Below are 230,686 nucleotides of genomic sequence, written 5' to 3' on the forward strand. Positions count from 1 at the left end.
GCAGGAGTACGAACGAGAGTTTTAGGATTGAGGGAACGGTGGTAAGAGTCGGAAGAAGCCATACTGCCACGGAAATACTAATCGAAGGAAATAAACGTGTAGGGAGAGTTCACGCTATCTTGCATGTGCAGGACGGGGAAGTCTATATTGAGGATAATCATTCTAAAAACTGTACTTTCGTGAACGGAGTTCAGATTATGCCACAGGACCGTCCCTGTCGGCTGGAGCCAGGTTCTAAGATTCGGCTGGGAGATGAAGAACTGGAGTTTCAGATACGGGAATAATGGAAGGAACTAGGATGAGATATTTATCAGCTTATTATACGGATAAAGGAAAAAGAAAAGGCGTCAATCAGGATTCTCTGCTGGTCAGCAAGGCGAAGAAGCGGGGGCGGGAGGTTGTTCTTGCGGTAATCTGTGATGGAATGGGAGGCTTGGAAAGGGGCGAAGCGGCAAGTTTTGAGGTGGTTTGCTCATTTGCCGCATGGCTTCGGGAAAGTTTTTCGGCATTGGCAGAGGAGGAAGAATTTGAAGATGAGTTGTATGATTCCTGGGAAATGCTTTTTCAGAGTGTACACCAGAAAATAAAAAAGTATGGAAAAGATCATGGGATACGAATTGGTACTACGGCAACGGTAATGCTTTTATGGCAGGAACGTCTTTATATCGCGCATGTAGGAGATTGCCGTATTTATGAGATAGAAAAGCAGATTAGGCAGTTGACGAAAGATCAAGTTAAAGGCTCTCTGGGGAGAGATGAAGATACTGCTTCGCATATTTTAATGCAGGGGGTAGGGGCGTCAAAGACAGTCAGACCGGTTTATCACAGCAAAGATGTGAAAGAAAATGCAGTTTATCTGCTGTGTACGGACGGATTTAGGCATAAAATCAGTATACAGGAATTGGAGAAGGAGTTTGCGCCGAAAGAATTAGCAGATGAAAAGGCTATGGTGAGACAGGGGGAAAAGATTGCGAAAGAGGTGATTAAGAGGGGGGAGAGGGATAATATATCTGTGATTCTCTTGCGTACGATTCCGGCGCCGGCAGATTGTTTGGCTGTGGAGGATAGCTGTGAGGGAGAATATTCCATAGATAAAGAGGCGATTGTGTCGGACATGGCGTCGATTGCCCTGCATCAAAATGCCCAAAAACCGTAAAGGCGTGTTGCAGCCTTCATTGGTTTTGGGCATTTTAGCAGGATAATTAAGCAGTTTCTCCACTCTTAACGACACAGCTTTTTCGATAAAACGCCATCCCAAATCGGACAATACTACGATATCCAGCCCTTTCCACCCTGCGTGCATACTGCCGCTTCTCAATCTGCTTTAATGCCTCGTCACATTCCGCCTCAAGCCGGTCCTCACATCTGGCAATCTTGGCCTCAATAACCGCAGCCCGTCGGTTGCTGCGGTCCTTAATTAAAAGATCCGCCCTGCCAAGCCCGTTTTCATAATTAGATTCTACCACATATTCCGTTCCTGAAAACAATCCAGTCAGAAATGCATGATAAAAGCTTTCCGAATAGTCATGATAGCTGATTGTATCGAACAGCAGATCGGATAACTGCTGGCTTAAATCCGCATATTACTGAATGAAGCCGGCCTAAAATAAAATTTTCACCTCCATATTGACAATCATCCCCAAATAGGTTATAGTCATATATGTAAACACATAATTTAATCATGAAGACTTTCTCTTATTCAGAGCAGTGGAGATACAAAGGATCTGTGAAGCTGCGGCAACCCCCTAGATGGGAAGGTGCCAACCTGAGCGAGCAATCGAACAATAAGAGGATTGGTTTATGAGATATAAAACAGTCCGCTTAATGCGGGCTGTTTTTTATATACCATACAGGCAGTAAGAATATCTTATGGGTCCGGTCGAAGAGAAAGTACGCCATCATGAAGGAAAGAAAAGGAGTGGAACATAATGGAAAGACATTTATTCACATCAGAATCAGTAACAGAGGGACATCCGGATAAGATGTGCGACGCAATCTCAGACGCAATCTTAGACGCATTGATGGAGCAGGATCCCATGAGCCGTGTAGCCTGTGAGACGAGCACCACCACAGGAATTGTCCTTGTCATGGGAGAGATTACAACGAAGGCATACGTAGACATTCAGAAGATTGTAAGGGATACCATCAAGGAGATTGGCTATGTGCGCGGTAAGTATGGATTTGACGCAGAGACCTGCGGCGTTCTCACAGCCATTGACGAGCAGTCAGGCGATATCGCAATGGGCGTTGATAAGGCTTTGGAGGCGAAGAACAACCAGATGTCAGAGGAAGAGATTGCGGCCATCGGCGCTGGCGACCAGGGTATGATGTTTGGTTATGCTTCTGATGAGACGCCTGAGCTTATGCCTTATCCGATTGCATTAGCCCATAAGCTGTCCAGGAAGCTTGCTGAGGTGAGAAAAGACGGCACGCTTACATATTTAAGACCAGACGGAAAGTCTCAGGTAACCGTTGAGTATAGCGAGGAGGGAATTCCGGTACGTCTGGATGCAGTAGTATTATCTACACAGCATGATCCAGATGTTACACAGGAGCAGATTCATCAGGATATTAAGAAATATGTCTTTGACGCAGTCATTCCGGCAGATATGGTAGATGATGAGACGAAGTTCTTCATCAATCCTACCGGACGCTTCGTTATCGGCGGACCTCACGGAGACAGCGGGCTTACGGGACGTAAGATTATCGTAGACACCTACGGAGGAATGGCGCGTCACGGCGGCGGTGCATTTTCTGGAAAGGACTGCACCAAGGTAGACCGTTCGGCAGCGTATGCGGCCCGTTATGTTGCCAAGAATATTGTGGCAGCAGGTCTTGCGAAGAAGTGTGAGATTCAGTTGTCCTATGCAATCGGCGTTGCTCACCCGACTTCAATTATGGTAGATACCTTCGGAACCGGTAAGCTCAGTAACGAGAAGCTGGTTGACTTGATTCGTGAGAACTTCGACCTTCGGCCGGCAGGGATTATAAAGATGCTTGACCTGAGAAGACCGATTTACAAGCAGACAGCGGCATATGGACACTTTGGACGTACAGACTTAGATTTGCCCTGGGAGAAGACAGATAAGGTTGATATTTTGAAGAAATATCTGTAAAGGCGTCTGCATTGTGGCAGGACTTTACCTTAATGTTGTCAGATTATTTATAAAAATTTTATAAAAATTTATGGACGCTTTGCTGTGAAGCGTCCTTTTTCATGCTATACTTTATATCACGGAGGCATGAAGATGAAGTTAAAGACGAGGTTGATTATAGCTTTTTTGACGGTTATTTTAATTCCGATTCTATTGACGGCTACAATGGCCTGTCTGTTTGGAAAATACCAGATGAGCGCCATAGAGAAGACATACGAGATTACTGGAATGACCACGGAGAATCTGTCGAATTCCGTTACGGTGCTGTCAAGGCTTACAGAGAAGTTTTATCATGAGCTTAGCCAGATGGTGGAGGATAATCCGGCGAAGATGGAGGACGCCACGTTTCTGGAGGGATTTAACCAGAAGCTTACCAAGAAGAAGGCATATCTGTTGGTCCGCAAGGGAAGTATGCTAATCTATGTGGGTACAGACATGGAGGAGGCAGAGTCGGTTATTGCCGGACTTCCGGGGTACGGGGATTCAGAGATGGAGCCTGAGAATGGTCTGTATCTTGGCGGTGATGCCCAGGCGCTTGTTAAGCAGGTGGATTTCCTATATCCGGATGAGAAAAAGGGCAGCGCGTTTGTTGTCATGAATGTACGGGGCGTGATTCCGGAGGTAGAGCGATTATATATGGAAATGTTAATTGGAATCATAGTTGTGCTGATTCTGACGGCGGCTGTATTAATTCTCTGGATTTATCGGGGGGTGATGGGGCCCCTTGGTAAGATGCAGATTGCGGCCCAGAAGATTAAGGAGGGCAATCTGGATTTTGAACTTCAGGCCGAGGCGGAGGATGAGCTGGGAGAGCTTTGTCACAGTCTTGAGGATATGCGGCAGCGGCTCCAGGATAATGCGGAGGAGAAGATAAGATTTGACAAGGAGAATAAAGAGCTAATCAGTAACATTTCCCATGACCTTAAGACCCCTGTTACGGCAATCAAAGGCTATGCAGAAGGAATTATGGACGGAGTAGCAGACACGCCGGAGAAGATGGAGCGTTATATCCGGACGATTTATAACAAGGCCAGTGAGATGGATACGCTGATAAATGAGCTGACGCTGTATACCAAGATTGACACCAACCGGATTCCATATAACTTTAATACGCTGTCTGTGGATGCGTATTTTGCAGACTGTGCAGAGGATTTGTCGCTGGAATTGGAGTCCAGAGGCGTGGAGTTTGGCTATTTTAATTATGTGGATGCGGACGTGAAGATTATTGCGGATGCAGAGCAGGTTAAGCGTGTGGTTCATAATATTGTAAATAATTCTATGAAATATATGGATAAGCCTAAGGGAAAGATTAACCTGAGGGTGAAGGATGTGGGAGATTTTGTGCAGATTGAACTGGAGGATAACGGCAGAGGAATTGCGGCGAAGGATCTGCCAAATATATTTGACCGTTTTTACCGCACAGACGCTTCCAGGAATTCCTCTAAAGGGGGGAGCGGTATTGGGCTTTCCATAGTGAAGAAGATTATAGAAGAACATGGCGGTAAGATTTGGGCCACAAGCAGAGAAGAAACAGGAACAACGATGTATTTTGTTCTTAGAAAATATCAGGAGGTACCGATGTATGAGTAAGATATTGATTGTGGAAGATGAAGAAGCCATTGCGGATTTGGAGAAGGATTATCTGGAATTAAGCGGTTTCCAGGTAGAGGTTGCCAATGATGGGGAGAGCGGGCTTCAAAAGGCTTTAAAAGAGGATTATGACATGTTCATTCTGGATTTAATGCTGCCAGGCGTTGACGGGTTTGACATCTGCCGTCAGGTCAGGGATGTGAAGAATACGCCAATCATCATGGTTTCGGCAAAGAAGGACGACATAGATAAGATTCGGGGGCTTGGTCTGGGAGCCGATGATTATATGACGAAGCCCTTCAGCCCCAGCGAGCTGGTGGCAAGGGTGAAGGCGCATTTGGCGAGATATGACCGCCTGACCGGAAGCGCTGTGGAGGCCAATAAGGTCATTGAGATTCGGGGGCTTAAGATTGATACCACGGCGAGACGTGTGTGGATTAACGGGGAGGAGAAGACGTTTACCACGAAGGAATTCGACCTTCTGACCTTTCTTGCAAGCCATCCCAACCATGTGTATACGAAGGAGGAGCTGTTCCGTGAGATATGGGATATGGAGTCCATAGGGGATATTGCGACTGTGACGGTGCATATTAAGAAGATACGCGAGAAGGTAGAGCTGGATACCTCCAATCCTCAATATATTGAGACGATATGGGGGGTTGGATACAGGTTTAAGGTGTAATTAAATAAAGCGGTGTAGAACAGCTTAGCCATTCTACACCGCTTTTTAATTGAAATTATTCGATTTCGCTAAACATTATGTAGGAAGGGTCATTCTCTTTCAACTTACCGCGGCCATTGTTGTAGTCGTCTGTATAAGAAGGATTATTAAGAATGAATGAGTTGTCGCCTGCTACGATACGCTTAACAATTACCCATTTGCCATCCCGCTTCTCCCATTTGTCGATGTCGCGGCAGCGGGCCTCTACGGTGAAGGTCGGTTTCTTTGCTTTGTTGCGGTATTTGCAGGCTGCATACATATACGTCTCACTGACAGCTTTTGTACCATCCTCATTAAGCTTTATCAAGATGTTGGTCATCATGTGATGGGTAGAAAGCATCTGTTTTGTATGCATCTTCAGCATCATATCAATGAAGCCTCTGCCAGTTCCCTTGTAGGTGGGGCCATAGTCCACTTCAGAATCTTCAGCGAATATAGTATATCCCAGTTCAAAATCTATCCTGTCCAACGCGCGACAGTAGGTATATATTTGATCTCGAATTTTATCCTTCTCAACTAAAATTTCCAAGTCGGTCATATTTTACACCTTCTCAATTCTACAATACTATTTCTTGGGTGTATACTCCAGACCAAGACGTTTTGCCTGTCTCTCTGGATCCCAGAAGAAGCCCCACTCAACAAACAGTTTTCTCTTTGCTGTTTCAGCAGGAGTCCATGTAGCAAGCTCTTTGTTCTTGTAAAGCTTATCGATTTCTTCATCGGTATAACCGAAACTCTGAAGTACTTCGCGGTTATGCTCACCGAAGCAAGGAGCAGAAGCTACGATCTGGGACGGATTCTTCTTGAAGATGTTGGTTACGCCAATACCCTTCATCTTACCGAAGCACTGATCCTCCCACTCAACCAGGTTCTCACGAGCCTCGTACTGTGGATCCTTCTCAATATCAGCAGGACCATAAGCTCTCTGGCAAGGAACACCGGCTTTGCCGAAGATTTCCTCAAGCTCGTCACAGGTATGAGAAGCGCAGAACTCTTCACACAGCTTCTCTGCTTTTTGTCCGCGTGGGTCGAAGAGCGGGAAGCCTGTACAATCCTTCGGGATGTCTGGATCTACGCCTGGCTTGCCCATGCCGATAACCGGGAAACCACGGGTAACAGGTCCCTGACCTGTAATAGCAACGAACATAGAACCGCCGTCCTTGGTGTCGTAGAATGAGAAGCAGGCAGCCTGGTCGCTCTTGTTGCCTGTACGATACGGAACTGGCTCGCCCTGTTTTGGATAGCCATTGTTGAACCACTTAGCCGGATAGTTGTCAAGCAGCCGGAACATGGTGTCATACTGTGCAACATCACAGGAATCGCCTTCGCCGGTACGCAGAGCGTGAATATAACCGGACAGGGCAACCATACAAGTATTGTATGCTGTTATAAAGTCTGACAGGTATGGATTAACCTTCAGCGGGCTGGAGGTAGGCTTCTCGCCGTTCAGATACATATATCCGCCCATTGCCTGTCCAGAAACATCGTAGGATGGTTTATCCTTGGAAGGACCAAACTGACCGTAACCAGATACGTGTACAATCATAAGGGCTTTATTGCGCTCCCAGCATGACTCGTCTGTGATGCCGCGCTTCTTGTAGGAGCCAGGCTTTCCGGCCTCAATCCAGATATCTGCCCACTCGATACACTTATAGAAAATCTTCTTTCCCGCAGGTTTTGCAGTATTAATCGTAATGGAATACTCATTACGATGATTCTGTGACCATGAGAGAGTACCGCGGGTCTGGCAGGCAATCGTAGGAGCCTCTGCCTGAAGCACCTTTGCGCCCATCTCAGCCATAAGGCAGCCAGCGAACGGTCCGGCAATGTTGGTGCCTGTGATGAATACTTTTACGCCCTGAAGAACGCCAAATTCTGGATATTCATCAAATTTCTGAGTTAATTTGTTGTTAATTTCTTTCATGTTAGATTTCCTTTCTTTATATTATTTTAATTGTCACCTTCTGGATACTTAGACTGAAGCTTCTCGCCGCCGCTGATCGCACCGGATACAGCAAGGAAAAGAAGTACAGCTATAACCATATAGAAAATCCATGTAACGCCGTAACCTGCGATTCCCTGAATAATCGAGGTCAGTACAGAACCGAACGCTGCGCCAATCAGGAAGAAGAGGTTTGCAAAAGCGTAAATTCCTGCATAATCTTTTGTACCGAATACCTTGGACATCAATACTGCCGGAAGAACCTTTGGAAGGAACATAGCAATGGCAAAGAAGATTGAATATCCGAATACAAGCATGGTAGTACCGGTTACAGAGTAAGCATAAAGGCTTGCCAGTCCAACAATAACCAATACAGCCGCTCCAAGAACCGTCTTGCGGATGCCCATCTTATCCATTAAAGCGCCGCCGCCCACCATACCTACGATGGAGACAACAGAATAAACGGAAAGTACAGTTCCCTGAAGTTTTCCGCCATCCTTTGCGATGGAGGTAACAAAGTTCGGAACGTGTGTGGTAACACCTGCAGAGAGAATTCCGATACAGATAACAACGCCAAGTACGCAGAACCATGCGCTGGACTTGGTAGCGACCTTCTTGGATACGCCAACCCATGCGTTAGACTGAGCCTGCTTGTCTGTAGCAGAAGCATCTTTATTGCCGGTACGGTATGGCTCTGTACCATATTCTGCCGGTGAACGCTTCACCAGGAAGAGTGAGGTAATTACCATAACTACGCCTACAGCGCCGGCAGAGAATAACATTGCTGTTTTCCAGCCGGTAGGACCGGAAGATATAAAACCGGAAATAATCGGCGACCAAACAGCGCCGCCAAGTCCGCCGCCTGCATAGGCGATTGACATCATGGTTGCACGCTTGTCCTCAAACCATGCGGTAACAAGCATAGAAATCGGAAGCTGTGTAAGACCAGCCAGGAATACATTTGCGACACCGAATATCAGGTAGAACTGCCAGATTGCAGTACAGAATGTGGCAACTACCCAACACAGGCATGTTCCGATGCTCATAATCAGCATCATCATTTTCATATTTTTTTTCTGGTATAATCCTGCAATTACCATGGCGCCGATTGCGCTGGCAAAGGATGCAATAAGGTTTACCAGTGACCAGCTTGTAACGCTGAATCCCAGGTTTTCACAGACTGGAGCCATGTACAGTGAAAAACAGTTGCCCATGATTCCGGTCGGTATAAATGACAGGATGAAAGCTGCAGCAAGAACCCCCCAGCCTTTGAACTTTTTACTCTCCATTTTTTTCTCCTTTCAGATATGAACTGTTATTTAAATGTTGCTCTACGAGTTTACTGCGGACAATCTTACCGTTTTCGTTGCGCGGAATTTCATCCACGAATTCAAAAGATTTCGGTATTTTGTAAGGCGGCAGATAATTAAGCGCATATTTTATCAACGTTTTTTCCTGGATGGGCTCGCTTGCTTCAATAAAAGCATGAATGCGGTGTCCCCATTCCGGATCGGGAAGCCCGACCACGACCGCCTCAACAACCTTCTTTGATTTTTTTAAGACAGTTTCAATCTCTGCGGCAAATACGTTCTCGCCGCCGGTAACAATCATACCGCTGCGTCTGTCTGTAAAGTACAGATAGCCGTCCTCGTCTACATATCCGATATCGCCCACGCTTTTGAAGCCATTCTCATCGCTTTCGAGAGGGGGGACATTGATGTATTTTATCCTGGGGGCATCGCCGTTCCAGGACATATAGATATTGCCAATTTCTCCGATTGGAAGCTCGTGGCCTTCCTCGTCACGGATTGAGATACTGCCGCAGGGCATTCTGCCGATACTGCCCTCATGGGTAAGCCACTCGTCACCGCGAATATAGGTAATTCCTACGCATTCCGTCATGGAGTAGATTTCGTAAACTTTTTCCGGCGAAATAATTTCAAACCATTCTCGTTTAAGGTCTGCGGAACAAACTCCGCCGGTATGACAGAGAACCTCAAGGCTGCCTAAATCCTCTGGATGGAAGTTTGGCAGTTTCACAATGCGCTGCATCAGTGTTGGAACTAACTGCACATATTCAATCTGATATCTCTTTATTAATGCAACAATTGATTTTGCGTCAAGGCAAGAAGGCATATAAAGAGTATTACCGCAGTAAAGTCCGTTAAAGGCAACTGAATGAGGCGCGCCGTGAAAAAGTGGTCCTGCCAGTAATTGCCGCATTTCAAAACGCATTCCGGAAAGAGTGAACCATGTCTGAAGCCCTTCATCGCTTTCACCTGCAGGCATATCCTGCTGAACGACTTTTGTTTTCCCTGTCGTGCCGCCGGTGCAGTTCGCAAGATTAGGAACAGCAAGAACGTCAGGAGGCATACCTTCCGAATAATTTTTACATAGCTCTTTTAGCTCATTAGAACTTAGAGCAAAATAATTAGTAGGCTTCCAGCGGTTCGTAATCACAAGAGAAGGAGAAACACACTCACATATCTCAAGGAGGTTGCGCCGTGGAACTCTGTCTGATATGGGAACATAACATGCACCCGTTTTCCAGATGCCAAAAGCAAGAGCAATATGAGTGGGAATGTTGGGAAGAGCGACAATAACACTCTTCCCAGCCCCGATTCCCTGCTCCAGAAGATACCACGCAATACGATTGGAAAGAGTCTCAAGAGTCCGCCAGGTCATGACAGATTCTATATTTTTTGGTGAGACGTATACGATTGCGGGAGCATCCGGTTTGACTCTTGCAATATTAGCCAACTGTGCTCCGGGAGTAAAAAAACTGTTCTCACTATGATTGAAAATGTTAAAGTGTGACGTACACACGGCGTTTAGCCCTCTCATTTCTCTCCCGTTTTTTGGAGCAATTTTCTATTTATGTATATAATTAGCCTGCAACGTTAGCTGGTCTGTATCCGCCATCTACCGGCAGCGTAACACCTGTGATATAGGAAGCTGCACTGGAAGAAAGGAAAAGGATTGCATCAGCAATAACCTGCGGATCACCAATCTTGCGAAGCGGAATTCCTGCTGCAAGATTCTTCTTAGCAAACGGCGGAACAGTAGCAAGAAGCTGTGTATCAATAACTCCAGGTGCAACAGCATTAACGCGGATTCCAGCATATGCCTGCTCCCATGCCATAGACTGTGTGAAGGCAATAACGCCAGCCTTAGATACCGGATATGGGCATCCGCAGCCTGCTCCGTAGATACCTGCTACAGAAGCAGTATTTACGATACAGCCTTTGGTCTTCTTAAGCATCTTGATTGCATACTTGGTCATGTTAAATGTACCTTTGATATTGGTGTCCATTACGTAATCCCACTGGGACTGTTTCATTTTATGGATCGGAACGCTGCTGTCAACGCCTGCGTTGTTTACAAGAACGTCAAGCTGTCCCCACATCTCCTCGATCTCAGCATAAAGCTCCTGAGCTGCCTTGTAATCGGTAAGAGTGATTGCTTTGTGCTTGAATTCATAGTCAGGATTAATGGACTTTAACTCCTCAAGCTGTTTGGAAACATCCTCGCCCTCTTTTCCTAAGAAGTAAACCTTTGCGCCTGCTGCAAGAAATGACTTTACTGTAGCATATCCGATCCCTGTAGTTCCTCCGGTAACTAATACCACTTTTCCTTTAAATTCGTTTTCAAACATTTTTAAATCTCCTTTCTTTTTTGGGTTTCCGAAGCATTCCCGTTACTTCGGAAATGACATCACCGATACGTCAACTCAATGAATGGTAATATTTTAACATTTTTTTAAGAGGTTCAGTAAATGGATAACTGTTTTTTTATACAATACAGATGGACAAAAAGTAAAAATATATAGTCAAAATGACGGACAAATAAAATTATGATAAAAAAATGACTTCTGTTAATAATAATTTTTTAACAGAAGCCATGATTTATTTAGACTTTTTTCTACTGGAGAAAAAAAATCCTTTTCCATATGGTCGGTGATAATTCCTAAAAAGTTCATCATATAGCAGAAGCAAAGTTGGATACCGTCGCTTGTGTCGCTTTTTGCTTCGCTTAAAAGTCCGTTCATCGAGTCATTGGCAATCTGCGCCGACAGACCTCTGAGATAGACGACCGGAGGTTGTGACGGGACAGAAAAATGCTCATATTTTAAGTATGGATTCGCAACCATATACATATAGGTGCCGCTGTTCATACGTGCCTCTGCAACCTCAAGTTCTTCACGTCTGGAGGGCAGCAGGCGGTAACGGTGAAACGGACCCAGATTAATCAGGGTATTTGGTCTTAGCTTGTATTCCAGTCCATTTACATCTATGGTTCCCGTACCAGACCGAACCAGAAAAAAAGTCTGGTCCCGATTATTGGTATAGGACATGGGGGTTCTGATACGGCGAAGATGTGCGGATACGTTCTCTGGCAGGACATTATTGGCAAAATAATCGTGGGCGCCGGAGAAAACGGTGCGGTTTGCGGCGTCTGTTTTTGCAAGAGAATTTTTTGGCATAGTCATCACCTGCTTTCTTGTAAATTCTAACGGTTTTTTGATTTTTTTTGAGTCGCTTTTATGCTTCGCTGCTTTCTGAACTCTCCAGGGGAAAGTCCGTTGATACCGAAAAATACCCGCGCCATAGTACGGTCTGAACCAAATCCGGATTCGATGGCAATGTCCATAATCGGAAGATTCGTTGTAGTCAAAAGGGATTCGGCATAGCGTACCCGAAACAACGACAGAATCTCCTTGTAGCTGGAATTCAGTCTGGATTTGAACTGAATCCTCAGAATGTTTTTCGAGGTGTAGAGATCCCGTGTTACGCTTTTCGAGTCGATTGGCTCGGTCATATTCTCATACAGGTAGCTGATGGCTGCAATCAGCGTCTCGCTCATAATGGTTCCACGATAAATCCGCCCGTCTTTTCCGTCGCTTAGCATCTGGTTTAGATAGGTCTGAGGCGTCATGCCCGTCATAGTTTTGAAACGGCGGAAGAAAGTAATTTCTTCATTAAAGCCGGATATGGACGATATATAGTCAAACGAAAGGCTGTCATACAAAAAGTACGTCATGGCATGAGCCAGGCGCAGCCGATTAAGGTATTGGTTAAAATTCAGCCCTGTTGCTACAAGAAGCGCGTGGTTAAGCGAAGCTTCGGTCGTGGTTGGACATACAGCCTTCACAACATCTGAAATGGTCAGGGGCGCGGTACTGTGGGCAGCAATATAAAGACTTGTCTTGCGGCTCAAAGGAAACGAGTCGAATTTGTACGTTGCCTTCTTGCCTTTGGCAAATCTATTATAAAGCAGTTCAATCTGCCGCAGAAAGGAGCTGCGGATTACGGTCGAACCGTAGGTATTCTTCTTACTCAGCTTATGGAATTGTTCAAACAGGTGTAAGATCTTTTCCACTTCTGCGCCGTCGGGGCCGATAACGGGAAGGTTATTGACAACCTCAAGCTCAGTAGTGGGGGAAATCCTGTTAAATGCATAATAATTTAAAAGCTGATAATCATAAGAACAGACCCATAGGTGAAGCTGACTGCCGAAATCTGGACAGATTGTAATCACCTGTGAGCACTGAATCCATGATACACAACCGGGTTGAACCGAAAATTCTTCTCCATTTATAGTAAAATTACCATATCCTTTTTTGACGAGTATAAAATAACTGTCGAATTCCATGACCGGAAACATCTCGCTGCTGATTACATGCTTCTGCAGCTTAAGATACTTGTCAGGGCCACAGAAAATCCCGTCTCTTGGTAACTCACATAAAGGACGGATCTTATTTTTCAAAACGATGGTACTCCTTTATTTCTTGATTTTAAAGTCGAAATATGTCACTTCATTGATATAGTAAAAGATTATCACATAAAAGTGGGGAAATCAATGAAATGTAAGAAAGTTTTCACAAATTTCATAACTCTTAGAAGTACAGTCAGACCGAAAAAGACCGCAGACATCGGGAATATCTGCGGTCTTTTTATCTGGCTGGATATTTATGGTAAAGGCTCCCATTCCTCTGGCTCCCACCCTTTTGGCGGAAGCGGATTGCGGTAATCCCCATCTGACTGGTACTGATACATGCGCATGGTCGCAATACGCCAAAAACCTTCTGAATCTTTTACAAAATCATCACAATAGATTACCCGTGTTTCAACTGTGTAACCGTCCTCTGTGTATACGTGATGATCCTCGTACTGAAATACTCCGCGCGCATGCTGGCTGTCTTTAATCCATACAAGAGGCTGGTGCCCCATATGAGACGTTACCATAGGAAGATTACTCCATTTGGCGTGCCTTGCCTGGGTCAAGGGGTCTTTTGCCGCTACCTGCCCGTTGTGAAAACAGCGGAAATCCTCTGTAAACAGCTCTAAAGCATACTCCTCCTTTTTCATATCCATCAGCCACCAGTAATAATACTTAGTCTCGATGATTTTCTGAAATTCACAGAGAAGTTCGGGTGTATACTGCTGCCTTCGGGCGTTTAAGACCACTTCCAAAATCCGGTCTCTCTCCTTCTTCTTCAAATTCCGTACCTTGAATGCCATCTTGCCGTACCTCCTGTCTTTGCGGCTATAACTTATATGCAGCCTCAAAACCTTCCCACATAGCGAAGCTTGCCTGACGTGCTCTTACAGAATCACCGACTGCATATACCTCTGGGATAAATGTCTTAAGTTCTTCTGAAAGAGGATCATAATTCCTGGAGCCAAGACCGAAAAGTACATAGTCAAAGCCGCGAAGCCATTCCTCGGTTCCGTCCTGGCGCAGTACCTTTACGTCATGGTCGGTTACTTCCAGAATCTTGGTATTTACATTAATATTAACGCCTCTGCTCTTTAATTTGCGGATTAAAGGCGTACGATTTGGTGCGCATACATTGGTAAGAAGCTGTGGAAGCATCTCAATCAGAGTTACCTCTACGTCGCCAATGCTGGCCTCAAATCCCTTGGTATAAGAGTTTGGCCGCGCGTTCTCAAGAACAACCTCTGCTGTCTCACAGGCAACTGCACCGCCTCCCAGTACGCAGACACGTCCTCTTGGAATTACGAATTTACCTCTCAGGAAATCATGAGCAGTACGAACTGGATATTCCTTGGTTCCCTTGATTGGCGGAACTAATGGCCTGGCTCCGGTAGCAACAATAACAGCCTCTGGCGCGAACTCCTTAACAGCCTCTACGGTTCCCTCTTTGCCAAATTCAAAGGTTACGCCTGCCTTCTTGGCGCGATAGTTCAAATGAACCATCCACTTGGTCATCTCCTGCTTACCAGGCGCTACTACGGCAAGATTCAACTGTCCGCCAATTCTCTTGTCAGCTTCCCATACCGTAACCTGATGGCCTCTCTCTGCCGCTGTAACAGCCGCCATCATTCCGGCAGGGCCGGCGCCCACTACGAGCACTTTTTTAGATTTTTCGGCTGGAACCTCCGGAAAATCATACTCTTTTCCAACTCTTGGGTTGATGTGGCATCTGCATTGCGGGAACGCCTCGCTTCTGCTGATACAGCTTCCACCGCAGCTTCCGCAAGGGGTAATCTCGTCAAACTGGTTCGCCAGAGCCTTCTTACACAAATCCGGATCTGCAAGAAGAGGACGGCCAATGGAGACACCGTCTACCAGACCACGCTCCACGATGTCAGCCGCATAGCGGATATCATTAATCTTTCCAGCTACATAAACGGGAATATTGACGACCTTCTTAATCTCGGACGCTTCATATACATTTACACCAATGTGCTTATTCTGGCTTGGAATAATGTGCTCTAATCCTTCGTACTGTGTACCTCCAGAAATCTCAAGCATATCAATTCCCGCAGCCTCAAACTTCGGCGCCAGATACAGCATGTCCTCCAGGGAGTTTCCGCCGATCATACGCTCGTCGCCGGAGATACGTAAAATTAATGGGAAATCAGGGCTGACATTCCTTCTGGTCTCCTCAATGATTTCTAAGATAAATCTTGCGCGATTGTCTAAGCAGCCGCCGTACTCATCCATCCGCTTATTGCGCAGAGGTGAAAGGAATGCGCCTGCCAGCATGTAAGCGTGTGCACAGTGAATGGAGATACCGCCGCAGCCTGCTTCCTCTGCTCTGCGTGCAGCCTGGCCAAACTGCTTCACGATTTTCTGAATTTCTTTTACAGTGATTGGACGGCTTACATGGCAGTTGGCGTTTACATTGGTGGATGGTCCTAACGGAGCAACCTTCCGGTATCCGCAGATGGATTCCGGTCCCGGATGAATAATCTGTGGGATTAATACGCTTCCTGCCTCTCTGACGCGGTCTGCGAATTCCTTGAACTGTGGAACCAGACTATCCTTATCTAATGCAGTCGTATTGCCAAGATATAGATATTTGTGGTCAACAGTTACGGCGTCGATTACAACATATCCAGTGCCCCCCTCAGCACGACGGACAAAAATATCTGCCAGCTTCTTCGGAACGCTTCCGTCAGCAGCTTCATAATCCATACTCATAGGCGCCATTGCTACACGATTCTTCAGTGTGGTTTTCCCTAATTTAAGGGGACTGAAAAGCTTTGAATCTTTCATATCTCTTATCATATAAATTCCTCCTGACCTATTGTTAAACTCATTATAAACGAATAAAAAAGGGGGCGCGTCACATTTTTTTGTCAAATAATCTACATTTTCAAAAGAAATCGTTAGAAAATCTTACTAAAAAGAAGGACAATTTGTTGAATTTTACTACCAAAATGACAAAGCAAATGGAGAAAATTGGATATTAGTGACATGAAAAATTGATTTTTTGTACATTGTTTGTGCATTATAATTCACTTTTTGTTCCGACATGGTTTGGGGGTTAGTGTTAAAATTTAGACAACTTTACTATAAAGTTTACGAAAACCGATACGATTCAATATATTCCGGCAGAAAATTCCCGTTGCTGTCAGAATGTTGAAAAATTAAAAAAGAGAGGATGATTTTGCAAATGAGTTATGACGCATTGTTTTCACCTATTAAATTAAGAGGGCTTGAGTTGAAAAACCGAGTTGTTCTGCCGGGTATGGCCACAAAGATGGCGAAAGGTAAGCATGATGTAGCTGAGGATCTTCCGGGGTATCACGCAGCAATAGCGGCAGGGGGATGCGGACTGAATATTGTAGAGATTGCGTCTATCTGTTCAGAATGTCACGCAACAATCTATCTTGGACTTTATAATGAGCATCACAGAGAGCAGCTTAAGAAGATTACGAAGGCTATTCACGATAATGGCGGAAAAGCTGCTGTACAGATCTGGCACGGCGGATTCGTTCCGGAGGAATTCTTTGACAAGACAAACAAGGTAGAGACGCCGGATAATATTACGGTTGAGCGTATTCACGAGATCGTAAAGCAGTTCGGTATTTCCGCTAAGTATGCGGTAGAAGCAGGATTTGATGCGTTGGAGTTCCACAGCGCTCATACATATCTGCCTCATGAATTCATGAATGCGTCGCTGAATAACCGTACAGACGAGTATGGCAATCAGAGCCTTGAGAACCGCTGCCGCTTCAGTCTGGAGGTTATCCGTGAGATGCGTGCAAACATGCCGGAGGATATGCCTCTGATTATGCGTCTGGACGCAATCGACGAGATGCTTCCAAAGAATACTACCGTTGAAGAAACAATCGAGTTCATCAACTGGGCGCAGGAGGCAGGCGTAGACGCAGTTAATCTTTCAAGAGGAAATGCCAGAAGTCTTGCAACCGTTTATGAGGTTCCGCCGTACAACCTTGAGCCAGGCTTTAATATGGAGAATATTACTGCCATCAAGAAGGGTGTGAAAATTCCGGTTATCGGTGTTGGACGTGTGAATATGCCGGCTCTTGCTGACGAGCTGATTCGTGACGGCAAGGTTGATATGGTCGCAGTCGGAAGAGCTCAGTTGGCTGATAACCAGTGGTGTACCAAAGCAAGAGAAGGACGCGACGCTGAGATTCGTCGTTGTATCGGATGTTCAGAAGGATGCTACGATAAGGTTATTGACCCCAAGGCTACACACATTACCTGTACACGTAATCCACGGCTCTGCCTGGAATTTGAAGGAATGCCAAAGGCTGAGACTCCAAAGAACGTAATGGTAATCGGAGGAGGAATCGGCGGACTTGTTACGGCTGAGATTCTTAAGGAGCGCGGACATAACCCGACAGTTTACGAAGCAACAGAGAGCGCTGGCGGAAGATTCGTGACAGCAGGTAAGGCTCCTAAGAAGCAGGGCTTTACAGACGCTGTTCTGTGGGAGATTGAAAACTGCAAGAGAATGGGTATTGAGATTAAGACCAATACAACTGTAACACCTGAGTTAATCGCAGAAGTGAAGCCAGACCATGTAATCATTGCTACCGGTTCTGAGTATGTGAAGCCGGAGATTCCAGGAATTGACAATGCCGACGTAATTTCCGCAGAGGACGTTCTGAATGGAAAGGCAGAGGCAAAGGGCGAAGTCCTGATTCTTGGCGGCGGTCTGATTGGCTGTGAGACAGCACAGTATCTGATCGAAAAGGGCGTTAAGGATGTTCGTGTTATGGACAAGAAACGCGTAGGTAACAAATGCGGTATGCTCCGTACCATGTTCATGGATATCGAGTATCCGGGTAAGACGATCCAGAAGAGCATCCGTAGCAATGTGACAAGTATTGGAGATCATGAGATTACATATAAGTTTACAGATAAATCTAAGAAGACAAGCGAGAAGACACGTCACTTCGATACACTCGTAATTGCTATTGGAACCACATCTCGTCCGACAGAGACTCTTACAGCGAAATGTGAGGAATTAGGTATTGCTTACGACGTAATTGGCGACGCTAAGAAGGTTGGCATGGGTATTGATGCTACGGCTGACGCATACGCAGTTGGCAGAACCGTTTAATATCACAGAAAGGATTAAAGATTATGACTGTTGAAGAACGTTTGGAAGCATTAGAAAAAGAGCTGCAGCAATTAAAAGATGTACAGGCAATTAAAGAATTGAAGAGTAAATATTTATATGCTATGGACACCAAGGACTGGGAGACGTTTGCGTCTACCATGGCTCCGGATATTGAGACCTCATATTCCGATGGTAAGCTTAAATTCCACGGGCCGAAGGAGGTAACGGATTATATTTCCAGTACCATGCCTAAGACAGAGGTTACCTTACATCAGGGCCACAATCCGCAGATTTGGTTCGAGAGCGATACCGTTGCGTATGGCAAGTGGTATCTGCGCGACGAGCTGATTTTCGATAAGGGAGACCCGTATGAGGGGTTGGAGATTAAAGGCTCTGCAATCTATACAGACAAGTATGTGAAGATTGACGGACAGTGGTTCATTCAGGACACAGGATATATCCGCGTTTATGAGGAATCCTTCCAGCGCGACTCCACACACCGCGTAAGAATCAGCATGTTCCGCCCGTCTACAAAGAAAAAGAAAATTGCCAAGAGAAAAACTGTAAAAGAAGATTAATGTAAACAGCTACATATGCCGCTGTGCCTGTCTGGTATGGCGGCATATTTGCGAAACAAAATATAGATCTGATTAGGGGGCGGGAAGGATGCTGCGCAATCTTCGCAGAAAAATATACAAAAAAATACGTTTTGAGACATGGTACCGCAAGGCATATTATTATCACCGCAAACGGAATGAAATGGACGAAATTATTGAGAAATATAAGGGAGCTGAGGTGTTTGAAGACCGCAGATATCTGCGGTCCCTGCGTCGGGATATGATTCGCAGCCTTTTTAAATATGGCTCATATTACAGTGAATATTTTCTCTTTGGGTATGATGAAGAAAAGAGTCCGGAATATAGAGGCTCTTTTATCACAGAAGGAATACGGATGAGCTTCTACCCCCGCATGAACCTTAAGAAGAATACAGACCTTCTGGAAAATAAATACAGGACTTATAAGAAATTCCAGGATATGTTCAAGCGTGAGGTCATCCGCATCAAAAAGAATGAGGAGCCCACCGAGGAAAATTTAAAGAATTTAGAAGAATTCGCAGCCCGTCACGAGAATTTCGTGGTGAAGCCGGTGTATGCGGCTTTTGGTACTGCTGTGAGAATCGAAAATATCGCCATGTACGATTCGGTGGAGGACGCCCATGTCCGCTACCGGAAGAACGGCGTTGTCATAGAAGAATTAATTGAACAGGGGGAGGCAATGGCGCGTATCCACCCTGGATCAGTCAATACCCTGCGGATACCTACGGTGATTATTAAAAACGCCGAGGGCGAGCCGGAGATTCAGTTGTTTCACCCGTCATTAAGAATGGGAAGAGATGGAAGTTTTGTGGATAATTTTAGCGCCGGAGGAGTCAGCGCCCTTATTGACCCGCAAACCGGTATGATATATACTGATGGTGCAGACAAAAAAGGACATAGTTTTGAGTGCCATCCGGACAGTGGAATCAGGTTTCGCGGATTCCAGATTCCGGAATGGGAAGCTGCTGTGTCCATGGTAAAGGAAGCGGCAATGATGATTCCGGATAACCATTACTGTGGTTGGGATCTGGCGTATAGCAGAGACAGGGGATGGTGTATGGTGGAGGCCAACTGTACGGCGCAGATGGGCGCCATGCAGATGGTGGAGAAAAAGGGCCGGAAGCATGAGTTGGAGGCATTGATTGCACAGATGTAGGCTTAATTTGGCAGCGCTAAGAAACAGACAGATGAAAATTAAGAGGGACATGAGATGGGGCAGCTATCGGACATAAGAAGGATGATTACCTCAAGAAAATACATACGGGAATTCGCAGAGGATTACGCAGGGAGATACGGGAAGAATCCAAGGGAGGTTTTGCAGGATATCGTTCAGGCAAAGAAGATGAATCATATTTCCTTTGGAGAGTATGAGTGGATTGGTCACTATGACCTTACGGCTGAACAGAAAAAGACCGTTTCAACGCTGTGGACTCGTATGGAATTCCGCAAAATGTTTACGGACAGACGCTATATTGGTATGCTTATGAATAAATACATTTTCTCAAAAGTATTCGCAGAGTTCTATGGACGCCGGTGCGCACAGGCATTGGAGGTTGATGGGGATTTGCTTAAAAGGCTGGGGGATAATGGCGGCCGTGTGGTCTACAAACCGAATTGCAAGGGGATGGGGAAAGGGATTCGCATCCTTCCGGTGACGACAAAGCAGGAGATTGACGAAGCCTTGGAATGTATCCGCAGCGAAGGAAACGGAATCGTGGAGGAGTACATCTGTCAGAATGAGGTCTTAAGTGAGCTGTACCCCAAGGCTGTGAGCGTGATTCGTTTTTACTCTGTGTGTTCGCCTCAGGGCGCATTTCTGTTCGCGCCTGTGCTTACGGTGGCACATCAGAATGAGATTTCTAACGGCTGTCAGGACGCGCTGACCTCCATGGTGGACATACGGACAGGGGAGGTGCTGACCCAGGCGGTGGACCAAAATGAGATGGTGGAGTATGAGACGCATCCTGTTACCGGTAAAGCGTTTCAAGGGGTGATGCTTCCTTTTTGGGAGGAAACCATTGGAATGATGCGCCGCGTAGTTCCTCTGGCAAGTAAGATTTCCAATATTGGATGGGATGTTGCGATTACGGGAGAGGGGCCGGTGCTTGTGGAGGCGAATACGATTCCGGGCTTTACTACCGCGCAGTATTCCGGATTTGGCAGGATAACGCAAGGGTATGGATATCAGCCCTTGTTTGACGCGGTACATGGGATTGGCTTTGAGGATGACGGACGGTATGAGAAGGTGGTTTTAAAGCTCTGACAAGACAGAAAGGAGGGCACGCAGGATGGCAAAGCAGATTAAGGTCTATTATACCAAACTCCACAATATGGGAGATCAGTTGAATGAGCTGATTCTTGAGAAATGTTTTGGCTATGAGGTCGTGCGCTGTTCTTTTCTGGAGGGAGAGCTGTGCGCTATTGGAAGCTGTCTGGGGATGTATACCCTGCATGGGACCTTCCCTATGCGAATCAGACAGAGAATCAATGGGATTGCCAGCCCTCATGTGTCAATCTGGGGAACCGGCTTCATCAATTACTCGGATTGTGAAGGGATATTCTTTAAGAGAGATATGGATTTCTGTGCAGTTCGGGGAGAATTGACGAGGAAAAGGGTAGAGAAAATGACAGGGAGAACACTGGATATTCCCACGTCCGACGCGGGACTTCTGGCGTCAGAGCTTTTGGAGGTTAAGCCGGAGAAATGTTACGACGTAGGGATTATCCCCCATCTCTGTGATTTGAAGGACCCCAGGGTGTCAGAGCTTATTGAAAAATATGCCGGCAAATTCATCAATGTAAAGGATGAGCCTATGAAGGTAATTGAGGAGATTGCAAGATGCAGGTGTGTTCTCTCAAGCAGCCTTCACGGACTGATTGTGGCAGACAGTCTGGGCATTCCCAATCTGCACGTAGTATTTGGCGACAGGCTTCTTGGCGACGGCTATAAATTTGACGACTATTATTCCGCCTATGGTATGACGCACACGCCCTATGATTTGCGGACGGAAAGGCTTCCAGAGCTTTCCATGGTTGAAGATAGATACAGCATCCGCAAGGAGGCGGTTGCAGAGAAAAAGAGGGCACTTAAGGAAGTGTTTCCGTTTCCAGTGACAAAGGAGTAAGAGCGATGGAACAAAAGATGATTTCAGTAGTCATTCCTACATACAACAGAAAAGAGAAGCTTCCCAAGTGCATCGAAAGCGTTCTTAGCCAAAGCTACAAGAATATAGAGGTTCTTGTGGTGGATGATGCTTCCACAGACGGTACGGAAGAACTGTTTCGTGAGTTTGGGGATTCACGTCTTCATTATCTGAGATATGAAACGAACCGAGGGGCATGTTATGCCAGAAATTATGGCGCCAAACGAGCCAAGGGAGAGCTTCTGGCATATCAGGACAGTGACGATGTGTGGCATACGGATAAACTTAAGAAGCAGTATGAATTCCTCTGTATTAGCGGGGCAGATATGTGCTTCTGTGGAATGAACCGCATGTCTGAGGGAGGAAGTCGCTTCTATTATCCGGTGCATCCCTTTCATCCGGAGAATGCACTGGAGGAATTTCTTGCCGAGAACAGAGCCAGCACTCAGACGATGCTGATGTATAAAAAGGTGTGGGAGCAGCTTCAGTTTGATGAAAATATACGCCGCTATCAGGATTGGGATTTTGGCATCCGCGCAGCCGGAAGTTTTACACTGTGCTATCTTCCGGAGGCCTTGGTGGAGTCTGAGGTGGGCTTAGACAGTATATCCACCAGGGTAAAGTCTTATCCTCATCTGCTTCATCTGCACAACAAGCATGAGAAGCTTTACCGGCAGTATCCGAACAGTGATGCGGTGATGAACAGGCGTCTGGGAAAGCGGGTCCATCAGACAGATCCGGCTCTGGCGGCGGTACATTTTAAGAAAAGCTTTGGTTTAAGCCGCAGTTTTTATGATTTTGGCTATTGGATGGCAGATAGTTTTCGGGCCATGTTTTGGAATAAAGGAAGCATGAGCGAAAGGGAGAAGGAAGCATGACAGCGTTTGTAATACTGCATTACCGCGCCATAGAGATGACCAGAACCTGTGTGGAGAGAATAAAGGCATTGGAGGGCAAAAGCCATATTGTAATCGTTGATAATGCTTCGCCCAACGGCACAGGCAGGATTTTGGAAAAGGAATATGAAAAAGAGAAGATGATTACCGTCCTATTGAACCAGGAAAACGGGGGATTTGCCAGAGGAAATAACCTTGGAATTTGCTGGGTGTGCAGTCATCTTAAGGCGGATTTTGTGGTTGTGCTCAACAATGATGTGGAGATAGTACAAAAGGATTTCGCTGTGCAAATTGGCGAGATTTTTAAAGAGCATCCCTTCGATGTTCTTGGGCCGGACATTCTCTCTGTTTTTTCGGGTATCCATCAGAGTCCGAAAAGCCTTCATGGGTGTACTCTGGAATCAGTGAGGAGAAAGTATGCGAAGGTGAAGAAAAGCAGCAATCCCATTCTGCTTTTGTTAAGCAGCGGTGAGAAGAACAGCCCCGCAATCTGGAAACGGGTACAGCGGCGGCAGAGGGCCAAGCAGAAGATTGACTCTTCGGTTTCGGCAGAAGGGGTTGTCCTTCATGGCTCATGTGTCATTTTTTCCCACCGGTATCTGGCGGCCCATCCGGAGCCGTTCTTTCCTAAGACTTATATGTATTATGAGATGGAGATTCTGGAGTGGCTGTGCCGCCGTGAGGGAAATGTAATTCGCTATGACCCGTCAATCTCTGTACTGCATTACCAGTACGTGGCTTCCAAGCAGGAATATAAATCCATTGTGAAACGCTCGAAATTTGTGATAGAATGTCTCTTAGATTCCCTAAAAGCAGCAGAGGAATTGATTCTTGAAGACAGCGGGGAGGAAAAGGCGTGAAGAAAAAAAGAATCAGCAAGACAACCAAGGCGTTTTATATCGCCCTTTCTTATGTGTCGCCCCGTTTGAATACACATCTTCTTTTTCTCAAGAAATTCGGGCGTCTGCCAAATCTTAAAAATCCGCAGACACTCAACGAAAAACTTCTGAAATTAAAATTAGAAGACTTTGGAAAAAATGAACTGGTTCGACAGTGTGCGGATAAATTTCGTGTGCGGCAGTATGTGAAAGACTGCGGACTTGGGCATTGTCTAAACGAGCTTCTGGCAGTCTATGACTCGGCAGAGCAGATTGATTGGGACAGCCTTCCTGAGAGCTTTGCCATGAAATGGAATTTTGGCTGCGGCTACAATCTCATCTGTCCGTCTAAGGATGCTCTGGAGGTTCCAGCGGCAAAGAAAATGCTGGAAAAATGGGGACGCGAGCCGTTTTGGGCTTATTTTTCTGAGCTGCAGTATCGTGGTGTTCACAAGAAAATTATTGTTGAGGAATATATTGGAAGCGAAGGAGGAACGCCGCCAAAGGATTATAAGTTCTATTGCTTTAACGGCAATGCTTATTGCGTCATGGTGTGCGTGGGACGGGAAGAAGGGTGGCCCCGTTTTTATTTCTTTGACAGAGAGTTCAGGCTTATGCGGATTAACCGTGACTCGGTAAATGCGCCGAAGGATTTTTCAATCCCTAAGCCTTTGGGGCTTTCGGAGGCATTTCAGATTGCCGACAGGCTGAGTCAGGGCTTTCCCTTTGTGCGGGTAGACTTGTATCTGACGCAGCGAGGCGTGCGTTTTGGGGAAATGACCTTCACGCCGGCGGCGGCCCTTGATAATAAACGGCTTCCAAAGACAGATCTGCTCTTTGGAAGCTTGATTAAGAGTAGTGTAAAATAATCAATAAAAGAGACGGGAATTGGTTATAAAATAGGAGTTAAATTATGAAAATAGCGGTTTTAGGGGCAGGGAACAGTGGGTGTGCGCTGGCAGCAGACTACGCATGGCGCGGTCATGAGGTGACGCTGATTAAGACGTCCCACTCCCTCCATGATGATAACTTCCGCCATCTGACTGAGAATGGTGCAGAAATAGAGATGGATGAATTCGGTACAAAAAAGGTCTGCAAAATCAGCCATTTGACCAGGGAGGTCAGTGAAGTCAGAGGCCATGAGGTTGTACTTTTGTCTACCCAGACGGGATTTCACCAGGAGGTGCTTAAGAGGGTGCTTCCCTATCTTGAAGAAGGACAGATTCTTCTGATTAATCCGGGGTATCTCTCCACAGCTTATGCCCTTGGTCTGGGACTTAAGGAGGGCGTCATAGTGGCGGAGGCTGAGAGTAACTTTATTGACGGGCGGATATGGTCGCCCGGACATTTCAAAGTGGGCTTTCGTAATGTGCGCAATCCTCTCGGTGTCTATCCGGCCCAAAAGACTGCCCAGGCGGCAGCGGTTTTGGATGAGATGGGAACGCCCTTCGTGTATTTAAAGAGTGTGGCAGAGGCGGCTCTGCATAATCCCAATATGATTGTACATACAGTGGGCGCGGTCATGAGTATTCCGCGAATTGAGGCCACAAAGGGAGATTACTGCATGTATCATGAGGTGTTCACGCCTTCTGTGTGGACTCTTTTGGAGGCCCTGGATAGAGAAAAAATGGACATACTGGAAGCTCTGGGCTTTGAAAGACTTGCCTATGCAGAGGCCTGTAAATTCCGAAATAGTCTGGACGAACTGCGGGAAGGCCGTGAGGTGTTTTTTGAGTATGCGTCCATGCCCCAGAGGGCGAAGGGCCCCCAGAGTGTGAATTCCAGATACATTACGGAGGATGTTCCCCAGGGCTTGGTGCTGATGGAATCCTTAGGACAGGTCCTTGATATTCCGGTTCCTGTGTGTACGGCGTTGATTGAGCTTGCCTCGGCGTCTCTTAAGACAGATTTCCGCAAGGACGGGCGCACCCTTAAGCGCTTGGGAGAGGAAAATGTACGCAGGATATTGAATATGCACTAGAAAAGGGAGGAAGTGGGATGTCAAGGTGGAGTGCAGGAAAAAAGATATATCAGATGGCCAGGCGGCTTAAGGTACAGCGGGGCGGTTTCGCAGCCTTGTACTTTCTGGATGCTCTGGGCGCAAGCTACCGGCATCAGGCTTCACCGGAGAATTATTTTGTGCTTCGCTTCTACGAGCTGAGTGATGCAGAACGACAGACCTATCTTACTTCCGGCCGTTCTGCCAGCGCAGACCGAGCGCTTAATTGGTCTATGACCAGGGAGAAAGAGGAAATTATGTCCCATAAGCATTTGTTTTACCAGAGTTTTTCTGATTTTGTGCATAGGGACTTTTTATACGTGCCAGAGCTTCCATTCATGGAGTTTGCTGCATTTCTCGACGCTCATGACATATTTATCGTCAAACCAGATCGGGGAATCATGGGACAGGGGATTAAAAAACTGTGTACCAGGGAAGTAAAGGAGCCTAAAGCTTTATATGAAGAATGTAAGGCCAAAAAGTGTCTCTTAGAGCAGGTGATTGTGCAGCATGAAGCCTTAGAGCAGATTAGCACCTGTGTGAATTCTGTGCGTATCAATGCTGCAAGAGACAAAAGGGGGAATGTCCGACTGATTGGAGCCTGTTTAAAATGCGGCGCTCCTGGGACGGTTGCAGATAATTTTCATTCAGGAGGAGTGGCGTATCCCCTTAATCTGGAAACTGGCGTTGTTACAGGACCAGGGCGAAACAATACAGAAATCAAAGATTATGAATATCATTCGGGTTCATCTGTCTATATGCCAGGTTTTGCTATACCTCATTGGGAGCTGGTCAGAGCATGTGCGATTCAGGCGATGGAGATGATACCAGAACTTGGATATGTTGGGTGGGATATTGCGGTTACCCCTAAAGGTGCGGAATTGATTGAAGGAAACTGTCACTGGCCGGGCGGCAACATCATCCAGCTTGATAAAATCGGGAAGTACCCGCTGATAAAGGAGTGCTTAAAATGAATATTTTAACTGAGAATTATCTTGTGAAGAATTTAAGAGCCTATCCGCTGCTGAGGAAAAAATTTATGTCCTATATTAAGGGCTTGAACCAATTTCCGGAAGGGTTTACGAAGAATAAACTGTTCCATGACTATCTCAAGGTCCGCAGGCACAATCCAGAGAAGCGGGTGTCGCAGTCTGAGTACATGATTTTTGGGTTCTGCAATCTGAGTGAGAAAGAGCAGAAAAAATACCTTACTGATGTGGAGGCAACCCGTCTGATGCGGCCATATAACAGTGAATCAGAGCCATATCTGAAAAGCAAGGAAACCTTTCTTAAGAATTTCACACGTTTTATACATAGGGGATGGCTTTATGTGCCGGACGCCAGTTATGAGGAGTTCTGTGAATTTGTGCACAAGTACCATACCGTTGCTTTAAAGCCCCAGTATTCCAGTTGGGGAATCGGGTTTTTGAGGCTGACAGAGGAAGAACTTCGAGAAAATGAGAATCCAAGGGAGTTTTACGAGAAGATGTGCAGCGGCAAATATCTGGCAGAGGAATTCGTAGAATCCTGTGATGAGCTGGCTGTTTTCCATCCGTCTTCGCTGAATACATTGCGGGTGATTACCTTCCGATGCGGCGAGAGATTCGAGGTGTTCGGCTGTGGGCTGCGTGTGGGCAACAATGGGCTGCATGTGGATAATGCACACGGAGGCGGCATTTTCTGTGAGATGGACCCTGCAAACGGTGAGATTATAACGGATGGTCTGGACGAATGCTCGAACAGTTATGTGACACATCCTATGACCGGAGTAAAATTTAAAGGTACAAAGATTCCCCATTGGAAGGAAATCGTAGAGCTGTGCAGGGAGGCTTCCATGGAGCTGCCTTGTCTGCGTGTGGTGGGATGGGATGTGGCCATTCTGTCAGACGGACGCCTTGAGTTGATTGAAGGAAATCACAATCCTGGAATGAATATCGTACAGGCGCCGGCGAAGCATGGGGTTCATGATAAGTTTGCGTCAATGCTGTTGGATTATTATGGAGAGCCAGAGCAATATAAAAAGGCATTGCAGTCGTAAAAGCTGCGGACCCGTTAAGGTCAAGTTTCTCAACCTTAATGGGCCGGCAGCTTTTTATATTTACAGTCCTAATTTTTCTTTCTTTTCTACAGAATTGAAACAGATGAAAAGCCTGTATATAACGGTTGTATTCGTTATCGGTATGGGCTATAATATAGCGTAATGAATTTGGCTTGAAAGAGCTCAAATATGAATGGAAAGTCTCAGGTGTGAAATTCATTTCATAAGAAAGGGCAGAAATGGACAAGATTACAAGTACATCGAACGCAAAAGTAAAACGTCTGGTAAACCTTAAGAAGAAGCGGAAGGCAAGGGACGAAGAAAAGGTTTTTCTGGTGGAGGGAATCCGGATGTTTCGGGAGGTGCCCCAGAATATATTGAGGGAAATATATGTATCAGAGACATTTTATAAAAAAGAACGGAGTGTGGTGGCTGAGCTTCTTGCCGGCGCCGCAAGAAGCTCAGCCATAGAGGTATTGTCGGACACAGTGTTTGATTATGTATCGGATACGAGAACTCCCCAGGGGATTCTGTGTATAGTAAAGCAGATGGAGTATACACTGGAAACAGTGGCGGGGGGAGAGCTGCCCCATATTGTGGCGCTTGACCATCTCCAGGACCCTGGTAATCTGGGAACCATTTTTCGGACAGCAGAAGGGGCAGGGGTGACGGGAATTATCATGGACCGAGAATGTGTGGATATCTATAATCCCAAGACAATTCGTTCCACCATGGGGTCAATCTATCGGATGCCCTTTTGCTATGCCAGGAAGCTGTCGGAAGCTGTCAAATTTTTAAACGAGAGAGGCATAAAGACCTATGCGGCGCATCTGGAGGGGATGTGTGATTATGATGAGGAGAATTATTGCCGTCCATGTGCGTTTCTGATAGGAAATGAAGGAAACGGACTTACGAAGGAAATTGCGGATTTGGCAGATACTTATATTAAGATACCTATGAAGGGGCAGGTAGAATCGTTAAATGCGGCGATTGCGGCTTCGGTGTTGATGTTTGAAGCCGCGAGACAGCGGCGGAAATAACGAATCGTTTATTGAGGCAGACGGGTTTGTGTTCGGCAGAGGTTATAGAAAGGTGTGATAGTATGGAGCCTGTGATTGATATGTCGAAGGAGTACGGTCTGGTGTTGGATGGCGGAGGCGCTCGCGGCGCATATCAGATTGGTGCATGGAAGGCGCTGGCAGAAGCAGGAGTGAAGTTAAATGCTGTGGCCGGAACCTCCGTAGGAGCGCTCAACGGTGCGTTGATCTGCATGGGAGATATTGAGAATGCCGAGAATATTTGGAGAGAGATGACATTTTCATCAGTCATGGATGTGGACGACGAATGGATGGAGCGTCTGTTTAAGAAGCAGACGACGATGAAGGAGTTTCTCAATGAAGGCTGGAAGATGCTGAAAGACGGAGGCGTGGATGTTACGCCGCTTAGAAAGCTGATTCATGAAACGGTAGACGAAGAAGCAATCCGCGGCTGCGGCAAAGAATTCTGTCTGCTTACTTTTTCTCTGTCAGAATTCAGGGAGTTGGATTTGAGTATTGACGATATACCGGAGGGACTTCTGGAGGACTTCCTGCTGGCAAGCGCGTATTTGATTGGCTTCAAAAATGAGAGAATTCAGGGAAAGAAATATATTGACGGAGGCGTTGTGAATAATGTACCATTGAATTCACTGGTGAAGCGTGGATATGAGGATATTATCGCTGTGCGTATCTATGGTCCGGGGCGGGAGCCCCGCGTTCAGATGCCCAAGGAGAGCGTAAAGTATGAGATTGCGCCGAGAGTGAAGCTTGGGAGTATTATTGAATTTTCAGGAAAACGCAGTCGGCAGAATCTCATAATCGGCTACTATGACGCCAAAAGAATGCTTTATGGCCTAGAGGGAACCATTTATTACTTAGAGCAGACTCATGACGAGGCTTATTATGAAGATATTTTGGCAGGGATGCGGGAGATTGAGAAGGCGGAGATAGGCTTTGTCCTAAAGCTGTCCCTTGGGTTTAAGGGGCGGGATTTATTCATGGGTATGCTGGAGGCTGCGGCAAAGTTACTTAAGATTCCCAAATATCAGATATACACAGTTGACCAATTATATGATATGGTATATAAAAAATACGAAGCGTTAAACGACCAGATGAACCTTCCAAGGTTTGTGCACGTACTAATAGGATTAAGAGAGGGATTGACGATGAATTTAAAAGGAAGAAGTTTTTTGACATTAAAGGATTATACACCAGAGGAGATTACCTATCTTCTGGATTTGGCGGCAGATTTGAAGGAAAAGAAGAAAAACGGCGTGCCGGTTGACAATTACAGAGGAATGAATGTCGCCCTTATTTTCGAGAAGACAAGCACCAGAACCAGATGCTCCTTCGAGGTGGCGGCACACGATATGGGAATGGGAACTACCTACCTTGATCCAAGCGGTTCTCAGATTGGGAAGAAGGAGAGTATTGAGGATACGGCGAGAGTGCTTGGCAGGATGTATGACGGGATTGAATACCGTGGCTTTGGACAGGAGATTGTGGAGGAGTTGGCAAAATACGCGGGCGTACCAGTTTGGAACGGCTTGACCAACGAGTATCATCCGACGCAGATGTTGGCGGATTTGCTGACGATCCGCGAGCATTTCGGATACCTGAAAGGAATCAAGCTTGTTTACATGGGGGATGCAAGGTACAACATGGGTAACTCCCTGATGATTGCCTGTGCAAAGATGGGAATGGATTTTGTGGCTTGTACGACGGAAAATTATTTTCCGAATGCAGAATTAGTGGAGACTTGCGAAGGGTATGCCAAGGAGAGCGGCGCAACGATTACGCTGACCTCAGACGTAAAAGAAGGGACGAAGGAGGCGGACGTGATCTATACGGATGTATGGGTGTCCATGGGCGAGCCGGATGAAGTATGGGAAGCAAGGATACGCGAGCTTTCCCCCTATAAGGTGACGAGGGAGGTCATGGCAAATGCAAGTGAGGGGGCTATATTCCTGCATTGTCTGCCGGCGTTCCATGATTTAAAGACCAAGATTGGCAAGGAGATTCATGAGCGGTTCGGTATTGAGGATATGGAAGTGACGGACGAGGTGTTCGAGTCAGAACAGTCGAAGGTATTTGACGAGGCGGAGAACCGGATGCATACCATTAAGGCTGTGATGGTGGCAACGTTGGGCGAGAGAGTATGAAATCAGAGATTTTGCGGTTATTAAAGGAATCTGACGGTTATCTGTCAGGCCAGCAGCTTTGCGACTATTTCCAGGTGTCGCGGACGGCTGTATGGAAAGTGATTGAGCAGTTAAAAAAAGAAGGATATCAGATTCAGGCCGTACGCAACAAGGGCTATCGTCTGATGGGCAGTCCGGATGTGTTGTCCAAGGCGGAGATTGAGAGTATGGTTCAGACCAAATGGGCGGGCAGACAGGTTGTTTATTACGAGGAGACGGACTCGACCAATATACGGGCCAAGGATGCCGGAGAGAAAGGCGGGGAACATGGGAGCCTTTTTGTGGCGGAGAGGCAGGTTGCTGGAAAAGGACGCAGAGGCAGGGGATGGGAATCGCCTGCCGGAACCAGCATCTATATGACGCTTCTGCTGCGGCCAACGTTCCTTCCTGTAAAAGCTCCCCAGTTGACCCTTTTGATGGCGGTGGCGGTGGTAGAAGCCATTCGCCAGGTTACAGGGCTTACAGGAGGAATCAAATGGCCCAACGATGTGGTCTTCAATGGAAAGAAGCTGTGCGGAATACTGACGGAGATGAGTACGGAAATCGGATTTATTAATTATGTAGTCATAGGCGTGGGAATTAATGTGAATCAGGAAACATTTCCGGAGGAAATAAAAGATAAGGCAACTTCGCTAAAGCTGGAAACCGGCGCCGGCATTCGCCGTGGGGAGTTAATCGCGGCCGTGATGGAGAGGTTTGAGGCGTATTATGAGACGTTTCTTAAGACAGAGGATTTATCCGCTGTGCGGGCGCGGTATAACAGGCTTTTGGTAAACCGTGGCCAGGAGGTGAAGGTCTTAGAGCCGGACAACGAATATGAGGCCCGCGCAGTAGGAATCAACGATACGGGAGAGCTGATTGTAAGAACGAAGGATGCAGAGAAGACAATTTATGCCGGCGAGGTGTCGGTGAGAGGGGTATATGGCTATGTATGATGGAAAAGTGGTGCTCTGCGGCGCCAATTCTTATGAGCAGAAGTATTATCTGAATCCTGATTTTGAACAGCTTCCCAGTGATGTCAAGGACGAGCTTAAAATTATGTGCGTGCTCTATGTCAATGATGTGGGGGGAATTCTGACCCTGGTTTATGAGGAGAACGGCGACCTGTGTTTTGAAGTGACGTCAAAGGAATTCGACCCAATGTTTGACGAGATTGGGAGTCAGTTAAAGATTAAAGAGCTTCAGAGGGAGAAGCAGGATTTACTTGAAGCCCTGCAGATGTATTATAAGGTATTCTTTTTAGAGAATTAGTGTGTTTTGGGTGTACCTTATAGCAATTCAAGGGAAGCGAGGCGGGCGGGAAGTAAAAGCTGGGCTCGTTGGATGGAGGAGAAAATGTTATTAGTAATAGATGTAGGGAATACGAACATTACATTAGGAGTATTCAAAGGAAAAGAATTGTCAGGCACATTTCGCATGACGACGAAGCTTCCAAGGACGTCGGATGAATATGGTATTACACTCAAGGAGTTGGTAGAGCGGCAGGGAATACACAGCGGGGATATCGACGATGTGATTGTAGCGTCTGTTGTGCCGGATATTATGCATTCCCTTGGGAGTGCGCTGATTAAGTATTTTGGGATTAAGCCAATGGTGGTGTCGGCGGGGATTAAGACAGGAATCCGAATTGTGACGGAGAATCCGAAGCAGGTGGGCGCAGACCGGATTGTGGATGCGGTTGCGGCATATACCCTGTATGGAGGTCCTGTGATTGTGATTGACTTTGGAACAGCCACCACATATGATATTGTGGGCGTGGACGGGACTTTTGAGGGCGCGGTTATTGCGCCGGGGATTCGTATCTCGGCACAGGCTATGACTGAGCAGGCGGCTATGCTGCCTGCCATTGAGATTAAAAAGCCGGATTCCATTATTGCGAAGGAGACGGTTGCCAGTATGCAGGCAGGGCTGGTATTCGGTCAGATTGGTCAGACGGAGTATATTGTGAAGAAGATTAAGGAGGAGTCCGGATATGCAGATGCAAAGGTGGTTGCCAGCGGCGGTTTAGGGAAAATGATTGCGGCAGAGACGGATGTGATTGATATCTACGACTCTCAGTTGACCCTTAAGGGGCTGCGGTTTATTTATGAGAAAAATAAACGGCATAACTGAATAGGTTTAAAGAGATTTAAAGAGGTTTAAAAATGATGTTTCTGAGAATATTGTATAAATGAGGGGCACAGTTGAGATGAGGATTGGAAATGTCGAGCTTGAGAACCCATATATTCTCGCGCCTATGGCGGGAGTTACAGACCTGCCGTTCCGGCTGCTTTGCAATGAGCAGGGGGCGGGCCTTTTATGTATGGAGATGATTAGCGCAAAAGCCCTTCAATATAAGAATAAAAATACGAAGGCTTTGCTGGCGATTCATCCCAATGAGTATCCTGTATCTTTGCAGCTTTTTGGTTCAGACCCTCAAATTATCAGTGAAATGGCGAAGGAGATTGAGGAATTACCCTTCCAGATTCTTGATATCAATATGGGATGTCCGGTTCCCAAGGTGGTGAGGAACGGGGAAGGCTCTGCGTTGATGAAGGAGCCGAAGCTGGTTTATGAGATTGTCAGCCGTACGGTGAGGGCCATTCAGAAACCAGTCACTGTAAAGATACGCAAAGGCTTTGACGATAATCATGTCAATGCAGTAGAGATTGCAAAGATTGTAGAGGAAGCAGGAGGCGCTGCGGTAGCTGTCCATGGCAGGACGCGGGAGCAGTATTATTCCGGTAAAGCGGATTGGGAGATTATCCGTCAGGTGAAGAAGGCTGTTTCCATTCCTGTAATCGGAAATGGGGACGTGGTTTCCAGCGAGAGCGCGTTGTCTATGTTGAAGCAGACCGGATGCGACGGCGTGATGGTTGGTCGGGGCGCACAGGGGAATCCCTGGATTTTCCGAGAGCTTGTGGAGTATGACCGGACAGGAGCGCTGCCAGAGCGTCCGTCAAGAAGTAGGGTTAAGGAGGCAATGCTAAGACATGCCAGACTACAGATAGACTTTAAAGGGGATTTCCTGGGAATACGCGAGATGCGCAAGCATGTGGCCTGGTATACGAAGGGAATGGAAGGAGCGGCGAAGCTTAGGGATGCCATTAACAGGGTGGAGTCTTATAGTGGACTTGAGGAATTGTTGAATCTCCATCTATAAAGATTATTTGGTGTCAAAGAAAGTGTATCATATATCTATTCTCTGCATATACTTTAACGGGTTTATCAAGACAGGCATGTAGTCGGCAGCGTGGTAACAGTGAAGCCGGAAGGCTGGACTGTTACGCAGCGGGAATATTTCAGTATCAAAATTATTGACATAACTTTGCCGTTTGGGTATAATAATGAAATTGTGAAAGTTTCTCTATTTGTGGAAATAGGGCGTATTATAAATCGGATATTGGTAATGGATACAAAAATATTTATAAATATCATATCTCTATATGAAATGGTTATTTAAAAAAAGCTTGTAACAGGAAAGATCATTGCAAAGAAAGGAAGTAACACACATGGAAGCAAAGAAGAAATTACTTACTTATGCGGGACTTAAGGCACTGGAGGATGAGCTGGAGCACTTGAAGGTGGTAAAGCGGAAAGAGGTTGCCGGAAAGATTAAGGAGGCAAGAGAGCAGGGAGATTTGTCCGAAAACGCTGAGTACGATGCTGCGAAGGATGAACAGCGTGACATCGAGGCGCGTATTGAGGAGTTGGAAGGCATTCTTAAAAATGCAGAGGTTGTAGTTGAGGATGAGGTAGACTTTGATAAGATTAACGTAGGTTGTACAGTAAAGGTCTATGATAAGACGTTTGACGAGGAGATGGAGTTTAAGCTGGTAGGCTCTACTGAGGCAAACAGCCTGGAGGGAAAGATTTCTAATGAGTCTCCTGTTGGACAGGCGCTTATTGGCTGTAAGGTAGGCGACCAAGTACAGGTGGAGACTCAGGCAGGGGTTATGGAATACGAGGTATTGCATATCAGCCGTTCATTGTAGAATGTATATTCAATGGGTAGAGCAAATGCCCTTAGAAACGGGAAGGAGAGGAAAACGTGGCCACACAGCAGAAGAAAGAACAGGAACAGGACATTAATCAGTTGAGGAAGGTTCGCCGTGAGAAACTAATTGATTTACAAAGCAACGGAAAAAATCCATTTGAGCTCACAAAGTTTGACGTGACATGCCATGCCATGGATATTAAGGAGAATTATGAGGAAATGGAAGGGAAGCAGGTTACGCTTGCAGGGCGTATCATGCAGAAACGTGTCATGGGAAAAGCTTCCTTCTGCAATGTTCTTGACCAGAGCGGTAATATCCAGTCTTATGTGGCAAGGGACAGTATTGGCGAGGAGGCGTACAAGGATTTCAAGAAGATGGATATTGGAGATATCGTCGGCGTGGAAGGAGAAGTTTTTAAGACAAAAACGGGTGAGATTTCTGTCCATGCGTCTTCTGTGAAATTATTGTCCAAGAGTCTCCAGATACTTCCGGAGAAGTATCATGGTCTGACGAATACGGATATGCGCTATCGCCAGAGATATGTGGACTTGATTATGAACCCAGATGCAAGGGATACATTTATCAAGCGTTCAAAGATTTTAAGTGCCATTAGGAGATACCTGGACGGACAAGGCTTCCTTGAGGTGGAGACTCCTATGCTTGTGAGCAATGCGGGCGGGGCGGCTGCAAGACCCTTTGAGACACATTTTAATGCATTGGACGAGGACTTTAAGCTGCGGATTTCTCTGGAATTGTATTTGAAGCGTCTGATTGTGGGCGGTCTTGAAAGAGTGTACGAGATTGGCCGCGTGTTCCGTAACGAGGGACTGGATACCAGGCATAATCCGGAGTTTACTCTGATGGAGTTGTATCAGGCGTATACAGATTACAATGGAATGATGGATTTGACGGAGAAGCTGTACCGCCATGTTGCCCAGGAGGTGCTTGGTACGACCACCATTACTTATAATGGCGTAGAGATGGATCTTGGGAAGCCGTTTGAGCGGATTACTATGGTGGATGCTGTGAAGAAGTATGCAGGTGTTGACTGGAACGAGGTGGAGACTCTTGAGCAGGCGAGAGCGCTTGCAAGAGAGAAGCATGTGGAGTTTGAGGACAGGCATAAGAAGGGAGATATCCTGAGCTTGTTCTTTGAGGAGTTCGCGGAGGAGCATCTGATTCAGCCGACGTTTGTTATGGACCATCCGATTGAGATTTCACCGCTTACGAAGAAGAAGCCGGAGAATCCGGAGTATGTGGAGAGATTTGAGTTCTTTATGAATGGTTGGGAGATGGCGAATGCTTACTCTGAGCTGAATGACCCTATTGACCAGAGGGAGAGGTTTAAGGCTCAGGAGGAGTTGCTGGCTCAGGGGGATGAAGAAGCGAATACCACGGATGAGGATTTCCTGAACGCATTGGAGATTGGAATGCCGCCGACAGGTGGAATTGGGTTTGGGATTGACAGGATGTGTATGCTGCTGACGGATTCGGCGGCGATTCGTGATGTATTGCTGTTCCCGACAATGAAGTCTTTGGACAAATAAAGCCAGTATTTTCAAGGGTTTGCGGTACTTCGATTCAGATTTTGCAACAAAATTGCAACAAATTTGCAACGCATAATGCGGGATAATGCCTGATAATGCGTTGATTGGTACATGAGCCAACTTAATACAGTAAGCACTTTAAGGACATTTTTCTAAAAGAAATTTTAGGGAAGTGTCCTTTTTTGTTATGGTCAAAAAATAAATTTGAATTGGAGGAAAAGGAAATGGCAAACACAGCGTTAAGGTCAGGAGTGAAAAACCGTTCTCCGGGGCAAAAGCAAATTCGGGTTGACAGTTAGCCGTATTTTGGGTAACTGGCAGCACGAATCCACAAGGGTTTGGGAGTGTAGCTCCCAAGAATATAAAAAACAAGCAGATAAGATAAGGAGGACAAGCTATGGCAGCGAATACAGCGAAAGGTGCAGGAAACAAAGATACTCGCACAATTACTTTCAAGAGCAAAGAACATAAGGATTTTTATAAGGAGTACCTGCAGAAATGCAGATACCAGGATGTATACCATAAAGCATTGGTGTACTGCCTGGGGATTGGTCAGGATACTAGGGTAAATGTGAACAGAATTTATGATTTTAAAACAGGATGCGTGAAAACGGAATGCCTGCGGGAAGGATGGCAGACCAGCGGAAGTGCGAAAATTGTACGGATGGCATTTAACCTCTATTGTAATGGAACGCCAAGTGTCTATGATACGGAGGATGTGGATGAACAATTAAAGGAGTTCCGTTGTTATACAGTGGAAGATTTATTCTGCTGCGGCTATGCCAGATACTTTTGGGAGGCAGTCAAGCTCCGCTATCCGGAATACTGTTTTTACGTGGATATGGAGGATTTATATGCTTAAAATCAGGATGCAGGGGACAAAGAAAGACCTTCACTGGTTCCGGCGGCTTTTGGAGCGGCATGAAGGCGTGGATGTGAAAGAAGTGTCGGAACCATTTGCAAACAAAGGGACAAATAAGTATTTCCGTGTATATGCGGAAGTGGAAAGAACAGAAAAATAGATTGGAGAATCAGGAGGAAAGTATATATGTGCAGAGTGATCGCAGTAGCAAACCAGAAAGGCGGAGTCGGCAAGACTACAACGTGTGTGAATTTAGGGATTGGGCTTGCCAGGGCAGGCAAGAAAGTATTGTTGGTAGAGGCAGATGCGCAGGGCAGCATGGCGGTGAGCTTAGGTGTTGCGGAGCCGGACGAGCTGGATGTGACGTTAGTGAACATCATGGAAAAGGTAATCAACGACGAGGATGCAGAGTTAGGTGAGGGCATTATCCACCATGAGGAAGGGATTGATTTTATCCCGGCAAATATCGAACTGGCAGGCTTGGAAACGGCCTTGGTAAATGTTATGAGCAGGGAAACGATACTGCGCCAGTATCTCAACAGCGTAAAAGGGGAGTATGACTTTGCGATTATTGATTGTATGCCCTCGCTTGGCATGATTACGATAAACGCCCTTGTAGCGGCGGACAGCGTACTGATTCCCGTAGAGGCGGCATATCTCCCAGTCAAAGGGCTTCAGCAGCTTATTAAGACGATTGGACGGGTACATAGAAAGCTAAACCCAGCGCTTGATATTATGGGGATTCTGCTGACAAAGGTAGACCGGAGAACAAACTTCGCAAGGGACATTTCAGCGCAGATCCGGGAGGTATATGGGAACCGGGTACATATTTTTGAGAACTGCATCCCGTTATCTGTAAAGGCTGCGGAAACCACGGCAGAGGGGAAAAGCATCTATCTTCATGATCCGAAGGGGATTGTGGCAGGCGGCTACCACTCACTGACACAGGAGGTGCTTGCGGATGAAAAGTAAGAGCGCAGAGAAGGTAAAGCTGAACAGCTTTGATGATTTGTTTGGCATAGATGAAACGGGCGAAACGGTCACTTCCGTTCCCTAAGTGAGCTGCATACGTTTAAAGGCCATCCGTTCCGGGTATTGGATGATGAAAAATGCAGGAAACGGTGGAAAGCGTAAAGCAGTATGGCGTGTTGATGCCGGGGATTGTGCGCCCGCATCCGGAAGGCGGCTATGAGGTTATTGCAGGGCATAGACGGTGGCGGGCCTGTGAGCTTGCCGGACTTACGGAAATGCCTGTCATTATCCGGGAAATGGATGATGATACAGCGGTAGTCCTGATGGTCGATACGAATATCCAGAGGGAGGACATCCTGCCAAGTGAGAAGGCGAAGGCATATCGGATGAAATACGAAGCAATGAAGCACCAGGGCAGCAAAGGGGAGAAATATACTGCGGATGCCATCGGGGAAGCTGCCGGGGACAGCGGGAGGACAGTGCAGCGTTATATCCGGCTGTCGGAACTGGCGGAAGAACTGATGGATTATGTGGATGAAAATAAAATCCCTATGGTGGCCGGGAGAAACTGTCTTATCTGAAAGCAGAAGAACAGGCATGGGTTGTGGACGCCATCGGCAACAGCGGCATATTCCCATCGAAAGCGCAGGCAGAACAGCTAAAGGAAAGCAGTGAAACAGGGGAATTGACGGAAGGGAATGTATATGCAGTTTTAATCCGGAAAGAGAAGGAAAATGTGAATGTGACGATTTCCGCAAAGAGAATCCGCAATTATTTCCCGACGGAATATTCCAAAGAGCAGATTGAGGATGTGATCTATACACTTCTGGAGGAATGGAAGCAGAAGGAGGGAGGGACAACGGATGCAGGAATTACAGTTTGATTATTATCGGGGCATGGAAGCGGAGCAGTACACGTTTTACCGGATTCCGAAGGTTCTGTTCACTGCAGAATGCTTCAAGTCTCTCTCTTGTGAAGCGAAGGTTTTATACGGTCTTTTATTAGACCGTATGAGCCTTAGCATAAAGAACCGGTGGTTTGATGAAGAGGACAGGGTGTATATCATTTTTACAGTGGAAGAAATTGCAGAGCTTATGAACTGTGGTACACAAAAAGCGGTAAGGCTTCTGAAAGAACTGGATGCAGATAAAGGAATTGGACTGATTGAAAAGAAACGCCTGGGGCTTGGAAAGCCGAATGTCATATACGTGAAAAATTTCATTATCCGGCAGACAGAGGGCAAGGAAAGAGAGGAAAAACAGGGTGGAATGCCTATAAATGCACAGAATAGTGAAAATCACAATTCAAGAGTTGTGAAAACCACAATTCAAGAATTTCCAGAATCACAATTCAAGAATGGTGAAAATCACAATTCAGGAATGATGAAAACCACAATTCAAGAATCTCCAGAATCACAATTCAAGAATGGTGAAAATCATACTTCTGGAATGGTGGGAATCACAATTCAAGAATTTCCAAAATCACAATCTAATAAGACTGATATTAACAAGACTGATTTAAGTAAGCCTGAATTTAGTGAAACGGAGTGTAGTAAGCCTGATCTTAATGATCCTGAATCCGGTGTGTCTGCTATCCATCCTAATCCTATCCTGTCTAATCCATCTATCCCAGGAACAGAGCCGGATGTGATGGGAGAGATGGATGCTTATCGAGACATCATCCGGGAACACATATCTTACGAGTGTTTCCAGGACGGGCGCTATCACCGGAGGGAGGACGTGGATGAACTGGTGGAGCTGATGGTGGAAGTGATGATGCTGCCGGACAATGGCACAGTGCGGGTTGCAGGAGTGGAAAAGCCGGCGGCGCTTGTCAAGAACCGGTTTATGAAGCTGAACCATGAGCATATTGAGTATATCCTTACCTGCCTGGGCGCAAATACGACGAAGGTGGGAAATATCAAGGCATATCTTCTGACAACGCTGTATAATGCCCCGATGACCATAAGCAATTATTACACAGCGGAAGTGAACCATGACCTATATGGGAGCGGATGAAAAAGCACGGGGAATATTGGCGATAAAATTGTTTCGGTGTGCCAGGCGTGATATACTGGATGCAGGTACAGATTGGAGGAAGGTATGAAAATAAGTGAATTTGTAAAGAAGCCTTGCAGGGCGTGATTGGCGTTTGAAAGAAATAGAAAGAAACAGAAAGGACAGGCAATACAGGCATAAATTGAATAACAATCCGTAAAAACAGCTTGATACACGGCTGTTTTTTTTGTTGTCCAACTTTACGGCACGGTGTCGCAAAGTCAGGGGACAGGGCTTGACGGAATGGCGGATGTAAAGCGGGCTGCGCACTTTACGACACGATGACGGAAAGTTCCGGGAGAAAATTCAGACCAGGAAGGAGGTGCATATTGGGCAATCGTGCAGGGTCGCAGGACTTGATTGAATTGGGCAACCGTATCCGAGACCGGAGGAATGAGATCAGCATGTCACAGGAGAAGGTTGCGGAACAGGCAGGGATCAGCGCCAACACCGTCAGCCGCATTGAGGGCGGGCAGTCTGCGATGTCCATAGAGATATTTATAAAAATGGTGCAGATACTCGGCGTGGATGCGAACGAGCTTCTTGGCGTAAGCGGCCAGACGAAGGAGGATGGGCAGTGCCGGAAGATGTTCTGCCGCATCCGGCATCTGAAACAGAGTGAGCAGATGGTGGTTTTACAGACGATGGAGGCATTGGTCGATGGACTGCGGCAATGCAGGTGATGTGATTTACCACAGTTCTTGAAGTTCCACAAATATGTTGCCCTTTCCAGGAATCTCCACATATATGTTGGGGTAAACGGAAGGGCCGGCTGTTAAACTGGATACATCAGAGGAAAACAGCCACAGGAGAAAACGATGATGGAAGGGGGATAGCAGAAAGGCAGATAAAAAGACCAGGATTATCAGAAAAATATAAGGATAAAGTTATGGACTGGTAAAGGCGGTAAAAAGGGTTCTTGGCTCCCGTTAAAAAAAACGGGTGAGCCGGGAGCGTTATTTTACTGCCTTCCTGCTGTATCGGACAATCCCTGTGATGCCAGTTTTCCAGGCCGCCCGCAGCCTTCGGGCAGAAAGGCGGCTATATATGCTGACATTGCAGGAATTGAAACGAATTGTGGATGTGCCGGGTTTTGGAGTAAAACTTCCAACGGCAAAGCAGCTAAGGACATCCAGATCGGTAATCGCACAGGAAAGGCTTGGCTTGGATTCGGAAATATCCGCTTATCAGAGTGGCTATGTGCTTTATCAGGTGGAAAAATATTTCACAGTGTTTTTACTTCACTCATGCAGGGATTATCTGTATCTGGCAGATGGAAAGACGGTTATCCTGCCGGAACATTTTTTGAAAACAGGGAATGGTATCTGCGGCTTGTACTGGAAGGCGAAGACCGGCTGAACCGGAACCATGAAGAAAAGGAACGGAGCTGGAATGTTTCTTACAGCGCTGTATCCGAAGATTGGCTGGCAATGGAAAACCTGACAGAATCCATGTTAGAGCATTTGACAAGGCAAGAGACGGTGGCAGAAATATTGGGGATTTTATCGGCAAGGCAGAAATATGTCATTCAAAAATATTACCTGCAGGAAGAAACACAGGAGCAGATTTCAAAGGAATTAGGCATCAGCCAGCAGGCGGTATCCGCAATGATTTCCCAGGCAGTCCGCAGCATCCGTAAAAATTATCAGGCTTCCCAGAATTGCCCTGATTACAGGATATGTTGCGGGGAGGGCCGGGCATGAGAGGGAAACAGCCGAAGGAACGGGATCATTATGTGCTGCGGATGGCGGACGGTACATTAGTGGATGTGACCAGGGAGGTTTATTTAGAATGGTATCGGTCACGGCGCAGGGAGCGGTATCAGAAGGAGCGGAACCGGAAACATGGCATATGCAGTCTGGACAGCTTAGAGGTCCGGGGGAATGGTTCAGGGCATTTCCAGGATGTGGCAGAGGGGTGGAGGAGACGGTTTTGCGAAATATCTGCCGGGATAAAGTGAGGGAAGTTCTGGAAAAACTGCCTGCAGAGGACGCCAGGCTGATTGAACTGCTGTATTTTGCGGAAGCTACGGTAACAGATACGGCAAAGCTCTTTGGCTGCAGCCGGAAAACGATACAGAACCACCGGAAACGGATATTAGAAGAGTTATGCCGGAAAATGAAAGATCAGGGAATTCAAGGGGGATATTTCTGAAAGCACATGGTTTTCCACTTTGCGACATCGTGTCGCAAAGCGGAGTCCTGCCATCAGGTATATTTTATTCGTATTGTATTTCAAATTCTCCTGGATTGTCTTTGATATTATTTTGTACATCAGGGTTTTCTGTATTAAATTCTGTAACGTATTCAAAAGAATAAGCTTCCTTACCTTTTTGTGCATTTTTTCAGAAGTGAATACATCTACGGATACATTGTTAGGATATCCGTTTATATCAAACGAAAAGCGTGTACTGTGGAAATCATTGTCAAGGATATGCTGTATGATTTCCCTGGAACATGCTTCTTTATCCGATACGTCATCTTTATCGGCAATGACATCAATATCCAGCTCATACCAGTTACCGGATGTTGTGTTATTGGAAGAGAGAATGTCCATTTCAATATATTCTTTGGAACACCCACATATCATTCCGCATGATAATAAAATTAAGAGTCCTGTTTTTTTCATTTCCCGTCACCTCCAATTACCTAACCAAATGGTTTGGTTTTGAATAAAGTATAACATCTGGTGATAAAATTTGAAAGAGTAAAACTAACCAAACGGTGAGGTGCGATATGTATTACAGGCGGATCAGGGATTTGAGGACAGACCATGATTTACGGCAGATAGATGTGGCTGAATTTTTGGGCTGCCATGAAGGTGTATACAGAAGGTATGAGAATGGGGTGCGGGAGATACCGCTATGGGCATTGTTGAAGCTGGCAGAACGGTATGATGTCAGTGTTGATTATATGCTTGGGATTACAGATAATAGAAGAAAATATGGTGAATAGGGTTATGGCACATTAATTTCTCATGCCATAACTCTTTTTGCATCATGCTCTCCTGCAGGATGTTTTATATCTAATACTTTGAGCATTTTCAAATATTGGCCATCTTCTATTTACCTAACCGAATAGTACGGTTTTGATTAGAATATCCTATCTGATGATAAGATTGAAATATAGATCAAACCGAACGGTGAGGTGTAGTATGCATTACAAGAGGATCAGGGATTTAAGGACAGACCATGATTTAAGACAGATAGATGTGGCTGAATTTTTAGGGTGCCATGAAGGAGTGTACAGAAGATACGAAAATGGTTCACGTGAGATACCGCTATGGGCATTGATGAAACTGGCGGAACGGTATGATGTCAGTGTCGATTATATATTGGGGATTACAGATAATAGAAGAAAATATGGGGAATGAAAGGCTATGGGATAAGTCATGTACCATAGCCTTTTATTATTTTCAGGATTGTGTATCTATTCTTCGATTGAGCTAAATCCGTTTTTAATTCTGGCCCGCAGAAGACGGGGAGCCTGTTGTTTTTGTTTTTACAACTTTGCTATTTACATCTGTTATTTTTATTTTCATCCCATAAGGCAATATTATGTTTATCGGTATAAGAAGAATTATATTTTATGCCGGAAATATCCTTCCTATTTTTAAAATGTCTAAAAAATCCAATGGTACGGCATAATTTTGTTCTGCATAAGCTGGAGATGTTAAATAATCTTTTATGAAGATATAGAACGCCCTAATATCAACGGAATAATGGCTGGCGAAAAACTGTACTGTTTCATCTGAAAACAGGCTGTCAAGCCCATCGGAAGCCATGATTGTAAAATCCATTACGCTAATTCTGTTTTTTATAGTGCATTCAAACAGAGATATAATCGTTTTCAGCAGCTTTTTGTTCTTTACAGGAAGTCTTTATATCTTCTGCCAAATAAAGGACTTGTTCGCCGGCATGATTTACCCTTCCAGTTATCTTTATTGCTGATGCAGGCGCTACACCAGAATGCAGATCATCATATCCGCTTATTGGTATGCCGTTTTCTTTAATAATCCCTGTATTTTCTCCATCAGCTGGATCAATGATTCTTGCTCTATAATAAATTCCATTATCCAATTCAGTTATGGGTATGTGCATTGCCGCCTGTTGAAACAGTTCTTGGTTCTTTTCTTTTTTTCGCCATTCAAACTCTCAAAACTAAATTGTTTAACATTAAGCATGGAAAAGAGCGCCAGGTCGGTTCTAATTTTAAAGTCATGCATTTTCATCACTCCTTTTTCAATAAACTATTAACGGGTAAAATTCTGACTGCTTAATAGTTATTCTATCATATCTAAATTTTTTTTCCATTCCAATTTTATCTTATATTAAAAAATCAAAGAAATTTGCAAATCTGCTTGTATTTTGCCCTCTCCAGCCTGCTATTAGTGAAAGGGTAACATTTCTGAAAAATTTCCACTATCACAATTCAAAAATTTTTCCTTTCAGCGTACCTTGAAAATTTCATATCCTGCCCAGATTGATACCCGGCATTGAGTGTGCATCTTAGCGTACCTTGCCGGAGAAAACGCCCCAGGAAAGAGAAGCCGGGGCAGGGAACGGGTCTGGGAGGAACACAGGAAAACGCTCAATATAAAATAAAGCCAGTCCGGGAAACCGGATTGGATAACAGCAGATGCCATGCAGGGAAGCCTTTTTGTTCCGGTGTGTTTGAATATGCCGGGACCAGAGGGCTTTCCTGTATTGATGTGCTGTTATCGGCTGGCAGTGCAAATAAAACGAAGGGAGACAGATATATGGGAAGATAGGAAATAAGCGGAAAAGACAGGATGATGGCAGTTATGGGACTGCACAATGAAGAAAGCGAGGGACAAAATATATTGAAAGGAAATGTAAAGAGGATTGTATCCGGCCTGCTGTCGGCGGTCACGGTCTTGTCAGCCTTCTTACAGCCGGTGGGAGTTTATGCGGCAGTGCCGGAGACTGTGGCTTATGAAGCGGAGTACCCGGCTTTTGAGAAGGTGAAAGAAAAACTGGATGCGGATGAAATTGTGGCTGCAAAAGATCATATCGTGGAGATTGACAGTGGCTTTGACGTGGAACATGATTTTTCCGGCATAGAGTTTTCGCCGGATAAAGTAAAAATCACATTCTATGAAGCAACGGACAAAGGTGGGAAAAAGATTGATATCAGGAAGGCAGGGACTTACAAAGCGGTTTATTTTGTAGAGCCGGCCAGTAAGAATCCATCTTACCATATCAGCAGGAACATTATTGTAAAGGAAAAAATGTCTGTATCATCTTCTGAAAAGCGGACGGCAGATGGAGAAGGAAGCGAAAACAGCCATTCCGATGATTCAGAAGGAACGGAAGCAGATGGGGAAGGAGATTTGCCAGGGCAGACGGCAGATGGGGAAGAAATCCCAAAGGAATCCATGACGGAATCCGAGATGGAAGCGGTCATAGAGGGCATGGAACAGGCAGAAGATACAAGACAGGATGCGGAAATGATTGCAGAGGAAGAAGGCATCCTTCTGTTTGCAGAAGCAAGGCAGACGGCAAGGGCTTCTGATTCCGCAACAATGGTAAAGGGAAGGAAGATTTATTATCCCGGCAACCTGGGAAATTACTCTACCTGTTATTTCACGGTAAATGGGAAGATCGCATATTGCCTGGAGTCTGCAAAGGGTTCCCCGGATACCGGGAGCTACGCCGCCCAGATCATAGACGGGAATCCGAACCTGCAGAAAGCGCTTTATTATGGCTATGGCGGCACAGGGGATGTGACTGCAAGCTATATGCCGTCCTTTGGAGAGGATTTAAAGTATGTGTTCACCCATATCGCGGCCAGTTATTTTTACTGCGGCATGGATGGGTTTGCCGGATGCACGATGGATGATTTGCGGGAGTGCGGGGTGCTTGGTTGGATCAATTATCTGGAAAGCCTGCCTGCGCCGCCCGATCCACAGATCAGTTTGAGCAAGACCGCTTTGAAAGCAACCTATGATGGCTCGAAGCAGGTGACGGGGACAACGAAGCTGAACGGTGATTCCAGAAATTCCATTACCATTAAGCTTCCAAAGGATGTGACATTCCATAATAAGACAGACGGGAGCAAGCAGACAGGGGGAAATGTCCGTGTTTCCGGTGGGACAAGTTTTTATTTTACTGCCCCGGTGACGGTCAATGGGAACTGGAATACCGGAGCAATGAAAGGCAGCATCCGGGTGATATGGAAGGCGCTTGTCGTTCCGACAGGGAGCGCCACGCAGGATATTGGGAGTTATTATGAGGAAGAAGGCGGCAATTCCGTGAGCCTATCCGTGGACTGGCTGGAACGTGCAAAAGTGAAGGTAATCAAGGTGGATTCCATTGCCAACGCAAACCTTTCCGGCGCTGTATTCGGCATTTACCGGGATAAGGACTGTACGGACTTGATTACCAGGATGTCTGCAACGGACAGTAATGGTGCGTCGGAAGCGGAAATTGTCATGACACAGAATACGGTGTATCTGAAAGAGATTACGGCTCCGGCAGGATACCGGTATAATGCGACTGCTTACCGTGTGGCTTTGGAAGCGAACCAGACAGCTTCCACGACTGTCCCGGATGTGGAGCAGCTTGGAAATCTGACGATTTACAAGGAAGGCGAGGTTCTGACAGGTGCGGATTCCAATGAGAACGGCACAGCATTCCGTTATGAAAGCCGTAGACAGAAGGGCGCTGTATTTAATGTCTATGCGGCAAAGGATATTACCACGCCGTATGGCTCGGTAGTCTATAAAGCCGGGGAGCTGGTGGCGGAAAACCTTGTGACCGGGGACAATGGCTCTGTGATGCTGAAAAACCTGCATCTTGGCACATACCGGGTAAAGGAAATGCAGGCTCCGAAGAACTTCTATAACAAAGGGGAAACAAAGGATGTGGCGATTGCCTATGCCGGGCAGATGGCGGAGGCGGCGTTTGCCAATGCTACATTTTTAAATGACAGGCAGAAAGCGGATGTGCGTGTGGTAAAGAACGATAAGGATACGGGAAATGGACTTGCAGGGGGAATTTTCGGACTGTATGCTTCAGAAAATATCACCAATGCAGACGGGAATGTTGTTGTATCCAAAGGCGCACTGATAGACAAAGCAACAACGGATGGTGATGGCAATGCAGCATTTTGGCAGACCTTCCGGTTGGGTTTGGGTATGAGGCAAAAGAAATCCAGGCTCCAGAGGGGTATCTTAGGAATACGGAAGATGTGTATTCTTTCCGGTTTAGTTACACCAATGACCAGGAAGCGAAAGTGACATTCTCCCATACTTTTGCTAATGAGCGTGTCAACGCCACAATCCGGCTGCAGAAGAAGGATAAGGAAACCAACAAAAATATCCCGCAGGGGGACGGAACACTGGAACACGCCGTTTACGGACTGTATGCAAGGAATGACATCCTGCACCCAGATAAAAAGACAGGCGTCCTTTATAAAGCCGGGGAACAGGTGGGAACGCTGACTACGGATAAAGAGGGCAAGGCGGAGATCACAGATTTATACCTTGGGGAGTATTTTGTGAAGGAAGTCACGCCGCCTGCGGGTTATCTGGCAGATGAAACGGAGTATGACTTAGTTTGTAACTATGAGGGAGATTTAGTTGCTACGGTAGAGCGTGACTGCACATCCCCGGAACAGGTGAAAAAGCAGCCGTTCCAGATCATCAAGGCGGCAGATAATGGGAAAACCGATGCGGATTTATTATCCGGCGCAGGGTTTACCGCATGGCTGGTATCTTCCCTGGATAAGAAAGAAAATGGCTGGTATGATTTTGATTCCGCTGAACCGGTGGCAATCGGGGAGAACGGGGCAACGGAAATCTTCACTGATGAAAGGGGCTATGCCTGCAGCATCCCGCTCCCGTTTGGGACGTACATTGTGAAAGAAACGAGCACGCCGCATAATTATACGCCGGTCAAGGACTTCCTTGTGCATGTCACAGAGCATAAGCCGACGACGCCGCAGGTATGGCGGGTGCTTCTGGACGATGAATTTGAAGCGAAGCTGAAAATCGTGAAGCAGGACGATGAAACGAAGAAAGCTGTGCTTGCAGAAAATACAGAGTTCAAGGTGTATGACCTGGACAACGAGAAATATGTGGAGCAGGTGACGACTTACCCGACCGTGGTAACACATAAATCCTATTTCACGGACAGCGAAGGTTATCTGATTTTGCCGCAGAACCTGAAAATCGGTCATTATCGGATAGAGGAAGTCAATGCCCCGTCTGGCTATACGCTGAATGAGAATTATTATGAAGTGTCCGTGGATTCAGATACGTTGTACCAGATGGACGATGTGTCAGGGGATGTTATCATTGATGTTGTCTATGAAAACCATCCGGTAAAGGGGGAGCTGCATATCGTGAAGAAAGGTGAAGTGCTGAACCGGTACGATGATAAGGATTTCCGGTATGAGGTGGAAACATTAGAGGGTGCAGAGTTCAAAGTTTATGCGGCAGAGGATATTTACACCGCTGATTTCCAGAAGGATGAAAACGGGAACCGGATTCTTGAATATGCTTCTGGCGTATTGGTGGATACGCTGGTGACAGATAAAGACGGGAAAGCGTCGATTGAAAACCTTCCGCTTGGCACATACCGGGTAGAAGAAACAAAAGCCCCGGAAGGGTTTGTGCTGAATGGAGAGGCGCAGACCATTACCTTTGCTTACACAGACCAGAACACGCCAATCATTGAACAGACAGCCACATTTGAGAATGACCGCCAGAAGGTGGCGATTGCAGTGGTGAAGAAAGATGCAGAGAATGAATCTGTGGTAGCGGGGGCAGTCTTTGGACTGTATGCGAAGGCTGATATTTTCGCACATGGGGAAGTGATTGTTAAAGCGGATATGCTGCTTGGTGAAGCCATGACAGGGGAAGATGGCAGGGCAGTCTTTGACCTGGATCTGCCTTTCGGGGAATATTACATCCGGGAGGAACAGGCTCCTGCAGGCTATGTATCTTCCGATGAAACCATTGAAGTATCTGCAGCATACCAGGGGCAGGATGTAGAAGTTGCAGAATATGTGTCTGAATTTAAAAATGAACCGACAACCGTTTCCATTAAAAAGACAGACCTTGCAACAGGCGTGGAACTGGAAGGGGCAGCATTGACTGTCCTTGATAAAGACGGGGATATCGTAGATACATGGAAATCCGTCAAAGGAGAGGAACATATCATTAAGCGGCTGACCGTCGGAGAAACTTATACGCTCCGGGAGGAATTAGCGCCTTATGGGTATTTAAAGGCAGAAGAAATCACGTTTACCGTGGAAGATACGGCTGAAATCCAAAAAGTGGAGATGAAGGACGATGTGCCGACAGGTACGCTCCTGATCAACAAAGAGGGGAGTTTTTAGAAAATGTATCGTTGCTGGACAGCATTGGCGGCTGGATCACGCATCTGTTTGAGTATGTCACCGGCTCACTGAAAGATGTTGTCTTTGAAGTGTATGCCCTGGAGGATATAAAAGCGGCAGATGGGGAGAGTGAGGATTATTATAAAAAGGATGAGCTGATAGCTGTCATCACCACGGACGATAGCGGGATTGCAAAACTGGACAATCTCCCTCTTGGGAAATATTATGTGAAGGAGAAAGAAACAGCAGAGGGTTATGTTCTTGACGGGGAAATCCGGGAGATTGACCTGACTTACCGTGATCAGGACACAGCGGTTGTCACGTTCTCTACGGACTGGCAGAATAACCGCCAGAAAGCAGAAGTCAATGTAATAAAGACGGAGAAAGATTCTGACCGTGCAGTGGAAGGGACGGTATTCGCCCTTTGTGCGAAAGAGGACATCACCAATAAAGATGGCGAAGTGATCATGGAGGCGGATACGGTGATTGAGGAAAAAGCCACGGACGAAGATGGGAAGCTGTCATTTGCGGCTGCCCTCCCGATTGGGTTCCCTTATTATGTGAAAGAAACGGCCCCTGCTCCGGGATTTACCAGCGAAGGTGAAACAAAGGAATTTGACTTCACCTATGAAGATGCGGAGCAAGAAAGCATTTCCTATGAATTTGCCTTTGAAAATGTTCCTACGGTATTTGAGTTTACCAAAACATCCCTTACAGATGGAAAAGAGGTAGAGGGTGCGAAGCTTAAGGTAACGGATGAAGACGGCAATCTTGTGGATGAGTGGGTTTCCGGCAAGGAGCCGCATATCATCAAAGAATTAGTAGTTGGTAAGAAATATACCATGACAGAGACACAGCCTGCAGACGGCTATGTGACTGCGGAGAGCATTGAGTTTGTTGTGGAGAATACAGGAGAAGTGCAGAAGGTGGATATGAAGGATGATGTGACAAAGGTGGAGATTTCCAAGACAGACATAGCCGGGAAGGAACTGCCAGGGGCAAAACTTTCCATTCTGGATAAAGACGGGAAAGAAGTAGAAAGCTGGACTTCCGGGAATAAGCCGCATTATATGGAAATGCTGCCAATCGGGGAATACACACTGCATGAGGAAAGTGCGCCGGACGGCTATCTTGTGGCAGAAGATGTGAAGTTTGAAGTTAAGGATACCGGGGAGATCCAGAAGGTTTCGATGAAGGATGAAGCGGAGCCGGGCGAACCGGATCAGCCGAAGGAAACACCGAAACCGAAAACGCCGTCTGCTGAGACTCCGAAAACAGGGGATGACAGGCCGTTCTGGTTATGGCTTGCCTTGGCCGGGATTGCAGTCTGCGGGATAGCAAGCTCTGTGATTATATTCTGCAGAAAAAGGAAGGAGGACTGACAGCGTTTGGAGCAATCCAAGAAAACGCTCATTGCAACACAATAATAATTTAATAAGACATATGGGCGTTTGCAGAAAGAATCTGTAAGCGTTTTTTATGCTTGTATATGGGGAACTGTCCATTACAGGTTTTAAATGGGAATGTATCCACTCAGAAATTGATGTATGGCAGTGCCCCATATGGAAAGGGGTGAAGCAGAATGAAAGGAATCATTGCCGCCGCAGGCGTATTTGTGGCGGTCACGCTGTACTCGTGCATCCGGGCAGGGGCGCAGGAGGACCAGCGGATGGAGGAAATGAGGCAGAGAGGGGAATGGGATGCAGGCAGGAAGGACAGACAGCCGGAACCGGGCGAGGGATAACAGGAGATATGCGGCGGACAGGCCGGGTGACTGTAAACACTGTTATTTCTGGAAAGGAAAGCGGAAAGGCTGCAGCCAGGAGGAATGTTATTACCTTCTCCCGAAGGAGAGTCCGGCATCAGTGGATGTTTCCGAAAATCCTCTGCCGCAGGAATTTAGCGGAAATGGCGGTGGCGGCTGTCAAGGATGTCCATACGGCAGGCATTCCCCATGCATCGGTTACTGTCTGAAAAAATTTTACAGGAGATGGGGAGAAAAAACAATCCGCAGGAAAGGAGGGGGAACGACTTGCAGGACGAGGTAAATGAGAAAACCGTATCGCTGTGCGTCAATGGCGGCAAGATCTCCGCAAGGATTCTGAAAGCCGCCATGCTGAAAGCGCTGGCAAAGATGGAACAGGAGAAGCGGAACGGGAAGCAGAAAAAATGGAGAAACAGGCAGTGCAGAAAGCGGAGAAAGGAGCTGCTAAAAGCCACGGGAAACAGAGCATGGAGAAGCTGATGAATCAAGGATGCCAGCTTTCCAATATTGAAGTGACAGACGGCAATATCAAATCCTTTGAGAAATGTGCCCGGAAATACAGCATTGATTTCAGCTTGAAAAAGACACATCCATCTCCCCGCCCCGTTATTTTGTATTTTTCAAGGCAAAGGATGTGGATGTCATGACGGCGGCATTTAAGGAATATACCGGGAAGTCGCTGAATAAAAGCAAGAAACCATCCGTCCGCAGGAAGCTGGAACTGGTGAAGGAGCGGGTTGCAAAGCACAGGGAGCGGGAAAAGACGAAACAGAAGGAACGGAGGCCGGAGCATTGAGTGGGAAACCAAAAAAGAAACCTGCAGCAGAGAAAAATCCGTGCCGTTGTCTGGAAAATTAAAAAGCATAATCCGGGAGAAAATGCTTCCCGTAGATGTGAAGCGTCTGGCAATGCTGAATATCCCCTATGTGATTGTGTTTTATCTAGTGGATAAATTAGCGTGGCTGTACCGCCATTGTGTAGGGGATTCCATGATAGAAAAGTCGATGGCGCTGTTCTTAAATTTCCAACTGGCGTTTGAAAATCCGATTCCGAGTATTCATGGGGGTGATCTGCTGGCCGGAGTGGCCGGGGCTGTGGCTGTGAAACTCATGGTATATCTGAAAGGCAAAAATGCGAAGAAATACCGGCAGGGAGTGGAGTATGGATCTGCAAGGTGGGGAACGCCGAAAGATATTGCCCCATACATAGACCCGGTATTTGAGAATAATATTCTCCTGACGCAGACGGAACGCCTTACCATGAACAGCAGGCCGAAACAGCCAAAGTATGCCAGGAATAAAAATGTAATTATTATTGGAGGAAGTGGAAGCGGCAAGACACGGTTCTATGTGAAGCCGCAGCTCATGCAGATGACGCCGAATGTCAGCTATTGTGTCACTGATCCGAAAGGCACAATCCTGGTCGAATGTGGGGAGATGCTGAGGCGTGGCACACCGAAAATGAAAGACGGGAAAGCGGTACGGGATAAGAATGGAAAAGTTGTTTATGAACCGTATAAGATCAAGGTTTTAAATACCATCAATTTCAACAAAAGTATGCATTACAATCCGTTCCGGTATATCCGCTCGGAGAAAGATATTTTGAAGCTGGTGAACACTATTATTGCAAATACGAAGGGGGAAGGAGAAAAATCTTCCGAAGATTTCTGGACGAAAGCAGAGCGGCTTTTGTACTGTGCATTGATTGGCTATATCTATTATGAAGCGCCAGAGGAAGAACAGAACTTCTCTACGTTACTGGAGTTTATCAATGCTTCGGAGACGAGGGAGGACGATGAAGAATTTAAAAATGCTGTGGACGAACTGTTTGAGGAACTGGAACAGGAGAAGCCGGAACACTTTGCGGTACGGCAATATAAGAAATTCAAGCTTGCGGCGGGCAAAACCTCAAAAAGCATACTTATTTCGTGCGGAGCCAGATTAGCGCCATTTGACATTGCGGAACTGCGGGAGCTGACTTTTTACGATGAAATGGAGCTGGATATGATCGGGGATCAGCGAACGGCAATGTTTATTATCATCTCCGACACGGACGATACCTTCAATTTCCTTGTGGCAATCATGTATACCCAGCTATTCAATTTATTGTGTGACAGGGCGGACGATGTGCATGGTGGCAGGCTTCCTTACCATGTAAGGCTGTTGTTGGATGAGTTCAGCAATATCGGGCAGATCCCAAAGTTTGACAAGCTGATCGCAACGATAAGGAGCAGGGAAATATCAGCGTCTATTATTTTACAGTCGCAGAGCCAGTTGAAAACCATCTATAAAGATGCAGCCGAGACAATTTTAGGTAATTGCGACACCATGTTATTCCTTGGGGGCAAGGAAGGCTCCACGTTAAAGGAGATTTCTGAAAATTTAGGGAAGGAGACGATAGTGCGCCCGTTAGGGTGTATGCCATAAACCGCCTTTAGCAAGCGGTAGACAAAGATATCAAAGAAAGGACGGTGAAAATTTATAGTCTATCATTCCACGACTTATCCGTGAGGGGAAACCCTCTGGGGAGTGTAGCATGTCGTTGTTATAGCCGCCACTATTAACGCTATAACTGGCATAAAACGGCGCAATCTTCTAACCGCTGTTTTATGTGGGGATGAAAATCCGTGTATGAGGATGAAAGCTAAACTGCTTGATTGGTAGCCGGAGCCTGGGAGTATCTGGCCTACGTGCGAAAGAAGATGAAACGCACGGTGCTTTGGCGTCTGTCGCTCAATCGTCGGCAGACGTGCGATATCCAAAGCAGGGCAAGCCTTAGATTAGGTTGAACGGCGAACGCCACATATCTACAAAGATTACCGACAACACGGAACGCTAAGTATGGCATACGCTACCGGGGATGACCTAAACCCGCCCATATGCGGGCATGGTTACACAGCTCCCATAGTAGCCCGTGGACTCTGGATTTACAGGGATAGCCGTAAAAACGGAAGCGGGAGAGCCGCCCACATGACGAAGGGGAGCAGTATGCTTTTAATACAGAGAAAGAAAGGAAGGTGCGTGAGGCATCATGAGAAATCCAACTGATGTATTGAATAGCCTAAACAAACAGTCTAAAGATTTATCGTATAGGTTCCAAAGGCTCTACCGGAACCTGTACAACCCGGAGTTTTACCTTTTGGCATATAGAAATATCTACGCCAATGAGGGAAGCATGACGCCGGGTGTGGATGGTGAAACACTGGACGGAATGAGCAGTCCGAGAATAGAGCGTATCATCAGCGCATTAAAAGACCGTTCTTACCGCCCAAAACCTGCACGGCGTACATATATTGCAAAGAAAAACAGCAGTAAGAAGCGTCCGCTTGGGATTCCTTCCGGGGATGACAAGCTGGTGCAGGAAGTAGTCCGAATGATATTGGAAAGCATTTATGAGCCAACCTTCTCCGACTATTCCCACGGATTCCGCCCGAAAAGGAGCTGCCATACAGCCCTCGAACAGATACAGCGGACATTTGCGGGGGCAAACTGGTTTGTGGAAGGTGACATTCAGGCATGTTTTGACAGCTTCGACCACCATGTTATCATTGATATTCTGCGCAGGCGCATTGATGACGAAGCTTTTATCTCATTGATGTGGAAATTTCTGAAAGCCGGATATATGGAACAATGGCAGTACAACAGGACTTACTGCGGCACTCCGCAGGGTTCCGGTATCAGTCCCATATTGGCAAATATTTACCTGCATGAATTGGATATGTATGTGGAGGAATACAAAGAAGGCTTTATAAAAGGGAACCGGGTAAACCGTAAAGTGAACCCGGAATACGCCAGACGGAACCGTGAAGTGCAGAAGTTCATGCGCCAGAACAGGGAAGTATGGGATACGCTTACCGAAGCCGAAAAGAAAGAACGTGCCGGGGAATTACGCAGACTGCGGGAGAAACAGAGGGAAATCCCGTCTAAGCAGTTCAGGGATGAAACCTATAAAAACCTGCAATACGTCCGTTATGCGGATGACTTTATCATAAGCATTATCGGGAGCAAAAGGGATGCGGAAGAATTAAAAGCAGACCTTGCTGTATTCCTCAAAGAAAAATTAAACCTTACGCTGTCAGTGGAGAAAACCAAAATCACCTATGCTACTGACCGGGCGAGATTCCTCGGCTATGATATCTCTATTTCAAAGAGCCGGGAAATCACAAAACGCCAAGGCAGGAAAGTGAAGGGTACAGCGGCGCAGTAAAGTTATACATGCCGCATGAAAAATGGGAATCAAAACTGTTGGAGTATGGCGCAATCCGTATCAAGAAGGACAAAGTTACACAAAAAGAGCATTGGAAAGCCATTCACAGACCACAGCTCATTAACCGTAAGGATATCGAAATCCTGTCAAAGTACAACTCTGAAATCAGAGGTTTGTACAACTATTACTCACTGGCATGTAATGTATGCGCAATGAGCAAGTATGCGAGTTTAATGCATTATAGTATGTTGAAAACATTCGCAAATAAATACCGCACAAAGACCAGAAAAATCAAAAAGAGATATTTCAGAAATGGACGGTTTACAGTCATTTATAAGACAAAAGGCGGTATGAAGGAGAGCGTATTTTACAGAGGGCCTTTTATCCGCAAGGACAAGCCTAATGTGCCGCAGGCAGATATCCTGCCCGCCTATAAGCGGTATGATAAACCGAACCGCATAGCGGCAAAACTGCGCTCCAAAACCTGTGAACTCTGCGGACAGTACACAAATGACGTGGAGATTCATCAGGTGAAACGGCTGAAAAGCCTTAGCGGTAAATATGAGTGGGAAAAAGTTATGTTAAAGAACCATAGGAAAACGCTGGCAGTATGCCCGGCGTGCCACCGTGAGATACACGGAAAAGACTGATTTTGTTAGTTGATGGCATATGGAGAGCCGTGTGCATCGAGAGGTGCCCGCACGGTTCGGGAGGGAGCGTCCACGAGGCGCTTACCTCATGATCTTTACAACACGTCAGATACCCGTGGGCAGAGCCGTTCTTATGGATTAAATTATCAAAAAACAGGAAAAGAATTGATGAGCAGAGATGAGCTTGCCGTTATGGACGGGAATAAGTGCATCCTACAGCTGCGTGGGGTTCGCCCGTTCCTGAGTGACAAGTTCGATATTACCAGGCATAAGCGGTACAAGCAGTTATCGGATTATGACAAGAAGAATGCCTTTGATGTGGAGGCGTATATGAAACACCAGTTAAAAATCAGGATGAAGGAGGAATTTGATCTATATGAAGTAGACGGAAGTGAGGAAACTGCAGAGGGAACAACGGAGCCAGCAGACGGGGATCGGCAGGGGGCATAGACAGGGAAGCTATTCTTTTTGCTGTATGTTAGGCTTGAACTTTGCGACACGATGTCGCAAAGTGGGTTCCATGCAGAAATATTCGTTTGAAACTTGGCAGAAGAAAACTTTACGACACGATGTCGCAAGGTAGATTTTGAAGCATACAAAAAAGTTTACGACACGGTGTCGTAAAGTGGATTTTGTAAGGCGCAGGTATGAAGCATATCCAGAAGAGAAAGTTTGCGACATCGTGTCGCAAAGTCAGAAAGGGGAGATAATGGTTTTTACTATTAAGGCAGTAGGTCAGGAATATATCCTGCAGCCAATCCGGGCAGAGCCTATGATTGGGGAAAACAGCCCATTGCACAAAGAAAATAATACAACAATAAAAAAGAAAGGATAAACCAAATTGGAAAGGGCGAACCGTCAGGAGATACTGGCGGTTTTTTTGTTTGTGCAAAACGGTAAAATCCGTGAAATTCTGATTTTGGTTTCAGGTATAATATGGCATTTTTACATCAGCAATCGGAATCTTAAAAACATTGGTCGTGGCGATCGGAGCCGGGCTTGCAGTGTGGGGCGTGATTAACCTCCTGGAAGGTTATGGTAATGATAACCCTGGCGCGAAATCGCAAGGAATCAAGCAACTTATGGCCGGAGGTGGGGTTGTCCTCATTGGTACACAGTTGATCCCTCTTCTTGGAAATCTGTTCAGCTAATAAAGGAAAGGGGATTCATTCATGTTCGATGGCATTTTTGAGGCAATCGAGGAGTGGATGAGGGAGCTTTTGACCGGGATGGTAACGTCCAACCTGACGGAAATGTTTTCGGATGTCAATGAGAAAACCGGGGAGATTGCCGCACAGGTTGGACAGACGCCGCAGGGATGGAACGGGAGTATTTTCAGCCTGATACAGAATCTTTCAAATTCGGTGATCGTGCCGATTGCAGGCATGATTATCACGTTTGTCCTCTGCTATGAGCTGATCTCCATGCTGACGGAGAAAAACAGTATGCATGAAATAGATACATGGATGTTTTTCAAGTATTTTTTCAAGATGTGGGTGGCTGTGTATCTGGTCAGCAATACCTTTACCATAGCGATGGCGGTCTTTGACGTGGGGCAGCATGTGGTGAGCGCCGCAGGCGGCGCCATCAACGCACAGACTGCCATCAACATAGATACTATGATAGAGGCAATGGAAACGGCGATGGAATCTATGGAGATCGGGGAGCTTGTAGTGCTGGCTCTGGAAACCATGCTGGTCAGCCTGTGCATGAAGATTATGTCCGTGCTTATCACGGTGCTTCTGTATGGGCGTATGATAGAGATCTACCTTTACACTTCGGTTGCGCCAATTCCTTTTGCCACCTTCTCCAACCGGGAATGGGGGCAGGTGGGGAACAACTATTTCCGTGGGCTTCTGGCGCTTGGGTTCCAGGGGTTCTTTATGATGGTGTGCGTCGGCATTTATGCGGTGCTGGTGTCAACCATCCAGATTTCAGACAACATGCACTCGGCGCTGTTCGGGGTGGCGGCATATACCGTAATCCTCTGTTTTAGCCTAATGAAAACAAGCGGATTAAGCAAGGCAGTGTTCAATGCACATTAGACAGCAGGAAGGAGGATTTTTTGAAGATTGGACTGATAGATGTGGATTCCCATAACTGGCCAAACCTGTGCCTGATGAAGTTATCGGCGTACCATAAGGCAAAAGGGGATTCCGTGGAATGGTGGAAGCCCGAAGGCCGGTATGATGTGGTTTATAAAAGCAGGGTATTTACAGACACATATTCCAAAGATGCATTTATGGTTGAAAACGCCGGGAAGGTAATCAGTGGCGGCACAGGCTATGGATTGAAAGAAAACTTGCCGGATGACGTTGAACATAGTTATCCGGATTATAGTTTATATCCGCAGTTTCCCGATACGGCGTATGGCTTTTTAAGCCGTGGATGTCCCCGGAACTGCGGATTTTGTATTGTCAGCGGCAAGGAAGGGAGAAGGAGCGTACAGGTCGCTGATCTTTCTGAATTTTGGGATGGGCAGAAAGAGATAAAACTGATGGATGCGAACCTCCTGGCCTGCCCGGAACATGAAAAGCTGATACAGCAGCTTGCAGAAAGCCGTGCCTGGGTGGATTTCTCCCAGGGGCTGGACATCCGCCTGATAAACCCGGACAATGTTTCCCTGCTGAATCAAGTACGCACAAAGATGGTGCATTTTGCATGGGATAACCCGGACGAGGATCTGACAGGATATTTCCAGAGATTTTTGGAACTGACGGCAGTGAAGGATAAACGGAAGCGGCAGGTCTACGTGCTTACGAATTATGGGAGCAGCCATGAGCAGGATTTATACCGTGTGGAAACCTTGCGTGATATGGGATTTTCGCCATATGTGATGGTTTATGACCGTCCAAGTGCGCCGAAAATTACCCGTCAGCTTCAGCGCTGGGTGAATAACAAGCGGATATTTTATACAGTAAAGGATTTTGCAGATTATGCCGCAGGCAGGAAGGAGGCTGTTTAGATGGCATTTGTCAGTGTGCCGAAAGATTTGACGAAGATTAAGAATAAGGTGGTCTTAAACCTTACAAAGAGGCAGCTTGTCTGCCTTGTGGCTGCGGCGGCTGTAGGGCTGCCTTTTTATTTCCTCACGAAAAATTATATTGGGACAAGTAATGCGGCAACGGGAATGGTGCTTCTGATGCTCCCGGCTTTTTTGTTCGCCATGTATGAGAAAGACGGGATGCCGCTGGAGAAAGTTTCTTCAACATCATCAATGTGAAATTGAAAAAGCCGGCAGTCCGCCGGTATGAGATAAAAAATATCTATGAGATGGAGGAAAGAAAGGCCGTGCCGAAACAGAAGAAAGGGGGAGGAAAGCATGGGAAGAAAAAGAGAAAATAGACAGCCGGGACGGGTGACGGGCAAGGAGGGTGCGATCCACCTGGATGACTGGCTGGATGAGCCGGAGGATGATTATATAGATTTTGAGGACAATCCCGCTTATTCCAGGACAGGCGGCAGCATGGGAATAAACAGGAAGCTCACCCGCCGTGAGAAAAAGGCGATGGAGAAGGCTGCAAAGGAGGCAGAGAAGTTAAGGAAGATCCAGGAGGAAGCAGACTGGAGAGCAGAATTGAAAGCTGCCCGTGAAGCAGAAAAAGCGGCAAAGAGGGAGGCAGCAAGGCAGAAAGCGGAGAAAAAGAAAAGGGTTTCAAAGAAAAAAGCACATCAGGAATCGGCAGTACAAAAATATGGTACAAGAAATGCCGCAGTACACAAAGGCCGGGATAGAGCAAAAGAGAAAAAGCAAGGGAGAAACAGATTTCCGCACAGCAGTCCATTCCCTACCGGGAGATGGCGAAGGACGGGATCTGCCGGGTGCAGGATAAATATTATTCCAAGACCATTCGGTTCTATGATATTAATTACCAGTTGGCACAGAATGAGGATAAAAATGCCATTTTTGAAAACTGGTGCGATTTCCTTAATTATTTTGACAGTACCATACATTTTCAGTTGTCGTTCGTGAACCATCACAGCAACATGAAAGAGTTTGAATCCATTATCCAGATCAAGCCGCAGAACGACGATTTTGACGATGTACGGATGGAGTATGCGCAGATGCTGAAAAACCAGCTTGCGAAGGGCAACAACGGGCTTGTCCGCACGAAGTATATCACGTTTGGGATTGAAGCGGACAACATCCGGGAGGCAAAGCCGAAGCTGGAACGGATTGAAGCGGATATTCTGAACAACTTTAAGGTGCTTGGCGTATCTGCTTATCCCTTAAATGGAGAGGAACGCCTGCAGGTGCTGTATGAAACCTTTAACCCGGATGAAAAGACACCGTTTAAGTTTTCTTATGATAGTGTGCTGCGTACCGGGATGGGGACGAAGGATTTCATTGCGCCCACCAGTTTTGTGTTTAAGAATGGGAAGGACTTCCAGATGGGTGATACCCTTGGGGCGGCATCCTACTTACAGATACTGGCCCCGGAGCTGACGGACAAGATGCTTGCGGAGTTCCTGGATATGGACAGGAACCTGATGGTGAATCTGCATATCCAGTCCTTAGACCAGATGAAGGCAATCAAGCTGGTGAAAAGCAAGGTAACGGACATTAACCGGATGAAAATCGAGGAGCAGAAGAAGGCAGTACGATCAGGGTACGATATGGACATCATCCCCTCTGACCTCAATACCTACGGAGGGGAAGCGAAGCGGCTGTTGGAAGATCTGCAGTCCAGGAATGAGCGGATGTTCCTTGTAACGGTGCTGTTCTTAAACACGGCAAAGACAAAACAGGATCTGGACAACGCCGTATTCCAGACGGCGGGTATTGCACAGAAATACAATTGCTCATTACGCCGATTAGATTATATGCAGGAGCAGGGGTTGATGAGCAGCGTCCCATTGGGATTGAATCTAATCCCTATCAAACGTGCGCTTACTACCACATCCACGGCAATTTTTGTCCCGTTCACCACGCAGGAATTATTTATGGCGGGGGAATCGTTGTATTACGGCTTAAATGCGCTGAGCAACAACATGATCATGGTAGACCGGAAGAAACTGAAAAACCCGAATGGATTGATACTTGGTACGCCCGGATCTGGAAAATCTTTTTCAGCGAAACGAGAAATTACCAATGCTTTCTTTGCCACCCAGGACGACATCATTATTGGAGATCCAGAGGGCGAGTATTATCCACTTGTCCATGCGTTAGGCGGGCAGGTGATCCATATTTCAGCCACAAGCCGGGACTATATTAATCCGATGGACATCAATATGGACTATTCGGATGATGATAACCCACTAGGCGTAAAGAGTGATTTTATCTTATCCTTGTGTGAGCTGATCATGGGGGCAAGGAACGGTATTGAAGCGGAGGAAAAATCGGTGATTGACCGCTGTCTGCCAATCGTGTACCAGAAATATTTTGGGAATCCGATTCCAGAGAATATGCCGGTACTTGGGGATCTGTACCAATGCCTCCGGGAGCAGAAGGAAATGCAGGCACAGCGGATTGCAACAGCGCTTGAAATCTATGTGAACGGTTCCCTGAAAGTATTCAACCATAGGACAAACGTGGAATTGGAGAACCGTATCATCTGCTTTGACATTAAGGACTTGGGGAAACAGTTGAAGAAGCTGGGGATGCTCATTGTCCAGGATCAGGTGTGGAACCGGGTGACGGTCAACCGTGCTGCACGAAAATCCACCAGATACTATGTTGACGAATTCCATCTGCTTTTAAAAGAAGAACAGACGGCGGCTTATTCAGTGGAGATCTGGAAGCGTTTTAGGAAATGGGGCGGCATTCCGACGGGAATAACGCAGAATATTAAAGATTTGCTGTCAAGCCGGGAAATTGAGAACATTTTTGAAAACTCGGACTTTATTTATATGTTGAACCAGGCGGCGGGGGACAGGCAGATACTGGCGAAGCAGCTCAATATTTCCCCACATCAGTTATCTTATGTGACGAACAGTGGAGAAGGTGAAGGACTGATTTTTACGGGAGTACCATAATCCCTTTTAAAGATAAATTCGATAAGTCGTTACGCCTCTATGCTTTGATGACAACAAAATTGTCGGATTTGGAGGAAGCCGGGAAAAACGGCCTGCCAGAGATCAGAAAGGCGAAGCATGAAACAATGGATTGCAAGAAAAATATTGCTCTGCTCCCTGCTCCTTCTAAGCATCAGTGGGTATTTTCTCGCAGATATGCTTATGCAGGAGAGGAAGGATGATGCATTGCAAGAGCAGTTGAAAGAAATTTATGAAAAGTCTGGCAATGGGGAGACGGAAGGGTTATCAGAGGAAGAAACAAATGATGGAGGTAGGGATACCGGGGAGATTCTTCTCCGGTTCATCCGGGCCTGCTTGCGCTGCACAGGGAAAATCCAGATTGTATCGGATGGATTCAGATAGAGGGTACAGTGATTGATTATCCGGTTATGTACCGTCCATCGGAAGAAAACTATTATCTCCATCGGGATTTTAATGGGGAGTATTCTGCAAACGGCTGTCTGTTTCTTTCCGAGCTGTGCAATCCAGCTACAAGTGATAACTTGATTATCTACGGACACCATATGAACAGCGGGAAGATGTTTGCGGCACTGGAACAGTACAAGGACAGCGCATTTTATCTGGAACATCCATTGATTTCCTATGACACATTGCATGGCAGTGAAACGTATCAGGTTTTCGCCGTATTCTGTACGCCGGTATATACAGGAAATGATTTTCCCTATTATACATTTACAAAGGCGGAGGATGCGGCAGATTATCGGGAATATATCAAAGAAGTTAAGGAACGTGCGTTGTACGATACAGGAATTTCAGCAGTTTTCGGGGATAAGCTGTTGACGTTATCCACCTGTGAGTATTCCCAGAGGAACGGAAGGGTTGTGGTAATGGCGAAAAAATCAGCCAGTAAGAAACAGATTGGTAGATCCTGATACTTTGCGACACCGTGTCGCAAACTTGGATGGTGAAAGGAACAGCGATATGCGGGAACAAGAGTTTAAAGCAAGAGATAAGACAGTCAATAAAATGAGCCGTGACGGTTTGGTTGAGGAAAATCTGCAGAAGAAAGATTCTGTCCGGATAAGCCAGAGGGAATTGGATAATCTGACACTGCCGGGGCAGGCGGCAGATTCTGTCAATTTCCAAAGGGAAAAAGCGTATTCTATTGGACGGGGGCAGAAGGACAGCATTTCTTCCAGTGCGGAAAATCCCTCAAAGGCAAGCAGGCAGCAAAGGCAGTCCGCAAAAAAGCGGCGGCTGTATGAAGCACATACAAAGAATCCTTTGTCTGAGCAGGCAGGCGATCCGTTATCCGGATTGCCCGTGCAGCCGGAAAACCATACATATTTCGCACAGGAGCCGGACGGCAACGGAGATACAGAACCGGAAATCCCGGAGACAGAATCAGCCAGGGGATTATCGGGACATTCCTCACGCATGGAGAGTATCCGGGGGCATCCGTCCAGCGGAAGGAACTATGTGGAAGCTGTGGCAGAGACAAGCCACAGCCGGAAGAAAAAGCAGGTGCAGGCGCAGTTCCGTAAAGGGGATGGACAGCAGGCAGGCGGCGAAGCAGGCAGTAAGGATTCTCGGAAAAATGATGCCCATTACAGGGAGACGCCGGAAGATGCAGGGAAAACCTTAGAGTCTGTCCGTGAAAATATTAAGAAAAAGCAGAAGCGGGAGCGGCTGCATAATGAGCAGAAAAAGCAGGAATCCAGGATTTCCTTCGGTGACGATGAAAGTGTTATGGTGCATGGTGCAGGTATGGGGATCGGTAGAAAAGCTGCGTCTGCGGCGTCACATTCCATGTCAGCCTATGCACACGGGAAGGTGCATGAAGCGGAGCAGGATAATTCTGCGGCAGAGGGGGCACACCGGGCAGAGGTCATGGCGGAACATTCTTTGCGGAATGCCATGCGTACCTCCCGCCGGATGGTGCAGCGGAAGCTCTCCCGTTGGAGGGAATCCCCGGAAGGGGAAGGGGTGAAAATCCGCCTGCAGTTTGAAGCTTCACAGGAAACGGCAGAATCGGCGGGGAAGCAGTTGGCAGAAACGGGGCAGGCAGAGAAAACAATCCGAAAAAATTCTGGCAGAAACAGCGGATTAAAAAATCCTACCAGGCGGCAAAGAGGGGTGAGAAAACAACAGCGGAGGCGGCAAAAGCCACACAATCCGTATTTGACAAAATAAAAAGTAAGGCGGCGTCCGTCTTAAAAAATAATAAAGGGATATTTGGGGCAGCGGCAGTCTTAGGGCTGCTTTTTTGATGCTTTCTGCAGGCTTGTCAAGCTGCAGCGCTATGATTGAGGGAACATCTTCCAGTATTATTGGCTCTACCTATCCAAGCACGGATGAAGATATTTATGAGACGGAAAATGCGTATGCGGCATTGGAAGCTGGCTTAAACAGACAGATTAACAACATGGAATCCACACATCCGGGATATGACGAATACTGGTATCAGGTAGACGAAATTTCCCACAATCCCTACCATCTGATCTCCTATTTCACTGCGAAATACGGGGAGTTTACTTATGAACAGGTAAAAGACGAGGTGGAAGATATTTTCCGGGAACAGTACAGCCTGTATGTGGACGAAGTCAACGATACGGTGACGGAGACAAAAACCGTGCGTGTCGGGGAATCCCTGGGACAGGTGGTGACGAGTGGGTATTGTAACTGTTCCATCTGCTGCGGTGTATGGTCAGGAGGGCCGACGGCCAGCGGCGTATATCCAACGGCAAACCATACGATAGCGGTGGATGCCGCCAGTCCCTTTGTGCCGATGGGTACGAAGGTCGTGATGAACGGCGTGGAGTATGTGGTGGAGGACACAGGGGCGTTTGCCCGGTATGGGGTGCAGTTTGATGTTTATTATGACAGCCATTCCGCTGCGTCCGCACATGGGCATCAGACCTGGGAAGCGTTTATTGCGGACGATAACGGCAATCAGGAAGTGGAAGTGACCACGACGGAAGTAATCAACCGCCTGGAAGTGACGCTTATGAACCACAATCTGATGCCGTCCTGCGGAGCCGTATGGATGAAAATGAGGAAAAGCGGTATAACCTTTACAACGGGACTTACGGCAACCGGGATTACTTATTTGACGTGGGGAGCCTGCCCGGTGGCGGCGGTGCGGATGGATATGGGTATGAAATCCCGTCCGAGGCATTGTCGGATGAAAAGTTTGCAAGGATGATCCATGAGGCGGAAAAATATTTAGGCCGTCCTTATGTTTGGGGCGGAGCTTCGCCAAGTACCGGGTTTGACTGTTCCGGGTTTGTCAGTTGGGTCATCAATAACTGCGGGAATGGATGGAACGTAGGGAGGCAGACGGCAGAAGGATTGCGAGGGTGCTGTGCCCATGTACCATCTTCACAGGCAAAGCCGGGTGATCTGATATTTTTCCAGAACACCTACCCGACATCTGGAGCAAGCCATGTGGGGATTTATGTTGGCAACAACATGATGATCCACTGCGGCGACCCAATCCAATATACAAACATAAGTTCTGCATACTGGCAGCAACATCTACTCGGATTTGGAAGGCTGCCTTAAAAATACAGTTTTGGAGAGACAATAAAGTTTGATAAAAACGCATGAACAATGACAATTATATTTGATAAAGAAAATGGGGTGGCGATATGAACAAAAAGCTGCGGCGTGTCCTGGACGAAATCCAGAAAACGGAAAAGAAGATTGCCGCATGGCAGGAGCATTTGGGAGAGCTGAACGTCCAGAGGGAAATGCTGGAGGATGCGGAGATATTAAAGAGCGTCCATTCCATGCGGCTTGGAAGCTGGGAACTGCTGTCTGTCCTGGAGGGCATACAGCAGGGGACGGTGGTATTTTCCGAGAAGCCGGGAACAGATATGGATTCTGGCAGCGAAGAAAGCATGGAATCGGAGAAACTGGCCGGATCAGCAGAAAGCATGACGGAAACAACGGAGAATGCGGCAGAAACAACAGAAAACATAGCAGGGGAGTTATCTGCAGGACAGGGACTGCCGGAGGATGCGGCAACGGAGGGAGGATTTATATAATGAAAGATAAGATTAAAAAATATCTGATGGTAATTACGATGGTCGTGGGGATGATGTTCTCTGCGGCCATGCCTGCATTTGCCTATACGGACAGTGCAGGGCAGACGGAAGCCGACACCGCAAATGTTGGGACAGCGACAGGAAATAGCAGCGTGGAAAACGGAGATCCGGAGGATGCGCCGATTGCAGAGGAACCGTCAGACACAGAAGAACCAGAAGAGGAAGAATCACAGGGCAGGGTGCAGGGGACGCCGTTTTCTGTGCCTGGGAACGGGCAGTTGGTGGACGATATGGCAGACGATGAAAGCAAGCAGTTTTTAACTGTGCAGACTAAGAACGGCAATACCTTTTTCATGGTGTTAGACCGCTCCAACAATACGGAGAATGTCTATATGCTGTCCATGATTGATGAAAATGACCTGGCAGAATTTATTGGGGAAACAAAGGAAGACCCAAAGCAGGAGCAGCCTTCCGTAATCATCCCGGAAACAGAAAAGCCGTCTTTACCGGAAGAACCAGAAATGGAGACAGAGCCGAAAGAAAAGGAAGGCGGCACGAATACGGGCGCCCTGCTTGCGGTGATTGTACTTTTGGCTGGCGGCATCGGCGGATATTATTATTTTAAAGTGGTGAAACCAAGGCAGGACGAGGATGAAGAAGACAATGAGGATTTGGAATTTTACGGCGGTGCATATATCAATGAGGAGCAGGACGATTCTGAGGAAGAAGAGGAGGATGATGAATAATGTTTTTGGTCATTGCCGAAAAACCGAGCGTATCACAGAGCCTGGCCAGGATTCTTTCCGTTACGGAACGGGAGGACGGCTATCTGTCAGGGGAAGACTGTATTGTAAGCTGGTGCCTGGGGCATCTGGCCGAGTATGCTTCCCTGATTATTATGATTCCAGATATGGGAAATGGGAGTTTGCAGACCTGCCCATCGTGCCGGGGCAGTGGGAGTTGGCCGTTGCAAAAGATAAGAAAAAGCAGTTTGCAGTCTTAAAAAAGCTGCTGAACCGGAGTAATCTGGATTATGTGGTGAATGCCTGTGACGCAGGCCGGGAAGGGGAACTGATCTTCAAGCGTGTCTATGACCTGTCGGGCAGCAAAATCCCGGTCAGGCGGCTGTGGATCAGTTCTATGGAGGACAGCGCAATCCGGGAAGGGTTTGCCAATCTGAAAGATGGGGAGGAATACAAGAACCTTTGCGAAGCCTCCATATGCAGGGCAAAAGCGGACTGGCTGATCGGAATGAACGCAACCAGGGCATTTACCACAAAATATTATAAGCGATTGACGGTGGGGCGTGTCCAGACACCCACGCTGGCAATGCTGGTGGAGCGGCAGGATGCCATTGACGGGTTTGTGAAGGAAGTCTATTACAAGGTGGCGGTTGAGGGGGATGGGATTCGTGTCATATCAGAATCTATTAAGGATGAAGCGGAAAGCATTGCCCTGGCTGAAAAATGCAATGGGAAATCCGCAGTTATCCGCAAAGTGGAGAAAATCCAGAAGAAGAGCCAGCCGCCGAAACTCTATGATCTTACCACGCTGCAGAGGGAGGCAAACCGTTTCTTTGGATATACGGCGCAGGAAACATTAAGGGAGCTGCAGGAACTGTATGAAGCAAAGTTAGTCACCTATCCCCGGACGGACAGCCAGTACATTACAGCAGATATGGAGCAGACAGCTTTAGAATTGTTAGAGCTGTTACCTGAGTTACTGCCTTTCTTACAGGGAGAATCTATCGGGGAGAATATAGGGCGCATTATCAATAATGATAAAGTTTCCGACCACCATGCACTGTTACCGACAAAAGAGGCGCTAGGGCAGGATTTTGAAGAATTATCAGAACGGCAGCGGAATATCTTCCGTCTGATCGGGCAGCGTCTGGCACAGGCAGTATCCGAAGAATGCATTTATGAGGAAACAACAGTCACAGCATTGTGTGAGGGGCATGAGTTCTCCGCAAAAGGGAAGGCAACAGTCCAGCCAGGGTTTAAAGGCATTGAAGAAGCCTTCCGTAATGCTGTGCAAAAAGGAAAGCCAGCGGATAAAGGCAAAACAGATGACACATTCTCCATTCCGGGAGGATTGCGGGAAGGGATGGAGATTGCAGAAGTCCGTGCAGAGAAGAGCAGGCATTTCACATCAGCTCCGAAGCCGTACAGCGAGGACACACTGCTTTTAGCGATGGAACGGGCCGGGAATCAGGATTTTGATGAAGATACAGAGAAAAAGGGACTTGGCACGCCTGCAACCAGGGCATCCATTCTGGAAAAGCTGGTTTCCTCCGGCTATGCAAAGCGGAACGGGAAGCAGATCCTCCCGACTGCAGACGGAAGGAACTGATTGCGGCGCTGCCGGATTACCTAAAGTCTGCATCTATGACTGCGGAATGGGAAAATAAACTGCTCCTGATTGAGAAAGGGCAGATGGACAGCCGGGAGTTTTTGCGGGAGATTACAGATTTGATTGATACGATGATTGCAGGCTGCAGCGCCATATCCGGGGAAGAACAGGGCCGTTTCCATCAGAGGGAAAGTGTTGGAATCTGCCCGGTATGCGGGAATCCTGTGTATGAGGGAAAGAAGAACTTTTACTGCAGTAACCGGGAATGTGCTTTCTCCTTGTGGAAGGAGAACCGCTATCTATCCGGTATGAAAAAACTGGTGGATAAGAAGATGGCGGCAGAGCTGCTGGAGAAGGGGCGTACCCATGTGAAGGATCTCTATTCACAGAAAACAGGGAGAACCTTTGCGGCAGACCTGTTGATGACGGCAGAGGATGGACGTGCGAATTTCAGCCTGGAATTTCCGAAGAAAAAGGGAAGCGGGAAATCCGGCAAAGGCAGTGGAAAACGAAAATAAAAAGCAGAATAAAGGTACATGCCGCTTTTGTGTCTGGAAAAGTATTGTTGGATAAAAACTTTCAGGCACAGGGGCGGTATTTTATATGGAGGTTTTATATGGCAATGTTAAATGAAATCCGTGGGCTTGCGGAGTATGAGGCAAAGGCTGTCACCAGTTCCCCATGGGACTGGATGGGATATCTGGACACGGCGGCGAAGCTGTACCGTTATTCCTTCCCAGATACGCTTTTGATCCATGCACAGCGCCCGGATGCGACTGCCTGTGCGTCGCTGGAGCTGTGGAATGGGAAGATGAACCGGTGGGTGAACCGTGGGGCAAAGGGGATTGCACTGATTGACGATACCGGGCCGACACGGAGGCTGCGGTATGTATTCGATATTTCCGACACGCATATGGTGCGTGGCGGCAGGACGCCAAACCTGTGGAAGATTGAGGATGCACAGAAAAAGGATATCCTTGACCATCTGGCGGACGCTTACGGACTGTCAGAGACAGACAGCGCAGACCTGCCGTCTGCCTTATCCGAAATATCCCGCCAGTTGACGGAAGAAAACTTAGAGGAAGTGATGGACGGCCTTCTGTATGAAACAGAGGGGACATTTTTAGAGGGGCTGGACGAGGACACGATCCGTGTGGAGTTCCGGCGGCTTTTGATGAACAGCGCTTTTTATACGCTGGCTGTCCGCTGCGGCCTTGACCCGATGGAGTATCTGGAGGAAGAAGATTTTTCGGCAATCACCGATTACAATGCGCTGCCTGTGCTTACCTTCCTGGGAAATGCCACAAGCCAGCTTGTGGAGCCTGTCCTTGTGGACATTGGACGGACAGTGCGTAAGATTCTCATAGAAGAATCCCAGAAAACGGTTGCAAAAGAGAATGGAATCGGCTATAATGAATTTAACGCTTTAAAGCGTGAAAGCAAAAACAAAGAAGGAGGAAATGAGCATGGAACTGACTTACCACCGCAAAGGGGATTACCTGTTCCCGAACCTGACCATAGAGAAACCAGAGGCGGCAATCGGGAAGTACGGGATGCTGCGCCGGACATACCTGAAAGAGAACCGGAAGGGATGGTATCAGAGCATGATGCTGTCGGGGAAACTGGACAGGCACTTGATGGAGATCGAGCAGGCAGCGACGGAGAGGATGGAAGTCCTGATGAAGGGCTGCTTCTGAAATACCCGGCCCCGGACAAGGAGAAAGACCAGATGGCGTGGGCGGCGCACATGAATGGACTGACGGCAATGGCGGAAAGAGCATCTTGAAGGAATTGGTATACAGCTAAATGAGGAATCAACAGAACAGGATTTGAGTGAAGCAGAGGAGAAAGAAGCCTCTGCTTTATCTTTGCCCGATTTTCCGACTGTGGAACAGCAGAAGAGGGAGATTGAGGGACGGATGCAGGCGCTCTATGCCGGGGAGGTTGCGATTTCTCCAGAGGTGATAGATGAAGTCCTGCGCAGCGGCGGCAACCGGAATGGGAGCCAGCTCCGGATCATCTATAATTTTATGATAGACCAGATGCCGGAGGAATATACGGAATTTGTCCGGAGGGAATATGGCAAAGGCGGCATCGGGCTTATCATAGACGGCAAGGAATATTCTGTCTGGTATGACGAGCTGGGGATGCAGATTGCCGTAGGACATACGGTGACAGACCGGATTCTGGATAAGGTATTTTTATCCTGGGAAGATGTGTGCGGGCGCATCCACCAGCTTTTAAAACAGGGGGAGTATGCGCCGCAGGTGGTATTGGATGCCGCAAGGGATAACGCTTTGAAGGAACACGCCAACGCACTTGCCTATATGTATCAGGATATGGCAGAGGGCGTTGCGGAGCTTGTATTTGAAGATGTGGAGGTATTCTATGGCGGATTCCCTGATAAAGTGGAACGGCTGTCAGAGCTGATCGCACAGCCGGAATATCTCTCTGACCTGATAGAACGCCTGGAAGGCCTTGCAGAGGCGTATGAAGAAAATCATGGGATTATGCGATTCCAATTATATAATCCTACACGGATTCTTGCACAGTTCCAGAAGTTTGCAAAGGAGGCTGTACCTTACCAGGCAAGAGAAGGGTTTGCATGGGAAGAACACCCGGTTTTCATCACAGAGGATGAGATTGACGCTTTTCTGCAGGGAGGGGGCGCATATTCGGACGGGCGGCTTTCCACTTACGCATTTTTTATACAGGATAAGACTGATAAGGAAAAAACGGATTTTATTATGGAAAGCTATGGGATAGGCGGACGGAGCCATGCGCTGTCCGGCGCTGACAATTCCCATGCAGATTACAGCGGGAAGGGGTTGAAGCTGGCGAGAGGCTCTTATAGTGAGCCAGATGTGGAAATCTTATTGAAATGGCCGAAAGTGGCAAAACGGGTAGCGGCTTTAATTGAAAACGGCAATTACCTAAAGCCGTCCGATTATTCCCGTATGCCTGTTTATGAACGGGAAAGGATGGCGGGGCGTGTTGTCAATTTCTATCACCATCTTCCAGACCATATGATACGTCCCTGGGCGGGAAATCCGGATATGTTTACCCACCGGGACGATGTGGTGAGTCTTCTGAACAATCCAGAAGGGCAGGAAGGCTTATTGCGGCATATGGATGAAGCAATAGCGGAATTGCCATTAGATTTTGAAGATTATGAGAAAAAGGTACAAATCCTTACTGATCTTCACGGATATGTGGAAGGGACATATACGATTTTCCCGGAAAGGAAAAGAGAAGAAGTACAGATTGAAAATGGAGGACAGTTATCCCTCTTTGATTTCATGGCCCCAGAAAAGACGCCAGGAAAGCAGGAAGAAACAAAAGAACCGCAAAAAAACGAAGAATCAGAAATTAAAAGTGCGGAACCGATAGAAGATAGCAGCGGCTCCGGCGAAACCGGGAAGTACACTTACGCAGTAGGGAACTTTATATATCTGGATACGGATAAGTTACACCGTATTACAGAAATTAAGAATCAGCACATATCGGTAAAGGATATGGAACATCCAGACCATCAAGAAAGTATAATCTTTCTTGATTCGTATGATGGGAGATTAGATGTCTGCCCGGAACTGAACCGGCATCTGCTGATTGGCGGAAATGCATTAGGGAGGGACAGCCGGGCTATTTACAAAGAATGTCTGTATACTGCCCTTGCCGCCATTAAAAGCAGCGCAGCCTATGATGTCATCCGTTCCAGGGACGTAGATGAAGATATGGCGTATGATATTGTCCAGGAAGAATTGGACAATTTAATGGTGCGCAACAGGGAAAACGCCCCCGTTATGGCAGAAGCCTATGGGAACTGGGATAACTTCCGGGACTGGATGGCGGAAGATATTTTCCAGAGGACGTACCAGGATTACCTTGTGGACAGCCGGGACGCCATTGCCTTGCATGAAAATGACCCGGATGCGCCGGAGTGGGCAAAAGGCATGGCGGTGGATGCAGAGTTACAGGAGATTGCGGCATTTCCAGAAGGAGCAAAGGAAAATATGCGGGAAGCGGAAACGGCGGCAGAAGCAGAAACCGCAGATTCCGCAAAATCCGCAGAACCGGATCTTATGCAAAGAGAACCCGGCATATTTGAGTATGGGGGATTCCATTTTGAAGCTGTTGGGAAACTGCAGGAAAACTTCAACGCACAGGACATTATCCTGAATACCAGATCGCATAACGAACTTGGCATATCTGATTATGAAGATGGGCAGCATCCGTATTCGCACAGCAGCTTTTATGAAGCAAGCACAGACAAAACCGCAGATGTTTTCCGGTGCGTGGAAACGGGGAAGAACTATCTCCCAGGGGAGCATGAGCTGTTTGAGTATGTGGGGGAATTTATCCCTTTTATACAGCAGGAGACGCAGGAAGAAGAAGCGGAGCTGCCTCAGACGGGCGCAGCGGCTCCTAATCTGGAAGAATTGCAGGAGGAACCGGATGTTGAGGAATATGATCTGATTGAAAACAGGCTGTTCCTCGCAATGGAGGAAGCGGACGTATATCTGGATGATTTTTCACCGGAGCAGGTGGATGTGATTTATGAAGCCGCCGAAAAAGGCTTAAACCTTGTGCCAATGCTGAACCCGGAGTTTCCGCCGGAACAGATGCAGTTGATCGCTGACGTAATGGAGCGGATGGCCGCTAATGAGCAGGCAGCGTTTGGGAATGAGATCAATCCTCTGACAAACCATGTGATGAACCCAGAGGAAATCAACCATATCCGAAAAGACCGCAGATTACCTTTAGAGCCTGTTGCCGTAGATGGGATAGATGGAGCCGGAAGGACTGGAAACGGCACTACCCGGCAGGCTTCCGGGCAGGCCAGAAAGGACGCCGGGACGGGAGAACCGTCACCGGGGCTGGAACGCAGGGAAAAATAAATTTCCATATCACCGATGATGATTTAGGCGCAGGCGGCCCGAAGCAGAAGTTCCGTGCCAACATGGACGCAATCCTCCTACTGAAAACGCTGGAACAGGAAAACCGCCTTGCCACGACGGAAGAACAGGAAACCTTATCACGGTTTGCCGGATGGGGCGGCATCCCGGCAGCGTTTGACGATAAGAATGAAGCGTGGGCGGCGGAGTATGCGGAGCTGAAAGCGGCGCTGACGCCGGAGGAATACCGGGAGGCAAGGGCGTCCACATTAAATGCGTTCTACACTTCCCCTACGGTAATTAAAGCAATGTATGAGGCATTGGGGAACATGGGATTACAGAGGGGCAACGTATTGGAGCCGTCCTGCGGGATTGGGAATTTCATGGGATTAGTGCCGGAAACTATGGACGGGCTGAATATGTACGGCGTGGAGATTGACAGCATTTCCGGGAAGATAGCAAAACAGCTTTACCAGAAGAATAATATCTCCGTGCAGGGCTTTGAAACCGCCGCATACCCGGACAGCTTCTTTGACTGTGTGGTCGGCAATGTGCCGTTCGGTGCTTATAAGGTGGCAGACCGCAGGTATGACCGCCACAACTTTATGATACATGATTATTTTATCGCAAAGTCGCTGGATTTGGTGCGACCAGGCGGCGTGGTGGCGGTGGTGACGTCAAGCGGCACGATGGATAAGCAAAGTGCATCCGTTCGCCAGTATATAGCCAACCGTGCAGACCTGCTTGGGGCAGTCCGCCTTCCCAACAATGCGTTCCAGAGGAATGCCGGGACGGGCGTTGTTGCGGATATTTTATTCTTCCAGAAACGTGACCGGGCATCCCTGGAGCAGCCGGGCTGGGTGGAGCTTGGCACGACACCGGAGGGGCATACGGTCAATTCCTATTTCGTAGAACACCCGGAAATGGTGCTTGGGGAATTTACTATGGAAAGCACACAGTACGGCAAGCAGGAAACCACGGTAAAACCGATAGGGGCGCTGTCCTTGCGGAGCAGTTGAGGGAAGCGGTGAAACATATCCAGGGGACGATTACGGAGTTGGATCTGGAAGATTCCGAGTTAGAGGAAACCGTACCATCCATCCCGGCAGACCCATCCATCAAGAATTTCAGCTTTGCAAACGTGGACGGGAAAGTGTATTACCGGGAAAATTCCGTTATGAATTTAATGGAACTGCCCGCTTTAACAACAGAGCGTGTGCTGGGGATGATTGAACTGCGGAATTTGACACAGCTGCTTTTGCAGTGCCAGATGGAGGACGGTAGTGATGCGGAAGTTGCCATGCTGCAGAAAGAATTGAACACGCAGTATGACCGCTTTACGGCACAATACGGCCTAATCAGCAGCAATGCTAACCGGAGGGCGTTCTCCCAGGACAGCAGCTATTGTCTGTTAGCGTCTTTGGAACTGGTGGACGAGGAAGGAAGCTAAAGCGGAAGGCAGATATTTTTACCAAAAGGACAATCCGTAAGGCGGTGCCGGTGACAAGCGTGGATACTGCCAGTGAAGCCCTGGCTGTTTCCATTGGGGAGCGGGCAAAGGTGGACGTACCGTTTATGGCGGAACTGTCTGGCAAGACAGAATCCGAAGTCACAGAGGAACTGGCGGGGGTAATCTTTAAAAATCCGCTGACAGACCAGTGGGAAGCGTCGGATGAATATTTATCCGGCAATGTCCGGGAGAAACTTACGGTCGCAAAACAGTTTGCAGAAAATCATCCGGAATACAGGATTAATGTGCAGGCATTGGAGCGTGTGCAGCCGAAAGACCTGGAAGCATCGGAGATTGAGGTGCGGCTTGGGGCAACCTGGGTAGACCCGGCTTATATCACAGAGTTCATGGGGGAGCTGTTCCATACGCCGGGCCATTTATTGGGGAACCAGATTGACGTGAAGTATGCGAAAGTCAACGGCCAGTGGAATATATCCGGAAAAAGTGCGGATTCCCGTGGCAATTCCCTTGTCACAGCCACTTACGGGACACAGCGGGCAAGCGGCTACCGTCTGCTGGAAGATGCCTTGAATCTCAAGGACACAAAAATCTTTGATACAATCGTGGAGGACGGCAAGGAAAAGCGTGTCCTGAACAAAAAAGAAACCATGATCGCACAGCAGAAGCAGGAGATGATAAAGGAAGCCTTCAAAGAGTGGATTTTCCGGGACATTGACCGGAGGGAGGACTTGTGCAGGAAATACAACGACCTGTTCAACAGCGTCCGTCCCCGTGAGTACGATGGGAGCCATATCCAGTTTGCAGGCATGACGCCGGAGATTACCCTGATGCCCCACCAGAAAAATGCGGTGGCGCATATATTATATGGAAATAACACGCTGCTTGCGCATTGCGTGGGGGCCGGCAAGACCTTCCAGATGATTGCCGCTGGAATGGAAAGCCGGAGGCTTGGGCTGGCGCAGAAAAACCTCTATGTCGTGCCGAACCATCTGACCGAACAGTGGGGCAGCGATTTTTTACGCCTGTATCCGGGGGCAAATGTCTTAGTCGCAACGAAAAAGGATTTTGAGCCTGCCAACCGCAAGAAGTTCTGTTCCCGCATTTCGACAGGCGATTATGATGCCGTCATCATCGGGCACAGCCAGTTTGAGCGCATCCCCCTTTCTAGGGAACGGCAGATTGCAGCCATCGAGCGGCAGATGAACGACATCACTACAGCAATTGCAGAGCTGGCGGAGGAAGAAGGCACACGCTACACCATCAAGCAGATGGAAAAGACGAAGAAAACGCTGGAAACAAGGCTTGCGAAGCTGAATGACCAGAGCCGGAAGGACGACGTGGTGACGTTCGAGCAGCTAGGCGTGGATCGGCTGTTTGTAGACGAGAGCCACAACTATAAAAATATGTTTTTATACACAAAGATGCGGAATGTTGCCGGGATTTCACAGACGGACGCACAGAAAAGCTCCGATATGTTCATGAAGTGCCAGTACCTGGATGAGATTACCGGCGGGAAGGGCGTCACTTTTGCAACCGGGACCCCCGTATCGAATAGTATGGTCGAGTTATATACCATTATGCGCTACCTTCAGTATGACACCATACAGAGGATGGGCCTGGGGCATTTCGATTCCTGGGCGGCGGCTTTTGGCGAGACGGTAACAAGCATAGAATTAAGTCCTGAAGGCACAGGATACCGGGCAAAGACAAGGTTTGCCCGGTTTTTCAATCTCCCGGAGCTGATTGCATTATTTAAGGAGAGCGCCGACATCCAGACTGCAGATATGCTTGACCTCCCGGTTCCCGAAGCGGAATATATCAATGAAGTGCTGAAACCAAGCGGGGAACAGCAGGATTTAGTCAGCTCCTTTGCGGAACGGGCAGAAATTGTCCGAGCCGGGAATGTAGACCCGTCACGAGATAATATGTTGAAGATTACCAACGACGGGAGGAAATGCGCCCTGGATCAGCGGCTTATCAACGACATGCTGCCGGATGCGGAGGAAAGCAAGGTCAACCGCTGTGTGAATAATGCTTTTGACATTTGGGACAAGACTTCTGCAGATAAAGGCACACAATTAATTTTTGCGACCTGTCTACGCCGAAAAACGACGGCACGTTCAACGTCTATGACGACGTGCGGGAGAAGCTGGTGGCGAAGGGAATCCCCAGGGAGGAAGTGGCGTTTATCCATGAAGCCGGGACGGAAACGAAGAAAGCGGAATTATTTTCAAAGGTGCGCTCCGGGCAGGTGCGTATTCTGCTCGGTTCTACACCGAAGTTAGGCGCAGGGACAAATATCCAAGACAGGCTGGTTGCCCTACACCACCTGGATGCGCCTTGGAAACCGGCCGATTTAGAGCAGCAGGAGGGCCGTATTCTTAGGCAGGGGAACCAGAACGACAAGGTTCAGATCTACCGATATGTTACCGAAAATACGTTCGACGCATACATGTGGGTGCGACACGAAGTCGCTTAATTTAACTGTTTGGCGGCAATGCCGACCAAACCATCCATTCCGTTGGATGAAGCCGTTATCCCCGGCTCTGCCAGTAATGGCACTGTTCGGAAGCGGATATAAACGTAACCCTGCTTGGAATCCAAACCGTGAGGGGCGGATGAAACTGCTAGCTACAAGGCGGTTAGGGTGCAGGCTTTTATTGATAGCATGGTTAATTAACTGAATCACCGCAAGCTTCGTTAAGGCTGAACAAGCCAAAGTAGCTGATAGGCTTGAACCAAAAGGTGTGCAGTCGGTTACTCCTCTCCACGCTTGGGAGTACACGGACATTATGACTGCCGGAGTAGAGGTGGAACCTAAACTATCAAAATAATTGTTGGTTAAGTGGAACGTGTCAAGCCCGTATTCCTGCCCATATGGGCAAGCTGACCGTAAGGGAAGCCGTTGGGAATGCGGGTATGGGATTGCGGAAGAAGCGAATGCCGACCTTGTAATGAGGACGGATAGGGGTTCAAGATTTGCCCCACCCGAAAGGGGGCAGAATTCCGCAGGGTGCTTGATTACGAGAGAGTTTATAGAATTTTTGAAAGGAGTAAAGCAAATGAACGGTAAAACGTGTGCGACTTCTGACGTTGCAAAGGCATGGGATTCCATTGACTGGAACAAAGCCGAGGCATATGTTAAAAAACTGCAAATGCGTATCGTAAAGGCTCATCAGCAGGGCAGGACAGGTAAGGTGAAATCCTTGCAGTGGCTGCTCACACACTCTTTTTATGGACGTGCTTTAGCCGTAAGGAGAGTAACGAGTAATAAAGGTGAAAAGACAGCAGGCGTAGACAAAGTTTTATGGTCTACCCCAAAACTGAAATACGAAGCAATTCTCGGCTTGAAACGCAGGGGTTACAAGCCACTGCCGCTAAAAAGGGTGTATATACCGAAGAAAAACGGGAAAATGCGCCCGCTAAGCATTCCATGCATGAAGGACAGGGCAATGCAGACACTGTATAAATTTGCATTAGAGCCGATTGCAGAAACCACAGCAGACCCGAATTCCTATGGATTCCGGGCAAAAAGATGTGTGCAGGACGCTATCGAGCAGTGCTTTACCTGTCTGAATAAAGGGAAATCACCAAAATGGGTGCTGGAAGGCGACATTAAAGGCTGTTTTGACAATATCAGCCATGAGTGGATTTTAAGCCACATCCCAATGGATAAGGACATTCTGCGGAAATGGTTAAAAAGCGGGTATATCGAAACAGGGAAGCTGTTCCCGACTGATTTGGGTAGCCCACAGGGTTCATCTATCTCGCCAACTATCTGCAACATGGTCTTGGACGGTCTGGAAGCCCAGATTAAGAAGAAATACCACAAAACGAAAGTAAATGGGAAAGCATATTTTCCAAAAGTGAACTTTGTGCGTTATGCTGATGATTTTATTGTCACTGGCGAAAGCAAGGAAATTCTGGAAAACGGTGTGCTTCCCATTATCCGGGAATTCCTGTCGGAGAGAGGGTTGGAACTGTCAGAAGAAAAGACAGTCATTACCCATATCGAAGATGGGTTTGATTTTCTCGGAAGCAATATAAGGTGGTACAAAGATAAACTTCTGACAAAACCGTCCAAAAAGAATTATAAAGCCATAGTGAGCAAGATAAGGGAGATAATAAAGAAGAACCCGTCCATGAAGCAGGAAGATTTGATACGGAAGCTGAATCCGGTCATCCGTGGGTGGGTGAATTTCCAAAAGTATAATGTTTCGTCACAGGCATTTGAAAGGTTTGATTTTGATGTGTGGAGATGCCTATGGCAGTGGTGCAAACGCAGACACCCTAAAAGAGCCACAAATGGATAGCAAAGAAATATTTCAGACGGGTTGGCACAAGAAGCTGGACGTTCAGTGTTAAAATGCCTGATTCGTTTGAACTCAACCTGATATATGCCACGGATACCAATATCGTAAGGTGGCTGAAAACAAAATCAGAAGCGACGCCATTTGACAACAGGTTTACAGGATATTTTGAAGAGAGATACGGAGAGAATGTTTCGTGAAATCAAAGGCAGAAAGAAGCTGAACGCCCTCTACAAAGCACAAAAAGGAATATGCCCTATATGCGGCGGTGCTATCACTGTAGAGGAAGGGTACAGAATCCATGAAGCCACGGGGAATGATTATAAGATAACAAGAATTTTAGTAGACGCAGGCTGTCACAGAAAACTGCATTACTCGAAAAACGATGATGAACCGGCTCTGGTGACACAGGGCTTATAAGTGCTTGAGCCGTGTGAGGGGAAACTCTCATGCACGGTTCTTAGAGGGGAAGGCGGTAGTAATACCGCTGACCTACTCGACCAGATCCTGGAGAACAGCAGAAGTTCATCAGCCAGATCATGACCAGTAAATCCCCGGTACGGGCCTGCGAGGACGTGGACGATACGGCGTTAAGCTATGCGGAGATCAAAGCCCTGGCTACGGGCAATCCCTACATAAAAGAGAAGATGGATCTCGACATCCAGGTAAGCAAGCTGAAACTTTTGAAGGCAAACCATACCAGCCAGAAGTACCGGCTGGAAACGGAGATCGCAAGGAATTACCCGGTGAAGATTACCGCATTAAAAGAGCGGATTGCAGGCTTGCGGGCGGATGCGGAGGCAGTGAAGCCAATCCTTGAAAAAGAAAAGGAAAAAGACAATTTCTCCATGCTGATCGGTGGAAAAACCTACACAGACCGGAAAGAGGCAGGGACGGCGCTGATTGCAGCCTGCGCAGGAATGAAAGCGGTGGATGCGGCCGGGCAGGTCGGGGAATTCTGCGGGTTCCGGCTGTATTCTGATTTTGACAGCTTCAACCAGGTATATAAGCTGACTATCAAGCGGCAGTGCAGCTACCAGGTTGAAGTGGGGAAAGACCCGTTAGGGAACTTGCAGCGTATCAGCAACGTATTCTCCGGGATTGGGAAGAAACTGACGGAATCGGAACTGAATTTAGAAACCGTTCAGCAGCAGCTTGCCACGGCAAAGGAGGAAGTGGAGAAGCCTTTTGCAAAAGAAGAAGAATTGGCGGAGAAGATGGAACGCCTGTCGGAATTAAACGCCTTGCTGAACATGGACGATAAAGGGCCGTCGGAAGCGCTGGGCATGGACGATGATGTGCAGGAAGTGGCAGACTGTCCGAGGAAAGCGGTTAATTATGCAGGCCGGGTGTCGGATGCTTCACGGATTGCAGATGAAGTAAGGAAACCTTCTGTGCTTGGGAAGCTGAAAGAAGCAAAAGAGCGTCTTATGGGGAATCATGGGAACACCCAGAAACCGGTAAAGAAAAAGGAGCAGGAATTATAAGCAGGAGGCCATACCGTCAATAGATGATGGGGGTGGCATTATTTTTGCATAGACAGATGGGAAAGCTGCGATAAGTTTTTCCGTCTGTTTATCTGCAAGGTATTTTGCAGGGCAGGCGGAGCCTGCCAGTGAGAGCATGGAATTAGCCGGGTCTGCCAGAAACCTATTTCAATATTTATAAGGATAGTTCTATGGCATATGCCGGGAAAGAATGGAGGGAATTTATCATTTATGGCCGGAAAACGGGAAGAACAGTTGAAGGAGATTACGGAACGGCTGGAACAGGGCGTCAAGGATTTATTTACATCGGAAAAATATACAGAATATTTGAAAACTATGTCGCAGTTCCATAATTATAGTTTTAACAACACGCTTTTAATCGCGATGCAGAAGCCGGAGTCAACCTTGGTTGCAGGGCTGGCTACCTGGAACAAGAAATTTAACCGTCGGGTAAAACGTGGGGAGAAGGGGATCAAGATCATCGCCCCTGCGCCGATTAAGGAAAAAGAAGAGATAGAGAAATTTGATCCGGAAACAAACGAGCCGGTGCTGCGCCCGGACGGACAGCCGGAGACAGAGGAAGTGGAGCGTATCATCCCACGGTTCCGTGTGTCTACAGTATTTGACATTTCACAGACGCAAGGAGATCCGCTTCCGGAACTGGACACGCCGGAGCTAGTGGGGAGCGTAGAAAATTTTGATATTTTCATGGAAGCAATCCAGATGGTTTCCCCATCCCCTATGCGCTATGGGGAGATTGAAGGGAGTTCCAAGGGGTATTACAGCAACGCCAGTAAGGAAATCGTAATACAGGAGGGCATGAGCGAGAAGCAGACCATGAAAACCGCTGTCCATGAAGTGACACATGCCATGTGCCATGACCGGGATAGGATGGAGGAGCTTGGTGAAAATAAAAACAAGATGACAATCGAAACGGAAGCCGAGAGCGTAGCCTTTACTGTCTGCAGTTTCTTCAATTTAGATACGTCAGACTACTCATTCCCATATTTAGCGGGATGGGCAAGCAGCATGGATATGAAGGAGATGCGCACGTCAATGGATTTTATCCGGAAAACAGCAGGCTCTTTTATTGACAGCATGGTGGAGAACATCCAGAAGCTGCAGAAAGAAAAAGCGGCAGAACGGGAGCTGACAGAAGATGATTTCGTATTCCAGTTTGCCCCTCTTGGGGAGGATACAAAAAAGTTCTATCTTGTAGATAATGTCGGGCGGGTAGATTTTTTAAGGCTGTTACATACTTTTGCTGAACAGGACGGGGGAAATGGAAACCGGAGCAGTTCCTGAAAAGCCACGGCGTACACCTGGATTTATGGCGGGATTCGGAAGATGGAAAGAAGAATCAGGAAATCCCGGAGTTCTATGATGCCTTGTATATGGATGCAGGCCATATCGTGGATGCGGCAGAATTTTCTATTTTGGTGCAGGTGGAGATGATGATCAGCCGTGCGGAGTACGGGCATACAGCTTTGGGGAAGGAAGCGCATAACCTGGCTGTCTTATATGCCTATAAGCTGGACAATCCAAGGGACACGAGGGAGTTGGTGAATAAACTTGCGGAGGCTGTGGAAAATCCGAAGATGCATAATCTTCAGGAAATTATGGAGGATGCACAGGAAGAGATTGATTTTCTGCCTGATAACAAAGTCGGGATTATGCAGATGCATGAATTTGGCTACCGCAATGATTCCGTCCTGCCGCTTACAATGGAAAGGGCCGTTGCGCTGCACAATGCAGGGCTGCATATCTACAGCCTACAGAAAGACGGAAGTTCAATTCTGATGAATACAGAAGATGATATTAGAGAAACAGGAGAAGACGGCATGTTTGGCATTGACGCAAGGGCGTGGGAGAGCTACCAGGTGATGGAATCGGTACGTGCGGAAAATGCAGAGCAGGAACATTTAAACGAAGAATTGCTTTTCAGCAGTAACGAGGATCGTTATGCCATCTACCAGATCCGGGACGACAGCAAGAGCCGGGAATACCTTTTTATGGGTACGGAGTATCTGAAAGCAGGGATTTTCCGTGGATTATGATGATTACCGGATGGTTTACGGTGATGTGCTAGGGGAAAAGAAACGCTGGATTCCCTGTATGAAAAATTCAATATCGGGCAGCCGCTGGACTTTAAAGGGCATTCCCTCTCTGTCAGTGATGTAGTGGCCATAAAAAGAGACGGTGAGATTACGGCGCATTATGTGGATTCTTATGGATATACGGAACTGCCGGAGTTTTTTTCATCAGAAGGAGAAAACCATAAAGCAGGAAAAAGGAACAGAATTACAGGAAAGCAGCCTGCAGGAACTACAAAAGGGTGATACAGAAAAGCAATATCAAGAAGTAGAGATTTTTGGAGTCCCGGCATTATTTTCTAATGGAAAGATACCGGAAAAAGAAGTGCCATCTGAACTTTACCGCTATGATTTGCGGGGTCTGATTATGACCCTGGCGATCCGGTCGCTGTGGAATACCATGTGGGAGCCAACCATGCCGGCACAATCCTGTCCTCGTTTTATCTGCCTATCCCGGAAAGAAGGTATTTGAATCTTGGGGAAGAATTAAACTTTACTGGCGGGATGGTGACAATCGAACAATTAAAGCAATCAGCAATAGCGTTCAATGAAAGCCTGAATACAAAAGAAAAGAAACGGAAGCTGGAAGAACGGATACAGAATGTGGTCATTCATTCCAATGAGGAGCTTTTATATACAGGTACAGATGATTGTTACGCTCTTTTTCAGATCAATGAGGATACGAAAGGCCGGGATTATTTCCTTTTAAGTATGGAAACGATCAAAGAAGATGGTTTAGAGGTGAATGGTGCGGATTATTCCCTGATTTATGGCGGCAGGCTCAAGCTAGGGGATAATTTGGAAAGCGTCCGCACAGAAATAACATTTTCTCTCCCGGAAGGCTATACCGGGCACTACCCGACTGTCGGTGATGTGATGGTTATGAACCGTAAAGGGAAAGTGACTGCTTATTTTTGGATGATTATGGCCCTGTGGAACTGCCCGGTTTTATTGAACAGAGGAAACATGTACTGGAGGAAGAAGCAAAACGGCAGATTCCAGAGGAAAAAACGTACCCGCCGCTTTATATGCATACCATTACCTATGCAATGGAGCATGGCCGGGCAGATGATTACCTGGAATCAAGAAAGCTGAACCTGGACTGCAAAAAAGCGGTTGAGGACGCAATCAGGGAGAACTTTGACGGGATGCATCTGGCGCATGATGCCGCAGAGGAAGTCCTGGAGGAATATGGCGCAGAACGTGTGGTATTCATCCTTGCAAATACGTTGCAGCATTTGGAACATGACGGGCGGTTTTCTATCGGGAATAAGGCATGGGCAAAGGGATACGAGATACCGGAAAACATAAACCGGGGGATGGATATGAACGCTGATTATGTGGTAAGCAGCCACCCGGCTGTACTGGACGGGTTTATCGGATTGGCAAGGGATGGAATACAGGAACAGGAGTTAGGGAAGGAAGAAAACGTGCGGATCAATGAGGAAACGAAAGGGTTTATTGCAAATGGGCATTTTGGCACATGGCATACGGTAGAAGCAAAAGAAATTAGCGGCGAGCTGTTTTACCGAATGGAGCATGAGGAATATGGGGATTCTGTGGCCTCTATTATTGTCAATCAGGAAGGGGAACTGGTGGCAGAGGATCTGGAGCATGGGTTTGATCAGGGGGCAATGGAAGCCATTGGCGAGTATTTTTCAGAAAAAGGAGTAGAAATGGAACCGGAGCCGTCATTCATTGCACAATACTATCTTATACAGAACACCGATGGCAGCAAAGCAGAAAGGGAATATCAGTATTTTGCGGATTTGGATGCGGCGGTCACTGCCTATCAGCAGATACCAAACCACCTAAATAAACAGCTTGGCATGGAAAGCACGGAACAGCCACCCTCCAGGATGTCCCTGATTGTGTGCCAGAATGGAATTGAAACGCTTACAGATATAGAATTTAATTCCCTAAGCGAAAAATGGGTTCGAGAGGAAACGATGGCGGCGTCACAGAAAGCAAGGGAGTATCTCGATAGCTATGATGTTGCGATTGCATACCAGACAGAAAAAGGGTATTTTTCCATCCAGACCGTTTCTGACGGTTACGATTATACGATTTATGGTAAGGATTTCAGGGAGATTGACGGAGGCGTGTACGACGATCCGGATCTGTCAATCCGTGAGGCGATGGAAGCGATCCTTTCGGATGAAGGCATACCGTTGGCGGCGTGTAAGGTTATGGATTATGGAGAATTGCAGGTGAAAACAGAAACCGTGGCGCAGGAAGAACTGCAGAAGGCGCAGGCGAAAGAAACGGAGACGGAGAGACTTCCGCTTGTTTCTGATCAGACAGAGCCGGAGCCTGCCTTAAACGGCCAGAGCCGTGCGGGGGTAGAGGAAACCGTACTCTGCTATGCCCAGGCACAGATTGATGAAATGGGGCTGTCGGAGGAAGTGGAGCTGCTTGGCGCAAGGGTGTATGGGAGCCGTTCCAGGGAAGGGATGTACCAGGAAGGCTCGGATATAGATGTGGTGGTATCTTACAGCGGCAATCTGAAAGAGGATGTTTTCTTCAATGCGTTACATGAGGGAGATTTTAAGATGGCGGGAATCCCGGTTGACATCAATCCAATCTCTACGGAAAAGACAGGAACTTTGGAGAGATACATGGAGAATGGGAAAAATATCTGGATGGAAAAGAAAGGCAGGAACTTACCGGGGATATTGTAAAGTTCAGTATGGATCATGATGAAGATCTGCTTGGATTTTGGGATGGCGCTGCCCGGATAGAAACAGAGCCGATCTATCAGGCGTATGAGATTATTGGCAATGCGCTTGAAAGAAATGATACGGAAAAGTTCCGGGCGCACTTAGCGGAGGTTATTGAAACCGGCGACAAAGAATCCCCGATTGTCAGGGATGCAATCGGGTTAATGGAGAAATTGACAGGGGAGAGCCATGACATTTCCGTAGAGCAGGAGGCAACCATTACATTCTATGTGGCAGAATGTACGGAGTTCCCTGTTCTGGGGGAATACCATGAGCGGCTGGAAACATTGCAGGAAGCGATGGATCTGTATGAGAAAATCCCGGCAGAGCGGATGAGCGGCATTAAGGGGATTGGATTCTGCCTGGAGGACGGCAGTATCTATGACGGGAATTTTGACTTAATGGTGATGGGGGAGATGCAGACGGAATTTATCAATGAGATTCCCCAATACCGGGACAGCCCATTAGTGCAGAAGGCGATTGCGGACATGGAGAAAATCCTTGCGAATCAGAAAGAAAAGAATAGGCCAGGGTTGAAAAGGGGCAGGAACCGCCGCAGCCGCCAGTGTCATTGGAGAACAGGCAACAAACCGTACAAGCGCATGAAAAAGGAAGCCCAGGTATCACAACACATGAATCGGGCAGAGATACTGCCAGGGCAGAAACGAAAGCAGCAGAGCCGGTAAAATCAGTTGAAAATGCCCCGAAAACAGACAAGGGCATATCTGGCGGCAGCAAGAAGCAGTCCGTCCTAAACGCCCTCCGGGAACGGCAGGCAAGGATGAAAGCACAGGAGAAACAAACTCTGGAACGGGGGAAGCAGAGCCAGAAAACACAAGCAAAGAAGAAGGGAGAACAGGAATTATGATGGTGAGATTTGAGGAAAATGAATATTTCCTGATAGCAATGTTCCAGAAGGAAAGCAGGCAGGCAACCATTGAGGAGATGCATAACGCAATCCCCTACATAGGCAGGGATGAGGAAATGCTTGCCCTCATGAACAGCACACTGGAAAAGCTGTGGTGCCTTACAGAGGAAGCATTTTTAGAATTGGATCTGGAACTGTATAAAGAGGAACCGATGGAGGATGAATGATGGAGGCAAACCAATTTGCGGTGTACCAGCTAAAAATATCCCGGAAAACAGGCAGATACGGTTCCGGCCTTACAGCACACTGCAGGAGAAGGGGATACAGATACAGTATAAGGATTATGAGCAGGTGTATCTGGCACGGATGCAGCCGGAAGACGAGCCGGGACAGATCCGCAGGCGTTTTAACAAGAAACTGCCACGGACATTTCATGGACATTCAATCAGTGTTAGTGATGTGCTTGTGCTGAATAAGGGCGGCGTTGTGGCCGCCTATTATGTTGAGAAAGAAGGATTTACCGCCATAGCCGGGTTTATCCGGACAGGTTCTTCCGGTGCGCCTGTGTCTTTCGGTACTTCTGGTTTCCACATCGAGGGGAAAGAAGGGAGCTGGCACGCTTTTGACAGCATAATCGTAGACGGCAGGGAGTTCTTCCTGATGGAGCATGAAGCCTATGGGAAAGATACGGAATGGCTTGTGGTGGATGAAGCCGGGCGGCTGGCTGCCGAGGGAGTCTATCACGGGTTTGACCAATCCGTGCAGCAGCAGATTAAGGATTATCTTAACCCGCCGAAGCCTGAAAAAGAAACAGTGCGGCATGAAATCAAATTCCCCTCTGGGAAGGCTTCTGTCCCCTCCGGGGCAGATGCGGCAGAAGGCGGCGACAGGGAAAAGCCGCCCCTTGAGAATTGGCAGAAATATATGGAAAACGGGGAGTATGTCCGCAGCGTTGAGAGTGGGGAAGAAGAAAATCACAGCCTCATTGATGGGAATAAAAATAACGGCAAAAAGAAGCATGGCAGGGAATCTGTCCTGAAAAAACTGCGGCAGAAACAGGCGGAGATTGCGAAACGGCACGGAAAGCCTGCACAACAGATGGAAATGCCGGAACAGATGGAGCGCAGACGGAAATAAGGGAAAAGGGAAGTATCTGGCAGGGATTGCCGGATGCTTCTTTTTATGTCTTGAACATTATGGAGTTTCTCTGTATAATAAAGCCATAACAGACAGGGCGAAACCTCCCTGTCAGACTGCCAGGCGCAAGCCGGAACCGGGGTGATATTATGCAGGGTGGAATAATACAGGAAGAAGCCAAAAGAGAAAGCAGTGGAAAAAAGGATTCCTTTGCCAAATATACGGTGAAAGACAGCGTATTCACGACGATCTTTCGGGATAAAAAATACCTGATACAGCTATACCGTGCGCTCCATCCGGAGGATACGGAGACTACGGAAGATGCGCTTACGGATATAACGATAAGGAACGTGCTTACCAACGGAATCTATAATGACCTGGGTTTCCGGGTTGGGGACAAAATTTTATTCCTGGTCGAGCAGCAGTCGAGCTGGACGATGAATATCATTATACGTGCGCTGATGTATTTGGCGCAGGTTTACCATGATTATTTTGAAGAGCAGGACGCAGATTTATATGGAAGCAAGAAAGTCCATGTGCCGGAGCCGGAGATATATATGATCTATACAGGGGAGCGTGTCAGCAGGCCGGAAACGATTTCATTTTCCAAAGAATTTTTCAAGGGAAAAGAATGTTCCATTGAAGTAAAGGTAAAAGTAATCTATGACGGCAAAGGAAATGACATCATCAGCCAGTATGTTGCTTTTACAAAGGTATATAACGAACAGGTAAAGCGGTATGGGAGAAGCCGGGAGGCTGTCACGGAAACCATCCGCATCTGCAAAGACAGGAATCTGCTCCGTGAATTTCTGGAGAGCAGGGAAAAGGAGGTTGTGTCTATCATGATGACTTTGTTTGATGAAGAGAGGATTATGCGTAATTATGTTGCCAGTGAAAGACGTGAGGCAGTAAGGGATGCAGTAGAAAATATGTTAAAGACTGGAAAAATGTCAGCAGAGGAAATCGCCGGGTATTTTACGGAGCTTTCTGTGGAAGATGTCCGGGAAATTGAAAAAGGACTGCTTCAAACGATATAATAGTTGCCATTATGCAGATACCATAGAGGAAAGATAATAGAATCCCCGGTTGTGAATGAATACAGCCGGGGGTATTTACATGGAGGGCAAAGTGAAGGAATCAGAACTGATAGGGAAAGTACATTCTGCTGTTTGCCATCAGTGCCGGCATCGGGGCTATGCCGCCCCGACAGACGTACTGGTTGACATAGGGGTGCTGCCCCGGCAGAAATATGAGGACTGGAGATTCGGGAAAGTACAGTATCTGGAAGCCGTCTGTACCTGCAATTTGAAGAAACTCTCATTTATTATGAAGCAGATCCGCTCCTATGCGAAGAAAACAAACTTAAAACCGTCATTCTGCTATTACAAGCGTTGGGGCGTAAAGAAAAAGCAAGGGCATAAGGCAGTAATCCCCCTCCGTTTCAGTAAGAGCGGAAACCTGGAGATTGAAAAAGCATATGCGACGCATTATGTAGATTTAGGGAGGGCAGAACAGCGAAAGAAAGAGAAGCTGGGAAAGGCGGCAGCGAAAGCGCAGAATGAAATGACGGATAAGACGCCGGATATGCCGGAGACAAAAATTTCTGGCAGCAGCAAAACATAAAAGAGGGAGAAGGAATGGAAAAAGAACCGGATAAAAAATATGAAACCATGAAAAAGATCATAGATGCTTTAGAGGATATCTTATGTTCCTATCAGGGCAGGGGGCATCTGTCTGTATATACTGACCTGGATTCCCTTGCGCTTTTTGCAAGCCTTGTGGCATACGGCCAGATCAAAGTGGAAAATTACAGTTATGACTATGACAACGATATCCAGGAGGACGAAGAAGCTGCCCGGATTTACGGGGAGCTTGCACCGCAGACAAGATGGCGTGTGGGGCAGCGTACCCAGATAGAAGCGATACGGATGAACGCTCTAAAACAGCTCGCATTCCTGGGTTCGCCAGTGTACCGGGAACAGGTTTCTTATGAAGATGCAGGAGCTGTTCTGGTATGCGGGGAAATCCTGCCTTATGAGATTTTCCAGTTGTTTTTAGATACGACGGGATTGAGAAAAATTTATATTTTCCCATACCCGTTCCGGGAGGGATGGGAAAAGCCGTTCTATTTTTCCTTTGAGCCGACTGGGACGGCGCAGAGGGAAATACGGAAGTATGCAGAGAAAAACGGGAAGAAATGTACCAGGTGATGCGTGAGAAAAGCGAAAGCATTGGCTCTGTAATACCCTCAGTTGACGCTTGGCAGAATTTTCAGGTGCAGCCATCAGAATGGAATGAATGACATCCGCAGGAATTTGGGCAGAACCATAATCAGAATCCTGCGGATGTTTTTCGACGGAAGAATCAGGAAATATCTGCGCCTTTCTGCTTCTCCGGCTGTCTGGTGCGGGCCTGCCCTAAAATTTTATCGACATTGGAGCAGACCGTATTTAATTCTTTCTGATAATCCCGGTAATAATGGTAGGTTTTCTGCGCTTCCTTTTTCTTATGCAATAGCTGTTCTTTTTCCGCTTTCAGCAGTTTGATGGATGGAAGCCTGCCGTCTGCTGACTGCCCTTGCAGGAATTTCCGGGCTGATTCGTAAAGCGCAATCTCGGCAGGGTGTTCTTCCCGGAACTGTCCCTTGTGTTTTGCTCTGCAAAACTGCCGGTAGACGGATTTATTGGCAAGGTACTGGCCGGTATAATGGATCTGCTCATTTAATATCCGGAGCTTATCTTCCGTATCTTTTAAAACCTTTCTGGAACTGGAAGCAAGGTTCTTAACCTCTGAAAATGAATCTTCCAGGGAATCTCTTGTATCATATCCACGTTCTTGTATATAAGCAACGGTCTTAGCCATTTCCTTTAGATTGGAAAGTTTTACTTTATTGGTGGCATAAGCGGCATTTTGCTGTGCTTTCACACAATCCTGCAGGTTGGTTACAAGCCGCAGGTCTGACTTGATAAACAGGATTGATACAGGAGCTTCCTGTAATGGAGCGGATGGCTGGTCTGCAGGCTGTTCCGATTCTGCATTAAAGGTTTCACTGGCAATGGTTTCTTTTCTGTATTCTTTACTTTTTGAATTTTCCCCGAACAGCTCCAGGAGATAATCTTCTTCATAATGTGTGCCAAGCATCCTGCCGGTAATATATTTTCCTCGTTCTGGGTGGAGGTAGCTGAACCTTCCACGGCTGACTTTGAGCGTGATGTTGTATTTCTCCAGGAGCAGTTTTTGAAATTCTTCCCGGCTGCAGGAACTGACGGCGCTGGCTTCGATTGCGGAGCGTAAGAAATCCTTCTGTGTCTGGAATGCCGTTCTGCGAATGGGAAGGCCGTCCGCCAGAATCTGCCGGTTGCGTTCGTCCAGTTTCTTTTGCCCCCTCTGTCCCACATGATATTCACGGTCTGTAATTTTCTTTTCTGCAGGCGCAAGAAGGTCCACCTGATGCAGATGTTCCCGATGGCACAGATCCATAAGGGACTGCTTTAGATGGATCAGGTAATCTTTCGATAGATGGTGCTTATATCCGGCACGGGAATCGCAGGCCCGATCCATGAAGCCCTGGCGTTCCACATCGTATTTCCGCAGGCTGTTAATGACAATATGCACATGGATGTTGCCGCTTTTATTATGCCCGTCCATGTGTGTGCAGACCAGGGTCTGGTGGCCGGGGAAATTTTTCCGGGCATACTCCATCCCAAGTTTCTGCGCCCGTTCCCCGGTCAGTCCATTTTCATCTGTGTCCTTCGGGTCGAAGCTGATAATGTAATGATGGGATTTGATTTCATCATAAGATTCATTTTTACGGTACAGGGCGTTCAGTTCCCTGCACTCCATATCGAAGGTGAATGAGTCGCAGTTTATACCGTCCATGATATATCCTTTGCGAGGAATCAATTCTCCGTTTTCATTGAGTATCGGCTTGTTGGTATCTTCATCATGTTCAAACATGAGATAACGCTGTATCTCTGCATAGTTGGCATTTTTACTCGCTATGTGTTTCAGGATTGCCATGAGAACGTCCTCCGGAAACCGCCTGGAAATCCCCGGCCATCTTTAACACTTCATACTTCATTTCGTAGATTCTGGCTACGCTTTGGCCGATTGCTTTAAGCATTCTTTGGGAATGGATGCCGCCGCTGTTGAAATGCCTTGCAATCTGGTTTAAGTTGCTGCCGATCTTCCCAAACTCCGCAATCAATTTTTTCAGCTCCGGCAGGTCTGCCACAATCTCATATTTTGCCGTTACCTTCTGCTGCATAATCTGTTTCCGGGCATACTCTGCCAGTGGGAGGTGTGCGGCTTTTGCGCTTTCAGACACGATTTCATATTCCGTATCTGTGAGACGGAGCATAATCTGGTGTTTGTGCTGCAGTTCCCTGTCCTTCTTTGGTCTTGCCATTTCGTACTTCCTTCCTGTTAAAAATATATTCGTACTTTGATCTTCCTGAATGTAGGAATACAAAGGGGTTCCTAAATATAAGCCGATTGTGGAAATGGAATGGGAAAGGAAAAGAGGGGATTTATAAAAATTTTTGGATTTTTCCGTGATAGGAATTATCACGCTGCGACTATTTTTAATAGGAGCCAATCTGCATATTTGAAAAATATGCCAGAACCGAGGGCATGGGGAGCGGAATCACCATCAAGTTTGCCGGGTAAGCAAAATCCACGAAGTGGGTTTTGAGTAACTCAGGCGAATCTTGCTCTTTATGTCAGAACTGAAATAAAAAGCATTATCCGAGAAGTTTCATTATCAAAGAAATATCCTGAAAAGCGCAGTTTATCGGTGGTTTTCAAAAACTTCTCGGATAATTACTTAAACCTTATACTGTAGATACAGCGTAAAAATAATGCTGAATGTATAAGGAGGACAAGAAGAATGAACACGATTGTTTTAATAGGTAGACTTGCCAGAGATCCAGAAACTAAGCTGGCATCTACGCAAAAGGGACAAACCAAAGTATCCAGGTTTCCATTGGTAGTAAAAAGAAATCGCACCAGCAAAGCATTTGTAGTGATGATCACAGCTTATGGAAATAATGCAGAATTTGTGGAGAAATATCTTGAAAAAGGAATTAAGATTGCTCTTTCCGGTGAGTTAGTAATCTCTCAGATCAAAGATGAACAGACTGGAACTGCATCCTATTATCCCGAAGTCATTATGGATAATGTGGAGTTTGCAGAAGCCAAAACAAAAAAAGAAGAATCTGACGGATTTCAACCAGTAGAGAAGAGAAAGATCCCATTTGATATACCAGAAGAACTTGAACACGAAATGCCATTTCGATAGGAGGACAAGATTTATGAGAAAATACTTTTTAGAATTATTTGCAATAGGATTGATTGATTCAGAAGGAAGAATCAATACAGAACATATGACAAGCGATGCACTTATGACTGCCATGAAAACAATGGAAGAGCTGACGCAAATGAAAATGGATCGTTTAGTTTTGGAAACAACAATGGAGATGATCTTGTGTATGTTTGAGTCATGTGACACAGAGGAATTTACAGAAATATTAGGCAAGCATTATACGTTTACTTGTCAGAATATCATTCTGGAAAACGAGTTTCTCATAAACGAGTTTTGGAACTTTCCTATGAGGACGTGAAATCTGCAAAAAATGGATTGATTGTCATCACTCCGGATTTTGATAATTTTACTGCAAAGCTTATTGCAGCAGATGAATATTCAAAATATATGACAGAAACGCCAATCTTGGAAGGTGTTGCAAACAGAGAATATTATGGAAGATCTGCGACCTCTATAGAGAACAAAAGCACGATAGAGTACGGAACAGAGCAAGGATTGGCAGCACTGATCTATGGCGAACAAGGAGTGAGTTCGTTGCCGATACAGGACATTACAGGAGAATACATAGATACAGATAATGAGTATATGTATTATTATTCGGCTGAGTTTGTAAAATAAGAATAGCAAAAGTGAGAAGAGGATATTACAAATCATTGTTTTGATAATTCGGTGGTATCCTCTTTGTGGATTTCAGAATTTGTTTCTCAGCTTTCGGTATTCTCTTGGCGAATATCCTTTCAGCTTGTGAAAAAGCCGGCTGAAATAAAGCTGGTTATCATATCCGACAATCTTAGAAATCTCATTGATGGAATAAGTTGTTGTTTCAAGTAACATCTGAGCATTGTTGATACGGATTCCCACAATGAATTGCATTGGTGTAGAACCGGTATATTTTTGAAATTTCGGATAAACCAGCTGACACTCATGCCTCGTGAGGCAGCATAATCATCAATATTGATATTTTGATTGTAGTTTTCACTGAAAAAGGTAACAGCATTATCCATCTCATGATCAAGATATTCATTTTTTAATATGTGCTCTCTTGTCAGTTCACGGTGGAAACTAATCAGAAGATGACGTAGCAAAAGGACAAGCATTTCCTCATAATTATCTTGACAGCGTTGGAGCTCGATAATGATACGTTTGAAAATTTGTTCATATTCATTAGATGTACCCACTTGAAAGACACGTTCTTTATCCGGAAACCCATATTGACGTAAGATATTTTTCACATTGCTTCCTGTGAAGTGAATCCAGTATACTTCTGTCTTATCTTCTCCGTAATATTCATATTTCTGAAGTTCTTTCGGTCTGTACAGTACAATGTTGCCGGCTGGAACAATCGTTTCGTTATTTACATTATCAAAATGAAAATGCCCACAACCAGCAGTGATATATATAATCTGATAATCCAGACGACCCCTTGGACGGTAGGTCGGAAGTTTGGGATGTCTGGAAAGACGGTAAGTACCACAGCTACCGACAATCAGCGGACGACTTTTGTCTTTGAAATCCATATGTGAGTGGTTCAAATAACCGGTGTTCAAATGCATAGGACAGCACCTCTTTTCGTACTTTTTATCATTGTATCATTTAGTGCATATTTTGTCTAATCCAATTCATAGACATATTTTGCGAATTAGGATAAGCTATATATAGCATAACTAAGGAACGTAAACAAAAAGTAAAGTATAAGGTTTGCTTTAGGAAAACAAAGAACAAAAAACAAAAAAGTATATGTATTGGAGGAGAGCTATTTATGATCGCACCACGTTATTATGAAAATCTAAGCGTACTGCACGAAAACACAATGCCAGCCAGAGCCTATTATATTCCGGCATCCAGAAGAATGGATAACTTGGTGGAACACAGAGAAGAGTCAGATCGTATGCAGTTATTGAATGGAACTTGGAAATTCCAGTATTTTAACAGCATCTATGACATTAAGGATTCTTTCTTTGAGAAGAATTATGATACAGAAAATTTTGATGAGATTCAGGTTCCAAGTGTATGGCAGATGGCTGGATATGATACACACCAGTATACAAACATCCGGTATCCATTTCCGTTTGATCCACCATATGTGCCACAGGACATTCCGTGTGGAGCCTATGTACATACTTTTGAGTACAGTAGAGATGAGAAAGCGCCAAAATCTTTTTGAACTTTGAAGGAGTAGACAGTTGCTTTTACGTATGGATCAATGGCTCTTACATAGGATACAGCCAGGTTTCGCATATGACCAGTGAGTTTGATGTTACCGATGTACTTCAGGATGGAACGAATACGGTGGCAGTGTTGGTAATGAAGTGGTGTGATGGTTCCTATTTGGAAGATCAGGACAAATTCCGTATGAGTGGTATTTTCCGGGATGTGTACATTTTGAAACGCCCAAAACAGGCAATCAGTGATTATCATATTAAAACAAGAATTGAGGATATGCTTGCGAAAGTAGAAATTGAAATGAAATTCTACTCTCCGTTAAATGTAAAAATTTCGATTGAAGATAGAAACGGAGCAGTTGTAGCACTAGGAAGTATTGCTGAAGAAGGAACAGCTGTATTAGAAATCGCAAGTCCGGAACTTTGGAATACAGAAAATCCATATCTATATAAACTGATTCTTGAAACAGAGAATGAAGTAATTGTAGATCACATTGCATTAAGAAAGATAGAGATTAAAGACCAGGTTATTTATTTAAATGGACAGAAGATTAAATTCCGTGGTGTCAATCGACATGATTCTGATCCGGTTACTGGATTTACAATCAATCCGGAACAGATTACAACCGATCTTACGTTAATGAAGCAGCATAATTTTAATGCGATCCGTTCCAGCCACTATCCGAACGCACCATTTTTCTATGAAATGTGTGACAAGTATGGATTCATGGTAATAGATGAAGCAGATATTGAAGCTCATGGTCCATTTATGATCTACAGAAAAGAAGACACTGATTACAATCGGTTCAAACGATGGAATGAGAAGATTGCAGATGATCCGGTATGGGAAGAGGCAATCGTTGATCGCGTAAAACTCATGGTGGAACGTGACAAAAACCGTTTCTGTATTGTTATGTGGTCAATGGGAAATGAGAGTGCTTATGGCTGCAACTTTGAAAAAGCACTGGAATGGACAAAGAATTTTGATCCAGACCGTATCACACAATATGAGAGTGCAAGATACCGTAATTATGATGAAACATATGATTACAGCAATCTGGATGTGTACAGCCGGATGTACCCAGCGCTTTCCGAAATTCAGGAATATCTGGATAAAGATGGAAGCAAACCCTTCCTTTTGGTAGAGTACTGTCACAGCATGGGAAACGGACCTGGAGATTTTGAAGATTACTTCCAGATGATTCAGGATAATGATAAAATGTGCGGCGGCTTTGTCTGGGAATGGTGTGACCATGCGATTGCTCATGGAACTGCTGAGAATGGAAAGACTATATATGCTTATGGGGGCGACCATGGCGAAGAAATTCATGATGGCAACTTCTGTATGGATGGATTAGTATATCCGGACAGAACGGTACATACAGGACTTTTGAATACAAGAATGTTTATCGCCCGGCAAGAGTTATTTCCTATAACAAAGAAAGCGGAGAACTGGTGCTTCATAACTACATGGATTTTGATGACTTGAAAGATTATGTGAAGATTAGTTATGAGCTGACACAGGATGGTCTTGTGATCAGCAAAGGCATACTTCCGGAGTTTTCTGTGGCACCACACGGGGAAGGAAAAACAAACCTGAAGATCAATGTTCCAGAGAATGGGAAATGTTATTTAAAACTTATTTACCATCTGAAAAAGAATTGCCACTGTTGGATGAAGACCATATTCTTGGATTTGATGAAATTGAGGTAAGTAAAGAGGATACAAAATGTAAACTTGCAGAGAAATGGATACCAAAAACAGTAGTGGACTCTGAATTACAGGTAAATGAAAATGATACACAGATTCATATCAAGGGGCGTGAATTTGCTTATACCATAGACAAACGTACTGCACTCTTTACAGAGATGAAATTCGCAGGGCGGGAATACTTGAACCATCCGATGGAATTAAATATTTGGAGAGCTCCAACAGATAACGATATGTACATCAAGTCTGAATGGAAGAAAGCCCACTATGATAAGGCTTACACAAGATCCTATACGACAGAGGTTGTGCAGGGAAAACATGGTGTGAAGATTACAAGCCATGCTTCCGTTGTGGCAGAGACAGTACAGAAGATTCTTGATGTGACGATTACATGGAAAATAGAAGCTGCTGGAAAGATTGATGCAGATATTGCAGTAACAAAAGACGATGAATTCCCGGATCTTCCGAGATTTGGTGTGAGGATGTTCCTGGATAAAAAACTTTCAGCTGTAAGATACTTTGGAATGGGACCACAGGAAAGTTATTGTGATAAACATCAGGCTGCGAGCCACGGTTTGTACCGGGCAGATGTAGGGGATTTACATGAGGACTATATCCGTCCACAGGAAAATGGAAGCCATTATGATTGTGAATATGTAGAGCTTAACAACAGCCGATATGGAATTGTGGCATCCGCAGAAAAGGCATTTTCATTCAATGCTTCTTATTATACACAGGAAGAACTTGAGAAGAAAACGCATAATTATGAATTAATAGAATCAGATAGTGTAGTATTCTGTGTTGACTACGCATTAAATGGCATTGGTTCTAATAGTTGTGGTCCAGTTGTATTGGAGCAGTACCGATTTGATGATGTATTATTCCGGTTTCAGTTTACACTGATACCGTATGTAAAGGATAATAAAGTTTCATGTAACCCGTAAACAAGGAAAGAGAGTCTGATTGTAATGTAAAGTCCGGATATACAGAGCAATCAGACAAAATCAGAGAAAAAAACAGAATTAGATATCATACGGTTAGCCATATTGAGATTCTAAGTGCGATGAAGATGAGGAGCAAAGAAATTCGATGGAAGAAAAAAAGTATTTGAAATGGTATAACAAAATTGGATACGGATCAGGTGATATTGCAGGTAATGTAGTCTATGCGTTCCTGACATCTTTTATGATGGTCTATCTGACGGACTCGGTAGGACTTGCTGCAGGTGTCGTGGGTACCCTGATTGCCGTATCAAAACTATTTGATGGTTTTACGGATATATTTTTGGAACAATGATTGACAAAACACACAGTAAAATGGGAAAAGCGAAACCCTGGATGCTATACGGATATATTGGTTGTGCCATTACGCTGGTCGGCTGCTTTGCAGTACCGGTGAGTTTGGGAACAACGGCTAAATATGCATGGTTCTTTATTTCTTATACACTGTTAAATGGTGGGTTTTATACAGCAAACAATATTGCTTATTCAGCACTTACGTCACTGATTACAAAGAACAGCAAAGAGCGTGTACAGATGGGATCTTACCGTTTTATTTTTGCATTTTCAACAAGTCTTCTGATTCAGGCGATTACAGTTGGATTTGTAGATAAATGTGGTGGAGATGCTGCGGCATGGAGAACGGTTGCTATTATCTATGCAATCATTGGTCTGGTCGTAAATACGATTTCAGCACTTTCTGTTAAGGAACTTCCGGAGGAAGAACTTAATGAAGGAGAAGTAAAGAATGATAATGAAAAGTATGGAATGGTACAGGCATTCAAGCTTCTTGTCAAAAACAAATATTACATGATGATTTGTGGAACATATATTTTACAGCAGTTATATGGTGCCATGATTGGAGCTGGCATTTATTACATGACATGGGTACTGAAAAATAAGAATTTGTTTGGACAATTTGCATGGGCAGTAAATATTCCACTGATCATTGCCCTGATTTTTACACCGACATTAGTTGGTAAGTGGAAAGGCATGTATAAACTGAACTTAAGAGGTTATGTCTTAGCAGTCATCGGTAGAGCACTTGTTGTTGTTGCCGGATATATGGGTAGTGTTCCGCTGATGATGGCGTTTACAGCTCTTGCAGCCTTAGGTCAGGGACCATGGCAGGGAGATATGAATGCTGTTATTGCATCCTGCTCTGAATACACTTATCTTACACAGGGAAAGAGAATTGATGGAACGATGTACTCTTGTACTTCTCTTGGTGTAAAAATCGGTGGAGGTATTGGAACCGCTGTTGTTGGATGGATGCTTGAGCTCAGTGGATATGTCGGAACAAATGCAACTCAGCCACAGTCTGCACTTGATATGATGCAGTTCATGTATCTTTGGCTTCCGTTAATCTTTGATGTATTGATTATGTTTGCACTTTCAAGAATGAATGTTGAAGATGCAAATAAAAAACTGAAAGCAGAAAAAGGAATTGCTGCAGATGAAGTAACAGATGCATCAGACATAAATTAGAATTGACAGGAGAAAGCGTTGTCTGGTCATTGCTCGATGAGACAGTGCTTTTTCTATATATAAAGTGATTGAACTGTATTTTGAAAATAAAAAAGGACCACTTCATTTTTGTGAAATGGCCTTAAGAAAATATTCAGTTCTCTAAAATAGTCCTTTTAGTATTTATACATGGTAAGGATGCTCAAAATATTCAGTGTAGAATACTAAAAGGTCATTCAGATATTTTTTTAGGTTGCTCATTTGCAATTCCTCCTTTCCTTATTTACAAGTTGATTATAAGATAGGTGTAAAAGGATTGCTTGCCAAATCGAAAGAAGATATAGACAAATGTTGCAAAGGGGAGTATTTCATGCAGTTAAAATATGTTGACACAAAAGAGGAGATCATAGCAATAAATAGGAAGTCAAAACATATTGAACCACATCTTCATAATGCACTGGAGATCGTTTGTGTAACAAGTGGAGCATTAGAACTTGGTGTCGGACAGGAACTATACCATATGGAAAAAGGAGATATAGGCTTTGTATTTCCAGATGTTATTCATCACTATCAGGTACTGACACCCGGTGTAAATAAAGCGACTTATCTGATTGCATCGCCATTTACGATAGCCAAATTTGCAGATATCATGCAATCCATGGCTCCTGAATACCCAATCATCAAAGCGGAAAAGGTTGAACCGGAGGTATATAGGGTTATAAATGCAATTTTAGAGACAGAACAGTCGGATATTACTGTTGCACAGGCATATCTTCAAATTGTGTTGGCACGCTGCATAGGAAAATTAAATTTGGTAGAAAAGAGTAATGTGGGGAGCAACGATCTTATTTACCAGACAGTTTCCTATATATCAGCAAATTTTAAGAAGAAATTTTCGCTGGAAGAGATGGCAAAAGATCTGGGGGTGAGCAAATATGTTTTATCCAGACTCTTTTCCAAAACATTCCATAGAAACTTTAATCAATATCTTAACGATGCAAGGCTGAACTATGCATGCCAGCGTTTGGAAAATACGAGTGATTCTATTACAAACATTTGTCTGGATAGTGGATTTGAAAGTCAGAGAACATTTAACCGAGTATTTAAAGAAAGATATAAAATATCACCGAGTGATTATCGGAGTACTTGTGTGAAAGAGATGTTGTCATAAAAGGTTCTGTTGATAGAAATATTTACTTCGATTTCACAGTACTATGTATTTGATTTTATGTGTGGATGATATAATATGAAAATATTTGTAGAAAATAGCGCTTTATTTTATTATGAAAAGAGCAAGGTGTATTCTAAAGAAACAAGAAAGGCAGGGCGCATATGAACATGAGAAAATCCATAATCGATTTTAATGAAAAAAAAGGATTCATCTGTGATATGGATGGTGTGATTTATCATGACAATCAGATATTGCCAGGTGTTCCAGAATTCATCCAGTGGTTGCATGATGAAAAGAAAGAATATTTATTTTTGACAAATAATAGTGGATATACACCACGGGAATTAAATCAGAAACTGGCAAGGATGGGACTTGATGTGCCAGAAGAACATTTTTATACCAGCGCATTGGCAACAGCCGCATTTTTAAAAGAACAGGCGGCAGGCTGTTCGGCATTTGTGATAGGAGAAGCCGGCCTGTTAAATGCACTTTATGATGTAGGTATCACAATGAATGATGTAAATCCGGATTATGTTGTTGTGGGAGAGGGACGCTCCTATTCATTGGATACATTAACAAAAGCAACGAATTTAGTTCTGAAAGGTGCAAAGCTGATCGGAGCAAACTCAGATGTTTCCGGACCGATTGAGAACGGCATTGCTCCTGCTTGTCGTGCATTGATTGCACCTATAGAAATGGCAACAGGTACACAGGCATATTTCTGTGGGAAACCGAATCCACTGATGATGAGAACAGGATTGAATATGCTTGGATGTCATTCAGCAGAAGCTGTAATGGTTGGGGATCGTATGGATACAGATGTGATTTCAGGAATGGAAAGTGGTATGTCTACTGTATTGGTTCTCTCTGGATGTTCAACGAAGGATACACTCAAAACTTATGCGTATCGTCCAACTATGGTTTTAAATGGTGTGGGGGATATTGCTATGTTAGCAAAGTCAAAGGCAGAGTAATAATGAATAATCTGAAGTACTAAGAGATAAACAGAGCTTGATAGACAATCGAAAATGTGGTTGTCTCTCAAGTTCTGTTTGATTATGAAATTGCTTGCATTCGTATGAATATTTATTTGACAGATTTTATAATATATCTATAAGTCAATTGGAAAATAGAGAATAATACAGTAATAATCAGAAGCAAATTTAATTTCACATAAACCATTCATTTGTTGCATCATTGCTTTTATGTTTTTAGTTCCTATTCCAGAACCATGATATCGGCAAGGCTCAGCAATTTTATTTTCTATTTTTATGCCTACATAATGATTTACATATAGCGTAGATATTTCTATAGGAATTAAAGGGTCTGCATATTTTCTTATATTAGATAATAAATTATCTGTAATACGACCTATATAGTCAGACACACTTTTATTTTAGCTGGCTTCCAAATAAGTTTATCAATTTTTAAGGTATAACCATCTACTTGTAGAGAAAAATAAATCTAAAAATTTAAAGTAAGTAATCATAAAGCAATGTAAAGTATATTATGTTCGACTAACAAACAGTAGAAAGATACATCTTCTCTTCAATAATCGAATAGGCGGGGATTTAATCAAAATCCCCGCCTATTCGATTACAAAGTTTCTTCGTGAAGTGGATGGGATAATGCAATATTTTGCGTGTTGAGTAGTGCTGAAAAGTTTTGCTGAATGATATCCAGTGTTAGTTGCTTTTTCCGCAATTCCTGCTTCTCTCGTATAGTAGATGCTTTCTCAGATACAAGATTGTCAATTCGTTTCTGGATTTTTTCAGAGCTTGGGATTTTGGTAATGCCGAAATCCTGAAGCTCTTTTTTAACGAATCGTGGAGCTGATATTCAGCCTGATGTCTGCTCCGGTATGCTGTGGGATTTGGAGCTGATTTTGCATCTTCGATAACTTTACGACAGAGCCGATAAGAGTCACAATGTTTTTGAATGACTTTCTGCGTGGTTAGCTCAGTGCTGATTTTCTGGATGTGCTGATCAGCCGCTTTGATGGAATTTTCAACATTGGAAATATGCTGTTGGAAGTCCTCGTAGTTTAAGAGATTATTTTCGGAGAGATAGTTGAACGTCTTTGCAGCTTCTTTTAGATTATTCAGTTTTGCCCAGCGTTCAAAGCATTCACGATTGCCTGTTGTGATATAGGTGGAGATATTGATATACAGGCGAGCTTCTCTGGACAAAGGCTTCGGAGTTTTCGTCTTATAACGATTTTCTCTAAGCGGAGTCGGACATTTTCTTCTGTATAGTAGCTTCCGAGAGATTTCATATAGGTGAAATTTTTCTGTTCAGGTGCCCGGAAGGATAAATTTTTTCCCTGTCGTATTTCATATCCTGCCAACTGCATTTTCTGTAAAAATTCTTCATAATTGATAGAGGACCAGATTGCCTTATCAATCGAAACACGTAGTTTGACTTTCCAGCTGGTTCCACGATGGTATTCCATATTTTCTTTATAACTCTTCCCTTTTTCACCGGTTGGCATACTGGTGGCAAGTCCGTTTTCCTGGCAGATGCGATTGCTGATCCGACAGATTTTATGATAGCTGCGTTTGTTGGAAACATACTTGTGATTGGAGACGAAGCTGGCGGCGTTGAAGAGGATATGATTGTGGATGTGGTCTTTATCAACATGGGTACTGATCACGTATTCATATTTTCCTTTTAGCACTTCATCCGCAAATTGTTGTCCCAGGCGATGTGCGGTTTCTGCGTCAATTTCTCCAGGCTTAAATGACTGAATTAAGTGAAATGCAAGATTATCGCCCTTATCCATTCCATTCTTTTTGCATTTTCTCTGGTGAGAGCAAATTCCAGATCTGCAGTTTCCGGTGAGCAGCCAAAACTGGAAACCAGTATTTTTTCATCTGTCTTATCTGGATTGGTGATATAGTCCAGAGCTTTCTTGTCAGTTACTTTAATGGGGAAGATCTTAATATACTAATGTCATTAACTTAAAAAAATTTATAAAATAAAACAGAAAAAGGTCTTGACAAATGTCAGAAAAAATGTGGCGAAGCCTCCTTGAATGAATACATTTTAGGAGGAATTGCTAATGAACTTTTACGCTGATTATGTCCGCAACAAACTCAACGCTGCCATTTCCAGCATGTCCAGTCAGATAGAAGATTACGTCAAAAATCCTGGGCATGATTTTACCAGAAATCGAAAGATGAACTTTACCTCGACAATAAACTTTCTACTTACTATGGAAGGTGGTTCACTTAACTCAGAATTACACAAATATTTTAATTATGATCTGAATCAAATAACCCGTTCTGGTTTCATAAAACAAAGGAACAAATTGAAACCAGATACCATGGAATATTTATTTCATAAATTTCATGAGCAGATATTATGTAACAAAAAATACCAAGGCTACCAGTTACTTGCCTGTGATGGTTCTGACTTGAATATATTTCGTGATCCACTAAATCCACACACGTATTTTGCTGGTAAAGAAGGAACTTTTGGTTTTAATCAACTGCATCTTAATGCCTTGTATGACCTCCAAAGCAGGCGATATGTCGATGCTCTGATTCAGGAGCCTTATGAAGAAAATGAATCCTCTGCCATGATTGAAATGATTAAAAAGCTGACTGCAAATCAGAAGACTATCATTATGGCAGATCGTGGATACGAAACTTATAACATTTTTGCAAATATTCAGGAACGTGGTCTCTTTTATCTAATCCGGATTAAAGATACCTCGAAAAAAGGCAGCATTTCTGGAAGCCTTTCCTTGCCGGTATCCTGTGAATTTGACGAAGAAATCGAACTGATTATGACCCGTAAACAAAAGTTTTATAAAACGAAAGGTTATAAATATCTCTCAAATTCATCGCCATTTGACTTTCTTGATTCTGAGAATTTGTTTTATACACTTCATCTCAGACTCACACAGTTTCAGCTGGAAAATGGAGTTTATGAATGTATAGCCAGCAACCTGGATAAAGAAGAATTCCCACCTGAAAAGATCAAGGAACTTTATCATATGCGATGGGGAATCTTATACGAACCCTGCTTTTATACGAACTTTCCTGACGAGAATGCGCTAAACACCAAACATCTAATCACGAAAAGTTCGTATAAAGTCCTTAGTCTAATCCAAGAATCCGCGATAGTTCATCTTCGTCATCTGGCCATAATGGTTCTTCTTCCGGAATCACACTGTTTCTTCTGTTTGCGATTTCTCTCATTTGATCTAACGATGGTGACGTATAGTAGTCCCTTGTTGTTTTCATGTCTGCATGCCCCAATAGCACTGATATCGCAGCCAAATCCACGCCATCACGATATAACAGCGTTCCCCTTGTGCGCCTTAGTGTATGTGGTGAGACAGATTCCGGCAAATCATAGGCTTCCCGGACCTTGTCCGAATACTTCTTTATAAGTTTTTGGACATTACGCGCAGTCATATATTTCTGTTTTCCGCCGATCACGGTATAGATAAACGGAGCATCCCTGTTTCTTTCCAGGTGGAACTCGCCCATATACTGCTGGATCAATGCCGATGTCTTGGAATCCACTATGACACAGCGTTCTTTGTTGCCTTTTCCGTGGATCCTTAACTTAACATTATCGTAGTCAAGACATACGTTTCTGACATCCATGGAAACAAGCTCATCCACCCGCATTCCGCCATCGTACAAAACACACATGATGACCTTGTCCCTTAACCCCTTCCGGGTATTTGGAGGCATGTGCAGCAGAGCCGCAAGCGCATCAACATCTTCAATGACCGGTTTCCGCTCTTTTGGTTCGCTATAATAAGGAACCTGTTCAATGGAAAATGCATACTGCTGTAAACTTACATCCCTCGCAGAAGCATAGCCCACATAGGACTTCACTGTTGCAAGCTTGTTATTGACCGTCTTTGCCTTCAGGTTATCCACTTTATGGAGGTGGTTCCTGTAATCCAATAAAAAATCATACGTGCAATCCTTAAATTGAACCTGTTTGTAGGGATTCCCGCGATGTTATTCACATAATTCCGGAATGTCTTAAGCCCCTGCCGATAGGTAACGGCTGTATGATGGGAGCCGTTTTTCTCTTTGGGTATAAATACATACAGGAAATCATAGGTTCTGCAAAAAAACAGCATGGCGTTGTTATTCATCTGCGCATCACCTCCGGGATTACACGGCCTGTGACCGTATCTCTCTTTCTGATTGTCTGCGCAGCCTCTTCAACATAATGATAGTAGTAATACGTATCATGAAAACTCTTGTGGCCAAGAAACCGGCTCAGGTATGGAAGCATATGTTCAAAGTCTAGCCCCTGTTCACGCCATAGATTGATCCTTTTTACAACATATGCATGCCTCAGACAGTGCGTTGTCGGATTTCTGTCACATCCAGAAGCAAAAGATGTGTTCATCCAGCACCTCCGGAACATGGAACTAATGCTTCCATAGCTCACCGGCTTATCTGGATCAATCCCAGGGAAAACCCATGACGGTTTCCTGCCGAGTTCCGCTGTAAGATACGAAATGTATTCCCTGCAAAGTTTTGTCAGGTCATCCGAAAGATAAACAATACGGTCCCGGTTCCCCTTCCCGTCAAGTATCACTATCGTGCCGGCATACGGGTCAACATCATCCATGGATAAAAGACGGGCTTCTGACGCTCGGAGTCCATTCAGGTAGATCAGCCTGAACAGTACCGGATACTCATTTGACATGCGTCTGACATCTGCGTTTCCCTTCCTTGGTGTATAATGGTCAATCTCCACAAACAGTTCTGCAATCTCATCACCTGCGGGGAGATGGATAACAGGTTTTGGGGGACGGACTTCTATCGGAGGATAATAACTGGAAATCCCTAGGCCATTCAGATATATGGAGAACTGCCTTATAACACTTATCCTTGCCGCAAGGCATTTCTCACCCTCGGTATCCCTTTTTTTGACCCACCCGGACGGACAGGTTCTCAGGAGTCAGTCCTGTTTCTTCATAGCCGTGGTCAATCCAGTATGCATCAAACTGACTCATCCACTTGGATTCACTATAATACTTGTATCCCAGGGCCTTTTTTCATCAATGAACCCTGTAATCCACTTGGCAATAGTGCTTTTATATTTGATTGCTTTATTCATGCCCGTACCTCTCATCCATTGACAGTCCGGTCTCTGAGAGGGAAAGCGGGCACAGCCGCATCCTTTCCGTATCTAGCGACGTATATTTATGTACGCTTTTTGTGTCTGAATGCCCCAGCATTTCTGCCGTCTCCGTTAATGTTGCGCCGCTGTTTAATATAGCAGAGCCAAAGGTCCTTCTGAACATATGCACTTTGCCTGCGGATATCCCTGCGCGTTCCATTGCGTTTCTGCATGCGGAACGGCTGGCAGGACCATAGGGCGCTTTTAGACTAAGGAATAACCTGTCGCTGCCAGTATCCCTGCGTCTTGCATCCTTTAAATATCTGTATATCGCATTGCCTGTTTTATTGTCCATTGGATGGTGGTGTTCTGCCCCGGTTTTCTGCTGGAAGATACGGATACTCCGGTTTTTCCAGTCAATGTCGGAAAGTTTCATTCCGATGATGTCACCTGACCGGAAACCCGTGTTCAGGGCCACCATAAGGATCGCGGCATCCCTCAGTTCGAGGGCGCGGCTGCATTGAACAGTAAACCTCAACTGTTTCTATTTCTTCCGGCGACAGGATATCCACAATCTTTTCACCGCCTGCCGCCTGTCCCGGCAACGCAAGATACATCCCCATTGGAATGGCTTCTTTCATTTCAAGATAAATGAGAAACTTTCTGATACGGCTGTTATAGGCATTCTTTGCTTCCGGCGTTTTGTGGCCGTTATCAAAAGGTTAAATTCCTTGACAAGCCTGGGTGTCAATTCTGCGAAAGAAGTCAAGCCTGACGATACGAGAAAGCCGCAGAATCTGGTAGTGCAGGTACGGTACATTTTGATCGTACTCCTTTCCCAGCCCTCCTTTTCCTTAGCACCTATAAATGGCGCTATCCCGGCCTGGCACCATGATGGCAGCCGGTCGTATTCAGTATCCTTATGTTTCCACCAATGAGAGGGCAGGATGTCTCCTTCGCGGACATAGTCATCATACATCTCATAGGTACGTCTCGCCATGCATAAGCCTTTTCCAAAGAGGCGTTTTCCAACTGCTTCAAACCACATATGTGTGATTGTACGGTCATATCCGAGGTTTTCCCTGTCCAAAAACAAATATAACAAGGTAAGGTGGTATGGCGCGGAATCCGTTACCGTCTTGCTATATCCTGCCGATTTCAGTCGTCCTGCAAAATCATGTATGGACTGATGGAATTCTTCTGCGGGAAAACAGGCGCCTGCTTTGCGGCGGGCATGGATTACAGCCTGTGCGTCAACTGCTAAATCTGACAATGATGTGCACTTATCAGATTCCATGTAATGGATGTAAAGAGAATAACCCTTCCGGCATCTTCCTCTGGCGGACATATATCTAAAAAACCGCTGACAAGACCTTCATTGATGTAGTATGCCTTCGACGATTCCCTCAGGAACTGGTCGTAATCATCAAGCATTGGATAGTCAATATCCTCAATGCAGCCAGCGCCATTATACTGCATAAAACAGCAGAACTGAACGACTTTGTGCCGGATGTTAGCCAGGTGGGCCTGGGTGTAGCCACCGGCAAGCGATATCTCCGAAAGGTATCCTTCAATGCTGTCTTGAAACTGCTCCGATGGATGCGCGTAGACCACAAGATGGGAACCTAATATCCGCCCATATTCGTACACATCACAAAGCCTGTAAATAGCATTCTGATACTGTGGCTTTAAATATTTTGCCGCACTGTTTTCACACCATTTCAGTGCACAATCCATAGAAAATCTTTGAATTCCGTTATGCGCCATGCTTTCGTTGAGTGCATTGTAGCAGTCCAGGCTTATTTGTATTGCTCTCGGGGCCGTATCTGTACCGCTCAAGTGTAGCAATCACCACCATTACATTGTTTTTAAAGTTTACCATGTCAGTCTCCTTTCTATCATAAAAGTGTATGTACTAACATGGTATATTAATTTAAGGTTTTATACGAACTTTCTTATACACAAGTACTGTGGGAAAGGGCTTCTTCCTCTGAAAAGTTCGTATAAAAGCAGGGTTCGTATAAGATATCTTATACGAAAGTTCGTGTAAGATATCGAAACTTCTTTCCGTGAGCTGAAATATACGATTGGCCTGACAAATCTTCACTCTAAAAATGTGGAATATATCTGTCAGGAAATTTACGCAAAACTGATCCTGTATAATTTTTGTGAAATTATTTCAGCAAATATCATACTGGAAGAAAGAAACCGTAAGTACACATACCAATTAAACTACACAATGGCAATTCAAATATGCAGGCATTATCTGCGCCAGACATTTGTAACGATAGATGTTGAAGGCCTGATTAAGAAAGAACTATCACCCCAAAGACCACACCGACAATATCAGCGTCGAGTAATAAAGAAACGATGGGTTAGTTTCGCATACCGTATAGGATAAAAAATTATTCAAATGAATATAGCTGGCAAAAAGCAGACTTTTGGTTTGTTTATTTGTTATGCGTAAATCTTGTGATTTTTCAAGAAAGCTAATCTGAACACTTATTACAATAATCGAAATTTTCTTAAGTTAATGACATTAACTGAATCAGGGCCCCCTTTGGAGAGATAGATATTCGATGAGAACATCAGCAGTCGGGGATACATCCTTTCCCGTGAGAACCGATTGCTTTCAATAGATCATACAGTTGCCGGTCAGCCAGAAATAGAAGCTATCCCACAGCGGATATTTCTGCGGAATCTGCATGAAGAGATGTTAGGACAGTGACAGACTGTGAATGGAACAAACAATACAATGATTGGTCTGGCTGCGGAAGCGGTCGGGAAGGAGGACAATTATGCAGAGAATACAGGATATGTTTATCAATATGGAAGAAGTGGCAGAGGATGCTTATAAGAATACGGAATTATTGCTGAGTCAGTATACCAAGGTAATGTTCCGTATTGAGAAGAACCTTGTGGATATAGATTATGAAATGTATGCAGAAGAAGGGAAGCATCTGAAGGAAATGTTATATGATCTGGTAGATTTTGATGCGACTGCAGAGAAACGCAGAATCCAGGAAAAGCTTCTGAATAATGATATGAATCTCTGTTTGCTGGAAATTATGAGAGATTCCCTGATAGCTTTGAGGGATTATCCAAAGAATGGACAGCTGTATTATCGGCTTTTAAAATATAGATATTTTGAAGCAGGAAATACCAATGAAGATGTGATGATGATGCTGGATGATATGCCAAGCACCACTTATTATCGAAACCGTAAGAAAGCAATCCGGTTGTATGCAACAATGCTCTGGGCATTTACGCGACCGGAAAAGATACAGAATAAGATGGAGGAAATAAACTGGAAGAAAAGTGGAAGTAAAGTGGCAGTGAACTGACAGTAAACTGGCATGTGAATGGTATTACAATGAAAATACGTGCATGTTAGAATTGATATGCTGAGAGAAATAGACCTTCGCAGACGTAATGTTTGCGGAGGTTTTTTTTCTCAAATTATAAGGCGTCAGGCTGTGCCCGGAAGGGCATGGCCTTTTTTTATACCTAAAAACAGGTTGCTGATTTGAAAAAGCTTCCTTTTTAACAGGTAGACGCCGGAAAGGAAGAGCATATCAAGATGCAGGGAAGAGGCAGGCATTATGCCAGATATCCATGATTTTTGATTTGTCATAAATCAAACCAACAAAAACGACAAATTGGAGGAACAATCATGGAAGAAAGAAAATACACATTTTACGACAGATATCAGAAGGTGAAATACGCTAATATTACAGCAGAGGAGCTGGAAGTTCTTAATATTTCTTATAATAAGGAACATTATATGTTTGATCAGCAGCATCAGAGAAATAATACAGTATTATTTTGTGGTTTAGAGTCAGAAAACGGTTGTGCGACAGACTTTATCGCAGATAGCGGACGTGACATTGCATCGGATATCACAACCGAGATCTTCTTCAAAGAACTCTTTAGTGATCTGACAGAGAAAGAAAAGAAAATCGTGAGCGATTATTTTATTATGGGAAAACAGGTTAAGGAAACAGCAGAGGAACTGGGCATCAGCACACGTCAGGTGAGTAGAGACAAAAACAGTGCTTTGGCAAAAATGTTAAAGAGAATGAAAGCAGCTGGATATGAATCATATGCTGAGGCGGCAGGTGTATTTCTGCAGGAAAGCGATTATATTCTAACACAGATGGAAACACAGAATTCAATTATGAAGAAAAGGACCGGAGAAGTGAGACTGCCATCAGATAACAATGGTAATAAATAAACGTAATTGAAAAATCAATCATCAAAAAGGGCACTGGAGAAAAATCCAATGTGATAATTGAACTGGACGGTGGCTGTCTTCCAGTCACTCAGTTCAAAGCGGGTAGTAGGTAATGGCGAAAGTAATGGCTTTTCATCTTCAAGAAATAAGTCCAGCCGGCTGCCCTCTTTCTTTTGAAAGAGCCTTCGATTGAACTGCTCCAGTTTTTCTCTGATTGCACAGTTTAATTCGGCAAGAGAAAAGAACTGTTCATTCCGGAGTGCTGCTGTTATCTAAGTAGAAATATTTCCTACTGTTCCTTCGGCATTCGGCTTATCCTTTGGTGTCCTGACACGGGCAGGGATGATAGCTGTGCCATAGTGCTCAGCCATTTCCTGATAGGTTTCATTGATCTGCTGATCTTTCCATCCACCATTGTGAACAACTGCTGTCCTGCAGTTATCCGGTACGAGAATTCTGGCGACACCGCCAAAAAATTCGTACATATGGACATGGGCAGTGATCCATGATTTCTGCTTCATATCCAGAAAGGCTTCTACATACGCATACTGGCTGTAAGTCATTACACCTACGAATATGTAAGACTTTAAGCTTTCACCGGTATCTGGGTCAATAATCGTTGCAGGATCCCCTGCCCAGTCAACCTCGACCTGCTCACCGGGTTTACGATTGATGTGCATGGTAGCACGTCGTTTCTGTTCATCCTGTTGGATGTGATAGCAGAATTGTGAATACATCAGTGGTTCATCGCCGTTGGCACGGCAATCCTCCATGTATTCTGTCCACAGGAGTTTTTTACTTACTCCGTTACGGAGCAGCTCCTTGTGAATGTAGGCATAGTCTGGCATACGCTTTTGAGAGCGGTCGCATTGTTTTGGATAAAGCAAGCCTTCAAGAACTTCATCCGTTTGAGTGTCTTCCAGCGGCCAAGAAACATCTAATTCTTGTGCTCGTTTTAAGACCTTTGCTACGGTATTTCTTGAACACGGAACGCTCAATGCTATGCTCCGATTACTAAATCCTAAGCTGGATAATCTTAGGATTTCTCGATATTTGGTCATAATGGTGACTGCAAATTCCGCACGAACGGCGTAGCCATTCCGCTTCCGGCGGCGTAATCATTCCACAGTAACGGCGTGCAAATTCCGCTTCAAACGGCGTATCTTCCTTTATACTTTGAGATGGAACAATCAGATCAGAGTGTAAAGAAAGGAGCATGTCATGCAAAGTTACGCTACTATTATCGGCGTTGTAGAACTACGCCTACAAAAACAGAGTTACACCACTGTACAAAAGCGTTATTCCATCGGATCCAGTACAGTGACACTCATTATGAAACGCTTTAAAGAATTAGGACTTTCTCTCGATGATTTGAAGAGGATGGAACCTGTAAAAGTGGAGAAGGCATTTTATCCGCCGGAAAATCTCCGCCATCAAGATATTCCTCTCCCTGATTTTGAAGCAATCCATGACCGCATGATCGCCATGGGGAAAAATGCGGATCTGGGATTCTTGTGGTTGGAATACAAGGAGCAGCACCCAGATGGATATCAGCAATCGCAGTTTTATCATTTATACCGCCGATTTATGGAAGAAAATTATGGCAGCCGGAACGCCTCCATGCCAGTAGAACGAATCCCAGGGCAAAAGATGTATATTGACTGGGTTGGTGACCAACCGGAGCTTCTTGTCGATCCGGAAACAGGGGAAATCCATAAAGTCCATCTTTTTACTACAACCCTTGGGTTTAGCAGTTACATTTATGCAGAGGCTTTTATGGATGAAAAATTGCCGAACTTTATTTCTGGCGTTGTCCATGCACTAAGCTTTTACGGTGCGATACCACAATACCTCGTTCCGGATAATTTAAAAACAGCAGTCACCAGACATACAAAGGATGAATTGATCCTAAATTCTGCTTTTGCGGACCTTGAAGAGTTTTACGATACGATTGTACTGCCGCCGCCTCCAAGAAAACCGAAAGGAAAAGCAACCGTGGAAAACCACGTGAAATTTCTGGAGATACATTTAGTCGAAAAGCTGAAGGAAAGTGTATTTACCGACTTGTCGATGCTCAATGACCGGATTATGGAGCTTGTTTCAGGGATCAATCAGAGAAATTTTAAAAAGAAATCCGACATTCGGTTTACTCGGAAAGATGCATATACCAAATACGACAAACCGCATATGAAGCCCCTGCCCGGTGCAAATTATACTTTATGTGACTACAAATATTTCCTGCATGTGCCAAATAATTACCATCTTGAGTATGATGGGCATTACTACTCCGTACCGTACAGATATCTGAAAGAACCGGCTGTTCTCAAAGCCACCATAAGCGAAGTCAGGATATGCGATAAAAACAATAAACTGATCTGCAGGCATGCCCGGTCTTATAAAACCTTTCCGCTATATATTACCGAAGAGAACCATATGCCGGCGAATCATCAGTATTACAAGGAGCTAAATTCCAAGGATGGTGCTTACTACAGACGCTGGGCATCTGTATATGGAGAATATATGGAGATTTTGGTTGACCGTATCCTGCGTTCAGCAAAACACGAGGAGCAAGCCTACAACAGCTGTAATGGGATCCTGCACAGCTGCAAAAACATTTCCCATACGATCGTTGAAGAGGCAGCTGAACGCTGTGTAAAAGCAAATGCATGCAAATATACCTATTTCAAGAAAGTACTCAATACAGTACGTAATGAAAAATATGGGAAATGCCAAACCGGACAGATGCCTGTACATGAAAACATCAGAGGGAGGGATTTTTACAAATGATGCCTCCAAAAGATGCGTTTACAAAAGAAGAGCTGCAAGTCACTTCAAGGCTCCGTCAGATGAAGCTTTCCGGTATGGCAGATGCATTAGAAAACCAACTCAGGGATCCTAATGCGGATCTCGCCTCATTTATGGACAGAATCATTGAGATCGTCAATACCGAATGGCAGAACCGTTACGACAAGAAATTTTCACGGTTCCTAAAGCAGGCCAAACTACGTTATCCAGCCGCAGATCTGGATGAATCCATCTATGATCCAGGACGTATGCTGGATACGGCATCCATCGAGAGGCTGAATACCTGCCATTGGGTGGAAGAAGGCCGAAACCTGTTGATTACCGGTCTGACCAGCAGTGGGAAAACATATCTGAGTAATGCTTTGTGTATTTCGGCAATCCGTCAGTTTAAAACTGTGCGGTACATCAGGGCCAGTATCCTTATGGGTGAGCTAGAACAATCGCGGATTAAAGGATGCTATCTGGAATACATCCAGAAGCTGGCAAAGATAGATTTGCTGGCAGTGGATGACTTCGGACTTATGCCGCTTGATCTGGATAAATGCCGGGATTTTTTCTGAAGTAATAGATGCAAGGGATGGACGTAAATCTACAATCCTTATTTCACAGTTTCCGATCAAGTCCTGGTTTGATATGTTTTCAGACGGAACCTATGCAGATGCCTGCCTTGCCCGTATCACTGACAAAAAGCATTCTTACCGTCTTGAAATGAATGGACGGAGTATGCGTGAGCCAGTGTAATAAAGTCGATAAATAGAGAGCGGCGCTGATGCGCTGTTGGGAACGGAACGGCTGCGCCGTTCACACGGAACTGCCGTTCCGATTTAGCGTAATCTACAAATGGTGACCTCCTGTGTAATAGATTTACACAATAATTGTGCATAATTCTATTATAAAACAAGTGGCTCATTATGACCGGAATCGTGGCTCACGGCAAAACGGAATCGTGGCTCACTCTCATCGGACAGGTGGCTCATTTGGGCACAGATTATTCATCCCCAGTCCATCTGGTATGATTCTCCCGGTGCTGTATGGTAACGCTGACCACGGCTGCCTTGAGAAACTACAAGCTGCCTTTTGGGTGGGACAAGTTCCTTATGCTTGGAAATATAGTCTTTAACGATGGTTAAACCACCCTGGAACCCATTTTCTTTTAATCTGTCATAACAGAGGGAAGAGTTTGTAATTCCTTTTCGGAGTAATTCATCAATAATCCCTGTAAATCCTGTCAGAAGAGTATGTTCGGCTTTACGGCCGGTGAGTGCATGCGGAAGGTCAATAAAGCCAGATTTTTAATTCTTCGTAGTTTGGCCCGTGAAATTCCTGCCCTGCGTTCTAATTCTGCGAGATTAACTTTATCAGGATTGAATTTTTCTTCCATTGTGATTTCTACTGATGCATTGGCATACATCATTTTAGAACACGAAGAGAAAAATACAATGACTTTTCTATCCGACTAAAAATGGTTAATTCTAAGCGGCTTTAGGTGGTCAATTTTCCCCGCCCCTAACAAAAGTATTATTTTGTGTATATTCTATCTTGTTTTGTTTATGGTGCATACACATACTAAACGGTAAAATTAAAGTGAATTTAGATATCATTTGTGACAAAGCGCACTTCAAGTTTATCAGGGCGTGAATAACTTTCTGTATATTCAACTAAATTACCATTTTCATCGTATCCTATGAATTCAATATAGTTGACGATAGAGGTGGCACTTGGAAGATGAAGGTGCTTTTGAAGTTTTTCGCCAGCTTCTACCATCATCATTGTCTCATTAAATTTTACAGGCAAATGATTTTTGGATTTCATATAATCATAAAGCGATATGTGCTCAAAATTGTAATTATCGATATCTGAAAAAAAATGAATAGGAACATAGGTAAACTCAATTGCAAGAGGTTCCTTGTTTCCAAGACGAATTCGATGAATACCGTATATTTCATCTTCTTCAGAAAGTCCAAGTTTATCTGCAAAGTATTTTCTGTTTTTGATTATACCTGTGCCTAAGCATTTATTGGAAATTTCAATACCAAAGTTACGAACTAAAGAGGTAAAGCTGGCATTTTTGATTCATTTAGTACTCCTAAAGCAACTCGATTTTGTTCGGGTTTGCGGACAAAAGTTCCCTTTCCGTGAACGCGAATTAAGTAATGTTGGCTAATTAATTCGTCAAAGATGTCATGAATCAAATACCGACTTACACTATACATTGTTGCAAAATCCCGTTCGCTAGGAAGCAACTCCCCAGGAAGATATTCCTGTGTTTTAATTTTTGTAATGATACTAGATTTTATTTGTGCGGCTAATACATCATCATTGCTCATAAAACTACCTCCCTGATAAAACCAAAACGATCAATTAGCATATTATTTTCAAAAAAGACTGCAAGATGTCCTTGTTTATCATACATGAGCCCTTTGTATTTCATTAAAGGGCTATCAACAGGAATATTTAAAATTTGAGCAGTCTTTGTGTCTGCGTAAAGTAAGGTGACTTTTTGATTCGATTTTGCCAAGGTTATTTGACAATTGTTTGTAATCAAATCAATTGCAGGAGCAGAAGCAGCAATTTGTTGGGTGAGATCTGGATAGATATATTCAGGAATATACGTTGTATTGATACAAATTAGTTGAGTATCATCTGAATAAAGCCAAACAATTTTGTATATTTTCGATTTTTCAGGAAGTAACATTTCGCTTGCAAGATAGTTATCTGCTTCTATTTTTTTGAAATCATATAATTCGTAAGTTAATTGTCCGCTATCTTCCTCTGAATGTAAGGAAAAATTACGAATGGATTGTAAAATGCGTTTAGGCGCTACGTAATAACCACTTCGTGGTTTTGAGATAATTGTTTTATCTTGAAGTAACAGATTCAAGGCTCCACGAACAGTTAAGCGTTGTACATGAAACAGCTCTGCCAGCTTTCGTTCCGAAGGCAGTTTGTCACCTGGAAGATAGTGTTCTTCCTTTAGCATGTATTTGATTTCTTTTGATAATGCAACATCTAAAGTTAATAAATTTTTTTCATAAGAACTCCTAATATTATAATTTACTTGTAACTTATAATCAAATTATACGTTGTCAGTTCTTAAAAAGCAAATGGAAAGGAAAAAAGAAATGAATAAATAAAAAATAAATATAAAAACTGGTATAGTAAATTTGAAATGTGTTTCATACCAGAATAAAAGAAATATATGCATTGTGTATAAATAAATGCATTTATACTTAAAAAAATTATAAAAAATACAACAATATTCAATATTCTTTACATGAAGTATTGAAAAAATAAAAAATGTGGTATATTAAATTTAAAAATAGTCACCAATACAAAGGAAGGGAAAGGAGAAAACACTATGTTGAAATTTAATGAACAGAAACAGATTGAAAGTGTGAATGGAGCGCTTGCTCTGAGAAATCAAATTAATGAATTGATTGATGGAATTTGTAAAGAAGGATACAAGAATATTTGTTGGCTCGGTATCGGTGGAACATATGCATCTTGCCTCCAGGCAGAGGTTCATATGAAAGAAAAATCAAAACTTTCATTTTTTGTTGAAAACGCAGCAGAGTATTTGACAACTGGAAATAAAAAAGTTGGAGAAGGAACTATTGTAATTATTTCGTCTGTTACAGGAACAACTTCTGAAATCGTAGATGGAGTAAAAAAGCACAGAAGAGTGGAGCAAGGGTGATTGGTTTTATTGATGTTGCTACTGCAGAACTTGCAAAACTTGTAGACTATGTGATTACATATCCTGCCAATGAACAATTGAAATTTTATATGGTAGCAGATAGATTTATGTACAATGCAGGAGAATTTCCAGAATATGAGGATTTATACAAGGAGTTGGATCAGTATTTGGCAACTGCACTTGTGGAAGTTGAAAAGGAAGCAGATGCTTTCGGAGAAGAATTTGCAAATCGTCATAAGGACGACAAAATTCATTATTTTGTTGGGGCTGGGAACCAGTATGGTGCCACATATTCTTATGCAATGTGTTATTGGGAAGAACAGCATTGGATTCGTACAAAATCTATCCACAGTGCAGAATTTTTCCATGGAATGTTAGAAATAATTGACAAAGATACACCAGTTACAGTATTTATTGGGGAAGATTCTCAGAGATCATTGAGCGAGCGCGTTGCAAACTTCTTGCCACGCATTTGTGGAAAATACAATATTATTGATACCAAGAAATTTGAATTAAAAGGAATTAGTCCAGAGTACAGAGGATATATATCACATTTAGTGATGCATGCGGTAACACAGAGAATTGATGTACATATGGAAAGTCAATTGTCATCCTATGGAAATCAGAAGATATTACAGATGTCTGGACTATTAAGGTGGCAAAATGGACAGAAAGATAAGAGTAGCAGCAATAGGAGATAATTGTATTGATTATTATGATTCATTGAATGAATCTTATCCAGGGGGAAACCCAGTGAATGTTGCTGTATACATAAAACGATTAGGTGGAGAAAGTTCTTATACAGGTGCTGTTGGAACTGATTCATTCGGAAAAATCATGATAAGTGCAATTCAAAATAAAGGAGTCGATACTTCTCATATTCAAGTGCTGGATGGAAAAACCGCAGTTACACATGTTGACATTGTAGATGGAGATAGAGTGTTTGGAAAATATGAAGAAGGTGTTTTGGCAGACTTTAAGCTAAGAGAACAAGACATTTCCTTTATAAAGAAACATGATTTAGCGGTTACAGGAATTTGGGGAATGATTGAAGATGAGCTTCCACTTATTTCTGAAAGAAATTCCAGTTGCATTTGATTTTGCCAATAAATTTGCAAATCCAATTGTTGAGAAAGCGATTCCATATGTGACATATGCATTCTTCTCTTTTGACGAGGAATCACGCAATGAGTTTAGACAGAAATATCATAGCATGGGCTTAAAAGAAAAAGAAAATTGTACGGAACAATTAAAGGAATTCATGAAAGCAATGCAACAAAAAGGACCTAAAGTCATTATTGCAACATTGGGGAAAAATGGAAGCATTGGGTATGATGGAAATTCTTGGTATCGATTTGGAATCATAGAGTGTAAAGTTGTTGATACAATGGGTGCAGGCGACAGTTTTATTGCCGGATTTTTATATGGGATTTTGAATGGATTGAATGTTCAAGATTCGATGGAAGCAGGAGCTCAGAATAGTGCGGTAACAATAGGGTATCAAGGGGCATGGTAGAAGGAGAATATAACAAATGAGAAAAAAAATAGTGGCAATTTTATTGATAGCTACGATGGCAATGGGTATTGCAGCATGCGGAGGTTCAGGGGACAAAAAAGACGATAATACAATTACAGTATGGTGTTGGGACAAAACATTTAATATTTTTGCAATGGAAGAAGCTGCAAAAATTTATCAAGAAGATCATCAAGATGTGAAAATTGATATTGTCGAAGTTGGAGATGTAGATGTACAGTCTAGACTTACTACGGCTGGTACATCAGGAGATCTAAGCACATTACCAGATATTTTTTTGATGCAAGACCATGCATTCAAAAAAATGTATTATCTTATCCAGATGTATTTACAGAAATTTCTGAAAAGAAAATTGATTTTTCAGAATTTGCTTCTGGTAAAACAGATTTTTCTGTTGTAGATGGAAAACACTATGGAGTGCCTTTTGACAACGGAGCAGCAATTGCTTGTTATCGTACAGATATTTTGCAAGAAGCTGGAATGACTTTAGAAGATTTTACAGATATTACTTGGGATGAGTGGGTTGAAAAAGGCAAAGTAGTACTGGAAAAAACAGGAAAACCATTATTGACAACGACAGCAGGCGAATGTGATTTGCTTACGATGATGTTACAGTCTGCAGGAGCATCTTTGTTTAATGAAGATGGAACAACGAATATTGCAAAAAATGACACTTTAAAGAAGGTAATTGATACATATTGTAAAATGGAAGATTCAGGTGTGTTACAGGAAGTAAATAACTGGGATGAATACACTGGCTCAATGTTGGACAGTGAAGTTGCAGGTGTGATTAATGGGTGTTGGATTATGGGAACAATTCAGACAGCTGAGGATCAGTCAGGAAAATGGGCTATTACAAATATTCCAAAACTTACAAATGTAAAGGGTGCCACAAACTATTCAAATATTGGAGGTTCTTCCTGGGCAATCTCAGGGAATTGTGGAAACGTAGAGTTAGCAGAAGATTTTCTTGCGTCTACATTTGCTGGAAGTACAGAGTTATATGATAATATTCTCTCTTGTGGAGCAATTGCTACATGGACACCAGCAGGAGATTCTGATGCATATGCAGTACCGAATGAATTTTTCTCTGGTGATGCAGTGTTTAAAAAAATAGTTGACTATTCAACAAAAGTTCCTTCTATTATTACGGGACCATATTTCCATGAAGCAAGAGACGCAATCTCTGTTGCGACAACAAATATTACAAATGGTGCAGATTTAGAGGAAGAGCTTAAAAAAGCGGAAGATACTGTTAATTTTAATATGGGACAGTAAGAGAGATTCCTATTATACAAGGGGATGGAATGTAGAACCATCACCCTTATGGATAGAGAGGAGGGGTTTTTGTGTCTAACAAACCAAGAAAAATGACGTTGGAAAAAAAGCATAATTTAACAGGATGGGCTTTTTTGGCACCAGCAACATTTTTGATTGCGGTGTTTAGTTTTTGGCCAATGATCAAAGCGTTAGTTTTATCTTTTCAGACGGGGAAAGGTACAAATATGCAGATGGCTGGATTTACAAATTACATCAGAATGTTTCAAGATGATGTATTTATTCAGTCAATAAAAACATTTTTTTTATTTCATTCTTCAAGTGCCCATTATGCTTGCAGTAGCGTTGGTGTTAGCTTGTATTCTAAATAAAAAAGACTTACGGTTTAAAGGATTTTTCCGAACAATGATTTTTTTGCCGTGTACAACTTCATTGGTTGCGTATTCAATTATTTTTCGGTCTTTGTTTGCAAATAATGGATTAGTAAATTATGTTCTAGTGAATTTTGGAATTTTGGATAAACCATATAATTTTTTGACACAACCATTTGCGGCAAAAATGGTTATCATATTGGCTCTTTTGTGGAGATGGACAGGATATAATATGGTATTTTTCCTTTCTGGATTGCAAAACATTGAATATTCAGTATACGAAGCTGCAAAAATTGATGGAGCATCAGCAATACAGACATTTTTAAGATTACTGTTCCATTATTAAAACCAACTATCTTGTTGACAGCAATAATGTCAACAAATGGAACATTACAGTTATTTGATGAATCAATTAACTTGACCGATGGAGGTCCTGCGAATGCTTCAATCTCTATGTCACATTACATATATAATTTATGTTTTAAGTATGTGCCGAATTTTGGATATGCAGCAGCGATGTCCTTCTTTATATTACTGTTGGTTGCAGTATTAGCATTTATACAAATGAGGGTGGGTGATAAACGTGATTAAAAAAATGAAAAATATAGGAATGTATGCATTCTTGATTTTGGTTACTTTTATTTCAGTATTTCCTTTGTACTGGATGGTAAGTGCATCCACAAACAAAAGTGTGGATGTATCAAAAGGTGTATTATCGTTTGGCTCTCATTTGGGAGAAAACTTGAAAAATCTGCTGGCAAATCAAGATGTAGGGGCTGCATTGGTCAATTCATTTAAATATGCAATATTACTTACAATAGTTTCGATGGTGATATGTTCCTTGGCAGGATATGGATTTGAAATTTATCATGATAAAGCAAAAGATGCCGTGATGGGTGTGATTCTTCTTGCAATGATGGTTCCATTTATTACGATATTGGTCCCATTGTTTCAGATGGTTGCAAAAATGAAAATGTTAAATAGTACGTTGGGATTCATTTTACCAACGGTATCAACCCCATTTTTAATCATGATGTTTCGGCAGAGTGCAAGATCATTTCCTCATAATATTATTGAAGCTGCCAGATTAGATGGACTTTCGGAAATTAGAATCTTCTTTCAGATGTTTATTCCTACAATGAAATCAACATATGCAGCGGCTATGACTATTACATTTATGAATGCTTGGAATAGTTATATGTGGCCGAAAGTAATCATGACACAATCCAAGAGCATGACAATGCCAATGGTTGTAGCAAATCTGACAGAGGGATATGTAACAGACTATGGAATGCTTATGTTGGCAGTCTTAATATGTACATTGCCTACCGCCTTAGTATTCTTTATTTTACAGAAGAATTTTGCAGAAGGTATTACTGGAGCTGTAAAATAATAAATGATATCTATAAAGAAAGGGATTAGAAATGGAATATAAAAAAATAAATATGCCAGGTCTTCTGCATGGTGGAGATTATAATCCTGAACAATGGTTAGATAGACCGGATATTCTTGAAGAGGATATCCGGTTAATGAAATTAGCGCATGTAAATAATGTTTCACTAGGAATATTTTCGTGGGCATTTTTAGAGCCAGAAGAAGGAAAATATCAGTTTGACTATTTAGAAGAAATTATTAACCGTTTATATGACAATGGCATCTATACAAATCTAGCTACACCAACAGGTGCAATGCCAAATTGGATGACTCAAAAATATCCTGAAGTAATGCAGACAGATGAAAACGGGATACAGAATTTACCAGGAAAAAGGCATAATTTTTGTTACACGTCTGCTGTTATGAGAGAAAAACTAGAAAGTTGGATTTGAAATTATCAGAACGCTTTGGAAAACATCCAGGAGTAATTCTTTGGCATATATCAAACGAATACGGAGGAAATTTTAGGGATGCTTCTTGTCATTGCGAAGAATGTCAAAAAGCATTTCGGAAATGGTTGAAAAAAAATACAAAACATTGGATGCATTGAATCATGCATGGTGGAGTGCGTTTTGGAGTCATACTTATACCGATTGGGAACAGATTCATTCACCTTCTCCGAGGGGAGAGGATGAATTACACGGTTTGAAATTGGACTGGAAAAGATTTGTGAGCGAACAGTTACAGGACTTTTGTAGAGAAGAGATTCGAGCTGTTAAAACATATTCGGATCTTCCAGTTACAACAAACATGATGATGTATTTTTCACCATTGGATTATGATAAATGGGCAGAGGAGTTGGATGTGATTTCTTGGGACTCTTATCCGAGTTGGCATACAAAAGAAGATGAAGTACCGATTGCTGTGTGGGCAGCCTTTATGCATAACCAGATGAGAGGATTTCAGAAGAAGCCATTTTTGATGATGGAATCAACACCATCACTTGTGAATTGGGATGAGGAAAATAATGTAAAAAGACCGGGGATGAATTACTTATCTTCAATGCAGGCAATTGCGTTAGGTTCGGATAGTGTTCTTTATTTTCAATGGAGAAAAAGCAGAGGATCGAGTGAAAAGTTTCATGGAGCGGTTGTTGATCATGATGCGTCAGAAAAGAATAGAGTTTTTCAAGAAGTTGCTTGGATTGGCAAAGATCTAGAAAAGCTAAGCAGTCAAATACTAAGTACATGTAATAGGGCGAAGGTAGCTATTATTATGGATTGGGAAAATTGGTGGGCTCTTTCTGACGCACAAGCAATATCGAGAAAATTTGATTATACGGAAGAACTTTTAAAATATTATCGGGTTTTTTGGGAAAAAGGAATTGAAGTTGATATAATTTCCATGGATCGAGAGTTGTTAGATTATCAGCTTGTGGTTGCTCCGACCTTGTACTTGCATAAAAAAGAGTATATTCATAAAGTAGAAGCATACGTGGAAGCAGGTGGAATATATGTAACAACTTATTGGAGTGGAGTAGTAAATGAAACAGATTTATGTTTTATTGGAGAGAGACCACATGAGAGATTGCTAGGATTATCAGTTGATGAGATTGATGTGGGGAATGAATATTTTCCAAATACTTTCTCCTATAAAGATGGTGTATATAAAGCCGGTGTGTTAAGAGAAGTTGTGACACTTCAAACTGCAAAGCCGTTGGGAACATACTTGCAAGATTACAATGTAAATACTCCAGCAATTACAGAAAATGCGTATGGCAAAGGAAAAGCTTACTATGTTGTTGTTCAACCAGATCTGGAATTTTTGAAAGAATTTTTGGGCGATGTAATTGAGGAAGCAAATGTGGAAGCAAATTTGACGGAAACATTACCTTATGGAGTTACTGTTTCAAAAAGAAGTGGAAAAGAACAGAAAGATGATGTATATTTTCTTCAGAATTTTAACAGACATCCTGTGAAGATGGTTTTGAATGAATGTTATACAAATTTGATTACTGATGAAATCCTTACAGGTTCAATAAAACTGCAAACATATCAATGTATTGTGATGCAAAAGAAATAAGATTCCGTAATAGGGAGGAGCTCACATTGAAATCAAAGGCAAAGACATTTTTAATTGATATTTTACTTGATATTGTAGGTGGTTGTTTCATTGCGATTGGAGTCTATAATTTTGCAGTGGCATCTGGATTTCCGGTAGCAGGTATATCAGGTATTGCAATCGTGTTTTATTATTTTTGGAAAATTCCAATTGGTACAATGACGACAATTTTGAATATTCCAATTATTTTAATTTGTTACAAGTTGTTGGGAAAACAATTTTTTTAAGATCAATAAAGACAATGTTAATTTCTAATATACTGATGGACTGGGTTGTTCCATTGTTTCCAGTTTACCAAGGTGATATGATGTTATCTTGTATTTGTATGAGTGTATTCTCAGGAATCGGATATGCATTAATTTACATGAGAGATACCTCTACAGGTGGAGCAGATTTTGTTTTGATGGCAATACACAAGGCAAAGCCACATATTTCTGTAGGAAAAATTATCATTGTTATGGATTTTATTATTGTAATTATTGGTGGAATTCTGATGCGTGGAAACATTGATAAGATTATTTATGGATTAATTGGAACGTATATTCTATCATTTGTCGTAGATAAGCTAATGTATGGCGTTGATGCTGGAAAACTTGCTTTGATTGTAACAGAAAAGGGACCACAAATTGCGGCAAAAATTGATGAGCTATCACAACGAGGGGCAACTTTGATTAAGGCAGAAGGAAGTTATACAGGACGTGAAAAAGAAGTATTAATGTGTGCATGTAACAATAAAGAAATGCATACGATTCAAGAAGCTGTAAAGAAAGTAGATTCATCAGCGTTTCTTGTTATAATGGAATCGAATGAAGTGCGTGGAAAAGGATTCAAGCCACATTAAAAGAAATATAATATAAAAATTAAGAAGTTCTAGCATGGATCGGTATAAGATTGGATCCGGAACATTATCTTTGATTATGGAACGTTATCACGCGGGGAATTCCGATTGAAGAACTCCAGATGATGCCACCAAAAGAGGTGGAATTACTTTTTATCCTCAGAAAAATATTAAAAAGAAGGATATTCCACTTCCAGATTTCCAGTACTACTATGATAGGATTCATACCCCAAACAGTCGAGTAAATATCTCTTACTGCTGGTTAGATTACAAAGAGCATATTGTCTCACAGGAAAATATTCCAGGTTACAAAGAAATCGCAGAGAATATTTATGAAAATTCAGAGGTTTATCCAGTTGCATATGTGACCAGTCAATATCTTTCGGAAGAGGATTATAATACCCTGGAATTTCCATATAATCAGACAGCATTTCTTGACTTTGCTGTTGTGAAAAACAGAAGTTCCTGTGCCGGATGGAAGGAACAGCTTCAATCAAAGATACAGGAAGTAGATATTGGATTTCAATATAAAGAGATAGATAGCAGGCAGTCAGTATAATGGGAAAGTGAGCAGAGCATGCCCGATGTGGAAAAAATAATTATAATGAGTGATTATTTTAATGTTACTACAGATTATATCTTAAAAGGTATTGAAGTAGTCGAAAATAAAAAGAAAAAAAGTAAAGAAATTGTAGGAAAAGTGCTCTATATTGCATCTACAGCATTAATTGTGTATATTCCGTTCCAAGTGAACCACTTGCACGGTCAAACTGAGCCAGTCCCACGGAGGATGAGAGCCACCCTCACGGAGACTGAGCCAATGCTATTTTATGCTAATTATCAGGCAACTGCCTGTTAATTATAAATACAACTGAATAAATCATAGGTCATAATAATCGTCTGGTAATACAATGCCGTTTTCTTCCAGAAGCTTTTTCAGGAAATGTACCTGACGCTGGAGAGATTCTATTTCAATCCAGTTGCCATGACATAATTCATCGCATTCTTCCAGTTCAAGACGAGCTAACACATAGTCTTGCCACTTGATACAATGATGATCTTTACTGAATGCACAATAATTATTCATGGATGCCTCCTTTCTGGGCTGCTTTCAATCCGTGACGCTCACGCATGAATACCTTACCATCAATCAACACTTCATATGAATTGTGAATGATTCGATCCATGATTGCTTCTGAAATAGGACTTCCAGCAGCCTCTGTTGGAGTAATGCGTGAATACCACTCTACCGGTTCATACTGAGTACAAAAGATGGTGGATTTATCTGTGCATCTTGATTCTGCAATCTCAAGAAGGTCATATAGTTATGGAGTATGAAAAAGTACTTGGGGCGCACATAAAAGATATAAGGAAAAGGCGTAACATGACACAGGAAATACTAGCTGAGTTAGTGGGGGTCACTAGTCAACATATTAGTAATATAGAGACGGGAAAAACAAAAGTAAGTTTATCTACCTTCATTAAAATTGTAAATGAATTAAATATACCACCAGAGATGGTACTGGCTGAATGTATGAAAATTGAAACACCTGCCTTGAAGAATGAAATTATGGATATTATACAAGATTGTAGTCAGAAAGAATTGAAAATTATTGCAGAAATAATTGAATCTTCTAAAGTGATTTTAAGAAAAATAAGCTAGTATAACCATACTAAGCTATGTAGGTAAATTTTGGGTTAAAGGTATAGTGTAGAACGTCACGCTATTTGCTCCAGTTTCAAGCAAATTAATTTATCAAGAAAACCTTGGGGGTCTTCCACGGTAAACGCAAGCTTTTTGCTTATTTTGCTCTGTATGAAGTTTTCGTAATGAAAAAACAAATTTTGTACCTTTCAGAGCTTAATTACTTCAATTACTATAAGAGCACAATTATGCACATCTGCCAAATTGAATCAGTTCTGCTCTGAGTATTTTGTGAAAACAGAGATATGCGTTTACCGTGGGGGTCTTCCATCCCCAAACCCCTGGAACCCTTGCCACAGCAATAATCAGCCATCTAATGATTGTTGTGGCAAGGCATAAAAAAGGGATTATATAATTCGACTAATTTGACTCAAAATGACCTCAAATAAAACGCAAAATAACAGTATAGGAATGTGGTGTTGCGATAGCTATATTAATTGATAAAAAGGTATGTACCAAAGCTTATTTATTTGCAGTGGGTTATATTAGTATAGCGTCTCAATCATTTTTTTGATTTATAAAAACCATGCAAATCCAATATCCATAAGGAAAAGCGGGAATTGTATTAGTAAAAAAATGATTGAGACATAGTATACTGACCATTTAACACTCTTAACCTTGAATCCAGGGTAAAAATTTATAATGAAATTAGGGTTACAACTTATGTGTTGTTAAAATACGTCCTGTGGGCATCTGTCCATCTGGGCGTTTTTTATATTTCTGAAAGATTATTAAAAATTTTCTTCCAGACCCGAACATTCGCATTGTCCCATTCGGGCTATTGAATGAAAGGGAAAATAGAAATCCTACCGTAATCCGGCAGGACGGGAAGGAGGTGAACTCGAATGAGGAAATCTTCTTCCTATGATGAAATGGCAGTCCGGAAACAATTTGACCGGATATGCAAACTGGCATTGAAAGGCGAAAAGATAGACTACCGCAGACATATCGCTTACAGGCAGAAGCATGAGGTGATGCTGTCGGAATTGTCAGAAAAGGATATGGGCAGACTTTTTACTGTGGATGACTATGGAGTGGAAAATCAATGGTTCCAGGTACTTGGCTATGATATAGAAGTGAAGGATATGTTGATTGCGGAGGCGTTGCAGGCACTTTCTGAAAAGAAAAGGGATGTGGTTCTGCTTTCTTATTTTATGGATATGAGCGATGCAGAAATTGGCAGGGCATTGAATCTTGTCCGTAGTACAGTCTATGAACACAGAAAGCGTTCGCTAGAATTGATGAAAAATATTATGGAGGAACATACGGATGAAAAGAAAAGGTAAACAGACTAAGAATGTCAATTTGCTGCCGTTCCATATTATTAAGGCAGCATCAGAAGGAGATATAGGGGCAATTCATAAAGTGTTGAGCCATTATGAAGGTTACATAGCAAGGCTTTCTATACAGTGTTTGTACGATGAATATGGACAGCCGCATTATTGTGTGGATGAAACCTTGCGTAAGAGATTGGAAACAAAGCTGATTACAAAAATATTGAATTTTGAAATAGCATAACCGGCAAATAGTTTCCTTACCCTTTCGGAAGCTGACAAAAATATTGTACCTTGACAAGTTCATATTGAGAATCCTGCAGGACGTATGGAGCAGTGGAGCTATTTAATGAATACGCCATGACTATCTGTATCTGCCACTTTGCGACATCATGTCGTAAAGTGGTAGGTATTGGAAACGATGGAATGTTGATTCGGACATTGAAGTAAAGATACGAGCGATAGATATTTGATTACTGGCAAAGGGACAGGAACTTTGCGGCGATGATGCTGTTTCTGATAATGATACTTCCGGAGTAAGCTGTTCCGGTCTGAAAAGATTGCAATTCCTACATGAAAACTGTTATTAGCAGTTTTTTGTATTCTATGGCGAATGGAGCTGTTTCCTGACAGCCACCTGCAGGGTAAATTTTTTGGAAGGAGGGTAGAAAATGCCACGAAATATAAATAAGAAACGATTTGTCAGATACAAAGAGGGCGCGGAGTTATACAGTATGTGCCAGAGAAAGTTCGAGCAGATGGCAAAAGATGCAAATGCAATCTATAAATTGGATAAGCTGGTATTGGTAAATTGCGATATTTTTGAAGAATATTTAGAAACATTTAGAGTTAGAGGATAGTCAAATGAAGAGATTCTGAAAAAATATTTTTGTCGGACAAAAACACTTGACTTTTTGTCTTACAGAAATTATAATAGACTTAGTTATGAATGGAGGTGCATATAGATGGCGAAAATCGGGAGACCTAAAAAAGAGTCTCCTAAGTTGAAGTCAATAACAATCCGGCTTTCTGATAGTGAATACGAAAAGTTCATTAAGTATGCTGCCAGTCATAATATGACCATGACACAAGCATTGGTAAAAGGAATAGAGTTATTATACCAGAATCCGTAATGCTTGAAGTGCTGCAGAATCTCTTTCCATTAATGAAGGAGCAGAGATGGCAAAAGCAAGAAAAGATAACAAGGGCAGGGCTTTAAGGAAAGGGGAAAGCCAACGGACAGAGGATATGAGGTATATGTACACATATACTGATCCTTATGGAAAAAGACGTTACATTTACGCAAATGATTTGCGGACGCTTCGTGAAAAAGAGGATAAGCTGCTGAAAGACCAGCTTGACGGCCTGGATGTCTATGCCGCAGGAAACGCAGACTTGAATTTTGTCTTTGACCGTTACATATCAACGAAAACTGACTTGCGGAAAACAACATATACGAATTACAAATATATGTATGACCATTTTGTAAGGGCGGAATTTGGGAAACGGAAGATAGGGAGATTAAGTATTCCGATGTATTGTATTTTTATTATCATCTGCTGAATGAGAAAAATCTGCAGATTAATACATTGGAAACCATTCATACGGTGCTACATCCAACATTCCAGCTTGCAGTCCGGGATGCAATCATCCGTGTCAATCCCAGTGACGGAGCTATGGCACAGGTCAAGAAGAAACCGGGAAGGAATCATGGTGTTAGACATGCATTGTCATTAGAGCAGCAGAGAGCATTTATGGAATACACCAGGAACAATCCGATATATTGCCATTGGGCGCCTTTATTTACGGTGCTACTTGGAACAGGTGGACGGATTGGTGAGATCATCGGCTTGAGATGGCAGGATCTGGATTTTGAAAACAGGACAATAAGTATAAATCACAGTGTTGTGTATTATCCAATGGATGGTGCAAAAAAGCGACGGAGTGTTTTACAGGTGTCCTTGCCAAAGACGGAAGCCGGTATCCGGGTAATTCCGATGATGGATGCGGTGTATGATGCTTTTCAGGAGGAACACGAAGCACAGAAAGAGAATGGATTCAACTGCACGGAGATTGACGGTATGACAGGGTTTGTGTTCTGCAACCGTTTTGGGAACGTACATAATCCCCAGACAGTCAACCGGACGATTCGGCGTATTTCAGAGAATTATAATGCGGAGGAAGTGTTGAAAGCGAAAAGAGAGAAAAGGCAGCCGATTATATTGCCACATTTTTCCTGCCATCACTTGAGGCATACCTTTTGCACAAGGTTCTGTGAACAGGAAACCAATATCAAGGTAATCCAGTCCATTATGGGACATGCGAACATAGAAACCACGATGGATATATATGCCGAAGTTACAGACATGAAAAAAACGGAATCAATGAAGAATTTAGCACAAAAATACGATGTATTTTAGGAAAGAGTCCTTGGGTGGGACTCATGTAAAAAAAAAAAGAGTTTTGCAACAAAATTGCAACGAATTTTGAAATGACAGTACATAATAATGCGTGATAATGCATTGATGCAAACTGTTGGAAAAGGCGTAAATACGGGATAATACATGATAATGCTTTAACCTGAATATTATTCCCGACGATGAAAACGCTTGGCAAAGAAAACCAGTAAAATCAAGGGTTTGCGGTACTTGGACTTGTAAACTACAACAAATTTACAACAATTTTACAACGCATAACAAAGAATGATGAGCGTTAATGAATAGTTGTACTCATAAATCCAATTCAATATTTTGTACGATAAGGACATTTTTCTAAAAGAAAATTTTAGGGAAGTGTCCTTTTGTTATGGTCAAAACAAAATAAGAAATGGAGGAAAAATGTATGAGTAGTACAGCGTTAGGAGCAGAGAAAGCGATTATTTTTATCAGCGATGCACATGAAAAATTCTACTACGAGAAATTGAAAGAGGTCAGGTATCAGGACGTGTACCATAAGGCACTTGTATATTGTCTTGGTATCAGCGATGACACAAGAAGAAATATCAAAAGTATTTATGATTTTAAGACAGGCTGCGTGAAAACGGAGTGCCTGCATGAAGGCTGGCAGACCAGCGGGAGCGTAAGAGTGGTCAGGATGGCGTTTAACCTTTACTGCAACGGTACGCCAAGCGTCCTTGACTATGACGATGCGGAGGAACAGGTGGACGAGTGCAGACGGTACACAGTGGAAGAACTGTTCTGCTGTGCCTATGCGCCCTATTTTTGGCAGGCAATACAGATTCGGTATCCGGAATACGCAACGTATAACCACGATCTGTATGCCATGTTCGGAGGACAGGACTGATGTTAAAGGTTAGGCTTATGGGGACGAAGAACGATATTAAGTGGTTTGGGAAGATTTTACAGAGGAACCCGAAAATCGAAGTGACGGAGTTTTCCGATATGTTCCCAAACAAAGGGACAAAGAAATATTACCGGACTTATGTGGAAGTCAGGAAAAGCAACGTAAAAGAAAACCAGTAGAAGAAAAGGAGAATCATCATGTGTAAAATAATCGCAATCGCAAACCAGAAAGGCGGAGTCGGCAAGACCACCACCACAAGCAACTTAGGAATTGGATTGGCAAAACAGGGAAAGAAAGTGCTTCTGATTGATGCGGATGCACAGGGCAGTCTGACAGCAAGTTTAGGATTTACAGAGCCGGACAGTCTGGAAGTCACGCTCGCAACCATTATGGGAGATTTAATCAATGACGAGGAAGTAGAGCCGGGAGAGGGTATCCTCCACCATGAGGAAGGGATAGACTTAATGCCGGGGAACATTGAGCTTTCCGGTCTGGAGGTTTCCCTTGTGAATGTAATGAGCCGGGAAACGGTACTCCGGTCGTACATAGAGATTGTCAGGGAGAGTTACGATTATATCTTGATTGACTGTATGCCTTCCCTCGGCATGATTACCATAAACGCCTTTGCCTGCGCCGACAGTATCCTGATACCCGTACAGGCGGCATACCTGCCCGTCAAAGGCTTACAGCAGCTTATTAAGACGGTGGGAAAGGTAAAGCGGCAGATTAACCCGAAGCTGGAGATTGAGGGGATTCTGCTTACAATGGTGGACAGCCGGACGAACTACGCAAAGGACATCAGCTCCATGCTGAAGGAAGCCTATGGAAGCAGGGTAAGGATATTTGCCAATGTTATTCCCATTTCCGTCCGGGCGGCGGAGATTTCAGCGGAGGGCGTCAGCATCTACAAGCATGATCCAAAGGGAAAAGTGGCGTCAGCTTACGATTCTCTGACAAAGGAGGTAATCACCTCTGCTCGTCAGGGTGACTCGCACTTTGCTCCGCAAAGCAAGGAGGTGAGCGCAGATGGGCAGTAATATAAAATCAAGAAGCGCATCAAAGGTTGCTCTGGAAAGTTTTGATGATTTGTTCGGCGGAAATACCGCACAGGAAAACGGGGTGGAGCAGATTATCAATGCGCCGCTGGCAGAGCTTTATACGTTCAAAGACCACCCGTTCCGGGTGGAGGACGATGAGAAGATGGAGGAAACAACCGAGAGTATCCGCCAGTACGGGGTGCTTGTGCCGGGGATTGCAAGACCGAGGGCGGGCGGCGGCTATGAAATCATAGCCGGACACCGCCGCAAACGTGGCTCGGAGCTTGCCGGAAAGACGGAGATGCCTGTGGTTGTCCGCAACTATACCGATGATGAAGCTACGATTATCATGGTGGATTCCAATATCCAGAGGGAGGACATCTTGCCAAGCGAAAAGGCGAGAGCCTACAAGATGAAATATGAAGCCATGAAGCATCAGGGGAAGAAGTCAGGCAGAAACACGCTGGATGAGGTCGGGGAAGCTGCCGGGGAGAACGCTAAAAAGGTTCAGCGGTATATCTGGCTCTCCCGCCTGTCTGATGAACTCCTTGCTATGGTGGACGGTAAAAAACTCGGTTTCTCACAGGGCGTTGACATTTCCTTTCTTGCGGAAGAAGCGCAAGGGTGGGTACAGGCAGTCATAGAGGAAAAAGGCTGTAATGTCAGCATGGCGCAGTCGGCAAAAATTAAGGAATATGGCAAGACCGGGGAACTTACCCTTCCAATGGTGCGCCTGATACTGACGGAGGAAAAGCCGAAGGAACGGAAAGTGACGCTGAAAGCGGATAAAATCAGCGAATATTTTGCGGAGGATTGCAGCAGTGAGGAAATAGAGGTCATCATCATTCAGCTTCTGGATGAATGGAAGAAAAGACAGTAGAGGGGAGGTGCATCGGCGTGGATGGCACAATAAAATTCGACTATTATTATGGCATCGAAGCGGAACAGTTTTCCTTTTACCGGATTCCGAGGCTTCTGATAAAAGACGCAAGGTTTAAAGAGTTGTCCAGCGATGCAAAGCTCCTTTATGGTCTGATGCTTGACAGGCTGGCATTGTCAATCAAGAATGGCTGGCTTGACGAAGAAAACCGGGTGTATATCCATTACACCCTTGATAACATAATGGAGGATTTGGGATGCGCAAGGGAGAAATGCGCAAAGGTGATAGCGGAGCTTGACAGCAAAAAGGGCATCGGTCTGATTGAGAAGAAAAGACAGGGGCTAGGCAAGCCGGACATTATCTATGTGAAGAATTTTGCGACACTGGATACCGGGAAAGAACCGGGCGGAGAGCCGGAAAAGCCGGATAATGCTGACAATTCCGCAGAAGTTCGGAAACCGAACTTCAAGAGGTTCGATAATCAAACTTCAAGAAGTTCGGAAATCGAACTTCAAGAGATTCGGAAATCGAACTTGCAGGAGTTCGGAAACCAGACTTCAAGAAATTCGGAAATCGAACTTGCGGAAGTTCGGGAATCGAACCCTAATTATAACAATACTAATTATACCGATCTGAGTTATACCAATCCTATCAATCAATCAGATAGTGGAACAGAGAAACAGAAACCGGGCAAGCCGGATAATGGTATGATTGATGTGATGGATGAAGCCAGCGCCTACATGGAAATCATTAAGAAAAATATTGAGTATGAGCATCACATGAAATATGGCGATTGGAGTGAAAAAGGTCTTTATGAGGAACTGTATGAGGTAATCTGCGAGATTGTGTGCGTGAAGCGTAAGACGGTAAAGGTCAACGGGGAAGATTACCCGTATGAGCTTGTAAAGTCTAAGTTTTTAAAGCTGGACAGCTCCCATTTGGAGTATGTCATCGGGTGCATGAAGGAAACCACAACAAGGATAACCAACATCAGGGCGTACATGGTGACAGCCCTCTACAATGCCCCGAATACCATGAACCATTATTACCAGCAGTTGGTTCAGCATGATATGTATGGCGGCGGTTGGGAAGAAAAAGGGATGTTTGAGCGCAAAGCGGAAGGAGATGGATAAATGGAGTCCATGAGGGATATTGACCGGACAATGGAACGGGAAATCGCAAAGGGGAGCTGCCCGCTAAAGTTCGTGAGGATAGAGTTTGGCGATTCCCCTTATCAGGAGATTGCGTCAAGGGAAAAGCTGCTGCAGGTATTGTCCTATCTGCTGCGGACAGGCGATTATGGCAGGTTTGCCGGGAAGGGGACAGGGAATAATGTTTACATGGATATTAAGGGCAGGAAGCCAGCTTTTCAGCGTACCCGTTCTTTTCTTGACCGGAACAGCATATTTTCCGCAATCCGCAGGTATGGGAAGAAAATAAAGCCGGATTTTGACGGGCATACTTATCTGGAAACGGTATGGTGTATCTTTGAACTGCCGGAAGGGGAACAGGAAAAATACAGGGTAACCTATGACGGGCAGGAAGCCTTCGCTTTCCCCATGTCCGATAAATATATCCTCGGACTTTACACGCACTGTATCTCGGCAAGGCGGGCGGCATCGGCGGATATGGATATTCCCGGATCAGGCTTTTCGGGGAAGGAACAGGGCATCGCCAGTCTGGAAGATGTGCGTGACGTATTGTTCCAATGCCTTTTGTTTGACACAATAAAATGCGGGGAAGGCGTGTTATACGCTGACCTCTGCACAATCTACTGTTTAAAAGAGGATAGATAGCTTTTGGACTTTTTGTCCAGAAGTAAGTTAGGAGGTGCGCTATGGCGGAAAAATTTATTACGGAAGAACAGCGGGCAAAATGCCGGAAGGTGGCGGATGCGTTTGCGGAGCTGTATGAGCTGACCGATGTAATGGTGGCGGATGCCGGGAGGTTCGGCTTTGTCCGTCTGCAATGGTTCAGTGAGGGGGAAGGTTTTGATTCGGCAATGGCATTTTCGGACAGTGAGGAACTGTTTGAGGAACTCTGGCGGATATGGTATGAACATGAAGTATTAACGCCAGTGCTTGGTACGCCGCTTGCGGAGCTTGACTATGACGAGATATTCCAGACGCTTTCCAAAGACAGGCAGGAGGAAATATTGGAGAAAAAGAGATATTTCATTGACCTGTGCAAAGACGCTTTCGGTTAAGGCGGCAGATATTTTTACAATTCCGGGGCGTTTTCTGCTAAAATAGACCGTATCAGGATAAAGGAGTGGTGCGTTTGGGAAACAGGAAGCGGAGGGCGGACAGGACATATAAGGACTTAAAGCAGAAACAGAAAGCCGGAATAGCAGACGGTATGTTCCAAAAGACCTGTGATTATTACAGGGAGCATGGCAGGATGCCGGAAGGAGAGGACTGTGAAAAATTGCGGGGCAGATTTACCAGAGGGTAAAGGGGATAGCGGAAAAGGCTTCCTTCGATGAAATATACAGCCTGTATCTTTACCGTCTGCCACGTTATGAAACAAGGATTGCGGAGAACGGGCTTCCCGAAAAGAAGGAAAAAAAGCAGGATGCCGACAAGCCGAAAGTAAAGCAGAAGGGCAGGAGCAAAAAAATATGCCCGAACTGCGGAAGGAAGATGAAACAGCAGTTTATCGGCTTGCAGCATTGTAAATGCGGCATGAGCTGGAAAAAGGATATAGGATATTTTGAGCGTACCGGGGATATGGTTTTCGCTCTGGAACGGAGGAAAGTAGGGAAAAAGACAAAGCAGTGTCCGGTGATCCGGTACAGATAATTAAATACCAGAAACAGCGTGAGGGCAGTTATAGACCGTAAACAGCGGTTTATAGCTGCCCTTTTGCGTTTGGAAAACTTTTGGACAAAAAGTCCAGAAGCGGAAAGGAGAAATCAGGAAGATGAAAACACAAAAAAGCAACAGCAGTTTCCCTTGCGGCGGTAGCGGGAGCAGCGGTATTGGGCGGAATCCGTTATGCGGCAGGGAAAAGGAAACCCAAAGCAGCGAGGGAAAATGACGTGCAGGAGGAAGGATTGACAGAGGATAAGATGCGGGAATGCCTTCTCCGCCTGTTCCGGCTGTATGAGGACAGTGAGTTTGATGATTCGGCGGAGTTTTTGGGCGATGGGAGCGATCCGAGGGAATATGAAGCGGAGAACTATTCCAGCCAGTTATTCCCTTATATCAAAAGGAACATGAAAGACGTGATGATGATGGAGGGGGACGATGGTACGGGGAAAGAACCCTTCGCCATGACAGATGTTCTTTTCTGTTATCCAGCCTGCAAGATAGGCTGTGAGATAGAGGAGCTGTTTTCGGACAACTTTGTCCTGTGCCTTGAAAGCGAGATATGGATGCTGGAAAACGGGGAGTTTGCATCTGTCTATTGTGTCAGTATTGGAAAGGACGGAGGGCGGCTCAGTTACCGATTTGTGGATACCTACATCAAAAATCCGGGGACATTCGTATCTGCTTTGAAGATTTGGAATCCGGGTTTGCACAGATTATCAAAGCGTTGGAAGAAGGGAGAAAGCCGGAACTGCCATAATCCGGTCAGAAAGGAGAGCTTATGAAATATATGATCCACAGGCTGTACGTCCCACCCTGACGGGCGTACAGCAATAAAAAAGAAGGAGGAAAACCATGCAGGAGGAAGTGACACAGAAAACCATTGCCCTTGTGTTTAAATCTTCCCGGCTGACTGCCGACGTGCTGAAAAAGGCTATGAAGATGTATCTGGAACACCGGAAACAGGGAAAGCAGATGCCGCATGGGAAAATATCAGTGAAAGAGCTGGTCGGTCAGGGTATGGGCGCTTCGAGCATTGAGGTGACGGATAACAACATCAAGTCCTTTGAGAGAGTGGCAAAGAAGTATAACGTGCAGTTCGCTGTGAAGAAGGACAAGACGGAGAAGCCGCCGAAGCACATCGTATTATTCAAGGGCAAAGATGCCGACGTGATAACGCAGGCATTTAAGGAGTTTGTAAAAGTTAATGAGAAAAAGCATAACCGCATCTCCGTAAAGGAGAAGCTGGCGCAGTTCCGGGAGCAGCTAGGCAAGGACAAAAAACGGGAGAGGGCAAGGGAACACCAGAAGGACAGGGGGCAGTCATTATGAGTAAAATCGTAGAGGGCATTGCCAAAGACCTAAAGTCAATCCCTGAAAAGCTGAAGGCAAAGACGGGGAATATTGACAAAAAGAAACTTTTCCTTATGAACCTCCCTATGCGCTTGCCGGGTATTTCTGCGACAAAATTGCGTGGCTGTGGCGGGTATCGCCGGGGCAGGACGCTTCCGCAAAAGCGATGGCGGTCATGGCGGGGATGGAGGACTTATTTTCCAACCCGTTACCAAGTTTCCACCCAAAAGATTTGCTGATAGGGATAGGGTGCGGCATTGCGCTCCGCCTTGTGGTGTATTTCAAAGCCAAGAACGCCAAGAAATTCCGGCATGGCATGGAGTACGGTTCTGCGAGATGGGGGAACGCAAAAGATATTGAGCCTTATGTCGATCCGGTGTTTGAGAACAACGTGTTACTCACAGAAACGGAAAGACTGATGATGTCCGGCAGACCAAAACAGCCGAAGTATGCGAGGAATAAGAATATCCTTGTCATCGGCGGTTCTGGTTCGGGCAAGACGAGGTTTTTCGTAAAACCGAACCTTATGCAGATGCACAGTTCCTATGTTGTCACTGATCCGAAGGGTACAGTATTAGTAGAGTGCGGAAAAATGCTCTTAAAGAACAGTTACCGGGTGAAAGTGCTGAATACCATTAACTTCAAGAAATCCATGCACTACAACCGTGCGACTTGTTCGTCGCTGAAAAGGCGGCGCACAGCGCTGTTTTTAATCAGTTCTGTGAACTGATAATTCGAGAGGTGGAATGATAGGGTAACGCCTTGAAACGCCTCCCCTGATACTCCGGCATGCGTCATCACTCTGTGATGAGGTGTGAAGCCCGGTAAAGTCGGCAGAAAGGTGCCGTAACAGATAACGCTGACGAAACCTGTCCAGAGGTGGACAGCGCACCCCATATGCCGGGGGTCTATAAAATACCTATGGTTAGAATGGCAGCAATGCCTGACGAAACTCCCGAATGTAAAGGTCTAAAAGTGCCACATACAGAAATGTATGTGTGGGTTCATGCCCAGACAGTGCGGTTTAGTAGGAATGGTTGTTACGAACTACCGTGATGTGTTACAGGCACATGCAAGCTGTCAGGCTTAGAGGGAACACCTAAGGGTATATATGCACAGATAGAATTATCGGAACAAGGAAAGGCAGAGAATCCTATGGATAATCCGGCGAAGAATAATAAGCGGATGAATCTCTGCTGAAAGGTCGTGGTCGAACTGTCGATGTTGCCTGCGAAAAAGAGGGTGACGGAGGAATGGCCACAAGTCAGGCAGAAAATCAGCAGTACACACTCTCTAATCATGCAGTCGAGTAAGAATAAGAAATTGTCACTCGAATCAATGAAACGGGGTGATGTACATGACACGGAAAGCTAAAAAAAGAAGTAAACTGCGCCATGCGGAATACTATGACATGCAGAACATCTTTGATGAACTGTATGCAAAAAGCAGAGATGGAGAGATATTTAATAATCTCGTAGAAATCATAGTGGCACCAAATAACATCATGCTTGCTTTCAGAAATATTAAAAGCAATGATGGGAGCCATACCGCCGGTACAGACGGGAGAACGATAGAATCCCTGGCAGATATGCCGGAAGAAGATTTTGTCTCCCTTATTCAAAAACAGTTTACAAGGTATGTGCCAAAAACAGTAAGGAGGGTAGAGATTCCCAAACCAAACGGGAAATTAAGACCGTTAGGTATACCGTGTATCATAGACCGGATTGTACAGCAATGCATATTACAAGTCATGGAGCCAATCTGTGAAGCAAAGTTCTATGAACATTCATACGGCTTCAGACCTTGCAGGAGCGCTGAAAACGCTGTCTCCTACGCTTATGGACTGGCTCAAAGGAATAAACTCCACTATGTGGTGGACGTGGATATAAAGGGTTTCTTTGACAACGTAAATCATAGAAAGCTGTTACAGCAGATATGGACGCTGGGTATACGGGATACCAAACTGATTCAGATAATCAAAGCAATGCTGAAAGCGCCAATTCAAATGCCAGATGGAGAAATCCTACACCCAGATAGGGGAACCCCTCAGGGCGGCATACTTTCCCCGCTGTTAGCCAACATTGTCCTGAACGAACTGGACTGGTGGATAGCGTCACAGTGGGAGGGTATGGCAGACCATATGAAGTCTCCTTGTAAGGTCACATATTATCCGAACGGGGCAGAAAAAAGTGCAACAGCCACACGGCGCTCAAAAAGAGCAACCTCAAGGAAATGCGTATAGTCCGGTATGCAGATGATTTTAAAATCTTTTGCAGGAACCGTAAGGACGCTGACAGAACATACCATGCGGTTGAGGACTGGCTGCTAAAGCGGCTCAAACTGGAAATTTCAGATGAAAAATCAAAGGTCACAAATCTCAGGAAAAGAGATAGTGAATTTCTGGGGTTCCGTATGAGGCTGATAAAGAAACGCAGGACATGGGTAATCAGTTCAAATGTCTGTGACAAGGCAATGTCGCATATGCAGAAAGAACTCTCAAAAGCAATTATAGAGATTCAAAACAGCAAGACAGCAAGCGACATAAAGAGCAACATTCACGAATACAACGCCAAAGTCATAGGTATGCAGAACTATTATTGTATTGCTACGAGGATAAATCTGAATTTTAGCCGAATGGCTCATGTGAATAATGGTCGCTTTCTCCATCGGATAGATGGGTATAAAAAGCAGGGCGAATTAAACAACAAATATATAACTCAAACTTCGCACTTGAATAAGTACCTATGCACCTTGAAAATTCAATAATAACTGACATAAAAATAGCATGAAACCGTCTGGTTTTGATATAATTGAGTTGTTCAGAAACAATCATATATCCGGAGGCTCATGCTATGAATAAAAGTATAACACAAGACAATCAAAATGATAACCAGATTTCGAAATCTATCAGAAGATTTTTTACACGGTTTCATCTTTCTTCTGCATTGAAAACTGCTAATGCCTACAAAAAGAAGGGAATTTCTGCAGCACTGATTTTTCAGTATCTGTTTCTTTTGATATTTTCAAACAGAAGTATGTATATGAACCTGCTGATTGGAAAAGACTCACCGGATTTTGCAAAAGATACGGTTTATCGTTTTATGAAAATGCTCCAGATTAACTGGATTCGGTTCACAACGGTTTTATCCAGCCGAATCATTAGGGATGCCATTGCTCCACTTGATTCCGCAGACCGTGTCAACGTACTGATCATTGACGATTCCATGTTTGAACGTAACCGTTCCAAAAAAGTGGAACTTCTTGCAAAGGTATATGACCATGCAAAACATTGTTATAAATTTGGTTTTCGCATGCTTACATTAGGCTGGTCAGACGGAAGCACTTTTCTCCCGGTCAACAGTGTCCTTCTCTCCACCGAAAATAAAAAGAACAGAATCAATGAAGCAAAGGAAACGGATAAAAGAACGGTTGGATATAAGCGCCGTATGCTTGCTGTCAAGAAAGGAACGATCGCCATGCTGGAACTTTTAAAATCTGCTAAAAAGGCTGGTATTCCGGCTAAATACGTTCTGTTTGACAGCTGGTTCTCTTCTCCAAGCTCTCTTCATGCTGTCAAAGAAATCGGATATGATGTAATTGCAATGGTAAAGAAAACACCTAAAATGTTCTTCCGGTATAACAGCGAAGATATGCCGCTGACAACTATTTACAAGAAAAACAGGAAACGGCGTGGACGTTCCCGGTATCTGCTTTCCGTCATGGTAGATGTTGTAAAGGAAGGAAAAACCATCCCTGCCAAAGTGGTCTATATCCGTAACAAAAACAAGAGAAAGGAATATCTTTGTCTCATTTCCACAGACGTGAGTCTGAGTGAAGAAGAGATTATCCGCATTTATGGAAAACGTTGGGATATTGAAGTATTCTTTAAAGTCTGCAAGAGCTATCTTAATCTAAGTAAAGAATGCAGATCCCTATCTTATGATGCAATGACTGCCCATACAGCAATCGTTTTTACAAGATATATGATGCTTTCCCTGGAGAACCGGGAATCTAATGATACCCGTTCTATGGGGGAACTGTTTTTATACTTTTCTGATGAGATGTCTGATATCACATGGATACAGGCTTTTCAAATACTGCTTCAAATGTTCAGAACTCTGCTTGTGGATCAGATAGATATATCTGATGAAAAAATCGACGAGCTGGTAAAAGCATTTATGGATGCAATACCTGCACTTTTAAAATCGAAGCTGCAAGTGGCATAATTGACTGAACATTGACAACTAAATACTGCCAGATATTGAATTTTCAAGGTGCATAGCTAAAATCTATGTGCGAAGTTTGAGTATATAAAAAAACGGTATGGAAAATCGAAACAAATGCGCTGGATTGGAGATACACCAGTAGTACCTCTGGCATATGTGCAGTTTAAAATACCAATGCGCAAGAGCAGGAAAATCAACCTATATACTCTAGACGGAAGAATGGAAATCCACAGCAATCTGAAACTGAATGTTGAAGATATGCTCTGGCTCATGCGCCACCCGGTAACAGGAGAAACGGTACAGTTCAATGATAACCGAATCTCTCTCTATGCCGGGCAGGAAGGTAAATGTGCAATCACTGGAGAACAACTGGAAGTGATTCACTGTATTTGTTACAGGAAATCAAATGAGTGTAAAAATGGCAGAGACAGTTACCGTAATCTGTTGCTTTTATCGCCTGCCGGATATGAATTTATCTCAACAACAGACAGTATAAAGTTCGCTACACTGACAAAGAAGTATGAATTGAATAAGGCACAAATTACTAAGGTAAACAAACTGCGTGTTACCGCAGGGTTGGCAGAAATGTCAATGTAAATCGTAACAAACTGATTTAGCTAATGTGAAAAAGTGAGTGTGTATCACTGCTGAAACTATGCTTGATGGGGCGCCGGATGCGGTGAAAGTCGCATGTCCGGTGCTAGCCGGGGAAAAGCTGGAGATAACATCAAAGGCTTACCTATCGGAACCTCTCGTTTATATCCGGAGCGAGAAGGACATTTTGAAACTCGTAAACACAATCATCTTAAACACCAAAGGGGAGGGGCAGCAATCCGGCGAGGATTTTTGGGTGAAAGCCGAGAAGCTCTATTACACTGCACTGATCGGGTACATCTGGTATGAGTGCGTGGAGGAAGAACAGAATTTCACTACTTTGCTTGACATGATAAATGCCAGTGAAGCAAGGGAGGACGATGAGGAATTTAAAAATCCCGTTGATTTGATGTTCGATGAGCTGGAGGAAAGAGAGCCGGAGCATTTTGCGGTAAAGCAGTATAAAAATATAAACTGGCGGCGGGCAAGACAGCCAAAAGCATTTTAATTAGCTGTGGCGCACGTTTAGCCCCCTTTGACATCAAGGAGCTGCGTGACCTGACAAGCTATGACGAGTTGGGGCTTGATATGATCGGGGATGAAAAGACAGCGTTGTTTGTCATTATCTCCGATACTGACGACACATTTAATTTTATCGTGTCTATCATGTATACGCAGCTTTTTAACCTGCTCTGTGACAGGGCGGACGATGTGTATCATGGGAGATTGCCCGTCCATGTGCGCTGCTTACTCGATGAGTTTGCAAACATCGGGCAGATACCAAAGTTTGAGAAGCTGATTGCCACCATAAGGAGCCGGGAAATATCGGCTTCCATTATCTTGCAGTCAAAGTCACAGCTTAAAGCGATTTACAAGGACAACGCTGACACCATTGAAGGGAATTGTGATACCACCTTATTCCTCGGAGGGAAGGAAAAGACCACTTTAAAAGAGATGGCGGAAATTTTGGGTAAGGAAACGATAGTGCGCCCGTTAGGGTGTATGCCATAAACCGCCTTTAGCAAGCGGTAGACAAAGATATCAAAGAAAGGACGGTGAAAATTTATAGTCTATCATTCCACGACTTATCCGTGAGGGGAAACCCTCTGGGGAGTGTAGCATGTCGTTGTTATAGCCGCCACTATTAACGCTATAACTGGCATAAAACGGCGCAATCTTCTAACCGCTGTTTTATGTGGGGATGAAAATCCGTGTATGAGGATGAAAGCTAAACTGCTTGATTGGTAGCCGGAGCCTGGGAGTATCTGGCCTACGTGCGAAAGAAGATGAAACGCACGGTGCTTTGGCGTCTGTCGCTCAATCGTCGGCAGACGTGCGATATCCAAAGCAGGGCAAGCCTTAGATTAGGTTGAACGGCGAACGCCACATATCTACAAAGATTACCGACAACACGGAACGCTAAGTATGGCATACGCTACCGGGGATGACCTAAACCCGCCCATATGCGGGCATGGTTACACAGCTCCCATAGTAGCCCGTGGACTCTGGATTTACAGGGATAGCCGTAAAAACGGAAGCGGGAGAGCCGCCCACATGACGAAGGGGAGCAGTATGCTTTTAATACAGAGAAAGAAAGGAAGGTGCGTGAGGCATCATGAGAAATCCAACTGATGTATTGAATAGCCTAAACAAACAGTCTAAAGATTTATCGTATAGGTTCCAAAGGCTCTACCGGAACCTGTACAACCCGGAGTTTTACCTTTTGGCATATAGAAATATCTACGCCAATGAGGGAAGCATGACGCCGGGTGTGGATGGTGAAACACTGGACGGAATGAGCAGTCCGAGAATAGAGCGTATCATCAGCGCATTAAAAGACCGTTCTTACCGCCCAAAACCTGCACGGCGTACATATATTGCAAAGAAAAACAGCAGTAAGAAGCGTCCGCTTGGGATTCCTTCCGGGGATGACAAGCTGGTGCAGGAAGTAGTCCGAATGATATTGGAAAGCATTTATGAGCCAACCTTCTCCGACTATTCCCACGGATTCCGCCCGAAAAGGAGCTGCCATACAGCCCTCGAACAGATACAGCGGACATTTGCGGGGGCAAACTGGTTTGTGGAAGGTGACATTCAGGCATGTTTTGACAGCTTCGACCACCATGTTATCATTGATATTCTGCGCAGGCGCATTGATGACGAAGCTTTTATCTCATTGATGTGGAAATTTCTGAAAGCCGGATATATGGAACAATGGCAGTACAACAGGACTTACTGCGGCACTCCGCAGGGTTCCGGTATCAGTCCCATATTGGCAAATATTTACCTGCATGAATTGGATATGTATGTGGAGGAATACAAAGAAGGCTTTATAAAAGGGAACCGGGTAAACCGTAAAGTGAACCCGGAATACGCCAGACGGAACCGTGAAGTGCAGAAGTTCATGCGCCAGAACAGGGAAGTATGGGATACGCTTACCGAAGCCGAAAAGAAAGAACGTGCCGGGGAATTACGCAGACTGCGGGAGAAACAGAGGGAAATCCCGTCTAAGCAGTTCAGGGATGAAACCTATAAAAACCTGCAATACGTCCGTTATGCGGATGACTTTATCATAAGCATTATCGGGAGCAAAAGGGATGCGGAAGAATTAAAAGCAGACCTTGCTGTATTCCTCAAAGAAAAATTAAACCTTACGCTGTCAGTGGAGAAAACCAAAATCACCTATGCTACTGACCGGGCGAGATTCCTCGGCTATGATATCTCTATTTCAAAGAGCCGGGAAATCACAAAACGCCAAGGCAGGAAAGTGAAGGGGTACAGCGGCGCAGTAAAGTTATACATGCCGCATGAAAAATGGGAATCAAAACTGTTGGAGTATGGCGCAATCCGTATCAAGAAGGACAAAGTTACACAAAAAGAGCATTGGAAAGCCATTCACAGACCACAGCTCATTAACCGTAAGGATATCGAAATCCTGTCAAAGTACAACTCTGAAATCAGAGGTTTGTACAACTATTACTCACTGGCATGTAATGTATGCGCAATGAGCAAGTATGCGAGTTTAATGCATTATAGTATGTTGAAAACATTCGCAAATAAATACCGCACAAAGACCAGAAAAATCAAAAAGAGATATTTCAGAAATGGACGGTTTACAGTCATTTATAAGACAAAAGGCGGTATGAAGGAGAGCGTATTTTACAGAGGGCCTTTTATCCGCAAGGACAAGCCTAATGTGCCGCAGGCAGATATCCTGCCCGCCTATAAGCGGTATGATAAACCGAACCGCATAGCGGCAAAACTGCGCTCCAAAACCTGTGAACTCTGCGGACAGTACACAAATGACGTGGAGATTCATCAGGTGAAACGGCTGAAAAGCCTTAGCGGTAAATATGAGTGGGAAAAAGTTATGTTAAAGAACCATAGGAAAACGCTGGCAGTATGCCCGGCGTGCCACCGTGAGATACACGGAAAAGACTGATTTTGTTAGTTGATGGCATATGGAGAGCCGTGTGCATCGAGAGGTGCCCGCACGGTTCGGGAGGGAGCGTCCACGAGGCGCTTACCTCATGACCTTTACAATACCTCTGACACAAGGGGTACGTCGCAGTCCTACGGTTTAAATTATCAAAAGACCGGAAAAGAATTGATGAGCCAAGATGAGATTGCGGTCATGGACGGAGGGAAGTGCATCATGCAGCTTAGAGGGGTTAGACCATTTTTCTCCAATAAGTTTGACATCACCAAGCACAAGCAGTACCGGCTTTTGTCCGATTTTGACGACAAGAACGCCTTAGACATCGAAAAATATGTAAAGAACCTGTGTAAAGCAAGAGTCAGGGACAATGACACCGTTGATGAGGTGGAGGATGCAGGCGTGATTGAAGCATGACAACTGAATATGGAAAAAACTGAATAGGGAACTCGTAAACCAGCCACAGGACTTCTGGACAAAAAGTCCAGAAGTGGAACAGAGTTTTGAATGTACTTGGGAAAGGACAAAACAAAGCGCCCGGCATAGCCAATCGCCAAACTGAATATGCCGGATGCCCGCAGGGTTCTTCCTAAAGGATTGCCCTGTCTTTATCTTACCATAAGGCAGGGCATTTTAACATGAAAAACTCTTTCGGAAACCAGACAAAAAATTATTTTTGAGAAAGAAAGAGGTAGAAACATGGCATTTTTTACAACAGCAGTAACAGGATTAAAGACAGTCGTAACAGCAATCGGCGCAGGCGTGGGCGTGTGGGGCGTCATCAACCTGCTCGAAGGATACGGAAATGATAATCCGGGTGCGAAAAGTCAGGGCATCAAGCAGGTCACGGCGAATTAGAGGTAATCAAAAGAGGAAAGGAAAAGCACAATCCAGACGGAACCGGCGGTACAGTCAAGAAATATTTGTGAGTTAGCAAGAATCCTGATATAATGGGTATAAGCGCCCATCCGGGGCAGAAAGGCAGGGAGAAAAATGCACATTAGCTACAAACCGCTCTGGCACACACTGATAGAGCGAAACATGAGGAAAGAGGATTTAAGGCTTGCCGCTGGCCTGACCACAAATATGATAGCCAACATGGGCAAAGAAGGGAAACACATCAGCATGGACACGCTGGCACGAATCTGCGAAACGCTGGATTGTGGCATTATGGACGTGATTGAACTGGCCAGTGACGAGCCTTCCACCACAGGAGGGAACGACAATGGAAAAACTGAAAGAAAGAATCACAGAGAACGGCATTGATTATATTCTGGTAGGCGACTACTATATCCCGGACTTGAAGCTGCCAGAGGAGAACCGCCCCATCGGACGCTATGGGCGGCTGCACCGGGAATATCTCAAACAGGAACACCCGGCACGGTACAGCTCCCTTATCCTTACAGGGAAATTGTGGACATACCTTGCCGACCTGAACGAGCAGGCAGAGGAACGGCTTGACCTTATTATAGAGCAGATGAAAGCCGCCGAGGAAGTGACCGAGGAACTAAAAGCCCGGAACCAGCTTGAATGGGTAGGACGGATGAACAATATCCGAAGCCGGGCGGAGGAAATCATAAATAGTGAACTTATCTATACCATGTAATCAGGGTATAAAATGGCCAGCCAGAATATAAATGGCTGGTCATTTTAAGTTGAAAGCACCATTCCTATTCGGTCTGCCCGGTTTCAATCTCCCCATGTTCTCTTTCAATCTGTTCCAAATGCTGCATCAGCACATATTCAATGTAATTCGTCATTGAGCGATGTTCTTTGGTTGCCAGAAATCCAATTTTATCAAATACTTCGTCTGATAGACGCAAGGTAAATACACGCTTGTTGGTTGCCATATTTCTCCCCTCCATTCCGGGTATGAATTTATGGTAGCCCAAATCAGAAAAAATATATACGTTCACAAGACAGTCAAGTGATAGCATTTTATATCTAAAGACAGGAAACGCCATAATCAATCTTTAGTTTGGTCAGTTATAATTATGCCATGTTCCTTCTCTACTTTTTCCAAGTGCTGGATTAACACATATTCAATATAGTTGGTCAATGAGCGATGTTCACTTGTAGCCAAAATACCGATTTTATCAAACACTTCGTCTGACAGACGCAAAGTGAATACTTTCTTATTGGTTGCCATATCCCTGCCCTCCATTTTGGGTATGTATAAATGGTAATCGAATTTCGGCAAATAATATACAGTCACTTGACAGGTAAGTGACATCACTTTATAGTATAAGAGTGGTCAATCAACTAAAAATGTATATAAGTTTAAAGCGGAGGAATGGAATGTGAAAGGTTTATGGCAAAAAGTGAAAGAAATGTGGTGGTATTTCTGGGAAGTGGACGAAAACGACAGCACAGAAGAAAGGCTAAGCTCATTTGATAAGCGGTGGCTCCTGTACTGGAATTTCATGACCTGTATGGGAGTGCTAATACTTTTCATGATAGTAATAGGAATCAATAATATCCGTGTAACCCGTCAGAACGGAAAAGACGTAGAGGAAGCCATAAGCATGATTGCAACCTATATGGCATCCGCCACAAAGGACGAATATGACAAGATTGCCCAGACTATCCGGCATGATTTGGTATTCAGTGAATACGGCGAGGACATAGAGAATTTTATCCAGTATATCCCCAACACCGCCGAAACCTGCCGTATCTGCATGGAAAGCTACCCGGCTCAGGCAGTCCTTGTCTGTGCCAATACAGGACAGTTCTATTCCTTAGATTTGTACGATATAGGAGAAAGCCCGGACAACAGCAGCCGAGGGGGAACCATCATGAATTTTGGTTATGATGAAGTCAGCCAGACCAGCGTCCATATCACCAAAAGCCCCGACCAAAAGACAGGATATGCGGAGATAGACCGTGGACGTGGCATTGTCAGCGTCCATAGGATGAAGGCACTGTTTTGTGACGATTGTATCTGGGATATACTGAACACAGTTGAACACCAGTTGATAGAAGAATTTTTCATTTTCGACACAGAGAAAAGGACATTCTCTCCGATAGACGATAGTACGACATTACAGATAGGCGATTACCATCTGGATATTGAATATAAGGACAGTGACTACAGAATTGACATCAACTATACCAGTGAATAAGAAGCTGCCGTTGCAGGAACCGCTAAATTTCCTGTAACGGCATTTCCTTATCTCCGCTTCATCCTGCTCAACGGGGAATCCTTATATGCCGGAGTTTTCTTCATAACATTCTTCAAAACCGTGCGCTCCTGCTCCGACAGCTTCTCATACCGGATTTGTAGCTGCGTACACATCAGGGCAGTGAACACATCCAGATAGGAACCCGGCACGGCCAGCGCCTTCTTTGCGTCCCTGATTAGCTTCATGCCATTGGAGCCGTCCGGCGCACTGTCCGTATCATTCTTGTGCGCTTCCCTTATGGCATGGAGGATAGTGTCCCAAGTCCGGTGCGTGACCTGACAGAAATAATCTTCTTCCTGTACCTGCATGGTTTCCAACGCCTTTAACGCAGCATCTTCCTCCACCGGCTGATATTGGGAAAGGACTTGCCCCCGCAGGACTTCCAGAAGGCTGTTGAAGTTTTGGAAGTGGGCGGTTGCCACACCATCTACATAAATTTCCGTGTCTGTTATCAGGGTAACAAAATCCTCATGTGTGGCAATCTCACACAGCAGCCGGTTGTTGATACGCCCGCTTTTCAACAACTCCACCATGCTGTCACTCAAATGCAGCTCCGTAAGTTCCATGCCCGGATGGTTCCGGTTCTCTGTCAGGCAGAGCAGGTAATCCGTTGACACACCGTAAAACTTTGCCAGCTCCACAAGGTTTTTGTGGCTGATTTCCTTGAGTTCGTCATTCTCATAGCTTCCCAAGGCTGATTTGGAAATCTTTGTAGCCGCCGCCAGTTCCTCTAATTTTAAATGCCGCTCCGTCCTTAAATCCTTTAACCGCTCCTGAATCGTTATCCCCTGTTTCATGGCTTCCTGCTCCTTCCCTGCGGCCAGCTTTTGCCGCCATCCCCATTGTACCACATATCCATGCCGGGCGCATTTCCCTTTGTGATTCTTTTCAAAGGCGCAAAATGCGCTTTTGATTTGCCCGGATTTTCAGAAGTGCAAAATGCACATCTGATTTTGCACCCGTCCGGCAGAAAGCCTTTTCCGCAATCGTGGAATTTTTCAGATTTTGGGCTTTATTCCTGATTCGTGGACATACGGCACATGGTACAAAAATGTCATATGATATAGGCAGTTCATCGATGGATTATTCCAATCGAATGACCGGCCTGTATGGGATATGCTCCCCGGCGATGTAACGCAACGACTTCCGGCAGGGAAACGGAGGAACCCTGACCGGAACGAGCGTACCAAGGAGAGCGAAACGCCGCCAAAGACGGGGGCAGGAACGACAGCAGAGGGAACCGGCAAAATGAACACCGAAACGATACCGAAACACAACAATTTCACGGGGCATAGTCTGCCCTGCCCGTAATACCAAGGGGGATTTTGGGGCGGCTCTACGGCTGTATTTCTTCTGAAAATCGCCCCGAAACGATACACAAAAAACCACTGCCCGCCCATTCCGGCTGTACCTGCTGAATCGGGCGGTTTTTCTATGGAGGAGGCACTATGCCGAGAATGTCAAAGAAGTTGAAGAAAGAGCTTGCTTTCTTCCTGAACGACCGGGGGCGCAGAAGCTACAACGGACTTTGCCGGAAATGCCAGCATGGGTGCAAGCAGAGTTTCCGGGCTGTCATTATCGACTGCCCCCACTACCTATCCAAACGAGCCAAAAGGAGGACACCATCCAATGAATTGTGAATTTATGATAGCCAGTACGCCCCTGCCGCCCTATATGCCACTCCCAAAGGCAATGCTCCGGCTTCCGGTCAGCAACACGGCAAAGGTCATGTATGCCCGCCTGCTGGATGAAATCCTGACAAGGGGAACCGAGGACAGCAACGGGATTCTGTTCATCCGCTTCCCCGTCATGGAGATAGCGGCGGCACTCTCCCGAAGCCCCCAGACCTGCAAGCGTTCCCTGAATGAGTTAGAACAGGCGGGAATGATTATGCGTGTCCGTCAGGGAATCGGGGAGGTCAGCCACATCTATATCCTGCTCCCGAAGGAGGACGCTGCCCATGAATGAGAAGCTGGAAAAACTGAATCAGGAGATTGAAAAGACCGAAGCCAGACTGCGGCGGGCGCAGCATAAGGAGAAAATGCTGGAACACCAGATAAAGACCCTGAACCGGAAGGAACGGACGCACCGGCTCTGCACCAGAGGGGCAATGCTGGAAAGCCATCTCCCCCACCCGGAAGCCGTGACGGATGAACAGGTCAGCACCATTTTAAAAGTATTGTTCCACCGGAGCGACACCAAATGTCTTTTGGAACAGGTTCTTGCAGAAAACCAGAAGGAGGATATGAAATGAAATTTTCAAAAAATGAGCTGAATGTTATTTGCCAAAATGCCGCACCGACCAAGGCGGAAACTCTTGCAGGCATAAAAGAAATCGTATCGGTAACAGCGGATTTAATGACAAAGTTAATCATGGAGAACGCCATCCGAAGACTGGAACGAATACCAGAACCAGAGTGCAGCCAGTTTATTGCCAGTGTAAAAGCACAGTTCCCGACAGAACAAAACAACAATTCTATCCGTCAGCGGCTTGCGGCGGCAAAAGCACAGGAACAGATTTTACAGGGGCATGACCTGTCAGGAAAAGAACGGTTCCGCCCGGAAACCCGCCACATGATTATGGTGGAAGTACAGAAACAATGCTTTGTTGGCTTTAAAAGGGGAACGGTTCCGCTTTTATCTCTCCGATGAAGGCTACAGGAACGCAAAGCGCAGCGAGCAGGAGGGAGAAATCAAAATAAAAAGCCATGCCGCCGTTGTTGACGGAAAGCTCTATCCTGACAAGAAGCCCCGACAGCAGGAACGATAAAAAGCCTGTTCCAGAATCAAAGCGCGCCAGGCGCGTTCTGATTTATACCGCTTATGGCACAATCGGTACGGCTGATTCCTGACTTCTAGATATTTCGCTTGCAATTTTTACTTCCAAAGTGACAAGCTGGAAAATCTCCCTCTGAAAGAGGGCGCAATTATACACCACTTAGGGAAGTGGTGCATTGCGCCCTGCCGGGAGCGTCCTGCGGACAGCAGATGATTTCCACAGATTTTCAATCTGCTCCAATCATCACAGGGGAAGCTACCCTTCCCCTGCGCTGGCTTTGCCAGCTACCCCTTTGTGGCTTTGCCACCCGGAAATCTTTCAGAAAGCGTATTCCATTTAGCAAGTTAAAGCTGTATAATAGTGCCAGCGATAAATCAGGATTTGAGAGGAGGAGTTTTTTATCATCAAACAGATTAAGCCATTTATTATCCCTGTACTTTTTTTGACATTGATAGACCAAACTATAAAAATAATTATATTAAAGTTATTTATGCAAGACGAGTTTGATATAATATTTCATTTGTTGCGATTTAACCCAGAACAAAATACAAATTTGTCATGGTTTGGAAATTTTGCTGATGTTTTTTCAAGTTCATTTCTTATGGTTGTTTTTAACATTCTTGCCATTTATATTATTCTATCAGGATATTTATTGTATAGAGCAAAAACGAAGAAAACTAAATTTTCAGTGAAAATAATTTTAGTTTTTGGGTTGGCAGGTTGTTTGTGTAGCTTAATAGATAAAATTTTTTGGGGAGGAAGTTTAGACTTTTTGCAGATACCAAACTTCTTTATTTTTGATATTAAGGACTGTTACCTTACAGTCGCAGGAATTATATTTGTTATCATCGGTATTTTACATAGTAAAGAAATAACCGTTAAAGAGTATTTGTACTTTTGTAGGAATAAATTCAAATTGTAAAATTTAAGCTTATCAAACTGATAACTCATCAAAAACTAAATACCTGCCGCCCACCAGCGGCAACGCAAGCAGGAAACTGAAAAAAAGGTATCCTGCTTTTTCTATGCCCGGAATCCGGGAGGAAGGAGGGGCACACTTGCCATGCCCGCACTGTAAAATCACCATCATTAAGCGGAGCAACAATGAATCCGCTGTTTCTGCCGCCGCCTACCAGAGCGGCGAAAAGCTGTTCTCTGAATACGACCAAGAGCAGAAATACTATCCCTACAAGAACGAAGTCACCCACAAAGAAATCATGCTCCCACCCCATGTGCCGCCGGAGTTTGCAGACCGCAATACCTTATGGAACTCTGCCGAAGCACAGGAGAAACAATGGAACTCCCAGCTTGCCCGGAGGTTCGTGCTTGCCATCCCAAGGGAAATCCCGCCGGGACAGTACGCCGACCTTATCCGTGACTACTGCCGGGAGTTTTTCGTTTCCAAAGGCATGATTGCTGACTTTGCCATCCACGACAAGGGGGATGGCAACCCTCACGCCCATATCCTGCTTACCATGCGGGCGATGGACGAAAAAGGGAAATGGCTTCCCAAGTGCCGCAAGGTATACGACCTCGACGGAAACGGCGAAAGAATCCGGCTCCCGTCCGGCAGATGGAAAAGCCACAAGGAGAACACCGTGGACTGGAACGACCAGAAGTACGCTGAAATCTGGCGGCAGGGATGGGCGGACACGGCTAACCGCTATCTGGAAGCAAACGACCGCCCGGAACGCCTTGACCTGCGCTCCTATGCCCGGCAAGGGATTGACCAAATCCCTACCGTCCACATGGGGCCTGCCGCCTGCCAGATGGAGAAGAAAGGAATCCAGACCAGCATCGGCAACCTGAACCGGGACATCAGAGCCGCCAACTCCCTCATGCAGTCCATCCGCCAGATGGTGCGCCACTTAAAAGGCTGGATTGCCGACTTAAAGGAGAAAAAAGCCGCTCTGATGGAAGCGTTGGAACAGACGAAGGAGCCGACCATATCGGAGCTGCTCTCACAGTATTTAGAACTGCGGAGCGGACAGCGTGCCGACTGGACTTCCAGAGGGAAGCTCAAGGGCACAGTTGCCGACTTCAACAAGGTACAGGCGGCTATGGATTTTCTGCGGAAAAAAGAAATCTCCACCGTAGAGAGCCTTGACACCCGGCTGGATGAAATCAGCCAGACCGCCGTTTCTGTCATGGCGAGCGTGAAAAAAAGCGAGAAGCGCATCAAAGCCATCAACACCATGCTGTCCTACATTGACAAATACGAAGCGGGCAAGCCAGTCCATAAGGAGTATGCCGCTATCGGCTGGAAGAAGAAAAAAGAGCAGTTTGCGGAGAGCCACCGGGAGGAACTGGACGCTTACTATGCCGCTATCCGGTATTTGAAAGCCAACCTGAAAGGCAATACCTACTCCCGCAAAGATTTGGAAGCGGAACGGGAACAGCTTGCTTCTGCCCTGCCGGAACAGGGGGAGGAGCTGGAAGCGGTGCAGGCAGATGTAAAAGTTCTGCGGGATGTGCGCCGCTGGCTCAATCAGGTATTGCCGTCCGAGCAGTACCGCCAGACCGCCGAGCCGGGGAAGAAACCGTCCGTACAGGGGAACCTGAAAGGGCGGCAGGAACGCATCCGGCAGGAGAAGGCAGAGAAACGCCAGCCGCCCCGGACACAGAAACAACAGAATATGGAACTTTAAACAGGCACTTGTTTTGTGATTGGAAACCGCAGACAAGTGCCTTTTATTTTGAACTGGAAAGATTTACAGACAACGTGAGCGACATTGTGTCGCCCACGTTGGGATTATCAGGAGGAACGCCTATTGAACGTATTTGAAGCCGTGAAGCAGTCCGTCACCACAAGGCAGGCTGCGGAGCGTTATGGAATTAAAGTGAACAGAAATGGGATGTGCGTCTGCCCGTTCCACAACGACAGGAACCCAAGCATGAAGGTTGACCGCCGCTTTTACTGTTTCGGCTGCGGAGCCACCGGGGACGTGATTGACTTTGTTTCCCGGCTCCACGGTATCGGCAGTAAAGAAGCCGCCCTCATGCTGGCGCAGGACTTCTCCATCCCTTATGAGGACGGGAGGAACGCCGGGAAGCCGCCCATCCGTCCACGCCTGCGGAGGGAAACCGAGGAACAGAAATTTAAGCGCATGGAGCGGCACTGTTTCCGGGTGCTGTCCGACTATTACCATCTCCTGCGCCGCTGGAAGGAGGAATATGCCCCACGGCAGCCCGATGAAGCATGGAATCCCCGGTTTGTGGAAGCCCTGCAGAACATGAGCCGGGTGGAATACCTGATGGACGTGCTTCTCTCCGGGGACATTCAGGAGCGGGCAGCCCTTATTACAGGACACGGAAAGGAAGTGAGGAACCTTGAAAGACGAATGGCAGAATTTACCGCCCCAGATACGGCAGGAAATAGCGAACATGGCAGACAGCGCCGAGCCGCCCCGGAGCGTTGAGGAAGTCAAGGCCATGCTGGAAACCACCGAGAAAGGCGGCTTCCGCAACAGCATCCGCAACTGCCTGACCGTGTTCCAGTGCGACCCGCTCCTGTCCGGGGCGGTTGCCTATAACCTGCTGACCGACCGCACCGATATTTTAAAGCCCATCGGTTACAAAAGACCCCAAAACAGCCCCATGACCGACACGGACATGAAATATATCCGGCTGTATCTGGAAGAAACTTACGGCCTGACAAGCGAAAAGAAGATACAGGACGCCGCCGACCTTGCCGCCAATGAGAACAGTTACCACCCTGTCCGGGAGTATCTGAACAGCCTGACATGGGACGGAACCGGGCGGGTGCGCTTCTGTCTGCGGCATTTTTTAGGGGCAGACACAGACCAGTACACCTATGAAGCCCTGCGCCTGTTTTTGTTGGGAGCCATCCACCGGGCATTTTTCCCCGGCTGTAAATTTGAGGTCATGCTCTGTCTGGTGGGCGGGCAGGGAGCCGGGAAGTCCACCTTCTTCCGTCTGCTGGCAGTCAAAGACGAGTGGTTTTCGGACGATTTGCGGAAGCTTGACGATGACAATGTATACCGGAAGCTGCAAGGTCACTGGATAATCGAAATGTCGGAGATGATTGCCACCGCAAATGCAAAGAGCATAGAGGAAATCAAGTCCTTTTGAGCCGTCAGAAGGAAGTCTACAAGATACCCTACGAAACCCACCCGGCAGACCGCCCAAGGCAGTGTGTGTTCGGCGGCACATCCAACGCCCTTGACTTCCTGCCCCTTGACCGCTCCGGCAACCGCCGCTTTATCCCCATACAAGTATGCCCGGAACAGGCGGAAACGCACATTTTAGAGGACGAACCCGCTTCCAGAGCCTATATCAGCCAGGTGTGGGCAGAAGCGATGGAGATTTACAAAAGCGGCAGATGGAAGCTGACATTCAGCCCGGAAATGGTGCGCCACCTAAAGGAACGCCAGCGGGACTTCATGCCGGAGGACACCAAGGCCGGGATGATTCAGGCTTTCCTTGACAGCTACCCCGGCGATACCGTCTGCTCCAAACAGCTTTACAAAGAAGCCCTGAACCACTCCTTTGACGAGCCGAAACAATGGGAAATCCGGGAAATCAACGAGATAATGAACCAGTGCGTCACCGGCTGGAATTATTTCTCCAACCCCCGGATGTTCGCCGGGTACGGCAGGCAGAAGGGATGGGAACGGGAGCAACCGGCAACGGACATCAGCAACGGGCGTGGAAAAACCCCGGAGGGATTTACGCCAGTGCCGGAGCAAATGGAGCTTCCCTTCTGAAAAAAACCGGCAAATAACAGCCCAATGCTATCCCGTTGCACACTTCGTTGCTATCCCGTTGCCGGGCCGGTTGCCGGGCAAAATCCCGTAACTGCGGGCTTTTCTCCCCTTTAACAACCAAAGCAACAGAAAAATAAAAGAAAAAGTATAAAATACCCCAACCGCCAGACAAGGATTAGTTCCAAGGTTTTTTGAAGCCCGTTGCCGGACTTCGTTGCCGACCGTCCCTGTCTGGCCTTTTCATGTATGGAGGACAACTGCCTATGGCGAAAAATAAAACAGAGATTCATGTCACCACAGTATTTGACGGTGAGCTGGACGCTACGGACGTTTTCGTGAGCCTCATCGCACAGAAACACAGCAGAAAAACAGATAAAGAATATCTTGCTAAACCACAAGAAATAGGGTATAATAAAGATGAGGTTCCAAGTGACCGTGTTCCGTCTGGATTGTGCGGGTAAACGGTTATGATGAACGCAATGGAATATACAGGGATGGACACACTTCTTGCCGGGAGCTTCCGGGCAGCTATCTATTGCAGGCTGTCCAAGGACGACGACCTTGACGGGACGAGCGCCAGTATCGAGAACCAGCGGGATATGCTGGAAAAGTTCTGCCAGAAGCAGGGATGGGAGGTTACGGCAGTCTATCAGGACGACGGCTTCACCGGCCTGAACATGGAACGCCCCGACCTGAAACGGATGTTGAAAGCCATTGAGCGGAAACAGATAAACCTTGTGATTACAAAGGATTTATCGAGGTTAGGACGGAACTACTTGCAGACCGGGCAGCTTATCGAGGACTTCTTCCCAAGAAACGGTGTGCGCTACATCGCCATGAATGACGGTATCGACACCATGCGGGACAACAACGACATTGCGCCCTTTAAAAATATCCTGAATGAGATGTACAGCAAGGATATTTCCAAGAAAGTCCATTCTTCCTATGTGCTGAAGGCGCAGAAAGGCCAGTTCACCGGCTGTATCGCCCCGTTTGGCTACAAGAAAGACCCGGAGGACAAGAACCACCTTCTCATTGACGGGGAAACCGCCCCGGTTGTCCGGCTGATTTTCGGATATGCGCTGGACGGCCACGGCCCCAACTACATCCGGCGCAGGCTGGAGGAAGAAAAGCACCCCTGCCCGACATGGTGGAACCGGAAGCGGGGACACCGGAACATCCGCACCAAATGGGAAAAGAAAGACCCGGAAAACGGGCGGTACGTCTGGGACTTCTCCGTGATTAAGGAAATCCTGATGAACCCCGTCTACACCGGCGCAATCGCTTCCCAAAAGACCGAGTACCGCTTTAAAATCGGCACTATCCGGGATAAGAAGCCGGAGGACTGGATTGTGGTGGAGGGGACGCATGAGCCGCTGGTGGACAAAAAGGACTTTGCGATTGTGCAGGAAAAACTGAAATCCCGCCAGCGACCGGGCAAATCCGGGGAAATCAACCTCTTTGCAGGGCTGATAAAATGTGGGGAGTGCGGAAAGGCTCTCACCATCCGCACCACGCATGAGAAGTTCCCGAAGCGGATTTTCTCCTGTAAGACCTACAATGCCTATGGGAAGCAGCACTGCACACAGCACCGGGTTGAATTTGACACGCTCTATTCTCTTGTGCTGAACAAAATCCGGGAGTGCGCCACCGCTGCCCTGACCGACAGCGAAGCGGTGGCCGGACGGCTGACCGACACCTGCCAGGCCGAGCAGAAAGACCAGCGGGAAGCGATGGAGCGCACCCTTGCCAAAGACGAAGAACGGATTGAAGTGCTGGAAAAGATGGTATTGCGGCTCTATGAGGACATGGTAGCCGGACGAATCACAGAAGAAAACTTCAATCTCCTGCTGGAAAAGACACAGAAGGAACAGGCGGAATTAAAGGCTAAAGTTGAGAAAGGCAGGAAACACCTTGCCAATGAAATCCGGCTTGCCGTGGACGCAAGGCAGTGGGTGGAATCCATACAGGAATACCGGGACATCACCGAACTGGACGCTTCCATCCTGAACCGCCTGATTAAAGAAATCGTTGTCCATGAAACCATAGACAGCGACAAAACAAGACACATTTCTATCGAAATTCATTTTAATCTCAAACCCATACCGGAAGTGGAGCAGGTCACAGGCTGACCGCTCCCCTGCTCCGGGGGATTCTTTAAAAACTCCATATATATTTCTTGACGTGCCGCCGCCCGCCAGAAAGCTGTATTGTTCCTACTAATTGGGGATAACACAGCTTATGAGTGGAGGGGGCATTATTATTGTGGCGCAGACGGTGATTCCACAGCTCTCCAGCTTGTTTTCATAAGATAAATGGGCGGCATCATAGACAAAATCACTGATTTCATAAAGGAGATGCTGCAGGGGTGGGTACTTAATAACCTTGATACCATGTTTTCCGATGTCAATGATAAGGTCGGCACGATTGCGGGGGAGGTCAGCAAGACACCAAGCACTTGGAACTCCAGCATATTCAGCATGATACGGACGCTTTCGGAAAACGTGGTAGTCCCCATAGCAGGCATGATAATCAGTTTTGTGCTGATCTATGAGCTGATAACAATGGTAATCGACAAAAACAATATGCATGACTTTGATACAAGCCTGTTCTTCCGTTTTTTATTCAAGGCTTGTATCGCTGTCATGCTGCTTTCCAAGACCTTTGATATAGTCATGGCGGTGTTTGATGTGGGAAGCCATGTGGTGACACAGGCGGCATCTTCCATATCCGGCTCTACAAGCCTTGACGTGCAGGCTACCCTTACCACCATGTTCAACAGCCAGATTGACACAATGGGGATAGGGGAGCTTATCGGTCTTGGTCTGGAAACTATGGTCATCAGCTTATGTATGAAAATCATGTCCGTCCTCATCACCGTCATTCTATACGGGCGCATGATTGAAATATACCTTTATGTGTCAGTTGCCCCAATCCCGGCAGCGACAGTTACCAACCGGGAATGGGGTACAATCGGGACGAATTACTTAAAAGGGCTTGTCGCCCTTGCGTTTCAGGGGTTCTTCATCATGGTTTGCGTGGCGATCTATGCTGTGCTTGTGGCAAGCGTGGCAGTGGCAGGCAATTTACACAGCGCATTGTGGTCGGTTGCGGCATATACCGTAATCCTCTGTTTCAGTTTATTCAAGACAGGCTCATTATCAAAATCAATTTTCAATGCCCACTAAACACAGCGGACTCATGGAAGCTGGCGGTTTGGCGGGCATTGCCCACGAAAGGAGCAGACTATGGCAATATCCGTACCAGTGCCAAAAGACCTGAGTGGAATCAAGACAAAAGTGGCGTTGAACCTTACCAAAAGGCAGATTATCTGCTTTTCCGGCGCAGCACTTGTGGGAGTGCCTTTATATTTCCTTACCAAAGGGGTATTGGGGACACAGGGGCGGCGCTTATCATGGTGGGCGCAATGCTGCCATTCTTCTTTTTGGCAATGTATGAAAAAGACGGTTTCCCGGCAGAGAAGATTTTATACTTCATGCTCCGGCAGAAGGTACTCACGCCGGGAATCAGACCGTATAAATCGGAAAACCTCTACAAGCAGTTGGAGGAGAGGGAAAAAATCAGGAGGGAGGTATGTTTCCTTGAACAAAAAGCAAAAGGCGGGGGCGGCAAAGCCAAAACCGCAGGAAAATAAGCGGACACCGGAAAAAGCGGGGCTGACCTTATCGGAAAAGAAACGCCTTGCGGAGCTGAAACGTGCGCTTGCCGGGAACAGCAAAGAGCAGGCGAAGCCGGACACCGCACAGAAAACCATTACATTCAAAAAAATGTACCGGGACGGCATCTGTCAGGTGGCGGACGGTTATTACACGAAAATGGTGGAGTTTTACGACATCAACTATGATCTGCTGGAGGTGGAGGATCAGGCGGATATTCTGGAGGAATACAGCAAGCTGATTAACTATTTTGATCCGTCCATAAAGTTCCAGTTGTTCTTATTTAACAGGCAGGTCAGCGAGCAGGCTCTTGCGGAGCAGTTCGATATTTCCTTACAGGGTGATGCGTTTGACGATATTCGTGACGAGTACACGCAGATGTTAAAGCACCAGTCGGCAAAGGGCAACAATGGAATCATCAAGTCTAAGTACCTGATTTTCGGCGTGGAAAGCACCGGGTACAGGGAAGCAAAGAGCAAGTTAAGCAATATTGAGAAGGACGTGGTACACAATTTAAACAATATCGGCACGAACGCCAGAGGTCTTGACGGGAAGGAAAGGCTGCGTATCCTGCATGAGTATTTTAATCAGGGTACAATGGAGCCTTTCCGGTTTTCGTTTAAGGAGCTGTCAGAATCCGGGAAGTCAGTTAAAGATTACATTGCACCGCCGGGATTTGACTTCCGCTATCCGAGCCGCTTTAAGTCCGGCAGTATTTACGGGAGCGTGTCTTACCTTGACATGATTGCGCCGAAGTTTACGGACGAGATGGTTAAGAAGCTGCTGGACATTGATGACAACCTCACCCTTACCATGCATATGCAGACCATTGATCCGGTGGAAGCAATCAAGATGATAAAACGTGCGCTCACCGACATTCAGAAAATGAAAATTGAGGAGCAGAAAAAGGCTGTAAGAAGCGGTTACGATATGGATATTCTGCCTACGGACATCGTGACTTATGAGAAGGACACGCTGGAACTGCTTGACGATTTGAACACAAGCAACCAGAAACTTATCAAAATGACCTTCCTCATTACCTGTTACGGGCGGACGAAACGGGAACTGGAGAACCTGACACAGAGGGTGTCCGGCATTATCCAGCAGGCAAACTGCAACCTCAGATGTTTGCAGTATTTACAGGAACAGGGGTTAATGGCGAGTGCGCCGATTGGGTGCAACGATGTGGGGATTGAAAGAAACCTCACCACAAAAAGCGCCGCTGTCCTTGTGCCTTTCTGCACACAGGAGCTTTTCATGCCCGCACCCGCCATTTATTACGGTCTGAACGCACTTTCCAACAACATGATTATGGCAGACCGGAAAAGGCTGCGTACACCGAATGGGGTAATTTTAGGCACACCCGGCAGTGGTAAATCATTCAGCGCAAAGCGTGAGATTTTATCCTGTTTCCTTATCACAAAGGACGATATAATCGTCTGCGATCCAGAGGGCGAGTATTTTCCATTAGTGCAGGCGCTTCATGGGCAGGTGGTAAGGCTTGCCACTAATTCAAAGGATTACCTGAACCCGATGGACATTCAGCTCTCCCATAAGGGGGACAAGGAAGCGTTGAAGTTAAAGAGCGATTTTTTAATTACCCTGTGCGATTTGATTGCCGGGGGAAGGACGGTCTGGAGAATGACGAGAAGGGCATCATTGACACCTGCATCAAGCATATCTATGACGGGTATTTCAAGCACCCGAAGCCAGAGAATATGCCCATACTGGAAGATTTGTATAATGCGCTGTTAAAGTATGAGCCGAGGGACGTTGCGCCGGAGATGCAGAGGGAAGCGAAGCAGAAGGCGGTACGGATTGCCAATAGCCTTGTATTGTATGTGCATGGCTCGCAGAATTATTTTAACCACCGTACCAACGTGGACGCACACAACCGGATCATGTGCTTTGACATTCGGGATTTGGGAAACCAGTTAAAAGAGATAGGGATGCTGATTGTGCAGGATGCGGTCTGGAACAGGGTGTCAAAAAACCGGGAACGGAAAGTTGCCACAAGGTACTACTGTGACGAGTTCCATTTGCTTTTAAAAGAGAAGCAGACAGCCATTTACTCAGTGGAAATCTGGAAAAGGTTCAGGAAGTGGGGCGGAATCCCGACAGGCTTGACGCAAAACGTGGGCGATTTTCTGAAATCGGAGGAAATCGAGGGCATCTTGGGTAACAGTGATTTTGTGTACCTGTTAAACCAGAACGCCAAAGACCAGCATATTTTGGCGGATAAGTTGGGATTGTCGGAGAAACAGCTCATGCACGTCACCAATTCCGAGCCGGGAAGCGGTCTGATATTGTTTGACAACGTGGTTATCCCATTCGTAGATAAGTACCCGGCAGATACAAAGACCTTTGCGATTATGAACACGAAGCCGGAAGAATCTGTAACAAAGGGGGATGAGGACAGTTAATGGCAGAAAAGAAAGGAAAGAAAAACAGGATACCGCTTACCGTAAAGAAGCAAATGCAGAGTTCCATAAGGGAGCTGGCAATGCTTTTACGGGCGGCGGCAATGCTGCCTATCAGCCGAGAGATTCCGGTATCGGGAAGCCGGGGCGTGGTTCGGGCGGCAAAAGGCAGACGGAAAAGAGTATGCAGGCACAGCAGGAAACTTTTGGACAAAAAGTCCAGAAGTCCAAAGAGAGCCAGCCGGGAAAAAACAGCACGTTTACAGGGAATAAAAGCATGGATACCCGGAGTAGCGATGCCGGACAGCGTAAACAGAACCATGATTCAAAGGTTCAGGCAAGAAAGCAGATGTACCGGAACACTTCTGGACAAAAAGTCCAAAAGTCCGAAGCGAAGCCGGGGCAGGAAGAAAAATCGGATTTTGTAAAGGAAAGCAGCGGATTTACCGGGCAGGAAAGTTTTAACCAGACGGAGGATCAAGAGAAGAAACAGCCGGATGCGGAAGATTACCACCGGAGGGACACTTACAGGCAGTCGCAGAAAAAAGGGAAATACCATAAAAAGCGGGTGCAGAGGGAACACCGGAACAAAGGCGGCACGAAGGAAAAAGCGGAAAATAAAACCTTTACGGAAGAATCTTTTACGGAGAATACCGGAAAACTGTTTCAGGGGGAAGGAGGTTCTGAATTTACAGGCAGTAAAAAGCTGCAAAAGAAACAGCGGCAGGCGCAGAAAGCCGCAAAGAAGGTACAGAAAGCAAGGGCGAAGCTGCCAAAGACAAGGGAATACACCTTGCAGAGAGTGTTTGACGAGAAAACCGGGAAGGGAAGATATGTAGTTGTCCCTCTGGAGAAGGAGAAGCCTTTCAAGCAGGAGGGAATATCAAAGACCACCATGCGCCGGATGCAGAATGAGGGCAGAAATTTTGTGCATGGGAAAATCGCTGAAACGGAGAAAGAAAATTCAGCGGTGGAGGGCGCACATAAATCGGAGCAGAAAGTGGAAACGGTTTATTCTTTCGTCAAAAGGCAGATAAAGGAAAAGAGCAGAAACAGCGGGCGAAGGTGGCAAAGCTGGAAAAAAGCAGTTTAAAAAGGAAGTCAATTTCCAGTACCAGAAGTTCTTGGAAGAAAACCCGCAGATGCAGAAAAAGCCTTGCAAAAGCGGTTACAGAAACAGCGCATTAAACGGGAATATATCAAGGCGAGGAAGAAAGCGGCGGCAGGAAAAACAGCGGAGCAGGCGTTTGAAAAGACGAAAAACGGTGCGGTCACTGTGGCGAGGAAGTTACAGGAGTTCGCAAGGAGAAATGCGGGCTTGCTTGTGACGGTGGGCATCATGGCTCTGCTCCTTATGATGATTATGGTTTCCGTATCGTCCTGCGGGGCGATGTTTGCGGATACGCAGTCCACAATCTTAGCGGCAAGCTATTTAAGCAAGCCGGAGGAGATTGACGCCGCCGATTTACAGCTTACCCGTCTGGAGCTTGACTTGCAGAATGAGATTGACCGGGTGGAAACAGACTATCCGGGGTATGACGAATATTCCTACAATCTTGGGGCAATTGGGCATAACCCGTTTACCCTTATCAGCTATCTGTCCGCAGTCCATACGGAATTTACCGCAGGCGGGGTGGAAAGTGAAATACAGGCTCTATTTGATGAGATGTATACGCTGACGCTCACGCCGGATACGGAAACGAGGACAAGGACGGTCACAAAGACAGGCACAAGGACGGTCACTGATCCGGTCACAGGGGAAGAAACAGAGGAAGAATATGAGTATGAGGAGGAAGAAGAATACGAGGTCAGTATCCTCAGAGTGACGCTTACGGTCATATCATTAGAGAGCCTTGTTTCTGGGAAAATGGATACGGAACAGGCGGAGATTTTTGCCATGTACCGGGAAACAAACGGTCTGCTTCAGGAGTTCGCTTCGCCGCTTGACCTTTACTGGTATTATTATGTGTCGAGCTATTACGGATACCGGAAGAACCCGGTCACAGGGAACGAGGAATTTCACCGGGGCGTGGATATAGCAGTTCCCACAGGCACAACCGTATATGCTGCCCATGACGGTATGGTGACAGCGGCGGCATATGACAGCCACTATGGGAATTATGTGGTGATTGAGATTGACGGTTACACAACCAAGTATGCCCATATGGATACGCTCAGTGTGAGTGCGGGGCAGACAGTGGAAAAAGGGACGGTTATCGGCACAACGGGCAATACCGGGAGCAGCACAGGAAGCCACTTGCATATCGAGTGTTTGTATGACGGGGAGTATTATAACCCGTTATTTTATTTCGATGTGGGCGAAGGCACGCTTTACGGGGAAACGCCGGGAGGTCTGCCGGGGAACGCCATACCGCCGGATGCCTACGATGACGCATCGGTGCAGGCTCTTATGGAGGAAGCCGCTAAATATTTGGGATTCCCGTATGTGTGGGGCGGCTCAAGCCCTTCCACAAGTTTCGATTGCTCAGGCTTTGTTTGTTGGACTTTTACCAACAGTGGGGTGCATAACCTTCCACGAACCACCGCACAGGGGATATATGACCAGTGTACGCCTGTTTCCGCATCGGACGCAAAGGCGGGGGACATTATCTTTTTACCGGGACTTACAATTCTGCCGGGGCGGTGAGCCATGTGGGTATTTACTGCGGTAACGGGACAATGATCCACTGCGGAGATCCAATCAGCTACGCAAGCATCAACTCGTCCTACTGGCAGAGCCATTTCTACGCATTTGGTCGCCTTCAATAACAATACAAACTTATGATAGGACAATTTTATAACATAGAAGGGAGCGTGATATTATCAAAGTCGGATTGATTGATGTGGACAGCCATAACTTCCCCAATTTGTGCCTTATGAAGCTGTCAGCTTACCATAAGGCAAGGGGCGATACATTGGAATGGTATGACGGGCGAAAACATTATGACCTTGTATATATGAGCCGGGTGTTTACGGACAGCTATTCTAAGGATTACTCTGGTACAATTCATGCTGACTGCATTATAAGGGGCGGCACAGGGTATGGGCTTCATAACCGTCTGCCGGAGGAAGTGGAGCATATATATCCGGACTATGCATTATACCCGAAATTTGAAGGAACTGCATATGGTTTTCTGTCAAGAGGGTGTCCTCGTGGATGCGGTTTCTGCATTGTAGGGGAAAAGGAGGGGCGCAGGACGGTTGCGGTCGCTGACCTTGCCGAGTTCTGGCGTGGGGAAAAAGAAATAAAGCTGCTTGATGCGAACCTGTTAGCCTGCCCGGATTGGGAACGGTTATTACAGCAGCTTGCACAAAGCGGCGCAATGGTGGATTTTACACAGGGACTTGATGTGCGCCTGATTACTCCGGAGAAGGTGGAGATGCTGAACAAAGTGAAAACAAAAATGCTGCACTTCGCTTGGGATAATCCGGAAGATGACCTGACAGGGTATTTCAAAAGGTTTTCAGAACTTACAACTGTGAAAGATTACCGGAAAAGGCGGGTGTATGTGTTGACAAACTATAACAGTAGCCATGAACAGGACTTGTACAGGATATACACTCTGCAGGATATGGGATTTGATCCCTATGTAATGGTATACGAAAAGCCAACTGCGCCACCCGTTACAAGGAAACTGCAAAGATGGGTAAATAACAAATGGCTTTTCAGGGCAGTGTTAGATTTTAATGATTTTGATCCAACCGGGTGGGAAAAACGGAAAAAACAGAAAGCGAGGAATTTATGACAAAGGAGCGCATTGAAAAGGCACTTTCCAAAGTGGATGCGCAGCTTGAATCCTTACAGGCAAAAAAGAAGGATTTGGAAGAACAGAAGCGCATGGCGGAAAGAGCCGAAAAAATGGATATTATCGAAAAGCATAAAATCTCGTCCGAGAAGCTGCAATTACTCATCAAATTCAGCGAGGACGAGATTTTGAAGTTATTGGAAGAAAAAGAAAACGCAAAGGAGATGGCAGGAAATGAAGAAAAAGTTATCAGTTAGGGCGGCGGTGTCGCTGCTCTTGTCAGCATTATTGTTCTGTATGCCCGTAGGGGCGTTTATGGCGAACAGCGGGAATACGGTAGATGCCTATGCGGAGGAAAGCGGAGCGTCAGAGGAAGGCAGTACCGAAGCGGAAACAGAGGAAAATAAGGAAACCGGGGAAACGGAAGCCGAGTCCGGTGAGAATGAGGGGGAAACAGAAACGGAATCCGGCGGCAGTGGGGAAGGTACGGAAGGCGGGACGGTATCCGGGAATGAAGTGCCGGAGCCGGAATGTACCTGTAAAGAAAAATGCACACAGTATTCCACTGATAAAGATTGTGAGGTCTGCAAGGGGGATTACAGCTTATGCGAATATGTGAACCCGAATGTAAAAATCACAATCTCCACTCCGTCCGGCTGGCACAATGACACCACGAAGGTACATATCTCCGTTGAAGATGTGGCGCATTCCGGCAACTTCTCCATAAAGACGGTGCAGGCGAAAGTGGCGCAGAATGGGAGCTGGACGGACATCACAGAGGATATGTATGTGGAGATTTCGGAGAATGCCACCGTTTATGTGCTTGTGACAGACCAGAGGGGCAAGACCTATGAGAAAAACCGCTATATCAGGTGCTTTGACTTCACGAAGCCTACCTTAAACGCTGCGGTCAGTGACGGTCTGCTCTCCGTTCAGGCGCATGATACGGATTCCGGTATCAAGGCGGTGTATGTGAACGGGTATGAGTTTAAGGAGCTTACCAATGGCGTGTTGAATATCCGCCTGCAGCAGTTTGACGCAGGCTACCAGTATTTCACCATTTCCGCAATGGACAATGCCGGGAATATGTCAGAGGTCTATAAGACAGCGAACCCGTATTATACCGATCCGGAAAAAACGGACGGGAATGAGAAGAACCCGGCAGAGCAGCTCCCGGTGAGCGCACAGGCAACCAAGCCTTCCTCCGCTACCGCACAGGTGACGGAACATACCAAGACGGACAGTGACGGGAACACCGTTTCCGAAAACAGCCTTGCAGAGCAGAAAAAGCAGGCTATGGCGGAAGCGGCGGCATCGGAGAAGAAAGAGGAATCTGGGGAGAAGGAGAAAAGCGAAACGGGGAAGGAATTTTATACAATCCAGACCGCATCGGAAAAAGTGTTCTACCTTATCATTGACCGGGACGGGGAGGAAGAAGTGGTTTATTTCCTGACCGAAGTTACGGAAAATGACCTGCTGAACGTGACAGCGGACAACAGCGATACCTTACCGCAAAATTCCGCCGCACTGGAATCTGCAATCCCTGTGACGGAGGGCGCACTTCCCAACAATAACGGGGAACAGGAAACGGAAGAAGAACCTGCGGAAGAAGCGGCAGAGGACGGGGAGGAAAATACCGAAGAACCCGAACCGGAGCCGGAGAAAACAGAGGAAAACCCGGCGGCAACCTATATCATTCTTGGGATTGTGGCGGTTGCGGCTATTGGCGGCGGCTATTATTTCAAGGTAGCCAAGAAAAAGAAAGAGGAATTTCTTGACGAGGACGATGAGGAGGAGGACGAGGAAGAAGAATACGATGATGACGAGGAAAACGAGGACACAGAGGATGATTTTTTTGAAGATAAGGAAGGGGAGGAAGAATAAATGCAGTTAGTCATAGCAGAAAAACCGAGCGTGGCAAGGAGCATTGCGGAGGTAATCGGCGCAACGGAAATCAGTGACGGATATATGGAAGGAAACGGTTATGTTGTGAGCTGGTGCGTGGGGCATCTGGTGGAGCTGGCACAGCCGGAAAGCTACGGGGAGCAGTGGAAAAAATGGACGTATGAGAGCCTGCCTGTCAAGCCGAAAACATGGCAGTATGAGGTGAAGCCGGACACGAAAGCGCAGTATGACGTTCTTTTTAAATTGATGCACAGGGAGGATGTGTCGGCTACGATCTGCGCCACTGACGCCGGACGGGAGGGAGAGCTTATCTTCCGCCTTGTGTATGAAATGGCAGGCTGTGACAAGCCGATCAAACGCCTGTGGATTTCCTCAATGGAGGAAAGCGCCATTCGTGAAGGGTTTGAAAATTTACAGCCGGGGAGTGATTATGACAACCTGTACCATTCCGCATTGTGCAGGCAGGAAGCGGACTGGCTTGTGGGCATCAACGGTACAAGGCTGTTTACGGTTTTATATGGCGGAAAGGTTTTAAAGGTGGGGCGGGTGCAGACACCCACCCTTGCGATGTTAGTAGACCGGGAAGCAAAGATTATGAATTTCCAGAAGGAAAAATATTACATGGCGCATATCCTGATGGACGGATGGATGCCGCCACCGGGCGTATTGATGATAAGAATAAAGCGGATGAGATTGCGGGGGCTTGCCGGGACGGGCAGGCTCTCACCACGTCCGTTGTGAAAGAGGAAAAAACGGTTATGCCGCCGAAGCTCTATGACCTTACCACGCTCCAGAGGGATGCGAACCGTTTATTCGGATTTACCGCAAAGCAGACTTTAGAGTACACGCAGAGCCTTTATGAAAAAAGTTAGCCACATATCCGAGGACGGACAGCCAGTTCTTATCCGATGACATGGGGCAAACCGCAGAGGGCGTGATTGAAGCAGTATTCAGTTCCCTGATGTTTGAGGAAAACAAGGCTTCCAGACCGGACATCAAGCGGATTCTGAACAGCAAAAGGGTGACAGACCACCACGCCATTATCCCCACAATGGAGATAGCGAGAGCTGACCTTGCGGCACTGCCGGAAACGGAGCGTAAAATCCTGTCTTTGGTTGCGAACCGCCTGTTATGCGCCACCGGGGAGAAACATTTGTATGAAACGGTAAAGGCGGAGTTTTCCTGCAATGGACATACTTTTGCAGTTTCCGGGAAGTCCGTCACGCATAACGGGTGGAAGTCCTTTGAGGATGCCTTTAAGCGTTCCTTTAAAATCTCCGGGAATCAGGAGGAAGAAAAAGAGGAAAAGAAGCTGCCAGAACTGTCGGAGGGACAGGCATTTGACGGTGTGCAGACGAAAGTCAGCGAGCATTTCACTTCCCCGCCGAAGCACTTTACGGAAGATTTATTATTATCGGCAATGGAACGTGCCGGGGCGGAAGATATGGGCGATGACGTGGAGAGGAAAGGCTTGGGTACGCCTGCGACAAGGGCGGATATTATCGAAAAGTTAGTCAAGGACGGTTTTTGTGAAGCGTGAGAAGAAGCAGATCATACCGACAGAGGACGGAATGAAGCTGATTACGGTGCTGCCGGATGTGGTGAAGTCCCCGAAACTTACCGCCGATTGGGAAAATGCCCTGACGCTGGTAGCGAAAGGGGAGCTTCCTATGGAGGACTTCATGGCGGACATTGAAAACATGGTGTCGGAACTGATACATACCTACCATGAGGTCAGTGACGAGCAGAAAAAGATGTTTGCACAGGAGCAGGCGGCTCTTGGGGTATGCCCGAACTGCGGCGGTCAGGTGGTAAAGGGAAATTCGGCGCATATTGTGTGAAAAAATGCGGTATGAACGTGAGCCGGGTAATGGGAACTGCCCTTACCGATGCACAGGTGAAGGATATGCTTGCCGGGAAGAAAATCCTGTTAAAAGGGTTAAAGAGCAAGGCGGGCAAGCCCTATGATGCCTATATTATTCCGAGTGGGACGGAAGAATACCGTTACACCAAAGACGGGGCAGAAAAAAGCGGGGTACAGTTTAAGTTTGTCATGGAGTTTCCGAAAAAGAAATCTTCTGGTGGGAAGAAAAATAAGGGAGGAAGAAAGATGTTTACAACCGGGGATAAGTTATTAAACGTGATGAAAGAGAAAGAAATCAGCATTATGGAGCTTTCCAGAATGTCGGGAGTGCCGGAGAGGACAATCATGGATATTCTGGCGGGCATCAGGGAGCCGGAACTTGGCGTGGTATGCAGGATTGCGGACGGGCTTGGTATCTGCGTCCATGAGCTTCGTGCCGATGAGGAACAGTATGCCATATCCGTACAGAAGGATACCCTTGCAAAGCTGATTGTGGTCAGCGAGATAAACGGTGTGGAGCTGGAGGAACTGATACATACCATTCTGGAAAAGGGCATTGAGGAACATGGTTTCTACGAATAATGCCAGAGAGTAACAGGAAACAGGCAGCAAGATACGTTTTTGTATTTTGCTGCCATTTTTAATGGAGGATTGCCATGAGGAAATATGATGTAATTTCCGCACTCTCTGAAGAAACATCAAAGAGAGTGACGAGAAATGAAGAAAGCTGGAAGAAATATCTGAACACAGCATCAAGGCTCTACAAATACCCGTTCAAAGACCAGCTCCTTATCTATGCCCAAAGACCGGACGCCACAGCCTGCGCTTCCATAGAGATATGGAATGAAAAAATGCACTGTTGGGTAAACAAGGGCGCAAAGGGGATTGCGCTTCTGGATGAAGAAGGGAGTCCCTACACCGGACTGCGGTACGTCTTTGATATATCGGACGTGCATAAGGCAAGGCGCATCGGGCGTTTCCCCAGCTTTGGGAGATGCGGGAGGAACATCAGGAAGCGGTTCTGAACCGTCTGGAAGGGATTTACGGGGATACTAACAAGGAAGCGGGATTTGTGGACAGGATCAGGGAGATTGCTTCCCGGATTGCGCAGGACTGTTATGGGGAGCTTGCTTCGGATATGGAATATCTGAAAGAGGGAAGTTTTCTGGAGGAACTGGACGAACTGAATATCGCTGTTCGTGTCCGGGAAACGCTGGCGGACAGCATCGCCTACACCGTCTTAAAGCGGTGCGGCATGGAAGATGCGGAGTTGGCAGAGGAAATCCAGTTCCCTTATATCCATGAGTTTAATACAATAGAAACCCTGTCACATATCGGTGACAGCATATCCGATTTATCCAAGCCTGTGCTTATGGAGATTGGCAAAGCAATCGGGGCGTATGACAGGGAAATTGCCGGAAAGGAAGCATCAAGAAATTTTGTCGAAAAAGGACTTGCAAATACCTCTGACACACGCTATAATGCTTTAAAGCGTGAAAGCGAAGCGAAGGACGTACAACCTACCACACAGACCGGAAATGCCGGGGAAAGGGGAAATAATGATGAATCTGACCTACGAGAAGAACGGGGATTACATGATACCGATGTTACAGGTGGACGAGCAGCCGGAGGGGACGCTCACGAAATACGGACTGATGAGGAAGAATTACTTACAGGAACACAAGAAGGGGATTTACACCGGGCTTCTGCTGAAAGGGAAGCTGAAAGAGCATCTTCTGACCATTCAGGAGCAGGCGGAGCAGAGGATGGAACTGCTGACCGGGCAGATGATGAAGCAGGAGGGAGTGACGGAAAAACTCAAGGCAGAGAACCAGATGCTCTGGATTCAGAAGATGAACAACATCAGGCACTCGGCGGAGGAAATCGTGCTGAGGGAACTGGTATACAGCCTGTAAGTAAAGAAGCGACTGAAAAAACTGAAAATAAGGATTTACCAGAGCCGGACAGTGGAGAACCATTGCCCGGTCTTTCTTTGTCCGGAATAGAGAAAGGCATTTTGCAGTTTGATGAATTTATGGTGCATAAATGCCCGGATATTGCCGGGGTAATGCTTTTCGAGCCGGATAAGGATAAACAGACGGAGTATATCAAAAACAGTTACAGGCACAAGGAATTTACCGAGTTTTATGTAGGGGAGGAAAGAGCCGGGTACAGGGCGGACGAGAACGGTCTGACGGTCTGGAAGGGGAGCTATTTAAACCGGACAGCGGAAGCAACTGTATCATGGGAAGCTGTGAGGGACAGCATCGCCTTTTACATGGAAAAGGGCGAATATCTGAAAGAAGGGCAGATTCCGCAATGGGAAGAACCGAAGGAAAAGGAAGTTTACCAACAGCTTAGTTTATTCTCCACGATAGAGGAACAGATCGGCACGATAGAAGCGGCGCAGGCAGGAGAGAAATATATCATGCCCGCCGCTTTTTCTCTGCCAAAGGAGCAGCTTGAAGCCATTTTACGCACAGGAGGCGGACGGGATAACAGCAGGAGCCGCATTTACGCCAAGTACCAGCAGGGCAAAACGCCGGAGGAAGTGGCGGAGTTTCTGAAAAATGAGTACCGTACTACCGGGAAAGGTTTTGATTTTGGCAGCAATCCCATTTCCGTCTGGTTCAATGAATCCGGCATGAGTATCGGCTACGGGATGTCCGCAAAGGAAAACCCGGTTGCGGTGATGGGCTGGCAGGAAATAGAGGGCGTTGTCCGTTCTATGGTGGAGAATGGCTCTTACATGGGCGCAAATGAAGTGTTCCTTGTGGATGCGGTGGAACGCCAGAGGGTGTCAAATGACCTGTTCAATTTCTTCCGGGACGGTATCGGGGAAATCCCGGAGAACATACCGATTAAGACTTACAACCACCCGGAGAGCATGACAAACCTCTGCGAGCTTTTATCCACGCAGGAGGGGCGTGATGTTGTCGCCGGGGAGCTTTCCCACGCAAAGGAGCAGATTGAAGCCGGGGAAAAGCAGATAAGATGGCGGTATGTAAAAAGCCGGAGCATCTGCTTTCAGAGATTGCGGATTTAAGCACAGAGAAAACAGAATACCCGGTACAGGACAGCGTGGAGGTGCTGCATGAGGATTTTATCACGCAGGATGAGATAGATGAGCGTCTGACAGGCGGCAGCAATGTTCATCATGGGCAGTTCCGTATCTATGAGTATTTCATGGAGGGGCATGACAAGAAAGAAAACATTGCCTTCCTTAAAAATGAATATGGGACGGGCGGCGGCTCTCCCGCCTTGATTGGTTCAGACCGGAGCGATGAATGGCACGATTCCAAAGGAATCAAATTGGGGAAAGGCAGGATAGGCGATCCATACGCAAAAGTGCTTTTAAAATGGAACGTGGTGGAGAAGCGCATCAGGGAGCTTGTCAATGCGGATAAATACCTTACGCCGAAGGGGAAGGAAGCCTTCGCACAGTACAAAAAGAGCAGGCGGAGGAAGCCATGCGCCGGGAGCAGGAAAAGCTGGAGCATGGTATCCGGGTGGAGTGCAAAGATGCCATAGAAAAAGCGATTGCGGAGAAATTTGACGGTTACACCCTTCCGGGGATGCCGCAGAGGGCGTTATCCGGCAGTACGGGAAGGAACGTGTAGAGATTGTCCTTGCCAATACAATCACGCACTTATCCTATGACGGGCGGTTTTCCCCCGACAATAAGGAATGGGCAAAGAACCTTGTGCCTTCTGCTGACTGGCAGACAAGGGATTATATCGTCACGTCCCACCCGGCTGTTTTGGACGGTTTCACCAATCAGGCAAGACGGTTTATAGAGCGTGACAGAGAACCGGAAAAAATGGCTGTACCGGGGCAGGAAGCGGAAATTTCCGGGGACAATGTTCAGAGTCCCGAACCGGAAAACAAATCCAGTGAAAGTGAAAAAGAACTGATTGAAAGGCTTGCGGAAATGTCCGCAGTGGTAAAAATCTGCGGTGCGCTGTCCATGAAAGATGTGGTCGGCTGGAACGAGGATACCGGGGCGGTTGCCATAGAGGACGCTGACAGGAGGTTAGAGGGAAAGGCAGTTTATGACACTCTGTTTCTGGAAGCCGCCGATTATGTATTGATGCAGTCATTAAGCGGCAATGCGGAAAAGGCGGTGGAGATGGATGCTCTGCTGAAGGAAGCACAGAAGTATGCGGCACGTTATGAGAACGAGCAAGGACAGCAGAGGGAAGGACACGCTGCGGAAGTATCTGAAGCAGAGCCGGAAAAACAGACAGAAGAACCGGAACAGGAAGAAACAGTACGCTTTTACGGTTACGGAAACTTCGGATGCCTTTACAGAGCCTTATGCGGTATGGGACAGCGAAACACAGGATTATTATGTAACAGGCGATGGCACAGTGCCGACATTTGATACACCGGAGGAAGCGGATGTTTTCTGTCAAAATCTCAACGGAGATTTACAGGGGAAAGAAGCAGAAAGTATTGTTACAGAGCCGGGAACTGTTTCAAAATCAAAAGATTCTGCTGAAAAAGATGATTTCTCCGACATTGACACACAGGCTGTCCGGGAAGGTCTGGAAAAAGCCGGGATTGTGGACGGGCAGGTAGTAGATGAAACTGCCTTAGAAAACGATCCGTTTATCCAACAGGTCATGGGTGATGTGGAAACGCTGACCGGGGGCAATCCGCCAGAGCCGGAAAAAGTACCGCAAAAGGAGCCGGAGATTGATAAAACAGGCGCAGTTAATTACCGTATCTCTTTCAATGAAGCGGAGAATACCGGGAAAGGATTTGCGCCGAAAGAGAAATTCCGGCAGAACGTGGAAGCCATACGAACCCTTGAAAAGATTGAAGGTGAACGCCGCACTGCCACGCCGGAGGAACAGGAAGTCTTAGCAAAATATGTAGGTTGGGGCGGTCTTGCCGATGCCTTTGATTCTTCCAAAGCGAACTGGGCGAATGAGTATCAGGAATTAAAGAGCCTGTTATCCCCGGAGGAATACGCTTCCGCAAGGGAAAGCACATTAAATGCCCACTACACAAGCCCGGTCATCATTCAGGCAATCTATGACGCTGTGGGAAAATGGGATTTACCAGAGGGAATGTGTTAGATCCCGCCGCAGGCATTGGGAATTTCTATGGCTGTCTGCCGGAGGAAATGGCAGGGAGCAGGCTCTACGGGGCGGAGCTTGACGGGATTACCGGGCGCATCGCAAAACAGCTTTACCCTCATGCGGACATTAAAATCACAGGATTTGAGAATACCAGTTATCCCAATGACTTTTTGACGTGGCGGTGGGAAATGTGCCTTTCGGACAGTATAAAGTGTCTGACAGGCAGTATGACAAGCACAATTTTTTGATACATGATTATTTTTTCGCAAAGACTTTGGATAAAGTACGTCCGGGCGGCATCGTTGCCTTTGTCACTTCAAAGGGGACTATGGATAAGAAAAACCCGGAAGTGCGGAAATACCTTGCACAGCGGGCGGAGCTATTGGGGGCGGTCAGGCTCCCGAACACAGCGTTTAAGGAAAATGCGGGTACGGAGGTCACTTCGGATATTTTATTCTTAAAGAAGCGTGACCGGGTGTTAGACATTGAGCCGGACTGGGTGCATCTGACGGAAAAAGACGGTATCGTGATGAACCAGTATTTCGCAGACCACCCGGAAATGGTACTCGGAAAAATGGAGATGGTTTCCGGGGCGCATGGCATGGAAAGCGCCTGCCTGCCGGACACGTCCCTTCCCCTGTCGGCGCAGCTTAAAAATGCGCTCTCTTATGTGGAGGGCAGCATCGAGCAGGCGGATTTCAATGAGATTGATGACGAGCTGGCAAGGGAGAACATACCCGCCGATCCGGAGGTAAAGAATTACAGCTATACCGTTGTGGATGATAAAGTGTACTACCGGGAAAATTCCATAATGAAGCCTGTGGACGTGTCGGAGAAGGCGGAGCAGCGCATGAAGGGCATGGTGGCAATCCGGGACTGTACGCAGGAGTTGATAAACTTCCAGTTGGACGAGTACCCGGAGGAAATGATTTTAAACAAGCAGGCGGAATTAAACCAGTTATACGATGGTTTCTCCAAGAAATTCGGTCTGCTGAATTCCCAGACCAACCGGAGGGCGTTCAATCAGGATTCCAGCTACTGCCTGTTATGCTCCCTTGAAAATCTGGACGATGAGGGGAATTTCATCGGCAAGGCGGATATGTTCTCCAAACGTACCATTAAAAAGCAGGAAGTTGTGACGAGCGTGGACACAGCAAGTGAAGCGCTGGCGGTATCTTTAAGTGAGAAGGCGGGCGTGGACTTAGCCTATATGTCACAGCTTGCGGACAAGAGCGTGGAGGAAATCACGAAGGAGCTTGCGGGGGTAATCTTCCAGAACCCGGTCACAGAGGAATGGGAAACCGCAGACGAGTATTTAAGTGGGAACGTGCGGGAGAAGCTGTCAGTGGCAAGAACCTTTGCGGAAAACCACCCGGAATACGCCATTAACGTATCCTCACTGGAAAGCGTACAGCCGAAGGAGCTGGACGCATCGGAGATTGAGGTGCGTGTGGGCGCAACATGGATTTCACCAAAATATATTGAGGACTTCATGCGTGAAACCTTTGAAACGCCGGAGTATCTTTTTGACCGTAACACAATGGGCGTACTCTACTCTAATGTAACCGGGCAGTGGAACGTGAAGGGGAAAAACGCAGACCGGGGAAATGCCCTTGTCAACATGACTTACGGGACAGGGCGGGCAAACGCCTATAAGATTCTGGAGGATTCCTTAAACCTGCGTGACACCCGTATTTTTGACATTGTGACGGAGGACGGGAAGGAAAAAGAGTCCTCAACAAAAAAGAAACCACGCTGGCAAGCCAGAAGCAGGAAGCAATTAGGGAAGCCTTTAAAGATTGGGTATTTCGTGATCCGGAGCGCAGGCAGGATTTATGTGTAAAATATAATGAGCTTTTCAATTCCACCAGACCGAGGGAATATGACGGTTCGCATTTAAAATTCCCCGGCATGACGCCGGACATTGTACTCAGACCACACCAGCTTAACGCTGTGGCGCATCAGTTATACGGGGACAACACACTGCTCGCCCATTGCGTGGGTGCAGGAAAGACCTTTGAAATGATTGCGGCGGCAATGGAAAATAAGAGGTTGGGATTGTGCCAAAAGAGCTTATTTGTCGTGCCAAACCATTTGACGGAGCAGTGGGCGAGTGACTTCCTGCGTCTGTATCCGGGGGCGAATATCTTAGCGGCAACCAAGAAGGATTTTGAACCCGCCAACCGGAAAAGTTCTGTTCCAGAATCGCAACAGGGGATTATGACGCTGTGATTATCGGTCACAGTCAGTTTGAAAAATCCCGCTTTCCACCGAAAGGCAGATGGCGATGATTGAAAGACAGATAGCAGAAATTGAAATGGCTATCGAATCCTTAAAAGCGGAGAATGGCGAGCGTTACTCCATTAAGCAGATGGAAAAGACGAAGAAATCTCTGTCCGCAAGGTTAAGCCGCTTGAATGATTCCAGTCGGAAGGACAATGTTGTGACCTTTGAACAGTTGGGCGTGGATCGGCTGTTTGTGGACGAGAGCCATAATTATAAGAACCTCTTTTTATACACAAAAATGCGGAATGTGGCGGGCATCGCACAGACGGAAGCGCAGAAATCCTCGGATATGTTTGCCAAGTGCCAGTATATGGACGAGCTAACCGGAGGGAAGGGAATCACATTCGCAACGGGTACTCCGATCAGCAACAGTATGACGGAACTTTACACCAATATGCGGTATCTCCAGTACAATACCTTACAGCGTTTGGGATTGGGACATTTCGATAGTTGGGCGGCATCGTTTGGGGAAACTCAGACAGCGATTGAGCTTGCGCCGGAGGGGACTGGATACCGGGCAAAAACAAGGTTCGCAAAGTTTTTAATTTACCGGAACTGATTGCATTATTCAAAGAAAGTGCAGACATACAGACACCGGATATGTTAAAGCTGCCTGTGCCGGAAGCAGATTATGAAAATATCGTGTTAAAGCCGAGCGAGTACCAGCAGGACATGGTTCAGTCACTTGCGGACAGGGCAGAAGCGGTCAGGGACAGGAAAGTGCAGCCGAACATCGACAATATGCTGAAAATCACCAATGACGGGAGAAAGTTAGCGTTAGACCAGCGGCTCATCAATGATATGCTTCCCGATGAAGAAAACTCCAAAGCCACAACCTGTGTGGAGAAGGCGTTTGAGATTTGGGAGCAGACCAAAGAGCAGAAATCGGCGCAGCTTATCTTCTGCGATTTATCCACACCGAAAGGAGATGGGACATTCAACGTATATGAGGACATCAGGGATAAGCTCATGGCGAAGGGGGTGCCGGAACATGAAATAGCATTTATCCATAACGCCAATACGGAAACAAGGAAAGCGGAGCTGTTCGCAAAAGTAAGAAGCGGGCAGGTTCGTTTTTGTTAGGCTCAACCGCAAAAATGGGAGCCGGGACAAACGTACAGGACAGACTGATTGCGTTACACCACCTCGATGTGCCCTGGCGTCCGTCCGACATTGAACAGCAGGAAGGTCGGATTTTAAGACAGGGCAACATGAATGACAAGGTAAAAATATTCCGGTATGTGACGGAGGGGACATTCGACAGCTACTCATGGCAGCTCATCGAAAACAAGCAGAAATTCATCGGTCAGATTATGACGAGCAAATCCCCGGTCAGAAGCTGTGAGGACATAGACGAAGCGGCTCTCACCTATGCGGAAGTAAAGGCTCTGGCAACGGGCAATCCCTACATAAAAGAAAAGATGGATTTGGATATTCAGGTGTCCAAGCTAAAGCTGTTAAAGGCAAACCACACCAGCCAGAAATACCGCTTAGAGGACAATATCGTGAAGCATTACCCGGTGCAGATCGCTTCCATGAAAGAACGCCTTGCGGGGTATCGTGCCGACATTCAGACCTACGCACAGAATAAATTTCCGGACAAGGATACTTTCTCCATTAAAATCGGAAACCGGGTATATACGGACAAGAAGGAAGCCGGGGCGGCACTGATTGATATGTGCCGGAGCGCAAAACAGCCGAATATAGCGGTCACAATCGGGGAGTATCAGGGATTTAAGATGAGCGTTTCCTTCGATTCGTTCTTTTCCAAGTTTACGGTGAATTTAAAGGGCAGCATCACCCATGAGGTGGAAATCGGCACTGATCCGTTGGGGAATTTGCAGAGGTTAAGCAACGCCTTAGAGGGCATGACCGGGAAAATGGAAACGGTGGCGCAGAAGCTGGAGAACGTGGAGCATCAGCTTGAAACCGCAAAGGTGGAGGTCACAAAGCCATTCGCACAGGAAGCGGAACTTGCGGAGAAGCTGGAACGCCTGACAGAGCTAAATGCCCTGTTAAATATGGACGAAAAGGGCGGCGATGGGATTGATATGGACGATGAGCCGGAGAATGACGGGGAACAGGAGGAACTTGATACAGAGGAAATGGGGCGTGATGCGGAAGCGGTGGCGGATGCGCCTTTCAGACCGCAGGTGAACCGGGCAGTATCGGAGAAGGTGGCGGAGCATGGGAAGGAGAGGATGTTAGCCGACAGTCCGAGATGCCGCATTTCTGTAAAAGAGAAACTTGCCGAGATGCGTGAGAGGGCATACGGGCAGAAACCGCCGGAAAAGCCGGATATTTCAAAAGGTAAAGGGAAAGAGGAAAGTTTATAAGGAGGGCAAAATGGAAACAGCAGGACATAACACAAAACAGGTCATGGAGGAAAATGACGCATTAAAGCAGCTTATAGAGCTGCTGAACCAGCAGAACATGAAAGAGCAGTCACAGGATTTTATGGGTGTTTTCTGGTATGTGGCGGGTATGCAGGTACAGCTTGCCGCAATGGTGGATGAATTACAGGGCGTCCGGGAGCAGCTTTCGCAGATGCAGGAGAAACAGCCGAAGTCCGTTACGGAGAACCTTATGGAGAAAATATCCCGCCTTCAGGAGAAAGTCACAAGCCTGTCGGAACGCCTGACAGCGGTAAGAAACCGCCTTGTGGAAACAGCAACGCAGGCAATCAACGCTTTTAAGGAAAAAGGCAAGGCGGAGATGTGCAAGGTTCTCCAGAAAGGAATCTCCGGTATGAAGTCCATGCTTTCCGGCTACCGGGAACGTCTGGTTGACGTGATGACGGACTGTGAAAAGACAGCCAACCAGATTGACAGCATCGGGGACGAGTTAAAGCAGATCGGGAACAGCGTTTCCAACGTGGGCAGGCTGTTAGCCGGGAAAGGCACGAAAGAGGTATCGGACGAAAAGCCGGGTGTCGGTCTGACAAGGGCAGTCAACACGCCTGTAAAAAAGGCGGTGGAAAACCTGCGGAAGAAGATTGACGGGGCGGATCAGGCGTTTGAAAAGCTGGATCGGCTCTCTGCCCGTCTGGATGCCGGGAAGGAAGCGGAGAAAGGAGGGCGGGTGTCCGTAAAGGATAAGCTGTCGCAGATGAAGGAAAAGGCGGGACAGCAGAAAAAAGCGCCGGAGCCGGATAAGGCAAAAAACAAAGAGGAATGTTTATAAAACTATCAGCAAATAAAAATATCCAAAGCGGGGGCAGACAGGGAAACTTATCTGCCCTCTGTTTTTATGGAGGAAAAGGAGAGATAACCATATGGCAGATGCAAGAACTGAAAAACAGAAAGTAAAAGAGATAACGGACAGGCTGGAGGAAGGCTTGAAGGAGCTGTTTGAAGGGGAGAAATATAAAAGCTACCTGAACACCATGTCAAAATTCCACAATTACAGCGCAAACAATATCCAGCTTATAGAGATGCAATGCCCGGATGCGACATACGTTGCCGGATACAAGGCATGGCAGAGGAATTTTGAACGCCATGTAAACAAGGGCGAGAGGGGTATCCGTATCCTTGCGCCTGCGCCTTATAAAATCAAAGAGGAACAGGAGAAGATTGATCCAGTAACGAATGAGCCTGTGCTTGACCGGGATGGGATGCCCGTCATGGAGGAAGTAGAGATAAAGATACCCGCCTTTCGTGTCGTGACAGTGTTCGATTATTCCCAGACGGACGGGAAAGAGCTTCCCGGACTTGGCGTGAGTGAACTGCATGGGGATGTGGAGCGTTATCAGGATTTTATGGAAGCATTGGAGAGGGTTTCCCCTGTCCCAATCCGATATGAGGAAATGGAGGGTGACAGGAAAGGATATTTTATTGATTTAAGCCGCCCTATCGCCATTAAAGAGGGCATGAGCGAAGCCCAGACCGCAAAAACCGGAGTCCATGAAGTGGCGCACGCAAAACTCCATGCAAGGGAGATAGAACATGAAACAGGGTTTGACAAAGACCGGGAAACGAAAGAGGTGGAAGCCGAGAGCGTTGCCTACACCGTATGCCAGCATTTCGGAATTGACACGTCCGATTATTCTTTCGGGTATATCGCCGGGTGGAGCAGCGGAAAAGAGATGCCGGAGTTGAAATCTTCCCTTGACACTATACGCCGGACTTCCTCGGAACTGATAAAGGGGATTGAAGCGCAGCTTCTGGAGATTGAAAAGGAACGTGCTGCAGAACAGTCACAGGAGGACATTATCCTGCTTGTGTCAAATACAGACCGTTCCGAATATGACCTTTTGAATGTTAAAGGCATGGAGAGGACGGAAATATTTAATCTGCTGTCTGCCATGAAAGACGATGACAGGCAGAGCGTGGAAGCCTACCTTGAAAGAGCCGGGGCATGGGTAACGCTGCTTGCCAATGAACGGAGTGAGGAAGTAGGGGAATACCATTTAGACTATGCCTATGATACGGATACCCATGAGATAACCGATTACAAGGCATTGCAGGAAGAACGGGAGAAAGCCAACATTCCGATTGAATATGGCGATGTGGTTGTGAGATTCTCCACGCCGGACAGCGGGGAATATGAAACCATTAAAATCACAAATATGCAGTCGGAAGTGCAGAATACCCTGTATGACATACTGATGCGTGAAGTGGACGGGCAGGAGGGAACTGCTCTGGATTATCTGCGTGAAAAGGGTTTTGAGTTTGTGCCGATTATGAGAAGCGGCGGTTTGAATGACGGTTATCCGCAGTTCTTTGATTATGACATGGATATGACGGAAAAGGAGCTTTATATCGCTTCGGAGCTTCCGGCAACGGTACAGGCGGAGCAGCTCATTAACCGCATGGAATTTCACAGGTCGGTATATGACAGCGATGAGCGCAATCTGATTATGAACCATGCGTATAAGCTGGATGATATGTATAAGACCACTTCCCTTGCACACTCCATTGCGGAGCAGAAAGACGATTCAGCCTTGCTTTGGGAAACGATCAGGGTGGCGCAGGAAGAAATTGACGCTCTCCCGGACGGGATGGTGGGGCTGTCGGAGATGCACGAATACGGGTATTCGTGGGATGAAATGCTCCCTCTCACAAAGGATATGGCATCGGAGCTGTTCGGGGAAGATGTTTCAGTGTACCAGCTCCACGCAGACGGTTCAGAAACGCTTGTAGAGGACAGGGCGGCATTGCAGGAGCATGAAGGGCTGTTCGGCGTGGAAAAAGGCGATTGGAACGCTTATAAGGAATACCAGTCCATGAAGCAGGAATTAGAGGACAGCGAGCCTAATAAGGAAGCACAGCTTTTGTATGGCAATGAGAGCAAGTTTGGCATCTATCAGCTTAAAGATTCAGCGGAAACAAGGGATATTCGCTTTATGGATATGGATTACCTCGAAAAAGAAGGTATCCCGGTTTCCAGAGAGAATTACACCCTTGTCTGTCGGGGAACTGAAGGAGGGCATGAGCCTTGAAAATATTTATACCAAGTTCAACATAGACCACCCGGCAGACTTTACCGGGCATCCCTTTCTGTAAGCGATGTGGTGGTGCTGCATCAGGACGGGGAGAACACAAGCCATTATGTGGATTCCGTTGGTTACAGGGAGATACCGGAGTTTACAAAGGAGCTTTCCATATCAGCGGAGATAAGCAAAGAGGAAGCCCCGGTTATGGATAAGGCGGCAGAAATGCCGGAGAATACCGTAGGAAGCGGCATACAGGGAGAACCGGGTACGGATAGATTTACTTACTATGTCATTGAAGATTTATCCGCAAGAGTAGGCAGTAATCCGGAAAAAGGTGAAGTAGAGCGTTTTGACAATCTTTCGGAAGCAATCGCAAAGTTTAAGGAGTGCCGGGAGAGGGAAGATGCGGATCAGACAGGCATGACAAAGGCAGTATTTGGCTTTGGCATCAATGGAAAAGAATTTGACGTACTCCATGTGAAAAACAACCAGAACTGTGTACCGATTGAATTTACACAGAACGGAGTGGAAAACAGTCAGTTCAAGAGTGAATTGCAGGCTTTGTATCAAGAGGTCGGTTTTGACCGGGCGGAGGTTTACAGGGAGAGAACGCCGGAGGAAACAAAGGATATGGTAAAGGAATTGCTTGAGGTTCAGCTAAAAACCAGCGGCATCAATGATGTTTCCCTTTATATGGACAGGTTTGACACTCTTTATGAACAGGGGAAAATGGAACACTTGATTCCAGAAGGGGAACAGAACCGTATCCTTGAAAACATTCCTTTTACAGAATGGAAGAATCCATACATAGATGCCAGTGCCAGGGAAGCGGATAGGGTAGAAACAGAGATACAGGAGGAAAAACAGACGGTTGTTACCCTTACAGTGGCGGAGTGCGGGGAATTCCACAATTTCGGAGAGTACCATGAGGGGATAGCAGGCATTGAGGAAGCAATCGCTATTTTCAACCGGATACCGCCGGAGAGGATGAACGGTATCCCAAGCATCGGCATCAATATCCATACAGAGGGGACAGAAAGCTATGAGGACACGCAGATAGATATTGTTTCGGGCAGAGTTGCGGATTTGGAGATTCTGGACTATGTGCCGGATATTACGGACAATCCGAAGGCGGTGGAGGTCATTGCGGAGCTGATCGACAAGTTGCCGGATTTAGAGGTGAGGGGTTCTCTGGAGAAGTGGCAGGCGGCTTTCCTTGCTGCGGAGATAGACCAGCTTTCCTACAACTACGACACTGTTCAGTACAATCAGACAGTGGAGGATAGGGAAGCGCAGATAGCGAATATCACAGAGGACATCAGGAACGGGAATACCGGGTATCTGAATGACTTCCTCAATGCGCTCATTTCAGACAGTATCCGGGAAGGCATGACGGATATTATCGGGAAAGGGACGGAGCTTGACGGCAGTGAGGGCGTACAGACCGCAAGGAAGGCGAAGGAGCTGTTAGATAAGCTGGCTGGCAGAATACAAGCCGCTGGCAAAGATTGAGGAACTGGAAGAATGTAACTATAACATGATTGATAACGTCTTGAATAATGAGAAGCCGAAGGAGGAAAAACAGACAGGCAGAATTTCCATAAAGGAAAAGCTGGCGGAGAAAAAGGCGGTTATCGAGCAGAGGGATAAGTCGGAGAAGGAAGTCCCGGAAAAGGGAACAGAGAAAAATCAGAGAGGGAGATATAAGAGCATGGCACAGATACAATATAAGTTCAATAAAAATGATGAATATCTGACACCTCCCTATGCGGTATATCCGATTATGAAGCGGCTGAAGGTGAATACAACAGTATGGTGTCCTTTTGATATGGAGAACAGCCAGTTTGTGAAAGTGTTGTCGGAGCATGGCTTTTTAGTCATTTATAGCCATATAAAAATGGGGCAGGATTTCTTCTTAATGGAAGTGCCAGAATGTGACTACATTATCAGTAATCCTCCATACAGTCAAAAAGGCAGGGTGTTGGAAAGGCTGTATGAGATTGGAAAACCATTTGCAATGCTTATTAACTTTCAGGGCATATTTGACCATAAAGAAAGATTTCGGCTGTTTAAGCAGAACCGGGTGGAAATGTTGTGGCTCAGCCCAAGAGTAAACTATATTGGCATGGAGAAAAAGCAAGCGAAAGAGTGCCATTTCAAAGCGGCTATATTTGCAGCGGAATATGCAGTAACCAACTGGAGTTTGATTATATGGAAATTCATAGAAAAGGAGAGGGAGCTAATGGATAAATTTACAGTGGAAGAAATCAATTTGATGTGTGTGTTTGAGGGGCAGGACAGGACGGGCATGATTGCCGACATAAAGAACGTGATCCCCCATATACAGGACAGTGATATGGTGGAGCTTGCCGGACAGGTCATAGGGAAACTGGAAGCCATGAGTGATGCGGAATTTGCAGAGGTGGCATTGGAAGCGGCGGAGTGATTAACGCAAATCTTTTATAGCATTATTCGACATAACGTGCTATAATTCTCTTAGTCAGATTAGAGCGAGTAGGGATAGTCTGCGGTTGTCCTTTCTGGAAACGGAAAGGAGGTCGGTATGAATACGTTAGAAGTGCTTACGTTGGTGCTGGTGATTTTTGCAGCCTTGACATACATAGACAATAAACACAACCGCAAGTAACGGAAAAGGCTATCCTCTACTGCCAATAGGGGATAGCCTGTGATCCGTTTGTTTTTTAAACTGATTATTGTTTCCGATTGAACAACCGTCGGACGTGCTAGAATCCTCCGGCTTCTAAGATGATTATAAACCAACACTGCGAATTTTGCAAGAGGGTTTAGGAAATGGGGGTGCTTCGGCGCTCCTATTTTTTTGTGGATTTGTAGACTATATTACAGGAATATGGTCTTGTCTGCAAGGATTTTTTCAGATTTATAATAAGGTAGGAAGGAATGGGTGGGATTCCGCCGCAGTCGGCATTGTGCGTAATGTGTATAACTCCCCTTCTTATGGAGCTGTGGGCAACACTGTTTGCAGGATGTGGAAAGCTGCCCTTTGCTTTTCCATATGCTGTGAATGGTGTTGTCCATAGCGGAATGGGGAGTTATGCACATTTCCACGATGCTTCTTTTGCTTTTAAAGCCCTTTTCAGACAGGAATTACCGGGAAGGGTTATTATTCCGGTCTGGTTGTTCCTGTGCGCTTTTTGGCGGCTCTGTGCGCCCTAAATACTGGTTCAGGTTCTCCAGTTTCCGGTTCAGCGATTTCAGCTCTTTTTCACAGTTTTTGTATGTGGCGGTCAGTTCTTTTTCTGTGTGGTCAGCTCCTGATACTCTGCTTTCAGTTTGTCAATGTTCAAGCCTTTTAAGGGGATGCCCGCCTGTTCCAGCATGCGCCTTGCGCCGCCATAAAGGATGATCTGGCTCTCATGCTTACGGAAATAGGCGTCAGGGTTTTTGGACTTCTTATAGGCGATATGATACGCTTTATTTGCCTTGTACTGCTCCGCATACTTGATGATTTCCGCAAGGTCTTTGATGCGGTTCTCCAGCTTGCGGACAGTCTGCTTTGCTTCCTTCCCGGTGGCGGCTGTGGTGGCGATTTTCTGTTCCAGTTCTTTTATAGAGCCAGCTTCATTATATGCCTGTGCCGCAATCTTTAAATTCTCTACCGCCGCCCACCTCTGCAGCCCCGGACTGTTCTGGAATTTCTCATCAGAGGTGTCAATCAATCTCTTATTTGCGTAATCCCTTTTCGGGATAACTGCCTTCCGTTCCCGTTTTAGTTCAATCCGTTCTTTGATGCGCTCCTTTGTGTATTCCTTTCCGAGTGACTTGATGCTGCCACGCACAAAACGGTCTTTGCCGAGTGGACGGAAGGAGATAAATTTGAGGGCATCTTCCCCAAAAGTTTCTCCTTTTATCTCATAGCCTTTTGCCCGCATCAGGAGCAGAAATTCTTCATAGGTGGAGGATGATTTTATGGCGGCGTTGATGTCTTTCCTTATCTGTGTTTTCCATGCGGCACTGTTCTTATCTGCCTGCCATTCGTTGTATTTTTTCCCACGCTCCCCACCGGGGATAATGACAGAAAGATTATGCTCGCTGCACAGCTCGTCACTTAATTTTCGGATGCGGTAATAGCTCTGCTTACAGTCGTGATATTTATCATGCTCTATGTTGTCGGCGGCACAGAAAATGATATGGTTATGGACGTGACCTTTATCAATATGTGTGGTGACAACATAAGAATATTTCCCTTCTAAAACTTTGTCCGCAAGCTCTTTTCCAATCTGGTGCGCTTCGTCAAAGCTGACCTCACCGGGAGCGAAAGCCTGTATCAGATGATAGGCTTTATTAGGGCTGTTTTCCCGGCAATGGTCTAAGGTGTATTTGAAGTCAATCGCTGCGGTTTCCGGTGCACAGGCATAGGAAGAAATATAGATGCTTCCGTCTGTCTTGTCCGGGTTGCATATGTAGGCTACCGCTTTATCAACGGTTGCTGTGATAGCATGGATTTTTGACTGCCATACCTGTTTCATCAACTCCTTTACTTCGTCCATATCTTCTTGATAGACGTGATTTGTGCTGTTAATTCTTTTCGCAATCTGGTTCAAACTTGAACTGATCCGCCCCAACTCCGTATTGTATTCCCGTAAAAAACTGTAATCCACGTCATAGACATATCCGTATAGAATCAGTTTCCGGATAAAAGCTGATTTGCTTTTCATGCCAGACAGCTTAAACTTCTCGTCAAGGATATATTGCTCCTTGTCATTCAGGTGAAATTCATTCCGGTTGGTTCTTGTCCTGTTTGCCATTTTTACATCGTCCTTTCTAAATTTGGGCATAAAAAAACTGCTGTAACTTGTCCGGTTTACAACAGTCTGGTTTCGTGTCTGTTCAGTTGTTTTGGATAGAATTATCCATGTGTTATTGTAGCAAATCTCCGGGGAAGGTCAAGGACTTGCAGAGAAAAACGCAAAGAAAACCAAAGAGGGTTAGGGATACTTCCCTATGGAAATTTCATCATATGGACGGTAGGGAAGTATGGGAAATTTCGCCCATGTGTCCGGACATGGGCAGTGCTTGCTATTCTTGCCTTTCAACACTCCCGGAGGGTGTGTCGGTTCTTGCCGTTCTTGTCTTTTAGCAGTAATGTTTTCTGTCTGGTTGTCAATTTTTGTTCTAACATATATAATCATATTTGTGGATTTCAGAAAAAAGGGGAAAATGATATGGCTGTATTATCTATAAGGAAGCACATTGATAGGCATGTGGGAAAAGGGAAGGATTAAGACTATGAGTAATATATTATTATTGGAAGATGATTTAAGCCTGATTAACGGGCTTTCTTTTGCACTTCGTAAGCAAGGATATGAATTGGAAGTAGCGAGGACTATAAAAGAAGTGGATATTGTTTGGGCAGAGGGTAAATATGACTTGTTAATCTTAGATGTTTCACTTCCTGACGGTTCTGGTTTTGAAATATGCGAAAAAGTCCGTCAAACTTCAAAAGTGCCCATTATTTTTCTGACGGCATCGGATGAGGAAGTCAATATTATTATGGGACTGGATATGGGCGGTGATGACTATATTACAAAGCCTTTTAAATTGGGAGTGCTATTATCCCGGATAAATGCGTTGTTAAGACGTGCGAGTGATTTTGGGCAGACAGATACAGAAATTGTTTCTAATGGCTTAAAAGCTCTTTTGACGCAAGGAAAGGTTTATAAAAATGGAGAGCTTTTGGATTTGACGGCAGGAGAGTATAAACTGTTATGCCTGTTTATGAACAATCCGGGTACGGTGCTTTCTAAAGAACAGATTTTAGAAAATCTGTGGGACAATGAAGGAAATTATATTGATAACAATACACTGAATGTCTATATCCGCAGACTGCGAACAAAAATTGAGGACAATCCCAGCGATCCGCAAATGATTTTGACCGTAAGACGTATGGGATATAAATGGAATATTATTTGATGGGGTTTTTATGAGAATATTTACAAACAAAGATATTAAGATACTGTTTATAGGAGTATCTCTATTGCTATTTTGCAACACGATTCTGTCACAGGTTATATTGTGGAAATTTCACGGAAATTACCCACTTGTACTCCTTATTCTTTCTCTGTTTATAGGATGTGGGATTTTGTTTCTCTGCTTTTGTTACTTTCATAAGCAGCATAAAATCATGGAAACAGCAGTGACAGAAATAGATGAGTACCTTACGGGTAATACGGATGCCCGTATTGAATGTGATGACGAGGGTGAAATGTACAGGCTTTTCCATTCGGTTAATACATTAGTGGCGGTATTGAACGCACATATGGAAAGCGAACTTCGGGCAAAGGAATTTTTGAAGGATACCATATCGGATATTTCACACCAATTGAAAACGCCGCTTGCCGCTCTTAATATTTATAATGGTATTTTACAGAGTGAAACAGAGAATCTTCCTGACTTAAAAGAGTTTACCGTTTTGTCAGAGCAGGAGCTTGACCGCATTGAATCATTGGTACAAAATCTGCTGAAAATTACCAGACTGGATGCCGGAACGATTATACTGGAGAGAAATTTTGAAAATGTATCCGACATAATGCATGACATTGAACAGCATTTTGCATATCGTGCAAAACAGGAGGAGAAAGAGCTTATCCTTTCTGGAGATGATGATATTATGCTTTTTTGTGACCGTGAATGGATGATGGAAGCGGTCAGCAACCTTGTAAAAAATGCTTTTGACCATACGGATGCAGGAAAGCGTATCTTTATTGAATGGAAACGGATGTCGGATATGTTACAGATTGTAGTGAAAGATAATGGGTGCGGTATTCATTCCGAAGATATTTATCATATTTTTAAGCGTTTTTACCGTAGTCGCTTTTCAAAAGATACACAGGGGCTTGGGCTTGGACTGCCGCTGTCAAAGACGATTGTTGAACTGCATGGCGGTAATATTAAGGTAGACAGTGTTTTGGGAAAAGGGAGTGTTTTTATGATAACTATATTAGAAACTACAAAATTGTAAGAAATTTGTTTATTTTTGAGGAGAACATTACAGAATTGTCGGTTTAGAGAAATATTAGAGTAAGGATTGGGTGTTATACTTCTTGCTGAAGGAGGGATAACACCCATGACTTTATCAGATCAAAAAAGTAACAGGAGGCATAACATGAATTTATTGGAAGTGAAAGGAATTTGAAAACTTATGGGGCAGGGGAAACCGCTGTCCGTGCTTTGAAAAATGTCAGTTTTTCAGTTCCGAAAGGAGAATTTGTTGCGGTAGTAGGAGAATCCGGTTCCGGCAAAAGTACGCTGCTTAATATGCTGGGCGCATTGGATGTGCCTACTTCCGGCAAAGTGATGATTGATGGAAAAGATACGTTTTCCATGAAAGAAAGGCATCTTACTGTGTTCCGCCGCCGGAACATTGGATTTATCTTTCAGGCATTTAACCTTGTTCCCGAACTGACGGTGGAGCAGAATATAATTTTTCCGGTACTTTTGGATTACCAGAAGCCAAACAGAAAATATTTGGAGGATTTACTGGATATATTGAATTTGAAGGAACGCCGGAATCATCTGCCCAGCCAGTTGTCTGGCGGACAGCAGCAGAGGGTAGCGATTGGACGTGCTTTGTTTACCCGCCCGGCTCTGATACTTGCCGATGAGCCGACAGGAAATTTAGACTCGCAGAATACCAGTGAAGTGATTGCGTTGCTAAAAGAAGCGTCAAAAAAGTATGAGCAGACAATTATTATGATTACACACAGCCGCAGTATTGCACAGACAGCAGATCGTATCCTGCAGGTGTCAGACGGAGAACTTACTGATTTGGGGAGGTGCAGGGAATGAGAAGTTATTTAAGCCTTGTGGCTATTTCGGGAAAGGTGCGCAAACGGCAGAACCGTATGACGATTTTCTGTATTATTATTTCTGTACTGCTTGTAACTACGATTTTCAGTGTGGCAGATATGTTCATTCGGAATCAAAGTGAGGGGCTTAAGCAGAAGCATGGAAACTGGCATATTCAGTTGGAAAATATCTCTCAGGACACAGCAGAAGAAATCAGCCGGCGTCCGGATGTCGCCGCTGTCGGCTGGTCGGAAATATTTAATGCAGATGCAGACCAGCCTTACTATATCGGAGAGAAAAAAGGCTGCCGTTTACGGCAGTGACAGTATTTATTTAGCAGAGCTTGTGAATGCCCTTGAAGAAGGCTCTCTGCCGCAGAGTGACAATGACATTATGCTTAGTTCCAATGCGAAACTTGCGTTAGATGTAAAGATTGGCGATTCTGTGACAGTAAAGACACCTTCGGGGAATACGGATTTTACGGTATGCGGTTTTGGTTCGGACGATGCAGCGTATTATCGGGATCAGACATATATGGTTGCTGCCTATATGACGCGGGATGCATATATTTCAATCATGGAACCAAACAATATCCCAATCAACCCGGTCTGTTACATTCGGTTTCAGGATGTGTCAAAGGCGTCCGGTATTATTGCGGAAATCAGACAGCAGTATCATTTGCCGGAGGAGGATATTTCGGAAAATACGGCAATTATGGGTCTTGCCGGACAAAGCAGCAATGAATCTATGCATAATATTTACGGAATAGCGGCAGTCTTGTTCATTTTGGTATTATTGGCTGGCGTACTGATGATTTCCGGCAGTATGAACAGCAATGTAGCGCAGCGGACAAAATTCTTTGGAATGATGCGCTGTATTGGTGCAAGCCGTCAGCAGATTATCCGGTATGTACGGCTGGAAGCGTTAAATTGGTGTAAAACGGCTGTGCCTGTTGGGTTAATCATAGGTACGGCAATCGAATGGGGCATTTGTGCATTGCTCCGCTTTTGGATTGGCGATGAATTTGCCGCTATGCCGGTATTTGCCCTCAGCCCTGTTGGACTAATCAGTGGGGCGATGGTTGGAATTGTAACTGTCCTGCTGGCAGCGCAGTCACCTGCAAAACATGCATCTAAGGTTTCTCCGATGGCAGCGGTTTCCGGAAGCAGATACGGCACTTTCTGTACGGCATGCAACAAAACGGAAAATCAGAAAGGTTGAAAGGACATTGGGGATTCACCATGCAACAGCATCTAAGAAAAACTGGTTTTTATTGACAGCCAGCTTTTCACTCAGCATTATACTGTTTCTTTGCATTTCAGTAGGGTTGGATTTCGCGCATGAGCTGATCCCAACAATGCGTTCATGGCAGCCGGATATTACCCTTAACGGCTATGCAAATGAGCGTGTACTGGATCAGCGTCTGGGTGATGCCATTAGCGGAATTACAGGTGTAGAGCATATTTGGGGCAGTTCTTACATGGAGAATGTTTCAGTTAATTCTTCACGACCAGACATTGACCATGTAAATATAACGTCATATAGCCAGTATATGCTTGACTGTGCCAAGGATAGCCTTGTGCAGGGAGATTTGTCAGAAATCTATGGGGACAGTGACAAGGTTATGACTGTTTTGAATAAAGATAATCCGATAAAAGTTGGAGACACAATTCAGATAGCGGGACAGGATGTTGAAGTTGCATGTGGCATATCCAGCGGGCTGTATCCCAGCGAATATAGCGTGATCTGTTCACAGGAAACCTTTGCCCGACTGACAGGGGAACAGAATTACAGTATGATTGGAATACAATTAAGCAGCAAGGCTACGGATGAAACAGTAAAACAAATCAACAGTCTTACGGAAAGCAATGTTATTTTTACTGACGAGCGTCAGAGTAATCAGAGAAATGCCAATACTTATCTGGCTGTAAAATTTCTGTTGTATAGTTTTATGGCAATCATTGCCATGATTACGCTGTTTAATATTGTCAACAGCATTTCCATGAGTGTAACTGCCCGGATAAAGCAGTATGGGGCTATGAGGGCGGTTGGCATGGATGGGAATCAGCTTACCCGAATGATTGGTGCGGAAGCCTTTACTTATGCTGTCTCTGGTCTTATCGTTGGCAGTGGTATCGGAATTGCCCTAAGCCGCTTTTTGTATGTGAAATTGGTTACACGATTTTTGGAAGCCAGTGGAGTTTGCCGATTGTTTTAATTGCTATTATTCTTGTATTTGATATTGTTTCTGCTGCGTTAGCGGTATATGCACCCGCAAAACGGATTAGAAATATGCCGATTACGGCAACGATCAATGAATTATGATGCTAAAAAATTATGAAAATTTGCTGCACGACGGAAAAGGGAAAAACCGTCGTGCAGAAGAAAAATACCTTTTTTGAAAGATGAGGGGTTGTTGTGTGGCAGTTTGCGTTTCTTATATTTTTTATTTCGGTCTGCATATTTGCGGGGATTATGCTGTATGACTCCAGAACATTGTGGAGTGGAGCTTCATTTTTGATTATGATGATATGTTTGTCGGTATTTCTGCTTTTGGTCTTATACCAATGTTCAGAATGGCTGGCAGCACATGATTTAGTGATTGGAATACTGATTGTTATATGTATTTTGGCAGTGAGTAGTGTTGTTTTGTTTCCGACAATTCTGATTCTTGTGTTTTTTATAGAAGGAGTAAGGGTTATTAGACATGAAGGAATAAAACCGACAAATTTGTTGTCGATGTTGTTTTCTGTTCTGCTATGTATTTATCTTGTGCTATTTCCAGTAATTGGAAACTTAGGAAAGAATACTTTTGGTACAATGCTCTATAAAATTATTAGTTTCATAGCGGTATATATATTATTGTTGCTGGCAGTGTATTCACTTTCCGCAGTGCTCAATCTTTTTCACCTAAAAAGAAAAGAAACGCAGATTACATTATTGTGCTGGGGGCAGGAATTATTGGAAGCAGGGTTACGCCGTTACTTGCAGCACGGATTGAAAAAGGAATGGAATTGCTGTGCTATAATCCAAATGCTGTACTGATTATGTCTGGCGGACAAGGTTCAGGAGAGGATATTCCAGAAAGTAAAGCTATGGCAGATTATGCGATTGATAAAGGCGTAAGTGCGGAAAAAGTCATTTTGGAACAAAAATCTGTGTCCACGGAGGAGAATCTGCGGTTTTCAAGGGAACTGATAAAGAAACAGAATCCACAAATTATAGTTGTCACAACTGCTTATCACATGCTTAGGGCGTTAATACTCGCAAAGCGGCAGGGCATAAAATGTGTGGGCTTTGGTGCAAAAACAAAATGGTATTTTACGCTGAATGCTTTTATCCGGGAATTTGTTGGATATTTAAGTCTGACATGGAAAAAGCATATTATTGTGATTGGAATAAATGTTTGTATTGTAATAGCAGTGTATGGATTTAAGTAAACAACGTATATAACATTATATGTATCATCTTTTCCTTTGAAATAGAAAAGATGATTGGAGATGTGCGATATAAGGAAGAAGTGGCATAAATGGGGAAAATGATTATTTTATCATTTAATGATAATGAAGAAGATGCTTGCGAAAGAATACTGCACAATATACATGATGATTTCTGCTATGATTGTTCGGATATACTTGGGAAAGCGACATCATTCCATATAGGAGCATTGGAAATTGATGCAGATAAAAAGAATGTGACGGTAAATAACATTGAAATTGGACTTACTCATATTGAATTTGAAATACTGTATTTGCTGGCGCAGAGTCCCGGCAGAATATACAGTAAAGAGCAGATCTATGATATTGTCTGGCAAGAACCGTATTCCGGCGATTACAACATTGTTATGAGCCATATCCGGCATATAAGGGAAAAGATAGAGGATAATCCGGGCAAGCCGCTTTACATACAGACCGTATGGGGCATCGGCTATCGGTTCAACAAAATTTAAGCAGCAGTCTGTGATAGGAAAACAGATTGCTGCTATTTTTTGTCCTGTACGCCTAAGAGGTATTCACAGGATACATGGAAGAACTCTGCCAGAGCGACTACCTCATAATCAGGAACAAACCTTGTTCCCTTTTCAATCCGCAAAACGGTCAAGTCGCTAAATTCATATCCGGCAAGCTGGAGCTGTTCTGCAAGGGCTTTCTGTGACAGCTTTCTTTCTGTCCGCAGTTCCATGATCTTTTGACCGATCAGGTTTTTAGAGTTGCTTTCTTTATTCCAGTAGATTTTAATATCCTGTCACCAACTTTCTAAAGATGAAGTCCTGTATGATTGATTTTACGAAATATTGTTGATAATATACTTCTAAAGATGAAGTGAACGGAAATTATCTTGAGAAAAAGAAACTTGGGATTGATAATACTGCCTGTAAAATGCAAAATTATGTTTAACAGAAAGGTGGAAATGAACATGAATGAAGTTTTTGAAACATTAGCAAACGTCTTTGAGGAACTGCGCAGCGAATCCGGGGACAGGGAGTATTGCGTCCAGACCGAAGATGCAAAAGAAGCCAGCCGGGAACTGAAAAAGAAGCAGAAGGCATTTGAAACATATCTTTCCAGACTGCCGAAAGAGGACAGGGAGTTTTTAGAGGACTATCTGGACACAGTGGATCATGTCCATTACAAGGAGGAGCAGAGGGCGTACTATCAGGGAATTGTGGACGGTATACAGGTGCTTGATGGATTGGGCATCGTGAAAAAACGTATGCGCATAAAAGAATTTCTTAAAAAATTTAGCAGATAAGCAAAGAGGTGGCTGGCAGGACAGAAGGCGAGCCACCTTGTTTGTATAGTTCAGAATAATCCAGAAATATTCATGAAAAAATTCAGACATTGGAGCTATTCTATTCTTTAGGATGTTTATACGTCCGGAGATAGGCTTCCACAATAGCGAGAATGGTTGTTATCTGTTCTTCCGTACATTGTGACAGATAAACCAACAGCCGCTGGTAGTCGAGGTTGTCTGCCGGGACAGTTGGGTAAAAGAACGGATCGGCGGAAATATGTAAGGCTCGTATGAGCTGCCCTAGCTTTTCAAGGCTTGGCACGTTTCCATGATTTTCGATTTCTTTGATATAGCGTGAGGAAACGCCGGATTTTTCAGCCAGTTCTTCATAGGTCAGTTTTTGCTCAGTTCTAGCCTGTTTCAGACGGAATCCCATTTCCTTGTCAATTTTCTTTTTACTTGCCATATATGCACCTCCATGTATAGTGTATATTGCACATTTTACTTTTGAAATGCACTAATAATTCACTTTAACAGAGGGGCATAATGCACACAATAAAATAGAATGACTTTGGATATTGCATATAAAAAAACGCAGTATCCAGAGGTTTTTTTGCGTGGATTTTATCCTTTGGGTACGTTTAGGGAATTTATGTGTTCTGAACGGTCTAAAGGGTATTTTTTTGACTTCGTGAACCTGTCTGGCTATTGGCGTGGAAAGGTTCTTTTATAAGGTATTTTACTGGAAGTAAAGCAGAATATACCTTAGAGAGTGAACTATACGCACTCGCAAGCTGTGGAGAAAACAGAATAACAGATATGAACAACGTCCAGCGGGCATTCTGCCTGTCCGGGCGTTTTTTATATACAAAAATTTTTTAATTTTTACACCCACCCGAACATCAGCCTGTCGCTATTTGGCAGATACTGCGGAAAGGGAGAAGGCGTATGCCTTTGTCACGTCACAACGGGGAGGAGGTGAACTCGTATGAAGAAACCTTCTTGCCATGATGAACTGACAATCAGGCATCGTTTTGATCGCCTGTGCCAGATGTCGCTCAAGGGCGAAGCAATTAACTATTACCGGCACATGGATTACCGCAGGGAGCATGAAGCCATGTTTTCTGAACTGTCTGAAAAGGAGCTGAATCAGTTGTTTGTTATGGATGAGTATGGAGTGGAAAACAGTCATTTCACAGTGCATGGATATGACATTGAAGTGAAGGACACCCTGATTGCGGAAGCGTTGCAGGCACTTTCGGAACGGAAGCGGAATGTAATACTGCTTTCGTATTTTCTGGAAATGAGCGATGCGGATATAGCAAGGGAGATGAACCTTGTGCGCAGCACGATCCATGAACACAGGACACGCTCACTTGAGATTTTGAGAAAGATTATGGAGGAAAAAGCAGATGCGAAAGAGATGTAAGAGTAATGGAGATAAGAATCTGCTGCCTTTCCATATCATAAAGGCAGCATCAGAAGGCGATGTAATGGCAATCAACGAAGTCCTGAAGCATTATGAGGGGTACATAATCACCCTGTCCACCCGGAAGATGTATGACGAGGGCGGGCAGCTTCATTTCTGTGTTGATGAAACGCTGCGCCGGAGACTTGAAACAAAGCTGATTACAAAAATACTGGCGTTTGAAGCGGTGTAGAGGGCGGTTCGCTGTCCTTTTCCATAGCTGACAGGTTCAGCGGTGTACCTTGAAAATTGAATACTGTATTGCATACAGGACGTGAGGATATGCAGAGCCACTAAGCAGATGCGCCATGACGTACCTGCCCTGTCTTATGGCGGGGTGAACGTGAGGGAATATCGGAAATGATATTGAAGCAAAGGTAAGGAGCGAGTGAGATCGGGCAAAATGTGTAGCAGTTACATGGGGCGATGAAGCATATCTGTGATAATGATACTTCCGGGTTGCGGAGCAGTCCGCAATCCGGTCAATAAAATGACGGTGCAAGACCGATGTGGGCAGTGTAATGAGCTGCCACCTGTATTGCAGTTTTTATCTGCTAATAAATGGGGAGAAGTGTATTCTGCTTATTTATTAGCAGATAAGGCTGTGCAAAAAGGAGAAATTTATGGTAAAGAAAGTAGATAGAAAAAAATTTGTCAGATATAAAGAGGGCGCAGAAATATACAGCATGGGTTTAACCAAATTTCAGGAACTTGCAAAGCAAGCCAACGCTATCTATAAGGTGGATAAACTGGTATTGGTGAATTGTGATATTTTCGAGCAATATCTGGAATCTTTTAGAGTCAGTGAATGAGGAAAGCAAAGAGAATTTCGTAAAAAATAATTGTTCTACAAAAAGTCCTTGACTTTTCGTAGAACGTAAACTATAATGGTGTTAGTTATGAAGGAGGTGCATAGTAAATGCCTAGAACGGGGCGTCCCAAAACCGACTCGCCTAAGCAAAGGTCATTAAGCCTTCGGGTTGATGATGCGGAGTATGAGAAACTAAAAGACTATGCTGCCAAACATGACATGACCATAACGCAAGTGCTACAAAAGGGTGTTGAACTTCAATACTCAATGGAAGAAAACAGGTAGCAGTACGAAATATCTCTTTCCTTTTAAGAAAGGAGTAGAGATGGCAAAAGCAAGGAAAGACCATAGAGGGAGAGCTTTACGGAAAGGGGAAATCCAACGCAAGGATAAAACGTATATGTATACTTATACTGATCCTTATGGTAAAAGACGGTACATATATGCGAATGACTTGGTAGAGCTTAGAGAAAAAGAAAAGCGTCTGATGAAAGACCAGCTTGACGGTCTGGATGTGTATGCGGCAGGCAACGCAGATTTGAATTTTGTTTTTGACAGGTATATTACAACGAAAACAGAATTAAGGCGGACAACCTACACAAATTACACCTATATGTATGACCGATTTGTAAGGGATGAGTTCGGGAAAAGGAAAATTGGAACGATAAAGTATTCAGATGTGTTATATTTTTACTATCATTTGATAAATGACAAAGGATTACAGATTAACACACTTGAAACTATCCATACGGTTCTCCACCCAACTTTCCAGCTTGCAGTGAGGGATGACATCATCAGGAATAATCCAAGTGATGGCGTGATGGCTCAAATCAAGAAGAAGCCGGGGAGAAATCATGGTGTACGACACGCACTCACTTTGGAGCAGCAGAGAGCCTTTATGGACTACACAGCCAAAAGTCCGGTATTCTGCCATTGGACACCGTTTTTCACAGTGCTGTTAGGGACAGGGTGCAGGATTGGCGAAGCGATTGGACTTAGATGGGAGGACATAGATTTAGAGAAAAGGGTAATCAGCATTAACCATAGCGTTACATATTATCCCCGAAGAAATGATACAACCAAATGTGAATTTGGCGTATCCCTCCCGAAAACAGAAGCGGGTATCCGTACTGTCCCGATGATGGATGCAGTATATGAAGCGTTCCAAGAGGAATACAGCGAGCAGAAAGAAGAAGGTTTCAATACTACGGTGGTTGACGGAATGACAGGATTTATTTTCAGTAACCGTTTTGGAAATCTTCATAATCCGCAAGCTGTAAACAGGGCAATTAAGCGGATATACGAATCGTACAATGCAGAGGAAGTGTTAAATGCCAAAAGGGAAAAAAGGCAGCCAGTCATAATACCTCACTTCTCATGCCACCATTTAAGGCATACCTTTTGTACAAGGTTCTGCGAGAAGGAAACAAATGTAAAGGTGATACAGGCAATTATGGGACACGCAAATATTGAAACAACAATGGACATATATGCCGAAGTCACTGACATGAAGAAACAGGAAGCAATACAAAATTTATCACGCAATCTTGATGTATTTTAGGAAAGAGTCCGAAACGGATAAATGAGTACAGCAAATTGTGTGGTTTACAACAAATCTACATCAAATTTGAAATTTTATTGGTAGAATAACACATCATAATGAAGTGTTTGAAGCGTAAGAAAAAAGCGGAGATAAGCGGTTATGAAGAATAATGAAGTAACTTGTTTGAAATTCCCGACAATGAAAACGCTTGGCGGAAAAGACCAGTAAAATCAAGGGTTTGCGGACTTAAAGACAGTATGGTACGACAAGAGTACGACAAAATAAACTCTCTTAACGGGTTAAAATAAATGATTTTAAATTAAACTCGTGTCAGTTCAAGTTAATATTTTGTACGATAAGGACATTTTTCTAAAAGAAAATTTTAGGGAAGTGTCCTTTTGTTATGGTCAAAAAACAAAATAAGAAATGGAGGAAATGAACATGAGTAGTACAGCGTTAGGAGCAGAGAAAGCGATTATTTTTATCAGTGATGCACATGAAAAATTCTACTATGAAAAATTGAAAGAGGTCAGGTATCAGGACGTGTACCACAAAGCGCTTGTATATTGTCTTGGTATCAGCGATGACACAAGAAGAAATATCAACAGCATTTATAACTTTAAGACAGGCTGTGTAAAAACGGAGTGCCTGCACGAAGGCTGGCAGACCAGCGGGAGCTTAAAAGTAGTCAGGATGGCGTTTAACCTTTACTGCAATGGTACGCCGAGTGTCCTTGACTATGATGATGCGGAGGAACAGGTGGACGAGTGCAGACGGTACACAGTGGAAGAACTGTTCTGCTGTGCCTATGCGCCTTATTTTTGGCAGGCGGTACAGATTCGTTATCCGGAATATGTAACATATAACCACAACTTGTACGCCATGCTTGGAGGACGGGATTGATGTTAAAAGTCAGGCTTATGGGAACGAAGAACGATATTAAGTGGTTCGGGAAGATTTTACAGCGTAACCCGAAAATCGAGGTGACGGAGTTTTCCGATATGTTCCCAAACAAAGGGACAAAGAAATATTACAGGACTTATGTGGAAGTCAGGAAAAGCAACGTAAAAGAAAATTAGTAGAAGCAAAGGAGAATCATCATGTGTAAAATAATCGCAATCGCAAACCAGAAAGGCGGTGTGGGCAAGACCACCACCACAAGCAATTTAGGAATCGGGCTGGCAAAACAGGGAAAGAAAGTGCTTCTGATTGATGCGGACGCACAGGGCAGTCTGACCGCAAGTTTAGGCTTTACAGAGCCGGACAGTCTGGAAATCACGCTTGCAACCATTATGGGGAACTTAATCAATGACGGGGAAGTAGAGCCGGGGGAAGGTATCCTCCACCATGAGGAAGGGATAGACTTAATGCCGGGGAACATTGAGCTTTCCGGTCTGGAGGTTTCCCTTGTGAATGTGATGAGCCGGGAAACGGTACTCCGGTCATACATAGAGATTGTCCGGGAGAGTTACGATTATATTTTAATTGATTGTATGCCTTCTCTCGGCATGATTACCATAAACGCCTTTGCCTGCGCCGACAGTATCCTGATACCTGTACAGGCGGCATACCTGCCCGTCAAAGGCTTGCAGCAGCTTATTAAGACGGTGGGAAAGGTAAAGCGGCAGATTAACCCGAAGCTGGAGATTGAAGGGATCCTGCTTACAATGGTAGACAGCCGAACGAACTACGCAAAGGACATCAGCGCCATGCTGAAGGAAGCCTATGGAAGCCGGGCGAGGATATTTGCCAATGTCATTCCCATTTCCGTCCGGGCGGCGGAGATTTCAGCGGAGGGCGTCAGCATCTACAAGCATGATCCAAAGGGGAAAGTGGCGTCAGCTTACGATTCTCTGACAAAGGAGGTGCTTGCAGATGGGCAGTAACGCAAAACCAAGAAGCGCATCAAAGGTTGCTCTGGAAAGTTTTGATGATTTGTTCGGTGGAAATACCGCACAGGAAAATGGGATAGAGCAGATTATCAATGCGCCACTGGCAGAGCTTTACACGTTCAAAGACCACCCGTTCCGGGTGGAGGACGATGAGAAGATGGAGGAAACAACCGAGAGTATCCGCCAGTATGGGGTGCTTGTGCCGGGGATTGCAAGACCGAGGGCGGGTGGAGGCTATGAAATCATAGCCGGACACCGCCGCAAACGTGGCTCGGAGCTTGCCGGAAAGACGGAGATGCCTGTGGTTGTCCGCAACTACACCGATGATGAAGCTACGATAATCATGGTGGATTCCAATATCCAGCGGGAAGATATTTTACCGAGCGAAAAGGCGAGAGCCTACAAGATGAAATACGAAGCCATGAAGCATCAGGGGAAAAAGTCAGGCAGAAACACACTGGATGAGGTCGGGGAAGCTGCCGGGGAGAACGCTAAAAAGGTTCAGCGGTATATCTGGCTTTCCCGCCTGTCTGATGAACTCCTTGCTATGGTGGACGGTAAGAAGCTCGGCTTCTCACAGGGCGTTGATATTTCCTTTCTTGCGGAAGAAGCGCAAGGGTGGGTACAGGCAGTCATAGAGGAAAAAGGCTGTAACGTCAGCATGGTGCAGTCGGCAAAAATTAAGGAATATGGCAAGACCGGGGAGCTTACCCTTGCAATGGTGCGCCTGATACTGACGGAGGAAAAGCAGAAGGAAAGGAAAGTGACACTCAAAGCGGATAAAATCAGCGAATATTTTGCGGAGGATTGCAGCAGTGAGGAAATAGAGGGCATCATCATTCAGCTATTGGATGAATGGAAGAAAAGACAATAGAGGGGAGGTGCATCAGCGTGGATGGCACAATAAAATTTGACTATTATTATGGCATCGAAGCGGAACAGTTTTCTTTTTACCGGGTTCCGAGGCTGCTGATAAAAGACGCAAGGTTTAAAGAGTTGTCCAGCGATGCAAAGCTCCTTTATGGTCTGATGCTTGACAGGCTGGCATTGTCAATCAAGAATGGCTGGCTTGACGAGGAAAACAGGGTGTATATCCATTACACCCTGGATAACATAATGGAGGATTTGGGATGCGCAAGGGAGAAATGCGCCAAAGTGATTGCGGAGCTTGACAGCAAAAAGGGAATCGGTCTGATTGAGAAGAAAAGACGGGGACTGGGCAAGCCGGACATCATCTATGTGAAGAATTTTGCGACACTGGATACCGGGAAAGAACCGGGAGGAGAGCCGGAAAAAGCTGATAATGCTGACAATTCCGCAGAAGTTCGGAAACCGAACTTCAAGAGGTTCGATAATCAAACTTCAAGAAGTTCGGAAATCGAACTTCAAGAGATTCGGAAACCGAACTTGCAGGAGTTCGGAAACCGAACTTCAAGAAATTCGGAAACCGAACTTGCGGAAGTTCGGGAATCGAACCCTAATTATAACAATACTAATTATACTGATCTGAGTTATACCAATCCTATCAATCAATCAGACAGTGAAGCAGAAAAACAGGAACCGGGCAAGCTGGATAATGGTATGATTGATGTGATGGATGAAGCTAGCGCCTACATGGAAATCATTAAGAAAAATATTGAGTATGAGCATCACATGAAATATGGCGATTGGAGTGAAAAAGGTCTGTATGAGGAACTGTATGAGGTGATATGCGAGATTGTGTGTGTAAAGCGCAGGACGGTAAAGGTGAATGGGGAGGATTACCCTTATGAGCTTGTAAAGTCTAAGTTTTTAAAGCTGGACAGTTCCCATTTGGAGTATGTCATTGGGTGTATGAAGGAAACCACAACAAAAATAGCCAACATCAGGGCATACATGGTGACTGCCCTCTATAATGCCCCCAATACCATGAACCATTATTACCAGCAGTTAGTTCAGCATGATATGTATGGCGGCGGTTGGGAAGAAAAAGGACTGTTCCAGTCCAAAGCGGAAGGAGATGGATAAATGGAATCCATGCGGGATATTGACCGGGCAATGGAACGGGAGATCGCAAAGGGGAGCTGCCCGTTAAAGTTTGTGGGGATAGAGTTTGGCGATTCCCCCTATCAGGAGATTGCGTCAAAAGAAAAGCTGCTGGAGGTATTGTCCTATCTGCTGCGGACAGGCGATTATGGGAAATTTGCCGTAAATGGGACGGGGAGCAATGTTTATATGAACATCAGGGGCAGGAAGCCGGATTTTCAGCGAACTTATTCCATATTTGACCGGAACTGCATTTTTTCCGCAATCAGTCATTACGGAAAGAAAATAAAGCCGGATTTTGACGGGCATACTTATCTGGAAACAGTGCAGTGTTTCTTTAAGCTGCCGGACGGGGAACAGGAGAAATACAGGGTGACATATTACGGGCAGGAAACCTTTGTTTTCCCCATGTCGGATAAATATATCCTCGGACTTTATACGCACTGTATCTCGGCAAGGCGGGCGGCATCGGCGGATATGGATATTCCCGGCACAGGCTTTTCAGAAAAAGAACAGGGCATTGTCAGCCTTGCGGGTGTGCGTGACGTGCTGTTCCAGTGCCTTTTGTTTGACACTGTAAAATATGGGGAAGGCGTGTTATGCGCTGACCTTTGCACAATCTACTGTTTAAAATAGAATCAATAGCTTTTGGACTTTTTGTCCAGAAGTGAGTTAGGAGGTGCGCTATGGCGGAAAAATATATTACGGAAGAACAGCGGGCAAAATGCCGGAAAGTGGCGGATGCGTTTGCGGAACTGTATGAGCTGGCAGATGTAATGGTGGCGGATGCCGGGAGGTTCGGCTTTGTCCGTCTGCAATGGTTCAGTGAGGGAGAAGGCTTTGATTCGGCAATGGCATTTTCGGACAGCATGGAACTGTTTGAGGAACTCTGGCGGATATGGTATGAACATGAGGTCTTAACGCCTGTTTTGGGTACGCCGCTTGCGGAGCTTGACTATGACGAGATATTCAGGTCGCTTTCCAAAGACAGGCAGGAGGAAATCTTGGAAAAGAAGAAATATTTTATTTCCCGGTGTGAAGATGCTTTCGCTTAGGTGGCAGATATTTTTTACAATTTCGGGGCGTTTTCTGCTAAAATAGACCGTATCAGGGTAAAGGAGTGGTGTGTTTGGGAAACAGGAAGCGCCTGAAAAGGGCAGACAGGACATATAAAGACTTAAAGCAGAAGCAGAAAGCAGGAATAGCAGACAGTATGTTCCAAAAGACCTGTGATTATTACAGGGAGCATGGCAGGATGCCGGAAGGAGAGGACTGTGAAAAAATTGTGGGGCAGATTTACCAGAGGGTAAAGGGGATAGCGGAAAAGGCTTCTTTTGATGAAGTATACAGCCTGTACCTTTACCGTCTGCCACGTTATGAAACGAGGATTGCAGAGAACGGGCTTCCGGAAAAGAAAGAGAAAAAGAAAGAAGATGCCGACAAGCCGAAAGTAAAGCAGATAGGCAGGAGCAAAAAAGTATGCCCGAACTGCGGAAGGAAGATGAAACAGCAGTTTATCGGGTTACAGCACTGCAAATGCGGCATAAGTTGGAAAAAAGACATCGGATATTTTGAGCGTACCGGGGATATGGTTTTCGCTCTGGAACGGAGGAAAGTAGGGAAAAAGACAAAGCAGTGTCCGGTAATCCGATACAGATAATTAAATACCAGAAACAGCGTGAGGGCAGTTATAGACCGTAAACAGCGGTTTGTAGCTGCCCTTTTTGCGTTTAAGTAACTTTTGGACTTTTTGTCCAGAAGCAGAATGGAGGATGTAATGAAAAAAAGAGAGTTCCAGAAAAAAGCAACAGCGGAGCTATTGAAAAGGCTGGCGGCGGTCTGTGCGGAGTTGGGGGAGAATCCCAACATTACAGTATCGTCAAAGTTCCACAGTTCCTATTTTAAGCTGCGGAATGACTATAACCTGATGCAGATTTCCGTCAAGCAGACAGGGGAGCTTAGTTACCAGCTTACGGATATGCTTGGCAGCACTGGCGGGAAGCGGATTTACTATGAATATCGTGAGAATGATGATTTTACACGCATCATAGAAAAGTTTTGCGGCGATTTTGCAAGGTTTTATAAGGATTTCCTGTTATCCGGCACACTGCATGACTTCTGTGACATAAAGCTGTCATACGGGGAGGACGCAGGCGCAGGACTGGAAGAATACGAATCCTGTATCCGTTCCGGGTGCTTATAGGATAAAAAACAGCTTTTGGACTTTTTGTCCAGAAGTGGGAAGGAGAGCTTATGAAATATTTAATTCGCAGGCTGTACGTCCCACCCTGACGGGCGTACAGCAATAAAAAAAGAAGGAGGAAAAACCATGCAGGAGGAAGTGACACAGAAAACCATTGCCCTTGTGTTTAAATCTTCCCGGCTGACTGCCGACGTGCTGAAAAAGGCTATGAAGATGTATCTGGAACACCGGAAACAGGGAAAGCAGATGCCGCATGGGAAAATATCAGTGAAAGAGCTGGTCGGTCAGGGTATGGGCGCTTCGAGCATTGAGGTGACGGATAACAACATCAAGTCCTTTGAGAGAGTGGCAAAGAAGTATAACGTGCAGTTCGCTGTGAAGAAGGATAAGACGGAAAAGCCGCCGAAGCACATCGTATTATTCAAGGGCAAAGATGCCGACGTAATAACGCAGGCATTTAAGGAGTTTGTAAAAGTTAATGAGAAAAAGCATAACCGCATCTCCGTAAAGGAGAAGCTGGCGCAGTTCCGGGAGCAGTTAGGAAAAGACAAAAACCGGGAGAGGGCAAGGGAACACCAGAAGGACAGGGGGCAGTCATTATGAGTAAAATCGTAGAGGGCATTGCCAAAGACCTAAAGTCAATCCCTGAAAAGCTCAAGGCAAAGACGGGGAATGTTGACAAAAAGAAACTTTTCCTTATGAACCTCCCCTATGCGCTTGCCGGGTATTTCTGCGACAAAATTGCGTGGCTGTGGCGGGTATCGCCGGGGCAGGATGCTTCCGCAAAGGCGATGGCGGTCATGGCGGGGATGGAGGACTTATTTTCCAACCCGTTACCAAGTTTCCACCCAAAAGATTTGCTGATAGGGATAGGGTGTGGCATTGCGCTCCGCCTTATAGTGTATTTCAAAGCCAAGAACGCCAAGAAGTTCCGGCATGGCATGGAGTACGGTTCTGCAAGGTGGGGGACAGCGAAAGACATTGAGCCTTATGTCGATCCGGTATTTGAGAACAACGTGTTACTCACAGAAACGGAAAGGCTGATGATGTCCGGCAGACCAAAACAGCCGAAGTATGCGAGGAATAAAAATATCCTTGTTATCGGCGGTTCTGGTTCGGGCAAGACGAGGTTTTTCGTAAAACCGAACCTGATGCAGATGCACTCATCGTATGTTGTCACTGATCCGAAGGGGACAGTGTTAGTGGAGTGCGGAAAAATGCTCTTAAAGAACAATTACCGGGTGAAAGTGCTGAATACCATTAACTTTAAAAAGTCCATGAACTATAACCCTCTCGTTTATATCCGGAGCGAGAAGGACATTTTGAAACTCGTAAACACAATCATTTTAAACACCAAAGGGGAGGGGCAGCAATCCGGCGAAGATTTTTGGGTGAAAGCCGAAAAGCTCTATTACACCGCACTGATCGGGTACATCTGGTATGAGTGCGTGGAGGAAGAACAGAATTTCACTACTCTGCTTGACATGATAAATGCCAGCGAAGCAAGGGAGGATGACGAGGAATTTAAAAATCCCGTTGATTTGATGTTCGATGAGCTGGAGGAAAGAGAGCCGGAGCATTTTGCAGTAAAGCAGTATAAAAAATACAAACTGGCGGCGGGCAAGACAGCGAAAAGCATCTTAATTAGCTGCGGCGCACGTTTAGCCCCCTTTGACATCAAGGAGCTGCGTGACCTGACAAGCTATGACGAGTTGGGACTGGATATGATTGGGGATGAAAAGACAGCGCTGTTTGTCATTATCTCCGATACCGATGACACGTTCAATTTTATTGTGTCTATCATGTATACGCAGCTTTTCAACCTGCTCTGTGACAGGGCGGACGATGTGTATCATGGCAGGCTGCCCGTCCATGTGCGCTGCTTGCTCGATGAGTTTGCCAATATCGGGCAAATACCAAAATTTGAGAAGCTGATTGCCACAATCCGAAGCCGGGAAATATCAGCTTCCATTATCTTGCAGTCAAAGTCGCAGCTTAAAGCGATTTATAAGGACAATGCCGACACCATTGAAGGGAATTGTGATACCACCTTATTCCTCGGAGGGAAGGAAAAGACCACCTTAAAAGAGATGGCGGAAATTTTGGGTAAGGAAACGATAGTGCGCCCGTTAGGGTGTATGCCATAAACCGCCTTTAGCAAGCGGTAGACAAAGATATCAAAGAAAGGACGGTGAAAATTTATAGTCTATCATTCCACGACTTATCCGTGAGGGGAAACCCTCTGGGGAGTGTAGCATGTCGTTGTTATAGCCGCCACTATTAACGCTATAACTGGCATAAAACGGCGCAATCTTCTAACCGCTGTTTTATGTGGGGATGAAAATCCGTGTATGAGGATGAAAGCTAAACTGCTTGATTGGTAGCCGGAGCCTGGGAGTATCTGGCCTACGTGCGAAAGAAGATGAAACGCACGGTGCTTTGGCGTCTGTCGCTCAATCGTCGGCAGACGTGCGATATCCAAAGCAGGGCAAGCCTTAGATTAGGTTGAACGGCGAACGCCACATATCTACAAAGATTACCGACAACACGGAACGCTAAGTATGGCATACGCTACCGGGGATGACCTAAACCCGCCCATATGCGGGCATGGTTACACAGCTCCCATAGTAGCCCGTGGACTCTGGATTTACAGGGATAGCCGTAAAAACGGAAGCGGGAGAGCCGCCCACATGACGAAGGGGAGCAGTATGCTTTTAATACAGAGAAAGAAAGGAAGGTGCGTGAGGCATCATGAGAAATCCAACTGATGTATTGAATAGCCTAAACAAACAGTCTAAAGATTTATCGTATAGGTTCCAAAGGCTCTACCGGAACCTGTACAACCCGGAGTTTTACCTTTTGGCATATAGAAATATCTACGCCAATGAGGGAAGCATGACGCCGGGTGTGGATGGTGAAACACTGGACGGAATGAGCAGTCCGAGAATAGAGCGTATCATCAGCGCATTAAAAGACCGTTCTTACCGCCCAAAACCTGCACGGCGTACATATATTGCAAAGAAAAACAGCAGTAAGAAGCGTCCGCTTGGGATTCCTTCCGGGGATGACAAGCTGGTGCAGGAAGTAGTCCGAATGATATTGGAAAGCATTTATGAGCCAACCTTCTCCGACTATTCCCACGGATTCCGCCCGAAAAGGAGCTGCCATACAGCCCTCGAACAGATACAGCGGACATTTGCGGGGGCAAACTGGTTTGTGGAAGGTGACATTCAGGCATGTTTTGACAGCTTCGACCACCATGTTATCATTGATATTCTGCGCAGGCGCATTGATGACGAAGCTTTTATCTCATTGATGTGGAAATTTCTGAAAGCCGGATATATGGAACAATGGCAGTACAACAGGACTTACTGCGGCACTCCGCAGGGTTCCGGTATCAGTCCCATATTGGCAAATATTTACCTGCATGAATTGGATATGTATGTGGAGGAATACAAAGAAGGCTTTATAAAAGGGAACCGGGTAAACCGTAAAGTGAACCCGGAATACGCCAGACGGAACCGTGAAGTGCAGAAGTTCATGCGCCAGAACAGGGAAGTATGGGATACGCTTACCGAAGCCGAAAAGAAAGAACGTGCCGGGGAATTACGCAGACTGCGGGAGAAACAGAGGGAAATCCCGTCTAAGCAGTTCAGGGATGAAACCTATAAAAACCTGCAATACGTCCGTTATGCGGATGACTTTATCATAAGCATTATCGGGAGCAAAAGGGATGCGGAAGAATTAAAAGCAGACCTTGCTGTATTCCTCAAAGAAAAATTAAACCTTACGCTGTCAGTGGAGAAAACCAAAATCACCTATGCTACTGACCGGGCGAGATTCCTCGGCTATGATATCTCTATTTCAAAGAGCCGGGAAATCACAAAACGCCAAGGCAGGAAAGTGAAAGGGTACAGCGGCGCAGTAAAGTTATACATGCCGCATGAAAAATGGGAATCAAAACTGTTGGAGTATGGCGCAATCCGTATCAAGAAGGACAAAGTTACACAAAAAGAGCATTGGAAAGCCATTCACAGACCACAGCTCATTAACCGTAAGGATATCGAAATCCTGTCAAAGTACAACTCTGAAATCAGAGGTTTGTACAACTATTACTCACTGGCATGTAATGTATGCGCAATGAGCAAGTATGCGAGTTTAATGCATTATAGTATGTTGAAAACATTCGCAAATAAATACCGCACAAAGACCAGAAAAATCAAAAAGAGATATTTCAGAAATGGACGGTTTACAGTCATTTATAAGACAAAAGGCGGTATGAAGGAGAGCGTATTTTACAGAGGGCCTTTTATCCGCAAGGACAAGCCTAATGTGCCGCAGGCAGATATCCTGCCCGCCTATAAGCGGTATGATAAACCGAACCGCATAGCGGCAAAACTGCGCTCCAAAACCTGTGAACTCTGCGGACAGTACACAAATGACGTGGAGATTCATCAGGTGAAACGGCTGAAAAGCCTTAGCGGTAAATATGAGTGGGAAAAAGTTATGTTAAAGAACCATAGGAAAACGCTGGCAGTATGCCCGGCGTGCCACCGTGAGATACACGGAAAAGACTGATTTTGTTAGTTGATGGCATATGGAGAGCCGTGTGCATCGAGAGGTGCCCGCACGGTTCGGGAGGGAGCGTCCACGAGGCGCTTACCTCATGACCTTTACAATACCTCTGACACAAGGGGTACGTCGCAGTCCTACGGTTTAAATTATCAAAAGACCGGAAAAGAATTGATGTCGATGGATGAGATTTCGGTTATGGATGGTGGAAAATGTATCATGCAGCTTAGAGGGGTTAGACCATTCTTCTCCAATAAGTTTGACATCACAAAGCACAAGCAGTACCGGCTTCTGTCCGATTTTGATGACAAGAACGCCTTAGACATCGAAAAATATGTGAAAAACCTGTGTAAAGCAAGAGTCAGGGACAATGACACCATTGATGAGGTGGAGGATGCGGGCGTGATTGAAGCATGACAACTGAATATGGAAAAAACTGAATAGGGAACTTGTAAACCAGCAACAGGACTTCTGGACAAAAAGTCCAAAAGTTACGGAAACGGAGTTTTGAATGTACTTGGGAAAGGACAAAACAAAGCGTCCGGCATAGCCAATCGCCAAACTGAATATGCCGGATGCCCGCAGGGTTCTTCCTAAAGGATTGCCCTGTCTTTATCTTACCATAAGGCAGGGAATTTTACACGAAAAAACTCTTTCAGAAACCAGACAAAATTATTTTTGAGAAAGAAAGAGGTAGAAACATGGCATTTTTTACAACAGCGGTAACAGGATTAAAGACAGTCGTAACAGCAATCGGAGCAGGCGTGGGCGTATGGGGCGTCATCAATCTTCTTGAAGGATATGGAAATGATAATCGTGCGACACGTTCGTAACTGAAAAGGTTACGCACTAAGTCGAAAGGCTAAATAGCCTGAAATCTTAGGAGAACTGACAATCCGATGGGTGGAATGATAGGGTAACGCCTTGAAACGCCCACACTGATACTCCGATTGGCGGCGGTATGCAACTGCCTAACCGTCAAAAGCTCGGTGAAGTCGGCAGAGAGTGACCGTAAGCGGGATTTTTTTTACCGCACGAAACCTGTCCAGAGGTGGACGGCGTCACCTATATGCCGGGTGTCGGATACTCATGGTGAGAATGTATGAAAATACTGGCGTACTTCCGAATGTACGGGTCTAAACGTTTGGATTTGTCGAAAGGCATTTCCCCATTAAATTGGGGTGTCCGTGGATTAGTAAGATTGGTTGTTATGAACGTCCACATACCGTTACAGGCGGTAAGATTCTTTGAATTGGACACAGGCTTAGAGGAAGCGCCTAAAAGTATTCAATGATAGGATTGTTGGAACGTGGTAAACCGGGACGTGAATGATAAGGCTGTTGCAGGCTGATGTCACGCTGATAAGGAAAAGCGAAAACCAGCAGGGAATGCTGGTATATCAGTTATGATATTCCACTATCGCTATAACTTATCTTAATTCTGGCGAAAGTGGTGGCACAGTACCTATGAAGCGGGAATAAAAAGCCCGTGGAGGGATAGCCACCAGTCGGATTTAGAAACAAAAACTGAAAACATAACAAACACAGCTTCGAGTATGACAAAGAAAATCCTAACCGAAAGGGGTGGGTGCCTGTGTTGACTTCGGAGCAGCAAAAGCGCAAACCAAAACAAAGCAAAATCCGCTATACGGAGTATTACGACCTGCAAAGCATCTTTGACAGTCTGTATGCTGACAGCCTGAACGGCAAGACCTTTCAGAACCTCATGCGCCTGATTGCAAGTGAGGAAAACATCAAACTGGCATATCGGACAATTAAGGGCAACAAAGGAAGCGGTACTCCCGGCGTGGATAAGCGGACAATCAAAGACCTTGCCGCACTTCGTGAGGAACAATACGTCCGGCTTATTCAAAAACAGTTCAGTTGGTACACTCCCCGCCCGGTGAAACGGGTGGAAATCCCCAAACCCAACGGAAAAACAAGACCGCTGGGGATTCCTACAATTGTTGACCGCATAGTGCAGCAATGTATTTTACAAGTGCTTGAACCAATCTGTGAAGCAAAGTTCCATGAGCGTTCCAACGGCTTCCGTCCGAACCGCTCTACGGAACACGCCATAGCACAATGCTGTCGGCTCATGCAGGTACAGCACTTGCATTATGCGGTGGATATTGATATTCGTGGTTTCTTTGATAATGTAAGCCACGGCAAGCTGATAAGGCAGATGTGGGAAATGGGTATCCGGGACAAAAAGCTGTTGTGTATCGTCAAGCAGATGTTAAAGGCACAGGTGGTACTTCCAGATGGAACGAGGACAACTCCAACCAAAGGAACGCCGCAGGGCGGCATTTTGTCGCCACTGCTCTCCAACATAGTGCTGAATGAGCTTGACTGGTGGGTGACTTCCCAGTGGGAGGAAATGCCTACCCATTACGAGTACAAAACCCGGCAGAACGCCCACGGTACAGATATTAAAAGTCACACCTACCGGGCGCTCAGGCGGAGCAGACTCAAAGAAATGTACATCGTGAGGTACGCTGACGACTTCAAAATCTTTTGCCGGAGCCGGCAGGACGCTGAAAAGGCGTTTGAAGCAACGCGGCTATGGCTAAAAGACCGGCTCGGGCTGGAAATCAGCCCGGAAAAGTCTAAAGTCATCAATCTAAAACAGCGGTATTCGGAGTTTTTGGGATTCAAGATGAAAGTCTACCCCAAAGGGAAAAAATACGTGGTCTGTTCACACATGAGCGATAAAGCCATAAAGCAGGCAAAGGGAAAAATATCTGCCGCTATCCGGGCGATACAGAATCCGGCAGATGACCGGGCGCAATACATCGCCATTCAGCAATACAATTCCGTGGTTGCCGGACTGCACAATTATTACCGTCTGGCAACACACATCAGCGTAGATTTTCCAAAGCTGTCCTATGGACTGAAGCTGCAAATGGCAAACAGGCTGCGGGAATTGACATCAAAAGGAAAACTGGAACGTGGATTTATCAAGGAACGGTATGGCAAGAGTAAACAGCTAAGGTTTCTGAACGGACACCCTCTCATTCCAATGGGATATGTCCAAACAAGAAACGCCCAGCACAAAAAGAAAACCATCAATCGGTATACATCGGAGGGACGGGCAGAAATCCATAAAAATCTTGGTATCAATACCGATACGATGATATGGCTCATGAAAAACCTTGTGTTGGACAAAACGATTGAGTTTGCAGACAACCGGATTTCTCTGTTTGCGGCTCAATATGGGAGGTGCGCCGTAACTGGCGTTGACCTTATGCCGTATGACATTCGCTGTCACCATAAAGTGCCGCTTGAAAACGGTGGTACAGATGAATACAGCAACCTTGTTCTTGTAACCGAAGCAGTACATATCTTAATCCATGCCACTTTGGGAGAAACAATCCAGAAGTACCTAAAGGAACTCCAACTGAACAAAAAACAACTGGAAAAACTGAATAAACTGCGAAAACTGGCGGGAACGTCTATAATCGAATAACCAATTTTTTAATGCTGTAACGAAGTGTGTAAGTTATGTTTAAAACGTAAAATTTCTAAAGTCGATGGGGCGCCGTGTGCGGTGAAAGTCGCACGCACGGTGCTAAGCGGGGGAAAAGCCGGAAACATTTGAAACTGTAGGCTTACCTATCGCAATCGGGTGCAAAATCGCAGGGCATCAAGCAGCTTATGAGTGGAGGGGGCATTATTATTGTGGCGCAGACGGTGATTCCACAGCTCTCCAGCTTGTTTTCATAAGATAAATGGGCGGCATCATAGACAAAATCACTGATTTCATAAAGGAGATGCTGCAGGGGTGGGTACTTAATAACCTTGATACCATGTTTTCCGACGTCAATGATAAGGTCGGCACGATTGCGGGGGAAGTCAGCAAGACGCCAAGCACTTGGAACTCCGGCATATTCAGCATGATACGGACATTATCGGAAAACGTGGTAGTCCCCATAGCAGGCATGATAATCAGTTTTGTGCTGATCTATGAGCTGATAACAATGGTAATCGACAAAAACAATATGCATGACTTTGATACAAGCCTGTTCTTCCGTTTTTTATTTAAGGCTTGTATCGCTGTCATGCTGCTTTCCAAGACCTTTGATATAGTCATGGCGGTGTTTGATGTGGGAAGCCATGTGGTGACACAGGCGGCATCTTCCATATCCGGCTCCACAAGCCTTGACGTACAGGCTACCCTTACCACCATGTTCAACAACCAGATTGACACAATGGGGATAGGGGAGCTTATCGGTCTTGGCATGGAAACTATGGTCATCAGCTTATGTATGAAAATCATGTCCGTCCTCATCACCGTCATTCTATACGGGCGCATGATTGAAATATACCTTTATGTGTCAGTAGCGCCAATCCCGGCAGCGACAGTTACCAACCGGGAATGGGGCACAATCGGGACAAATTATTTAAAAGGGCTTGTGGCTCTTGCATTTCAGGGGTTCTTTATCATGGTGTGCGTGGCGATCTATGCTGTGCTTGTGGCGAGTGTCGCAGTGGCGGGCAATCTGCACAGTGCATTGTGGTCGGTTGCGGCATATACCGTAATCCTCTGTTTCAGCTTATTTAAGACAGGCTCATTATCAAAATCAATTTTCAATGCCCATTGAGTACGAAAATACTGTACTTATTGGGCATTTCCCACGAAAGGAGCAGACTATGGCAATATCCGTACCAGTGCCGAAAGACCTGAGTGGAATCAAGACAAAAGTGGCGTTGAACCTTACCAGAAGGCAGATTATCTGCTTTTCGGGAGCCGCCCTTGTGGGAGTGCCATTATATTTCCTTACAAAAGGAGTATTAGGCACACAGGGGGCGGCGCTTATCATGGTGGGCGCAATGCTGCCATTCTTCTTTTTGGCAATGTATGAAAAAGACGGTTTCCCGGCAGAGAAGATTTTATACTTCATGCTCCGGCAGAAGGTACTTACGCCGGGAATCAGACCGTATAAATCGGAAAACCTTTACAAGCAGTTGGAGGAACGGGAAAAAATCAGGAAGGAGGTATGTTTCCTTGAACAAAAAGCAAAAGGCGGGGGCGGCAAAGCCAAAACCGCAGGAAAATAAGCGGACACCGGAAAAAGCGGGACTGACTTTATCGGAAAAGAAACGCCTTGCGGAACTTCGGCGTGTGCTTGCCGGGAACAGTAAAGAGCAGGCGAAGCCGGACACCGCACAGAAAACCATTACATTCAAAAAAATGTACCGGGACGGCATCTGTCAGGTGGCGGACAGTTATTACACGAAAATGGTGGAGTTTTTTGACATCAACTATGACTTGCTGGAGGTGGAGGATCAGGCGGATATTCTGGAAGAATACAGCAAGCTGATTAACTACTTCGATCCGTCCATAAAGTTCCAGCTGTTCTTATTCAACAGGCAGGTCAGCGAACAGGCTCTTGCGGAGCAGTTTGACATTCCTCTGCAGGAGGATGATTTTGACGATATTCGTGACGAGTACACGCATATGCTAAAGCACCAGTCGGCAAAAGGCAACAACGGAATCATCAAGTCCAAGTATCTGATTTTCGGCGTGGAAAGCGCCGGGTACAGGGAAGCAAAGAGCAAGTTAAGCAATATTGAAAAAGACGTGGTACGCAATTTAAACAGTATCGGCACAAACGCCAGAGGTCTTGACGGGAAGGAAAGGCTGCGTATCCTGCATGAGTATTTCAATCAGGGTACAATGGAGCCTTTCCGTTTTTCATTTAAGGAGCTGTCAGAATCCGGGAAGTCGGTCAAGGACTATATCGCCCCGCCGGGGTTTGACTTCCGCTATCCGAGCCGCTTTAAGTCCGGCAGCATCTATGGGAGCGTGTCTTACCTTGATATGATTGCGCCGAAGTTTACGGACGAGATGGTTAAGAAGCTGCTGGATATTGACGATAACCTCACACTTACCATGCATATGCAGACCATTGATCCGGTGGAAGCAATCAAGATGATAAAACGTGCGCTCACTGACATTCAGAAAATGAAAATAGAGGAACAGAAGAAGGCAGTCAGAAGCGGTTACGATATGGATATTCTGCCTACGGACATCGTGACTTATGAGAAGGACACGTTAGAGCTTCTGGACGATTTGAACACAAGCAACCAGAAACTTATCAAGATGACCTTCCTCATTGCCTGTTACGGGAGGACGAAGCGGGAACTGGAGAACCTGACGCAGAGGGTGTCCGGCATTATCCAGCAGGCAAACTGCAACCTCAGATGCTTGCAGTATTTACAGGAACAGGGGTTAATGGCGAGTGCGCCGATTGGCTGTAATGAGGTGGGGATTGAAAGAAACCTCACCACTAAAAGCGCCGCTGTCCTTGTGCCTTTCTGCACACAGGAGCTTTTTATGCCTGCGCCCGCCATTTATTACGGTTTGAACGCACTCAGCAATAACATGATTATGGCAGACCGAAAAAGGCTGCGTACACCGAATGGGGTGATTTTGGGAACGCCGGGAAGTGGCAAGTCTTTCTCCGCAAAGCGGGAGATTCTCTCCTGTTTCCTTATCACAAAGGACGATATTATTGTCTGCGATCCAGAGGGCGAGTATTTTCCGTTAGTGCAGGCACTTCATGGGCAGGTGGTAAGGCTTGCCACCAATTCAAAAGACTTCTTAAATCCGATGGACATACAGCTTTCACATAAGGGGGACAAGGAAGCGTTGAAGTTAAAGAGCGATTTCCTGATTACCCTGTGCGACTTGATTGCCGGGGGGAAGGACGGTCTGGAGAATGACGAGAAGGGCATCATTGACACCTGCATCAAGCATATTTATGACGGGTATTTCAAGCACCCGAAGCCGGAGAATATGCCCATACTGGAAGATTTGTATAATGCGCTGTTAAAGTATGAGCCGAGGGACGTTGCGCCGGAGATGCAGAGGGAAGCGAAGCAGAAGGCGGTACGGATTGCCAATTCCTTAGTGCTGTATGTGCATGGCTCGCAGAATTATTTTAACCACCGTACCAACGTGGACGCACACAACCGGATCATGTGCTTTGACATTCGGGATTTGGGAAACCAGTTAAAAGAGATAGGGATGCTGATTGTGCAGGATGCGGTCTGGAACAGGGTGTCACAGAACCGGGAACGGAAAGTTGCCACAAGATACTACTGTGATGAGTTCCATTTGCTCCTGAAGGAAAAGCAGACAGCAGTTTACTCGGTCGAGATATGGAAAAGGTTTCGGAAGTGGGGCGGAATCCCGACAGGCTTGACGCAGAACGTGGGCGATTTTCTGAAATCGGAGGAAATCGAGGGCATCTTGGGGAACAGCGATTTTGTGTACCTGTTAAACCAGAACGCCAAAGACCAGCATATTCTGGCGGATAAGTTGGGATTGTCGGAGAAACAGCTCATGCACGTCACCAATTCCGAGCCGGGAAGCGGTCTGATATTGTTTGACAACGTGGTTATCCCCTTCGTGGATAAGTACCCGGCAGATACAAAGACCTTTGCGATTATGAATACGAAGCCGGAAGAATCCGTAACAAAGGGGGATGAGGACAGTTAATGGCAGAAAAGAAAGGGAAGAAAAAACAGGATACCGTCTACCGTAAAGAAGCAAATGCGGAGTTTCATAAGGGAGCTGACAATGCTTTTACGGGCGGCGGCAATGCTGCCTATCAGCCGAGGGATTCCGGCACAGGGAAGCCGGGGCGTGGTTCGGGCGGCAAAAGGCAGACGGAAAAGAGTATGCAGGCACAGCAGGAAACTTTTGGACAAAAAGTCCAGAAGTCCAAAGAGAGCCAGACGGGAAAAAACAGCACGTTTACAGAGAATAAAAGCGTGGATTCCCTAAACAGCGATGCCGGACAGCGTAAACCGAACCATGCTTCAAAGGTTCAGGCAAAAAAGCAGATGTACCGGAACACTTCTGGACAAAAAGTCCAAAAGTCCGAAGCGAAGCCGGGGCAGGAAGAAAAACCGGATTTTGTAAAGGAAAGCAGTGGATTTACCGGGCAGGAGAATTTTAACCAGACGGAGGACAGAGAGAAGCAACAGCCAGATGCGGAAGATTACCACCGGAGGGACACTTACAGGCAGTCGCAGAAAAAGGGGAAATACCATAAAAAGCGGGTGCAGAGGGAACACCGGAATAAAGGAAGTACGAAGGAAAAAGCGGAAAATAAAACCTTTACGGAAGAATCTTTTACGGAGAATACCGGGAATCTGTTTCAGGGGGAAGGGGATTCTGAATTTACCGGAAGTAAAAAGCTGCAAAAGAAACAGCGGCAGGCAGAAAAAGCCGCAAAAAAAGTACAGAAGGCAAGGGCGAAGCTGCCAAAGACAAGGGAATACACCTTGCAGAGAGTGTTTGACGAGAAAACCGGGAAGGGAAAATATGTGGTTGTCCCTCTGGATAAAGAGAAGCCATTCAAGCAGGAGGGCATACCCAAAACCACCATGCGCCGGATGCAGAATGAGAGCCGGAATTTCGTGCATGGGAAAATCGCTGAAACGGAGAAAGAAAATTCAGCGGTAGAGGGCGCACATAAATCGGAGCAGAAAGTGGAAGCGGTTTATTCTTTCGTCAAAAGGCAGGTAAAAGGGAAAGAGCAGAAACAGCGGGCGAAAGTGGCAAAGCTGGAAAAGAAGCAGTTTAAAAAGGAAGTCAGTTTCCAGTACCAGAAATTCTTGGAAGAAAACCCGCAGATGCAGAAAAAAGCCTTGCAGAAGCGGTTACAGAAACAGCGCATCAAACGGGAGTACATCAAGGCGAGGAAGAAAGCAGCGGCAGGAAAAACAGCGGAGCAGGCGTTTGAAAAGACGAAAAACGGTGCGGTCACTGTGGCGAGGAAGTTACAGGAGTTCGCAAGGAGAAATGCGGGCTTGCTTGTGACGGTGGGCATCATGGCTCTGCTCCTTATGATGATTATGGTTTCCGTATCGTCCTGTGGGGCGATGTTTGCGGATACGCAGTCCACGATTTTAGCAGCGAGTTATTTAAGCAAGCCGAAAGAGATTGACACCGCTGATTTACAGCTTACCCGTCTGGAGCTTGACTTGCAGAATGAGATTGACCGGGTGGAAACGGATTATCCGGGGTATGATGAATATTCTTATAATCTTGGGGCAATCGGGCATAACCCGTTTACCCTTATCGGCTATTTATCGGCAGTCCATACGGAATTTACCGCAAGTGAGGTGGAAAGCGAAATACAGGCTCTTTTTGATGAGATGTATACGCTCACACTTACGCCGGATACGGAAACGAGGACAAGGACAGTCACAAAGACAGGAACGAGGACGGTCACTGATCCGGTCACAGGGGAGGAAACAGAGGAAGAATATGAGTATGAGGAGGAAGAAGAATATGAGGTCAGTATCCTCCGGGTGACACTGACGGTCATACCGCTTGAAAGCCTTGTTTCCGGGAAAATGGATACGGAGCAGGCGGAGATTTTCGCCATGTACCGGGAAACAAACGGTCTGCTTCAGGAGTTCGCATCGCCGCTTAACCTTTACTGGTATTATTATGTGTCAAGTTATTACGGATACCGGAAAAATCCAGCCACAGGGAACGAGGAATTTCACCGGGGCGTGGATATAGCTGTACCGACAGGCACAACCGTTTATGCCGCCCATGACGGTACGGTGACAGCGGCGGCGTATGACAGCCACTACGGGAATTATGTAGCGATTGAGATAGACGGTTACACAACCAAGTATGCCCACATGGACAGCATCAGCGTGGGTGCGGGGCAGGAAGTGGAAAAAGGGGCGGTCATCGGCACAACGGGGAATACGGGGAGCAGCATAGGAAGCCATTTGCATATCGAATGTTTATATGACGGGGAGTATTATAACCCGTTATTTTATTTTGGCGTGGGGGAAGGCACACTGTACGGGGAAACACCGGGCGGTCTGCCGGGGAACGCCATACCGCCGGATGCCTATGATGACGCATCAGTGCAGGCTCTTATGGAGGAAGCCGCAAAATACCTCGGCTACCCTTATGTGTGGGGCGGCTCAAACCCTTCCACAAGTTTTGACTGTTCCGGCTTTGTCTGTTGGGTATTTACTAACAGCGGGGTGCATAACCTTCCACGAACAACCGCACAGGGGATTTATGACCAGTGTACTCCGGTTTCCGCATCAGACGCAAAGGCGGGGGACATCATATTTTTTACCGGGACTTACAATTCTGCCGGGGCGGTGAGCCATGTGGGGATTTACTGCGGCAACGGAACAATGATTCACTGCGGAGATCCAATCAGCTACGCAAGCATCAACTCGTCTTACTGGCAGAGTCATTTTTACAGTTTCGGAAGATTAAATTAAGGAGGCATTTATGACAAAGGAACGCATTGAAAAGGAGCTTTCCAAAGTGGATGCGCAGCTTGAATCCTTGCAGGCGAAAAAGAAGGATTTGGAAGAACAGAAGCGCATGGCGGAAAGAACAGAAAAAATGGATATTATCGAAAAGCATAAAATCTCGTCCGAGAAGCTGCAATTACTCATTAAATTCAGCGAGGACGAGATTTTGAAGTTATTGGAAGAAAAAGAAAATGCAAAGGAGATGGCAGGAAATGAAGAAAAAGTTATCAGCTAGGGCGGCGGTGTCGCTGCTCTTGTCGGCATTATTGTTCTGTATGCCCGTAGGGGCGTTTATGGCGAACAGCGGGAATACGGTAGATGTCTATGCGGAGGGTGCGCTTACAGAGGAAAGCGGCGAAACGTCAGAGAAAGGCAGTACCGAAGCGGAAACAGAGGAAAGCACTGAGACAGAGGAAAATACGGAAACCGGAGAAAGTGAAACTGGGGAAACAGAATCCGAATCCGGCGAGAATGAAGGCGAAGCAGAATCCGGTGGCAGTGGGGAAGGTACGGAAGGCGGAACAGTATCCGGGAATGAAGTTCCGGAGCCGGAATGTACCTGCAAAGAAAAATGCACACAGTATTCCGCTGATAAAGATTGTGAGGTCTGCAAGGGGGATTTCAGCTTATGCGAATATGTGAACCCGAATGTAAAAATCACAATCTCCACTCCCTCCGGCTGGCACAATGACACCACAAAGGTACATATCTCCGTTGAAGATGTGGCACATTCCGGCAACTTCTCCATAAAGACGGTGCAGGCGAAAGTGGCGCAGAATGGGAGCTGGACGGACATCACAGAGGATATGTATGTGGAGATTTCAGAAAATGCCACCGTCTATGTGCTTGTGACAGACCAGAGGGGCAAGACCTATGAGAAAAACCGCTATATCAGGTGCTTTGACTTCACGAAGCCTACCTTAAACGCTGCGGTCAGTGACGGATTGTTAAGCGTACAGGCGCACGATATGGATTCCGGCATCAAGGCGGTGTATGTGAACGGGTATGAATTTACGGAGCTTACCAATGGCGTGTTGAATATCCGCCTGCAGCAGTTTGACGCAGGCTACCAGTATTTCACCATTTCCGCAATGGACAATGCCGGGAATATGTCAGAAGTCTATAAGACAGCGAACCCGTATTATACCGATCCGGAAAAGGCGGACGGGAATGAGAAGAACCCGGCAGAGCAGCTCCCGGTGAACGCACAGGCAACCAAGCCTTCCTCCGCTACCGCACAGGTAACGGAACATACCAAAACGGACAGTGACGGGAACACCGTTTCCGAAAACAGCCTTGCAGAGCAGAAAAAGCAGGCAATGGCGGAAGCGGCGGCATCGGAGAAGAAAGAGGAAGCCGGGGAGAAGGAGAAAAGCGAAACGGGGAAGGAATTTTATACAATCCAGACCGCATCGGAAAAAGTATTTTACCTTATCATTGACCGGGACGGGGAGGAAGAAGTGGTTTATTTCCTGACGGAAGTTACGGAAAATGACCTGTTGAACGTGACAGCGGACAACAGCGACACCTTACCGCAAAATTCCGCCGCACTGGAATCCGCAATCCCTGTGACGGAGGGCGCACTTCCCAATAATAACGGGGAACAGGAAACGGAAGAAGAAGCTGCGGAAGAAGCGGCAGAGGACGGGGAGGAAAATACCGAAGAACCCGAACCGGAGTCGGAGAAAACAGGGGAAAACCCGGCGGCAACCTATATCATTCTTGGGCTTGTGGCGGTTGTAGCCATTGGCGGCGGCTATTATTTCAAGGTAGCAAAGAAAAAGAAAGAGGAATTTCTTGACGAGGACGATGATGAGGAGGAAGAAGAATACGAAGATGATGAGGAGAATGAGGAAAAAGAGGATGATTTCTTTGAGGATGACGGGGAGGAGTAGACGGCGATATGGCAGAAAAGAAATATTCAGTTATTCTGGCTGATCCCCCTTGGCATTACTATGTACATTCTAAAAAAGATGCGGGAAGAACCGCAGAAAGCCACTATTCCACCATGAACATTGAAGATATAAAGGCACTTCCGGTAGCTGGCATTGCGGACAAGGACTGCGCCTTATTTCTTTGGGTGACATTCCCATGCCTTTTGGAAGGTTTGGAAGTGATAAAAGCATGGGGGTTTGCTTATAAGACGGTAGCGTTTGTATGGGTAAAACAGAATAAAAAGAGTGAGTCGCTTTTTTGGGGTATGGGGTATTGGACACGCAGTAATGTAGAAATCTGCATACTGGCAACAAAGGGCAGACCAAAGCGTGTCCATGCAGGGGTACATCAGGTAGTAGTATCCCATATCGAAGAACACAGCAGGAAGCCGGAAGAAGTACATCACCGGATTAATCAGCTAATGGGTAGTGTGCCCAAAATAGAACTTTTTGCCCGGAGAAAGGCAGAGGGGTTTGATGTGTGGGGAAATGAAGTGGAATGTGATATTGAGTTGATAGGAGGAAAAGAAAAATGCAGTTAGTGATAGCGGAAAAACCGAGTGTAGCAAGGAGCATTGCGGAGGTAATCGGCGCAGCAGAGAACCATGACGGATATATGGAAGGGAATGGTTATGTTGTGAGCTGGTGCGTAGGGCATCTGGTGGAGCTGGCACAGCCGGAAAGCTACGGGGAGCAGTGGAAAAAATGGACGTATGAGAGCCTGCCCGTCAAGCCGGAAACATGGCGGTATGAGGTGAAGCCGGACACGAAAGCGCAGTATGACGTGCTTTTCCAGTTGATGCACAGGGAGGACGTTTCGGCTACGATCTGCGCCACTGACGCCGGACGGGAGGGAGAGCTTATCTTCCGCCTTGTGTATGAAATGGCAGGCTGTGACAAGCCGATCAAACGCCTGTGGATTTCCTCAATGGAGGAAAGCGCCATTCGTGAAGGGCTTGAAAATTTACAGCCGGGGAGCGATTATGACAACCTGTACCATTCCGCACTGTGCAGGCAGGAAGCGGACTGGCTTGTGGGCATCAACGGTACAAGGCTGTTTACGGTTTTATATGGCGGAAAGGTTTTAAAGGTGGGGCGGGTGCAGACACCCACCCTTGCGATGTTAGTAGACCGGGAAGCAAAGATTATGAATTTCCAGAAGGAAAAATATTACATGGCACATATTCTGATGGACGGGATGGATGCCGCCACCGGGCGTATTGATGATAAAAATGAAGCGGATGAGATTGCGGGGGGTTGCCAAAACGGGCAGGCTCTTACCACGTCCGTTGTGAAAGAGGAAAAAACGGTTATGCCGCCGAAGCTCTATGACCTTACCACGCTCCAGAGGGATGCGAACCGCTTGTTTGGATTTACCGCAAAGCAGACCTTAGAGTACACACAGAGCCTTTATGAGAAAAAGTTAGCCACATATCCGAGGACGGACAGCCAGTTCTTATCCGATGACATGGGGCAGACCGCAGAGGGCGTGATTGAAGCAGTGTTCAGTTCCCTGATGTTTGAGGAAAACAAGGTTTCCAGACCAGACATAAAGCGGATTCTGAACAGTAAAAAGGTGACAGACCACCACGCCATTATCCCCACAATGGAGATAGCGAAAGCTGACCTTGCGGCACTGCCGGAAACGGAGCGTAAAATCCTGTCTTTGGTTGCGAACCGCCTGTTATGCGCCACCGGGGAGAAACATCTGTATGAAACGGTAAAGGCGGAGTTTTCCTGCAATGGACATACTTTTGCGGTTTCCGGGAAGTCCGTCACGCATAACGGGTGGAAGTCCTTTGAGGATGCCTTTAAGCGTTCCTTTAAAATCTCCGGGAATCAGGAGGAAGAAAAAGAGGAAAAGAAGCTGCCGGAACTGTCGGAGGGACAGGCATTTGACGGTGTGCAGACGAAAGTCAGCGAGCATTTCACTTCGTCGCCGAAGCACTTTACGGAAGATTTATTATTATCGGCAATGGAACGTGCCGGGGCGGAAGATATGGGCGATGACGTGGAACGAAAAGGCTTGGGTACGCCTGCGACAAGGGCGGACATCATTGAGAAGTTAGTCAGGGACGGGTTTGTGAAGCGTGAGAAGAAGCAGATCATACCAACAGAGGACGGAATGAAGCTGATTACGGTGCTGCCGGATGTGGTGAAGTCCCCGAAACTTACCGCCGATTGGGAAAATGCCCTGACACTGGTAGCGAAAGGGGAGCTTCCTATGGAGGACTTCATGGCGGACATTGAAAACATGGTGTCGGAACTGATACATACCTACCATGAGGTCAGTGACGAACAGAAAAAGATGTTCGCACAGGAGCAGGCGGCTCTTGGGGTATGCCCGAACTGCGGCGGTCAGGTGGTAAAAGGAAAATTCGGCGCTTACTGCGTGAAAAAATGCGGTATGAACGTGAGCCGGGTAATGGGTGCTGCCCTTACCGATGCACAGGTGAAGGATATGCTTGCCGGAAAGAAAATCCTGTTAAAAGGGTTAAAGAGCAAGGCGGGCAAGCCCTATGATGCTTATATCATTCCGAGTGGGATGGAAGAATACCATTACACCAAAGACGGGGCAGAAAAAAGCGGGGTACAGTTTAAGTTTGTCATGGAGTTTCCGAAAAAGAAAACTTCTGGCGGGAAGAAGAAATAAGGGAGGAAGAAAGATGTTTACAACCGGGGATAAGTTATTAAACGTGATGAAAGAGGAAGAAATCAGCATTATCGAGCTTTCCAGAATGTCGGGAGTGCCGGAGAGGATAATCATGGATATTCTGGCGGGCATCAGGGAGCCGGAGCTTGGCGTGGTATGCAGGATTGCGGACGGACTTGGCATCTGCGTCCATGAACTTCGTGCCGATGAGGAACAGTATGCCATATCCGTACAGAAAGATACCCTTGCAAAGCTGATCGTGGTCAGCGAGATAAACGGTGTGGAGCTGGAGGAACTGATACATACCATTCTGGAAAAAGGCATTGAGGAACATGGCTTTTATGAATAATGAAAATTTAATATAGTTGATAAAAATAGACTGTAAAGCATTTAAAAGTGTTTTGCAGTCTATTTAGAAGTAGTTGAGATTTATGTGGTTAAAGGATATAATTAGAGAAAGGTTGTGCTATTATGAAGTAGGGAGATTATGAAAGATGAACTTATTTGAAAAAGGGGAAACAACATCATGGTTTAGGGCTATATCTGATAATATTAGAAATGAAATAAATAATTTGGCAAATACAGAAATATGTAACACCGATTTGGGGGATTTGACAGAGTATTATTTCGCAAAGTATCAAATTGAAGAAATTCAGATATTTACGGAAAACATAACGAAAGAGCTTACCGAAACAAAATTACAAAGATATAATCAGTTCTATCGCCCCGGATATAGTGAATTTGGTTCTCAGTATCATATGTTAGATGGCTATAAAATTACTTTTACAATTCCTTTTGATGGCGATAAAGATTTATTGGATTTAAGACCGTCAACTTTTTATAGGCAAAGTTTTCCAGTTGACAGAGTAATAGCACCAACTGACGATGATTATGGGAAAATTATATTTTCTCTGGAGTACGCAAAGAGTGAATTGCAAAGAAGTGAGAATAGTAATGAGATTGTTCAAAAGGGGTTTCAGCGTGAAATAGATACATATTTTAAGACAATAGAAACGATAAATCAGGAAGTGAGAAGCTATAATAACGGTTTGTCAAATATTGTAAACAAATATTTGGAAACAAGGTTACAAAAACAAATGATTATTTACAAATGAGAGAAAGATTGGAATTGCCATTAAAGCTGAATAATGCACCCAACACAAAGCCTGTTATTTTAAAAAAGCAAAGAAGAAAAAAGAAATATCTTTTCCAAATAAGAAAGAGCCTGAGAAAAATTATGAGATTTCCGATGCGCATTACGAAAATATAAAGAGTATTATTTCATTAGCGTGTGTATCTATGGAAAAAACTGCTCGTACTTTTAGTAAGTTGTTGGAAGAAGAATTGAGAGATATTATTTTATCAAACTTGAACACACATTATCAGGGTACAGCTTCAGGGGAAACTTTTAACAAAATTGGAAAAACTGACATCTATATTCCATTTGATAATAAGGCAGCATATGTAGCTGAATGTAAAATTTGGCATGGCAGTAAAAAATTTGTTGAAGCAATAGACCAGCTATGCAGTTATACAACTTGGAGAGAAACAAAAACATCACTTATAATTTTTAATAAGGAAAATAAAGATTTTGAATCGCTGCTTGATAGCATAGATCAGGCTTTGAACGCATCAGATAGGTGTAAAAATATCATTCGACTTGAACATAACCAGTGGCAAGGTATTTTTTCTAAGGAGTCTGATTCAAAAGATACATTGACGATTAATGTAATGGTATATGATTTATACATTAAGCAATAAAGATGTTTGTTTTATATTGAATATTATATTTGGAGTAGCACTTAGGAGAAATCTTAGGTGCTTTTCTTATATTAAAAATCCGAGGAAAGGAGCATACAAAAATTGAATAAAGTTTACCGTCACTGGTGGCAATGGCTTATGAACGAACCATAGCCACCTTTTATATTGCCCAAAAACAATAAACAGGAAATGGAGGATTGCCATGAGAAAATATGACTTAATTTCCATACTCTCCGAAGAAACTTCAAGGAGGGTGACGAGAAATGAAGAAAGCTGGAAGAAATATTTGAACACAGCATCAAGGCTCTACAAATACCCGTTCAAAGACCAGCTCCTTATCTATGCCCAAAGACCGGACGCCACAGCCTGCGCTTCCATAGAGATATGGAATGAAAAAATGCACTGTTGGGTAAACAAGGGCGCAAAGGGGATTGCACTTCTTGACGAAGAAGGGAGTCCCTACACCGGACTGAGGTACGTTTTTGACATATCGGACGTGCATAAGGCAAGGCGCATCGGGCGTTTCCCTCAGCTTTGGGAGATGCGGGAGGAACATCAGGAAGCGGTTCTGAACCGTCTGGAAGGGATTTACGGGGATACTGACAAAGAAGCCGGGTTTACGGACAGGATCAGGGAGATTGCTTCCCGGATTGCACAGGACTGTTATGGGGAGCTTGCTTCGGATATGGAATATCTGAAAGAGGGAAGTTTTCTGGAGGAACTGGACGAACTGAATATTGCTGTTCGTGTCCGGGAAACACTGGCGGACAGCATCGCCTACACCGTCTTAAAGCGGTGCGGCATGGAAGATGCGGAGCTGGCAGAGGAAATCCAGTTCCCCTATATCCATGAGTTTAATACAATAGAAACCCTGTCACATATCGGTGACAGCATATCCGATTTATCCAAGCCTGTGCTTATGGAGATTGGCAAAGCAATCGGGGTGTATGACAGGGAAATCGCCGGAAAGGAAGCAGCGAGAAATTTTGCCCAAAAAGGACTTGCAAATACCTCTGACACACGCTATAATGCTTTAAAGCGTGAAAGCGAAATGGAGGACGTACAACCTACCACACAGACCGGAAATGCCGGGGAAAGGGGAAATAATGATGAATCTGACCTACGAGAAGAACGGGGATTACATGATACCGATGTTACAGGTGGACGAGCAGCCGGAGGGGACGCTCACGAAATACGGGCTGATGAGGAAGAATTACTTACAGGAACACAAGAAGGGGATTTACACCGGGCTTCTGCTGAAAGGAAAGCTGAAAGAGCATCTTCTGACCATTCAGGAGCAGGCGGAGCAGAGGATGGAACTGCTGACCGGGCAGATGATGAAGCAGGAGGGAGTGACGGAAAAACTCAAAGCAGAGAACCAGATGCTCTGGGTTCAGAAGATGAACAACATCAGGCACTCGGCGGAGGAAATCGTGCTGAGGGAACTGGTATACAGCCTGTAAATGAGGAAGAAATAACTGAAAATAAGGAATTGACAGAGCCGGGTAATGGAGAAAGCGCATTATCCGGTTTTTCTTTGTCTGGCGAGGAAATCATTAACAGGCATTGGGCAGAGATTGAAAAGGGGATTTTGCAGTTTGATGAATTTATGATGCATAAATGCCCGGATATTGCCGGGGTAATGCTTTTTGAGCCGGATAAGGATAAACAGACGGAATACATCAAAAACAGTTACCGGCATGGGGAAAACACAGAGTTTTATGTGGGGAAAGAAAGAGCCGGATACAGGGCGGACGAAAGCGGTATGACGCTTTGGAACGGAACATATGCACATCGGAAAGCAGAAGCAGTTATTACATGGGAAGCTGTGAGGGACAGTATCGCCTTTTACATGGAAAAGGGCGAATATCTGAAAGAAGGGCAGATTCCGCAGTGGGAAGAACCGAAGGAAACGGAAGTTTACCAGCAGCTTAGTTTATTCCCCACCATAGAGGAACAGATCGGCACGATAGAAGCGGCGCAGGCAGGAGAGAAATATATCATGCCCGCCGCTTTTTCTCTGCCAAAGGAGCAGCTTGAAGCCATTTTACGCACAGGGGGCGGACGGGATAACAGCAGGAGCCGCATTTATGCCAAGTACCAGCAGGGCAAAACGCCGGAGGAAATGGCGGAGTTTCTGAAAAATGAGTACCGAACTACGGGGAAAGGCTTTGATTTTGGCAGCAATCCCATTTCCGTCTGGTTCAATGAATCCGGCATGAGCGTCGGCTACGGGATGTCCGCAAAGGAAAACCCGGTTGCGGTGATGGGATGGCAGGAAATAGAGGGCGTTGTCCGTTCTATGGTGGAGAATGGCTCTTACATGGGCGCAAATGAAGTGTTCCTTGTGGATGCGGTGGAACGTCAGAGGGTGTCAAATGACCTGTTCAATTTCTTTTGGGACGGTATCGGGGAAGCGCCGGAGAGCATACCGATTAAAAGCCACAACCACCCGGAGAGCATGACAATCCTGTGCGAGCTTTTATCCACACAGGAGGGGCGCGATGTCATCGCCGGGGAGCTTTCCCACGCAAAAGAGCAGATTGAAGCCGGGGAAAAGCAGATCAGGTGGCGGTATGTGAAAAAGCCGGAGCATCTGCTTTCAGAGATTGCGGATTTAAGTACAGAGAAAACGGAATACCCGGTACAGGACAGCATGGAGGTGCTGCATGAGGATTTTATTACACAGGATGAGATAGATGAGCGTCTGACAGGCGGCAGCAACTATCATCATGGGCAGTTCCGTATCTATGAGTATTTTATGGAAGGGCATGATAAGAAAGAAAATATTGCTTTCCTTAAAAATGAATACGGGACGGGCGGCGGCGCTCCCGCCTTAATCGGTTCAGACCGGAGCGATGAATGGCACGATTCCAAAGGAATCAAACTGGGGAAAGGCAGGATAGGCGATCCATACGCAAAAGTGCTTTTAAAATGGAACGTGGTGGAGAAGCGCATCAGGGAGCTTGTCAATGCGGATAAATACCTTACGCCGAAGGGCAAGGAAGCCTTTGCACAGTACAAAAAAGAGCAGGCGGAGGAAGCCATGCGCCGGGAGCAGGAAAAGCTGGAGCATGGTGTCCGGGTAGAATGTAAAGATGCCATAGAAAAAGCGATTGCGGAGAAATTTGACGGTTACACCCTTCCGGGGGATGCCGCAGAGGGCGTTATCCGGCAGTATGGGAAGGAACGTGTGGAAATCGTCCTTGCAAACACAATCATGCACTTATCCCATGACGGGCGGTTTTCCCCCGACAATAAGGAGTGGGCAAAAAGCCTTGTCCCTTCCGCTGACTGGCAGACCAGGGATTACCTCGTCACGTCCCACCCGGCTGTGCTGGACGGTTTTACAAACCAGACAAGGCGGTACATAGAGCGTGACAGGGAGCCGGAAAAAATTGCTGTACCGGAACAGGAAGCGGAAATTTCCGGGGAAAAATCCCAAAGTCCCGAACCGGAAAATAAAGCCAGCGACAATGAAAAAGCGCTGATGGAAAGGCTTGCGGAGATGTCCGCTGTGGTAAAAATCTGCGGTGCGCTTTCTATGAAAGATGTGGTCGGCTGGAACGAGGATACCGGGGCGGTTGCCATTGAGGATGACAGCAGGAGGTTAGAGGGCAAGGCGGTCTATGATGCTCTGTTTTTAGAAGCCACTGATTATGTCCTGATGCAGTCATTAAGCGGCAATACGGAAAAAGCGGTGGAAATGGATGCTCTGCTGAAGGAGGCTCAGAAGTATGCGGCACGTTATGAGAGCGAGCAGGAACAGCAGAGGGAAAGACACGCTGCGGAAGTTTCTGAAGCAGAGCTGTCAGAAGAAAAGAAGGAAGAACCTCTCCCGGATGCCGAGCCGGAAAACCTTACAGAAGAACCAGAACAGGAAGAAACAACACGTTTTACGGTTACGGAAACTTCGGATGCCTTTACAGAGCCTTATGCGGTATGGGACAGCGAAGCACAGGATTATTATATAACTGGCGATGGCACAGTGCCGACGTTTGGCACAGCGGAGGAAGCGGATGTTTTCTGCCAAAATCTCAACGGAGATTTACAGGGGAAAGAAGCAGAAAATATGGTTACAGAGCCGGGAACTGTTTCAGAATCAAAAGATACTGCTGAAAAAGATGATTTCCCCGACATTGACACACAGGCTATCCGGGAAGGTCTGGAAAAAGCGGGCATTGTGGACGGGCAGGTTGTAGACGAAAATGCTTTGGAAAACAGCCCGTTTAT

General features: G+C 45.6%; 206 protein-coding genes, 41 pseudogenes and 1 riboswitch (2 of these 248 only partly in view). Of the genes and pseudogenes, 210 read left to right on the plus strand and 37 right to left on the minus strand.

Annotated elements, in window-relative coordinates; all coding sequences use genetic code 11:
- Together GN277_RS03015 and GN277_RS03020 are read left to right on the plus strand one after the other, a co-directional pair.
- Positions 1-284, plus strand: partial view of a DUF6382 domain-containing protein gene (locus tag GN277_RS03015; RefSeq protein ID WP_204162693.1) — the final stretch only. The gene continues 1,150 nt to the left of window position 1, outside the view; the window shows 284 of its 1,434 coding nt (coding positions 1,151-1,434); the start codon falls outside the window, past its left edge; the stop codon is at positions 282-284.
- Positions 285-298: 14 nt separating this feature from the next.
- Positions 299-1,156 (plus strand): PP2C family protein-serine/threonine phosphatase, encoded by an 858-nt coding sequence (locus tag GN277_RS03020; RefSeq protein ID WP_159749726.1) that lies wholly within the window; start codon positions 299-301, stop codon positions 1,154-1,156.
- 46 nt (positions 1,157-1,202) lie between these two features.
- Here GN277_RS03020 and GN277_RS03025 read toward each other — a convergent pair whose 3' ends face one another.
- Positions 1,203-1,553, minus strand: a complete 351-nt coding sequence (locus tag GN277_RS03025) for a PD-(D/E)XK nuclease domain-containing protein (protein ID WP_159756315.1) — start codon at positions 1,551-1,553, stop codon at positions 1,203-1,205.
- A gap of 139 nt (positions 1,554-1,692) precedes the next feature.
- Positions 1,693-1,791: riboswitch (SAM riboswitch) on the plus strand.
- Positions 1,792-1,928: 137 nt separating this feature from the next.
- On the opposite strand from GN277_RS03025, the gene metK reads away from it, so the two are divergent.
- From metK to GN277_RS03040, 3 genes are all read left to right on the plus strand, one after another.
- A complete protein-coding gene (gene metK / locus GN277_RS03030; protein ID WP_159749728.1) occupies positions 1,929-3,116 on the plus strand; it encodes a methionine adenosyltransferase in 1,188 nt (395 codons plus the stop codon).
- A 132-nt stretch (positions 3,117-3,248) separates the two neighbouring features.
- A complete protein-coding gene (locus GN277_RS03035) occupies positions 3,249-4,745 on the plus strand; it encodes a sensor histidine kinase (protein WP_159749730.1) in 1,497 nt (498 codons plus the stop codon).
- Entirely contained in the window at positions 4,738-5,427 is a 690-nt protein-coding gene (locus GN277_RS03040) for a response regulator transcription factor (protein ID WP_159749732.1), read from the plus strand. The genes GN277_RS03035 and GN277_RS03040 overlap by 8 nt, the downstream gene beginning before the upstream one ends.
- A 55-nt stretch (positions 5,428-5,482) precedes the next feature.
- Here GN277_RS03040 and GN277_RS03045 read toward each other — a convergent pair whose 3' ends face one another.
- The 9 genes from GN277_RS03045 to GN277_RS03085 form a co-directional block, all read right to left on the minus strand.
- Entirely contained in the window at positions 5,483-6,004 is a 522-nt protein-coding gene (locus GN277_RS03045; RefSeq protein ID WP_159749734.1) for a nuclear transport factor 2 family protein, read from the minus strand.
- 27 nt (positions 6,005-6,031) lie between these two features.
- Positions 6,032-7,390 (minus strand): CaiB/BaiF CoA transferase family protein, encoded by a 1,359-nt coding sequence (locus GN277_RS03050; protein ID WP_159749736.1) that lies wholly within the window; start codon positions 7,388-7,390, stop codon positions 6,032-6,034.
- A 26-nt stretch (positions 7,391-7,416) separates the two neighbouring features.
- Positions 7,417-8,697 (minus strand): MFS transporter, encoded by a 1,281-nt coding sequence (locus GN277_RS03055; RefSeq protein ID WP_159749738.1) that lies wholly within the window; start codon positions 8,695-8,697, stop codon positions 7,417-7,419.
- Positions 8,687-10,252, minus strand: coding sequence for a bile acid--CoA ligase BaiB (baiB, locus tag GN277_RS03060; protein ID WP_159749740.1), 1,566 nt, complete (start codon positions 10,250-10,252; stop codon positions 8,687-8,689). The genes GN277_RS03055 and baiB overlap by 11 nt, the downstream gene beginning before the upstream one ends.
- Before the next feature lie 43 nt (positions 10,253-10,295).
- Positions 10,296-11,063 carry an SDR family NAD(P)-dependent oxidoreductase gene (locus GN277_RS03065; RefSeq protein WP_159749742.1) on the minus strand — a complete coding sequence of 256 codons (768 nt, stop codon included), beginning with the start codon at positions 11,061-11,063 and terminating at the stop codon, positions 10,296-10,298.
- Between the two features lie 219 nt (positions 11,064-11,282).
- Positions 11,283-11,891, minus strand: a complete 609-nt coding sequence (locus GN277_RS03070; RefSeq protein ID WP_159749744.1) for a hypothetical protein — start codon at positions 11,889-11,891, stop codon at positions 11,283-11,285.
- 26 nt (positions 11,892-11,917) lie between these two features.
- Positions 11,918-13,174 carry an AraC family transcriptional regulator gene (locus tag GN277_RS03075; RefSeq protein WP_159749746.1) on the minus strand — a complete coding sequence of 419 codons (1,257 nt, stop codon included), beginning with the start codon at positions 13,172-13,174 and terminating at the stop codon, positions 11,918-11,920.
- 203 nt (positions 13,175-13,377) lie between these two features.
- Positions 13,378-13,929 carry a nuclear transport factor 2 family protein gene (locus tag GN277_RS03080; protein ID WP_159749748.1) on the minus strand — a complete coding sequence of 184 codons (552 nt, stop codon included), beginning with the start codon at positions 13,927-13,929 and terminating at the stop codon, positions 13,378-13,380.
- A gap of 25 nt (positions 13,930-13,954) precedes the next feature.
- Positions 13,955-15,946: an NAD(P)/FAD-dependent oxidoreductase gene (locus tag GN277_RS03085; RefSeq protein ID WP_159749750.1), complete on the minus strand. Its 1,992-nt coding sequence runs from the start codon at positions 15,944-15,946 to the stop codon at positions 13,955-13,957.
- 388 nt (positions 15,947-16,334) lie between these two features.
- Here GN277_RS03085 and GN277_RS03090 point away from each other — a divergent pair, with 388 nt between their 5' ends.
- The 29 genes and pseudogenes from GN277_RS03090 to GN277_RS29755 all read left to right on the plus strand — a co-directional run bounded on the left by GN277_RS03090 (position 16,335) and on the right by GN277_RS29755 (position 42,614).
- On the plus strand, positions 16,335-18,257 hold the full coding sequence (locus GN277_RS03090; protein WP_159749752.1) for an oxidoreductase: 1,923 nt from the start codon (positions 16,335-16,337) through the stop codon (positions 18,255-18,257).
- 23 nt (positions 18,258-18,280) lie between these two features.
- Complete coding sequence (locus GN277_RS03095) at positions 18,281-18,835, plus strand: nuclear transport factor 2 family protein (protein ID WP_159749754.1); 555 nt, start codon at positions 18,281-18,283, stop codon at positions 18,833-18,835.
- Between the two features lie 88 nt (positions 18,836-18,923).
- Complete coding sequence (locus GN277_RS03100) at positions 18,924-20,009, plus strand: sugar-transfer associated ATP-grasp domain-containing protein (RefSeq protein ID WP_159749756.1); 1,086 nt, start codon at positions 18,924-18,926, stop codon at positions 20,007-20,009.
- A 54-nt stretch (positions 20,010-20,063) separates the two neighbouring features.
- Positions 20,064-21,116 (plus strand): sugar-transfer associated ATP-grasp domain-containing protein, encoded by a 1,053-nt coding sequence (locus GN277_RS03105; protein WP_159749758.1) that lies wholly within the window; start codon positions 20,064-20,066, stop codon positions 21,114-21,116.
- A 25-nt stretch (positions 21,117-21,141) separates the two neighbouring features.
- The gene (locus tag GN277_RS03110; protein WP_159749760.1) at positions 21,142-21,978 is read left to right on the plus strand and encodes a polysaccharide pyruvyl transferase family protein; all 837 of its coding nucleotides are present in this window, start codon (positions 21,142-21,144) and stop codon (positions 21,976-21,978) included.
- Between the two features lie 5 nt (positions 21,979-21,983).
- The gene (locus GN277_RS03115) at positions 21,984-22,874 is read left to right on the plus strand and encodes a glycosyltransferase family 2 protein (protein ID WP_159749763.1); all 891 of its coding nucleotides are present in this window, start codon (positions 21,984-21,986) and stop codon (positions 22,872-22,874) included.
- Complete coding sequence (locus tag GN277_RS03120; protein WP_159749765.1) at positions 22,871-23,752, plus strand: glycosyltransferase family 2 protein; 882 nt, start codon at positions 22,871-22,873, stop codon at positions 23,750-23,752. Before GN277_RS03115 ends, GN277_RS03120 begins: the two co-directional genes overlap by 4 nt.
- Positions 23,749-24,639, plus strand: a complete 891-nt coding sequence (locus tag GN277_RS03125; protein WP_159749767.1) for an ATP-grasp fold amidoligase family protein — start codon at positions 23,749-23,751, stop codon at positions 24,637-24,639. The genes GN277_RS03120 and GN277_RS03125 overlap by 4 nt, the downstream gene beginning before the upstream one ends.
- A gap of 44 nt (positions 24,640-24,683) precedes the next feature.
- Positions 24,684-25,751, plus strand: a complete 1,068-nt coding sequence (locus GN277_RS03130; RefSeq protein ID WP_159749769.1) for an NAD/NADP octopine/nopaline dehydrogenase family protein — start codon at positions 24,684-24,686, stop codon at positions 25,749-25,751.
- A gap of 17 nt (positions 25,752-25,768) precedes the next feature.
- Positions 25,769-26,743, plus strand: coding sequence for a sugar-transfer associated ATP-grasp domain-containing protein (locus GN277_RS03135; RefSeq protein ID WP_159749771.1), 975 nt, complete (start codon positions 25,769-25,771; stop codon positions 26,741-26,743).
- Positions 26,740-27,807 (plus strand): sugar-transfer associated ATP-grasp domain-containing protein, encoded by a 1,068-nt coding sequence (locus GN277_RS03140; RefSeq protein ID WP_159749773.1) that lies wholly within the window; start codon positions 26,740-26,742, stop codon positions 27,805-27,807. Before GN277_RS03135 ends, GN277_RS03140 begins: the two co-directional genes overlap by 4 nt.
- 239 nt (positions 27,808-28,046) lie before the next feature.
- The gene (locus GN277_RS03145; RefSeq protein WP_159749775.1) at positions 28,047-28,847 is read left to right on the plus strand and encodes a TrmH family RNA methyltransferase; all 801 of its coding nucleotides are present in this window, start codon (positions 28,047-28,049) and stop codon (positions 28,845-28,847) included.
- A gap of 62 nt (positions 28,848-28,909) precedes the next feature.
- Positions 28,910-31,006 (plus strand): ornithine carbamoyltransferase, encoded by a 2,097-nt coding sequence (argF, locus tag GN277_RS31990; RefSeq protein ID WP_159756318.1) that lies wholly within the window; start codon positions 28,910-28,912, stop codon positions 31,004-31,006.
- Entirely contained in the window at positions 31,003-31,980 is a 978-nt protein-coding gene (locus tag GN277_RS03155; protein WP_159749776.1) for a biotin--[acetyl-CoA-carboxylase] ligase, read from the plus strand. The genes argF and GN277_RS03155 overlap by 4 nt, the downstream gene beginning before the upstream one ends.
- Complete coding sequence (locus tag GN277_RS03160; RefSeq protein ID WP_159749778.1) at positions 31,973-32,296, plus strand: DUF6145 family protein; 324 nt, start codon at positions 31,973-31,975, stop codon at positions 32,294-32,296. Before GN277_RS03155 ends, GN277_RS03160 begins: the two co-directional genes overlap by 8 nt.
- 84 nt (positions 32,297-32,380) lie before the next feature.
- Complete coding sequence (locus GN277_RS03165) at positions 32,381-33,157, plus strand: type III pantothenate kinase (RefSeq protein WP_159749780.1); 777 nt, start codon at positions 32,381-32,383, stop codon at positions 33,155-33,157.
- 76 nt (positions 33,158-33,233) lie between these two features.
- Positions 33,234-34,187: a tRNA dihydrouridine synthase DusB gene (gene dusB / locus GN277_RS03170; protein WP_159749782.1), complete on the plus strand. Its 954-nt coding sequence runs from the start codon at positions 33,234-33,236 to the stop codon at positions 34,185-34,187.
- A gap of 349 nt (positions 34,188-34,536) precedes the next feature.
- Positions 34,537-35,019 (plus strand): transcription elongation factor GreA, encoded by a 483-nt coding sequence (gene greA, locus GN277_RS03175; protein WP_159749784.1) that lies wholly within the window; start codon positions 34,537-34,539, stop codon positions 35,017-35,019.
- Positions 35,020-35,075: 56 nt separating this feature from the next.
- Positions 35,076-36,557: pseudogene (gene lysS / locus GN277_RS03180) on the plus strand (lysine--tRNA ligase); the annotation flags it as partial.
- Positions 36,558-36,966: 409 nt separating this feature from the next.
- The gene (locus GN277_RS03185) at positions 36,967-37,431 is read left to right on the plus strand and encodes a DUF6075 family protein (protein WP_016219871.1); all 465 of its coding nucleotides are present in this window, start codon (positions 36,967-36,969) and stop codon (positions 37,429-37,431) included.
- Positions 37,424-37,591 carry a hypothetical protein gene (locus GN277_RS29260; RefSeq protein ID WP_016219872.1) on the plus strand — a complete coding sequence of 56 codons (168 nt, stop codon included), beginning with the start codon at positions 37,424-37,426 and terminating at the stop codon, positions 37,589-37,591. The genes GN277_RS03185 and GN277_RS29260 overlap by 8 nt, the downstream gene beginning before the upstream one ends.
- A 26-nt stretch (positions 37,592-37,617) precedes the next feature.
- Positions 37,618-38,403, plus strand: coding sequence for a ParA family protein (locus tag GN277_RS03190; protein ID WP_016219873.1), 786 nt, complete (start codon positions 37,618-37,620; stop codon positions 38,401-38,403).
- Positions 38,393-39,286 (plus strand): annotated as a pseudogene (locus tag GN277_RS31995) (ParB/RepB/Spo0J family partition protein). Before GN277_RS03190 ends, GN277_RS31995 begins: the two are co-directional and overlap by 11 nt.
- Entirely contained in the window at positions 39,267-40,421 is a 1,155-nt protein-coding gene (locus GN277_RS03200; protein WP_016219875.1) for a DUF6017 domain-containing protein, read from the plus strand. Before GN277_RS31995 ends, GN277_RS03200 begins: the two are co-directional and overlap by 20 nt.
- A 368-nt stretch (positions 40,422-40,789) precedes the next feature.
- Positions 40,790-41,143: a helix-turn-helix domain-containing protein gene (locus GN277_RS03205; protein ID WP_016219876.1), complete on the plus strand. Its 354-nt coding sequence runs from the start codon at positions 40,790-40,792 to the stop codon at positions 41,141-41,143.
- A 313-nt stretch (positions 41,144-41,456) separates the two neighbouring features.
- Positions 41,457-41,819: a hypothetical protein gene (locus tag GN277_RS29745; RefSeq protein ID WP_244324570.1), complete on the plus strand. Its 363-nt coding sequence runs from the start codon at positions 41,457-41,459 to the stop codon at positions 41,817-41,819.
- Positions 41,708-42,163, plus strand: coding sequence for a sigma-70 family RNA polymerase sigma factor (locus GN277_RS03210; RefSeq protein WP_244324571.1), 456 nt, complete (start codon positions 41,708-41,710; stop codon positions 42,161-42,163). Before GN277_RS29745 ends, GN277_RS03210 begins: the two co-directional genes overlap by 112 nt.
- A complete protein-coding gene (locus GN277_RS29750) occupies positions 42,160-42,420 on the plus strand; it encodes a hypothetical protein (protein ID WP_244324572.1) in 261 nt (86 codons plus the stop codon). Before GN277_RS03210 ends, GN277_RS29750 begins: the two co-directional genes overlap by 4 nt.
- Positions 42,393-42,614: an RNA polymerase sigma factor gene (locus GN277_RS29755; protein ID WP_244324573.1), complete on the plus strand. Its 222-nt coding sequence runs from the start codon at positions 42,393-42,395 to the stop codon at positions 42,612-42,614. The genes GN277_RS29750 and GN277_RS29755 overlap by 28 nt, the downstream gene beginning before the upstream one ends.
- Here GN277_RS29755 and GN277_RS03220 read toward each other — a convergent pair.
- A complete protein-coding gene (locus GN277_RS03220; RefSeq protein ID WP_159749788.1) occupies positions 42,567-43,088 on the minus strand; it encodes a hypothetical protein in 522 nt (173 codons plus the stop codon). The two genes, GN277_RS29755 and GN277_RS03220, sit on opposite strands and share 48 nt — an antisense overlap.
- Before the next feature lie 107 nt (positions 43,089-43,195).
- On the opposite strand from GN277_RS03220, the gene GN277_RS03225 reads away from it, so the two are divergent.
- Together GN277_RS03225 and GN277_RS03230 are read left to right on the plus strand one after the other, a co-directional pair.
- A complete protein-coding gene (locus GN277_RS03225; RefSeq protein WP_016219880.1) occupies positions 43,196-43,414 on the plus strand; it encodes a helix-turn-helix domain-containing protein in 219 nt (72 codons plus the stop codon).
- A gap of 199 nt (positions 43,415-43,613) precedes the next feature.
- Positions 43,614-43,832, plus strand: a complete 219-nt coding sequence (locus tag GN277_RS03230) for a helix-turn-helix domain-containing protein (RefSeq protein WP_016219881.1) — start codon at positions 43,614-43,616, stop codon at positions 43,830-43,832.
- 213 nt (positions 43,833-44,045) lie between these two features.
- On the opposite strand, the gene GN277_RS03235 is transcribed toward GN277_RS03230, so the two are convergent.
- A complete protein-coding gene (locus GN277_RS03235; RefSeq protein WP_159749790.1) occupies positions 44,046-44,258 on the minus strand; it encodes a hypothetical protein in 213 nt (70 codons plus the stop codon).
- Positions 44,259-44,286: 28 nt separating this feature from the next.
- The gene (locus tag GN277_RS03240; protein ID WP_159749792.1) at positions 44,287-44,538 is read right to left on the minus strand and encodes a hypothetical protein; all 252 of its coding nucleotides are present in this window, start codon (positions 44,536-44,538) and stop codon (positions 44,287-44,289) included.
- Between the two features lie 422 nt (positions 44,539-44,960).
- Between GN277_RS03240 and GN277_RS03245 the strand changes: the two genes are divergently transcribed.
- The 41 genes and pseudogenes from GN277_RS03245 to GN277_RS03400 all read left to right on the plus strand — a co-directional run bounded on the left by GN277_RS03245 (position 44,961) and on the right by GN277_RS03400 (position 90,014).
- On the plus strand, positions 44,961-45,230 hold the full coding sequence (locus GN277_RS03245) for a hypothetical protein (RefSeq protein ID WP_159749794.1): 270 nt from the start codon (positions 44,961-44,963) through the stop codon (positions 45,228-45,230).
- A 33-nt stretch (positions 45,231-45,263) separates the two neighbouring features.
- Positions 45,264-51,207 (plus strand): annotated as a pseudogene (locus GN277_RS32000) (SpaA isopeptide-forming pilin-related protein).
- 200 nt (positions 51,208-51,407) lie between these two features.
- The gene (locus GN277_RS03255; RefSeq protein ID WP_016219884.1) at positions 51,408-51,569 is read left to right on the plus strand and encodes a hypothetical protein; all 162 of its coding nucleotides are present in this window, start codon (positions 51,408-51,410) and stop codon (positions 51,567-51,569) included.
- Complete coding sequence (locus GN277_RS03260) at positions 51,521-51,799, plus strand: hypothetical protein (protein ID WP_159749796.1); 279 nt, start codon at positions 51,521-51,523, stop codon at positions 51,797-51,799. The genes GN277_RS03255 and GN277_RS03260 overlap by 49 nt, the downstream gene beginning before the upstream one ends.
- Entirely contained in the window at positions 51,780-52,070 is a 291-nt protein-coding gene (locus GN277_RS32540; protein ID WP_322101236.1) for a hypothetical protein, read from the plus strand. The genes GN277_RS03260 and GN277_RS32540 overlap by 20 nt, the downstream gene beginning before the upstream one ends.
- Positions 52,058-52,386: pseudogene (locus tag GN277_RS32545) on the plus strand (PcfB family protein). Before GN277_RS32540 ends, GN277_RS32545 begins: the two are co-directional and overlap by 13 nt.
- An 82-nt stretch (positions 52,387-52,468) precedes the next feature.
- Positions 52,469-53,989 (plus strand): annotated as a pseudogene (locus tag GN277_RS03270) (VirD4-like conjugal transfer protein, CD1115 family); the annotation flags it as partial.
- A 441-nt stretch (positions 53,990-54,430) separates the two neighbouring features.
- The gene (locus GN277_RS03275) at positions 54,431-54,637 is read left to right on the plus strand and encodes a hypothetical protein (RefSeq protein WP_159749052.1); all 207 of its coding nucleotides are present in this window, start codon (positions 54,431-54,433) and stop codon (positions 54,635-54,637) included.
- A pseudogene (locus GN277_RS32005) lies at positions 54,621-56,446 on the plus strand (reverse transcriptase domain-containing protein). The gene GN277_RS03275 and the pseudogene GN277_RS32005 overlap by 17 nt, the downstream one beginning before the upstream one ends.
- Positions 56,447-56,536: 90 nt before the next feature.
- A pseudogene (locus tag GN277_RS03285) lies at positions 56,537-56,896 on the plus strand (VirD4-like conjugal transfer protein, CD1115 family); the annotation flags it as partial.
- Between the two features lie 136 nt (positions 56,897-57,032).
- Positions 57,033-57,281: a hypothetical protein gene (locus GN277_RS03290; RefSeq protein ID WP_016219888.1), complete on the plus strand. Its 249-nt coding sequence runs from the start codon at positions 57,033-57,035 to the stop codon at positions 57,279-57,281.
- A gap of 106 nt (positions 57,282-57,387) precedes the next feature.
- Positions 57,388-57,597, plus strand: a complete 210-nt coding sequence (locus GN277_RS03295; protein ID WP_159756324.1) for a Maff2 family mobile element protein — start codon at positions 57,388-57,390, stop codon at positions 57,595-57,597.
- Positions 57,598-57,618: 21 nt separating this feature from the next.
- Entirely contained in the window at positions 57,619-58,491 is an 873-nt protein-coding gene (locus GN277_RS03300) for a VirB6/TrbL-like conjugal transfer protein, CD1112 family (protein WP_004083199.1), read from the plus strand.
- A gap of 20 nt (positions 58,492-58,511) precedes the next feature.
- The gene (locus tag GN277_RS03305; protein ID WP_016219889.1) at positions 58,512-59,411 is read left to right on the plus strand and encodes a hypothetical protein; all 900 of its coding nucleotides are present in this window, start codon (positions 58,512-58,514) and stop codon (positions 59,409-59,411) included.
- Positions 59,412-59,791, plus strand: a pseudogene (locus GN277_RS03310) (PrgI family protein).
- A 414-nt stretch (positions 59,792-60,205) separates the two neighbouring features.
- Positions 60,206-62,517 (plus strand): annotated as a pseudogene (locus GN277_RS29265) (VirB4-like conjugal transfer ATPase, CD1110 family); the annotation flags it as partial.
- 22 nt (positions 62,518-62,539) lie between these two features.
- Positions 62,540-62,824, plus strand: coding sequence for a hypothetical protein (locus tag GN277_RS29760; protein WP_244325007.1), 285 nt, complete (start codon positions 62,540-62,542; stop codon positions 62,822-62,824).
- Positions 62,825-62,832: 8 nt separating this feature from the next.
- Positions 62,833-63,354, plus strand: a complete 522-nt coding sequence (locus GN277_RS29765; RefSeq protein ID WP_244324574.1) for a class B sortase — start codon at positions 62,833-62,835, stop codon at positions 63,352-63,354.
- A gap of 49 nt (positions 63,355-63,403) precedes the next feature.
- A pseudogene (locus tag GN277_RS32335) lies at positions 63,404-65,986 on the plus strand (C40 family peptidase).
- Positions 65,987-66,072: 86 nt separating this feature from the next.
- A complete protein-coding gene (locus tag GN277_RS03335; protein WP_004083182.1) occupies positions 66,073-66,471 on the plus strand; it encodes a DUF4315 family protein in 399 nt (132 codons plus the stop codon).
- Complete coding sequence (locus tag GN277_RS03340) at positions 66,471-67,217, plus strand: DUF4366 domain-containing protein (RefSeq protein ID WP_159749802.1); 747 nt, start codon at positions 66,471-66,473, stop codon at positions 67,215-67,217. The genes GN277_RS03335 and GN277_RS03340 overlap by 1 nt, the downstream gene beginning before the upstream one ends.
- Positions 67,217-69,341 (plus strand): annotated as a pseudogene (topB, locus tag GN277_RS03345) (DNA topoisomerase III). The gene GN277_RS03340 and the pseudogene topB overlap by 1 nt, the downstream one beginning before the upstream one ends.
- A gap of 98 nt (positions 69,342-69,439) precedes the next feature.
- On the plus strand, positions 69,440-70,609 hold the full coding sequence (locus tag GN277_RS32550; protein WP_322101238.1) for a hypothetical protein: 1,170 nt from the start codon (positions 69,440-69,442) through the stop codon (positions 70,607-70,609).
- Between the two features lie 43 nt (positions 70,610-70,652).
- Positions 70,653-73,721, plus strand: coding sequence for a hypothetical protein (locus GN277_RS31110; protein WP_204162694.1), 3,069 nt, complete (start codon positions 70,653-70,655; stop codon positions 73,719-73,721).
- Positions 73,721-77,668, plus strand: a pseudogene (locus GN277_RS32015) (Eco57I restriction-modification methylase domain-containing protein); the annotation flags it as partial. The gene GN277_RS31110 and the pseudogene GN277_RS32015, both read left to right, overlap by 1 nt.
- Positions 77,669-78,026: 358 nt before the next feature.
- The gene (gene ltrA, locus GN277_RS03355; protein ID WP_456300584.1) at positions 78,027-79,502 is read left to right on the plus strand and encodes a group II intron reverse transcriptase/maturase; all 1,476 of its coding nucleotides are present in this window, start codon (positions 78,027-78,029) and stop codon (positions 79,500-79,502) included.
- Positions 79,503-79,643: 141 nt separating this feature from the next.
- The gene (locus tag GN277_RS32555; RefSeq protein ID WP_456300585.1) at positions 79,644-79,919 is read left to right on the plus strand and encodes a hypothetical protein; all 276 of its coding nucleotides are present in this window, start codon (positions 79,644-79,646) and stop codon (positions 79,917-79,919) included.
- A 119-nt stretch (positions 79,920-80,038) separates the two neighbouring features.
- Positions 80,039-80,986, plus strand: coding sequence for a helicase (locus tag GN277_RS03360; RefSeq protein ID WP_244324578.1), 948 nt, complete (start codon positions 80,039-80,041; stop codon positions 80,984-80,986).
- Positions 80,987-81,217: 231 nt separating this feature from the next.
- Positions 81,218-82,291 carry an ArdC-like ssDNA-binding domain-containing protein gene (locus tag GN277_RS31120; RefSeq protein WP_322101239.1) on the plus strand — a complete coding sequence of 358 codons (1,074 nt, stop codon included), beginning with the start codon at positions 81,218-81,220 and terminating at the stop codon, positions 82,289-82,291.
- Positions 82,292-82,380: 89 nt separating this feature from the next.
- Positions 82,381-83,043, plus strand: a complete 663-nt coding sequence (locus GN277_RS31125) for a hypothetical protein (protein WP_322101240.1) — start codon at positions 82,381-82,383, stop codon at positions 83,041-83,043.
- Complete coding sequence (locus GN277_RS31130; protein ID WP_322101241.1) at positions 83,033-83,167, plus strand: hypothetical protein; 135 nt, start codon at positions 83,033-83,035, stop codon at positions 83,165-83,167. The genes GN277_RS31125 and GN277_RS31130 overlap by 11 nt, the downstream gene beginning before the upstream one ends.
- On the plus strand, positions 83,128-83,325 hold the full coding sequence (locus GN277_RS32020; protein ID WP_322101280.1) for a YodL domain-containing protein: 198 nt from the start codon (positions 83,128-83,130) through the stop codon (positions 83,323-83,325). Before GN277_RS31130 ends, GN277_RS32020 begins: the two co-directional genes overlap by 40 nt.
- Before the next feature lie 64 nt (positions 83,326-83,389).
- A pseudogene (locus tag GN277_RS32025) lies at positions 83,390-83,547 on the plus strand (LPD28 domain-containing protein); the annotation flags it as partial.
- Positions 83,548-84,174, plus strand: a complete 627-nt coding sequence (locus GN277_RS29795) for a YodL domain-containing protein (protein ID WP_244324947.1) — start codon at positions 83,548-83,550, stop codon at positions 84,172-84,174. It abuts the pseudogene before it with no gap.
- Positions 84,108-85,760: a DUF3849 domain-containing protein gene (locus tag GN277_RS29800; protein WP_244324579.1), complete on the plus strand. Its 1,653-nt coding sequence runs from the start codon at positions 84,108-84,110 to the stop codon at positions 85,758-85,760. The genes GN277_RS29795 and GN277_RS29800 overlap by 67 nt, the downstream gene beginning before the upstream one ends.
- Positions 85,761-85,768: 8 nt before the next feature.
- Positions 85,769-86,485: a hypothetical protein gene (locus GN277_RS03375; RefSeq protein ID WP_159749804.1), complete on the plus strand. Its 717-nt coding sequence runs from the start codon at positions 85,769-85,771 to the stop codon at positions 86,483-86,485.
- A gap of 178 nt (positions 86,486-86,663) precedes the next feature.
- Complete coding sequence (locus tag GN277_RS03380; protein WP_016219897.1) at positions 86,664-86,894, plus strand: transposon-transfer assisting family protein; 231 nt, start codon at positions 86,664-86,666, stop codon at positions 86,892-86,894.
- Entirely contained in the window at positions 86,887-87,804 is a 918-nt protein-coding gene (locus tag GN277_RS03385; RefSeq protein ID WP_244324580.1) for a YodL domain-containing protein, read from the plus strand. The genes GN277_RS03380 and GN277_RS03385 overlap by 8 nt, the downstream gene beginning before the upstream one ends.
- A gap of 149 nt (positions 87,805-87,953) precedes the next feature.
- Positions 87,954-88,841, plus strand: a complete 888-nt coding sequence (locus tag GN277_RS03390) for a hypothetical protein (protein ID WP_159749806.1) — start codon at positions 87,954-87,956, stop codon at positions 88,839-88,841.
- Positions 88,842-88,896: 55 nt separating this feature from the next.
- Positions 88,897-89,427, plus strand: a complete 531-nt coding sequence (locus GN277_RS03395; protein ID WP_022746172.1) for a hypothetical protein — start codon at positions 88,897-88,899, stop codon at positions 89,425-89,427.
- Between the two features lie 14 nt (positions 89,428-89,441).
- Entirely contained in the window at positions 89,442-90,014 is a 573-nt protein-coding gene (locus GN277_RS03400; RefSeq protein ID WP_244324581.1) for a hypothetical protein, read from the plus strand.
- Between the two features lie 154 nt (positions 90,015-90,168).
- Here GN277_RS03400 and GN277_RS03405 read toward each other — a convergent pair whose 3' ends face one another.
- Positions 90,169-91,824: a relaxase/mobilization nuclease domain-containing protein gene (locus tag GN277_RS03405; RefSeq protein WP_159749808.1), complete on the minus strand. Its 1,656-nt coding sequence runs from the start codon at positions 91,822-91,824 to the stop codon at positions 90,169-90,171.
- Positions 91,796-92,212 (minus strand): plasmid mobilization protein, encoded by a 417-nt coding sequence (locus GN277_RS03410; RefSeq protein WP_016219903.1) that lies wholly within the window; start codon positions 92,210-92,212, stop codon positions 91,796-91,798. The genes GN277_RS03405 and GN277_RS03410 overlap by 29 nt, the downstream gene beginning before the upstream one ends.
- Positions 92,213-92,692: 480 nt before the next feature.
- Here GN277_RS03410 and GN277_RS03415 point away from each other — a divergent pair, with 480 nt between their 5' ends.
- From GN277_RS03415 to GN277_RS03425, 3 genes are read left to right on the plus strand one after another with little or no spacing between them, the layout of a single operon-like run.
- Complete coding sequence (locus GN277_RS03415) at positions 92,693-93,103, plus strand: single-stranded DNA-binding protein (protein WP_004074368.1); 411 nt, start codon at positions 92,693-92,695, stop codon at positions 93,101-93,103.
- Between the two features lie 13 nt (positions 93,104-93,116).
- Positions 93,117-93,425 (plus strand): hypothetical protein, encoded by a 309-nt coding sequence (locus GN277_RS03420; protein WP_004074366.1) that lies wholly within the window; start codon positions 93,117-93,119, stop codon positions 93,423-93,425.
- A complete protein-coding gene (locus GN277_RS03425; RefSeq protein WP_016219904.1) occupies positions 93,422-93,745 on the plus strand; it encodes a hypothetical protein in 324 nt (107 codons plus the stop codon). The genes GN277_RS03420 and GN277_RS03425 overlap by 4 nt, the downstream gene beginning before the upstream one ends.
- 72 nt (positions 93,746-93,817) lie before the next feature.
- On the opposite strand, the pseudogene GN277_RS03430 reads toward GN277_RS03425, so the two are convergent.
- Positions 93,818-94,680, minus strand: a pseudogene (locus tag GN277_RS03430) (AraC family transcriptional regulator).
- Positions 94,681-94,886: 206 nt separating this feature from the next.
- Here GN277_RS03430 and GN277_RS32030 point away from each other — a divergent pair.
- The 4 genes and pseudogenes from GN277_RS32030 (at position 94,887) to GN277_RS03450 (ending at position 101,609) form a co-directional block, all read left to right on the plus strand.
- Positions 94,887-97,943, plus strand: a pseudogene (locus GN277_RS32030) (glycoside hydrolase family 2 TIM barrel-domain containing protein).
- A 145-nt stretch (positions 97,944-98,088) separates the two neighbouring features.
- A pseudogene (locus GN277_RS03440) lies at positions 98,089-99,485 on the plus strand (MFS transporter).
- A gap of 349 nt (positions 99,486-99,834) precedes the next feature.
- The gene (locus GN277_RS03445; protein ID WP_117596760.1) at positions 99,835-100,635 is read left to right on the plus strand and encodes a helix-turn-helix transcriptional regulator; all 801 of its coding nucleotides are present in this window, start codon (positions 99,835-99,837) and stop codon (positions 100,633-100,635) included.
- Positions 100,636-100,796: 161 nt separating this feature from the next.
- Positions 100,797-101,609: an HAD-IIA family hydrolase gene (locus GN277_RS03450; RefSeq protein ID WP_016222133.1), complete on the plus strand. Its 813-nt coding sequence runs from the start codon at positions 100,797-100,799 to the stop codon at positions 101,607-101,609.
- A gap of 137 nt (positions 101,610-101,746) precedes the next feature.
- Here GN277_RS03450 and GN277_RS03455 read toward each other — a convergent pair whose 3' ends face one another.
- Entirely contained in the window at positions 101,747-102,022 is a 276-nt protein-coding gene (locus GN277_RS03455) for an ATP-binding protein (protein ID WP_159749810.1), read from the minus strand.
- 714 nt (positions 102,023-102,736) lie between these two features.
- A complete protein-coding gene (locus GN277_RS29805; protein ID WP_244324582.1) occupies positions 102,737-103,417 on the minus strand; it encodes a relaxase/mobilization nuclease domain-containing protein in 681 nt (226 codons plus the stop codon).
- Between the two features lie 333 nt (positions 103,418-103,750).
- On the opposite strand from GN277_RS29805, the pseudogene GN277_RS32035 reads away from it, so the two are divergent.
- Positions 103,751-104,638, plus strand: a pseudogene (locus GN277_RS32035) (IS4 family transposase); the annotation flags it as partial.
- A gap of 100 nt (positions 104,639-104,738) precedes the next feature.
- On the opposite strand, the gene GN277_RS03470 reads toward GN277_RS32035, so the two are convergent.
- The 7 genes from GN277_RS03470 to GN277_RS03500 form a co-directional block, all read right to left on the minus strand.
- Positions 104,739-105,563 carry a tyrosine-type recombinase/integrase gene (locus tag GN277_RS03470; protein ID WP_159749812.1) on the minus strand — a complete coding sequence of 275 codons (825 nt, stop codon included), beginning with the start codon at positions 105,561-105,563 and terminating at the stop codon, positions 104,739-104,741.
- A complete protein-coding gene (locus tag GN277_RS03475; RefSeq protein ID WP_159749814.1) occupies positions 105,524-105,760 on the minus strand; it encodes a hypothetical protein in 237 nt (78 codons plus the stop codon). The genes GN277_RS03470 and GN277_RS03475 overlap by 40 nt, the downstream gene beginning before the upstream one ends.
- Entirely contained in the window at positions 105,757-106,323 is a 567-nt protein-coding gene (locus tag GN277_RS03480; RefSeq protein WP_159749816.1) for a tyrosine-type recombinase/integrase, read from the minus strand. Before GN277_RS03480 ends, GN277_RS03475 begins: the two co-directional genes overlap by 4 nt.
- Before the next feature lie 406 nt (positions 106,324-106,729).
- Positions 106,730-107,221 (minus strand): tyrosine-type recombinase/integrase, encoded by a 492-nt coding sequence (locus tag GN277_RS03485; RefSeq protein ID WP_159749818.1) that lies wholly within the window; start codon positions 107,219-107,221, stop codon positions 106,730-106,732.
- A complete protein-coding gene (locus tag GN277_RS03490; RefSeq protein ID WP_204162697.1) occupies positions 107,187-107,363 on the minus strand; it encodes a hypothetical protein in 177 nt (58 codons plus the stop codon). Before GN277_RS03490 ends, GN277_RS03485 begins: the two co-directional genes overlap by 35 nt.
- A 14-nt stretch (positions 107,364-107,377) precedes the next feature.
- A complete protein-coding gene (locus GN277_RS03495; RefSeq protein WP_159749822.1) occupies positions 107,378-108,037 on the minus strand; it encodes a hypothetical protein in 660 nt (219 codons plus the stop codon).
- Positions 108,001-108,477: a hypothetical protein gene (locus GN277_RS03500; protein WP_159749824.1), complete on the minus strand. Its 477-nt coding sequence runs from the start codon at positions 108,475-108,477 to the stop codon at positions 108,001-108,003. The genes GN277_RS03495 and GN277_RS03500 overlap by 37 nt, the downstream gene beginning before the upstream one ends.
- Before the next feature lie 1,061 nt (positions 108,478-109,538).
- Between GN277_RS03500 and GN277_RS03510 the strand changes: the two genes are divergently transcribed.
- Both GN277_RS03510 and GN277_RS03515 read left to right on the plus strand, forming a co-directional pair.
- Positions 109,539-110,084: a hypothetical protein gene (locus GN277_RS03510; protein ID WP_004074343.1), complete on the plus strand. Its 546-nt coding sequence runs from the start codon at positions 109,539-109,541 to the stop codon at positions 110,082-110,084.
- Between the two features lie 278 nt (positions 110,085-110,362).
- Positions 110,363-110,974, plus strand: coding sequence for a sigma factor-like helix-turn-helix DNA-binding protein (locus GN277_RS03515; RefSeq protein ID WP_159749826.1), 612 nt, complete (start codon positions 110,363-110,365; stop codon positions 110,972-110,974).
- A 47-nt stretch (positions 110,975-111,021) separates the two neighbouring features.
- On the opposite strand, the pseudogene istA (GN277_RS03520) reads toward GN277_RS03515, so the two are convergent.
- Positions 111,022-112,035 (minus strand): annotated as a pseudogene (gene istA / locus GN277_RS03520) (IS21 family transposase); the annotation flags it as partial.
- 160 nt (positions 112,036-112,195) lie between these two features.
- On the opposite strand from istA (GN277_RS03520), the gene istA (GN277_RS03525) reads away from it, so the two are divergent.
- From istA (GN277_RS03525) to GN277_RS31145, 3 genes are read left to right on the plus strand one after another with little or no spacing between them, the layout of a single operon-like run.
- Entirely contained in the window at positions 112,196-113,761 is a 1,566-nt protein-coding gene (gene istA / locus GN277_RS03525) for an IS21 family transposase (protein WP_159749828.1), read from the plus strand.
- Positions 113,758-114,339, plus strand: a complete 582-nt coding sequence (locus GN277_RS29300) for an ATP-binding protein (protein WP_322101242.1) — start codon at positions 113,758-113,760, stop codon at positions 114,337-114,339. Before istA (GN277_RS03525) ends, GN277_RS29300 begins: the two co-directional genes overlap by 4 nt.
- Positions 114,308-114,520: an ATP-binding protein gene (locus GN277_RS31145; RefSeq protein ID WP_322101243.1), complete on the plus strand. Its 213-nt coding sequence runs from the start codon at positions 114,308-114,310 to the stop codon at positions 114,518-114,520. Before GN277_RS29300 ends, GN277_RS31145 begins: the two co-directional genes overlap by 32 nt.
- Before the next feature lie 849 nt (positions 114,521-115,369).
- Here GN277_RS31145 and GN277_RS29810 read toward each other — a convergent pair.
- From GN277_RS29810 to GN277_RS03540, 3 genes are read right to left on the minus strand one after another with little or no spacing between them, the layout of a single operon-like run.
- The gene (locus GN277_RS29810) at positions 115,370-115,852 is read right to left on the minus strand and encodes a GntR family transcriptional regulator (RefSeq protein WP_322101281.1); all 483 of its coding nucleotides are present in this window, start codon (positions 115,850-115,852) and stop codon (positions 115,370-115,372) included.
- Positions 115,825-116,106 carry a winged helix-turn-helix domain-containing protein gene (locus GN277_RS29815; RefSeq protein ID WP_244324583.1) on the minus strand — a complete coding sequence of 94 codons (282 nt, stop codon included), beginning with the start codon at positions 116,104-116,106 and terminating at the stop codon, positions 115,825-115,827. The genes GN277_RS29810 and GN277_RS29815 overlap by 28 nt, the downstream gene beginning before the upstream one ends.
- Positions 116,103-116,825 (minus strand): GntR family transcriptional regulator, encoded by a 723-nt coding sequence (locus GN277_RS03540; protein WP_280178641.1) that lies wholly within the window; start codon positions 116,823-116,825, stop codon positions 116,103-116,105. Before GN277_RS03540 ends, GN277_RS29815 begins: the two co-directional genes overlap by 4 nt.
- Positions 116,826-117,137: 312 nt before the next feature.
- Between GN277_RS03540 and GN277_RS32560 the strand changes: the two genes are divergently transcribed.
- The 12 genes and pseudogenes from GN277_RS32560 to GN277_RS31540 all read left to right on the plus strand — a co-directional run bounded on the left by GN277_RS32560 (position 117,138) and on the right by GN277_RS31540 (position 125,851).
- On the plus strand, positions 117,138-117,476 hold the full coding sequence (locus tag GN277_RS32560) for an SIS domain-containing protein (RefSeq protein ID WP_330587073.1): 339 nt from the start codon (positions 117,138-117,140) through the stop codon (positions 117,474-117,476).
- Positions 117,473-118,177 (plus strand): hypothetical protein, encoded by a 705-nt coding sequence (locus GN277_RS32565; protein WP_330587075.1) that lies wholly within the window; start codon positions 117,473-117,475, stop codon positions 118,175-118,177. The genes GN277_RS32560 and GN277_RS32565 overlap by 4 nt, the downstream gene beginning before the upstream one ends.
- The gene (locus tag GN277_RS31500) at positions 118,140-118,574 is read left to right on the plus strand and encodes a PfkB family carbohydrate kinase (RefSeq protein WP_330587076.1); all 435 of its coding nucleotides are present in this window, start codon (positions 118,140-118,142) and stop codon (positions 118,572-118,574) included. The genes GN277_RS32565 and GN277_RS31500 overlap by 38 nt, the downstream gene beginning before the upstream one ends.
- Entirely contained in the window at positions 118,531-118,992 is a 462-nt protein-coding gene (locus tag GN277_RS31505) for a PfkB family carbohydrate kinase (protein ID WP_330587077.1), read from the plus strand. Before GN277_RS31500 ends, GN277_RS31505 begins: the two co-directional genes overlap by 44 nt.
- Before the next feature lie 16 nt (positions 118,993-119,008).
- Positions 119,009-120,288, plus strand: a pseudogene (locus GN277_RS03555) (ABC transporter substrate-binding protein).
- Positions 120,289-120,359: 71 nt separating this feature from the next.
- Positions 120,360-121,250 (plus strand): annotated as a pseudogene (locus GN277_RS32045) (carbohydrate ABC transporter permease).
- Complete coding sequence (locus tag GN277_RS03565) at positions 121,243-122,052, plus strand: carbohydrate ABC transporter permease (RefSeq protein ID WP_159749832.1); 810 nt, start codon at positions 121,243-121,245, stop codon at positions 122,050-122,052. Before GN277_RS32045 ends, GN277_RS03565 begins: the two are co-directional and overlap by 8 nt.
- Positions 122,053-122,188: 136 nt before the next feature.
- Positions 122,189-123,200, plus strand: a pseudogene (locus tag GN277_RS32050) (beta-galactosidase); the annotation flags it as partial.
- Between the two features lie 108 nt (positions 123,201-123,308).
- Positions 123,309-124,115, plus strand: a complete 807-nt coding sequence (locus GN277_RS32055) for a beta-galactosidase trimerization domain-containing protein (protein WP_244324950.1) — start codon at positions 123,309-123,311, stop codon at positions 124,113-124,115.
- A pseudogene (locus GN277_RS03575) lies at positions 124,091-124,995 on the plus strand (YitT family protein). Before GN277_RS32055 ends, GN277_RS03575 begins: the two are co-directional and overlap by 25 nt.
- 361 nt (positions 124,996-125,356) lie before the next feature.
- On the plus strand, positions 125,357-125,551 hold the full coding sequence (locus GN277_RS29830; protein WP_244325008.1) for a hypothetical protein: 195 nt from the start codon (positions 125,357-125,359) through the stop codon (positions 125,549-125,551).
- Between the two features lie 18 nt (positions 125,552-125,569).
- Positions 125,570-125,851, plus strand: a complete 282-nt coding sequence (locus GN277_RS31540) for a hypothetical protein (RefSeq protein ID WP_159749834.1) — start codon at positions 125,570-125,572, stop codon at positions 125,849-125,851.
- Between the two features lie 21 nt (positions 125,852-125,872).
- Here the strand turns inward: GN277_RS31540 and GN277_RS03585 are convergent, their stop codons facing one another.
- Positions 125,873-126,079 carry a mobility-associated LCxxNW protein gene (locus tag GN277_RS03585; RefSeq protein WP_004074303.1) on the minus strand — a complete coding sequence of 69 codons (207 nt, stop codon included), beginning with the start codon at positions 126,077-126,079 and terminating at the stop codon, positions 125,873-125,875.
- Between the two features lie 240 nt (positions 126,080-126,319).
- Here GN277_RS03585 and GN277_RS03590 point away from each other — a divergent pair, with 240 nt between their 5' ends.
- From GN277_RS03590 to GN277_RS03730, 29 genes and pseudogenes are all read left to right on the plus strand, one after another.
- Positions 126,320-126,655 carry a helix-turn-helix domain-containing protein gene (locus GN277_RS03590; protein WP_159749836.1) on the plus strand — a complete coding sequence of 112 codons (336 nt, stop codon included), beginning with the start codon at positions 126,320-126,322 and terminating at the stop codon, positions 126,653-126,655.
- An 887-nt stretch (positions 126,656-127,542) separates the two neighbouring features.
- The gene (locus tag GN277_RS03595) at positions 127,543-127,983 is read left to right on the plus strand and encodes a sigma factor-like helix-turn-helix DNA-binding protein (RefSeq protein WP_004070293.1); all 441 of its coding nucleotides are present in this window, start codon (positions 127,543-127,545) and stop codon (positions 127,981-127,983) included.
- A complete protein-coding gene (locus tag GN277_RS03600; protein WP_004070291.1) occupies positions 127,967-128,215 on the plus strand; it encodes a helix-turn-helix domain-containing protein in 249 nt (82 codons plus the stop codon). The genes GN277_RS03595 and GN277_RS03600 overlap by 17 nt, the downstream gene beginning before the upstream one ends.
- Before the next feature lie 427 nt (positions 128,216-128,642).
- Entirely contained in the window at positions 128,643-128,831 is a 189-nt protein-coding gene (locus GN277_RS03605) for a DUF6462 family protein (protein WP_004070289.1), read from the plus strand.
- A 105-nt stretch (positions 128,832-128,936) separates the two neighbouring features.
- Positions 128,937-129,104 (plus strand): hypothetical protein, encoded by a 168-nt coding sequence (locus GN277_RS03610; RefSeq protein ID WP_004070288.1) that lies wholly within the window; start codon positions 128,937-128,939, stop codon positions 129,102-129,104.
- 46 nt (positions 129,105-129,150) lie between these two features.
- Positions 129,151-130,391: pseudogene (locus tag GN277_RS03615) on the plus strand (tyrosine-type recombinase/integrase).
- Between the two features lie 421 nt (positions 130,392-130,812).
- Entirely contained in the window at positions 130,813-131,274 is a 462-nt protein-coding gene (locus GN277_RS03620) for a DUF6075 family protein (protein WP_159749838.1), read from the plus strand.
- Positions 131,274-131,453, plus strand: coding sequence for a hypothetical protein (locus GN277_RS03625; protein WP_004066881.1), 180 nt, complete (start codon positions 131,274-131,276; stop codon positions 131,451-131,453). The genes GN277_RS03620 and GN277_RS03625 overlap by 1 nt, the downstream gene beginning before the upstream one ends.
- An 18-nt stretch (positions 131,454-131,471) precedes the next feature.
- Positions 131,472-132,311: a ParA family protein gene (locus tag GN277_RS03630; protein WP_159749840.1), complete on the plus strand. Its 840-nt coding sequence runs from the start codon at positions 131,472-131,474 to the stop codon at positions 132,309-132,311.
- Entirely contained in the window at positions 132,301-133,191 is an 891-nt protein-coding gene (locus GN277_RS03635; protein WP_159749842.1) for a ParB/RepB/Spo0J family partition protein, read from the plus strand. Before GN277_RS03630 ends, GN277_RS03635 begins: the two co-directional genes overlap by 11 nt.
- 17 nt (positions 133,192-133,208) lie before the next feature.
- Positions 133,209-134,324, plus strand: a complete 1,116-nt coding sequence (locus GN277_RS03640; protein WP_159756328.1) for a DUF6017 domain-containing protein — start codon at positions 133,209-133,211, stop codon at positions 134,322-134,324.
- Positions 134,325-134,987, plus strand: a complete 663-nt coding sequence (locus GN277_RS03645; protein ID WP_159749844.1) for a hypothetical protein — start codon at positions 134,325-134,327, stop codon at positions 134,985-134,987.
- 41 nt (positions 134,988-135,028) lie between these two features.
- Positions 135,029-135,397 (plus strand): hypothetical protein, encoded by a 369-nt coding sequence (locus GN277_RS03650; RefSeq protein WP_159749846.1) that lies wholly within the window; start codon positions 135,029-135,031, stop codon positions 135,395-135,397.
- A 74-nt stretch (positions 135,398-135,471) separates the two neighbouring features.
- Positions 135,472-135,645, plus strand: a complete 174-nt coding sequence (locus GN277_RS03655; RefSeq protein WP_159749848.1) for a hypothetical protein — start codon at positions 135,472-135,474, stop codon at positions 135,643-135,645.
- A gap of 188 nt (positions 135,646-135,833) precedes the next feature.
- Positions 135,834-135,992: a hypothetical protein gene (locus tag GN277_RS03660; RefSeq protein ID WP_159749850.1), complete on the plus strand. Its 159-nt coding sequence runs from the start codon at positions 135,834-135,836 to the stop codon at positions 135,990-135,992.
- Positions 135,993-136,171: 179 nt separating this feature from the next.
- Positions 136,172-136,786 carry a hypothetical protein gene (locus GN277_RS03665; protein WP_244324584.1) on the plus strand — a complete coding sequence of 205 codons (615 nt, stop codon included), beginning with the start codon at positions 136,172-136,174 and terminating at the stop codon, positions 136,784-136,786.
- Positions 136,787-136,856: 70 nt separating this feature from the next.
- Positions 136,857-137,333: a PcfB family protein gene (locus GN277_RS03670; protein WP_159749852.1), complete on the plus strand. Its 477-nt coding sequence runs from the start codon at positions 136,857-136,859 to the stop codon at positions 137,331-137,333.
- Positions 137,330-138,018 (plus strand): annotated as a pseudogene (locus GN277_RS03675) (type IV secretory system conjugative DNA transfer family protein); the annotation flags it as partial. The gene GN277_RS03670 and the pseudogene GN277_RS03675, both read left to right, overlap by 4 nt.
- A 693-nt stretch (positions 138,019-138,711) precedes the next feature.
- Complete coding sequence (locus GN277_RS30820; RefSeq protein ID WP_280178588.1) at positions 138,712-139,596, plus strand: reverse transcriptase domain-containing protein; 885 nt, start codon at positions 138,712-138,714, stop codon at positions 139,594-139,596.
- The gene (locus tag GN277_RS30825; RefSeq protein WP_159749854.1) at positions 139,587-140,120 is read left to right on the plus strand and encodes a reverse transcriptase domain-containing protein; all 534 of its coding nucleotides are present in this window, start codon (positions 139,587-139,589) and stop codon (positions 140,118-140,120) included. The genes GN277_RS30820 and GN277_RS30825 overlap by 10 nt, the downstream gene beginning before the upstream one ends.
- An 86-nt stretch (positions 140,121-140,206) precedes the next feature.
- Positions 140,207-141,580 (plus strand): IS4 family transposase, encoded by a 1,374-nt coding sequence (locus GN277_RS03690; protein ID WP_159749856.1) that lies wholly within the window; start codon positions 140,207-140,209, stop codon positions 141,578-141,580.
- Between the two features lie 114 nt (positions 141,581-141,694).
- Entirely contained in the window at positions 141,695-142,177 is a 483-nt protein-coding gene (locus GN277_RS03695) for a hypothetical protein (protein ID WP_159749858.1), read from the plus strand.
- Positions 142,178-142,328: 151 nt separating this feature from the next.
- Positions 142,329-143,158: pseudogene (locus tag GN277_RS03700) on the plus strand (VirD4-like conjugal transfer protein, CD1115 family); the annotation flags it as partial.
- Between the two features lie 441 nt (positions 143,159-143,599).
- On the plus strand, positions 143,600-143,806 hold the full coding sequence (locus tag GN277_RS03705) for a hypothetical protein (RefSeq protein WP_159749052.1): 207 nt from the start codon (positions 143,600-143,602) through the stop codon (positions 143,804-143,806).
- Positions 143,790-145,616, plus strand: a complete 1,827-nt coding sequence (locus tag GN277_RS03710) for a reverse transcriptase domain-containing protein (RefSeq protein ID WP_016295882.1) — start codon at positions 143,790-143,792, stop codon at positions 145,614-145,616. Before GN277_RS03705 ends, GN277_RS03710 begins: the two co-directional genes overlap by 17 nt.
- 90 nt (positions 145,617-145,706) lie before the next feature.
- A pseudogene (locus GN277_RS03715) lies at positions 145,707-146,027 on the plus strand (VirD4-like conjugal transfer protein, CD1115 family); the annotation flags it as partial.
- 282 nt (positions 146,028-146,309) lie between these two features.
- On the plus strand, positions 146,310-146,468 hold the full coding sequence (locus GN277_RS03720) for a Maff2 family mobile element protein (RefSeq protein WP_159749862.1): 159 nt from the start codon (positions 146,310-146,312) through the stop codon (positions 146,466-146,468).
- Positions 146,469-146,603: 135 nt separating this feature from the next.
- On the plus strand, positions 146,604-146,876 hold the full coding sequence (locus tag GN277_RS03725; protein WP_002592698.1) for a helix-turn-helix domain-containing protein: 273 nt from the start codon (positions 146,604-146,606) through the stop codon (positions 146,874-146,876).
- Entirely contained in the window at positions 146,836-147,216 is a 381-nt protein-coding gene (locus GN277_RS03730) for a TnpV protein (RefSeq protein ID WP_016223822.1), read from the plus strand. The genes GN277_RS03725 and GN277_RS03730 overlap by 41 nt, the downstream gene beginning before the upstream one ends.
- A gap of 64 nt (positions 147,217-147,280) precedes the next feature.
- Here GN277_RS03730 and GN277_RS03735 read toward each other — a convergent pair whose 3' ends face one another.
- Both GN277_RS03735 and GN277_RS03740 read right to left on the minus strand, forming a co-directional pair.
- Positions 147,281-147,460 carry an Arc family DNA-binding protein gene (locus tag GN277_RS03735; RefSeq protein ID WP_016223823.1) on the minus strand — a complete coding sequence of 60 codons (180 nt, stop codon included), beginning with the start codon at positions 147,458-147,460 and terminating at the stop codon, positions 147,281-147,283.
- A gap of 116 nt (positions 147,461-147,576) precedes the next feature.
- Positions 147,577-147,759 (minus strand): hypothetical protein, encoded by a 183-nt coding sequence (locus GN277_RS03740; protein ID WP_016223824.1) that lies wholly within the window; start codon positions 147,757-147,759, stop codon positions 147,577-147,579.
- Positions 147,760-147,910: 151 nt separating this feature from the next.
- Here GN277_RS03740 and GN277_RS03745 point away from each other — a divergent pair, with 151 nt between their 5' ends.
- Positions 147,911-148,732 carry a hypothetical protein gene (locus tag GN277_RS03745; protein WP_016223825.1) on the plus strand — a complete coding sequence of 274 codons (822 nt, stop codon included), beginning with the start codon at positions 147,911-147,913 and terminating at the stop codon, positions 148,730-148,732.
- A 47-nt stretch (positions 148,733-148,779) separates the two neighbouring features.
- Here the strand turns inward: GN277_RS03745 and GN277_RS03750 are convergent, their stop codons facing one another.
- A complete protein-coding gene (locus tag GN277_RS03750; protein WP_016223826.1) occupies positions 148,780-149,589 on the minus strand; it encodes a helix-turn-helix domain-containing protein in 810 nt (269 codons plus the stop codon).
- A 319-nt stretch (positions 149,590-149,908) separates the two neighbouring features.
- Between GN277_RS03750 and GN277_RS03755 the strand changes: the two genes are divergently transcribed.
- The 35 genes and pseudogenes from GN277_RS03755 (at position 149,909) to GN277_RS29315 (ending at position 185,912) form a co-directional block, all read left to right on the plus strand.
- Positions 149,909-150,103 (plus strand): hypothetical protein, encoded by a 195-nt coding sequence (locus GN277_RS03755; protein ID WP_159749058.1) that lies wholly within the window; start codon positions 149,909-149,911, stop codon positions 150,101-150,103.
- A gap of 137 nt (positions 150,104-150,240) precedes the next feature.
- A complete protein-coding gene (locus GN277_RS03760) occupies positions 150,241-150,432 on the plus strand; it encodes a hypothetical protein (RefSeq protein WP_044903452.1) in 192 nt (63 codons plus the stop codon).
- Positions 150,422-150,760, plus strand: a complete 339-nt coding sequence (locus tag GN277_RS03765; protein WP_016223828.1) for a MarR family transcriptional regulator — start codon at positions 150,422-150,424, stop codon at positions 150,758-150,760. The genes GN277_RS03760 and GN277_RS03765 overlap by 11 nt, the downstream gene beginning before the upstream one ends.
- Positions 150,753-151,046: a DUF3847 domain-containing protein gene (locus tag GN277_RS03770; RefSeq protein ID WP_004054629.1), complete on the plus strand. Its 294-nt coding sequence runs from the start codon at positions 150,753-150,755 to the stop codon at positions 151,044-151,046. The genes GN277_RS03765 and GN277_RS03770 overlap by 8 nt, the downstream gene beginning before the upstream one ends.
- A complete protein-coding gene (locus GN277_RS03775) occupies positions 151,043-151,444 on the plus strand; it encodes a DUF5720 family protein (RefSeq protein WP_322101244.1) in 402 nt (133 codons plus the stop codon). Before GN277_RS03770 ends, GN277_RS03775 begins: the two co-directional genes overlap by 4 nt.
- Positions 151,401-151,562 (plus strand): DUF5720 family protein, encoded by a 162-nt coding sequence (locus GN277_RS31150; RefSeq protein ID WP_322101245.1) that lies wholly within the window; start codon positions 151,401-151,403, stop codon positions 151,560-151,562. Before GN277_RS03775 ends, GN277_RS31150 begins: the two co-directional genes overlap by 44 nt.
- Positions 151,501-151,644: a hypothetical protein gene (locus tag GN277_RS29310; RefSeq protein ID WP_204162858.1), complete on the plus strand. Its 144-nt coding sequence runs from the start codon at positions 151,501-151,503 to the stop codon at positions 151,642-151,644. The genes GN277_RS31150 and GN277_RS29310 overlap by 62 nt, the downstream gene beginning before the upstream one ends.
- A 375-nt stretch (positions 151,645-152,019) precedes the next feature.
- On the plus strand, positions 152,020-152,493 hold the full coding sequence (locus tag GN277_RS03780) for a signal peptidase II (RefSeq protein ID WP_330406205.1): 474 nt from the start codon (positions 152,020-152,022) through the stop codon (positions 152,491-152,493).
- Between the two features lie 136 nt (positions 152,494-152,629).
- Positions 152,630-154,219, plus strand: coding sequence for a MobQ family relaxase (gene mobQ / locus GN277_RS03785; protein WP_016223830.1), 1,590 nt, complete (start codon positions 152,630-152,632; stop codon positions 154,217-154,219).
- Positions 154,220-154,227: 8 nt separating this feature from the next.
- Entirely contained in the window at positions 154,228-154,356 is a 129-nt protein-coding gene (locus GN277_RS30830) for a hypothetical protein (RefSeq protein WP_280178587.1), read from the plus strand.
- Complete coding sequence (locus tag GN277_RS03790; RefSeq protein WP_016223831.1) at positions 154,343-154,990, plus strand: CHC2 zinc finger domain-containing protein; 648 nt, start codon at positions 154,343-154,345, stop codon at positions 154,988-154,990. Before GN277_RS30830 ends, GN277_RS03790 begins: the two co-directional genes overlap by 14 nt.
- A pseudogene (locus GN277_RS03795) lies at positions 154,956-156,298 on the plus strand (VapE domain-containing protein). The gene GN277_RS03790 and the pseudogene GN277_RS03795 overlap by 35 nt, the downstream one beginning before the upstream one ends.
- 263 nt (positions 156,299-156,561) lie before the next feature.
- Positions 156,562-156,759 carry a hypothetical protein gene (locus GN277_RS03805; RefSeq protein ID WP_016223833.1) on the plus strand — a complete coding sequence of 66 codons (198 nt, stop codon included), beginning with the start codon at positions 156,562-156,564 and terminating at the stop codon, positions 156,757-156,759.
- Positions 156,760-156,765: 6 nt separating this feature from the next.
- The gene (locus GN277_RS03810; RefSeq protein WP_022743059.1) at positions 156,766-158,430 is read left to right on the plus strand and encodes a recombinase family protein; all 1,665 of its coding nucleotides are present in this window, start codon (positions 156,766-156,768) and stop codon (positions 158,428-158,430) included.
- 91 nt (positions 158,431-158,521) lie between these two features.
- On the plus strand, positions 158,522-158,608 hold the full coding sequence (locus GN277_RS32060) for a Maff2 family mobile element protein (protein ID WP_280178642.1): 87 nt from the start codon (positions 158,522-158,524) through the stop codon (positions 158,606-158,608).
- A gap of 5 nt (positions 158,609-158,613) precedes the next feature.
- Positions 158,614-159,486: a VirB6/TrbL-like conjugal transfer protein, CD1112 family gene (locus tag GN277_RS03820; RefSeq protein ID WP_159749864.1), complete on the plus strand. Its 873-nt coding sequence runs from the start codon at positions 158,614-158,616 to the stop codon at positions 159,484-159,486.
- 60 nt (positions 159,487-159,546) lie between these two features.
- A pseudogene (locus GN277_RS03825) lies at positions 159,547-159,953 on the plus strand (PrgI family protein).
- Positions 159,901-162,398 (plus strand): annotated as a pseudogene (locus tag GN277_RS03830) (VirB4-like conjugal transfer ATPase, CD1110 family). Before GN277_RS03825 ends, GN277_RS03830 begins: the two co-directional pseudogenes overlap by 53 nt.
- Positions 162,398-165,164: pseudogene (locus tag GN277_RS32065) on the plus strand (CD1108 family mobile element protein). Before GN277_RS03830 ends, GN277_RS32065 begins: the two co-directional pseudogenes overlap by 1 nt.
- A 107-nt stretch (positions 165,165-165,271) precedes the next feature.
- Positions 165,272-166,141 (plus strand): hypothetical protein, encoded by an 870-nt coding sequence (locus tag GN277_RS03840; RefSeq protein WP_244324585.1) that lies wholly within the window; start codon positions 165,272-165,274, stop codon positions 166,139-166,141.
- Positions 166,138-166,398 (plus strand): cell envelope biogenesis protein TolA, encoded by a 261-nt coding sequence (locus GN277_RS03845; RefSeq protein WP_159749866.1) that lies wholly within the window; start codon positions 166,138-166,140, stop codon positions 166,396-166,398. Before GN277_RS03840 ends, GN277_RS03845 begins: the two co-directional genes overlap by 4 nt.
- Complete coding sequence (locus GN277_RS03850; protein ID WP_159749868.1) at positions 166,376-168,025, plus strand: CD1107 family mobile element protein; 1,650 nt, start codon at positions 166,376-166,378, stop codon at positions 168,023-168,025. Before GN277_RS03845 ends, GN277_RS03850 begins: the two co-directional genes overlap by 23 nt.
- Positions 168,026-170,138: pseudogene (locus GN277_RS32070) on the plus strand (DNA topoisomerase 3); the annotation flags it as partial.
- A 48-nt stretch (positions 170,139-170,186) separates the two neighbouring features.
- Positions 170,187-170,492 (plus strand): annotated as a pseudogene (locus tag GN277_RS32075) (helix-turn-helix domain-containing protein); the annotation flags it as partial.
- Positions 170,493-170,566: 74 nt separating this feature from the next.
- The gene (locus tag GN277_RS29850; RefSeq protein ID WP_244324587.1) at positions 170,567-170,935 is read left to right on the plus strand and encodes a hypothetical protein; all 369 of its coding nucleotides are present in this window, start codon (positions 170,567-170,569) and stop codon (positions 170,933-170,935) included.
- Entirely contained in the window at positions 170,905-172,956 is a 2,052-nt protein-coding gene (locus GN277_RS32570; protein WP_456300586.1) for a hypothetical protein, read from the plus strand. The genes GN277_RS29850 and GN277_RS32570 overlap by 31 nt, the downstream gene beginning before the upstream one ends.
- On the plus strand, positions 172,905-173,441 hold the full coding sequence (locus tag GN277_RS32350) for a hypothetical protein (RefSeq protein WP_244324589.1): 537 nt from the start codon (positions 172,905-172,907) through the stop codon (positions 173,439-173,441). The genes GN277_RS32570 and GN277_RS32350 overlap by 52 nt, the downstream gene beginning before the upstream one ends.
- Positions 173,420-173,530, plus strand: coding sequence for a DUF3849 domain-containing protein (locus GN277_RS32355; protein ID WP_244324590.1), 111 nt, complete (start codon positions 173,420-173,422; stop codon positions 173,528-173,530). The genes GN277_RS32350 and GN277_RS32355 overlap by 22 nt, the downstream gene beginning before the upstream one ends.
- A 2-nt stretch (positions 173,531-173,532) precedes the next feature.
- Positions 173,533-174,294: a DUF3849 domain-containing protein gene (locus GN277_RS32360; protein ID WP_244324953.1), complete on the plus strand. Its 762-nt coding sequence runs from the start codon at positions 173,533-173,535 to the stop codon at positions 174,292-174,294.
- A gap of 211 nt (positions 174,295-174,505) precedes the next feature.
- Positions 174,506-179,619 (plus strand): annotated as a pseudogene (locus GN277_RS32080) (DEAD/DEAH box helicase family protein); the annotation flags it as partial.
- Between the two features lie 10 nt (positions 179,620-179,629).
- Positions 179,630-180,466, plus strand: coding sequence for a DUF6674 family protein (locus GN277_RS03875; RefSeq protein WP_159749870.1), 837 nt, complete (start codon positions 179,630-179,632; stop codon positions 180,464-180,466).
- Between the two features lie 91 nt (positions 180,467-180,557).
- Complete coding sequence (locus tag GN277_RS32365; protein WP_408641651.1) at positions 180,558-182,723, plus strand: ArdC-like ssDNA-binding domain-containing protein; 2,166 nt, start codon at positions 180,558-180,560, stop codon at positions 182,721-182,723.
- Positions 182,713-184,229, plus strand: a pseudogene (locus GN277_RS32370) (YodL domain-containing protein). The gene GN277_RS32365 and the pseudogene GN277_RS32370 overlap by 11 nt, the downstream one beginning before the upstream one ends.
- A gap of 730 nt (positions 184,230-184,959) precedes the next feature.
- Positions 184,960-185,163, plus strand: coding sequence for a transposon-transfer assisting family protein (locus tag GN277_RS32090; RefSeq protein WP_159749872.1), 204 nt, complete (start codon positions 184,960-184,962; stop codon positions 185,161-185,163).
- A 473-nt stretch (positions 185,164-185,636) separates the two neighbouring features.
- Positions 185,637-185,912: a hypothetical protein gene (locus GN277_RS29315; protein WP_204162859.1), complete on the plus strand. Its 276-nt coding sequence runs from the start codon at positions 185,637-185,639 to the stop codon at positions 185,910-185,912.
- Here GN277_RS29315 and GN277_RS03895 read toward each other — a convergent pair.
- A pseudogene (locus GN277_RS03895) lies at positions 185,844-187,225 on the minus strand (relaxase/mobilization nuclease domain-containing protein). The gene GN277_RS29315 and the pseudogene GN277_RS03895 overlap by 69 nt on opposite strands.
- A gap of 36 nt (positions 187,226-187,261) precedes the next feature.
- Positions 187,262-187,534: pseudogene (locus GN277_RS32095) on the minus strand (plasmid mobilization protein); the annotation flags it as partial.
- 451 nt (positions 187,535-187,985) lie between these two features.
- On the opposite strand from GN277_RS32095, the gene GN277_RS03900 reads away from it, so the two are divergent.
- The 8 genes and pseudogenes from GN277_RS03900 to GN277_RS03925 all read left to right on the plus strand — a co-directional run bounded on the left by GN277_RS03900 (position 187,986) and on the right by GN277_RS03925 (position 194,493).
- On the plus strand, positions 187,986-188,669 hold the full coding sequence (locus GN277_RS03900) for a response regulator transcription factor (RefSeq protein ID WP_159749874.1): 684 nt from the start codon (positions 187,986-187,988) through the stop codon (positions 188,667-188,669).
- 10 nt (positions 188,670-188,679) lie between these two features.
- Positions 188,680-189,717 carry a sensor histidine kinase gene (locus GN277_RS03905; protein ID WP_159749876.1) on the plus strand — a complete coding sequence of 346 codons (1,038 nt, stop codon included), beginning with the start codon at positions 188,680-188,682 and terminating at the stop codon, positions 189,715-189,717.
- A 144-nt stretch (positions 189,718-189,861) separates the two neighbouring features.
- A pseudogene (locus GN277_RS03910) lies at positions 189,862-190,544 on the plus strand (ABC transporter ATP-binding protein).
- Positions 190,541-190,867: an ABC transporter permease gene (locus GN277_RS29890; RefSeq protein ID WP_244324591.1), complete on the plus strand. Its 327-nt coding sequence runs from the start codon at positions 190,541-190,543 to the stop codon at positions 190,865-190,867. The pseudogene GN277_RS03910 and the gene GN277_RS29890 overlap by 4 nt, the downstream one beginning before the upstream one ends.
- A complete protein-coding gene (locus GN277_RS29895; RefSeq protein ID WP_244324592.1) occupies positions 190,806-191,765 on the plus strand; it encodes an ABC transporter permease in 960 nt (319 codons plus the stop codon). Before GN277_RS29890 ends, GN277_RS29895 begins: the two co-directional genes overlap by 62 nt.
- 136 nt (positions 191,766-191,901) lie before the next feature.
- The gene (locus GN277_RS29900) at positions 191,902-192,762 is read left to right on the plus strand and encodes an ABC transporter permease (protein WP_244324593.1); all 861 of its coding nucleotides are present in this window, start codon (positions 191,902-191,904) and stop codon (positions 192,760-192,762) included.
- Positions 192,763-193,486: 724 nt separating this feature from the next.
- The gene (locus GN277_RS29905; RefSeq protein ID WP_244324594.1) at positions 193,487-193,984 is read left to right on the plus strand and encodes a YdcF family protein; all 498 of its coding nucleotides are present in this window, start codon (positions 193,487-193,489) and stop codon (positions 193,982-193,984) included.
- 89 nt (positions 193,985-194,073) lie between these two features.
- Positions 194,074-194,493 (plus strand): winged helix-turn-helix domain-containing protein, encoded by a 420-nt coding sequence (locus tag GN277_RS03925; protein WP_330587099.1) that lies wholly within the window; start codon positions 194,074-194,076, stop codon positions 194,491-194,493.
- A gap of 32 nt (positions 194,494-194,525) precedes the next feature.
- Here GN277_RS03925 and GN277_RS03930 read toward each other — a convergent pair whose 3' ends face one another.
- Positions 194,526-194,783 (minus strand): helix-turn-helix domain-containing protein, encoded by a 258-nt coding sequence (locus tag GN277_RS03930; protein ID WP_159756342.1) that lies wholly within the window; start codon positions 194,781-194,783, stop codon positions 194,526-194,528.
- Positions 194,784-194,960: 177 nt separating this feature from the next.
- On the opposite strand from GN277_RS03930, the gene GN277_RS03935 reads away from it, so the two are divergent.
- Positions 194,961-195,296, plus strand: coding sequence for a hypothetical protein (locus GN277_RS03935; RefSeq protein WP_159749878.1), 336 nt, complete (start codon positions 194,961-194,963; stop codon positions 195,294-195,296).
- A 100-nt stretch (positions 195,297-195,396) separates the two neighbouring features.
- Here GN277_RS03935 and GN277_RS03940 read toward each other — a convergent pair whose 3' ends face one another.
- Complete coding sequence (locus GN277_RS03940) at positions 195,397-195,744, minus strand: helix-turn-helix domain-containing protein (protein WP_159749880.1); 348 nt, start codon at positions 195,742-195,744, stop codon at positions 195,397-195,399.
- 522 nt (positions 195,745-196,266) lie between these two features.
- Between GN277_RS03940 and GN277_RS03945 the strand changes: the two genes are divergently transcribed.
- From GN277_RS03945 to GN277_RS04105, 34 genes and pseudogenes are all read left to right on the plus strand, one after another.
- On the plus strand, positions 196,267-196,707 hold the full coding sequence (locus tag GN277_RS03945) for a sigma-70 family RNA polymerase sigma factor (protein ID WP_159749882.1): 441 nt from the start codon (positions 196,267-196,269) through the stop codon (positions 196,705-196,707).
- A complete protein-coding gene (locus GN277_RS03950) occupies positions 196,691-196,939 on the plus strand; it encodes a helix-turn-helix domain-containing protein (RefSeq protein WP_159749883.1) in 249 nt (82 codons plus the stop codon). The genes GN277_RS03945 and GN277_RS03950 overlap by 17 nt, the downstream gene beginning before the upstream one ends.
- 297 nt (positions 196,940-197,236) lie before the next feature.
- The gene (locus tag GN277_RS03955; RefSeq protein ID WP_159749885.1) at positions 197,237-197,389 is read left to right on the plus strand and encodes a hypothetical protein; all 153 of its coding nucleotides are present in this window, start codon (positions 197,237-197,239) and stop codon (positions 197,387-197,389) included.
- Positions 197,370-197,558: a DUF6462 family protein gene (locus tag GN277_RS03960; protein ID WP_016298949.1), complete on the plus strand. Its 189-nt coding sequence runs from the start codon at positions 197,370-197,372 to the stop codon at positions 197,556-197,558. The genes GN277_RS03955 and GN277_RS03960 overlap by 20 nt, the downstream gene beginning before the upstream one ends.
- A 324-nt stretch (positions 197,559-197,882) precedes the next feature.
- Complete coding sequence (locus GN277_RS03965) at positions 197,883-199,118, plus strand: site-specific integrase (protein WP_159749887.1); 1,236 nt, start codon at positions 197,883-197,885, stop codon at positions 199,116-199,118.
- Positions 199,119-199,541: 423 nt separating this feature from the next.
- Positions 199,542-200,003: a DUF6075 family protein gene (locus GN277_RS03970; RefSeq protein WP_115624057.1), complete on the plus strand. Its 462-nt coding sequence runs from the start codon at positions 199,542-199,544 to the stop codon at positions 200,001-200,003.
- On the plus strand, positions 200,003-200,179 hold the full coding sequence (locus GN277_RS29325) for a hypothetical protein (protein ID WP_004070281.1): 177 nt from the start codon (positions 200,003-200,005) through the stop codon (positions 200,177-200,179). Before GN277_RS03970 ends, GN277_RS29325 begins: the two co-directional genes overlap by 1 nt.
- Before the next feature lie 21 nt (positions 200,180-200,200).
- Positions 200,201-200,986 (plus strand): ParA family protein, encoded by a 786-nt coding sequence (locus GN277_RS03975; protein ID WP_159749889.1) that lies wholly within the window; start codon positions 200,201-200,203, stop codon positions 200,984-200,986.
- Positions 200,976-201,866 carry a ParB/RepB/Spo0J family partition protein gene (locus GN277_RS03980; RefSeq protein WP_159749891.1) on the plus strand — a complete coding sequence of 297 codons (891 nt, stop codon included), beginning with the start codon at positions 200,976-200,978 and terminating at the stop codon, positions 201,864-201,866. Before GN277_RS03975 ends, GN277_RS03980 begins: the two co-directional genes overlap by 11 nt.
- 17 nt (positions 201,867-201,883) lie before the next feature.
- On the plus strand, positions 201,884-202,999 hold the full coding sequence (locus GN277_RS03985) for a DUF6017 domain-containing protein (protein ID WP_159756345.1): 1,116 nt from the start codon (positions 201,884-201,886) through the stop codon (positions 202,997-202,999).
- On the plus strand, positions 203,000-203,653 hold the full coding sequence (locus GN277_RS03990; RefSeq protein WP_159749893.1) for a hypothetical protein: 654 nt from the start codon (positions 203,000-203,002) through the stop codon (positions 203,651-203,653). It begins immediately after the preceding gene.
- A 50-nt stretch (positions 203,654-203,703) separates the two neighbouring features.
- Positions 203,704-204,072 (plus strand): hypothetical protein, encoded by a 369-nt coding sequence (locus tag GN277_RS03995; protein WP_089774860.1) that lies wholly within the window; start codon positions 203,704-203,706, stop codon positions 204,070-204,072.
- 68 nt (positions 204,073-204,140) lie between these two features.
- Complete coding sequence (locus GN277_RS04000; RefSeq protein ID WP_456300587.1) at positions 204,141-204,677, plus strand: hypothetical protein; 537 nt, start codon at positions 204,141-204,143, stop codon at positions 204,675-204,677.
- Between the two features lie 117 nt (positions 204,678-204,794).
- Complete coding sequence (locus tag GN277_RS04005) at positions 204,795-205,220, plus strand: hypothetical protein (protein WP_159749897.1); 426 nt, start codon at positions 204,795-204,797, stop codon at positions 205,218-205,220.
- 126 nt (positions 205,221-205,346) lie between these two features.
- The gene (locus GN277_RS04010; protein ID WP_016307629.1) at positions 205,347-205,823 is read left to right on the plus strand and encodes a PcfB family protein; all 477 of its coding nucleotides are present in this window, start codon (positions 205,347-205,349) and stop codon (positions 205,821-205,823) included.
- Positions 205,820-207,340, plus strand: a pseudogene (locus GN277_RS04015) (VirD4-like conjugal transfer protein, CD1115 family); the annotation flags it as partial. The gene GN277_RS04010 and the pseudogene GN277_RS04015, both read left to right, overlap by 4 nt.
- 441 nt (positions 207,341-207,781) lie before the next feature.
- Entirely contained in the window at positions 207,782-207,988 is a 207-nt protein-coding gene (locus GN277_RS04020; RefSeq protein WP_159749052.1) for a hypothetical protein, read from the plus strand.
- Complete coding sequence (locus GN277_RS04025) at positions 207,972-209,798, plus strand: reverse transcriptase domain-containing protein (RefSeq protein ID WP_016295882.1); 1,827 nt, start codon at positions 207,972-207,974, stop codon at positions 209,796-209,798. Before GN277_RS04020 ends, GN277_RS04025 begins: the two co-directional genes overlap by 17 nt.
- Positions 209,799-209,888: 90 nt before the next feature.
- Positions 209,889-210,209: pseudogene (locus tag GN277_RS04030) on the plus strand (VirD4-like conjugal transfer protein, CD1115 family); the annotation flags it as partial.
- Between the two features lie 284 nt (positions 210,210-210,493).
- A pseudogene (locus GN277_RS04035) lies at positions 210,494-210,622 on the plus strand (Maff2 family mobile element protein); the annotation flags it as partial.
- 763 nt (positions 210,623-211,385) lie between these two features.
- On the plus strand, positions 211,386-213,260 hold the full coding sequence (gene ltrA, locus GN277_RS04040) for a group II intron reverse transcriptase/maturase (protein WP_159756348.1): 1,875 nt from the start codon (positions 211,386-211,388) through the stop codon (positions 213,258-213,260).
- 158 nt (positions 213,261-213,418) lie between these two features.
- Positions 213,419-213,517: pseudogene (locus GN277_RS04045) on the plus strand (Maff2 family mobile element protein); the annotation flags it as partial.
- A 5-nt stretch (positions 213,518-213,522) separates the two neighbouring features.
- Complete coding sequence (locus GN277_RS04050; protein ID WP_159749903.1) at positions 213,523-214,395, plus strand: VirB6/TrbL-like conjugal transfer protein, CD1112 family; 873 nt, start codon at positions 213,523-213,525, stop codon at positions 214,393-214,395.
- A gap of 49 nt (positions 214,396-214,444) precedes the next feature.
- Entirely contained in the window at positions 214,445-214,852 is a 408-nt protein-coding gene (locus tag GN277_RS04055; RefSeq protein ID WP_159749905.1) for a PrgI family protein, read from the plus strand.
- Positions 214,800-217,298, plus strand: a complete 2,499-nt coding sequence (locus GN277_RS04060) for a VirB4-like conjugal transfer ATPase, CD1110 family (protein ID WP_159749907.1) — start codon at positions 214,800-214,802, stop codon at positions 217,296-217,298. Before GN277_RS04055 ends, GN277_RS04060 begins: the two co-directional genes overlap by 53 nt.
- The gene (locus GN277_RS04065) at positions 217,298-220,069 is read left to right on the plus strand and encodes a CD1108 family mobile element protein (protein WP_159749909.1); all 2,772 of its coding nucleotides are present in this window, start codon (positions 217,298-217,300) and stop codon (positions 220,067-220,069) included. The genes GN277_RS04060 and GN277_RS04065 overlap by 1 nt, the downstream gene beginning before the upstream one ends.
- Positions 220,070-220,079: 10 nt before the next feature.
- Positions 220,080-220,340: a cell envelope biogenesis protein TolA gene (locus tag GN277_RS04070; protein WP_159749911.1), complete on the plus strand. Its 261-nt coding sequence runs from the start codon at positions 220,080-220,082 to the stop codon at positions 220,338-220,340.
- Positions 220,318-222,000 carry a CD1107 family mobile element protein gene (locus GN277_RS04075; RefSeq protein WP_159749913.1) on the plus strand — a complete coding sequence of 561 codons (1,683 nt, stop codon included), beginning with the start codon at positions 220,318-220,320 and terminating at the stop codon, positions 221,998-222,000. Before GN277_RS04070 ends, GN277_RS04075 begins: the two co-directional genes overlap by 23 nt.
- 8 nt (positions 222,001-222,008) lie before the next feature.
- Positions 222,009-222,581, plus strand: a complete 573-nt coding sequence (locus GN277_RS04080) for an MT-A70 family methyltransferase (RefSeq protein ID WP_089774879.1) — start codon at positions 222,009-222,011, stop codon at positions 222,579-222,581.
- Positions 222,572-224,692 (plus strand): type IA DNA topoisomerase, encoded by a 2,121-nt coding sequence (locus tag GN277_RS04085; protein WP_159749915.1) that lies wholly within the window; start codon positions 222,572-222,574, stop codon positions 224,690-224,692. The genes GN277_RS04080 and GN277_RS04085 overlap by 10 nt, the downstream gene beginning before the upstream one ends.
- Before the next feature lie 13 nt (positions 224,693-224,705).
- A complete protein-coding gene (locus tag GN277_RS04090; protein ID WP_159749917.1) occupies positions 224,706-225,041 on the plus strand; it encodes a helix-turn-helix domain-containing protein in 336 nt (111 codons plus the stop codon).
- 145 nt (positions 225,042-225,186) lie between these two features.
- Complete coding sequence (locus GN277_RS04095; protein ID WP_159749919.1) at positions 225,187-225,807, plus strand: hypothetical protein; 621 nt, start codon at positions 225,187-225,189, stop codon at positions 225,805-225,807.
- Between the two features lie 184 nt (positions 225,808-225,991).
- Positions 225,992-226,453, plus strand: a complete 462-nt coding sequence (locus GN277_RS04100; RefSeq protein WP_159749921.1) for a hypothetical protein — start codon at positions 225,992-225,994, stop codon at positions 226,451-226,453.
- Between the two features lie 202 nt (positions 226,454-226,655).
- Positions 226,656-230,686, plus strand: the 5' end (the start) of a protein-coding gene (locus tag GN277_RS04105; protein WP_159749923.1) for a DUF3849 domain-containing protein. 5,101 nt of this gene lie beyond the right edge of the window; 4,031 of the gene's 9,132 nt are visible here — the first part of the coding sequence; it begins with the start codon at positions 226,656-226,658; its stop codon lies beyond the right edge, outside the window.

The organism is Sporofaciens musculi (assembly GCF_009830285.1).
In the GTDB taxonomy this organism is placed as follows: domain Bacteria; phylum Bacillota; class Clostridia; order Lachnospirales; family Lachnospiraceae; genus Sporofaciens; species Sporofaciens musculi.

What these genes read in the sequence shown, in the direction of transcription:
- GN277_RS03020 (WP_159749726.1), top strand. Translation starts at nt 299, where the DNA reads ATGAGATATTTATCAGCTTATTATACGGATAAAGGAAAAAGAAAAGGC.
- metK (WP_159749728.1), top strand. Translation starts at nt 1,929, where the DNA reads ATGGAAAGACATTTATTCACATCAGAATCAGTAACAGAGGGACATCCG.
- GN277_RS03035 (WP_159749730.1), top strand. Translation starts at nt 3,249, where the DNA reads ATGAAGTTAAAGACGAGGTTGATTATAGCTTTTTTGACGGTTATTTTA.
- GN277_RS03040 (WP_159749732.1), top strand. Translation starts at nt 4,738, where the DNA reads ATGAGTAAGATATTGATTGTGGAAGATGAAGAAGCCATTGCGGATTTG.
- GN277_RS03045 (WP_159749734.1), bottom strand. Translation starts at nt 6,004, where the DNA reads ATGACCGACTTGGAAATTTTAGTTGAGAAGGATAAAATTCGAGATCAA.
- GN277_RS03050 (WP_159749736.1), bottom strand. Translation starts at nt 7,390, where the DNA reads ATGAAAGAAATTAACAACAAATTAACTCAGAAATTTGATGAATATCCA.
- GN277_RS03055 (WP_159749738.1), bottom strand. Translation starts at nt 8,697, where the DNA reads ATGGAGAGTAAAAAGTTCAAAGGCTGGGGGGTTCTTGCTGCAGCTTTC.
- baiB (WP_159749740.1), bottom strand. Translation starts at nt 10,252, where the DNA reads ATGAGAGGGCTAAACGCCGTGTGTACGTCACACTTTAACATTTTCAAT.
- GN277_RS03065 (WP_159749742.1), bottom strand. Translation starts at nt 11,063, where the DNA reads ATGTTTGAAAACGAATTTAAAGGAAAAGTGGTATTAGTTACCGGAGGA.
- GN277_RS03070 (WP_159749744.1), bottom strand. Translation starts at nt 11,891, where the DNA reads ATGCCAAAAAATTCTCTTGCAAAAACAGACGCCGCAAACCGCACCGTT.
- GN277_RS03080 (WP_159749748.1), bottom strand. Translation starts at nt 13,929, where the DNA reads ATGGCATTCAAGGTACGGAATTTGAAGAAGAAGGAGAGAGACCGGATT.
- GN277_RS03085 (WP_159749750.1), bottom strand. Translation starts at nt 15,946, where the DNA reads ATGATAAGAGATATGAAAGATTCAAAGCTTTTCAGTCCCCTTAAATTA.
- GN277_RS03090 (WP_159749752.1), top strand. Translation starts at nt 16,335, where the DNA reads ATGAGTTATGACGCATTGTTTTCACCTATTAAATTAAGAGGGCTTGAG.
- GN277_RS03095 (WP_159749754.1), top strand. Translation starts at nt 18,281, where the DNA reads ATGACTGTTGAAGAACGTTTGGAAGCATTAGAAAAAGAGCTGCAGCAA.
- GN277_RS03100 (WP_159749756.1), top strand. Translation starts at nt 18,924, where the DNA reads ATGCTGCGCAATCTTCGCAGAAAAATATACAAAAAAATACGTTTTGAG.
- GN277_RS03105 (WP_159749758.1), top strand. Translation starts at nt 20,064, where the DNA reads ATGGGGCAGCTATCGGACATAAGAAGGATGATTACCTCAAGAAAATAC.
- GN277_RS03110 (WP_159749760.1), top strand. Translation starts at nt 21,142, where the DNA reads ATGGCAAAGCAGATTAAGGTCTATTATACCAAACTCCACAATATGGGA.
- GN277_RS03115 (WP_159749763.1), top strand. Translation starts at nt 21,984, where the DNA reads ATGGAACAAAAGATGATTTCAGTAGTCATTCCTACATACAACAGAAAA.
- GN277_RS03120 (WP_159749765.1), top strand. Translation starts at nt 22,871, where the DNA reads ATGACAGCGTTTGTAATACTGCATTACCGCGCCATAGAGATGACCAGA.
- GN277_RS03130 (WP_159749769.1), top strand. Translation starts at nt 24,684, where the DNA reads ATGAAAATAGCGGTTTTAGGGGCAGGGAACAGTGGGTGTGCGCTGGCA.
- GN277_RS03135 (WP_159749771.1), top strand. Translation starts at nt 25,769, where the DNA reads ATGTCAAGGTGGAGTGCAGGAAAAAAGATATATCAGATGGCCAGGCGG.
- GN277_RS03140 (WP_159749773.1), top strand. Translation starts at nt 26,740, where the DNA reads ATGAATATTTTAACTGAGAATTATCTTGTGAAGAATTTAAGAGCCTAT.
- GN277_RS03145 (WP_159749775.1), top strand. Translation starts at nt 28,047, where the DNA reads ATGGACAAGATTACAAGTACATCGAACGCAAAAGTAAAACGTCTGGTA.
- argF (WP_159756318.1), top strand. Translation starts at nt 28,910, where the DNA reads ATGGAGCCTGTGATTGATATGTCGAAGGAGTACGGTCTGGTGTTGGAT.
- GN277_RS03155 (WP_159749776.1), top strand. Translation starts at nt 31,003, where the DNA reads ATGAAATCAGAGATTTTGCGGTTATTAAAGGAATCTGACGGTTATCTG.
- GN277_RS03160 (WP_159749778.1), top strand. Translation starts at nt 31,973, where the DNA reads ATGTATGATGGAAAAGTGGTGCTCTGCGGCGCCAATTCTTATGAGCAG.
- GN277_RS03165 (WP_159749780.1), top strand. Translation starts at nt 32,381, where the DNA reads ATGTTATTAGTAATAGATGTAGGGAATACGAACATTACATTAGGAGTA.
- dusB (WP_159749782.1), top strand. Translation starts at nt 33,234, where the DNA reads ATGAGGATTGGAAATGTCGAGCTTGAGAACCCATATATTCTCGCGCCT.
- greA (WP_159749784.1), top strand. Translation starts at nt 34,537, where the DNA reads ATGGAAGCAAAGAAGAAATTACTTACTTATGCGGGACTTAAGGCACTG.
- GN277_RS03185 (WP_016219871.1), top strand. Translation starts at nt 36,967, where the DNA reads ATGGCAGCGAATACAGCGAAAGGTGCAGGAAACAAAGATACTCGCACA.
- GN277_RS29260 (WP_016219872.1), top strand. Translation starts at nt 37,424, where the DNA reads ATGCTTAAAATCAGGATGCAGGGGACAAAGAAAGACCTTCACTGGTTC.
- GN277_RS03190 (WP_016219873.1), top strand. Translation starts at nt 37,618, where the DNA reads ATGTGCAGAGTGATCGCAGTAGCAAACCAGAAAGGCGGAGTCGGCAAG.
- GN277_RS03200 (WP_016219875.1), top strand. Translation starts at nt 39,267, where the DNA reads ATGCAGGAATTACAGTTTGATTATTATCGGGGCATGGAAGCGGAGCAG.
- GN277_RS29745 (WP_244324570.1), top strand. Translation starts at nt 41,457, where the DNA reads ATGCCAGTTTTCCAGGCCGCCCGCAGCCTTCGGGCAGAAAGGCGGCTA.
- GN277_RS03210 (WP_244324571.1), top strand. Translation starts at nt 41,708, where the DNA reads ATGCAGGGATTATCTGTATCTGGCAGATGGAAAGACGGTTATCCTGCC.
- GN277_RS29750 (WP_244324572.1), top strand. Translation starts at nt 42,160, where the DNA reads ATGAGAGGGAAACAGCCGAAGGAACGGGATCATTATGTGCTGCGGATG.
- GN277_RS03220 (WP_159749788.1), bottom strand. Translation starts at nt 43,088, where the DNA reads ATGAAAAAAACAGGACTCTTAATTTTATTATCATGCGGAATGATATGT.
- GN277_RS03225 (WP_016219880.1), top strand. Translation starts at nt 43,196, where the DNA reads ATGTATTACAGGCGGATCAGGGATTTGAGGACAGACCATGATTTACGG.
- GN277_RS03230 (WP_016219881.1), top strand. Translation starts at nt 43,614, where the DNA reads ATGCATTACAAGAGGATCAGGGATTTAAGGACAGACCATGATTTAAGA.
- GN277_RS03235 (WP_159749790.1), bottom strand. Translation starts at nt 44,258, where the DNA reads ATGGATTTTACAATCATGGCTTCCGATGGGCTTGACAGCCTGTTTTCA.
- GN277_RS03255 (WP_016219884.1), top strand. Translation starts at nt 51,408, where the DNA reads ATGAAAGGAATCATTGCCGCCGCAGGCGTATTTGTGGCGGTCACGCTG.
- GN277_RS03260 (WP_159749796.1), top strand. Translation starts at nt 51,521, where the DNA reads ATGGGATGCAGGCAGGAAGGACAGACAGCCGGAACCGGGCGAGGGATA.
- GN277_RS32540 (WP_322101236.1), top strand. Translation starts at nt 51,780, where the DNA reads ATGCATCGGTTACTGTCTGAAAAAATTTTACAGGAGATGGGGAGAAAA.
- GN277_RS03275 (WP_159749052.1), top strand. Translation starts at nt 54,431, where the DNA reads ATGGCATACGCTACCGGGGATGACCTAAACCCGCCCATATGCGGGCAT.
- GN277_RS03300 (WP_004083199.1), top strand. Translation starts at nt 57,619, where the DNA reads ATGTTCGATGGCATTTTTGAGGCAATCGAGGAGTGGATGAGGGAGCTT.
- GN277_RS29760 (WP_244325007.1), top strand. Translation starts at nt 62,540, where the DNA reads ATGAAACAATGGATTGCAAGAAAAATATTGCTCTGCTCCCTGCTCCTT.
- GN277_RS03335 (WP_004083182.1), top strand. Translation starts at nt 66,073, where the DNA reads ATGAACAAAAAGCTGCGGCGTGTCCTGGACGAAATCCAGAAAACGGAA.
- GN277_RS03340 (WP_159749802.1), top strand. Translation starts at nt 66,471, where the DNA reads ATGAAAGATAAGATTAAAAAATATCTGATGGTAATTACGATGGTCGTG.
- GN277_RS32550 (WP_322101238.1), top strand. Translation starts at nt 69,440, where the DNA reads ATGGCAATGTTAAATGAAATCCGTGGGCTTGCGGAGTATGAGGCAAAG.
- GN277_RS03360 (WP_244324578.1), top strand. Translation starts at nt 80,039, where the DNA reads ATGACCAGTAAATCCCCGGTACGGGCCTGCGAGGACGTGGACGATACG.
- GN277_RS31120 (WP_322101239.1), top strand. Translation starts at nt 81,218, where the DNA reads ATGGCCGGAAAACGGGAAGAACAGTTGAAGGAGATTACGGAACGGCTG.
- GN277_RS31125 (WP_322101240.1), top strand. Translation starts at nt 82,381, where the DNA reads ATGGATGCAGGCCATATCGTGGATGCGGCAGAATTTTCTATTTTGGTG.
- GN277_RS29800 (WP_244324579.1), top strand. Translation starts at nt 84,108, where the DNA reads ATGCATACCATTACCTATGCAATGGAGCATGGCCGGGCAGATGATTAC.
- GN277_RS03375 (WP_159749804.1), top strand. Translation starts at nt 85,769, where the DNA reads ATGGATCATGATGAAGATCTGCTTGGATTTTGGGATGGCGCTGCCCGG.
- GN277_RS03380 (WP_016219897.1), top strand. Translation starts at nt 86,664, where the DNA reads ATGATGGTGAGATTTGAGGAAAATGAATATTTCCTGATAGCAATGTTC.
- GN277_RS03385 (WP_244324580.1), top strand. Translation starts at nt 86,887, where the DNA reads ATGAATGATGGAGGCAAACCAATTTGCGGTGTACCAGCTAAAAATATC.
- GN277_RS03390 (WP_159749806.1), top strand. Translation starts at nt 87,954, where the DNA reads ATGCAGGGTGGAATAATACAGGAAGAAGCCAAAAGAGAAAGCAGTGGA.
- GN277_RS03395 (WP_022746172.1), top strand. Translation starts at nt 88,897, where the DNA reads ATGAATACAGCCGGGGGTATTTACATGGAGGGCAAAGTGAAGGAATCA.
- GN277_RS03400 (WP_244324581.1), top strand. Translation starts at nt 89,442, where the DNA reads ATGGAAAAAGAACCGGATAAAAAATATGAAACCATGAAAAAGATCATA.
- GN277_RS03405 (WP_159749808.1), bottom strand. Translation starts at nt 91,824, where the DNA reads ATGGCAATCCTGAAACACATAGCGAGTAAAAATGCCAACTATGCAGAG.
- GN277_RS03410 (WP_016219903.1), bottom strand. Translation starts at nt 92,212, where the DNA reads ATGGCAAGACCAAAGAAGGACAGGGAACTGCAGCACAAACACCAGATT.
- GN277_RS03415 (WP_004074368.1), top strand. Translation starts at nt 92,693, where the DNA reads ATGAACACGATTGTTTTAATAGGTAGACTTGCCAGAGATCCAGAAACT.
- GN277_RS03420 (WP_004074366.1), top strand. Translation starts at nt 93,117, where the DNA reads ATGAGAAAATACTTTTTAGAATTATTTGCAATAGGATTGATTGATTCA.
- GN277_RS03445 (WP_117596760.1), top strand. Translation starts at nt 99,835, where the DNA reads ATGCAGTTAAAATATGTTGACACAAAAGAGGAGATCATAGCAATAAAT.
- GN277_RS03450 (WP_016222133.1), top strand. Translation starts at nt 100,797, where the DNA reads ATGAACATGAGAAAATCCATAATCGATTTTAATGAAAAAAAAGGATTC.
- GN277_RS29805 (WP_244324582.1), bottom strand. Translation starts at nt 103,417, where the DNA reads ATGGATAAGGGCGATAATCTTGCATTTCACTTAATTCAGTCATTTAAG.
- GN277_RS03475 (WP_159749814.1), bottom strand. Translation starts at nt 105,760, where the DNA reads ATGAATAACAACGCCATGCTGTTTTTTTGCAGAACCTATGATTTCCTG.
- GN277_RS03480 (WP_159749816.1), bottom strand. Translation starts at nt 106,323, where the DNA reads ATGTCAAATGAGTATCCGGTACTGTTCAGGCTGATCTACCTGAATGGA.
- GN277_RS03485 (WP_159749818.1), bottom strand. Translation starts at nt 107,221, where the DNA reads ATGGTGGCCCTGAACACGGGTTTCCGGTCAGGTGACATCATCGGAATG.
- GN277_RS03490 (WP_204162697.1), bottom strand. Translation starts at nt 107,363, where the DNA reads ATGGGGATGTATCTTGCGTTGCCGGGACAGGCGGCAGGCGGTGAAAAG.
- GN277_RS03495 (WP_159749822.1), bottom strand. Translation starts at nt 108,037, where the DNA reads ATGGAATCTGATAAGTGCACATCATTGTCAGATTTAGCAGTTGACGCA.
- GN277_RS03500 (WP_159749824.1), bottom strand. Translation starts at nt 108,477, where the DNA reads ATGGATTGTGCACTGAAATGGTGTGAAAACAGTGCGGCAAAATATTTA.
- GN277_RS03510 (WP_004074343.1), top strand. Translation starts at nt 109,539, where the DNA reads ATGCAGAGAATACAGGATATGTTTATCAATATGGAAGAAGTGGCAGAG.
- istA (WP_159749828.1), top strand. Translation starts at nt 112,196, where the DNA reads ATGCAAAGTTACGCTACTATTATCGGCGTTGTAGAACTACGCCTACAA.
- GN277_RS29300 (WP_322101242.1), top strand. Translation starts at nt 113,758, where the DNA reads ATGATGCCTCCAAAAGATGCGTTTACAAAAGAAGAGCTGCAAGTCACT.
- GN277_RS29815 (WP_244324583.1), bottom strand. Translation starts at nt 116,106, where the DNA reads ATGAGCAATGATGATGTATTAGCCGCACAAATAAAATCTAGTATCATT.
- GN277_RS32560 (WP_330587073.1), top strand. Translation starts at nt 117,138, where the DNA reads ATGTTGAAATTTAATGAACAGAAACAGATTGAAAGTGTGAATGGAGCG.
- GN277_RS31500 (WP_330587076.1), top strand. Translation starts at nt 118,140, where the DNA reads ATGGACAGAAAGATAAGAGTAGCAGCAATAGGAGATAATTGTATTGAT.
- GN277_RS31505 (WP_330587077.1), top strand. Translation starts at nt 118,531, where the DNA reads ATGAGCTTCCACTTATTTCTGAAAGAAATTCCAGTTGCATTTGATTTT.
- GN277_RS32055 (WP_244324950.1), top strand. Translation starts at nt 123,309, where the DNA reads ATGGATTGGGAAAATTGGTGGGCTCTTTCTGACGCACAAGCAATATCG.
- GN277_RS31540 (WP_159749834.1), top strand. Translation starts at nt 125,570, where the DNA reads ATGCCCGATGTGGAAAAAATAATTATAATGAGTGATTATTTTAATGTT.
- GN277_RS03585 (WP_004074303.1), bottom strand. Translation starts at nt 126,079, where the DNA reads ATGAATAATTATTGTGCATTCAGTAAAGATCATCATTGTATCAAGTGG.
- GN277_RS03590 (WP_159749836.1), top strand. Translation starts at nt 126,320, where the DNA reads ATGGAGTATGAAAAAGTACTTGGGGCGCACATAAAAGATATAAGGAAA.
- GN277_RS03595 (WP_004070293.1), top strand. Translation starts at nt 127,543, where the DNA reads ATGAGGAAATCTTCTTCCTATGATGAAATGGCAGTCCGGAAACAATTT.
- GN277_RS03600 (WP_004070291.1), top strand. Translation starts at nt 127,967, where the DNA reads ATGAAAAGAAAAGGTAAACAGACTAAGAATGTCAATTTGCTGCCGTTC.
- GN277_RS03605 (WP_004070289.1), top strand. Translation starts at nt 128,643, where the DNA reads ATGCCACGAAATATAAATAAGAAACGATTTGTCAGATACAAAGAGGGC.
- GN277_RS03610 (WP_004070288.1), top strand. Translation starts at nt 128,937, where the DNA reads ATGGCGAAAATCGGGAGACCTAAAAAAGAGTCTCCTAAGTTGAAGTCA.
- GN277_RS03620 (WP_159749838.1), top strand. Translation starts at nt 130,813, where the DNA reads ATGAGTAGTACAGCGTTAGGAGCAGAGAAAGCGATTATTTTTATCAGC.
- GN277_RS03625 (WP_004066881.1), top strand. Translation starts at nt 131,274, where the DNA reads ATGTTAAAGGTTAGGCTTATGGGGACGAAGAACGATATTAAGTGGTTT.
- GN277_RS03630 (WP_159749840.1), top strand. Translation starts at nt 131,472, where the DNA reads ATGTGTAAAATAATCGCAATCGCAAACCAGAAAGGCGGAGTCGGCAAG.
- GN277_RS03635 (WP_159749842.1), top strand. Translation starts at nt 132,301, where the DNA reads ATGGGCAGTAATATAAAATCAAGAAGCGCATCAAAGGTTGCTCTGGAA.
- GN277_RS03645 (WP_159749844.1), top strand. Translation starts at nt 134,325, where the DNA reads ATGGAGTCCATGAGGGATATTGACCGGACAATGGAACGGGAAATCGCA.
- GN277_RS03650 (WP_159749846.1), top strand. Translation starts at nt 135,029, where the DNA reads ATGGCGGAAAAATTTATTACGGAAGAACAGCGGGCAAAATGCCGGAAG.
- GN277_RS03660 (WP_159749850.1), top strand. Translation starts at nt 135,834, where the DNA reads ATGAAACAGCAGTTTATCGGCTTGCAGCATTGTAAATGCGGCATGAGC.
- GN277_RS03670 (WP_159749852.1), top strand. Translation starts at nt 136,857, where the DNA reads ATGCAGGAGGAAGTGACACAGAAAACCATTGCCCTTGTGTTTAAATCT.
- GN277_RS30820 (WP_280178588.1), top strand. Translation starts at nt 138,712, where the DNA reads ATGACACGGAAAGCTAAAAAAAGAAGTAAACTGCGCCATGCGGAATAC.
- GN277_RS30825 (WP_159749854.1), top strand. Translation starts at nt 139,587, where the DNA reads ATGCGTATAGTCCGGTATGCAGATGATTTTAAAATCTTTTGCAGGAAC.
- GN277_RS03690 (WP_159749856.1), top strand. Translation starts at nt 140,207, where the DNA reads ATGAATAAAAGTATAACACAAGACAATCAAAATGATAACCAGATTTCG.
- GN277_RS03695 (WP_159749858.1), top strand. Translation starts at nt 141,695, where the DNA reads ATGCGCTGGATTGGAGATACACCAGTAGTACCTCTGGCATATGTGCAG.
- GN277_RS03705 (WP_159749052.1), top strand. Translation starts at nt 143,600, where the DNA reads ATGGCATACGCTACCGGGGATGACCTAAACCCGCCCATATGCGGGCAT.
- GN277_RS03710 (WP_016295882.1), top strand. Translation starts at nt 143,790, where the DNA reads ATGAGAAATCCAACTGATGTATTGAATAGCCTAAACAAACAGTCTAAA.
- GN277_RS03720 (WP_159749862.1), top strand. Translation starts at nt 146,310, where the DNA reads ATGGCATTTTTTACAACAGCAGTAACAGGATTAAAGACAGTCGTAACA.
- GN277_RS03725 (WP_002592698.1), top strand. Translation starts at nt 146,604, where the DNA reads ATGCACATTAGCTACAAACCGCTCTGGCACACACTGATAGAGCGAAAC.
- GN277_RS03730 (WP_016223822.1), top strand. Translation starts at nt 146,836, where the DNA reads ATGGAAAAACTGAAAGAAAGAATCACAGAGAACGGCATTGATTATATT.
- GN277_RS03735 (WP_016223823.1), bottom strand. Translation starts at nt 147,460, where the DNA reads ATGGCAACCAACAAGCGTGTATTTACCTTGCGTCTATCAGACGAAGTA.
- GN277_RS03740 (WP_016223824.1), bottom strand. Translation starts at nt 147,759, where the DNA reads ATGGCAACCAATAAGAAAGTATTCACTTTGCGTCTGTCAGACGAAGTG.
- GN277_RS03750 (WP_016223826.1), bottom strand. Translation starts at nt 149,589, where the DNA reads ATGAAACAGGGGATAACGATTCAGGAGCGGTTAAAGGATTTAAGGACG.
- GN277_RS03755 (WP_159749058.1), top strand. Translation starts at nt 149,909, where the DNA reads ATGCTCCCCGGCGATGTAACGCAACGACTTCCGGCAGGGAAACGGAGG.
- GN277_RS03760 (WP_044903452.1), top strand. Translation starts at nt 150,241, where the DNA reads ATGCCGAGAATGTCAAAGAAGTTGAAGAAAGAGCTTGCTTTCTTCCTG.
- GN277_RS03765 (WP_016223828.1), top strand. Translation starts at nt 150,422, where the DNA reads ATGAATTGTGAATTTATGATAGCCAGTACGCCCCTGCCGCCCTATATG.
- GN277_RS03770 (WP_004054629.1), top strand. Translation starts at nt 150,753, where the DNA reads ATGAATGAGAAGCTGGAAAAACTGAATCAGGAGATTGAAAAGACCGAA.
- GN277_RS03775 (WP_322101244.1), top strand. Translation starts at nt 151,043, where the DNA reads ATGAAATTTTCAAAAAATGAGCTGAATGTTATTTGCCAAAATGCCGCA.
- GN277_RS29310 (WP_204162858.1), top strand. Translation starts at nt 151,501, where the DNA reads ATGCCGCCGTTGTTGACGGAAAGCTCTATCCTGACAAGAAGCCCCGAC.
- GN277_RS03805 (WP_016223833.1), top strand. Translation starts at nt 156,562, where the DNA reads ATGGCGAAAAATAAAACAGAGATTCATGTCACCACAGTATTTGACGGT.
- GN277_RS03810 (WP_022743059.1), top strand. Translation starts at nt 156,766, where the DNA reads ATGATGAACGCAATGGAATATACAGGGATGGACACACTTCTTGCCGGG.
- GN277_RS03820 (WP_159749864.1), top strand. Translation starts at nt 158,614, where the DNA reads ATGGGCGGCATCATAGACAAAATCACTGATTTCATAAAGGAGATGCTG.
- GN277_RS03840 (WP_244324585.1), top strand. Translation starts at nt 165,272, where the DNA reads ATGAAGCTGTCAGCTTACCATAAGGCAAGGGGCGATACATTGGAATGG.
- GN277_RS03845 (WP_159749866.1), top strand. Translation starts at nt 166,138, where the DNA reads ATGACAAAGGAGCGCATTGAAAAGGCACTTTCCAAAGTGGATGCGCAG.
- GN277_RS03850 (WP_159749868.1), top strand. Translation starts at nt 166,376, where the DNA reads ATGAAGAAAAAGTTATCAGTTAGGGCGGCGGTGTCGCTGCTCTTGTCA.
- GN277_RS29850 (WP_244324587.1), top strand. Translation starts at nt 170,567, where the DNA reads ATGAGGAAATATGATGTAATTTCCGCACTCTCTGAAGAAACATCAAAG.
- GN277_RS32570 (WP_456300586.1), top strand. Translation starts at nt 170,905, where the DNA reads ATGCGGGAGGAACATCAGGAAGCGGTTCTGAACCGTCTGGAAGGGATT.
- GN277_RS32350 (WP_244324589.1), top strand. Translation starts at nt 172,905, where the DNA reads ATGGCGGTATGTAAAAAGCCGGAGCATCTGCTTTCAGAGATTGCGGAT.
- GN277_RS03875 (WP_159749870.1), top strand. Translation starts at nt 179,630, where the DNA reads ATGGAAACAGCAGGACATAACACAAAACAGGTCATGGAGGAAAATGAC.
- GN277_RS32365 (WP_408641651.1), top strand. Translation starts at nt 180,558, where the DNA reads ATGGCAGATGCAAGAACTGAAAAACAGAAAGTAAAAGAGATAACGGAC.
- GN277_RS32090 (WP_159749872.1), top strand. Translation starts at nt 184,960, where the DNA reads ATGGATAAATTTACAGTGGAAGAAATCAATTTGATGTGTGTGTTTGAG.
- GN277_RS29315 (WP_204162859.1), top strand. Translation starts at nt 185,637, where the DNA reads ATGGGTGGGATTCCGCCGCAGTCGGCATTGTGCGTAATGTGTATAACT.
- GN277_RS03900 (WP_159749874.1), top strand. Translation starts at nt 187,986, where the DNA reads ATGAGTAATATATTATTATTGGAAGATGATTTAAGCCTGATTAACGGG.
- GN277_RS03905 (WP_159749876.1), top strand. Translation starts at nt 188,680, where the DNA reads ATGAGAATATTTACAAACAAAGATATTAAGATACTGTTTATAGGAGTA.
- GN277_RS29890 (WP_244324591.1), top strand. Translation starts at nt 190,541, where the DNA reads ATGAGAAGTTATTTAAGCCTTGTGGCTATTTCGGGAAAGGTGCGCAAA.
- GN277_RS29895 (WP_244324592.1), top strand. Translation starts at nt 190,806, where the DNA reads ATGCAGATGCAGACCAGCCTTACTATATCGGAGAGAAAAAAGGCTGCC.
- GN277_RS29900 (WP_244324593.1), top strand. Translation starts at nt 191,902, where the DNA reads ATGCGTTCATGGCAGCCGGATATTACCCTTAACGGCTATGCAAATGAG.
- GN277_RS03925 (WP_330587099.1), top strand. Translation starts at nt 194,074, where the DNA reads ATGGGGAAAATGATTATTTTATCATTTAATGATAATGAAGAAGATGCT.
- GN277_RS03935 (WP_159749878.1), top strand. Translation starts at nt 194,961, where the DNA reads ATGAATGAAGTTTTTGAAACATTAGCAAACGTCTTTGAGGAACTGCGC.
- GN277_RS03940 (WP_159749880.1), bottom strand. Translation starts at nt 195,744, where the DNA reads ATGGCAAGTAAAAAGAAAATTGACAAGGAAATGGGATTCCGTCTGAAA.
- GN277_RS03945 (WP_159749882.1), top strand. Translation starts at nt 196,267, where the DNA reads ATGAAGAAACCTTCTTGCCATGATGAACTGACAATCAGGCATCGTTTT.
- GN277_RS03950 (WP_159749883.1), top strand. Translation starts at nt 196,691, where the DNA reads ATGCGAAAGAGATGTAAGAGTAATGGAGATAAGAATCTGCTGCCTTTC.
- GN277_RS03955 (WP_159749885.1), top strand. Translation starts at nt 197,237, where the DNA reads ATGACGGTGCAAGACCGATGTGGGCAGTGTAATGAGCTGCCACCTGTA.
- GN277_RS03960 (WP_016298949.1), top strand. Translation starts at nt 197,370, where the DNA reads ATGGTAAAGAAAGTAGATAGAAAAAAATTTGTCAGATATAAAGAGGGC.
- GN277_RS03965 (WP_159749887.1), top strand. Translation starts at nt 197,883, where the DNA reads ATGGCAAAAGCAAGGAAAGACCATAGAGGGAGAGCTTTACGGAAAGGG.
- GN277_RS03970 (WP_115624057.1), top strand. Translation starts at nt 199,542, where the DNA reads ATGAGTAGTACAGCGTTAGGAGCAGAGAAAGCGATTATTTTTATCAGT.
- GN277_RS29325 (WP_004070281.1), top strand. Translation starts at nt 200,003, where the DNA reads ATGTTAAAAGTCAGGCTTATGGGAACGAAGAACGATATTAAGTGGTTC.
- GN277_RS03975 (WP_159749889.1), top strand. Translation starts at nt 200,201, where the DNA reads ATGTGTAAAATAATCGCAATCGCAAACCAGAAAGGCGGTGTGGGCAAG.
- GN277_RS03980 (WP_159749891.1), top strand. Translation starts at nt 200,976, where the DNA reads ATGGGCAGTAACGCAAAACCAAGAAGCGCATCAAAGGTTGCTCTGGAA.
- GN277_RS03990 (WP_159749893.1), top strand. Translation starts at nt 203,000, where the DNA reads ATGGAATCCATGCGGGATATTGACCGGGCAATGGAACGGGAGATCGCA.
- GN277_RS03995 (WP_089774860.1), top strand. Translation starts at nt 203,704, where the DNA reads ATGGCGGAAAAATATATTACGGAAGAACAGCGGGCAAAATGCCGGAAA.
- GN277_RS04005 (WP_159749897.1), top strand. Translation starts at nt 204,795, where the DNA reads ATGAAAAAAAGAGAGTTCCAGAAAAAAGCAACAGCGGAGCTATTGAAA.
- GN277_RS04010 (WP_016307629.1), top strand. Translation starts at nt 205,347, where the DNA reads ATGCAGGAGGAAGTGACACAGAAAACCATTGCCCTTGTGTTTAAATCT.
- GN277_RS04020 (WP_159749052.1), top strand. Translation starts at nt 207,782, where the DNA reads ATGGCATACGCTACCGGGGATGACCTAAACCCGCCCATATGCGGGCAT.
- GN277_RS04025 (WP_016295882.1), top strand. Translation starts at nt 207,972, where the DNA reads ATGAGAAATCCAACTGATGTATTGAATAGCCTAAACAAACAGTCTAAA.
- GN277_RS04050 (WP_159749903.1), top strand. Translation starts at nt 213,523, where the DNA reads ATGGGCGGCATCATAGACAAAATCACTGATTTCATAAAGGAGATGCTG.
- GN277_RS04055 (WP_159749905.1), top strand. Translation starts at nt 214,445, where the DNA reads ATGGCAATATCCGTACCAGTGCCGAAAGACCTGAGTGGAATCAAGACA.
- GN277_RS04065 (WP_159749909.1), top strand. Translation starts at nt 217,298, where the DNA reads ATGGCAGAAAAGAAAGGGAAGAAAAAACAGGATACCGTCTACCGTAAA.
- GN277_RS04070 (WP_159749911.1), top strand. Translation starts at nt 220,080, where the DNA reads ATGACAAAGGAACGCATTGAAAAGGAGCTTTCCAAAGTGGATGCGCAG.
- GN277_RS04075 (WP_159749913.1), top strand. Translation starts at nt 220,318, where the DNA reads ATGAAGAAAAAGTTATCAGCTAGGGCGGCGGTGTCGCTGCTCTTGTCG.
- GN277_RS04080 (WP_089774879.1), top strand. Translation starts at nt 222,009, where the DNA reads ATGGCAGAAAAGAAATATTCAGTTATTCTGGCTGATCCCCCTTGGCAT.
- GN277_RS04085 (WP_159749915.1), top strand. Translation starts at nt 222,572, where the DNA reads ATGCAGTTAGTGATAGCGGAAAAACCGAGTGTAGCAAGGAGCATTGCG.
- GN277_RS04090 (WP_159749917.1), top strand. Translation starts at nt 224,706, where the DNA reads ATGTTTACAACCGGGGATAAGTTATTAAACGTGATGAAAGAGGAAGAA.
- GN277_RS04095 (WP_159749919.1), top strand. Translation starts at nt 225,187, where the DNA reads ATGAACTTATTTGAAAAAGGGGAAACAACATCATGGTTTAGGGCTATA.
- GN277_RS04100 (WP_159749921.1), top strand. Translation starts at nt 225,992, where the DNA reads ATGGAAAAAACTGCTCGTACTTTTAGTAAGTTGTTGGAAGAAGAATTG.